This is a genomic window from Shewanella marinintestina, assembly GCF_023283845.1.
Lineage (GTDB): Bacteria > Pseudomonadota > Gammaproteobacteria > Enterobacterales > Shewanellaceae > Shewanella > Shewanella marinintestina.
Genome location: NZ_JAKILC010000006.1, coordinates 57,672 through 288,357, shown reverse-complemented (window position 1 = coordinate 288,357; position 230,686 = coordinate 57,672). Strand labels below are relative to the sequence as shown.

Genomic DNA, 230,686 nt, shown 5'->3' with positions numbered 1-230,686 from the left:
TTGTCTGAAAAAAACACAGTCGACTCGCTTTAGATAAAAAAAGCTTTACCTTTAAGGGGAGTTTCCGCATAATGCGTTTCGTCGACAGGGGTGTAGCTCCAATTGGTAGAGCGCCGGTCTCCAAAACCGGATGTTGTGAGTTCGAATCTCCCCACCCCTGCCAAAATTCAGAAAAAGCCGAGCATTAGCTCGGCTTTTTCGTATCTGCAATTTGCCGTAATTCCTTATATTAATTGGTATAAGAGTGTGCTGTAGACTGAATCTTATCAATAGATGCAGGTTAACTCTGTAGCAACTAGCTGTTATGCTTTCGCTATATCATCGCTGCTTTGATTGAGTTGTCATGGAAAAAAATGCTTACCTCGATGCCATGGGCATTACCCGCTGGAAAAAAGCTGTCCCTCAGGCTGATATTATGACCATACTAGTTAATCCTTTGCGCCTAAAAGAAGTTGATAGTCCATTATTTACGACCGTACTTAGTTTTATCGGTGTTGATATTGAGCATTGTCGTTTCGCTGCCCGTGCAGAGCCAGCTGCCAAGGTTATTTGGGATATGCGTGGTAAGCAGGCGGTAGAAAGCGATGATAGGTTAATTTCGGCGCCAATCAATGAGCTAGAAACTAACGTTGAAGCTAAAAAAGCGCTGTGGGCTAATATGCAGGCTTATATGCTTAAAAAGGGTAGTTAATGTCACTTGTATTGCTCGATGATAACATGTCGTTGCAAATGGCTGCTGTTGCTGCGAGAGCGCACTCTCACCCAATGAGTGAGGCAACTATTAGAAGCTGTTTTGGTCATCTCTACACTAGCTTTGGCGTGATAGAGGATGACACGCTTTGTGGCTTCGCGATTTTGCATCAAATATTTGAAGATGCGACCTTGATGGATATTTGCGTTGATCCTGCTTGTCAGGGAAAAGGATTTGGTAAAGCCTTGTTAAGCAGAGTTATCGCAGCGGCCACAGCTAAAGGTGCTGAGGTATTACTGTTAGAGGTGAGGCAATCTGGTACCACTGCTAGGGCTTTATATGCGGCGTTAGGCTTTGAAACAACAGGTGTACGTAAAGGCTATTATAAGACCGACACTGGTAGCGAAGATGCGATATTGATGCAGTTACCACTCTAAACTGTCAACCGGCGGGTTGATTGAGAAGCGGATATAAAAATAGCGCCAAAGGGCGCTATTTTTATATCTATCAATTTTCTAGCAGAAAAGTGTTATTTAACTTCTTTGCCCTGTGCTTGAAGATCTGCATGATAGCTTGAGCGCACTAATGGACCACAAGCTGCATGGGTAAAGCCGATGCTTTCAGCGAGTTCTTTTAGTTCATCAAACTCTGCAGGCGATACATAGCGCTCAACAGGCAAGTGGAACTTAGATGGCTGTAGGTACTGACCTAAAGTAAGCATTTCAACATTATGAGCGCGTAAGTCACGAAGTACTTGTGCAATCTCTTCATTGCTTTCGCCTAGACCCATCATCAAACCTGATTTGGTTGGAATATTTGGGTGGCGGTCTTTAAATTTCTTCAATAGATCAAGTGACCATTGATAATTAGCACCTGGACGCGCTTTGCGGTAATGCATTGGCGCAGTCTCTAGATTGTGATTAAACACATCAGGTGGCTCAGTCGCTAAGATCTCAAGTGCTGCATCGATACGACCGCGGAAATCTGGAACCAAAGTTTCAATTTTAATCTCTGGGTTAAGCAAACGTATTTCACGGATGCAATCGGCAAAATGCTGTGCACCGCCATCTCGTAAATCGTCACGGTCAACTGAAGTAATAACAACGTACTTTAGCTTCATGTCTTTAATGGTTTGAGCTAATTTCTTTGGCTCTTCTGCATCAGGCTTTAATGGACGGCCATGGGCTACGTCACAGAATGGGCAGCGACGGGTACAAATGGCACCCAAAATCATAAATGTCGCGGTACCGTGGTTAAAACACTCAGACAGGTTAGGGCATGAAGCCTCTTCACATACTGAGTGTAAGCCATTTTTACGCAGTGCTTGCTTGATCTCAGTAATACGCTGATTTGAAGCCGGCAGCTTAACACGAAGCCAGTCAGGTTTTCTTAACATGGTGTCGCGTTCAGATGGCACCACTTTAATAGGGATGCGTGAAACCTTGTCTGCGTCTCTAAGTTTTACGCCAGGTTGTAATCTTTCAGGCCTATTCATATGACTCTGGTAATCCTTGGTGGTGAACTAGCTTTTCTAAACCGAGTTCTTGGCTGAGGGTTTCAATCAGTTGCAGACCTGCTTCTTCGACAGTTTGTGGTCCACCGAGCTGTTTGCATTGGATCATTTCCATACCAGCGTAACCACATGGGTTAATACGCTGGAATGGCGCCATATCCATATCGACATTGAGGGCCAATCCATGGAAAGAGCACCCTTTACGGATCCTAAGACCCAAGGATGCTATTTTTCGCTCATCAACATACACACCAGGGGCATCAGCTTTGGCATAAGCCTCAACCTGATAACGCGCGAGCATATTGACGATACATTGTTCAATGTGGGTGACGAGCTGACGTACACCGACTTTTAGACGCTTAATATCGAGGAGAGGGTAGACAACAAGTTGTCCTGGCCCGTGGTAAGTCACTTGACCGCCTCTATCAACCTGAATGACAGGTATATCACCTGGGTTTAGGATGTGCTCACTCTTGCCTGCTTGGCCTTGTGTAAATACTGGATTATGTTCAACAATCCAGATCTCATCTTGACTGTTTTCATCACGGTTATCAGTATAGTTTTGCATCGCGTGCCATACTGATTCGTAATCTTGCTTGCCTAAATGGCGAATATGCAAAGCGTTGTCGTACAAGGGCAACCTCTCCCCTCAAATATTTGTGCGGCCTATTATACGCGTCAAAATGATAAATGTAATCTAGATCACATTTATCAGTAATGAGTAATATTTACAGTACGCGTTTTACGCCATCAATTGCAGCAAGTTGAGTGTATAGCTTTTCGATATGATCTTTGCTTGTCACTGTAATACGAATGGTCACTGAATAATAAGTGCCTTTACTTGACGCTTTAGTTGATGGAGCGTAGTCACCTGGCGCTAGGCTTTGTGCTACAGCAACCACACGATCTTCTAATGTATCGCTAGCATCGCCAACAACTTTAAAAGGGAATGATGCTGGGAATTCCATTAACTCATCAAATTTTGTATCTAACATTTTTTCACTCTCGAAGATTTCATTAATACATAATATGGTGACGATTATACCTAATACCAAGTGAAATAAATATTTGATCATTGTCAGGGTTATTAAAGGATTTTAACCATCGATGATTTTTAGTTTTTTTATAACAAGTTACTGGTTATAACGCATCACAATTCAAGGAGAATTTTTTCGGTGGTATAGACATTGCTTTCGCAATTAGAAATAATTTGATTGCTATAGAAGCAAAAAGCCACCCGAAGGTGGCTTTTAAAATATTGACGTTAATTAGCTAAACCAGCCTGCAAACATCTGCTTGAAGTAATCCATTAACTGGCTGAACCAGCTGCCTTCGTTGACTTCTTGTAGAGTCACAAGAGGGAACTGAGCAATATCTTTACCATTTAACTGGAAGTATATGCGGCCAACAGTTTCGCCTTTAGCAATTGGTGCTTTCAGCTCTTTGGTTAGTTCAAAGTTTGCTTGAAGATTTTTAGCTTGTCCGCGGCTGATGGTGATTGGTGTATCTGTCACTACACCTAGGTCAATTGTTTCGCGATCGCCATACCAGATTTTTTGGGTAACGAAAGTGTCACCAGCTGAATATGGAGTAACCGTTTCAAAGAAGCGGAAACCATAGTTAAGCAGTTTTTTACTTTCAGCTTTACGAGCAGCTTCGCTCTTGGTACCCATAACTACTGAGATAAGACGCATACCGTCTTTCGTTGCTGAGGTGACTAGGTTAAAACCAGCGCCTGAAGTGTGGCCTGTTTTAATACCGTCTACATTTAAGCTTTTATCCCATAGTAAGCCATTACGGTTGTATTGCTTGATGCCGTTATAAGTGAATGACTTCTCTCTATATACCGCATATTCTTCTGGCACGTCACGAATGATCGCTGCGCCAAGAATGGCCATATCGTAAGCAGTCGTTTTGTGGTTGTCAGAATCTAAACCGTGGCTATTTTCAAAGTAGCTGTCTTGCATATTTAGCTGCTTAGCCCAAGAGTTCATCAAATCAACGAAGCCATCTTCAGTGCCTGCAATATGCTCAGCCATAGCAACACAAGCATCGTTACCTGATTGGATGATAATGCCTTTGTTCAGCTCTTCAACCGATACTGTTTTACCGACTTCAATGAACATTTTTGATGAGTCAGGGAAGTTCTTTGACCATGCATTTTTACTGATAGTCACTTCGTCACTTGGCGAGATATTACCGACTTTGATTTCATGGCCGATAACGTAACTTGTCATCATTTTGGTCAAGCTTGCTGGGTTTAAGCTCTCGTAAGCATTTTCTTCAGCAATGATTTGTCCGGTGTTGTAGTCCATTAGCACGTAAGCTTTGGCTGCTACAGTTGGTGCATTAGGGGTGACGACTGGGGCGGCTTGTGCTGACAATACGGCGACAGAGCTCGCGAGCAAAAGCGTTTTCAATGGTTTGTTCAGTAAATTCATATTAATAATGCACGTCTTAATAGTTTGGGTATGAAGAAAGTGTAATTCCGCGAGTATAACATTAGTCGACAATGGAATTCAGCGTTGGTTCATTAATCTTGGTTCATTCAGTCAGCAGATAACTATTAGGGTAACCTTCCTGTTTCAGGGTTTCCGTCAGTTTAGTTGCTAGCTGTTGCTGGCCTATAGGGCCTAACTGTAATCGATACAAGTTATTGGTACTTTGTACTCGAGTCTTAACTTTATATTTTTGCTCTAAACTTTTGGCCAAGCTTTCAACTCTGGCTTTATTTGAAGAAGCAACAACTTGAATAAAGTGCAGTTCAGTGCCCTTGAGTTCGGCTAATGCCGCGGATTCAGGATTCGCGATATAAATGACTTCTAAACTGACATTGGCAGTGCCGGTTTTTAACATGTCGAGTCGGTGGGCCGCAGCGTATGACAGATCGATCACTCGATCTTCATGAAATGGGCCGCGGTCATTGACTCGAACAATAACGGTTTTATCATTTTTAAGGTTGGTGACTTTGACATAGCTCGGTAATGGCAAGGTCTTATGGGCAGCTGACATAGAGTACATGTCATAGGTTTCACCATTTGATGTCAGGTGGCCATGAAATTTAGCACCATACCAAGAGGCAATTCCTTTTTCTGCGTAGCCTTCACCAGAGGGCATAACCTGATAGCTTTTGCCTAATACAGTGTAAGAGCTTTTGTTGCCGCCACGGCTATAGGGCTCATATTTGGGGTGAGCATCTTCAACCTTAGTAACGTCCGGCGCGGATGTTGGTGCTTTATCGTTGTCAATATCATAACGACCACCACTTGAACAAGCTGCTAATGTGGCGGTGAATATTAAAGCGATAAGGGTATTACTGCGTAGCATAAGCTTTCTTTAATTCCTGGCTAAACTGGTAAACCGCCATGGCATAAAGCGGGCTGCGGTTGTAGCGGGTAATAACGTAAAAGTTTTTAAGACCTAACCAATATTCATCACTATCGGCTTGCTCAAGCTTTACGACTAAGGCTGGTTGTTTCACATCTAGATCCATAGATTCAGCAAGTGCAACATCTGGCGATAAAATATCGGCAACCTTGTAATGTAGTTTTTCACCAGACCAAGTCTTTACCGTATCAGGTAAATCTTTATTCAAGGTTAATTGTAAGGTGACAGGTTGATCTTTTTGCCAGCCATGCTGATGAAAATAGTTGGCAACGCTGCCAATGGCGTCGGCTTTACTATTAAGTAGATCACGGCTTCCATCTTTATCAAAGTCGACAGCGTAATGGCGATAACTTGATGGGATAAATTGACCAAAGCCCATGGCGCCAGCGTAAGAGCCTTTAAGGCTATTAAGTTCTAAGTTCTCTTCTTTTACTAGAGATTGTAAATTGGCAAATTCACTGCGGAAAAACTTTGCTCTAGGAGGGTAATGGAAACCTAAGGTATAGAGGGCGTCTTTTACAGGGTAGTTACCCATGTAACCGCCATAAAAAGTTTCGATACCTATGATAGCGACAATAATTTGCGGGTCGACGTTAAACTCTTTCGAGGCTTTATCAATGATGTTAGCGTGCTCGTTCCAGAAGGCTAACCCTTTCTCTAAGCGCTTTTCTGTCAAAAATATCGGGTAATACTGGTACCAAGGCTTGGCTTCCCACGGCTTGGTCATCGCATCAATAACCGCTTGGTTGTATTCTGCGTTAGCAATAAAACTTGCTGTTGCTTCAGTATTGAAGCCTTTTTCAGCTTGAGTCTTAATGAATTCTGATTTGAGTTTTTCAATGTCGCTATCGGTTGGCGCAGCGGTGGCCAAGCAGGAAAGAAATGTTAGCGCTAAAGGTGCAAAAATACGTTTGAAAAGGGTCATCAATTAGCAATCCTTAGTGGTTGATAGGCATTATGGTTAGAGCACTTCGATGCACCATAATGCTATCAATAATAAAATCTAGGCCAGATAGCAAGCTGCTATCTATCAATAAAACGCCGATGAGTGTGAATACTCATTAAGATGCCAAAACCTACCATCAATGTCAGCATCGATGTGCCACCATAACTGATTAATGGTAAAGGTACACCAACCACAGGTAAAAGGCCTGAAACCATACCAATATTCACAAAAATATAAACGAAGAAAGTTAATGTAATACTTCCTGCAAGCAAGCGTGCAAAACTGGTTTGGGCACGTGAGGCAATAACCAAACCTCGACCTATAATATAAAGGTACAGAGCGAGTAGCAGTAAAGCGCCTATTAAGCCAAACTCTTCACCGATAACGGCAAAGATAAAGTCAGTGTGTCGCTCAGGTAAAAACTCTAGCTGCGACTGCGTACCTTGCAGCCAGCCTTTACCAAATAGTCCGCCAGAGCCAATGGCAATCTTAGATTGAATAATATGGTATCCGGCCCCGAGAGGATCTTTCTCTGGGTCAAGCAATGTGAGTACTCGAGTGCGCTGGTAATCATGCATTAAGAAAAACCACAGCACAGGTAACATTGCCAGCACGCTACCAATAAAGCTACCGACAATACGCCAGCTCATCCCTGATAAAAAGAGGACAAAGATCCCTGAAGCGGCAACGAGGATAGAGGTGCCTAAGTCGGGCTGTTTGGCGATTAAAAGTGTCGGTACTAGTAGGATCACTCCGGCACCCGCTAGATAGCGCTTTTTCGGCGGCAACGGAAACTTACTTATATACCATGCCATAGTGATCGGGAAGGCGAGTTTCATTAGCTCTGATGGTTGAAACTCCATAAAGCCAAGGTTTAACCAACGCTGGGCGCCCTTGTTTATTTCACCAAAGAAGTGCACGCCAATGAGTAAGATAATGCCGGTAATATAAATTGGAAACGCCCAGCGCCTGAGGACCTCAGGGTTAATTTGGGCAACGGCAAACATTACGACAAGCGACAAACCCATACGGAATAATTGCCTGTCCATTAGCGCAAGATCTTCGCCGCCCGCAGAGTAAATAACCACTAGACCGAAGGCCATCAATGCCAATAAGCCAAGCAATAATGGCAAGTCTATGTGTAATCGCTGCCATATGTTTGGTCGAGAGTTGTGTGCACTCATTCTGTTTTATTCCATGAATCTCTTAACAAATACTCGTCGAGTAAAGCGCGAGCAACTGGACCTGCGTTTACGCCACCCCAACCGGCGTTTTCAAGCACGACCGCCAGGACGATTTTAGGGTTTTCGTAAGGGGCATAGGCAATAATCAATGCGTTATCGCGTAGGCGTTCATCAATATTGTCAGCATCATATTCTTCGCCTTGGGCGACACTAAATACCTGTGCAGTACCGGTTTTCATTGCTGCAGTGTAACGTGCGTCGGTAAAGCGAGATTTATGCGCGGTGTCACGCATGGCTTCGTTGATGATGTCCCAGTTTTTTGGATCTTTTAATACAATGGGTGGCAGCTCATCTGGCGGCGTGTCTATTTTGGCGGTTTGATCTTGAATAGACTTAAGCATATGTGGCACAAAGCGGCGGCCATTATTCGCTAAAATAGCGGTTGCATTAGCAAGTTGCAGTGGGGTCGTTGTCCAGTAACCCTGACCGATACCAACTGAAATAGTGTCACCTATATACCAAGGTTGGTTATAGCGTAGGCGCTTCCAGTCTTTCGACGGCATAATACCGGCAGATTCTTCAAAAATATCGACCCCTGTACGCTCACCAAATCCAAATGGCTGCATAAAGTTAGCAATGGCATCGACCCCTGTTTTATAAGCAAGATCGTAAAAATAAGTATCGCAAGAGCTTACTATAGCGCTATTCACATCGACCCAACCATGGCCCCAACGTTTCCAGTCACGGTATTTACGTTCAACGCCTGGGATTTGCCAAAACCCTGGGTCCCAAATGCGGGTTTTTGCGGTAACGGTTTTATTTTCCAAGCCTAATAGTGCTAAATGCGGTTTTACTGTTGATGCTGGTGCATATTGCCCTTGAGTGGCGCGGTTAATCAGTGGGCGTGATTTAGAGTTCAATAACTCGCTATAAGCTTTGCTGCTAATGCCATGCACAAACTGGTTTGGGTCATAAGTTGGGCTTGAAATTAGTGCGAGAATACCGCCATCACGTGGATCAATTGCCACAATTGAACCACGACGGCCATTGAGTAACTCCAGCGCTTTTTGCTGCAGTTTTAAATCTAATGTTAGATAGATATCTTGCCCGGGTGTTGGCGGCTCAGATTTCAAAATACGAATAGTTCGGCCACGATTGTTGACCTCTTCTTCAAGGTGACCAGGCTTACCAAGCAACATGCTTTCGTAAAACTTCTCGATACCTTGTTTACCAATATCTTTAGTGGCAGCGTAGTTTGCCCAAAGGTTATTGCGTACAAGCGAGTCTTGATCTCGACTATTAATTTTGCCCACATAACCAAGCGCATGGGTCATTAGACCATTGTATGGATAGTGACGCTTTAAGCCTGCATCAACAGAAATACCTGGGAACCGATGCTGGTTAACACTGAATTCGGCAACTTGCTCTTCAGTCAGTTTATTTTTAATCGTCAGTGGTTTAAAGCGGCGATGATATTTAAGTGCGTCAAGTACGTTAGCTTTTTCATCTGCAGATAAGTCAATTACCTGACTTAGTTCATCTAAAGTGTCGCTGACATTTTTAACTTTTTCTGGCACCATTTCTAATGAAAAGAATGGCTGGTTTTCTGCTAGTAATTGACCATGACGATCGTAAATAAGTCCGCGACTTGGCGCAACAGGAACAACACGGATACGGTTGTCATTAGAGCGTGTTTCATAGTCTTGAAACGAAGTGATTTGCAGGTTGTAAAGATTAACCAGCAATAAACTCAGCAGGATAAACACACATAAAAACGTAAACAGAGCACGACTTTTAAATAGCGACGCTTCGGCCGCGTGGTCGTTCATGGTTATGCGCTTTCTTGGGGACACTTACATTCTCTCCTGCTTAAAAAAGGGTGCCAAGCACATATCCTAATCCTGTTAAGGTCTGTTTAGTTTAATAGGGTGTCGATATTATTCTCTATGGTAAGGATGATTATTATTAATGCTCCAGCCACGATAAAGGCTTTCGGCTACAATCACTCGTACCAAAGGATGAGGTAGGGTTAAGGCTGATAAACACCAGCTTTGCGCTGCGGCTTGTTTACACTCAGGCGACAAACCTTCAGGACCACCAATTAACAAACTAACATCGCGGCCATCGAGTAGCCACTTATTCATTTGTTGTGCTAATTGCGGTGTGGTGAGGTTTTTACCAGGTAAATCTAAGCTGACGATATGATTCCCTTTAGGAATCGCTGCCAACATTAACTCGCCCTCTTTTTGGAGGATGCGAGCTATATCGGCATTTTTACCGCGTTTGCCAGCGGGGATTTCAATTAACTCAAGCGCCATGTCTCTAGGGAAGCGGCGCTGATATTCTTTGAAACCTGTTTCAACCCAATCTGGCATGCGGGTTCCAACTGCGACTAACTGAATCTTCATTACTCAGGCTTTTCTGACCAAAGTTTTTCAAGTTGGTAGAAGTCACGAGTTTGATCTTGCATTACGTGCATAATAACATCGCCTAGGTCCACAAGAACCCACTCGCTGCTTTCACGACCTTCGACACCTAGAATGTGCAGGCCTGCACGCTTAGCTTCAACCACTAGGTTTTCAGCGATTGCTTTAACGTGTGTTTTTGAGTTACCAGTACATACCACCATAAAATCGGCGATGTTTGATTTCTCAGATACGTCCATTACAACGATATCTTTAGCTTTAAGGTCTTCAACCTTATCGATTACAAATTGCTTTAACTCTGCGCTTTCCACGCTGGTACCCCATTAATTTTAAGACAGCGCGATAGTATAGCAGTATTTCAGATCTAGATTAATAGTTCTTACTTATAAATATCTGCGATTAAGTGGGGTTTATTGTTAATTACTATGACTGTCAGGCAGATAAAGCTGATTATGCTGAATATAGCTTCGAATAGGTTCGGGAAGTGATGCGGGAATGTTACCGAGTGCAAGTTGCTGGCGGATCTCAGTTGATGATATATCTTGCTCTGTTACATCCAGCATAAATATCTTACCCACATTCGAGTGGTCATTTTTAGAAGCTTTAAGTGTGGCTAGGCGAGATGATAATAACGTGTAGCTTTGGTCGCGATTTGTTAGTTCCCATCCTGGGCGTTTACAGACAACGATATGGCATAGTTCAAATAACTGCTGCCATTGGTACCATTGCTCAAGGTTTAGAAATGAGTCCATTCCCATGATGAAGTAAAACTGGTGTTCAGGGTGAAGCTTGGTTAATTGACTGAGTGTTTGCGCGGTGTAAGAAGGCGTATTACGTTTAGCTTCGATATCACATAATTTAAAATTACTTAATTCATCACAAACAAGCTGAGCCATAGCTAACCTATTTTGTGTGGTGACATGAGTGCCTTGTTTATGAGGGGGGATGTGATTTGGCATAAGCCAAACCTCATCAAGTTTGAGTTGCCGCTGGATCTCTTTAGCTGGGCGGATATGGCCATAATGAATGGGGTCGAATGTACCACCTAAAATACCAATTTTCATTAGTCTAATACGATATGCGCAAGCTTAGCGTGGGCACGTGGATCAAACAGTAAACTCAAGTGACTAAAGCCTGTCCAATCTTCAATACCTTGTTGTTTGAGTTTAAGCTCAATAGCCGAAGCACCAGCGAGAAGAGTTTCAATATGGGCTAGCTCAAGGCGATTAAGCGCATTTTGATAAATAGGTTTACGCTTGTCCCAAATACGCAGCTTGCTCCAAAGGCCTTGCAGTGATTCACGATTATTTAACGCTGTTTTTAATTGCAGTAATACCGCTAGCTCTTTAAACAATGACCATAAGATAATTGGCATGGCTACTCCTTCACTCTTAAGTTGTGAAAGAATATGTTGTGCCTTGTCTTGTTGGTTATTGAGCATGGCATCGGTCAGTTGAAACACACTGAAACGAGATTGATCTTCAAAGTACTGTTCTAGTTGCTCACAGCTAATGGGGTCATTTGGACTGAGTAATTGCAATAGTTGCAATGCTTGATCAGCAGCCAGTAAATTCCCCTCGTAAAGAGCAAACAGCATTTCTCGTGGATCGCGGGCCAATGATAAACCATAGTGGTTTATACGGTTGTCAAGCCAACGTTGAAATTGGCTGCCTTCTGGCGTGGTACAAGGAACATAAACTCCCTTCGCATCGAGACTCTTAAACCATTTACTCTTTGTTTGCTCTGCAGCCAGTTTGGGACCGGTTAAGATCAGTAATACGTCTGGATTGTCCATCTGCATTAATGTTTGCAGCATAGCGCTGCCATCAGTCCCTGGCTTGGCTTGGGGAAGCGTTAATTCAATAATGCGGCGACTTGAGAATAAGCTCATCGCCTGCCACTGCTCATAAAGGTCGTTCCAACTAAAGCCTGTTTCTTGGGTTAATTGGATTTTTTCCTCAAAGCCTTGGCGTTTGGCTTCAGCATGAAGTGCGGCACGACTTTGCTCACATAACCACGGATCGTCACCAAATATGAGGCAACACTGAGGCAATGGAGCAAGTTGACGCGATAGCTGATCTGGGTAGACCCGCATTAATTAACCTCGGTGGAAGCCAGAGTTTGAACAATTCTGTCGGCAGCTTGGATACGCATCTCTTTTAGCAATAGTTCCATTTCACGGCTTTTTGCTAAAGCGGTACGCGGATCGTCAAGATAGTCACGATGGATTGCGACATCAAAACGCTGAGATTCAGCCTCTGGTAGCTGTACGGCAAAACTCACCTGATAGATAAGTTCATACTCTGCAACATTACCGGTTGGGTAGATTGACAAGGTTGAACGATCTAGAGAGTCATTGATAATGCGTAGTGCGGGAATATCATCGCTAGGTGCGACAACAGCAATACTGTTTAAGCGAAGTCGTTCACGCACTAAGCGTGTCAGTTCGCTATATTCGTCTTGGCTACTTAGACTCAAGGTTTGCAGCTGCTCTGGAATAGAGTAGCTGCCCTGTAATCTAAAGCCGCAACCGGCGCTAAGCAATACGCTCAGTGCCAAGGTTGCTAAAAGTATGCGTTTAATTAGCATAAGCTTTGATTTGTCTTCCTTGTTTTAGAAGGATTAGTTAGCCACGATGTTGAGCAGTTTGCCCGGTACGTAGATAACTTTGCGAACGGTTTTGCCTTCGGTGTGTTTAATCACACCTTCTTCAGCCATACCGGCAGCCTCAACTTCTTCTTTGCTCGCATCAGCAGCAACAGTGATTTTTGCGCGCAGTTTACCGTTTACTTGAACGATGATTAGCTTGCTGTCTTCTACTAGTGCAGACTCGTCAACTTCAGGCCAAAGTACATCTTCAATTGCGCCTTGGTTGCCCAGTTCATTCCAAAGACTAAAACAAGTGTGTGGAATGATTGGGTAAAGCAAACGTACCACAGCGTTCAAAGCTTCTTGCATAAGTGCTTTATCTTGCTCTGTTTCTGTAGGTGCTTTTTGCAGACGGTTCATTAGCTCCATGACAGATGCAATTGCGGTGTTGAACATCTGACGACGCTCAATATCATCGCCTACTTTAGCAATTGTCTTATGTAGCTCGCGACGTAGTTCTTTTTGAGCGGCGTTTAGTGACTTAACGTCAAGCTCTGCAGTTGGACCTGTAGCAATATGATCGTGTGCAGTTTTCCACAAACGCTTAATAAAACGATGTGCACCTTCAACGCTAGATTCCTGCCATTCAAGTGTCAGCTCTGGTGGTGCAGCAAACATCATAAATAGACGAACGGTATCAGCGCCGTACTTATCAACCATCTCTTGAGGGTCGATACCATTGTTTTTAGACTTAGACATCTTGCTCATGCCGGTGTAAACCAGTTCATGGCCATCGCTGTCTACGGCTTTAACCGTACGGCCTTTGTCGTCAGTTTCTAATACTGTGACATCTGATGGGGCAACCCATACTCGTGCGCCTTTCTCATTGTTGTAGTAGTAAGCATCTGCCAATACCATACCTTGAGTTAGTAGACGCTTAGCTGGCTCATTAGAGTTCACTAGGCCTGTGTCACGCAGTAGCTTATGGAAGAAGCGGAAGTACAATAGGTGCATACAAGCATGCTCGATACCCCCAATATACTGATCTACTGGTAACCAGTAGTTAGCTTTTGCAGGATCCAGCATTTCATCTGCATGTGGGCTACAGTAGCGCGCGTAGTACCAAGATGATTCCATAAAGGTATCAAAGGTATCAGTTTCGCGGAAAGCTTCTTGGCCATTAATCGTGGTCTTAGCCCACTCTTTATCTGCTTTGATTGGGCTTTGGATACCATCCATGACCACATCTTCAGGCAAAATAACGGGGAGTTGGTCTTCAGGGGTTGGCATCACAGTGCCATCAGCTAAAGTCACCATTGGAATTGGTGCACCCCAGTAACGCTGACGTGAAACACCCCAATCGCGTAGACGGAAGTTCACTTGACGCTTACCTTTGCCTTCAGCAGTTAGCTTGGCATCGATTGCATCAAATGCAGCTTGGAAATCTAATCCATCAAACTCAGCAGAGTTAAACAGTACACCTTTGTCTGTGTATGCTTCTTCGCTAATATCAACTTCGCCGTCAGCTGGCTTAACAACGGCTTCGATGTTTAGACCGTACTTTTTAGCAAACTCGTAGTCACGTTGGTCGTGAGCAGGAACCGACATCACTGCGCCAGTACCGTAGTTCATTAGTACGAAGTTACCTACCCAAATTGGCACTTCTTTGCCAGTGATTGGGTGGATAGCATTAAGACCTGTAGCAACACCTTTCTTTTCCATTGCAGCCATAGCAGCTTCAGTGGTATCAGCGTTCTTACACTCTTCAATAAACTCAACCAAAGCTGGGTTATTGGCAGCCGCTTGCTCTGCTAATGGGTGGGCAGCAGCAATAGCAACATAAGTCACGCCCATTACAGTGTCAGGGCGAGTGGTGTAGATATCAAAGCTCTGGTCGCTGTTAGCAACCTGGAACGTCATCTCGATGCCTTCACTACGACCAATCCAGTTACGCTGCATGGTCTTAACTTGCTCTGGCCACTCTTCTAACGTGTCAATATCGTTAAGTAGCTCTTCTGCGTACTCAGTGATTTTAATGAACCACTGTGGGATCTCTTTTTGCTCAACAGTGGTATCACAGCGCCAGCAGCAACCGTCGATAACCTGCTCATTAGCAAGAACCGTTTCGTCGTTTGGACACCAGTTAACTGAAGAGGTCTTCTTGTAAACTAGACCTTTTTCATAAAGCTTAGTGAAGAACCACTGTTCCCAGCGATAGTACTCTGGCGTACAAGTAGCAATTTCACGTGACCAGTCATAACCGAAACCAAGCATTTTTAGCTGGTTCTTCATGTAGTCAATGTTTTCGTATGTCCAAGGTGCAGGCGCGGTGCTATTTTTAATAGCAGCGTTTTCAGCAGGCAGACCGAAAGAGTCCCAACCAATAGGTTGAAGCACATTTTTACCTTGCAGGCGTTGGTAACGAGACACTACATCGCCTATGGTGTAGTTACGTACGTGACCCATGTGTAGCCGGCCTGACGGGTACGGGAACATAGAAAGGCAATAATACTTTTCTTTGCTTTCGTCTTCGGTAACTTCAAATGTTTTCGTGTCTTGCCAGTGCTGCTGCACTTTAGCTTCAATTTCTGAAGGAGTATATTGCTCTTGCATCAATCTATTTCCGGCCATGCCGCCCATTGTTTGATCTAGCGCTATATCAGCGCGAGTTATATCGACATAGAATAAACTAGAAGTGAGTCATTAAAAAGGTTCGTTGAAGGAGTATTTACCATGAGTGACCAAAGTAGCGCATTACTTTCGCTGTATGAAGCACTAATTGAGCACATTAAAACTCAATACAATGACGATAACTCTTTGACTGTAAAGAGTTTGTATAGTCAGGTTCAAGCTAGTAAACAATACTTGGCAATAAAGCAGCAGGCAAAGGAAGAAGAGCTGGCTTTAGTCGAACAATTTTTAAAACGTGACATTGCTAGTTTCTTACAAGAGCAAAATGCCAACGATTTAAGCCACAGCCCAACCGTCATCACGGTAGAAAATACGTTATGGCGCTGGTTAAGCGAAATTACCGACCGTAGTCAGGTTGAGTGGCATGAGGTTGCACAAGACTTTAAACATCATGGCTATTACGAAAGTGGTGAGATTGTTGGCCAAGGTACTATGGTATGTACAGCGTGCGGACATGAGTCGAAAGTGGCGTTCCCTGGAATATTATCGGACTGTACTGAGTGCGATAATAACGAGTTTACCCGAGAAGCTTTAGCGCCATAGTTGCGAACGATACGGTTAATCTTACTTGGTTTTGCAATTAACCGCCGATAGCGACACCTCAGGGTGTCGCTATTTTGTTGCTTTTAGCAACCATCGTTGACAGTTAAATAAACCGGTGAACTATTAGCTGTAGCTTGTTGATATCTAAAGTAACAGAGATCGTCACTGACCTTGTTATCATCATCGTCATCATAACCGATATAGGTGAAGTTCACTCCTTGCTCTTCAATGATGAAAATATCATCAAGCTCGAGGAGCTTATCAATGTGAGTGTTATCTACGTATCCTGAAAGTAAGCGAGTTTCAAAGCTACCATCGCCGTCCAGATCGATGTCTACGATATCGTTACGGTAGGCATGTGGTTTTATTGCTGTTCCCGGTATTTGCGATTTGGCATAGGCAAATTGATTAGCTGTTTGGCTACTGGCTTTAATCTGCTCAATAGCTTCGCTTCTTGCTTCGCTCGATAAATTGATGAATTTAGGTGCTGCAACACTGGCTAAAATGCCGAGGATAATAATCACAACAACCAACTCAATCAGCGTAAATCCTTTAGTCAGTGAGGTTTTTATCATTATTGTTTACTTCTAATAAATGCGGCAAATGCAAGTAAGAAGCTCAATATCAATACTGGCCATTGTCCTAAAGTTGTAAATAACGTGTGTCCTTTCATGAGTTTAATGTCCGCTACTAATACACCAGCCTCAAATTGTGGCAGGCTATCGGTAATGTTGCCTTGCTCATCAACAACCGCGGTTACGCCGTTATTGGTGGCTCGCACTAATGGGCGACCTAACTCTACTGAGCGCATTTGCGCTATTTCCATATGCTGTAATGGACCATTCGAGGTACCGAACCAGGCGTCATTAGACACTGTCATTAACAGGTCTGTATTGTCATTCATATTGGCGCGCAGCTGCTCAGGAAAAGCGATTTCGTAACAAATAGCGGGTGATATTTGGTGACCAACTGCGTTGAGGTTAGGTTGAGTAAAGTCGCCTCTAGCAAATGATGACATCGGAAGATTAAAAAAGGGTGCTAAAGGTCGCAACAGTGACTCTAGCGGCACAAACTCACCAATTGGAAGTAAGTGATGCTTTTTAAATTCATTACTACCATCACCTAAATAATCAGCCTCAGATTGTTGCTTGTAGTTGTAATTACCTAAAACAATTAATGAGTTATAAAAATCATTAGCACGATGGCTAATAATGCCTGTAATAATGGCCGTATTGTTTAAGTTAGCAACTTTATTCGCATTATCGAGAAAGTCTTGCACCATATATTCTGGCGCAGGAATAGCCGCTTCTGGCCAAATCACGAGGTCGCTTTCGAGCAGTTCTGGCCGTGATAGATCCATATATTTGAGCATAGTTGGCCATAGAGCATCTGGCTCCCATTTCATGCTTTGGGGAATGTTTCCTTGAACCAATGCAACTTTGATGGTTTCGCCGTTAGGCTCGACTTGAGAGGTCATTGGTGCGATCAGCGTCAGCGTAGCCAACATTGGCACTGCTACGGCTAAACTTTGCCAGCGTTTAACTGCTAACATGGCTAAAGCGCCTGCTAGTAAAGCAATAATAAAGCTCAAACCTAAGGTGCCAAACATCGAAGCGATAGGCTTTAATGGTCCTTCAGTTTGACTATAACCAGCCCACAACCAAGGAAAACCGGTGAGTACCCAACCACGTAGCCATTCAGTTATTGTCCAAAGTGCAGGGAATACCAGTAAATTACGCAGTAGCGATGTTTTTGGGGCAAGCTTTTGCATCAAATAACCTGCAAGGGCAGGGTAAAGTGCTAGATACAGTGCAAGTAATGCCATTAAGGCTATAGAGGCGACAAGTGGCATACCGCCATAGGTATCCATACTGACATGGACCCAGCTTATGCCAACGGAGAAACAACCAAAGCCAAAGCCTAACCAGTATTTAAATGCTTGTTTAGGTGTTAAGTTACTACTTTGATGTACAACAAAAGCTAATGCTACAAGGTACAAAGGCCAAATAGAATAAGGAGCAAAAGAGAGCGCAGTAGTGGCGCCAGCCGCATAGGCTAGCACCATTTTCGAGCGCGGATGATGGGCTAATGCCCGAAGTTTATTCAGCATACAGCCTCATCATTGGGTCGTGATAACTAATTTAGTTGCTAAGCAACCGACTCATCATTGCCATGAGCGTTATCAGGGAACTTTACTCGTAGTTGGATTAAGCGACGGGTATCAGCGCTAACAACTTTAAATTCAATATCTTGGATCATGACTTTTTCGTCACGTTCAGGTAGATGACCAAATGCATGGGACACCATACCACCAACAGTATCGAACTCTTCGTCGCTAAACTCAGTACCAAAAGCCTCATTGAAGTCGTCAATAGGCGTTAGTGCTTTCACCATATATACTTGTTTAGCAACTTGTTTGATTTCAGTCTCTTCAGAAGAGTCATGATCAAATTCATCTTCAATATCGCCAACAATCTCTTCGAGGATATCTTCAATGGTTACCAAACCAGATACTCCGCCATACTCATCGACGACTATCGCCATGTGGTATCGCTGAGAACGGAATTCTTTTAGTAAGACATCAACACGCTTACTTTCAGGAACAACAACTGCAGGTCGAATCACTTGACGTAACTCAAATGGCTGCTCGTTGTTTTTAAAGCCATACTGAAGCAAATCTTTCGCAAGCAAAATGCCTTCGATATGATCTTTGTCTTCATTGACTACTGGAAAACGGGAGTGTGCTGAACCTATCACGGTAGATAATACTTCTTCTACAGTGTCGTCAATTTGGATAGCCACAATCTGTGCGCGTGGGATCATAATATCCCGTACACGTAGATCGGAAACTTCTAAAACACCTTTAATCATTTCGCGAGTGTCTACGCTAATCACTTCACGCAGTTCTGCATCGTGAATTACGTCTACTAAGTCTTCGCGATTTTTCGGTTCGCCCTGGAACAACTGACTTACTTTGTCTAACCAGCCCTTCTTAGAGGCGTTAGTACTCGGTGGGATATCGTCACTCATAGTGTTTTCCTGGCTCAAATGAGCCAATTATTGCTCCTTGTAAGGATTAATATAACCAAGGCTTTCAATTAGTTGGGTCTCTAATGACTCCATCTCTTCAGCCTCAACATCTTCAATATGATCATACCCTAGCAGATGGAGACAACCATGTACAACCATGTGTGCCCAATGTGCGATTAGGGGTTTATTTTGATCAATAGCTTCTTGCTCTACTACCGCCGCACAAATCACTAAATCACCTAATAATGATAGTTCAATGCCCGGTGGAGCTTCAAAAGGGAAAGATAACACATTAGTTGGTTTATCTTTACCTCGATATGTACTGTTTAGAGATTGGCTTTCTTCGACTTCGACGATACGAATCGTCAACTCGGCCTCACTCATAGTATCTCTGATTGCTGTTTTTACCCAAAGTTCCAATTCTGTAGAAGAAGGAAGTGTAAATCCTTCCACAGCGATTTGAACATCAAGATCGATAATCGGCTGATTATCACTCATGGTTAGCAGTTTCCTGTAATTGGTATTGGCTATCTTTATTGCCTTTACTTGACTGTGATTTTAGCTCGAATGCTTCATAAGCTTCGACAATTCTTGCAACCACTGGGTGGCGCACAACATCTTTAGCTTGGAAGAAGTTAAAGCTGATTTCATCCACTTCGCCAAGGACTTCAATAGAATGGCGTAGGCCAGACTTTTGATGTTTAGGTAAATCTATTTGGGTAATGTCACCGGTGATCACAGCTCGTGAGTTAAAACCAATACGTGTCAGGAACATTTTCATTTGCTCAACTGTGGTATTTTGGCTCTCATCGAGAATAATAAAGGCATCATTTAATGTACGACCGCGCATATAGGCAAGCGGTGCGACTTCAATGACATTACGTTCAATTAAACGTTCAACCTTTTCAAATCCCATCATCTCAAATAAGGCGTCATAGAGTGGACGTAAATAAGGATCCACTTTTTGGCTTAAGTCGCCGGGTAAAAAACCGAGTTTCTCACCGGCTTCTACCGCTGGGCGTGTGAGTAATATACGGCGCACTTCTTGGCGCTCTAGAGCATCAACTGCGGCAGCAACGGCTAGGTAGGTTTTACCTGTGCCAGCAGGGCCGATACCAAAGGTAATATCATGATTAACAATATTACGTACATAGTCACTTTGATTGGGGTTTCGTGGTTTAATCACCCCTCGTTTAGTCTTTATATAGAGTTCGCTTTCATCTCTAGGCGCTTCCATATCCAGTGCAATCGCTTCTTGAATCGCAATATGCACTGCATCAGGCTCTAAATCTGGTGTACTGCCTTTTAGCGGCTGAGTTTCAATATAAAGATCTTTTAACAGATTATTTGCAGTTAAGCAGTTTCGCGGGGCTCCTACAATTTGAAAGTGATTGTCACGGTAGCTTATCTCAACGCCAATACGACGTTCTAGCTGTTTAATGTTGTCATCAAACGGGCCACAAAGCGACGCGAGTCTGCGAGTTTCAGCAGGCTCCAAATATAGGTTGAGCGTGGTTAACTTATTTGACAAAAAATCACTCCATTAATCTAGGTCTGGTTAAACGCGAATAGTGCTAGTTTACGAGCCATACTCAATAATTGCGAATGGTATTTTTAGCGAGCATTACCGAAGAAAAAAGCGGCATCTCAGGATGCCGCCTTTAGCGTATTTCGATATAATGGCTTAAGCCGTTCAAGCTGGCTTATATTGAGTCACACCTAAGTCATCATCTTGCTTATATTTAGCTGTGATATCTGATGGGCGCAGGTTGCGGCGTAGATCCATGTCATTTTCGCCGCGAATAAATACGCCACGTAGTGAGTTGGTGTAAACGTCTACGATTTCAACATCGACAAACTTACCGATATGTTCATGTAAGCCTTCAAAATTAACTACTCGACTGTTTTCAGTACGGCCGCGAAGCTCCATTGGATTTTTAACCGATGGACCTTCAACTAAGATACGTTGCACAGTCCCAAGCATGTGACGGCTGTAGCGCATAGCTTGTTGAGTAATACGATCTTGCAAAATCGCTAGGCGCTCTTTTTTCTCATCTAAACTAACGTCATCTGGTAAGTCTGCAGCAGGCGTACCTGGACGAGCACTATAGATAAAACTAAAGCTGTGATCGAACTGAATGTCTTCAATCAGCTTCATAGTGTCAGCAAAATCTTGCTTAGATTCACCAGGGAAACCAATGATAAAGTCAGAGCTGATTAAAATATCAGGACGTGCTTTACGTAGGCGACGAATAATCGATTTATACTCGATCGCCATATGGCCACGTTTCATTTGCGTCAGGATTAAATCTGAACCAGACTGCACTGGTAAGTGTAAAAAGCTCACCAATTCTGGTGTGTCTTCATACACATCAATAATGTCTTGAGTGAATTCAATTGGGTGGCTGGTAGTAAAGCGCAGTCGGTCAATACCATCAATCGCAGCTACGTAACGTAAAAGTTCTGCAAAAGTACAGATCTCATCGTCATGAGTCGCGCCACGGTATGCGTTAACGTTTTGACCTAGTAGGTTTACTTCACGCACGCCTTGCTCTGCTAACTGGGCTATTTCTAAAATGATATCGTCTAGTGGACGGCTCACTTCTTCTCCGCGAGTGTATGGTACAACACAGAACGAGCAGTATTTACTGCAACCTTCCATAATTGATACGAATGCACTTGGCCCTTCAGCGCGGGGCTCTGGTAGACGGTCAAACTTCTCAATTTCAGGGAAGCTCACATCGATAACCGCTTTTTTACCATCTTTGATCTGGTCGATCATTTCAGGTAGGCGATGCAAAGTTTGTGGACCAAAAATAAGGTCAACACATTGAGCACGCTCTTTAATTGCTTTACCTTCTTGCGAAGCAACACAACCACCAACCCCGATAATCAGTCCTGGCTTTTTATCTTTTAATGTTTTCCAGCGCCCTAGCTGATGAAAAACCTTTTCCTGTGCTTTTTCACGAATAGAACAAGTGTTCAGCAGCAGTACGTCAGCTTCTTCAGCGTCGTCTGTTAAGGTGTAACCTTCGTATTCGTCAAGAAGATCAGCCATCTTAGAAGAGTCATACTCATTCATTTGACAGCCCCAAGTTTTAATATGGAGTTTTTTACTCATCAGTCTGTATCACTCTAGAAGCACCGAAAAAATAGCGCGACATTTTAACGCCTAAGTCAGCCTGTGGCTAGCATTTAGCCGTTAATAAAGTGATTTTATTCTGCAGACTCCAATGTCATTGTTTTTACTAAGGCTTTAGTTGGTATATTTACGGAGTTATTTTCGGCAACGCTGAGACTGTAGCTTTCGGCCATCTGCTGGCTGCTTTGTTTCGCTTGTTGATGTATGTCGACCAAAAGTTGCTGATTAAATGCTTGCAGCGTATCGCTGGTATATTGATAAAGTGAATATTCAAATGGAGTCCGATAAATAACATTGATATGTTCCATTTCAGTCGGATCTAGATTTGCCTGGCTGGTGGCTGGAATGAACGATGCAAAAAGTAATGCTGCCAAGGTAAAGTTCTTCATAATATCCTCACTTAATGTTTTATGGGGGTCCCCCATTTGACAGTTTGAGTCTATGGCATGGTTTACATCTTGCTTTTGTGGTTTGTAAGCAGGTGTGAGGAAAGTTAACTCTAGACACATTTGTACACGTTAGAGTTAAATTTGACACTAATCGACATATTTCGGCGCGCTTTATTTACAAAGCGAGGTAGAGCTAATCTGCTCAGTATCAAATAGTGCAAACTTTCTTTTATAAAGCATTAATATTGGTGTGTTTGGGTGTAAACTGCTTGGGCATAATTGAGGTTAGGAGAGAAAGCGCAGTGGAGCAGGTGAATATGAAATGCAGCGTGTATGATGCCGTAGTTGTAGGTGGTGGTATGGTTGGCGCGGCAACAGCAATTGGACTTGGGCAGCTTGGGTTGAAAGTTGCTGTTATCGAAGCCTTTGCACCAAGAGCTTATGATAGTGAACAGGCCTTAGACCTACGCGTGTCAGCTATTAGTGCTGCATCTGAAGCCTTACTTGAGCGTTTAGGCGCACTAACAGGGTTAGATCATGTGCGTAAAGTTGCCTATAAAGGTCTTGAAACTTGGGAGATGGACGACTGCATAACCCGTTTCCATAGTGATCAAATAGGCTGCTCCCATTTAGGTCATATCGTTGAAAACCGCCTTATCCAATTAGCGTTGTGGCAACGTTTGCAGCAACTCGACAATATAGCCCTATTCTGTCCGACCAAAATAGCCAAATTAACTCGCAAGCAGGCGGACGATAAAATTTGCGTAGAATTAGATAATGGTGAAACCTTTGATACGCGGTTACTAGTTGGCGCCGACGGCGCTAACTCTATGGTACGTCAGTGGGCCAATATTGGTATCAGTGGTTGGGATTATGCTCAGTCTGCTATGCTAATTAATATTGAAACTGCTTGCGACGAACAAGATGTGACTTGGCAGCAATTTACTCCAAATGGCCCCCGTTCTTTATTACCTTTACCAGGCAACAATGCTTCATTAGTCTGGTACGATGAAGCCAATAAAATTGCCCAGTTAACTCAGCTTAATAATAAAGCCTTAGCGGCGCAGATTGATCTGCACTTTCCGGCTCGACTCGATCGCGACTTTACCGTTGTCAGTAAAGCGAGCTTTAAACTGACTCGTCGGCATGCACAAACCTATTACCGCAATAACTTAGTGATCCTTGGTGATGCGGCGCACACGATTAACCCGTTAGCAGGGCAGGGAGTTAATTTAGGTTTTAAAGACGTTGATGCTTTGGTAACAACGATTGCTAAACACCTAGAAGATGACAAAGGCTGGTGGCGTAAACCTGTATTGGCAGAATTTCAAAAGTGCCGTTATCGCGACAATAAGCTCATGATGTCAACGATGGATCTTTTCTATGCCAGCTTTAGTAATGATATTTTACCACTTAAACTTCTGCGTAATGGTGCGTTAAAGCTAGCCAATATTGATTCGCCGATTAAAAAGCAGGTGCTGAAATATGCGATGGGCTTTTAGTTAAGCGTGAACGGATAAAGCTAACTTAGCTTACTATTCAATAAACCGGATCTTGGATCCGGTTTTTTTGTGATTAATTTTTATTAGTTTTATCAGTCATTATGCTGGTGTAAGTGGCGAAAAAGGCGCTGAACAATATATTTAGATTGCGCAATATTTGCGTATAATTTGTTGGCAGGCTATTTGAGTGCTAAAATGTCGCGTTTTTAATTTTGTTGTTACTTTATTTAAGCAACGACAAAACCTAATTTAGGCCAATACAGACAGGGTGCTATGAGCAATATTAAACTGATTGTCGGGCTTGCAAATCCCGGCGCGCAGTACGAACGGACTCGCCATAATGCTGGTGCGTGGTACGTTGAAGAACTCGCTAGGATCTGTGGTGCCACATTAGTATTAGATACTAAATATTTTGGCATGACGGCGCGAGTCACCTTACATGGCAAAGATGTCCGTCTGTTAATCCCGACAACCTTTATGAACTTAAGTGGTAAGTCGGTTGGCGCATTAGCGAACTTTTTTAGAATCGCGCCAGAAGAGATATTAGTTGCACACGATGAGCTCGATATGCCACCGGGTGTAGCCAAATTTAAGTTGGGTGGTGGTCACGGTGGTCATAATGGCCTTAAAGATATCATTGCAAAACTTGCTAATGATAAAGGCTTCTACCGCTTACGTATTGGTGTTGGTCACCCAGGTGATAAAAACCAGGTGAGCAACTATGTGCTAAGCAAAGCATCCCCAACCGATCAAGAGCTGATGGACGCCGCAATAGATGAAGCGGTTCGTTCGACAGAGATCTTGTTCAACCAAGATATGGCAAAGGCGATGCATAGACTGCATTCTTTTAAAGCTTAAACAAGTGCTTGGAGCTTTGCTTCAAGTCATTCATTGATATAAAGGTAACAATATGGGTTTCAAATGCGGCATCGTAGGCCTGCCAAACGTTGGTAAATCAACACTTTTCAACGCACTAACTAAAGCTGGCATCGAAGCGTCAAACTTCCCGTTCTGTACTATTGAACCAAATACAGGTGTGGTTCCAGTTCCGGACTCGCGTCTTGATGCTTTAGCTGAAATCGTCAAGCCTGAGCGTGTATTAGCAACAACAATGGAATTTGTTGACATTGCAGGTCTTGTTGCTGGTGCATCTAAAGGTGAAGGCCTAGGTAACAAATTCCTAGCTAACATCCGTGAAACTGACGCAATTGGTCATGTTGTGCGTTGTTTTGAAGACGACAACATTGTTCACGTTGCAAATAAAGTAGACCCAGCAAGTGATATCGAAGTGATCAACACCGAGCTTGCTCTTGCAGACCTTGATTCATGTGAACGTGCTATCACTCGTCAAGCAAAGCGTGCTAAAGGCGGCGACGCTGAAGCTAAGTTTGAAGTGGCTGTACTTGAAAAAATGCGTCCAGTTCTAGACGAAGGCAAAATGCTACGTTCTATGGATCTAAGTAAAGAAGAGCTAGCTGCAATTGGTTACTTAAACTTCCTAACACTTAAGCCAACAATGTACATTGCAAACGTAGCTGAAGACGGTTTTGAAAATAACCCTCATCTAGATACAGTTAAAGCACTTGCTGCTGAGGAAAATGCAGTTGTTGTTGCTGTGTGTGCGGCTATCGAGTCTGAGCTTGCTGAAATGGACGCTGAAGACCGTGAAGAATTCATGGCTGATCTAGGTCTAGAAGAGCCAGGTCTTGACCGCGTTATTCGCGCCGGTTACGAACTACTAAATCTACAAACTTACTTCACTGCAGGTGTTAAAGAAGTTCGTGCTTGGACTGTTCGTGTTGGCGCAAGTGCACCACAAGCGGCTGGTGTCATTCACACTGACTTTGAACGTGGCTTTATTCGTGCTCAAGTTATGGCTTACGAAGACTTCATCACTTATAAAGGTGAAGCGGGCGCGAAAGAAGCGGGTAAGCTTCGTGTAGAAGGTAAGACATATACTGTTAAAGACGGTGATGTCATGCACTTCCTATTTAACGTTTAAGTTTGACTAAACGTTAAATAGCAAACGGCGACTTATATAGTCGCCGTTTTTGTATCTAAGGTTTGCTTACAATATATAGCTGTTCTTTTATTGTTGTCGAAGTTTGTTAGTAATTGTTTTAGAGCTATCAATCATCACTTTGAAGTGATCATAAGTTGTTTAGCTATCGTAGTTCATTAAACGATGCTGATGACTAGGAGAGGTCGAGTATTTAACAGAGAATTTAGCGGCTGCTATTTTAAACTGCTATATAAAAGCTATCGATATAGGTGTGAAAAGGTCATTTGAGTATACTCGGACAGTGCTATTGGCTAATAAAATTTACCTTAGTAGCTATGCTCAAGTGTGAAAAGCGCTAAAACTTTCTTAGAAAAGGCCCTTTTTTGGGTGTCTGTTGCTCAGTTTGGTGAACTTATCGCCGAACAATGCTGTTTCGGTAAATTTGCAGAAAAAAGCAGTTGACCTGATTAAGCCGAATAAGCATAATACGCCCCGTTCCCCAGACAGGGGGGTGAAAAAGAAAGATGGCAATGTAGCTCAGCTGGTTAGAGCACAGCACTCATAATGCTGGGGTCGCAGGTTCAAGTCCCGCCATTGCTACCATCTTTACTCTGGATGAAAAATAGAGTCATCTTAATCTAGATGTAAAACTTGATGCAGTGCGGGAGTGGTGGAATTGGTAGACACGCCAGATTTAGGTTCTGGTGCCGCAAGGTGTGAGAGTTCAAGTCTCTCTTCCCGTACCATTTAATTTAAGTGATGAGCTAAGGCTTGTTGCTGAAACAAGATTTTTGGGGTATCGCCAAGCGGTAAGGCACCGGGTTTTGATCTCGGCATTCCCAGGTTCAAATCCTGGTACCCCAGCCATCTTTGGCAATGTAGCTCAGCTGGTTAGAGCACAGCACTCATAATGCTGGGGTCGCAGGTTCAAGTCCCGCCATTGCTACCATCTTTTCAAGATGTAAAATATGAACATCGTGTTCTGGATGTGAAACAGAGTCTGTGCGGGAGTGGTGGAATTGGTAGACACGCCAGATTTAGGTTCTGGTGCCGCAAGGTGTGAGAGTTCAAGTCTCTCTTCCCGTACCATTTAATTTAAGTGATGAGCTAAGGCTTGTTGCTGAAACAAGATTTTTGGGGTATCGCCAAGCGGTAAGGCACCGGGTTTTGATCTCGGCATTCCCAGGTTCAAATCCTGGTACCCCAGCCATCTTTGGCAATGTAGCTCAGCTGGTTAGAGCACAGCACTCATAATGCTGGGGTCGCAGGTTCAAGTCCCGCCATTGCTACCATCTTTTCAAGATGTAAAATATGAACATCGTGTTCTGGATGTGAAACAGAGTCTGTGCGGGAGTGGTGGAATTGGTAGACACGCCAGATTTAGGTTCTGGTGCCGCAAGGTGTGAGAGTTCAAGTCTCTCTTCCCGTACCATTTATTTAGCATGATTAGCCATGGCTGGTTGTGAGTGAGAAAGATTGATTGGGGTATCGCCAAGCGGTAAGGCACCGGGTTTTGATCTCGGCATTCCCAGGTTCAAATCCTGGTACCCCAGCCATTTTTAAAAGGTTAAGCAATTGACCTTGTCTTATAAGCTCTAAAGGTTGTAAGATAAAAGCAAGGAAACTTGCAGCAAAGTTCGATGCGGGAGTGGTGGAATTGGTAGACACGCCAGATTTAGGTTCTGGTGCCGCAAGGTGTGAGAGTTCAAGTCTCTCTTCCCGTACCATCGAATTTAACAAGATTTATTGGGGTATCGCCAAGCGGTAAGGCACCGGGTTTTGATCTCGGCATTCCCAGGTTCAAATCCTGGTACCCCAGCCATTTTTTAAAAGGTTAATTCATTGACCTTATCTTATAAACTTTATTGCTTGTAAGATGAAGCAAGGTAACTTGCAGTAAACTTCGATGCGGGAGTGGTGGAATTGGTAGACACGCCAGATTTAGGTTCTGGTGCCGCAAGGTGTGAGAGTTCAAGTCTCTCTTCCCGTACCATCGAGTTTAACCAGTTTTGTTGGGGTATCGCCAAGCGGTAAGGCACCGGGTTTTGATCTCGGCATTCCCAGGTTCAAATCCTGGTACCCCAGCCATATAAAAGAAAGCTCATCTTAGGATGAGCTTTTTTGCATTTGGCGTTTTATACATCTTTCGAATCGCTTTAACATATCTTTCTATACCGCTCAGACCATCATTTTACTGCTTTCAACGACGATTAAATTTGAGTTCGCTGAAATTCGTAATCGAACAGGTACTGTTATTTCATCTATATGATTGAATTACTATATTCAATATTTCTTTGAGTGAATCAATTTCTAATTCTGCTAGGTATAATAAATTGGCAAAAATAATGCCAAATCACTACCGCGTTAAATTATAACTTCGTCGATTTAACGGGTTAAAATGTTTGCTACAGAACTCATGGGATCAATGATGAAACCAGCCTATATATTACATATCATTAGCCAGACTAACTCGATTGAGTTACAGCTGCTATCTCCTTTGCCAGACGGATGTAATACATTGCATTGGCAGCTTGAGCTTGATGGACTGCGTAGTGAACATGATATTAGTTTGGCAGCGTTTTATAACGATGATGAGTTTGTTGTCGCGACGACTACAGGGCTTATATATAGAGGGGATATTCAGGGCAACCTGGCTTTGCAAACCACTTTAGCGGTATTGGGAGTTTATGGTGGCAAAGGCTGGCTTGATAAAGCTCGGCAGGAGTTCTGGTACGCCATTACAGCAGAAATTGATGATGAACAGGGCGACCGCTTGTATGGCTGGTCTTTAAGAGATTGGAGCCTTTTTGCCGAAATGCAATTGCCAGAGTATCTCGATATTCAGCAGCTACATCGCCGGAGTGACGGTAACTTTCTTTTCTATCAAAATCGCAGCAGGAAACTGAACAAAAGAAGCCAAGGCTTTTGGTGTATTGATCCGGTAACCGGCACAACTGATTATCATCTTCTCGACAGCTTACCTGCCACTGGCAGCTTCAAGACTCAAAATATGCTTGGTCTTTGCACTGACAGAGATCTGGCATTGCTTCCTTTCGTCGATGCACTGCCATGCAAAGAAAGTGATGTTGATCTTCAACTGGGTTTTCAGCTGCAGCTAATCGACCTTAACAGCTTCAACACTTTATGGGTGAACACACTTCGTTGGTACGACAATGATACAGATCAGATGCTTGATTCAGAGACTCGTCAGACTCTGCAAGCCTATTTTGCAGATGAGGATATAGATGATGATGTAGTGGAGGACGCTCTTGAAGAGTGGGTTGATACCCTTAAAGGTATTCGCTTTAGCGAACATGAAGATGCTTGTTGGGTCTGTTGGACTGACGGCATTCTGCGTAAGCTCTATTTGAGCGGTAGCGAACAGAGCTACCAGTTGGCAGGTATGTCACCACTATTGAAACCGACACGATTAAATCAGACCAGAGAGCGACTAAATCTACTTAATCAAGTAGCATTTAATCAATATGGCTATCACCTCGAGATGCTAAACAGTGAGCAATTGGCTGTGATCAACTTTGATATAAAAATCGTAGATATTAGTGAGGTTAAGCCCTGTGATAATGAAATCGAGCAACAGATACTCAGCTATCAAGAAGGCAAGCAAGCAGAATTAGAAATGTCTGAGGCGCATAGAATGGCGTTCACACCAGACGGCATCAACGTCATTAGTATCGATTATCTTGCCTTGCCTGAATGTTTACTTGAGGGGCTCCAACAAATGCAGCAGCGAACGGCTTGTTTGGCTGAGCATATAAAGGGGAATCGTCTCGAGTGGCTGATAGAGGATAAAGATGGCTGTAAACGGCCAGAAGCCGAATTTGCCGCAATGGCTATTAAGATACCCGGTGCGGCAGAGCTCATGATGCAGATGGTGGATAACCTCTGTGCTTTTAGTGATGCCGACTTACTAAGAAGTAGCCAAAATAAAGCAGCATTATCTGATGTTGTTTTGAACTTGGCAGGATTTAATATTGATTACTTGCCTTTGGTCAATCGATATTTGAACAGTATAGACATTGCTCGTTTTGGTGGTTTTCATCTTCAGTATACACTACCACTTATTCAGCAGAAGTATGGTCACAAGCTTTTGAATAAGCTTAAGTATCGTCAGTTTATTAAAAATCTACCTACAGAATTAAGGACTTCGTGAATGGGGTAGTTGAATAATTTGATGGCATAAAAAACGCACTCCATGGAGTGCGTTTTTATTACTGCTTTAGTTTCAGTTTAACTCGTAATGAATTAGTGCTTAAACATTGCAGAAATAGACTCTTCATTGCTTACACGGCGGATTGCTTCTGCCATCACTGTAGACATTGTCAGCTGTGAAACTTTGTCTAGAGCTGCAATTTCAGGGCTCAATGGAATCGTGTCCGTTACAATCACTTCATCAATTACTGATTCAGCAATGTTCTTAGCTGCGTTGCCAGAGAATACAGGGTGAGTTGCATAAGCGAATACGCGATTTGCACCGTGCTCTTTTAGTGCTTCGGCTGCTTTACATAGTGTACCGCCAGTATCGATCATGTCATCAACGATGATGCAGTCACGGCCTTGAACGTCACCAATGATATGCATTACTTGAGCAACGTTAGCTTGTGGGCGACGCTTATCGATGATTGCTAGGTCAGAATCATCTAATAGTTTAGCTACAGCACGTGCACGAACAACACCACCGATGTCAGGAGAAACAACTACTGGGTTTTCTAAGTTCTTAGCTAACATATCTTCTAGTAGAACTGGGCTACCGAACACGTTATCAACTGGAACGTCAAAGAAACCTTGAATTTGCTCTGCGTGAAGATCACAAGTCAATACGCGGTCAACACCAACGCTTGAAAGGAAATCCGCAACAACTTTAGCTGTGATAGGTACACGAGCACTACGAACACGGCGGTCCTGACGTGCGTAACCAAAGTAAGGAATAACCGCTGTAATACGACCAGCTGATGCACGACGAAGCGCGTCAACCATAACGATAAGTTCCATTAGGTTATCGTTAGTAGGAGCGCAAGTAGATTGAATGATGAATACATCCGCACCACGTACATTTTCATTAATTTGGACACTGATTTCGCCGTCACTGAAAACGCCTACCTCTGCGTCTCCAAGTTTACAAAATAGACGATCGGCTATCTTCTTAGCGAGACTAGGTGTTGCGTTACCGGCAAAAAGTTTAATGTCAGGCACTGTATGAACCTCAGGCGTATGCTTCATGATAGTGGCTGGGATTAAAAAAGTATCCCAGAATGTTGGTTAGCATTGAGCTAATCTCAATGCTAACGGCGATATATTTGCCCCTTTTGCAACAAAGCCTTGAATCGATGCAGGCAATTTCGCCAATACATCTTTAGCTTCATGCTCCTGTTCGAATTGACCGAAAACACAAGCTCCTGTTCCGGTCATTCTGGACGGCGCATATTCTAGCAGCCAGTCCAAGGTCTTGGCAACTTGAGGGTGACGTTTTGCGACTAATGCTTGGCAGTCATTTTGCCAAGAGCTACTCATTAATGTCTCAAGACTTAGCTTTGGGGTATTACGTGGCAGATCTGGGTCTTGGAATACTTCAGCAGTCGATACATGTACTTGTGGAATCAAAACTAAATACCAAGCTTCAAGTGGTTCTACATTTATCAGCTTTTCGCCTACACCCTCAGCAAATGCTGAGAAACTATTAATAAAAACAGGTACATCAGCGCCAAGCATTAAACCAAGCTTTGCCAATTCCTGCGTTGATAACCCGGTTTCCCATAGCTGATTTAATGCTACTAGTGTCGTTGCCGCGTCTGATGAGCCTCCTCCCAAGCCTCCGCCCATAGGTAAGCGTTTGTCTAACCATATCTCTGCACCGAATTGACAATTGGTATAACTTTGGAGTGATTTTGCGGCTTTGAGAATTAAGTTATCGCTGTCGGCGACAACGCCTGCTAAGTTGGAGTGTAACTTGAGTGTTGGCTTGTTTAATACTTTGAAATCTAAGTAATCACAATGTTCTACAAATTGAAATAGAGTTTGTAGTTCATGATAGCCATCTTCTCGGCGGCCATTGATATGTAAAAACAGGTTCAACTTTGCTGGTGCTGGCCAGCCCAATGAAAGTGACGCAGTCATAAAGAATTCTCAGTGTCAGAGGTGGGTTGAATAAGTGTCTGCCCTTGGGGAGCAAGAGCTTGCCATTGGGTTAATTGCAATTTTAAGCGCAGGTTATCTCGTTGTAACTTGAGAAGGCGAGGTACTTCGGCGCCGCTTTGGGTTTGCCAACTGCTAAATTCGACTTCCCAAGGTGGTAATTGCTCGGCATTGATTATCTTTATTGGACGCTGCTGACTATCACTACTAATCAGCTCATCGCCTTGTGTTAGTTGACCTGTTATCCACAGTGGCAATGAATCAAGCGGAATGGACCAGCCAGATACACGAGTTAGTAGACGCTGAGCGTCAGTATCTTGATAAGTCTGGCCATCCACCTCTAGTGTAACAAGCCCAGCTTGGCTGGATAAAGACAAGACCGTAGTACCTAACATTGTGGTTAACTTTAACTCGTCGCGATCTGGGCTATGAAGCCAATATAGATTAGTGCTAAATCTATCTTGAGGCGTTCTAACTGCAAGTTTTCCCTGCATTTCCCACGCACGAGCCTGCTGCACTTTGTTAACAGAGACGGGAACTAGGTTGTCTGGTATGGTAGTTGAGCAACCACTAATTAAAAAGATGCTCAATATCACCCATAGATAAGTGTTTTTTGTGAAGCTGCTCAAATTATTCATCTATTACTGATATAAAAGAGCCCTTATGATACGAGGGCTTGAGTAATTTACCAATGCCCATATGCAAAAATAACTATTTGTACAATGCTTAATGTCGTTTAAGCGTGACATATCTATATATGAATAGTTAAAAAAGTGATGCTAATTGAAAAAATGGGTAAGAACAGAGATTATTATTCGGTTTTGTTAAGCGTATTCTGTTTTTAACAAAATCAATTCAGTAGAATGGCAGCCATAAATGAGATGCCCAAGAGTCCAGAACGAGTCAAATGAGCCTTGTAGCAATCGGAATTAACCATAAAACGGCCACGGTCGACCTACGCGAGAAAGTCGCATTCGCACCAGACAGAATTCATGATGCTATGAAGAGTCTTGCGTCTCGTACTCAATCGGGCGAAGCCGTCATTATCTCCACCTGTAACCGCACAGAACTTTACTGTAACAACAGTGAAGCCGCTGACGTTGTTGCCTGGCTGGAAGATTATCATCAACTTTCTCATGAAGATGTTGAGCCCTGCTTGTACCAATATAAAGGTCAAGAAGCGGTTAAACACTTAATGCGAGTATCGGCAGGCCTTGATTCACTGATTTTGGGTGAACCGCAGATTTTAGGCCAAGTGAAGCAGTCTTTTGTAAAAGCAAAAGAAGCGGGTACCGTCGCATCAACAATGGATAAGTTATTTCAAAATACCTTTTCCGTCGCTAAAAAGATCCGTACTGAAACTGAAATTGGTGCTGCAGCCGTATCTGTCGCATTTGCCGCAGTAAGTATGGCTAAGCATATCTTCTCTTCCCTGAGTACGACCCAGGTACTATTGGTCGGTGCGGGTGAGACGATTGAGCTAGTTGCACGCCATCTAAAAGACAATGGTGTTAAAGCCATGGTGGTGGCAAACCGTACAATTTCACGTGCCGAAGCCATGTGTGATGAGTTCGGCGCAACAGCTATTACACTAGAACAGATCCCAGATTTTCTCCCTAAGGCCGATATCGTGATATCCTCTACGGCTAGCCCGTTGCCAATTCTTGGTAAAGGCATGGTAGAAAAAGCGCTTAAGCAACGTCGTCATCAACCTATGTTGTTGGTAGATATAGCAGTTCCTCGAGATATCGAAGCTGAAGTCGCGGATTTAGATGATGCATTTCTCTATACCGTCGATGACCTGCAAAGCATTATTGAACAGAATATGGCCTCTCGAAGAGAGGCTGCCGAGCAAGCAGAATTAATTGCAGACGATCAAGCTCATCTATTTATGGAATGGATCCGCTCATTAGAGTCGGTAGACAGTATCCGTGAATATCGCACCCAAAGTATGGCGATCAAAGATGAGTTGGTAGAGCGAGCGGTCAATAAGTTGGCCCAAGGTGGTAACAGTGAGCAAGTCTTACTGGAGCTTGCCAATAAGCTTACTAACAAGCTGATCCATGCACCGACACAAGCGCTTACCGCTGCGAGTCGCCAAGGGGATTTAAATTCTCTTGGACAATTAAGAGCTGTGCTTGGACTAGATAAAGACTAAGGTTAGCGTTTAAATGAAGGACAGTGTGATTCGTAAGCTTGAAGGCTTACTTGAACGTAACGAAGAAGTATTGGCGTTACTGAGCGATGCTGGTGTTATCGCTGATCAGGAGCGTTTTCGCGCCTTGTCTAAGGAATACTCTCAGTTAGAAGACGTTGTTAGCGCTTTTAAAGCATTTCAGCAAGCAGAAGAAGATTTAGAGTCTGCCAAAGAGATGATGGAAGAAGATGACGCAGATCTTAAAGAGATGGCTCAGGAAGAGTACAAAGAAGCAAAAGCAAAAATTGCAGAATTAGAAGATGAACTGCAAATTCTGCTACTGCCAAAAGATCCTAATGATGATAATAACTGCTTTATCGAAATCCGCGCTGGCGCGGGTGGTGATGAGGCTGCTATTTTTGCGGGTGACTTATTCCGCATGTACAGTAAATTTGCTGAAGGCAAACGCTGGCAAATCGAAGTCATGAACACCAACGAAGGTGAGCATGGCGGCTTCAAAGAAGTGATCGCTAAAATTAGCGGTGAAGGCGTTTACGGTAAGCTTAAGTTTGAGTCAGGCGGACACCGCGTACAACGTGTGCCAGAGACTGAATCACAGGGCCGCGTACACACTTCTGCTTGTACTGTTATTGTATTGCCGGAAGTACCAGAAGCTGAAGCGATTGAAATTAATAAAGCCGACTTGAAAGTGGATACTTTCCGCGCATCAGGTGCCGGTGGTCAGCATGTTAACAAAACTGACTCGGCGATTCGTATTACCCACATTCCAACGGGTATTGTAGTTGAGTGTCAGGATCAACGTTCACAGCATAAAAACCGTGCCCAGGCGATGAGTGTACTTTCTGCTCGTATTCAAGCGGTAGAAGACGAGAAGCGCCGTAGTGCTGAAGAAAGCACGCGTCGTAACTTGGTGTCATCTGGTGACCGTTCAGAACGTATCCGTACATATAACTTCCCACAAGGTCGCGTAAGTGAACACAGAATTAACTTAACTCTGTATCGTTTAGGTGAATTTATGGAAGGTGATATCGATTGTGTTATTGAACCTCTCATTTTAGAGAACCAAGCGGATATGCTTGCAGCACTGGGCGAAGGCTAAACCTTACTCCCCTCATGACTGTGCTATAGAAGAATAAGGATATTCCTTGCAATTAACTATTTCAGGGGCGCTTAAGTGGGCCTCTTCGCAGCTTGAAAGCATTTCAGACTCAGCATCGCTTGATGCTGAGGTGATGTTGCTTCATGTTATTAGCAAGCCGCGTAGCTATTTATACACTTGGCCAGAAAAGAGCTTAGAACCTGAAGAGGTTTTTGAGTTCAAGCAGATGCTTGCTAAGCGTCTTCGCGGCAATCCGATTGCCCACATTGTTGGTGAACGCGAATTTTGGTCTCTGCCGTTTCGAGTTAATCCCACCACGTTAATTCCACGTCCAGACACTGAAATTTTAGTTGAGACGGCACTGAATCTGCCTTTGGCTGAAAATGCTAAAGTGCTCGATTTGGGTACAGGAACTGGTGCTATTGCTTTATCGCTAGCGCATGAACGCAATGAGTGGCAGGTATGTGCGATTGATAAAGTGGATGATGCGGTTGAACTTGCGAAAGAAAACCGAACCAACCTAAAGCTCGAACAAGTTGATGTGTTTCAAAGCGACTGGTTTGACGCTGTAGAGTGTTACGACTTTAATCTAATTGTGTCTAATCCACCTTATATCGATGAAGAAGATGAACATCTTTCACAAGGAGATGTGAGGTTTGAGCCGCAAAGTGCATTAACCGCGCCATTAAGAGGCTTTGCGGATCTGTTTCATATTGCCGATTGTGCTCGTGACTATTTAGCACCAGGTGGTTATTTGCTACTTGAACACGGTTACCAGCAAGCAATTGAGCTAAGAGAAAAGTTAATTGAACTTGGCTATGAAAACGTTGCCACTGTACGTGATTTTGGTAGTAATGACCGCTGTACACTAGGCCGTTGGCCACGTTAATAGCCAGGCTGTAGATGTATGTAAAGGCACTATTGATAGTGCCTTTTTTATTGGCGGTTAAATGCTAAACCCGGCTTTGTTGTTTAAAGTTTGCGCTGTTCCTCTGCTTGTTATCGCGGGATATTGGTTATGGATAAAAGTATGGGGTACACTAGCCGCCTTTGTCAGCAAACAGATCTTTATTCATGGAAACTTTTTACAGTTTGTACCCTGCGTTTAAGCACATGCACATGACGCTTATTGCGACTAGCGTATTGTTTTTCCTAGTCCGTTTCGTACTGCACATGCGCAAGTCACCCGTATTAGAAAAGAAAGCAATTAAAATTGCGCCACACGTTATCGATACGTTCCTTCTGTTATCTGGTTTGATCTTATGTTTCTCTATTCAGCAGTATCCTTTTGTTGATCCATGGATGACTGAAAAGCTAGGAGCCGTTGTTGCATATATCGTGCTGGCCACAATAGCACTTAAAGCAAACCGCAATACATTATTTAAAGTCTTTGCTGCCTTTGGCGCAATTGGCTGGGTTGTTTATGCCGCTAAACTTGCGATCCTTAAGCAAGGGGTGTTGCTCGGTTAATGGCTGATTTAACGCAAAACGACTCAATACGGCTTCCTGAAACGGCTTTTGAAATTGCCGAGCACTTGGGGTTTTCTAAGCAAAAAAATGCAAACTGGGCCTGGCTTGAATTAGCGGGCTCTGTGTTGAGTTTTTATGTTGTTGATAGGCACGACCGTTTAAACGGTTTACTTAAATGGTTTTACAACGATTTAGGTTTTTGTGCTCGCGAAGCATATTACAGCGCAGAAGCGGCAGATTTAGGCAAGTGCCTAACATCGAAGCAAGGTAATAGCACGACGTTAGCAACAGTATTAATGCTGTTGGGTAAGCAACTCGACTTAACTCTTGATTTGCTGCTCTTGCCTGGACAAACAGTGCTTTGTAGCCGAATAGACGATGAAGTGCGCTACATTGACCCACTGACTGGCGCGAGCTTGTCAAAGCATCAGTTACATGTGTTTGTAAGAGGGGAACTAGGTAACTCGGCTAAGTTTAAGCCTAGTTATTTAAAGCCTGCGACAATCAAGCGCATTATTTCTCGTATGATCCACGAAATGAAAGCTGGCAGCATTGTCGCGCATAATTTCGAGCCTGCACTAGAATGTTGTAACTTACTGTTGCAGTGGCATAGTGACGATTTAAATTTAAATCGTGAGCGTGCTTTTATTGCACAACAATTGGGTTGTATAAGTGTGGCTACAGCAGACTTAACTCACTTTGTTGAAAATAGCCCGCATGATCCGGTTATAGAGCTGGTGAAAATGCAATTAAAAGAACTTAGAGAGGAAGTAGAAACTTTCCATTAAGTATCACAACAGGGCCTTCAAGGCCCTGTTGTGTTGCTAGAGTGTATTCTAGCCTTGTTTGAAAATCGTTATAAGTAAAAGACGCCGCCACATAGCGATGGCAAAAGCGTCAATTAAAAATAAAAATAGTAACACCAACAAATTGAATTGTAAGAATAATAAATAGGCAAATCATTGCCAATTTCTAGGGGATAGAGTTCATGAGTAGTACGGATACAGTGACCAGTGCGCTGGTGACAAATGACGCAACTGCGTTAGGTATTTTAGCGGTAGTGCTTGGCTTTGTGTTTTACACCAGTAACAGTAGCAACCCTTTTTGGAAGAAGTTTTATACCTTCGTACCGGCATTGTTAATGTGTTACTTCTTGCCTTCGTTATTGAACACATTTGATATTATCGACGGCAAAACATCAGAGCTTTATTTTGTGGCCTCGCGTTACTTACTGCCAGCGTGTTTGGTATTATTGATCTTAAGTGTCGATTTAAAGGCGATTCTTTCCTTGGGGCCTAAGGCGATAATCATGTTCCTAACCGGAACTGTGGGTATTGTTATTGGCGGCCCAATTGCGCTGCTTATCGTATCGGCTATTCATCCTGAAATTTTGGGCGTGACTGGGCCAGATGCCGTATGGCGAGGCATGACTACGCTTGCGGGGAGTTGGATTGGTGGTGGCGCTAACCAAGCAGCGATGAAAGAGATTTATGAAGTTGGCGGTGATATCTTCTCGATTATGGTGACTGTCGATGTCATCGTAGCCAATATTTGGATGGCTGTGTTGCTGTTTATGGCGTCAAAAGCTAAGCAGATCGATGCCAAAACAGGGGCGGATACCACCGCACTTGAAGCCTTGAAAGATAAAGTTGAAAAATACCATGCCGAAAATGCACGTATTCCAAGCCTCAATGATTTAATGATGATTGTGGCGATTGGTTTTGGTGTGACAGGTTTTGCCCATATCGTCGCTGATTTACTCGGTCCATTTTTTGAAGCCAACTACCCATGGACGCGTGATTACAGTTTAACGTCTAAGTTCTTCTGGTTAATCGTCACTGTAACCACGATCGGTTTAGCTTTATCGTTTACCCGAGTAAGACACATTGAAGCGGCTGGAGCATCAAAAGTTGCTACTGCTTTCTTGTATATTCTAGTGGCGACCATAGGTTTGCATATGGACGTTTCTAAGCTATTAGACGCTGAAAACCTTTGGTATTTTGCTATTGGTATGATTTGGATGATAGTACACGCCAGTTTTATGCTGATCGTGGCTAAATTGATTAAAGCACCATTGTTTTATATGGCAGTGGGTAGCCAAGCCAACGTTGGCGGTGCGGCATCGGCGCCAGTTGTTGCTGCGGCGTTCCATCCCGCTCTTGCGCCAGTAGGTGTGCTGCTGGCGGTATTGGGCTATGCTTTAGGCACTTATATGGCATGGATCTGTGGCCAGATTTTACAGGCTGTAGCAGGCTAAGGCTGCAGTTAAAACCTAGTTGATTAACGCCAAGGCATAGCCTTGGCTCACGAAGAGAGAAAAGATTGATGAGCAATAAAATCATTAGTTTAGGTTCGATTGAGATCGCTAACGATAAGCCTTTTGTGCTGTTTGGTGGTATGAACGTACTTGAGTCACGCGATTTAGCAATGCAAATTGCTGAAACCTATGCCGAAGTTACTCAAAAGCTAGGGATCCCTTATGTGTTTAAGGCCTCTTTTGATAAGGCTAACCGCTCATCAGTGAATTCTTACCGTGGTCCTGGCATGGAAGAAGGGTTAAAGATCTTTGAAGAGATTAAATCGACTTTCAATCTACCGTTGATCACAGATGTGCATGAAGTACACCAATGTGCACCTGTTGCCGAAGTTGTTGATGTGATTCAGTTGCCAGCATTCCTTGCACGCCAAACTGACTTAGTCGTTGCTATGGCAAAGACTGGCGCAATCATCAACGTGAAAAAGCCGCAGTTTCTTGCGCCACATGAGATGCGTCATATCATCACTAAGTTTAATGAAGCGGGTAATGATGAAATCATGCTTTGCGAACGTGGTTCAAGTTTTGGTTACAACAACCTTGTTGTTGATATGCTAGGCATGGACGAGATGAAGCAAACAGGTTACCCAGTGATTTTTGATGCGACTCATGCACTGCAGCGTCCAGGTGGACGTAGCGACAGTGCTGGCGGACGTCGCGCTCAAGCCACAGAGCTTGCTCGCAGCGGTATGGCGCTTGGTTTAGCAGGTTTGTTTATCGAAGCGCATCCAGATCCAGATAACGCCAAGTGTGACGGTCCATGTGCATTGCCGTTACATCAGTTAGAAAACTACTTAACCCAAATGAAAGCGATTGATGATTTAGTTAAGTCGTTTGAGCCTATTGACACTAGCAAGTAACTTTAAAGTATTTTATTCTTCTAGTTCGTTGTTAAAAAAGATAAAACCCTGTCTTAGTGCAGGGTTTTATTGTTTTTGACGAGATAATTTAAGTTTAAATACAGATTAGACATTTATTCTAGTAGGTTATAAAAATACTCGACATTAAGTCGCCTTATTGGCTTAGTTGGCAATAAGATCTACTTAGTGTGAGAAGAAAACATAATAAATAGGTTGAATGATGAAAGCAGATAAACAGGCGCTTGAGGATCAAGGGCCGCAAGGGATGTTAGGTAAGGCACTAGACAGCATTGAAAGAGTCGGTAATAAACTCCCCGATCCTGCAATGCTATTTTTGATTTTGATGTTTGCCGTATGGGCATTATCGGCAATGTTATCGGGTGTGAGCTTTGAGGCTATCGACCCGCGGACAAACTCTCCAATTGTTGTTAATAATCTACTGAGTGCAGAAGCGTTAACTAACTTCTTAACTTCAATGGTAACAACCTTTACCGCTTTTGCCCCCTTGGGTGTGGTACTCGTGGCAATGTTAGGTGTGGGTGTTGCCGAGCATTCTGGCTACATTAACACTGCGCTAAAACGCATGTTAAAAATCACCCCAGCTAAATTTTTAACTCCAGCGGTTGTTCTTGTCGGTATTATTTCTCATACCGCAACCGATGCGGGTTATGTAGTGGTCATTCCACTTGCCGGTGTTATCTTCTTTACTGTGGGCCGTCACCCGTTAGCAGGTATTGCCGCAGCATTTGCGGGGGTATCTGGTGGTTTCTGCGCTAACTTTATCCCGTCTGGTATTGACCCGCTACTGCAGAGTTTCACCCAAGCTGCTGCACAAATTGTAGATCCTAATATTGAAGTTAACCCATTAAACAACTGGTTCTTCGCAGCGTCTTCTTGTATTCCAATCACGCTGCTTATTTGGTATCTAACAGACAAAGTGTTAGAGCCTCGCCTTAATCGTACTCATAAGGTTAACCGTGAAGAAGTTGATCTTCCCGCTATGGAAGAGGAGAAGCCATCAGAGGTTAAAGCATTTCGCGTAGCAACCTTAGTAATGATTGTTGCTATTGCAGCCTTCTTCTCATTAACAGTACCTGAAACCTCAACACTGCGTGACGCTGATGGCTCCCTAACGAGCTTTAAAGCACCGTTGATGCAGTCAATTGTACCGCTAATCTTCATCTTCTTTATGTTGCCTGGTCTGGTCTACGGTTATATGACTGGTGCATTTAAAACCTCTGGCGATGTTGTTCAGGCGATGTCTAAATCGATGAGCGGCATGTCGCATTACATCGTTATGGCCTTTTTCTGTGCGCAGTTTGTGGCGGCGTTTTCGGCATCTAACCTTGGTGCGCTGATTGCGGTTGAAGGCGCTGGTGGTCTAAAAGCACTTAATCTACCAGCTGAAATTACCGTTGTGGGTATGATTATTTTAGTGGGCTTTGTGAATCTGTTTGTGGGTTCATCATCAGCCAAGTGGGCATTGATTGGTCCGGTACTTGTGCCAATGTTAATGCAGCTTAATATCAGCCCAGATCTATCACAAGCGGCTTACCGCGTTGGTGATTCAAGCTCAAACATCATCACGCCATTAATGCCTTACTTCCCGTTAGTTGTGGTTTACTGTCAGCGCTATGTGAAGAACATTGGTATTGGCACGCTGATCTCTATGATGCTGCCATTTAGCTTAGCACTGATGTCTATCTGGAGTGTGTGGTTACTGGCTTACTGGGCGTTGGGTTTTCCACTAGGTCTAGGTGCTAGTTACACTTATGGACTGTAATGTAGAATACGCTTAAGTATGCGACACCTATTTAAGGTGGCAGCATAAAAATAAAAAGGCCAAGTCAACTGACTTGGCCTTTTGTTTACAGGGGGATGATGGTGATAGGTGTTACTTAGCGAGTGCGTGTTTAGCGGCGTTTTCACCCGCTTTACGACCAAATACTACGGTATCGGCAATCGCATTACCGCCTAGACGGTTATAGCCATGTACACCGCCAGTTACTTCGCCTGCAGCAAATAGACCAGGCATTTTCCAGCTTTGTAGGTTCAACACGTTAGTTTCGGTATCAACTGCTACACCGCCCATTGTGTGGTGAATACCAGGAGCAACCTTAACGGCGTAGAAAGGTGGTTTGCTAAGATCTAACGGCATATCTTCACGACTAAAGGCTGTATCTTTGCCACTTGCTTGGTACTTGTTGTACTCAGTTGCAGTGACTTCTAGTTGGCTCATACCAGTGATTTTAGCGAGTTCAGCAATGGTGTTTGCTTTGCTTAGCATGCCAAGATGCTCATAGCCGCGAACCATCTTTTTCTTTTCAACTAATTGCTCATCGAACACTAACCAAGCGTATTGATCTTTTTGCTTAAGGATTGCGTCAGATGCACGGTCACGGGTTGTTAGTTCATTAATAAAGCGCTCACCATCGGTATTAACCATGATAGCGCCCACACCACGTACAGTTTCGGAGATTAGAATACGGCTATCTTTACCGATTGTTGGGTGCGCTTGAACCCAGTCGATATCAGTCATCGATGCGCCAATTTCTTTGGCTAGCAAGATACCATCGCCAGTTGCTGTCACGTTGTTAGAACTAGTCATATCTTTCATGGTTGGACGATAGTAAGACACCATCTCTTTGTTCATGCCGTATCCACCGGTAGCCAGTACAACTGAGTCAGCAGCGATCATGTTGTAACCGCTGTGACGGCCATGAACGACAACACCTGCAATAGATTGGTCATCGTTGAGTACAATCTTCTCAACGCGTGAATTGACGCGTACAGGAATATCACGCTTGTCGGCAGCTTTACGTAAAGTATCGATAATGTGTGGACCAACTGAAGCGCCACCAGATGGACGGTGAGTACGTTCTACTCGTGCACCACCAGAACGTTTTAAATCGTTCATATTAGCGCCTAAAGATTCAAGCCATGCTACAGCGCCTGCAGACTCTTCAGCTAAGATCTTAACTAGCTTAGGATCGTTTTGGTAACGGCCGCCTTTCATGGCATCTTCTGCATACCATTCAACTGTATCTTCAATGCCTTTGGCTTTTTGTTGTGGTGTACCTACAGCGTTAATACCACCAGCAGCAAGCATAGAGTTGCCGCCAGTGTAGGCAGCCTTTTCAAATAGCACGACTTTCGCGCCAGCTTCTTTAGCTGAAATTGCTGCGTTAAAGCCCGCTGAACCACCACCTACAATGATGACATCCACAGTTTCAACTGGGCCTTTATCGATAGCCTTTTGAATTTTGGCTTGATCCCATGAACCATCCCATTTCTTTTTCGCTTTTGAATCAGCGAATGGCATATCCATTTCAAAGTTATGGCAGTTATTACATGTTAGCTGTGGTTTAGCGTGCGCAGTGTGGCAAGAGGTACAGTTAATATCACCTAAGTGTGATGTATGCGGATCAAATGCGAGTTTGTCATTGGCAAGGTCTTCATAAGAGCCATGACAAGATTTACATTGGGCGTTTTCATGTGTTTGGCTGTCAGTTAAGCCTTTTTTGATATCTTTTAATTTGGCAGATACGTGGCAAGAGTCACAACCAGCCATATCGGCATGGAAACCTGCAAGATCATTGCTTTTCGCAACTGCAGCGCCCGAAGTTAATAGCAATACTGCCATTATCGAACTGATTTTATTTAGTTTCATCATTTGCTCCATAGTTTTGTTATTCAGGTGTTTTGCTGCCACCCTGATTTGGAGCTAGGTTAATCATTTAAATAATATAAAACTTAGACCTATATCATATTAGGTAGTTGGCTCAGTTTTTATTAAACCTGTTTAAAATTTTCTTAAAATGCTATTTGCAGGGCTTTGGTGTGATCATTGTCAACAATGAAAATAAAACATCCTCATATACTTTTTAACAAATATAAAATAACAGGTGTTGGATGATGAACAGAAAAATAAAACTATCGGCTATTTCATTAGCATTGTTAAGTCAGTTTACTCTTTTAGGCAATGCTTACGCGCTTGATGGTATAACAGATAATGACTCTTTAGAAATAAAAACACGTACAATATTCTTTGACCGTGAATATGATGAAACCCCTGATAAGGACAGTAATACATTAGCGCAGGCGTTAGAACTTAATTATCAGTCAGGTAAGATCTCTGATTGGTTTAAAGTTGGATTATCTGCTTATGGGGTTGCAAATATAAATTCAAGCGGGACAGATAATGCGCCTGGTATTATGCCGGATGATCCAAATGATGAAAATAATGTTGAAAGTGCCTTTGGTAAAATAGGTCAGGCCTATGTTGAAGTGTTACCAACAGAAGGGCTTTCGCTTAAACTGGGTTATCAAAAAACTAAGCAAATGTTTTTCAGCACTTCAACGAGTCGCGCTATTCCAAGTAGTTTTCGTGGTTTAACAGGCTCTTACCAAGCACTTGATTCAGTTAAAGTATATGGTTACGCATTTGACCAATGGAGTGGCCGTAATAGCGATGAGTGGACAGATTTTGCAGCAGATACAGATGGTCCTCAGATTGACCTTATTTGGGGTGTAGGTGCTCAGTTTAAACAAGGTAAATTTAGCGCTGATGTAGAGTATATGGTGTCTGATGATTACCTGGAAAAGTTCGGTTTACGTGGTAGTTATGTGGATACAATAGGTCAAGGAAAGCTAAAACTTTCTGGTGGTTATTTCACTTCGTCTGATAATGGCGCCTTGTTTGCTGAGAGCGGTGATAAGAATATTGACGGTATTGAAAGCAACGATGGTTCTGTGTGGTTTCTCGATGCGGACTATAAAGTTCATGCATTTAGCCTGGGAGTAGCCTTCAGCCAAACTGGAGAGATCTGGATTGAAGATAACTACAAAGGCGACCACGGTTCAAACCCACTACCCACTCGCGCTCCAATCGGCCCGGATTTTACCAATGCTAATGAATCGGTTTGGCTAGCCCGTGTAGGTGTTGATTTCGGCAAACTAAACTCTAGTTTTGACGGGTTAACGACTAAGATTACCTACGCCAAAGGTACTGATATTGAAAACGCTGCTGACGCGAGTAAAGGTGAAGCGGAAGAGAAGTTTTTTGCTATCGATACACGCTATAAATTGCCTATGGTAAAAGGTTTATCCTTACGCTATTTGTATGCTGATTATCAATCTACTGAGATAGGTTCAGTTCAAGGGGTTAAAGGTGATAACGTGGACCACCGCGTTTATATTGATTACAGCTTTAAGTTTTAATCTATTTTAACTTTAATAATCAATTTATATATATTGAGAAATATAAAGCGGTGTCGATTAAAATAGCCGCTTTATTTTATTAATAGATTGGGGGTGAGAGTTTGTTAATTGATTAGTGAGTTCCTATCTATGTTTAGTATGTTTTTTAATTGAGTGGTCTTTATTGTTGTTTTAGTTGGGTGGTCTTTCTATTAGTTTTTTCTATTAAATTTTTAATAGAAAGATTTGTGTATTGTTCTTGGACTTGACTTGATTGCATAGTTTAGCTTTTTTTAGTGGCTGGTTTAGTGTTTGGTTATATGTTTTTTGTGTTGGTAAGTTAAAGTGTACCCTAAAAAAGACGTCTATAGCTTTATTTACCATAGCGATGATTTCGATAATTAGGCTTTGATTTAAAAATAACAGATAGAGCTAATAATTAGTGTAATCCTAGCTACTTACTCAAGTGTATTTAAGAGTTAAGGGCTTAATAACTGCAGGATGACCTTTATAGCTGAACGTTTCTAACTATACATGTGAGTGCTTACTTTAGCGGTCTCAGGTCAAATAAACGGCTAACTTTGTACCTAGTTAACAGTTCCATACTTTTAAATAGGATTAATTTAATCTTAAATTGTGGTTTCGATATACTTTAGTGGAGCCCGAAAAATAAGATAAAAATATGAGAATCACGCTAAAGCAACTCACTATATTTAAAGCCATTCATCACAGTGGACAGATCTCTAAAGCGGCGAAAGATCTGCACATGTCTGTGCCAGCGGTAAGCATGGCATTGAAAGACCTAGAAGGCTCACTAGGGAGTCGCTTATTTGATCGCAACAGTAATGGTTTAGTGATCAATGATAACGGTAAAGTGATTTTGCCGTATGCCAATGAAATGCTCTCAAAAGGTATGCAGCTTGAGCAGATGTTCTCTGAACAATCTAATGGCATACGTGGTAGCTTGAAAGTGGGTAGCAGTAAAACTGCGGGTAACTATGTGTTATCGCGTAAAATCCCTCTATTTAAGAAGGAGTTTCCTTCGGTAGATATTAAGCTAGTTGTTGGTAATAGTATTACTATCGAACAGATGGTGAGTGAAAAAGAGCTGGATTTGGGTTTTATTGATGCCAAACCCGGTAGTCAGAACCTAAACAGCACTAAGTGGCTTAAAGACAAAATTTGTATTGTCACCGCGCGCACCAACCCTATTGCTGCAGAGCCAATATCTGCCGAACGGTTATCGCAAGAGTTGTGGGTGCTTGATGAAACTAACTCTATTTCACGTATTAGAGCGGTTCAATTGCTGAAAAGTGCCAAAGTTAATATTGAGCAAGAACTGACCATGACAACAATGGGCGCAATTAAGCGTGCAATTGGTACCGGAATAGGGGTAAGTGTTTTGCCTTGGTTAGCCGTGGTTGAAGAAGTCGAGCGTGGAGAATTAATCGAACTTGACTTACCTTGTTGGGATCACCAGCGTCAGTACTGGGCGATCACGCGTGAGAATGAAGCGCTTGGAGAGCTGGCCAGTAAGTTTTTAGCGTTTTGTAATACAGATTGTTAGTAAGGCGGCTTTTATCACGATAACAGCCGCACTGCCGGAGAATTTTCGTGATCACCGCTGACCCCGTAATTTTTGGACTCATAGCACTATTACTCGGTGCAATTTTTTATACCAGCAAGCTAAAACAGCCATTTTGGCAAAAGCTATATCGATTTATGCCTGTGATGGTAATGTGCTACTTTCTGCCGTCATTATTCAATGCCACAGGTTTAATCGATCCAACTGATAGCCAACTTGCAGCTATCTCTTCGCGTTACCTTATGCCCGCTTGTCTCTGTTTATTGATTATTAGCGTTGATTTAAAGGCGATTCTTCAGCTTGGCCCTAAACTGATTCTTTTGTTTCTAGTCGGTGGTGTTGGCGTTATTATAGGCGGTCCTATAGTGCTATATGGCTTTGCGACTCTGGTGCCAGACTCAATTACTTGGTCTGGCAGTGATGCTGCGTGGCGCGGTATGGCAACATTGGCCGGCAATTGGGTCGGTGGCACTGCTAATCAGTTAGCCATGAAAGAGGTGTTTGCAGTAGGCGATGGCATCTTTTCGATAATGATCACCGTCAATGTAGTGTTCTCTGCTATTTGGATGTCATTTCTACTCTTTTGCGCGAAACATGCGGCTGTGATTGATAATAAACTCGGCGCAAATACTAGCGGTTTAGCGGTTTTGCAGCAGTCAGCTGCCGCCCTTGAAAAGCAAGTTAAGCGGATGCCACAATTAACAGATTTTATGCTGATTTTTGCTGTGGGCTTTGGCGTTATGGGAGTTGGACATGGAGGCGCTGATTTATTGGTGCCATTTTTTGAGCGTGAATACCCTGAGCTGGCAAAGTTTAGTTTAACTTCTGAATTCTTTTGGATCGTAATAATAGTGACATGCGTTAGTGTGTTGCTGTCATACACTAAGGTGCGCGACTTAGAATATGTGGGAGCTTCAAATGTCGCATCGATGATGTTGTACTTTTTAATCGCTATTATGGGATTACAAATGGATATTACTGCTATCGCTGATTTTCCTATTTACTTCATTATTGGCTTTTTATGGCTGCTGATCCACGCACTTTTAGTTATTGCTATAGGCTTAATCACCCGCTCTCCTGTTGCATATATGGCGATAGCCAGCCAATGTAATTTAGGCGGCGCGGCATCATCGCCAGTGGTTGCTATTGCTTTTCACAAAGGTTTTGCGCCAGTCGCAGTGCTGTTGTCTGTATTAGGTTATGCTCTAGCTACCTATATGGCTTGGGTTTGCGGTGAGTTATTGCGACTTGTGACACCTGGCTGAAGTGTTAAGCCTGCTATTTCAGTGGGCTTCTTTATTTAAGTTAATTTATTACCGCATCACTGCAGTTCCTCGTTTAGCTTATTCTTTTTCGTGATAGCGAGTATCAACTAACTTCCAGATTTTATTATTAATAAAGTGCATACTAATGCCTCTTTAGATTCAAGATTAAGTGTTGGAATGGTTGATGAGTTGGATATTTTTTACTTTTCTTGCAGCCTTTATGCAGGCGTGGCGCAATGCGTTTCAAAGTCTATTAAGTAAAGACGTCAATATCGCAGGTGTGACGCTTGCGCGCTTTATTTGGGCTACGCCGATAGCGATGTTCTACTTGGCGGGGTTATACGCGTGGCAGCCAGTGGGATTGCCTTTTATCACTCTTAAGTTTAGTGCCTATGTGTTGGGCGCATCGGCAATGCAAATACTAGCAACGGCCTTAATGGTGAAACTATTCAAAATGAAAAATTTTGCCGTGGGAGCTGGACTTGCAAAGAGTGAAGCCATAGTTGCAGCGATTTTAGGAGTGGTATTTTTTGGCACCGAGCTATCGCTTTTAGGTTGGATAGGCGTGCTGATAGGTGGTATCGCGGTATTTATGCTGAGTAGTAAAGGCGGCGTTAAACAGCTTTCTTTTGCGACTATATTACTTGGGCTTGCCTGCGGAGCTGCCTTTGCGCTGACCTCACTCTGGGTACGAGAAGCAAGTTTAAATCTCGATTTACCATTTCCGCACCGCGCGGCTTGGGTGCTGCTATTTGTGATTGCGATTCAAACCACAGCTCTGCTTATTTACTCAAGTCTTGTTGATAAAAATACCCTTGAGGGCTTAATGCAAAGGCCCAAACTGACGTTATTAACTAGTGCTACAAGCTGTATTGGTTCAATTGGTTGGTTTAGTGCTATGTCGCTACAAGCTGTGCCTTATGTTAAAACGCTTGGCCAAGTTGAGGTGTTCTTTACCTTACTTATCGCAATGCTATGGCTAAAAGATAAGGTAAAGGTTAAGGATATGCTGGCGCTGATTCTAATTGCGGTCGCTGCAATATTAGTGATGTGGGGTTAGTTGTCACTCACTTTACCTTTTGTGTTTGAGCCGTTTTTTGCTCAGAGCAATAGAGAACTGCGCACATAAAATCCCAAGAGTTGCACCCGCAATCAAGTCACCAAGGAAGTGATAATTCTGGCCTAATTGACCCGCTATAGCGCCTATCATCGCCAGTAACCATAGCCAATATAACTTTGGAAAGCGCCACCAAAATACGCTTACCAATGCGAAAGTGAACAGGGCGTGTCCGGAGGGAAATGAATTATAGGCAGGCCCTATGGCAAAGGGATGAAAGCTTTCTACCCCATTATGGATCCAGGAGGGGTTACTGCCCGCTGTGGTATGGATCCAGGTTTCTGGCCAAGTGCGGCCAAATATAAATTTTGCCGCTAATCTGACCATTGTTGCAGTAATGACGGTGAAAGTTAATGCCAGTGCGAAGTTTGCATATTGCTGACGGAATTTGGGCTTAATACAGCCAAGAATAATCAGCGCTGTTAATGTTTCAAATAGCAGCGGCATTTGGCTCAGTGGTTTGAAAATATCACTAGCATCGACATTTAAATGCATCCAAGTCGAAATAGGTCGATCGAGAAACAGTACGCTGAAAACAATTAAACAGCAGCTGGCAAGGTAGAGCCAGAAACAGTTTCTTAGTGGCAGAGTCATAGGTCGGAGCTTATCTTGGAGTTCTTTATCTTCGGCTTCTGGGCGTATGCTAGGGGTCATCAAACAATATTAATCTGTGGCGAGTAGGCAAACAGTTTAGGGAGCCTTGGCGACTACGACAAGCGATAAAAGCCTAGTAGATGTTATCGTCACTCTTTATTTGAGGCCTTCATCGCGATTGAAATACAAATTGCAGCCCCACCCCAGGTTAGTAGCAAAGCGAATATCATCATGATAATAGCACCAGTGCTCATGGCTTTGGCTCCTTTGAAATATTGTTGCCGGAAATGACACTGATAAAGATAGCGGTAAACAGCATGCTTGCCACCAGCCCCCAGCCGAGAAATAGTTGATCTGCAATAGGGTAGTCGCCATAGCCGTCGGTTAATGTCGTGATCAGGTTTTTAACCAGAATAATTGCAAGCATGATAGGGCCGATAAAGCGCAGACAGATCTCCATCCACTTGCCGATACTGAATTCGCTGCAGCGATTGGCATAATCACGAATATCGGCAATCTTAAATAACCAGGCAAGGATAATAAGCTCTATCAGGCAGCTAGAGAGCAAGGCGATGTTATTGATAAAGTAATCGACAAGATCTAACAGTAGCAAGCCGCCATTACTAGAAAATGCCATAGAGACAACAAAGCCCGTACCACAAACCAATAATGCCGCTTTTTTGCGTGACAACGACAGTTTATCCATGACCGCAGAGACCACTGCCTCAATAATTGAGATATGTGAGCTTATCCCTGCAACCACTAAAGCTAAGAAGAATAGTGGTCCTAAGATGTAGGGGGCTGGCAGTAAATTAATAGCGGCAGGGATGGTAACAAAAGCTAGACCTACACCTGATGAAACCACATCCGTTATCGGCTTGGCTTGCTCCTCAGCCATATAGCCAAGAACCGCAAAAATCATGATGCCGCCTAAAATAGAGAAGCCACAGTTAATTAATACCGTCATAAAGGCATTGTTATTAATATCGGATTTCTCTGGTAGGTAGCTAGAGTAAGCCAACATGATGGCAAAGCCGACACTTAAGGTGAAAAATATCTGCCCGTATGCCGCTGACCAAACTTTAGCATCCCAAATCATGCTGAAATCTGGCCTGAATAGGTAATTAAGCCCTTCTAGGGCGCCAGGAAGAAACACAATTCTGGTGATAAAAAGTAGTACCATGATGAAAAGCAGTGGCATCATGATTTTGCTGGCACGTTCGATACCGCCTTTTACACCACTGTATACCGCAAGGGTCGTAATACTCCAAGCTATCGCCATGGGGATAGCAATATGAAACTGCATGGAGCCTAGCTTTGTGGGGGAGTTATCGCCGAGTTGTAAGTATTCTTTGAAGAAAAAGGCATTCGTGTCGGTTCCCCAGCTTTGGGTAATAGAGAACGAAAAATAGGAGATAGCCCAGCCTATAATAGCTACATAGTAGATAGCGATAACAGTAGCAATAAATACTTGGAACCAACCTAGCCATTCAAGTTTAATCCCGAGAGAATCTCCCAATCTGGCAAAGACTCGAGGCGCTGCGCCGCGATACTTATGCCCTAGGCTAAACTCCATAATCATAAATGGAATCCCGGCGGTTAACATGGCGAAAAGGTAGGGGATGAAAAAGGCTCCGCCGCCGTTTTCATACGCCATATAAGGAAAGCGCCAAATATTTCCTAAGCCAATAGCTGATCCCACTGCAGCAAGAATAAAGCCTGTCCTTGAGTTCCATTGCTCTCTTTGCATTATTTACGCCTGTCCTCGCCTTGTGTAATAGCAATAAGTATAAGAAATCTCATTTTTATTAATTTTAGTCAGGATTGAAGAACTTGCAGGGACTAAAGCTAAAGTAAACCGTAAACATAGAGCATGTAAGGTGGAGTGAGTGGTTGTATTTTAAATTTGTAACTCTAGATGAATACTCAGTTTAGCCCTGCGGTGACTTGGCTGGCTCTCTACATGAGCGAGAGTACACGGGATGACTAAGCTATAGTGATGCAGGCTGATATTTTGCTTCTATCTGCTGAACCTGCTTAAGTAGCTGCTGATTATAAGGGGTATTGATTCGAAGAGCCTTGCCTCGTGCAACAACAAAACCATTAATAGCGTTGATTTCAGTTGCTCGCTGGTGGTACACATCTTGGTGCATTGAGGATAGGTTATTTGCTGTCAGCTTAATAACTTGATAAACCCGTTCAAGTAAATTTTCTAGTGTTAATGATATACCATCTGCTTTAGCCACCATAACCAACTCATTGACAGCATTGTAAATAACGTCTCGATATTTTTTATCGTTAAGCTCGCCATTGGTACAGTTATTAATAGCTGTTAGTGGGTTTATTGCTACGTTTACTGCCAGTTTTTGCCAAAGTAATGGCAAAATATCTTGATGCCACTCACTATTGGTAATGGCTTTCAGTAGTGTGTTTTGGATTTGATGATCTAAGGCTGGTGCTGTAAATGGGCCGATTTGAGTTAAACCCGTGCCAGTTTGCTGGACGTGATACGTACTTAACTTGAGTGCAGCTTGTGAGGTTGTACCTAAACTTAATCCTCGCCCGTTTAGAATCGATTCTATTTCAATGTGCGGTCCCATGCCATTGTGGAGCATCAATATATGGGCATCGTACGGCAAATCGTTGATAACAGCTTCCAATGCTGATTTGACTTGGTAAGCTTTGACACAAACTATCAACAGTGCGGTATTGGCCAACATTTTCGGGCAATCATTAGCGCCGATAAGGAGCGCGTCACGATTATTTATTTGTCCATTCATGCCAGTAAAGGCAAGGGGAAGCGTTGATGAGTTATCTTCTCGACCAATTAGGTTTAGCTTATAAAGGCTTGGCACACTTTGTAGTTGGTGGTAAATAAGCTGGCCAATGGCACCAGCGCCTAAGATAGTTATTTGCTTATTGGTGCTAGCAATTTGAGAAACATTAGATTGAGACGAACTCGATAGCGACATTGGCGTGTAGGCCCTTAAATTGTGGCGCATTAGTGGCTTTAAACTTGTAAAACGTTATCAGTGTAATGACTAATTACTCGGTTCTATTAATTTGGTGACTTTAATATAACGACAATATAACCAGTGAGTAATGTAGAACAGAGATATACCAACCATATCGGCAATAAAATCGCCAATTGAAGCGCTACGGTAGGAAAGCTGAGATTGAACTATTTCAATAAACACCGCGTAGCAGGCCAAGATCACAGCAAGTACATACCACTTTGGCTTAAAGGCTAAATAAGTAAGGTAAGACAAAACAAAAAAACTACCAACATGGCCCATTTTATCAAAATAAGGGATCCCTGTTGGATAATAGTTAGGCTTGGAAAAAACCAGATAACTTACCACTATGAGTGTTACAGCAAGTGCCCATTTAAAAATTGTTTGTCTAGTTATCACGTTATCGTCATTTGAGTTATTTGGGTTAATCATAAGAAAACCCATAGCCAAAGTCACCATTAAGGCGAGATTTCGTCATAATTAGTGGTTTATTTGCTTCAAGTTCAGAGGCTCAATGCGTAAAATACCGCAACAGACATTTTTTAAGGACCAAACTTATGCCTTCAATGGATATTGTTTCAGAAGTAAATGAAGTTGAACTGCGTAACGCGGTTGATAACTCAGTGCGTGAACTGAAAGGCCGCTTTGATTTTCGCGGTAAAGAAGCCAGCATCGAGTACAAAGATCACGTAGTGACTTTAACGGCTGAAGATGACTTCCAGTGCCGTCAGTTAGTTGATATTTTGCGTATGCAAATGAGTAAGCGTGATGTCGATCCTAAGTCGATGGATGTTGACGAAAAAGCGGTACACAGTGGTAAAACATTCTCTTTAAAAGTGAAGTTTAAAGAAGGTATTGAAACCTTAGTCGCCAAAAAGTTAGTGAAACTAATTAAAGACAGCAAGCTAAAAGTCCAATCATCTATTCAAGGTGATTCAGTGCGCGTTACAGGTAAGAAGCGTGATGATCTGCAGCAGGTTATGGCTTTGGCTCGTGAGTCTGAACTAGGTCAACCATTCCAGTTTAATAACTTCAGAGATTAATCAACTGAACGGTATGATTCTCGATTAGGGCTGCCAAATTGGCAGCCCTTGCTTTAAGGCTAACCTTTGAGTTTATTTATTTCTTCGTTAACCTCATAGCCTTTGTCGGTAATAATCTTTTCCAAAACCACTAAACGGTGTTGGATACTTTTTACCTCATCAATAAGCTTCATTTTATCACTGCTATCGATTTTTGCTTCAAGCTGCTTCATACGAAAGCGATATTTAAAAAAGTCAGTTCCAAAGATGGCAAAAACAATAATCGCAACAATAATAATTTGACCAATATCCATATCCATATTTTTTCCCTTTACTATTCCAAGTTAGTTACATTATGAATACATGTAAGCAATTAAAGTGCCAATAAATTAATTTCATTTATCTCAATGCTTTATGATTTTTTTATGGCAAATTTAAATATTTCGAATCACATCAATCAACTATTTTGCTCATTTGTTGGTTATTTATGCCACCGGGTAAAATAACAGCTAACGATAGGGCTTATTTTAGCTTCCTAGCTCTTTTGGCTTATCTTGCTTCACGATATCGTTTGGCTCACTTTGGTTGGGGTTAGGTGCATACTTTTGTACCAGTAGTATGAGTCCAAGCACTGGGAAACCGATTAAGCTGGCTGCAATAAAGAAACTAACGTAGTCATAGGCATCGATATAAGCACCTGAGAATCCTGCTACGAATTTAGGGAAGAGCAACATAATTGATGATAGCAGGGCATATTGAGTAGCACTATACCCGCTGCTGGTTAAGCTCGATAGGTAAGCAATAAAGGCCGCGGTGGCAATACCAGCACTGAAATTATCCACTGAAATAGCAAAGGTTAAAAAGCTAACGTTGTAGCCAATCATGGCTTGATAGGCGAACAATAAGTTAGTCACAGCGACAAGCAAGGCTCCTAAGAAAAGGATCTTCATTGTGCCGTAGCGTGCAATCAATAATCCGCCAGCTCCGGCACCAACTAAGGTCATTATTAGGCCGTAAATTTTACTCAATGTAGCAATTTCTGTTTTTGAAAAGCCCATATCGACATAAAATACATTAGCCATAATCCCCATCACAATGTCGGAGATCCGATAACAAGAAATAAGTAACAAAATTAAAATCGCACTGCGACCGTAGCGTTTAAAGAAGTCGATAAAAGGTAGTACGCTTGCGGTGTAAAGCCAAGATAGGCTAGCTGCAATGACTCTTGGATAGCGTTTGGAGAATCTGTCTTTTAACTCAGCTTCTTGATTATCGACGGTTTTTGTCTCAACGGTGGGCTCGGTGCTAAATAGGGTGGTTAATATACCAATAGACATAAGTCCTGCCATCACTATATATGCGGTTTGCCAAGACGTTAAACTGTATGCTTCGCTATTGGGCTCTATCCAAGCAGCAATAGTTAATGCACCTGCTGTAGCTACAATCATGGCGCTGCGGTACCCGACCTGGTAAGCGGCGGCAAGTGCCGCCTGCATTTTTACAGGAGCAGACTCAATCCGAAATGCGTCAATAACAATATCTTGTGTAGCAGAGGCAAATGCAACCATTAGCGCAAATAGTGCTAGCCTTTCAAGATCTGCTAACGGGTCACTTTGACTCATTCCGACAATCGCTGCTACAAGTAAAAGTTGGGCAAACATCATCCAGCCGCGTCGGCGCCCCAATAGTCGAGTGAATATAGGAAGCGACATTCTGTCGACAAGTGGTGACCAAGCCCACTTAAACCCATAAGCTAGTGCTATCCAGCTAAAGTAACCAATTGCTGTACGGTCAACACCAGCTTCCCGAAGCCAGAACGACAACGTTGAGAATACCAACATTAACGGTAGGCCTGCGGAAAAACCGAGCAATAACAGGATAAGAACCCGTTTATGACAATAAATTGATGCAGCGTCTTTAAAACGCGAAAAGAAAGAATGCACGGGGGCGAACCACCTAAGGTAGGGAAATAACAATGAGTTCAACTAGCTTACGTAGGACGGTGCCAGGGTTCAAGGGTACAATAATGTTTTTTACTTCACGATAGTGATTACTGCCGGAGGGGTTAATACCTGCACTAGATTTACTTCATTTAAAGACAATAAAAAACCCAAACCAATTAATGGTTTGGGTTTTACTTACTTTTTGATGTGATATTACAGCTTTGGATTCAAGGTCTGATCCCGATACAACCTTGAGGAATTTGCCCGCCTAGACTTAAGTAATCACAGCAGTCATCAACTTGCTTGCGCAAAAATTGATTTCCTCTAATTGCCCAGCTGGGCCACCTATCAAAGGCGTGTAACAAGTGCCAGAACACACGTTCCATATCTGTTTGCGCATCACCCTGATGATTGTACGTCTGCCATTCTTCAAGGGTGTCCCATAGATATAACTGGATTTCGTTGAAGTCGAGCTTATCGCTCAAAAATGCTTTTCCGTAGAAAGCCAGTTGGGGCGCCTTACCATCAATGAATTCATCCGCCGTCATTGAGCCGCCTCTTTATCATATACGCCAATAAGTATAGGCATCAACTTTGAACTTTGACTCAAAAAATTTCAAAAAAATTCAAAATTGTTTCAAATTTAAACACGCCTAAAATACGCATGATCTAATTACTGATTAGTTACGTGGTAATAACGTTGCCTTCTTTAATACGATGTCTTGTACCGGAAAATCAGGCCAGTCAACAGTGGTATTAAATTCAGTAGGGACTAAAGACATGGCTTGTAGTACATCCATCCCCTCAGTTACTTCACCAAATACAGCATAACCCCAACGGCGAGAAGAGGGATCTAATTTCTCATTGTCGACCACATTAAAGTAGAATTGACTACTAGCTGTATGAGGCTCTGCTTCACGGGCCATTGCAATAGTGCCGGTTAAATTAGATAGGCCATTACCTGACTCATTAACAATTAAATCGGCGGTTGGCTTTTCTTGTTTGTTTAAATCTAAGCCGCCACCTTGCACAACAAAGTCAGCGATAACACGATGGAATAGGGTATTATCGTAATGGCCTTTAACAACATAGGTGAGAAAGTTATCAACTGTTATTGGTGCGCGAGTTCTATCAAGCTCTACAACGATTTTCCCCATGCTGGTTTCTAGTGCGACTTGCGGATAAAGCGTATTAGGCTGAATGTCTACTGCATAGCAAACCTGACTTGCAAACAATAAACTCACAGACGCAAGTGATTTTAAAATCCAAGCTTTCATAATATGTCCTTTTATAAGCTGAGACTTATTGCTGAATAAACTGATTCAGCTCTGGGTCGTTAATAATATTTTGAGTTAACTCGCCAATGAGCTTATTCATCTCTAGTTCAAGCGTAGCAAAGTCAGCACCGAATGGGCCTTTCAATAGTCCTTTCGCGCGGTAGCGTTTAGTCAGTTCTTGATTAGCGTTTTTAGCAATAACATTAATGATCACTTGGCTATTTGCTTCAAAACCAAAGGTACCCTCGTCAACGTCGGTAAGCAGTTGCTCTAACTGGATCTGCATATGTTTAACAGAGCCAGGGTCAATGCGGTAGCCAGCTTGAGTAAATCCATCCCTGAATACTTGATCCATTTGTACTCGTGGAGCTTCTGACGGGCTCACTAAGCGTGCAGCTTTGTCGCCGTCATTAAAGCGGACGATAAAGTTCGCTGAGCGTGTATCGATAGTCTCAAGTGCGACGGGAAGTGCCGACTCCGTTTGTAGTTCAATCGCAGGGACTTCTGGATTAAGTGCGATATGAGATGGCCCTTGGTTAGCACAACCTACTACAGATATGGCTGCAGTTATAAGTAAAAGTAAACGTTTCATTTTCACTATCATAGACAAATGTTTGATGCTATCAGCATACCAGAATAACGTTGGTATTCCAGCAGCTACGCTGCTCTTTTTATCGTTGCTTACCGGTTGCTAATATTGCTTATGGATTAATCTCGAGAACTTATTGTAGTATGGCGAAATTGATAGATGAGAAGCGTTAATTTATTTATAAACTGAGCGTTTCACTGTTGTTCTAAAAGCGTATTTAAAGGAGTTAATATGCGAATACTTTCTTTGCTGGTTGCTGGGTTACTCTGTGGCGATGCAATGGCTGCTCAAGGCGATCATATTATGGGCGCTAATGTGGGGTATGGTTCTCAAGATTTTGAGGGGATCACAAGCGATAGCTCAACAAGCGGTGATAATGTTATGTATGACATTTATTATCGTTATATGTGGCACGATAACTTTGGTGTTGAAGCGGGCTACCTTTCTGGTAGTGGCGGCATTATGAGCGCGTTTGTAGGGATAATAACCAAAGTAAATAGCATTGAATATAAGGGATTTAGAACAGCTCTATATGGCGAATATATGCTCTCTCAAAGCAACCGCCTTTACGCTAAGCTGGGGGCCAGCGCGAATGAACTTAGCTATGATTTAGAAGGCGGTAATGGTGGAGTAAGGTCTTTAAGTGACAATGGTGTAGATCTGTATACAGCTGTGGGATGGGGGATTAGGTTTAACTCAGATTTAGGCATGAACATTGAATATCAATATATCCCAATTCAAGAACTGACAGTACAAAATTTGAGTATTGGTATCAGTTACCGTTTTTAACCATTACCAACTAAATAGCGCGATTTAAGGCGCTATTTTTATGATTGACTCTTGATTTCATACCGCTAGATAACACATTTTTATGGCAAATAAATCTTGCATATCAACAAGAGGAACATGAAGGCTCTTGGCTATAGTGATACTTTATTGCAGATTTACAACGGCTACACTGTCGCTGAGTTTGTTTGGGAAGTGGCTTACTGTTCGCCAAATTAAGACTGCTTAGGCGTGACTTAAATTGAGCTTAAGGCCAATTGAGTAGCCTAAGACGTATAATGGTGATTATAGAGTGTAGCGATGAAATTGAGATTGACGCTTGCCGTCATAGCGACAGTAGCATGCGTACCAGTTCAAGCTGAGCATGTTATTGGGACTGGAGTAGGTATTGGTCTACAAGATTTTGAATCAGTTGATGGTGAAGAGATCGGCGTTAGTGACGGGATTAATACTGAGTTATTTTACCGCTATATGTTATCGGAACATTTTGGTATTGAAGCAGCGACCTATGCAGGAACCGGCGGAGTATTGAGCACATTAGGTGGCGTGTTATTTGATGTAAGAGATATGCGTTATACCGGAGTTAGGGCCTCGGCTTATAGCCACGTTTACCTGTCACAAGCTAATAAGCTATTTGCTAAAGTCGGAGTGACTCAGTCCCACCTAAAGTACAAGATAACGAATATTTGGAACCAAGAACCTTCACGGGAAGTATCGAGTCATGGCTCTGATATGTTCGTGGCCGTTGGGTGGGGGATGGACTTTAAGTCAGGAGTTGGCGTTACTGCGGAGTACCAATATCTGCCTATTCAAGAGATGAGGGTCAATAATTTTTCGGTAGGAGTTAATTACCGCTTTTAAGCTGTGGTAGCTTAAAAAGCGCTAAAAGAATAAGTCTTTTATTAGTTTACATGTTAGTAACAAAAATGTGGTTAACCGCTTTTAACCTGAGCCAGTTCCAGTTAGAGTAAAAGGTCAAGTAAGCTTAAGGACCTAACACTTATGTCTACGAATACAGCCCAGTGGACGCCCAAATTATTAACCAGTTCTGCAGCGCCGCAGCGTTTAATCGATGATAGAGGCCATGCGATATATGGTCATTTTGATGGTCCCGTAACGGAGCTTGGTGTCAAACACTTTGGCTACTTTAATGAAATGGATAAACCTGCATCGAGTTGGGCGAAGCATTTCGATTACAAGCAATTCCAGTTTATTAGCATAGTGACCCCTCATTACGTTATTGGTGTCGCACTGGCGGATATTCGCTATGTCGGCAGTGCCTTTTGCTATCTCTACGATATTGAACAAAATCAACTTATTGAAGTCAATTGGCTAAAGCCTTTAGGGCTGGGGTATCAAACTTCAGAGTCGCCCATGCAAGGTGTCGGCAAAATAAAAAGTGCAAAGGGCAGTATTGAATTTGTTATTGAACAAGGTGTCTGGCAGCTAAAGCTTAATACTTTGGGCATTGAGGCAAATTTGCATTTACAACCAGAACCTCTCAGTTTGCCTATGGCTATGTGTAACCCAACGGGTTACAGCGGTTGGACATATACTCAAAAACATAATGCATTAAAAGTGTCGGGGAGCTTAGTGATTAACCATGAGCCTCAGCCGTTGCAGCGCGCAGCTGCTGGCTATGACTTCAGTGCTGGCTATATGCGCCGCGAAACCAGTTGGCGCTGGGCAAGCATAAACAGTTTAACCAAGGACGGATCATCTATCGGATTGAACTTGGCAGCAGGAGTTAATGAGACTGGTTGCCATGAAAACGTATTTTGGTGCAACGGTGAACGTCATTTGCTTGGTGCGGTTCATTTTGATTTTATTCGGCAAATTAGTGATATGGAGCCTGCAAAGTCGTGGCGGATTTATTCTGAAAATGGTCAGGTTGATTTGAGGTTTACACCTAAAGATTGCCGTAAAGAAAAGCTAAACTTATGGCTGTTAAAGAGTAATTTTAGACAATATTTAGGCTATTTTGACGGCGTGATTACGGATAATTTTGGCCAAAAACATCAGCTACAAAAGGTATTAGGGCTAACAGAAGACCATTTTGCACGTTGGTAAAACGACCGTTACGTGTAATGGCTTAATGAACTCAATTGCGTTTAATAAACGACAGGCTTAAAAGAGAGTTCAGTATAAGGACAATAAGGACAATAAAAGATGGATTTTAACGCACTTATCGCGCACCCAGAAGTATTGTTGCTAGTACTGGCACCAGTGTTTTTCATCTGTATATTGCTAGAGTGGTATATGGGAGATAGACAAAATAAATTGCCGCTTAATGCCCGCTATCAATTACCCGAGGTACTTTGTAATTTTGCTTTAGCCGCAATGCATCAATTAACGGATATCTTGGCTGGTTTGCTTATCGCAAAGTTATATTTGATGTTTTTTGGTTGGCGTTTATTTGATATTGAAATGAATGTAATGACATTTGTGGTGTTAATGGTAGCGCAGGACTTTTGTTATTACTGGTTCCATCGAGCTAGCCACAGGATCCGCTGGATGTGGGCTGCTCATGTGGCTCACCATAGCTCAGAGAATATGAACTTTAGTACGGCATTTCGCCAAAGTTTAATGTACCCATTCGCTGGCATGTGGGTTTTTTGGTTGCCGCTAGTGGTTGTTGGGTTTGACCCTAACTGGGTTGTCTTTGTTGTGCTATTAAATTTAGGATTGCAGTTTTTTGTGCACACTCAGGCGGTTAGATCATTAGGTATATTGGAATGGGTCATTAACACGCCATCACACCACAGAGTACATCATGGGCGTAACCCTCAATATATTGATAAAAACTATGCAGGTATTTTGATTATCTGGGATCGTTTTTTTGGAACCTACGAGAAAGAGGTAGAGACTGTCGAGTATGGGATCACTAAACCCGTCAATAGTTTCAACCCGTTAGTGGTCACCTTTACTGAGTGGCGAGATATGTTTTCTGAGTTTTTTGCAGCGAATCGTACGTTGTCTCAGCGGTTTAGCGCTTTGTTTGCTCCGCCTGCGACGTCAGAACCAGCGGCTATGACAGTTAACTGTGCTGAAAAATCGGATGAAAGTCGAGATCCTGTGATAGAAACTGAATAGTTGACTATACAAAATGGTGAGCACTTTGCTCACCATTTTGTTGTATAAAGCTAATCAATATTGATTAAGCTTTTGGCTTACCGTAAAGCGCGCTTTGTGGATGTGGCTTATCGTCGTTTATATCGATAGCACAGTCATCAGGATCTTGCGCTTTTTTACTAATCTTCTGCGCTTGCAGAATAACGAACTTACCGTTCGATGCCACTGTAGTGCAGTTTTTGAAAATCCGTTGTAGTTTTACGTGGTAAGCCAGGTGCCGGTTACCAACAACATGCAAAATGCCGCCGTTTTTCAAACGTCTAAAAGCGTCTAAAAACATTTGCCAAGCAATATGGTCGGTGATGGCCTCACCTTGATGAAATGGTGGGTTGCATAACACAAGATCTGGGCGGAAGCCTTCGCTCATATTAGTTAAGCAGTCATCCCAGCCAAAGGTTGCTTGCTCACCGACTAATGCTGGATTATCAAGTTTATTGGCTAGCCAGTTTTCTCTTGCAGATGCTACAGCCATTTCAGAGTCATCGATAAAATGAATGTAAGCTTCAGGGAAAACTTGTTTAGCATGCAGACCTAAAATACCGTTACCACAACCTAAGTCGACAATAGATTTAAAGTCACCCTTTGGCATATTATCAAGCATGATGCGAGCACCAATATCGAGCTTGTTGGCTGCAAATACGTTACTCATGTTACTGATCTGCAGTTTAAACTCAGCTACAGACCAAGTGGTAGATTTTGGTAACGAACGCGCCTTGCCATCACTAATACAGGTAATAACTCGAGTCTTTTTCCAAGTCAGGCTCGCACTTGCAGGACCTAGGTTTTGGCTAATGGTTTCTAATAAAGATTTATTAATTGATTTAGCTTTAGCGCCAATCAGAACTTGAGTACCTGCTGGCAATACCTGAGATAGTCTACTTAGCTGGTGGGCAAAATAGTTTAGATTTTTAGGTAGTTTCATCAATACCAGCTCAAGCTCATGTGGTAACTCATCACGACTGTTGACCCAACTGATTGTGTCAGTAGCTAACTGGTTACGCTCAAGGTTTTGGTTTGTACCTAATAAACTTGTTTTCGCATCAGTTTCTAAGGTTAGCGGCCAGCTTGGATCAATAGATAACAACCCAGCAGTGATCGCACCAAAGTTATCATTGATAATCGCGGTATTTACAACGCTTTGTTCAGTATCGATTAGATGTTTTATAAGGTGCTCATCGGCAGCGTCCCATGCCTGCAGATTCGATTCTTGTCTGCTAGGGTAACGGAAGAGTTCGAGTTCTATACCCGATACAGAAAGTTGTGTAGTCATATGCCAATAAGTACCAAATAAATTAGGGCGCATATTATCGCAGATTTATGATCTCAGGTATATGATGTGGATAAGGGACTTTTTTGACTCTGTGAGTGATTATGATTAATAGAGCAAAAATAGAGGCTAAGATGAAGCAGGTAGACTTGAATTTTGAGCAGCAAAAAGTAGCTGAAACAGGTAAAGAGCCAACTAACCTTTCTAACTGCGATAGCGCTCTATTACTAACAAGTGACAAATCAGGTTTGATGTCTAATAGAGATGTTACCTCTCAAAGCCAAAGCAAGCTTTCGCCTCCTTGTACATTAATTAAAGGCTATCTCAACTTAAAACAACAAAATGCGCTGTTGAAAGAGGCTGATAGTTACCCGTTAACCCGCCCAGAAGTTATGGTTTATGGTAAAAGCCATCCTATTCCTCGCAGTCAAATTTGGTTTGCTGATCTAGGCTGTGACTATTTTTATTCAGGTCTATTTATTGAGGCGCAGCCTTGGCCGCATTATGCACAAAAATTGCGCCATAAACTGGAACGAGAATTTGGCTTATTGAGTAATGGCGTATTAGTTAATCGCTATGCTAATGGTCATGAATCTATGGGCTGGCATAGTGATGATGAAAAAGAGATAGCACCTAGCAGCGATATTGCTTCGGTTACAGTGGGAGCTAGTCGTGACTTTTTTGTTCGCCATAAGCAGACACAGCAAAAACATTGCTTCTATTTGGAAAGTGGTGATCTGCTGATAATGCATTGGCCAATGCAAAAAGATTGGGAGCATTCATTACCTAAACGCTTAAAGGTTAGTGAGTCTAGGATAAACTTTACTTTCAGGCAGTTAATCGTCAATTACCATCAATTAAAATAATTAGTGGTGCACAGCTTTGATAGTTACTTAGCTTGTTTTGGTGGTTCTCTAAAGTGAGCTCTTAGTTATCGTTTATTGTAAGTCGTATGCCGACAGGCCAATGGTGCCATGAGTTGATCTTTAAAGGCGATAGCAGTACTCTGCCGCAATCGCATTTATGCCTTATTCGAGAACATCGTTATGTCAGTAGCACAGATCATTACCGAAAAACTCACCGCGGCCTTATCGCCGTCGCATTTAGAAGTGATTAACGAAAGCCATAATCACCATGTACCACCAAACTCTGAAACACACTTTAAAGTCATTGTGACGAGTAGTGACTTTGAAGGTAAGCGCTTAATTGGCCGTCATCGTGCGGTAAATGAGGCATTAGCTGAGGAGTTTGCTCAAGGCTTACATGCATTATCAATGCACACATACACGCCACAAGAGTGGGCTGCTGAAACAGACGTACCAGCTTCACCTAAATGTAAAGGTTAAATGTGTAAACACATTTAGGACAAGACGGTTAGGTAATCTAAAGCCATGGCAATTTGCTGTGGCTTTTTCGTATGTGGATTTTAGGGGAGGGCTATTTATACCAATCAGTATAAACATTTAGTCGCTCAGCGAGAGTTTAGCGGTTTTGAGGCAAGGTCATTAAGTACTCCTCGGTAACTGCTCCTGCGTTACTCTACTATAGTCGTGCTTTAATGACATTCGCTGCATCCATGCAGCTCGCAACGAGCGAAGGGCATAGTTATTCTACGTTCAAGTTCCCTCTTTGTTTATTAAGAGTCACAGCATCAGAATCGCTAAAACTCGCCAGTTTGGAACGTTTTTGGCTGCCTACTTCTGCGTTGAATAGATTTATAAGGGAATAACCATTATTACAGCTATTCGCCTTGAATTAGTTTGCCAAAAATCGTTCTGAGCTGATCAAATTCTTATACTGATTGGTATTAGGCGCTAATGCCTCTAAGGGAGTGCTACCATCATTGTCATATAACTAAGGTAACATCAGCCTCTAGGCTCTGGGTGGTAGTGAAACTAATCAAGCAATTAAGCACTAGTTTATCCTGCTAAGGTTTGGGGAAGAGAAGTCATAAATGTTAGAAAAGAGATAACGATGAAAAATCTTTGTGATAGTTCTAGTTGACTACAAGCTTATGCTGGGTAAGTATCATTTGCTATAAAAATAGCCTTTGCTGCCAACAGTGGGTAGAGCTAACAAATAAATAGGTTCACGAGCACAGAGGCTTTGTGAGTGTAGATTACTTAGGTGAATTTGGAGAATTGCCATGCCGTTATTAGATAGTTTTACCGTTGACCATACTCGTATGAACGCACCTGCAGTGCGTGTAGCTAAATCAATGGCCACACCTAAGGGCGATACAATCACTGTATTTGATCTACGTTTTTGTGTGCCAAATAAAGATATTTTGAGTGAGCGCGGCATACACACGTTAGAACACCTTTTTGCCGGCTTTATGCGTGATCATTTAAATGGTGGTGACATTGAAATTATCGATATCTCACCAATGGGCTGCCGCACAGGTTTTTATATGAGCTTAATCGGCACTCCTAGCGAGTCTGTTGTCGCTGACTCGTGGTTAGCGGCTATGCAAGATGTACTAAAGGTTGCTGAGCAATCAGAGATCCCGGAGCTAAATGAGTATCAGTGTGGTACTTATGAGATGCATTCACTCGATCAAGCAAAAACGATAGCACGTAATATTATTGCGGCAGGGATTAACGTTAACCGTAATGATGACCTCAGCCTAAGTGAAGAGATTTTAAAAGGCCTCTAATGGAATAAACCGATAGAGAAATGGCTAAAATATACGAAAAAGCAGCTTAGGCTGCTTTTTTTGTGCTGATCGCTTAATTGTCTGATAAAGCTTATTGGCGCACGCATTGAAATCATTCGCTATTGTTAGTTCAATTATCCCTCTGTGCCAGCGAAACAGTGTTCACGTTTAACGCTGGTTTAGGTTTTGCAAAGTGTCAAAATCTTCATTTTGTTAACAATATAGATTTAATTATTCGCTTATTTAGCTTTTAAGCATGCTTTAAGTGCTAAATGCTAGCTATTTGCTTTAGTGATATGTGAGCCAGTTTGCAGGCTTGAAATAGAGTTTGTGCTGTGTTTTGTTTGCTGGTCCCTCTGTGTGATGCACGTCTCGTGAGTTCAATTAATCAGCATTTAAACGAAAGTGTAAATTTTATTATTAACAATAACTATAACAGTGTTATGAAAGCGTAAAAGTTAATTAAGCTCTTTAAATGTATAGAGAATGTGGCCTGTGGCTATATTAATTGATTCTTAATATCTTCGCGAATTTAAGATGTTTGTTACAAAAACGCTCTTAAGCATTTAAAACAGAGACAATTTTCGTGGCGAGCTCGTGATATTTGGGGTAAAATGCGCGCGACCAGCGTGATTTTGATCGCACTTTGGCGATAAATTAGCGCTAGCTCAACACGAATTTGAGGTTTGTTTAAAACTTGTGTGTTTAGCAGGAACGCGGCGCATTGTCTTTCCTTCATAACGTAGTGCTTGTGGATATGATTACAATAAAGAAAGGATTGGACCTGCCTATTGCAGGTGGGCCAGAACAAGTTATCCATGATGGTAAAGCCATCAAACATGTAGCTATTTTGGGTGAAGAGTATATTGGCTTACGTCCTACCATGAAAATTAAGGTGGGAGATAAAGTTAAAAAAGGTCAGATTCTTTTTGAAGATAAGAAGAATCTAGGCGTGATATACACAGCTTCAGCCAGTGGCACAATTTCCGAAGTTAACCGGGGCGCTCAGCGTGTTCTGCAGTCTGTTGTTATAGAAATGGAAGGAGATGAAAGCATCTCTTTTGCTAAATATGACGCCACTGCTATCGACACGATTGAGACACAGCAAGTACGTGACAACCTGATCCAATCAGGTTTGTGGACTGCTTTGCGTACGCGTCCTTTCAGCAAAGTACCTAGCGTAGATTCTACAGCTGCAGGTATTTTCGTCACCGCTATCGACACTCAACCATTAGCAGCAGATCCTGTTGTTGTGATTGCAGAGCATAAAGCTGATTTTGAAAATGGTCTAAAGCTACTTTCAAAGTTAACTGAAGGTAAGGTTTACCTTTGTAAAGCACCTGGCGCAGATATTCCAAGCGCTAATGCTCAGGTTGAAGAGTTTGCCGGTCTGCATCCTGCGGGATTGCCAGGTACGCACATTCATAACCTATTACCGGCTTCTGTAACTAGAACAGTTTGGCACATCAACTACCAAGACGTGATTGCGGTTGGTAAGTTGTTCACAACCGGTGAGCTTTATACTCAACGTGTTGTTGCTATTGGCGGCCCTAAAGCTGTTAAGCCTCGCTTAGTTCGCACTCATGTTGGTGCATCTATGGTGCAGCTACTTGACGGTGAAACCGCTGAGGGTACAGTTCGCTCTATCTCTGGTTCTGTTTTAAACGGCCGTAACGCGATAGGTCCTCATGCTTATCTTGGTCGTTATCACAACCAAGTTAGCTTGCTAGAAGAAGGCACAGAGAAAGAACTATTCGGTTGGGCAATGCCTGGCGCTAATAAATTCTCAATAACACGTGCATTCCTCGGGCACCTTTCATCTTCTCGTCTGTTCAACATGACAACGAGTACAGGTGGTAGTGACCGTGCAATGGTGCCAATTGGTAACTATGAGCGTGTTATGCCGCTAGATATTTTGCCAACAATGCTACTTCGTGACCTTGTTTCAGGTGACTACGATGGCGCTGCTACATTAGGTGCGTTGGAGTTAGACGAAGAAGATTTGGCACTGTGTACTTTCGTATGTCCAGGTAAATATGACTATGCGTCATATCTACGTGACTGCTTAGATACGATTGTGAGGGAAGGCTAATGGGCTTAAAACAGTTTTTCGAAAATATTGAACCGCAGTTTGAAAAAGGCGGTAAATATGAGAAGTTTTATGCACTTTTTGAAGCTGCATACACTGTCTTTTATACGCCAGGTCACGTAAACAAGGGTCGTACCCATGTGCGCGATAACCTGGACCTGAAGCGTATGATGATTACGGTTTGGGCATGTACATTCCCTGCGATGTTTTTGGGTATGTTCAACGTCGGCTTGCAAGCTCAAGATGCATTAGCGGCTGGTTTTGCTGCTCCTGACACTTGGCAGGTCGCAATGTTCGGTATGTTCGGTACTGAATTAACTGCAAACTCAGGCATCGCTGCATTAATGTGGTATGGCGCTTGTTGGTTCTTACCCATATATGCAGTGACGTTTGCTGTCGGTGGTATTTGGGAAGTACTATTTGCATCAGTACGTGGGCATGAAGTTAACGAAGGTTTCTTTGTTACCTCAATCCTTTTCGCATTAACACTACCAGCAACAATTCCACTATGGATGGTTGCACTAGGTATTACCTTTGGTGTTGTGGTTGCGAAAGAGATCTTTGGTGGTACAGGCCGTAACTTCCTAAACCCTGCTCTTGCCGGTCGTGCATTCCTATTCTTCGCTTACCCGCTAAATATGTCAGGTGACACCACTTGGGTTGTTGCAGACGGCTTCTCTGGTGCAACAGCACTGAGCCAAGCAGCGCAAGGCACATTAGAATACGGTCTAACACAAGACTGGTGGAACGCTTTCTTCGGTTTCATTCCTGGTTCTGTTGGTGAAGTTTCTACCTTAGCTATCTTAATTGGTGGCGCGGTTATCATCTATACCCGTATCGCTTCATGGCGCATTGTTAGTGGTGTGATGGTCGGTATGATTGCCGTTTCTTACCTACTTAACTTTATCGGTAGCGATACTAACCCAATGTTTGCAATGCCTTGGTACTGGCACCTTGTTTTAGGTGGCTTTGCGTTCGGTATGATGTTTATGGCGACAGACCCTGTTTCAGCGTCTTTCACTAATAACGCAAAATGGGCTTACGGTATTCTTATCGGTGCTATGGCAGTATTTATTCGCGTTATCAACCCTGCGTTCCCTGAAGGCATGATGTTGGCTATCTTGTTCGCGAATCTATTTGCTCCATTATTTGACCATTTCGTGGTTCAGTCGAATATCAAGCGGAGGATTGCACGTGGCTAGTAATAAAGATTCTTTCGGTAGAACGCTGTTTGTTGTTGTTGGTTTGTGTTTCATCTGCTCAATGTTCGTTTCGACGGCTGCAGTATTGTTGAAACCAACTCAGCAAGAAAACAAGCTTCTTGATAAGCAAAAGTACATTCTAGAAGCGGCAGGTCTTATCAATCCTCGTGAAGGTAAAATTGAAAAGGCGCAAGTACTAGAAACATACAACAAGTATGTTGAAGCTAGACTGGTTGACCTGAAAACAGGTGAGTTTGTTGCTGGCGACGCTGATACTTTTGATACCGAAAAAGCAGCACGTACTCCGGCTACTTCATTTGTGCCTGAAAACGACATTGCATCAGTTAAACGCGTAGCTAATGAAGCTGTTGTTTACCTAGTGCATGATGATAACAAGCAACTACAAACAGTGATTATCCCTGTTAAAGGTTACGGCTTGTGGTCAACAATGTTTGCTTTCTTAGCGGTTGAGCCAGACTTGAACACGATTCGTAGTTTGGTCTACTACAGCTTTACCGGCTCTGGTGAAACACCAGGTCTAGGTGGTGAAGTTCAAAATCCTCAGTGGATTGCTAAGTGGACTGGTAAGAAGCTATATAACGACAAGGGTGAGCTAGCGATTAGCGTCACTAAAAACCCAACTGTAGCTGCTTCGCCATACGGTGTTGATGCATTATCTGGTGCAACGCTTACCGGTAACGGTGTACAAAACTCACTTGAATTTTGGTTAGGTGAAGAAGGTTTTGCACGCTTTATCGAAAAGGCTCGCAATGGAGGGCTTAGCTAATGGCTGATGCTAAAGAACTTAAATCGGTTCTAATAGGACCTATTGTCAGCAACAACCCGATTGCTTTGCAAATCTTGGGTGTATGTAGTGCCTTGGCTGTAACCAGTAAAATGGAAACAGCTTTGGTAATGACAATCGCACTTACTGCCGTATGTGCTTTGTCTAACTTATTCATCTCGCTGATCCGTAACCACATTCCAAGCAGTGTACGTATTATCGTGCAGATGACGATTATTGCGTCGCTAGTAATCGTGGTTGACCAAGTACTGCAAGCTTACGCTTACGATGTTGCTAAGCAGCTGTCTGTATTCGTTGGTTTGATTATTACTAACTGTATCGTAATGGGCCGTGCAGAGGCTTATGCGATGAAGACTCCGCCAATGATGAGCTTCATGGACGGTATCGGTAATGGTCTAGGTTACGGTGCAATCTTGTTATCAGTTGGCTTCGTACGTGAGTTGTTTGGTAATGGTTCACTATTTGGCATTGAAATCTTAAGCAAGATTTCAGACGGTGGCTGGTACCAGCCTAACGGCCTATTGCTGCTTCCTCCAAGTGCGTTCTTCCTGATCGGTGCATTGATCTGGATTATTCGTGTGATGAAGCCTGAGCAAGTAGAAGCGAAAGGATAAGCATAATGGAACATTATATTAGTCTATTAATCCGTTCTGTTTTCATTGAAAACATGGCGCTATCCTTTTTCCTTGGTATGTGTACTTTCCTTGCGGTATCTAAGAAAGTAAAAACTGCCATGGGTCTAGGTGTTGCAGTTATCGTTGTACTGGCAATTTCAGTACCGGTTAACCAAATCATCTATCAAGGTATTCTTGCTCCAGGCGCACTCGCTTGGGCAGGTGTTCCAGATGCTGACTTGAGCTTCTTGAAGTTCATCACCTTTATCGGTGTGATTGCAGCTTTGGTTCAAATCCTTGAAATGACATTGGATAAGTATTTCCCACCGTTATACAACGCATTGGGGATCTTCTTACCACTTATCACAGTAAACTGCGCAATTTTCGGTGCGGTATCTTTCATGGTTGAGCGTGATTACAACCTAGGTGAAAGTTTAGTGTTTGGTATTGGTTCTGGTATCGGTTGGGCATTAGCACTTGTGCTGCTTGCTGGTATCCGTGAGAAGTTAAAATATGCTGATGTTCCTGATGGGCTTCGCGGTCTAGGTATTACCTTTGTTACCGCTGGTTTGATGGCTCTAGGTTTCATGTCGTTCTCTGGTGTGTCTCTGTAAAGGGGCACCATAACGACGTCTTAATTTGAACCTTTAAGGATAAGTTAATGGGTATTCTAGAATCTACACCAATCGATGTATATCTCGGTGTGAGTATGTTTACCGCAATCGTATTGGTCTTGGTATTGGTGATTTTATTCGCCAAATCAAAGCTAGTAGCAAGCGGTGACGTCACTATTGGCATCAATGATGATGCTGATAAAGCAATTAAAACTGCTGCTGGTGGCAAGCTACTTGGCGCGTTAGCAGAAAGCGGTATTTTCGTATCGTCTGCTTGTGGTGGCGGTGGTACTTGTGGTCAGTGTAAAGTCCACGTTAAATCAGGTGGTGGCGATATTCTACCAACTGAAATGGACCACATCAGCAAAGGTGAAGCCCGTGGCGGTTGCCGTTTATCTTGTCAGGTAAACGTAAAAACTGACATGGAGATTGAACTAGAAGAAGAGATCTTTGGTGTTAAGAAGTGGGAATGTGAAGTTATTTCTAACGATAGCAAAGCCACTTTCATTAAAGAGCTTAAGCTGCAAATTCCAGATGGCGACTCTGTTCCATTCCGTGCGGGTGGTTATATTCAGATTGAAGCGCCTGCGCACCATGTTAAATATGCAGATTATGATATTCCTGCTGAATACCGTGGCGACTGGGAACACTTTGGGTTCTTCAACTTAGAATCAAAAGTTGATGACGAAACAATCCGTGCATACTCGATGGCGAACTATCCTCTTGAGGAAGGTATCATCATGTTGAACGTACGTATTGCGTCACCACCTCCACGTGATCTATCTCTGCCTTGCGGTAAGATGTCATCATACATCTTTAGCCTAAAAGCAGGTGACAAGGTGACTATTTCTGGTCCATTTGGTGAGTTCTTCGCTAAAGAAACTGACGCAGAAATGGTATTTATCGGTGGTGGTGCTGGTATGGCGCCAATGCGCTCACATATCTTCGACCAGCTTAAGCGTCTTAACTCTAAGCGTAAGATGAGCTTCTGGTACGGTGCACGTTCTAGCCGTGAAATGTTCTATGTAGAAGATTTCGATGGCCTAGCGGCAGACAATGACAACTTTAAGTGGCATGTTGCCTTGTCTGATCCACAGCCTGAAGATAACTGGGATGGCTACACTGGCTTTATTCATAACGTATTGTTTGAAAACTACTTACGTGACCATGAAGCACCAGAAGATTGTGAGTACTACATGTGTGGCCCACCAATGATGAATGCAGCTGTTATCGGTATGCTTAAAGATCTTGGTGTCGAAGATGAAAACATCCTGTTGGATGACTTCGGTGGCTAACCCTTCTCTTATTGGAGATCTAGGTCAATATGTTTAAGACCTTAGTAAATTGGCTGGCCCTTATTGGGTTAGCCTTTTTTATTTCAGCTTGTACTAAACAAGCTGAAGTGATTTCACTGTCTGGCAACACTATGGGCACGACTTACCACATTAAAGTTGTGCCTAATGATAAGCTGCCAGATCCCCAGTTACTGCAAGCAGAGATTGATTTAGCTTTAGAGCAAGTCAATGATCAAATGTCGACATACCGACCGAACTCTGAGTTGTCTAAATTTAATCAGTTAACTCGCCAAGATAAGGTTGAAGTGTCGGAAGATACTGCCAAAGTAATTGCTGAAGGATTAACATTATATAAGACCACTGATGGCGCCTTAGATATTACGCTTGGACCGTTAGTGAATTTATGGGGCTTTGGCCCTGATAAAAGACCGACTCAAATACCTACTCAGCAAGAGATTGATATTGCAAGAGAACGTACTGGGATTGACGCTATAGTGGTTGAAGGTAACAAGATCAGTAAGCTTAACCCTGATATCTATGTCGACTTATCTTCTATTGCAAAAGGTTTCGGTGTTGATAAAATAGCCGCCTTGTTGGATAAATATCAACCAATGGGGTATTTGGTTGAAATTGGTGGAGAGATCAGTTTGCGTGGTACTAAAGCCGACGGTTCACCATGGCGCATTGCAATAGAGAAGCCTGGTGATAGTGGTAATGGTATTCAACAAGTGATAGCGCCAAAAAATATGGCGATGGCGACATCAGGTGATTATCGTAATTATTACGAAGAAGACGGCCAGCGTTTTTCACACTTGATTGACCCGCGTACAGGTTACCCTATCAATCATAGGTTAGCGTCTGTGACAGTGCTGCATGAAGAGTCTATGATTGCAGATGGTTACGCTACCGCTATGATGGTATTAGGTACTCAAGCGTCACTAGAACTTGCTAAACGTGAGCATCTAGCGATAATGCTTATTGAAAAGCAAGATGATGGCTTTAAAGTTTTCTACAGTGAAGCTTTCAAACCATTCGTTACTCAGTAGTTGGAGTCGAATATGAGCACATTTATTGCGGCCTTTGTCGTTTTATTAGGTTTCTTTTTCTTAATGTCGATAGGCTATTTAGTCAAGCGGCAAGCTGTGGCTGGTAGCTGCGGTGGTTTAGGCGCGCTCGGAATTGAAAAGGCGTGTGACTGTGATGATCCATGCGATAAGCGCAAAGCACGTATGGCAGAACAAGAACGCCGTGAAAAATTAGAACAAAACCGTATCATCTAATTTTGCATAACTTGCAACACTTAAGGCTCCTTAATAAGGAGCCTTTTTTATATCATTTTTAACTAAGCCAGCCGCTTATTACTGCCGAAATATCCACGATAATGGCCTAACGTTACGACGGTCTTTTATCATTATAATCCTCATCTCTTGTAATCCCCTAGTTTTGCTGCAGTAATTGCTGGCTTAATTCATGAATTGCTTATTAATAATTGTAGTAGTAATGAGAATGGTTATCTTTACTAACCTTTTGAAATATAAAGTTTATTTGTATTTGATTGTTTTTTGTTCTAGGTTGTAAACATTGATATAGATCAATTTAACTAAGGATGAACAGATGAAAGGACAACCTAAGGTCATTAGTCAGCTAAACAAGGTGCTGACCAGCGAGCTTACCGCAATTAATCAGTATTTCCTCCATGCGCGCATGTTTAAGAATTGGGGGCTAGGTGAGCTCAATGAAAAGGCTTATAAAAAATCCATTCAAGACATGAAACATGCCGATAAATTAATTGAGCGGGTGTTGTTCCTTGAAGGCCTGCCAAATTTGCAGCAATTAGACAAGTTACGTATTGGTGAGCACAGTCAAGAGATGCTTGAGTGTGACAAAGTCATGCTAGAAGAAGAGCTGGTCGTTTTGCGTGAAGCAATTGCTCTATGTGAGACCGAAGCTGACTATGTTAGTAGAGATATTTTAGAAGACTTACTCGAAGATGAAGAAGAACATCTCGATTGGTTAGAAGCCCAGCTAGAGCTTATATCGCTTACTGGGATGCAGAATTACTTACAATCTAAGATGGATTAACAGGAGGCGTTATGAAAGGTAATAAAGAAGTCATCGATACTCTTAATAAGCTGCTTACTGGTGAACTGTCGGCAATGGATCAGTATTTCGTGCATGGCCTTATGTATGAAGATTGGGGCCTGAATGAGTTGCATGAGCGCATTTCTCACGAAAGTGACGATGAACGTGAACATGCTAAAAAATTGGTACAGCGGATTCTATTTCTTGAGGGCACGCCAGATGTGGCGAGTCGAGAGCCGCTTAACATTGGTAAAGATACCGAGCAGATGCTAAAGAACGACTTAGCTTATGAGTATCAGGTTGCAGACAACTTACGCAGTGCGATTGCGCTTTGTGAAAGCAAACAAGACTATGAAAGTCGTGAGATCCTTGAGGTTCTGCTAGAAGAGACTGAGTCTGATCATATGTATTGGCTCGAAAAGCAGCTGGGTTTAATCGACAAAGTCGGTTTACAAAATTATCTGCAAAGCAAGATGTAGCAATAGGTTGTTGCCTCCTTATTAAAAAAGGCGCTATATAGCGTCTTTTTTATTACTGTCGAGGGGGAACTAATTCTGGTTAGGTGTTTTATCGTAATTGCTGCCGAGTTCAATCAGACTATATCGACTTTCAAGCTAATGCTGCAATTTGCTTAATGCTCTTGTATCGCGCTAAGTTTTCTTTGGGTATATAACTCACAAATACTATTTCATAAGGTTTTAGTAATTACATTTCAGGTATCTGCTCCAATTTACTTTAATGCAGCTCGAAAAATAAGCAGACTTAAAATCCTTGGCTATACTTAAATAGGATTGAAAGGACTATGACTCAATAAGGTTTATACAGCAGATATTCAGCTACTAGCACCTATTCTTAGTGAATACTGCAATATTGCATATAAATTACATCTTATTCGAGTTAGCAAGCATCAGGAGGAAGCTTATGTTTACTGCTACTAAACCAAGTGCTACTACTCTAGATGTAGATAGCCAGTTCCAAGTCGACTTTTTACTTGAGTGTATCGAGCGTCATGAAAAGCAGCTTGAGCAAACCAGTAACCTTAAGTCAGCAAGTAAAATTATCGCTAGTCCAGTCACGACTCGCTCAGTATTATCTAGCGAAGAACTCGCTATGTTAACGACTCTTTTTTGAACTAAATATTTACATATTATTTGCTGTTATTTCTGTTTAGATATTTAAACCACTAAAGCTAGTCAAATTAGCCCAATATTTTAGCTCTATTGGTCCCTCCAATGGTTTTACCTTTATATTAGCCTCAAGTTAATTAATTTTGCTGTTAGCCTTATTCGTACTTTTACTAACGTTAGCTGCTGTTGCTAGATTAACTACTTTAATCTGCAGTTTTTTCTGTTAGATTTATGACTATCTGATAACGAAACCTACTAAAAAATATAACAAAGGGAGCGTCGATGCAGTGGTTTAAACGTTCATTGAGTCTACAATTGGTTGTCACCATAGTTGGTGCACTCGCGGTACTATTTACCATTGTTGCGCTATTACTGGTAAAGAGTGAAAGCAATAGCACGCGTCAGCAGATTGATAATGACTTAACGAGCTTAGTGCAGTTAAAGTCGACCGAGGTACGTAGTTATTTCGAGGCTAAAGGCCAGCTTATTCATGCGGTGTTTGCCGATCCTACGGTAGTGAATTGGTTCAGCCAATATGATGCTCGACTAAGCGACATTTCATCCGATAAAGATTACCTATCAATCATTAAATACTTTAAACATTTTTCAGATAAAGACAGCGATATTAAATCGGTGTTTTTTGGCTCAGCTAATACTTTTGAATACTTTGATTTAAATGGTCGTTATAACGATAGTGAGTATTTCACTAACAAACGTCCTTGGTGGCAAGAAGCAATAAATAAAAACGGCATGTTTGTTGGCGATCCAGCAGTTGACGCTAACGATGGCTCTATCTCTGCAACAGTCAAAACGGCGGTAAAAGACAGCTCTGGTAAATTTATCGGTATCGGTGGCATGGATATTCTTATTGATACCATAGGTAGTGAACTTTTAGCGCCCATTAAATATCAAGATGCAGGGCAGGCCTTTTTAACAACAGATGGTGGTAAGTTAGTTTACTTCCCAGGTTTTTCAGATAAATTCCCGCCAGGTTCTGACGCGGCTACGGTAGATAGTCAATTTAAACAATCAAGTGGTTTTGCCGCGCTTAATATGCAGATGCAGTCTCAGGCTTCGGGTTTTGCAGAGGTTGTATTTAAAGGTGAAGCTCAGCGGGTCATTTTTGTAGAGGTTGGCGGTGAATACCCTGAACAGAAATGGCACCTTGCGTTTATGTTACCAATCGATGTGATTGAAGCCCCTGTTACCGATGCTATCGTTAGCTCGATTTTGTTATCTATTCTAATTATGGCTTTAGTTGGTATTACTGTATGGGCAACACTGCTGCCATTTAGAAAGCAGATTAATAATCTACTCCTCGCGATGGAAGATATTGCACAAGGTGACAGCGACCTTGCAAAGCGTATCGATATCAATCGTGAAGATGAATTAGGTAAGCTAGGTGATGCCTTTAATCAGTTTGCGGCTAAAGTGCAGGGCATGCTGCAAGAAACTCGCGAACTCACTCTGCAAGTTGAGCAAGGTGTTGCAGCTGCCTCAGATGTTAGTGATCGGGCATTGGAGTCTGTGAGTCAGCAAAAGCAAGAGATTGCATCGGTTGCGACCGCAGCAACAGAAATGGCGCACACTAGTCAAGAGATGGCTGCCAGTGCGCAACGTGCCAGTGAATTTGCTGATAAAGCACAAGAGCAGTCGAGTGAGGGTAGCGTAATTGTGGCGCAGGCGACGCAAGGTATGCAGTCATTATCTGTACAAGTGATTGAAGCTGCTAAAGTCGTCAAACAACTACGCACTCGTTCAGAGCAAATTGGTGAAGTGCTCAATGTTATTCGAGGTATTGCTGAGCAAACGAATTTACTGGCACTTAATGCTGCAATTGAAGCGGCGAGGGCGGGTGAACAAGGCCGTGGTTTTGCAGTGGTGGCAGATGAAGTGAGAACTCTTGCATCACGCACTCAAGATTCAACCGCTAATATTCAAGAGATTATTCAAACACTGCAGCAAAATGCCAATGAGGCTGAGCAAGTGATGGAGGCGGGAGTAGAGCAAGCTAATATTGGTCAAGACCTTACCGTTAAAGTAGAAGTTGCTTTAGATAGTATTACTAATGCAATTGAAGCTATTCAGCAGCAGACTATCGAGATCTCCGCTGGCGTGGGTCAGCAAGCCGTTGTTGCTGAAGAGGTTGCCTGTAATATTGAGAATGTACGTACACTATCTGACGAATCACTGGCAGCGAGTGAAGCTTTATCACATAACTTTGATGAGTTTGCTCAGGTCAGCGAGTCATTAGGCCAGAATATTAAACAGTTTAAGATCTAAATGGATTTTAAATAGACTAAAAAGGAAGCCAATGGCTTCCTTTTTTATTGCTTAGATTATTAAAAATATAAGGTTATTAAATCGGCTACAGGCAATATGGAAATGTTCGATTATTAGCTCCGAATTGATCTTCGACAAACGCTGTGGTGCGCTTTTTATTGAATACTGTTTTTATATACAGTAATATTCTTGGCGGAGGATATTGGCTTGCAAAAAATCATTCACGTCGACATGGATTGCTTTTACGCCGCAGTGGAAATGCGCGACTTTCCTGAGTTACGAGGGAAACCAATTGCAGTTGGTGGCCGCAGTGATCGCCGCGGGGTGATCAGCACCTGTAATTATGAAGCACGTCAATTTGGTGTGCGATCGGCTATGGCATCCGGATATGCCTTAAAGTTATGCCCAGACTTAATATTGGTTCCTGGACGAATGCAAGTCTATAAAGAGGTTTCCAGTCAAATTCGTGCTGTATTTGAGCGCTATACAGATTTAATAGAACCCTTGTCTTTAGATGAGGCTTATTTGGATGTTACTGATAGTCCACACTGTAAAGGTTCAGCGACATTAATTGCAGAAGCGATTCGTGCAGACATATTAGCCGAGACGGGTTTAACCGCATCGGCAGGCATAGCGCCAGTTAAGTTTCTTGCCAAGATAGCGTCTGACTTAAATAAACCCAATGGACAATATGTGATCCGGCCAGAGATGATTGATGAGTTTGTGAAAACCTTGCCATTAATAAAAATTCCCGGAGTGGGTAAGGTCACTGCAAAAAAGTTGGCAGATCTTGGATTACACACTTGCTGCGATATTCAAGCCTTTCCTGAAGGCCAGTTAATTGAACGTTTTGGTAAGTTTGGCGCGGTATTGATAGAGAGAGCAAAAGGTATAGATAAGCGTGGCATTTCACCTAATCGTGAACGAAAATCAGTGGGTGTAGAAACCACTTTAGCAAAAGATATTCATACTCTTGAGCAGTGCCGTGCAGTGATGCCGCAACTTATTCAAGAGCTTGGTGCACGTGTTAGTCGCAGTGCAAAAGACAGAGTGATCCATAAACAGGTAGTGAAGCTTAAGTTTGAAGATTTTAAACAAACCACGATTGAGCATCGCAGTGACGAGATCTCGGTGAACATGTTTTATCAGTTACTTGAGCAAGCGATGGAAAGGCAACATGACCGTGGTATTCGTTTACTTGGGGTATCAGTGGGCTTGGCATCTAATACAACAAGCACAGTAGAGAACGAAAGTGGCGACACTAGCCAAATGGATTTAGGTTTTTAACCTTTAATTTCTCTTGATAAATAACAAAGGCTACTTACTGCTAATCAATAGCTAAGTAGCCTTTGTTGTTCGTGCTTTAAAACTAATTGCGGTTAATTAGTCTTTAGCAGGAGTGCGTTCTAGTACTGCTAGCAACAGCTTCCAATACTGACCTACTGTAGTGATGTTCACTTTTTCGTCTGGGCTATGTGGGTAACGAATAGTCGGGCCAATTGAGACCATATCCATCTCTGGGTAAGGTTTCTTAAATAGACCACACTCAAGGCCTGCATGGATCACCATGATAGTCGGCTCTTTGTTGTAAATCGCTTCGTAAGTTTCACGTACGCTTGCCATAACGGGTGAGCTGTTGTCTGGCTTCCACCCAGGGTATGCACCGCTGAATTCAACATTGGCACCAGCAAGGTTAGCAAGTGAGGTTAATACCCCTTCAACTTCGCTGCGGCCAGAATCAATTAATGAGCGGATAAGGCAAAGAATTTGTACGCTGTCGTTCTCAGTGCTGATCACACCAAGGTTAAGCGAGGTTTCGGTCACCCCTGCAACTTCATCACTCATACGGATAACGCCGTTAGGGCAAGTATTTAGCAGGTCAACTAAGATCTGCTGGCAGTCTTCGCTCATCACTTGCTTTTCGGCTGGAATTTCTTCAAGCGTGAGTAGGGTACCTGGATCGGCAATTGCCAGTTCTTCGCGCACTAGTGCTTGGAACTCACTGATACGAGTCTGCAGTAGTGTTAGGTTCTCTGGCGGGATCATAAAGCTGATAGCCGCTTCACGTGGAATCGCATTACGCAGTGAGCCACCAATAAATTGTGTTAGCTCAATGGCAAGCTCATCACCGTGATCAAATAGGAAGCGGGCTAATAGTTTGTTAGCGTTACCACGACCTAAATGAATGTTCACTCCTGAGTGACCACCTTTTAAACCAGACATAGACAGTTTGTAGCTGGCATTTGTAGGCTCTGGCGATTGCCATACCATAGGCACAGTTAGCTGGGCATCAACGCCGCCAGCACAACCCATGTAGATCTCGCCTTCTTGCTCTGAGTCAGTATTAATTAAGATCTCAGCGTCAAGCATGCCGGCCTCTAAACCAAAAGCACCTGTCATGCCTGCTTCTTCATCGATGGTTAGCAGCACTTCTAGTGGGCCATGAGCAATATCGTCAGCACCTAAAACCGCAAGTGCAGACGCCATGCCAATACCATTGTCAGCACCTAAGGTTGTGCCTTTAGCTTTAACCCAGTCACCATCTACATAAGCTTCAATAGGATCTTTTTCAAAATCATGCTCTTTGTCAGCGTTTTTCTGCGGCACCATATCAATATGGGCTTGTAGCACTACTGTTTTACAGTTTTCCATTCCAGCAGTTGCCGGCTTTTTAATGATCAGGTTACCGACCTTATCTTCAACAACATCAAGTTGCTTGTCTTTCGCCCAAGCTTGAATGTGAGCGCTAAGTGCTTGTTCATGCTTAGATGGGTGCGGAATGGCACAGATTTGTTCAAACCATTGCCAAAGTGCTTGTGGTTGTAATTGACTAAGTGTGGTCACGTATATTCCCCTATTCTAATTAAAGCGCCCGATTTCGTTAAAAGAGTAGGACGCATGTGGGCTTGAGGCTGAAAATGATGACAGTCTAGCATAGTCAAAGTGTGGCGTAGAATCGTTTACGCATGCTTTATTTGTGGCTTGTCAGTCTAAGTTTCCACTATCGTTTTCATGGGTAGTAAAGTCATTGGTAATCTTGGCTTAATCGGGGAATAATGCGGTAGCAAATAAGTTATATTGCCACACAAGCAAATAGGCAAATGACAATAATAAAATCTAGGAAGGAAGAGTTATGGGGTCAGTTAAGTTTGTTGATGTAGTAGAACAAGATGCCATTTTTGAAGGCAATGGCTGGGATGCACTAGTGGTTGTCACTACTGATCTCGAATCGCTACAATTTGAAGAGATCGCCATGCTCGCTAATCATGGTCAAAAGATAGATAAGCGAGTGGGTCAGTCTCCGACCTTGTTGTTTGCTCCAGGCATGGCGGGTGGAAGGCTAATTATTGCACCCGTTAAAAAAGCTAATGATGACTACCAAGATGTGCGTGTGTTTGCTGACGCAGCAAGGCAGGGTATTAAACTGGCTAAAGATGCTGGTGCTAAGCGTCCACTATTATTAGTTAATCGTTTAAGCGAACAGCGTTATGAATATGCACCGCAAGTTGCAGCGCTGGCTTGTGGGCAAGAGCTTTGGCAAGCATTAGAGCTTAGAGAAGCAGGCGGCGGTGACGAGCCTCTTGAGGCAATAGGCTTATTAGCTGATGAACACCATGGCGATATGCTAACGGCAATCGAAGCTGGACGAGTGCTAGCGCGTGACTTATGTGGCACTGAACCTGAGCGCATGTCAGCCCCAGCGTTTGCCGATTACTGCTTAGACTCACTACAAGGTTCTGATCTTAAAATCAGCGTGGTTGAAGACCGAGATATTCTTGAGCGAGACTACCCATTGCTCAGCGCTGTTGGCCGTTCTTCATTTGCAGTGTTAAGACATCAGCCACGCGTGGTTAAACTGGAATATGTCGGTGATGGCCCAATTGAACACACATTCTTATTTGCTGGTAAAGGCGTGGTGTATGACACCGGCGGCGCTGATTTAAAAATTGCCGGAAGTATGGCGGGTATGAGCCGCGATAAAGGCGGCGCCGCAGCTGTTGCTGGCTTAATGAAAACAATCAGCATGTTAAAGCCTAAAGGGATGCGTGTTATCGCAGAGCTTGGCTTAGTGAGAAACAGCATTGGTAGTGAAGCCTTCGTTACTGATGAAATCATTACCAGCCATGCAGGTAAGCGAGTGCGTATTGGTAATACCGATGCTGAAGGCCGTTTAGTATTAGCTGATTTACTATCGCACCTGCGCTTAAAGGCGGTTAATGCTGTTAAGCCGCAAATGTTTTCAGTGGCGACATTAACTGGCCATGTGGTGCGTTGCTATGGTGGCTATACGGCAGTCGTTGAAAACAGTGTAGCGAAGCAAGCAAATGTTGCTACTAACATGCAAGAATTGGCGTCTCTTTGGGGGGAGCCAATTGAAGTCAGCCAGTTACGCCGTGATGACTTTAGCAAAATCGTCGATCCTTCGGCAGCGGCAGATATGTTGTCATCGAATAACGCACCGTCATCGGTTACAGCTAGAGGTCACCAATACCCAGCTGCATTTTTGATTGAAGCATCAGGTTTAAGTCTACATGGGCTAAATGCTGATACGCCAATTGCCTATAGTCATATTGATATTGCTGGAAGTGCGACAGAAGGCCACCCACAATATGGTTCGCCAACAGCAACGCCGTTAGTGGGGTTGTTTCACTACATGACAGCAAATAAGTAAATCTATCGTTTATATACTTTAATTTTAAAGTGAATATATCCAATAAAAGCAGCATCTTGTATGCTGTTTTTTAATTTTAGTTATCAAATAGAACAGGTTTTAAAGTACAAAGTATGGAGGTTGTCGCTAATAAATTATGTAATAAAATAACGTAAAGGTACTTATTTTAGCTTTTTTAGTAAAAAAGCTTGTAATAAAACTACATCAATCTATAATTGCTTTCGTCGGGTAAGCAATGGTGTTTACCGGCACTTAGTCTATCCAGGATGGATAATTCTCCAAGGAATCGAGCGACAAGTTGACTCTACAAGCCAGCGATCGGCTTATATGTAAAGTAGAGTATTAGGAATTCAACTTTGTTTGGAGTAATCAATATGTATTTTAGTAACACTATTTATTCGCAGAGCTTTTGGTTAAACACAGAAATTTTGCGTGGCGGTCTATACGCCATGACTTTTAAGGGTTAACCCTCCTTATATAAAGTCGCATCAGTTTCCATCAACCTTTATTGTATCTTTTAGATACTTAAGACCAAGTTGCAGATAGCCCGAGTTAGTATACTTCCGCTGTTTGCCATTGATTAACGCTAGCGCGCTAACCAATTTCCGCTAGGAACACTTGAAATGTCTTGCCCACTCATTGAGTGGGCTTTTTTTTGTCAAAATTTTATTGTTCAGATAAGGTGGCTCACCAATTTGAGCTTGCCTAAAGATTAGAACAATATCGGCTGGTGGGGTTAACAGTGTTTTTCACTAGATTATTGGTCGCTTTTAATTATTTTTGGGTATTTTCTTGTGCAAAGCAGGCTTTTAAATGTAGTTTTTTTGATCGAAATCTGTGTCTGTTTGTGAAATGAACCGAAAACCTACCACTAGTTGTGATATTGATCACTATCGCTTGTTATTAAATTACTCTTTAAGCACTTTTTGAGTATTTTTTAACACTAAAGCTTGTAATAAAATTACGAAAGCATATAATTGATTTCGTTGGTTAGGCAGAGTCCTTCCAATATTTAAGTCTATCTAGGAAGGATAATTCTCCAAGGAATCGAGCGACAAGTTGCCTCGTTAAGTTAGTTTGGTTCAACCCCATTAACTAATTTAATTTGAGATTATTGATACAACTTTGCTTGGGAGCATTGACTATGTCTTATACTGGACAAACTACGATTTACTGGCAAAACACTTGGTTGGATTCAAATGTTTTGCGCGGCGGTTTATACGCCATGACTTTTAAGGGCTAACCCTCCTTTAGAGTAGTTTCATCATCCATCAACCTTATAACACCCTTTGGGTGTGTTTAGACTCAAGTGGTATGTTGACCTTGTCGAGATGCCATTGATTAACGCTAGCGCGCTAACCGATTTCCTTTTTTTGGAACACTTGAAACATGTCTTGCCAGCTCCTTTGAGCTGGTTTTTTTTTACCTAAATTCTGAACGCTCACTTCTAAGCGTTGCCAACGCTGTGTTGGTGTTTAGTTTGGCGCCCCAAAAGTGAGTTAGCCTTTGAATGAAGGCCGATTACATTTATTTTGGAATTGGTGTTACTAAGTAGAGTGTTTGAACTTGTAACTTCATAGCTCTCAATCGCCCGCAGCCGTATCTGCACTCGGTTAGCCAAGCATAATTCAGGTAATTCGGAGTAATGTATATAGGCTAGTTCATTATCTGTATCTGTCGCTAATTCGCTCCGACCCCTTTATGTGAAATGTCTTAACCAGCTCCTTTGAGCTGGTTTTTTTGCCTTGGATTTAAGGTTTGAAATCAGGTTGCACCTGGGCTTTGAGGTTAGACTTCGTCTAACAAGTTACTCAATCAAGCTACGCTTGATAAAGGTCGTGAGCTTCCAGCTCACACTCGGGCAAATGGGGGACAGCAGCCGCCCCGACGAAGTTGTCACCCTCGTACTTATTCGAAATAACCTAACGCTTCCAATGGGGCATCCTGCCCCGCGAAAGTTATGCCCACGTCCGGGGGGGCATTACGGTACTCTTATTTATAAAGAGTCTTCAACGTCCTTCGGCAACTACGATGGAGAATGGGTGTTTCCCGTAAGTGTCGTAACTCACTTTTGCCCCAAAATGAGTTACGCAGTTCAAAAGGCAAATAGGGTAGGTAAAGCTTTGTTCATACAAAAACTAACCTGAAAGAGTGTGGTAATCTAAAACGGTTATGCCTTTCCTATCTTTTGGCTTAAATTAGAAGATAGTTGGTTACTCCTGAGTAATAGTTCCTAAGCTATTACTTTAAATTAAAATGCCAAAAGTCTATTTAGCAATAGCTTGGCTGTTTAGTTTGGCTTACATGGAAGTTTTATGATTAGAATATTTTTACTCGTAATATCGTTGTACTCTTTTTCAGCATTAGCGATAAATACTGTCCTTATTGAAAATGTCACCATTGTCTCATCACACCTTCAGGCAGCAAAACTGCGTATGAATGTATTGTTAGATGATGGTCGGATTGCTCAAATAACGCAGAATAAGATTACAAACTATGCTCTAAAAATAGATGGCTCTGGTAAGTTTTTAACTCCAGGCATTATGGATAGCCATGCACATGTTTCGTCAATTCCTGGGATGGGCTTTGGTGTTGAGCCAATGGCGACTATGCATCCAAAAATCGCTGAAGAATATTATCAACAGCAACCCAAGAGCTTCCTATATTATGGTGTAACCCAAATTGTTGATCCTAATCCCGGTGTAAATTTTAAACATTTCATTTCAGCGGATATTCATCCTGATTACCTGCGCTGCGAAGTCATTACCACAGAAAAAACATTTCCCTATGTAGAAAAAACGGATGATTTATCACGATCAATGTTCACCTATTTAGTTGATGAAAACGCTAAAGAGAGTGCAAGAAATTCAGTAGAGAGTATCGTCACTGACATTGCTAATTCTGGTGCTGCATGTATCAAAATTTACTTTGAAGATGGTTATGGTAATGCGAGTCAATGGCCAACACTTTCTCCTAAAACGCTTCAACGAATTAAGCTCTCAGCCAAAAAAGCTAATTTGCCAATATTAGCTCATGCTAACGCCTTGGACATGCAACAATTAGCGCTTGCAGCAAACGTCGATATTATCGCTCATGGAATGTGGAATTGGGGGAAATATAGACGAGATAAACAGCTACCCAAAGAAATAAAGGAAAAACTGAACAGAGTTATTGCCAATGAATTAGGCTACATGCCAACCCAAAGAGTCATTGCTGGTTTAGGTGAGGTTATGCTGCCTGACATTGTAAGCTCTCCTGAGTTCTTATCGGTTACACCTAAGTCGCTTATCGATTGGTATAAAACATCGGAAGCACAGTGGTTTAAAGAGGAACTTCGCGTTGGGTTTGATGGGATGGGTGATGAATCAATTGCTGCTGCATTCTTATACGGGAGAATTGGTAAGGGTAATAAAGTCATCAGTTACCTCAGTAAAGCTAAACATCCTATTTTGCTTGCTTCTGATTTTCCAGGCAGTCCCAGTTTTGCTAACCAGCCAGGATTAACAACTTTCCAAGAAATGAAAGCTATGGTTGATGCGGGGTTGTCACTTTCGGAAGTGTTAGAGGCTGCAACTATTAATAATGCCAAGAAATTCAAGATTGAAAACAATTATGGCACTGTAGAGGTTGGGAAAATAGCTAATCTATTGCTTCTAAAAAATAACCCCTTAGGTTCTATTGAGTCGTGGAACAGTATTGATACCATTTTTCTGCATGGTAAGCCGATCCACAGAGAAGAGTTGGTGGTGAATAAATAACTAGAGGATATGCGGGGGGCTCGTTAGGGTCTGTGTATGGTTTTTTGTGATTATCATACATTTTATTATCTCATCCCCGATTTTTAGACTCTTTGCACTAACGTATTTCTGTCCAATAATTATTTAGGGCTTTAGCCATAACTTTTAATGTAAAAGGTAGCGCTGTTCTAAATTTGGTGTAGATACGGGCGTGACCGTCCATTACAAGGACGTCATGGCCGAGCTTCCATGGATGGGCTTGCAGCGTGTCACTCCAAGCCTAAAAATAACATTATGCTATTTTTTACAATCTCTCGGGGGCGGGCGCAGTGCCACAATTTTAGTTGTTAGACGGAGTTTAACTTTAATAGCTGACATATTAATTGTTATCAACTACAAAACAATCAGATCGCTAAATCTGACTAAAACTGACTTAAGCTAAACTAAGCATCCTCCAGAGTTGGTAAACTCAAAAACAAACATGTGTTTGAAATTACTGGTCTCGCGCGTGAACCCTCCGTATAATCGCTGCGAAATGTACATGTTGAACGGTTTTTGTACATGTATATATTCTCACTTTGTTAACCTAGGCCCACTGTTAAGCAAATAGTGATTGTTTGCTAAATAGAAAAGTCGTACTTAGGTTGGCAATGAGTACACCCTACAAATCAATATAATAAAATCCAAGGGACTTAGTTCCATGTTAGAAAAATTATTCAAATTAAAACAGAATCAAACAACGCTAAAGCAAGAAGTGGTTGCGGGGTTAACGACTTTCTTGACCATGGCTTATATCATTTTTGTAAACCCTATGATGCTGGCCGATGCGGGCATGGATCATGGTGCCGTTTTTGTGGCGACCTGTTTAGCTGCTGCTATCGGTTGTTTAGTCATGGGCTTAGTCGCTAATTACCCTATTGCGCTAGCACCGGGTATGGGCTTAAACGCCTTCTTTACTTATACCGTTGTCGGTGAGATGGGGTATTCATGGGAAACGGCGCTAGGTGCGGTGTTTCTCTCTGGGATCTGCTTTTTAGTTTTGTCTTTAGTGCGCATACGCGAGTGGATTGTAAATAGCATTCCCATGTCGCTGCGAATTGGTATTGCTGCGGGTATTGGTTTGTTTTTAGCGCTACTTGGCCTTAAAAGCGCGGGTATTGTGGTGGCGAGTCCGGCAACCTTAGTGACCATGGGCGATATTACGGCATTCCCTGCGGTTATGGCGGCGTTAGGCTTTTTCTTGATTATTGCTATGGTGCATCACGGCATGAAATCAGCAGTAGTGATTAGCATCCTCGCCATTACATTACTCGGTGTGCTGTTTGGTGACGTGCAGTATCAAGGAATGGTGTCTGCACCGCCGTCGATTATGCCGACATTTATGAAAATGGACCTCTCTAGTGTGCTTGAAATCAGCATGCTCTCAGTGGTTTTTGCATTTCTATTTGTTGATCTGTTTGATACCTCGGGTACCTTAGTTGCCGTCGCGCAGCGTGGTGGTTTCTTAGATGATAAGGGCCGCTTACCCCGCTTAAATCGTGCATTAACTGCTGATAGCACAGCAACTATAGCAGGGGCTATGCTGGGTACATCAACAACAACCAGTTATGTTGAGAGTACTGCGGGGGTCAGTGCTGGCGGCCGCACCGGTTTAACTGCTGTCGTGGTTGGCTTACTGTTTTTAGGTGCGCTATTTATTTCACCATTAGCGGGAATGGTTCCTGCTTACGCGACTGCTGGCACCTTGTTTTACGTGGCAATCTTGATGATGTCTGGCTTAGTCCATGTTGAGTGGGAAGATATCACCGAAGCAGCACCTGTGGTCGTGGTATGTATATTAATGCCATTAACCTTCTCTATCGCCACAGGCATAGCAATGGGCTTTATCTCTTATGCGCTGATAAAACTGATGAGCGGACGTTATAAAGACTTAAGTATTGGCGTGGTGGTTTTAGCTGCGCTGTTTATTGCTAAGTTTATCTATGGTTAACAGGGGCTTTTTATCGTGATTCACTGTGATAAAACGTACTTAGTTTGGCTCACTTATCGGCCAATTTAACGCCCGATTGATTTGCTGTGTAATGCAAATCAGCGTTGGATAGATTAATGCTAAAAAGCCACACTCAGTGTGGCTTTTCTATTATGAGTGTTAAAAAATATCGCGTTAAACTTCAATGTTCTGCTAACGATTGCCTAAATAATATTGGATCCCTCTAAATCTGCCATTTTTTTCAGTTTCTTTGTTGGTGCTTACTACCATTTCAACTTTAGATTGGGTATAAGGATTTATTCGATATAATTTTGTTAGCAGATAATGAACTTAAGTGAGATTGGCTACCGCCGCGTAGTGGTAAAATTGGGAACGAGTGTACTGACATCTGGCAGCTTAAAGTTAGATAGAGCACACATGGTTGAATTAGCAAGACAGATGGCCTGTTTAATGAAAGCAGGTGTTGAAGTTGTCTTGTGTACCTCTGGCGCTATTGCTGCAGGTAAAGAACACTTAGCTTATCCCAAACTGCCCGACACGATTGCGAGTAAGCAGCTGCTTGCTGCCGTAGGCCAAAGCCAACTTATTCTCGCTTGGTCGCAATTATTTAGTATCTATGATTTGCATGTTGGCCAGTTACTGCTGACTCGCGCTGATCTGCATGACCGTGAGCGCTACTTAAACGCCCGTGACTCATTAAATGCACTGCTTAATAACGGTATTATTCCAATTATTAATGAGAATGATGCGGTTGCGACAGCAGAAATCAAAGTAGGCGATAACGACAACCTGTCAGCTCGTGCTGCGCTATTGTGCGATGCCGATCTATTGATCTTATTGACTGACCAAAAAGGTCTGTTTGACGCCGATCCTCGTAAACATCCTGACGCGAAACTTATTACCGAAGTTCAAAAGATTGATGACAGCCTGCGTATGCTGGCAGGTGGTGCGGTTTCTGGCCTTGGAACGGGTGGCATGGCGACTAAACTTGAAGCGGCAGATATTGCCCGCCGCGCAGGTATTGAAGTGGTTATTGCTTCTGGTCATCACAAAGATGTGATTCAAAATGTAGTTTGTAAGCAACCTGTCGGTACTCATTTTACGGCTTTAGAGCACCCGCTTGAAAGTCGTAAACAGTGGATTTTAGCGGGACCAAAAGCGCGCGGACAAGTGGTGCTCGATGTTGGCGCGATAACAGCGGTAACTGAAAAAGGCCGTAGCTTATTATCGAAAGGCATTATTGAGATAAAAGGCCAATTCTTACGTGGTGATACTATCGAACTTATTGATGCTAAAGGCAAAGTCTACGCTAAAGGCATGAGCCGTTATGGCTCGATTGATGTCGATAAAATCGCAGGAAAGCACTCAGACAATATTGAAGAAGTTTTGGGTTACGACTATGGCGACGCTGTTGTGCATCGTAACGATATGGTCGTGCTTTAACCCAAGCTTTGAGTTATTCAAGCCTAGCAAAGTTTAGCCGTTGTATTTGCAAAACAAACGGCTGAGCAAACACCTAGGTTGATATATGTCTCTGAGCCTAAGTGATGTACTGCAGCAGCTTAGCCTTGCTCAAGACTAAGTTGCTCTATGCTGGTGTTAACTAAAAAAGCACAAAGATTGAATACAGTAAATTGCATGCTTTATTTTGCATAAAATTGACTGAAGCAATCAAAGTGACCTGTTTACGTTTTTAACTTATTTAAATTGGTGTGTTGCCACTATTTACTTATTTTTCATAAATAAGCTTATTTTTTCACTGTAAATGACATTAGTTATCCTTAAATTTGCCCGTGAATTTTTATGCATTTTTTGTAACTTGCTATCAATTTGCGGCTAGATTGGGTATAACGTTAACGAAATGTAATTTTATTAGTGGGGAAAATGAATTTAAGTGAAAGCGGCTACCGCAGAGTAGTGGTTAAATTAGGGACCAGTGTGCTGACATCAGGCAGTTTAAAGCTAGATAAAGCGCACATGGTGGAGTTAACGAGGCAAATGGCTGGCTTAATAGAAGCCGGAATAGAAGTCGTTCTATGTACTTCGGGGGCGATAGCAGCAGGTAAAGAGCATCTCGGCTATCCAGATTTACCCGATACAATTGCCAGTAAGCAGATGCTCGCCGCAGTCGGGCAGAGCCAGCTTATTCTTGCTTGGTCGCAACTTTTTAGTATTTATGGGTTACACGTTGGTCAGCTGTTATTAACCCAAGCTGATTTATACGACCGTGAACGTTATCTAAATGCGCGAGATTATCTCAATGCTTTGCTAAAAAGAGGTATCATTCCCGTCGTTAATGAGAACGATGCGGTAGCAACGGAAGAAATTAAAGTTGGTGACAACGATAATTTATCAGCCCGAGCAGCCTTACTATGTGATGCCGATTTACTGATTTTGCTCACCGATCAAACAGGTTTGTTTGACGCAGATCCGCGAACCGACCCCAATGCCAAGTTAATTACTGAAGTCGAAAATATCGACGACAGCTTGCGTAAACTTGCTGGTGGTGCGGTTTCAGGACTCGGTACCGGTGGCATGGCGACAAAACTTGAAGCGGCAGATATAGCGCGGCGCGCAGGAGTTGAAGTGGTCATTGCTTCTGGCAAACATAAAGATGTGATTCAAAAAGCTGTGTGCTCAAACCCAGTGGGGACCCACTTCACTGCGCTTGAGCATCCACTTGAATGCCGTAAACAGTGGATCCTTGCAGGTCCTAAAGTGCAAGGGCAAGTAATATTAGATACTGGCGCCATAGCGGAAGTGACTAAGAAAGGTCGTAGTTTATTGTCAAAGGGAATTGTCGAAGTTAAAGGACTATTTCAACGCGGTGATACTATTGAGTTTACTGACGGTAAAGGCAAGGTACACGGCAAAGGCATGAGCCGGTATGGCTCAGTAGATGTAGATAAAATGGTAGGCAAGCACTCAAACAATATCGAAGATATGCTTGGCTATGACTACGGTGATGCAATTATTCACCGTAACGACATGGTGGTGTTATGAACAACAACGAATACTTAACGGCTTTAGGCCAAAACGCTAAGCAAGCAAGTTATGCCTTAGCTAATTTATCTGGTCAGCAAAAGTCTGCATTATTACGCTGTATTGCGGCAAAATTAACAGATGCAAAAGCTGAAATCGTTAGCGCAAATCAGCAAGACGTTGCTAATGCAAAAGAAAATGGCCTATCCGATGCCATGATAGACCGTTTGCTGCTTGATGAAAGCAGACTTATGGGCGTGATTGGCGATATCGACAATGTGATTGGGCTTACCGATCCTGTTGGTAGTGAAATTGATAGTCGCTTATTGGATAACGGTTTACGTTTATCACGTCGCCGTGTGCCACTTGGGGTTATTGGGGTTATTTATGAAGCGCGCCCGAATGTGACGGTTGATATTGCCGTACTGGCACTAAAAACCGGTAATGCGGTGATCTTGCGTGGCGGTAAAGAGACGTTAGCGTCTAACAAGGCGTTATGTAAAGTTATCCGCTCAGCGATGGTTGAGCAGGGCTTACCTGAAGATTGCGTACAGTTGATTGATAACCCAGATAGAAGCTTAGTGTCAGGTTTATTAAAGCTAGATAAGTACGTGGATATGATTGTGCCACGCGGTGGACAAAACCTGCAGCGTTTATGTGCTGAGCAAGCCACTATTCCAGTGATCTTGGGCGGAATTGGTATTTGTCATATCTATGTAGATGCTGAGGCGAATCTTGAAAAAGCCATTGCGGTTATAGAGAACGCCAAAGTGCAACGTCCAACAGTGTGTAATGCGTTGGATACCGTGCTAATCCACCAAAGTTTAGCTGCAGAGTTTATTCCGGCACTTGCTAAACACTTAAGTGGTTTAGGCGTGCAGTTTTATGGCTGTGAGCAAACTCAGGCTTTGCTTAATAGTGCAGGCATTGAAGTTAACGCTGCTAATGAAGAAACATTTGCAACTGAGTGGCTGTCACTAACATTGGGCATTAAAGTGGTTGCAGCTCTAGATGGCGCCGTTGAGCATATTCGTACTTTCTCTAGTGGTCATTCTGAATCTATTTTAACCGACAACATTCACACTGCTAGTGACTTCCTTAATGCAATCGATTCCGCTGCTGTTTATGTTAATGCAAGTACTCGCTTTACCGATGGCGGCGAGTTTGGCTTAGGCGCTGAAGTGGCTGTTAGTACTCAGAAGCTGCATGCCCGCGGCCCTATGGGATTAGAAGCGCTAACAACCTATAAATGGTTGGCGTGGGGCGATTACACGGTTCGTTAACCTTGCTTGTTATGAACAATAAAAAAGTCGCATATTGCGACTTTTTTATTGGCTAAAATTTTTAGTCGCAATACACGTGGTTACTCAAAAAGCGTAAATGACTTAAGCATATAGCTGGATCTTAATAATGTAATACGGCAAAACATTAACAAAGTTATTTATCAGGGAAATAATACCTGATGCACGTACAGTACAAAGTAGATAATGGCCATGACGCTGGTATACATCCTAAATGGGTTGATAAAGTCCCGCATATGGAAAAATCGCCGATAAAACACGTCGTCGGTAAAGTAAAGAGAGGGGATTAGGAAAAAGCAGTACAAAAATGCAAAGTACCAAGTATAGGTGCGGCCTTGTCTAAGTTCATTTATTAGCATTGCTACTGCAAATAGCATAGAGCTCAATCTAATAAAGCGAATGAGCTTTTGTCGTTTAAATATTTTTACTGCATCCATATATTTGTAATACATAACGAATATCCATTTTGTTACGCAATTGTTACTTTGTACCTGAGCTAGGACTGTTTTACAAATAGAACCTGATAAAAGGTACCTAAGTTGCAGTTAAATAACATTTTACGCTTAAAATGGCTTATTCAATTAAAAAGTCTCATCCCTGCAGCTCTGTACCTTGGCTTAAACTTACATTTCCTTGTGCTTAGTCGATGTTTTTGAATGGTGCTATTACATTCAAAGTACGTTCTTCGATGTTTACTTTGTCTCTTTTATCAATCTGGTGGAGGCCGTTAAGATTGAACTGTATTGGGTGATAGTAGAGCTTAGTATTTGGAGCTGAGCCTATAGATTCCTTAATTGGAGAAAAGGTAGTTAATGTGCAATACCGGTTTAAGCCTAGTAGAGGTAAGGTGAAAAGGTAAGTGGTGTCAGTTAATCGCTTACACCGCTATAAACAAAAAAGTCGGCCATTGGCCGACTGTTTAGATGACTGGCTTGCTGCTCTTTATTTATAGGCCGTAGCTATTGTTTATAGCGACAAACTATGTAGGCGAGTACTAAACAGAAATCCGTTTTTTAGTTCGCCATTGGCCAATTTTAGGCAATATTTGTTGTAGTACTAAAGCAAAGATGATTAGTCCCAAGCCAATGTAGGTCGACTTTTCAATGCTCTCTTGTAAAATCCAAGCAATAAAACCAATCGACATCACAGGGGTGATAAACACCAGCGTACTGATACTTGCTGTACGCTCTGCTTTCTTTAGTGCAATTAGCCAAAGCACAAAGGTCACACCCATTTCGAACAAGCCAACGTATACGCCTGCAAATAATGCTTTCATATCTAAGCTAGGCATCGACTGAGTCATTAGGAGTGCAACAACGATAAAAGGTAAGCCAACTAAAAAGCTTAGTAATAGGCTGACAACTGGGTCGCCCTTGTCCTTAGTGTTCACTATCCAATAGAGAGACCAAAGCAGGGTACTGGTTAATGCCAGAACCACCCCTGTCATACTTTCAAACTGAAACCCACTTATGTTGCCTTTAGTGGCGATAAAAAATACCCCACAGTAAGCAACAAGCGCTGCAGTGATATCGCTTTTACGTAACTTTTGTCCGAGTATAGGTACAGACAACAGCGGCAATAAAATTGCCCAAGTGTAATTGAGTGATAATGCTTGTTGGGCAGGTAATAAGTCATAGGCTTTAAATAACACCAGATAATACAAAAATGGGTTAAGTAAGCCAGTTTGTAGATAAAACCATGGGCGAGCAATAAATTGCTGCTTGATTAACGGCAACTTCTTTTGTGCAACCAAAATGGTACCGAGCGCGACAATAGAAGTCGCGACAGCAACAAAAACCAGTTGCAGTGGCGTGTAATGAGCAAGGGCTAACTTAAATGCGGTCGCAACAGTTGACCACAAGAATATAGCGCCAATGCCAAATACATAAGCTTGATGGGATGATTTCAATGTTTACTTCTCTTACAGCGAGATAACAACCAAGCGCATTACCATTAAAAGCGGGATTATGCGCTACCTCATAGATTGTATCCATTATACGTTTTTTGATGGTTTTTTTACTACACCCTAGATCAAATTAATGCACTCTTAAGATAAATTTTAAATTTCTCCCTTGTATTCGTTCTAAACGTCCCAATATAGGGGTTAAGAGAAGATTTAGGGTGACAAAAAGACTTGAAAACTATTCGGTCAGTCCCCACTTCATAAACCAGATAACAAATTTAGTTTTTAAAAGTTTTTCGGAGGACTCCATGGGTAGAATTATTGGTATCGATTTAGGCACAACTAACTCTTGTGTTGCAGTATTAGATGGCGACAAAGCGCGCGTATTGGAGAATGCTGAAGGCGATCGTACTACACCCTCAATCATCGCATACACTGCTGATGAAACTCTAGTTGGTCAGTCAGCAAAGCGTCAGGCTGTAACAAACCCAACAAACACCGTTTTTGCTATTAAGCGTCTAATTGGTCGTCGTTTTAAAGATGACGAAGTTCAACGTGACGTTGATATTATGCCATTCAAAATCATCGGCGCTGATAACGGCGACGCATGGGTTGAAGCTCAAGGCAAGAAAATGGCTCCACCACAAATCTCTGCTGAAATCTTGAAGAAGATGAAAAAGACAGCAGAAGATTTCCTAGGTGAAGAAGTAACAGAAGCGGTTATTACTGTTCCTGCATACTTTAACGATTCACAGCGTCAAGCGACTAAAGATGCGGGCCGTATCGCGGGTCTTGAAGTTAAGCGTATTATCAACGAGCCAACTGCTGCTGCACTAGCTTACGGTATCGATAAGAAGCAAGGCGACAACATCGTTGCTGTATACGACTTAGGTGGTGGTACATTCGATATCTCTATTATCGAAATCGACAGCGTTGATGGCGAGCAAACTTTCGAAGTACTTGCTACAAACGGTGACACTCACTTGGGTGGTGAAGATTTTGATAACCGTATGATTAAGTATCTTGCTGACGAGTTCAAAAAAGAGCAAGGTCTTGACCTACGTAACGATCCACTAGCGATGCAGCGTCTAAAAGAAGCAGCTGAAAAAGCTAAGATCGAACTATCAAGCACAAGCCAAACTGAAGTTAACCTGCCTTACATCACTGCTGATGCAACAGGTCCTAAGCACTTAGTGGTAAAAATCACTCGTGCAAAACTTGAGTCACTAGTTGAAGACTTAATCAAGCGTTCTTTAGAGCCGCTAAAAGTTGCTCTAGCTGATGCTGACCTATCTGTTTCAGATATCAACGAAGTTATCCTTGTTGGTGGTCAGACTCGTATGCCTAAAGTACGTGAAGAAGTTTCTGCTTTCTTCGGTAAAGAACTACGTCAAGACGTTAACCCAGACGAAGCGGTTGCTATCGGTGCTGCGGTTCAAGCGGGCGTACTATCTGGCGACGTTAAAGACGTATTGCTACTAGACGTTACTCCACTATCTCTAGGTATTGAGACTATGGGTAGCGTAATGACTAAGCTTATCGAGAAGAACACCACTATCCCGACTAAAGCTTCACAAACTTTCTCGACTGCTGACGACAACCAAAGTGCTGTGACAATTCACGTACTTCAAGGTGAGCGTAAGCAATCAAGCGGTAACAAGTCTCTAGGTCAATTCAACCTAGAAGGTATCGAAGCAGCTCCACGTGGCATGCCACAAATTGAAGTGGCTTTCGACATCGATGCTGACGGTATCTTGCATGTATCTGCTACAGACAAGAAGACTGGTAAAGCACAAAACATCACCATTAAAGCCTCTTCAGGTCTAAGTGATGAAGAAGTTGAAGCTATGGTTCGTGATGCTGAAGCACACGCTGACGAAGATGCTAAGTTCGAAGAGCTAGTTCAAGCGCGTAACCAAGCTGATGGCATGGTTCACGGCACTAAGAAGCAAATCGAAGAAGCGGGCGAAGCACTGCCAGCTGACGAAAAAGAGAAGATTGAAGCGGCAATGGCTAACGTTGAAACTGCTGTTAAAGGTAGTGACAAAGAAGCGATTGAAAAGTCTACTCAAGAGCTAATGGAAGCGTCTGCTAAGTTAATGGAAATCGCTCAAGCTAAAGCGCAAGCACAGCAAGGTCAACCAGAAGGTGAAGCACAAGCTGCTAAGCAAGATGATGACGTAGTTGACGCTGAGTTTGAAGAAGTTAAAGACGACAAAAAATAATGACGGGTAATCCCTAAATTATTGTAGCGGGCGTTATGAGGAAACTCTAACGCCCGTTTGTGCAACTTTAGCAAAGAAAATAAAACACTATGTCAAAGCGCGATTATTACGAAGTATTAGGTGTCGGACGTGACACTAGCGAACGCGAAATTAAGAAAGCTTATAAGCGTTTAGCAATGAAATTTCACCCAGACCGTAACCCGGGTGACAAGGAAGCGGAAGCTAACTTTAAAGAAGTTAAAGAAGCTTATGAAATCCTAACCGATAGCGATAAGAAAGCGGCTTATGATCAGTTTGGTCATGCAGGCGTTGATCCTAATCGTGGTGGCGGTGGTTACGGCGGCAGTGCTGATTTCGGCGATGTATTCGGCGATGTGTTTGGCGATATTTTCGGTGGCGGACGCCGCGGTGGTCAGCGTCAAGCAGCTCGCGGTAGTGACTTACGTTACAACCTAGAGTTATCTTTAGAAGAAGCTGTTCGCGGCTTAACTAAAGAACTACGTATTCCTACTCTTGCAGCTTGTGATACTTGTGACGGTAGCGGCGCTAAGAAAGGCTCTTCGCCAACCACTTGTGGTACCTGTCATGGTCAAGGCCAAGTGCAGATGCGTCAAGGTTTCTTCGCGGTGCAGCAAGCCTGTCCTACCTGTCATGGTCGTGGCAAGATCATTAAAGATCCTTGTAACAAGTGTCATGGTGAAGGTCGCGTAGAAAAGAGCAAGACTCTTTCAGTTAAGATCCCTGCTGGTGTTGATACTGGCGATCGCATTCGTCTATCTGGCGAAGGTGAAGCGGGCGAGTACGGTGCACCTCCTGGCGACCTATACGTACAAGTTAGCGTACGTGAGCATGCTATCTTCCAGCGTGATGGCAACAACCTTTATTGTGAAGTGCCTATCTCGTTCAGCAAGGCAGCCCTAGGCGGCGAGATTGAAGTGCCAACACTCGATGGTAAAGTGAATCTTAAGATCCCTGCTGAAACGCAAACCGGCCGCATGTTCCGTATGCGCGGTAAGGGTGTTAAGTCAGTTCGCAGCCATGCCGTGGGTGACTTGCTATGTAAGGTAGTAATGGAAACTCCAGTCAACCTTAACGAACGCCAAAAAGAGTTACTTCGTGAATTTGAAGACACCTTAACTGGTCAGTCTAAGAAGCATAGCCCAAAGGCTGAAGGTTTCTTTGATGGTGTTAAGAAGTTTTTTCAAGATTTGAATAGCTAAAACTGATTCAGTTCAGTATATAATTTAAGCCTCGCAATCGCGGGGCTTTTTCTTATCTGAAATTCGATAAAAAGATAAAAAATAGAGGTTAGCAATATATGAAAGCAATACTATTACTGCTAAGCAGTCTGTTGGTGTTAACGGGCTGTGCTACCACTCAATCACCTTCGGGTCGTGGACAAACTCTGCTATTTTCATCGCAGCAGATGAGCGAGCTTGGTAATTCTTCTTTTGCACAAATAAAGCAGCAAGAGCCAGCTAGCCAAGATAAAGCAATAAACAGTTATGTTAACTGCGTGGCTAATAGAATCACTAAGGCATTGCCGGATCAAAACTTGCCTTGGGAAGTGGTGGTGTTTGAGTCGGAGCAAGTTAATGCCTTTGCGCTTCCTGGCGGGCATATCGGTGTATATACCGGATTACTCAATGTTGCTATTAACCAAGATCAACTGGCTACCGTTATCGGTCATGAAGTGGCACACGTTTTGGCCAACCACAGTAATGAACAGGTTTCTCGCGCACAAATGACAGGCGCGGGTATGCAGCTTGCCGACATTGCAATAGGCGCTGGTGGTATTGCCGATAAAGAATTGTATATGGCTGCATTAGGTTTAGGTGTGCAGGTGGGTTACATCTTACCTTATGGTCGCGACCAAGAATCGGAAGCCGATATTATTGGGGTTGAGTTGATGGCAAAAGCAGGCTTTGATCCGGCTGCGAGTGTCGAGCTTTGGAAGAATATGTCAAAAGCTGGCGGCGAGCAGGGGCCTGAGCTGCTTTCCACTCACCCTTCACAAGGCCAACGTATAGCACAATTGCAGCAAATGCAGGCGAAAGCACAACCTTTATATCAAGCAAGTAAACTGAGTGTGAAAAATACTTGTCAAAGACCAAAATAGCTACAGTTTTTAGGGCAATATCACAGAAATTATGGTAAAGTTCGGCGCGAAAATTCATTGAATCATTGAGAGTACAATCATTATGTCTGATAAGTTCAGTACAATTGAAGGTCAAGCAAGCTACGGTGTTGGTCGTCAACTAGGTGAGCAACTAGCCGCTAACTCGTTTGAAGGTATCGATATTTCTGCTGTTCAATTGGGTCTATCTGACGCATTCGAAGGTAAAGAAAGCGTTGTATCTATGCAAGATATGCAAATTGCATTCACTGAAATCAGCCAACGTATCCAGAAAGTTCAAGAAGCTGCTGCAGCTGCTGCGTCAGAAGAAGGTGATAAGTACCTTGCTGACAACGGTGCTCGCGAAGGCGTTGTAACGCTAGAGTCTGGTCTACAGTACGAAATCATCACTGAAGGTAATGGCGACAAGCCTGGTTATGATTCAACTGTACGTACTCACTACCACGGTACTTTCATCTCTGGTGACGTATTCGATAGCTCTGTTGCTCGTGGTGAGCCTGCTGAATTCCCAGTTTCAGGCGTTATCGCTGGTTGGACTGAAGCACTACAACTTATGCCTACTGGTTCGAAGTGGAGACTGTTCGTACCACAGCACCTTGCATACGGTGAGCGTGGCGCTGGCGCTGCGATCCCACCTTACTCAACTTTAGTATTTGAAGTTGAATTATTAGATATTCTCTAATAAAGATAATAAGCCTAAGTTAATACTTAGGCTTTTTTTTGACATTTGCAGGGAGACACTGAGATGACTGAACGCGTAAGAGTGGCAATCACCGGCGGCAGCGGCCGTATGGGACGTACTCTTATTGAGGCGGCAAAGCAAAATGAATTTATTTTGTTAGGTGCTGCGATTGAACGAGCGGGATCGACCCTTATGGGTGTTGATGCGGGTGAGCTTGCTGGTGTTGGAGCAATGAATGTAGCCATCACTGATTCACTCGATAAAGCAGTCGATGACTTTGACGTACTGATTGACTTTACCTCGCCAGAAGCTTCAGTAGTCCATACCGATTGGTGTGCGAAACATGGCAAAGCAATCGTAATCGGTACTACCGGGTTCAATCATGCTCAAAAAGAGCAAATCTCAGCTTATGCGGATCAGGTGCCAATTGTAATGGCACCGAATATGGCTGTTGGCGTTAACCTTATGTGGAAACTACTTGAAGTAGCTGCAGAGGTAATGGGCCATTACAGTGATATCGAGATCATCGAAGGCCACCACAGATATAAGAAAGATGCGCCGTCAGGCACCGCGCTTAAAATGGGCGAAGTGATTGCCGAAACATTGGGCCGTGATTTAGAAAAATGTGCCGTTTATGGCCGCGAAGGTATTACCGGTGAGCGCGACAGAGGAACCATAGGGTTTGCTACTGTGCGCGCTGGTGACATCGTTGGTGAGCACACAGCCCTATTTGCCGATATCGGTGAGCGATTAGAGATCACCCATAAAGCGTCTAGCCGTATGACTTTTGCCAATGGCGCCATGCGCGCAGCAACTTGGTTGGTTGAGCAAGATTCTGGGCTCTACGATATGCAGCAAGTTTTAGGCTTGAAAGCATAATTATTTAAAACCGCTATTAGCGGTTTTTTTTTGCTAAAAAATTTTTTTGACAAATTCCTTATCTGTACTATGGACAGGCTTGAGTTTTACATATAAAATCGGCGGAATTTGTCAAAATTTTGCATTTTAGCGAAAGTTGGTATTTTAAAAACATATAAAAAACAATTAATTTCAATGATTTGGCTCTTTCCGGAGGTCGCGTTGACAAAGTCTGCCTTACTCGTACTTGAAGATGGAACAATTTTTTCTGGCACTGCAATTGGTGCTGAAGGGATGTCTGTTGGTGAAGTAGTATTTAACACTTCAATGACTGGTTACCAAGAAATTTTGACTGATCCATCATATTCACGTCAAATGGTCACCCTCACTTATCCACATATTGGTAATACTGGTACCAATGAAGAAGATACAGAATCTGATTCTGTTCATGCTTGTGGCCTTATCATTCGAGACTTGCCATTAGTGGCAAGTAACTTTCGAAATCAGCAATCTTTAAGCGATTATTTGATCGCTAACAACGTTGTTGGTATTGCTGATATCGATACTCGTAAATTAACTCGTATCCTACGTGAAAAAGGCGCCCAAGCCGGTTGTATCATGGTTGGTGATTTAGATGAAGCTAAAGCGCTAGCTGCAGCTAAAGCCTTCCCTGGTCTTAAAGGCATGGATTTAGCTAAAGAAGTCACCACAAACGAAACGTACTCATGGCGCAGCGGTAGCTGGCGTTTAGTTGGCGGTTTGCCATCTGACACTCCTGAAGCTGAGCTTAAGTATAAAGTGGTAGCCTACGACTATGGTGTTAAGCGCAACATCCTACGTATGTTGGTTGACCGCGGTTGTGATGTGACAGTTGTACCTGCACAAACTCCTGCGAGCGAAGTGCTTGCAATGAATCCTGATGGGGTTTTCCTATCGAACGGTCCTGGCGACCCAGAGCCATGTGATTACGCTATTGCTGCAATCCAAGAGATCTTAAAAACAGACATTCCTGTTTTCGGTATCTGTTTGGGTCACCAGTTATTAGCGTTAGCTTCAGGTGCTAAAACACTGAAAATGAAGTTTGGTCACCATGGTGCTAACCACCCAGTGAGTAATATCGAGCAAGGTAATGTAATGATCACCAGCCAAAACCACGGTTTTGCTGCTGATGAAGCAACTTTACCAGCCAACATTAAAGTGACCCACAAGTCACTGTTTGATGGCTCATTGCAAGGTATTCACCTAACTGATAAGCCTGCATTTAGTTTCCAAGGCCACCCAGAGGCGAGCCCTGGACCACACGATGCTGCGCCGTTATTCAATCACTTCATCGATTTGATTGAGTTGTACCGTAAAAACGCCAAGTAGTAACTTCATCCGGGAGAAGATTTAAGCAATGCCAAAACGTACAGATATAAAGAGTATTCTTATCCTAGGTGCTGGACCAATCGTAATTGGTCAAGCCTGTGAGTTCGACTACTCAGGCGCCCAAGCCTGTAAAGCCCTACGCGAAGAAGGCTACCGAGTTATTCTAGTTAACTCTAACCCTGCAACTATTATGACTGACCCAGAGATGGCCGATGCGACATACATCGAACCAATTCACTGGGAAGTAGTACGTAACATTATTGCTAAAGAGCGTCCTGACGCGATTTTGCCAACAATGGGCGGCCAGACTGCACTTAACTGTGCACTTGAGCTTGAAAGCCGCGGCGTACTAAAAGAGTTTAACGTTGATATGATTGGCGCAACTGCTGATGCAATCGACAAAGCTGAAGACCGTAGCCGTTTTGATAAGGCAATGAAGTCAATTGGCCTTGAGTGTCCACGTGCGGGTATTGCTCACACAATGGAAGAAGCTTATGGCGTATTAGACCAAGTGGGCTTCCCATGTATTATCCGTCCGTCTTTCACCATGGGGGGCAGCGGCGGTGGTATCGCTTATAACAAAGAAGAGTTTGAGGATATCTGTTCTCAAGGTCTTGAGTTATCGCCAACTAACGAACTGCTTATCGACGAATCTTTGATTGGTTGGAAAGAGTACGAGATGGAAGTGGTCCGTGACCGCAATGATAACTGTATTATTGTTTGTGCAATCGAAAACTTCGACCCAATGGGCGTGCACACTGGTGACTCAATCACTGTTGCGCCAGCACAAACACTAACGGATAAAGAATACCAGTTGATGCGTAATGCATCGCTAGCGGTTCTACGTGAGATTGGTGTTGAAACTGGTGGTTCAAACGTACAGTTTGGTATCAATCCGAAAGATGGCCGTATGGTTATCATCGAGATGAACCCACGTGTATCGCGCTCATCTGCACTGGCATCTAAAGCAACGGGTTTCCCAATTGCTAAGATTGCAGCCAAGCTAGCAGTAGGCTTTACACTTGACGAGTTAAGCAACGACATTACTGGCGGCGCAACTCCTGCATCATTTGAACCAGCAATCGATTATGTTGTGACTAAAATTCCTCGTTTTAACTTCGAGAAATTTGCGGGTGCAAACGACCGTCTAACCACACAGATGAAGTCTGTGGGTGAAGTGATGGCGATTGGCCGTACTTTCCAAGAGTCACTGCAAAAAGCGCTTCGCGGTCTTGAAGTTGGCAAGAATGGTTTATGTCCACAAATCGACTTGGCAGATCCTGAAGCATTATCTCGCATTCGTCATGAGCTGAAAGAGCCAGGCGCAGAGCGTATTTGGTATATTGCTGACGCATTCCGTGCCGGTCTTTCTGTAGAAGATATTTTTGGTCTAACTAATATCGACCCATGGTTCCTTGTGCAACTTGAAGACTTACTTAAGTCTGAAGCAGACGTTGCTGAAGCCGGTCTTGCTGGTTTGAACGAAGATTTCTTACGTAAGCTTAAGCGCAAAGGTTTTGCTGATTCACGTCTAGCAGCACTTGCTGGTGTAAGCGAAACGGAAGTTCGTAAGCTACGTACTCGTTTTGAAATCCACCCAGTGTATAAGCGCGTTGATACCTGTGCGGCTGAGTTCTCAACCGACACGGCTTACATGTACTCTACTTATGAAGAAGAGTGTGAAGCTAACCCGTCTAATCGTGACAAAATCATGGTACTAGGTGGTGGTCCAAACCGTATTGGTCAAGGTATTGAGTTTGATTACTGTTGTGTGCACGCGGCGTTAGCGCTACGTGAAGACGGCTATGAAACCATCATGGTTAACTGTAACCCTGAAACCGTTTCTACCGACTACGACACATCAGATCGCTTGTACTTCGAGTCAGTGACATTTGAAGATGTGCTTGAAATCGTGCGTATCGAGAAGCCAAAAGGCGTTATCGTACAGTATGGTGGTCAAACACCACTTAAACTTGCACGTGACCTAGAAGCTGCTGGCGTACCGATTATTGGTACTAGCCCAGATGCAATCGACCGCGCTGAAGACCGTGAGCGTTTCCAGCAAGCGATTGAACGTTTAGGCATGAAGCAGCCAGAAAACGATACTGTAACCACAGTTGAAGGCGCTGTTATTTCTGCAGAGCGTATCGGTTATCCGCTAGTTGTTCGTCCATCTTATGTACTTGGTGGCCGCGCAATGGAAATCGTATATGACGAGCAAGACTTACGTCGTTACTTTAACGAAGCGGTAAGTGTTTCTAACGCATCTCCAGTGCTACTTGACCGTTTCCTAGATAACGCAATCGAAATCGACATCGATGCAGTGTGTGATGGCGAAACCGTTGTGATTGGCTCAATCATGGAGCATATCGAACAAGCAGGTGTTCACTCTGGTGACTCAGGTTGTTCACTGCCTCCATACAGCTTAAGCCAAGATATTCAAGACCGCATGCGTGAGCAAGTGGGTAAACTGGCAATGGAACTAGGCGTAATTGGCCTAATGAACGTGCAGTTTGCGGTGAAGGATAACGAGATCTACATGATTGAAGTTAACCCTCGAGCAGCGCGTACCGTGCCATTTGTATCGAAGGCAACGGGTGTACCATTAGCTAAGATTGCTGCACGAGTGATGGCTGGTCAAAGCCTTAAGTCACAGAACTTCACTGAAGAAGTTATTCCGCCATTCTACTCTGTAAAAGAAGTGGTTTTGCCGTTTAACAAGTTCCCAGGTGTTGACCCACTGCTTGGCCCTGAAATGCGCTCAACTGGCGAAGTAATGGGTGTGGGTGACACGTTTGCTGAAGCGTATGCTAAAGCGCAGCTTGGTGCGACTTCTGAAGTGCCTAAGTCTGGCCGTGCATTACTATCTGTACGTAATAGCGATAAGGCTCGCGTAGCTGATTTAGCGGCGCAGTTAATCGCATTAGGTTATGAAATCGATGCAACTCACGGTACAGCGGTTATCTTAGGTGAAGCGGGTATTAACCCACGTCTAGTTAACAAGGTACACGAAGGTCGTCCTCATATTCTTGACCGTATCAAGAACGGTGAGTACACCTATATCGTCAACACGACTGAAGGTCGCAAGGCGATTGAAGATTCACGTCAGTTACGTCGTGGTGCACTGCGGTACAAAGTGAACTACACAACGACTTTGAATGCTGCATTTGCAACTTGTATGGCTCACTCAGCGGATGACCGCTCGAATGTGACTTCAGTACAAGAACTGCATAAGCGTATTACTAAGTAAGTTAAGCGAAGCTTGAAATAAAAGGCCGCTTTAAGCGGCTTTTTTATTGTTTGAGGTTAATCACTGCGATAGAGCAGACATTAAATAAATATTTATGCGGCTTTGCTAGCAACTGCGTTGAAGGTTGAGTAAGCTCTACTGTCTTGTATCGCCATTTGAATCAAATATAGTATTACTAGCTTGAATGACTGCTAGATCGCGAGCAAGTACAGATTAAGGTGCATCGATTGCCCTCTACGTTTACAATAACGTAATTCCACCAGATTTTACCTTGCCAACGTATCATGTTGAGTGAGGCCTGCTTTTGTTTTAAAGGAGACGAAAGAAGCTTATGAGTACGGTTCCAATGACCATTGTCGGTGCTGCACAGCTGCGCAAAGAATTAGATCACCTTAAATTTGAGCGTCGTCCAAAGATTGCCGAAGCAATTGGCGAAGCGCGTGAATTAGGCGACTTAAAAGAAAATGCTGAATATCACGCTGCCCGTGAAGAGCAAGGTTTATGTGAAGCACGTGTAAGAGATATCGAAGGTAAATTGTCTCACGCGCAGATCATCGATGTTACGACTATGGCTAACAATGGCCGCGTAATCTTCGGTTCAACTGTCACCATTTTAAATGTTGATACAGATGAAGAAGTCACTTACCGCATCGTAGGTGAAGATGAAGCTAACATTAGAGAAAATCTTTTGTCAGTGAGTTCACCAATTGCACGTGGTTTAATTGGTAAGAATTTAGACGACGAGATCTCAATCGTAACGCCCGGTGGCACTAACGATTTTGAAATTATCAAAGTTGAATATATCTAATACTGGCTTCTTTAGTATTTAGATAATCATAAAAAACCGCTTCTTAGCGGTTTTTTTGTTGCTGAAGAGCTGCGAATAGACAATTAAGTGTTTGTAACGCCTACAGAGTGGGTTTAGTATAATGCTGACTAAAAGTTTTGTTTAATAGGGATTGAGTGCAGCTATTCTGGCGGTTTGGATTAATAATGTTATTCATAGGAGGATTATTCCTGTCGCCTATGTCTGTTATTGCGTCTGAACAAAGTTTAATTAGCCAGTTCACTTCAGTTCAAGTCGACACTCAAAACGCTATTACTGCTAGCCAGCAACTTGCTGCTTCATCGCTGCCACAGGACGATAAACCGTTAAATACTCACTCGCATTTAACGGATACAGATCTAATTGGCTTAACTCAGCTTGAACTTATTAGCATCAACGGTTCACCTAAAGGGTTACCAATAACGCTAAGAGAGCAGCCAGCCAAGCAGCCCAGTGGTAATGAGTCTGAGTATGCGCCACTAGTTTCTCAACGTTTTGTCAGCTTTGCACAGCATGACCCACTGCAAAGCCGTCCCCAATATTTGCTAGCTTTTGAGTTTTTATCGCCACCGATCCCGTCCCTTGTGATCGGTTATCGCATTGATGTTAAGCCAACAGTTGATTGGTCATTACACATTAATGGCTGCTCACATCGACTTTCCGCATGGAAAGAGTCCAACCTCCTTTATCGTTACTCTCAAACTCGAGCTTAGATCGACTCGATAGGCCTTAGGGTTTATCTCATTTCATTTAAAACAACACCGCTACCGAGAATGGTCTAGTTTGCGACGCTTTTATTTGAGCTTATATTTTGCTTCTTAATAAAACAGTAGGCCTAAGCCATAGATACTCTGATCATTAGTCTAGATAACAACTCTTAATTAATGCATTAGAAAGCAAAGCTATTGTTAGCTAACTATTAGTTACTAGCCATTAAAAAAGGGCTTAACGCTATGGGGTTGCAAACAAAGCATGCGCTCTTGGTAACGACAAATGAACGGCCTTTGAAAAGAGCTGGAACCTTCCACCTTTTGACCGTTCACCATCGCGTATTTAGTGAAGAGCGAAATATGAGAGAGCAAAATAAAGCAACAATTCTGAACCATTACTCAGCCTGGAAATATGTGCTGTTAGTGGTCACTATCACCGTAATGCTATTTAGTGCATTGCCAACATTTTTTGGCGAAGATGCAGCGGTACAAATAGCGCCGGAAGCCCAACTTAATATTAACCCGTTGGAGCTGCATCAGTTATTAGTATCTAAAGGCATCGATTTAAAACGAATCGATCAAGCCCAAGGTAAAACTACGGTCATTCTTGCTGATAATACTCAGCAAGCAGAGCTTAAAACGTTATTAGGTAACCAAGTAGAAGACCCATCAAAATTGACGTTAACCTTGGCACCAGCAGCGCCTAATTGGCTATTGTCTTTGGGGGTTACCCCGATAAAACTAGGGCTAGATCTACGCGGAGGGGTGCAGTTTTTATTAGATGTTGAAATCGAACCTGTTTATAAGTTGCATAACAATGCCTTTGTTGAAGCGGTTAGGCAGTTTGTACGTCAAGACTCCTTGTTTGGTGTGAGTGTTAAGCAACAAGTTGATGGTGGCGTGCATATTTCGGCAACGGATCTTAACCAGCGCGCGGTTATTCGTGAGTTCATTAAAACCCAATATCCTAATTGGCAAATGTCTAATTCTGGCGATAATTCGTTACAACTGGCTTTGTCTGAAACTGAAAAGTTCAATATTCGCGACTTGACGGTAAAACAAAACCTGCAAATTATGCGCAGCCGCATTGAGCAACTAGGGATTACTGAGGCTGTGGTACAGCGCCAAGGAGAGCACCGTATTCGCATTGAACTACCGGGTGTGCAAGATCCTGCGGCAGCTAAATCAGTGATTGGTGCCACGGCAAGTTTGGCTTTTTATCAAGTTAAACAGCCAGGCTCTGTTAATGCTAAAACCCTAAGAGATGAGCAAGGCCAAGCTGTATATGTTGCTAGGCGTCCAGTATTAGGCGGCGAGCACATAGTCGATGCTCGTGCATCGCTTGGCGAAATGGGCTTACCTGAAGTGGTTATTCATCTTGATCGCGATGGCGGTAGCATGATGTCGGACTTTTCTCGTCACAACATAGGCAAACCAATGGCTACATCTTACAGCGAATACAGCCGTGATGATAAAGGTCAAATCAGACAAACTACCGAGGTTATCAGTGTTGCAACCATCCAATCTCAGTTAGGCGATCGCTTTAGTATTACTGGTGCTGGCAATTACGCCGAGGCGCAGCAACTGGCGTTATTGCTTCGAGCCGGTTCAATGACTGCACCTGTCACTATTGTAGAAGAGCGCACAATTGGACCGAGCTTAGGTGAAGAGAATATTACCAATGGTTTTTCAGCCCTTGCGTTAGGTATGGGAGTTACCTTGCTGTTTATGGGGCTTTGGTACCGCCGACTTGGCTGGGTGGCAAACGTGGCGTTAATGGCCAATATGATCTTAATTTTTGGCTTGATGGCGTTAATCCCTGGAGCAGTTTTAACTTTACCTGGTATTGCAGGGTTAGTGCTTACTGTTGGTATGGCCGTTGATACCAACGTACTTATCTTTGAGCGAATTAAAGATAAGCTAAAAGAGGGGCGAAGTTTTGCTCATGCCATCGATCGAGGCTTTGACAGTGCGTTTTCAACCATTGTTGATGCTAACTTCACCACCATGATCACTGCAGTTGTACTTTATGCCATTGGTAATGGGCCGATTCAAGGCTTTGCATTAACCCTCGGGCTTGGTTTGTTGACCAGTATGTTTACTGGAATATTTGCATCGAGAGCGCTGATTAACTGGGCTTATGGTAGCAACTTTAGTCGTAACGTGAAGGTGTAATATAATGAATAATATTAATCTGAAAAATTTAAAAAGTTTAAGCAAGTTAACTAAAGCTCGTTACCTTTCAAGTGTATTTTCGTTACTGCTCATGCTGGGATCCGTGGCGATTATCGTGGCTAACGGTTTTAATTGGGGGCTGGATTTTACTGGCGGCGTAGTGACCGAAGTTAAGTTAGATCCTAATATTAACGCGGCGCAAATAAGCCAAGTGCTTGGCAAAGAGTCAGCGCAAGAAGTCAGTGTTATTTCGGCAGGTGAACCTGGGCGTTGGGTATTGCGTTACGCTATAGTGGATAATGCCGCGACGGGTGACATTAAAACGGTATTGGCACCTTTAACTAATAATGTTGAAGTACTCAATTCTAGTATCGTGGGGCCGCAAATTGGCCAGGAATTGGCAGAACAAGGAGGTTTAGCATTACTTGCCGCTATGCTTTGTATTTTAGGCTATTTAAGCTTTCGTTTTGAATGGCGCCTTGCAAGTGGCGCGCTATTAGCGCTCTTCCATGACGTTATTTTTGTATTAGCCTTTTTTGCCTTAACACAAATGGAGTTCAACCTAACCATTTTAGCCGCGGTGTTGGCTATTTTAGGTTATTCACTTAACGATTCTATTGTTATTGCAGACAGGGTACGCGAGGTTTTAATAGCTAAACCGAAAATGGCAACAGATGAGATTTGCAGTAGCGCAGTAAAAGCGACGTTTTCAAGAACTATGGTGACCAGTGGCACCACTTTGTTTACCGTTGGCGCGCTGTGGATTATGGGCGGGGCACCTTTACAAGGCTTCTCTATTGCCATGTTCCTAGGGATTATGATTGGTACTTTGTCGTCAATTTCGGTAGGAACTTGTTTGCCTGAATTATTGAAAGTTAAAGCTGAACACTATGAGGTAACGCCGATTAGCGACACGCCGTAGAATTTTATTCGTATAAACATAGGATAAAAAAAGAGCCGCTGATTAATCAGCGGCTCTTTTTATTTATCTTGCATTGACAGCGATAAAGATTAAAGCTGTCTTTGCTAATTACTTTGCCTTTGGCACAGCAATTTTCATTTCTTCAGACTGACGGAACAGTACTAGAACGTGACCGATAAGCTGTACTTTTTCAGCTTTAGTTTCACGTACAATGGCATCTACGATAGCGTTTTTAAGTTCTCTGTCACCAGAGGCTACTTTCACTTTAATCAATTCATGATAAGAAAGTGCATTATCAATTTCAGCCAGTACACCTTCAGTCAAGCCGTTGCCACCAAGCATCACTACAGGCTTGAGACTGTGCGCTAAGCCTTTTAAGTGCTGTTTTTGTTTGGTTGTTAAGTTCATTTATACCAACTTTATGCTGAGTTACTGTTGAAAACCCGCTATTCTACCCTTATATATGCTTTGTGTAACTCTCAATTTTGTTGCGGATTTTAAATGTCAGGAAAAAAACGAACGGCTAGCTCCTCTCGCTGGATGCAGGAACATTTCGACGATCACTATGTCAAACTATCACAAAAGCGTGGTTTAAGGTCGCGCGCGGCCTTTAAGCTTGAAGAGATCCAAGAAAAAGATAAACTCATTCGACCGGGAATGACGGTTGTCGATTTAGGTGCTGCACCGGGTGGTTGGTCGCAAATTGCCGTTAAATTGGCTGGAGACAAGGGTAAAGTTATCGCGTGTGATATCTTGCCGATGGATCCAATTGTTGGTGTTGATTTCCTACAAGGCGATTTTCGCGAAGAAAAAGTACTGGATGCATTATTAACTCGTGTTGGTGATGCTAAAGTCGATGTGGTGTTATCTGATATGGCACCGAATATGAGTGGTTCTGGTGGCGTTGATCAACCTCGAGCCATGTATTTAGTGGAGCTTGCGTTAGATATGTGCCATCAAGTTTTGGCGCCAAACGGATGCTTCGCGGTTAAAGTCTTTCAGGGGGAGGGCTTTGATGAATACATGAAAGCGGTTAAAGAGGCGTTTAAAACGGTTAAAACACGCAAGCCCGATTCTTCACGACCACGTTCGCGTGAAGTCTATCTTGTGGCGACGGGCTACAAGTTATAGTAATCTATCGTAAGTACTCTAACATTTGTTTTCGAAAGACTTTAAAAGAGGTCGAGTAATTTGAGTGACATGGCAAAAAATTTAATTCTCTGGGTTGTCATCGCTGTAGTGTTGATGTCAGTTTTTCAGGGCTATTCCCCCTCTTCATCAACTAAGACGAAGATGGATTATTCAACCTTTTTGGATGATGTTCGCTCAGGGCAGGTTAGTACTGTCGAAGTGAAAAGCGACCAACGTACAATTGAAGGTACCACGCGTTCAGGTGAAAAATTTGTCACCATTATGCCGATGCCAGATCTTGATTTAATCAACGATCTTGACCGTAAAGGCATCATGATGAAAGGCCAAGAAGCTGAAGAGTCGGGTTTCTTAACTCAAATCTTTATCTCTTGGTTCCCAATGCTATTGCTTATCGGTGTGTGGATCTTCTTCATGCGTCAGATGCAAGGCGGTGGCGGTAAAGGTGCTATGTCGTTTGGTAAGAGTAAAGCCAAATTGATGAGCGAAGACCAAATTAAGACGACTTTTGGCGATGTTGCAGGTTGTGACGAAGCAAAAGAAGACGTTAAAGAATTGGTTGATTACCTAAAAGAGCCTACAAAGTTCCAAAAGCTCGGTGGCCGTATTCCTACTGGTGTGTTGCTAGTTGGTCCACCAGGTACAGGTAAAACTTTGCTCGCGAAGGCGATTGCTGGTGAAGCAAAAGTACCATTCTTTACTATTTCAGGTTCTGATTTCGTAGAAATGTTTGTTGGTGTTGGTGCATCTCGTGTACGTGACATGTTCGAGCAAGCTAAAAAGTCTGCACCTTGTATTATCTTTATCGATGAAATCGATGCTGTAGGTCGTCAACGTGGCGCAGGTGTTGGTGGTGGTCACGATGAGCGTGAGCAAACACTTAACCAAATGCTAGTAGAGATGGACGGTTTCGAAGGTAACGAAGGTATTATTGTTATTGCTGCGACTAACCGTCCAGACGTATTGGATGCTGCATTACTTCGTCCAGGTCGTTTCGACCGTCAAGTAGTTGTAGGTTTACCTGATGTACGTGGTCGTGAACAGATCCTTAAAGTGCATATGCGTAAAGTACCTTTAGCTGATGGCGTTAAAGCAAGTGTAATCGCTCGTGGTACACCTGGTTTCTCTGGTGCAGACCTTGCAAACCTTGTTAACGAAGCAGCCTTGTTTGCTGCTCGTAACAGCCGCCGTGTTGTAGGTATGGAAGAGTTTGAAAGTGCAAAAGACAAAATCATGATGGGTGCTGAGCGCCGGACCATGGTGATGTCTGAAGACGAAAAAGAGATGACGGCTTATCATGAAGCGGGTCATGCAATCGTAGGTTGTTTAGTCCCTGAGCACGACCCTGTGCACAAGGTGACTATTATTCCTCGTGGTCGTGCGCTTGGTGTGACGTTCTTCTTGCCTGAAGCAGACGCTATCAGCCAAAGTCGTCGCAAACTTGAGAGTCAAATCTCGGTTGCTTATGGCGGGCGTATTGCAGAAGATATTATTTATGGCAGTGAAAAAGTCTCGACGGGTGCTTCACAAGACATTAAGTATGCAACCTCTATTGCGCGTAACATGGTTACTCAGTGGGGCTTCTCTGAAAAGCTAGGTCCAGTACTTTACGCTGAAGATGAAAATGAAGTGTTCTTAGGACGCAGCATGGGTAAATCTCAGCACATGTCTGATGACACTGCGCGTGTTATTGACGCTGAAGTTAAAATGCTAATTGATGCAAATTATGAACGTGCACATACTTTCTTAACCGAAAATATGGATATTCTTCACGCAATGAAAGATGCATTGATGAAGTACGAAACTATTGATGCGAATCAAATTGACGACTTAATGGCACGTCGTGAAGTACGTATGCCTGCTGAATGGGAAAAAGATCAGCAGTCAAACGACAAAGACAACAATGATACTTCTTCTGAAAAGAAAGAAGAGATCAAGGAAACTAAAGAAGACAAGCCTGACGTCAGCGACGCTGATGAATCACCAGCTAAGTAAACTTTAGTGAAATTAAGAAAACCCCTTTTAGGGGTTTTCTTGTTTACGGTACTTTATTTTGTCGAAATTAATCTCTAATGGTAAAACGCTTGAGTTAAGTTCTCCGCTCGTTATGGGGATCCTCAATGTGACCCCCGACTCCTTTTCTGATGGTGGTGAGTTCTCATCATTTACGAGAGCTTGCCAGCAAGCCGATTTGATGGTGGCGCAAGGCGCCAAAATTATTGATATAGGCGGTGAGTCGACTCGCCCTGGTGCACAAGATGTGTCAGCTGAAGATGAGCTAGCGCGAGTGTTACCGTTAATTGAGTATATAAGCGCTAAGCATGATGTTTGGATTTCTATCGATACCAGCAAAGCTACCGTAATGGAAGCCGCGGTGAATGCTGGCGCGCATTTGATTAATGATGTCAGGGCGCTACAAGAGCCTGGGGCACTTGAGGTTGCAGCAAAGCTTAATGTGCCTGTTTGCTTAATGCATATGCAGGGGCAACCACGAACCATGCAAGACGCGCCTCATTATGATGACGTCATAGCTGATATTAATCAGTTTTTTGAGCAACGAGTTTCAGCTTGTGTTGCCGAAGGCATCAAGCGCGAAAATATTGTGCTTGATCCTGGTTTTGGGTTCGGTAAATCATTGGCTCATAATTATGAGCTACTGAATCGCATAAGCGAGTTTTCTATATTTAACTTGCCTATTCTGGCTGGGCTTTCACGTAAGAGTATGTTCGGCCAATTACTTGGACGTGAGGTATCACAAAGACTTAGTGCAACTCTTGCTGGTAATATGTTGGCTATACAGTCAGGTGCCAAGATCGTGCGGGTACATGACGTACAAGAAACCTGTGACATGATAGCAGTGTTAGACGCTGCAAAGAATTTTAAAACTTTAGCATAACACTTGGCTTTTTATGCCGGCGGTTCAGCTAGGGTTAGTATTTTTTACGGTAGAATCGATGGATTTAGATCTACCTGATTATTAAGTTTGGAGTTCAAGTGAAGCAAAGACAATTTTTTGGAACAGACGGTATTCGCGGTAAAGTTGGCGCGGGTAAAATGACCCCAGAATTGGCGCTAAAACTAGGTTGGGCGGCTGGACGTGTTTTATCTCGTGCTGGCACCCATAAAGTTATTATTGGTAAGGATACTCGGATCTCTGGTTACTTATTTGAATCTGCGTTAGAGGCTGGTTTGTCTGCCGCAGGTATTGATGTAATGCTTATCGGTCCTATGCCTACTCCCGCAGTTGCTTATCTTACGCGCACATTCCGCGCTGAAGCGGGTATTGTGATTAGCGCATCTCACAACCCTTATTACGATAACGGTATTAAGTTTTTTGCCAACGATGGTAGCAAGCTTGATGATGACGTTGAGCTGGAAATTGAAGCAGAGCTTGAAAAACCATTAGCATGCGTAGAATCTCACTTGCTAGGTAAAGTTGCGCGTATTGATGATGCAGCTGGTCGCTACATTGAATATTGTAAGAGTCACTTCCCTGCAGAACAGACTTTAAGTGGCCTTAAAATTGTGGTCGATTGTGCTCATGGCGCAACTTACCATATAGCACCTAGTGTGTTTAGAGAGCTAGGAGCAGAAGTTATTGCTATTGGCGATAAACCTAATGGCTTAAACATCAACGATAAAGTTGGTGCAACATCTATGGCGAAGATCTGTGAAACTGTGTTAGCTGAAAATGCTGATTTAGGTATTGCACTAGATGGTGATGGCGACCGAATTATGATGGTTAATCGTCATGGTCGTGTGATTGATGGCGATGAAATTTTGTATATTTTAGCCTGTGATGCTCAGCAACGTGGCATTCTTCGCGGTGGTGTTGTTGGTACTTTAATGTCAAATCTTGGCTTAGATCTCGCATTACAAGCGCTTAATATTCCATTTGTACGCTCTAAAGTGGGCGACCGCTACGTCATGGAACTATTAAAAGAACACGATTGGCGCATCGGTGGTGAAAACTCCGGTCATATTTTGAATCTGGATCATGGTACAACTGGTGACGGCATTGTTGCGGGTATTTTGGTCGTGGCTGCAATGCAGCGTCAAAATGCAAGCTTAGAACAACTGACTGAAAGTATTACTATGTTGCCGCAGGTACTAGTGAATGTTCGCTTCGAAGGGGATAATGACCCTCTTGCTTCTGAGGTTGTACTAGCAGCTAAAGCTGAAGTAGAGCAAAAACTGGGGGCTCGAGGCCGAGTTCTATTGCGTAAATCGGGAACAGAGCCGCTACTGCGTGTGATGGTTGAAGGCGATGAGCAAGAAGCTGTTACTGAATATGCTAACTATATTGCAGATGCCGTTCGTAATTTAGTTTAGTAATTAATGTAATAAACAAGGCAAATTTAGCCGTAGCGATTGAAATTACAGCAAAGGTAATCATTAATTGTACGGTTAGGTTCTTGGTAGCGCAAAAAACGCGCGTTCCCTCCGAGAATATAAAAAATAACGCCTTTAGGTATTGTAACTTAACAAGTGGTTCGCTATTATTCACGCCGCTTTCAAAGGAGACAGTGATGGCACTTAGACGTCCCATGGTTGCTGGTAATTGGAAAATGAATGGCAGTGCGCAACTAGCGCAAGAGCTTTTCAAAAAATTCGCTACTAAGCTCCAAGATGATTCAGCGGAAGTGGTATTATGTCCACCTTCTATTTACTTAGAAAGTGTTCGACAACTACTAGATGAAAACAAAGAAGCCTTAAACGGCTGCTTAGTCAGAATGGGCACACAAAACATAAGTCAACATGACTTTGGTGCATATACTGGCGAAATATCTGGTCAGATGTTAAAAGATTCAGGATGTCGATATGTTATTATCGGCCATTCAGAACGTCGCCGTATGTACGGAGAGACGAGTGATATCGTAGCAGAGAAATTTGCTGCAGCTCAAAAACATGGTTTGACCCCAATCTTATGTGTTGGTGAGTCAGGTCCAGCTCGTGAAGCAAGACGTACTTTTGAAGTGATTGCTGAAGAGTTAGATGTGGTCATTGAAAAAAATGGCACTATGGCTTTTGACAACGCGATTATCGCCTACGAGCCATTATGGGCAGTAGGAACGGGTAAGAGCGCTACGCCAGAGCAGGCTCAAGAAGTTCATGCGTTTATTCGCAAACGCCTCTCTGAAGTATCTCCATTTATCGGAGAAAATATCAGGATTTTGTACGGTGGCAGCGTAACACCGAGTAATGCAGCAGATTTGTTTGCTCAACCTGATGTAGACGGTGGATTGATTGGCGGTGTTAGCCTCAATGCTACCGAATTTCTCAGTTTATGTACGATAGCGATGAGCGCATAATATGTATGAAGTTCTAATGGTTGTTTACTTGTTGGTTGCGATTGGTCTAGTTGGCTTAATCCTTATCCAGCAAGGTAAAGGTGCTGACATGGGTGCTTCTTTTGGCGCCGGTGCTTCAGGTACTCTGTTCGGTTCATCTGGTTCTGGTAACTTTTTGACACGTTCAACTGCAGTTCTAGCTGTAGCGTTTTTTGCACTAAGCCTTACAATTGGTAACTTAAGTGCAAATCACTCTAAAGCTGAAGGTGCATGGGACGAGCTAGGAAGCAATGCAGCACAAGTTGTAGAACAAGTTCAGCAAGAAGCTGAAAAGTCAGAAGATAAGATCCCTGACTAATTCATAAGGAAACTTATGAAAGGTATCAATCATAATCGATTGATACCGACTGTAAGCCTGCTACTCCCTCTCTTGTAGCAGGCAAATAAAACAGTCAGATGTAACGATTTAAGCGGATGTGGTGGAATTGGTAGACACGCCAGCTTGAGGGGCTGGTGAGCGAAAGCTCGTGGGGGTTCAAGTCCCCCCATCCGCACCAAATCTTTGATTTCGACAATGACGAAATTGAAGATAATAAAGTGCTTTAAACAGCCTTTATTATTGCAAGTGAAGAGGTTTCTCAATATACTTGCACAAGTTGTCGCGGGGTGGAGCAGTTTGGTAGCTCGTCGGGCTCATAACCCGAAGGTCGTCGGTTCAAATCCGGCCCCCGCAACCAGCTTCCCAGTAAAGAATTTATTTCTATACTGTTACAGGTTCTGGATATATCAACCTCGTCATTACGGGGTTTTTTGTTATCTGGAACTTATAAAACGGTCACTTTCTGTGACGTGTACTGGGGCTATTAGGCCCTTTTTTGTTTTTCTGGGGGTTATCCTTGGCTACATTAGAACGCAAACTGGTAGAGATGCTCAAAGCGCCAGTTGAAGCATTAGGCCATAAGCTTTGGGGTTTGGAATATATTCAAGCAGGCAAGCATTCTATCTTGCGTCTATATATAGACAACGAAAAGGGCATCTTCATTGAAGATTGCGCCGAAGCTAGCCGCCAAGTCAGTGCTGTTATGGATGTTGAAGATCCAATCTCAACGGAATACACACTAGAAGTTTCTTCTCCTGGTGTAGACAGACCTCTATTTACTGCTGAGCAGTATCAGGCTTACATCGGTGAGACTGTAAAAGTACAACTAACGATGCCTGTTGCAGGCAGTCGTAATTTAAAAGGCACCGTTACTGGCGTGGATGGGCAAATGCTTAATCTGTCAGTCGATGGGAACGAACTTACTGTTGCTTTGGATAATATCCGTAAAGGCAACCTAATCGCTAAGTTTTGATGAACTCAAGGTGAACGAGGCAAGACAATGAATAAAGAGATTCTGCTAGTCGCTGAGGCGGTTTCAAATGAGAAAGGTGTACCGCGCGAAAAGATTTTTGAAGCGCTGGAAATTGCACTAGCCACAGCAACCAAGAAAAAATACGAAGGTGACATTGAAGTTCGTGTTGCTATCGATCGTAAGACTGGTGCTTATGAAACATTCCGTCGTTGGATGGTTGTTGAAGATCAAGGCGTTCCATTGGAAAACCCTTTCCGTGAAATCACCCTTGAAGCAGCAAAATTTGACGATCCAGAAGTTGAGTTAGGCGGTTTCATCGAAGATGAAATTGAATCAGTAGCATTCGACCGCATTACTACTCAAACAGCTAAGCAAGTTATCGTACAAAAAGTACGTGAAGCTGAGCGCGCACAAATCGTTGATCAGTTCCGTGATCGCGAAGGTGAGCTGATTGTTGGTGTTGTAAAGAAGAGTAACCGCGAAAGCGTCGTTGTTGATCTAGGTAACAATGCTGACGGCGTACTATTCAGAGAAGATCTCATCTCTCGTGAATCTTTCCGCCCTGGCGACCGTGTTCGTGCATTGCTTTACTCTGTACGTCCTGAAGCGCGCGGTGCTCAGCTATTCCTAACGCGTACTAAGCCAGATATGCTTATCGAGCTTTTCCGTGTTGAAGTACCGGAAATCCAAGACGAGATGATTGAAATCATGGGCGCTGCTCGTGATCCAGGTTCTCGCGCTAAGATTGCGGTTAAGTCTAATGACCGTCGTATCGATCCTATCGGTGCGTGTGTTGGTATGCGTGGTGCACGTGTACAAGCGGTTTCAAATGAACTTGGTGGTGAGCGTGTTGATATCGTGCTTTGGGACGATAACCCTGCTCAGTACGTAATTAACTGTATGGCTCCAGCTGATGTGGCTTCAATCATTGTTGATGAAGACAACCACTCAATGGATATCGCTGTAGAAGCAGATAGCCTAGCTCAAGCTATTGGCCGTAATGGTCAAAACATTCGTTTAGCAACTCAACTTTCTGGTTGGGAACTAAACGTAATGACAGTTGATGACATGAAAGCTAAGCATCAAGCTGAAAGCGCTAAAGTTGTTAACCTATTCATCCAAGCATTAGATGTTGATGAAGAGTTTGCTCAACTACTTTCTGACGAAGGTTTCACTTCTCTAGAAGAGATTGCTTACGTTCCAGAATCAGAGCTATTAGAAATTGATGGATTCGACGAAGATATCGTTGAGTCATTAAGAGAGCGTGCAAAAGCTGCGATCTCTACTCGTGCTCTTGCGACTGAGGAAGCACTAGATGGTGCTGAACCAAGTGAAGATCTTCTTGCGTTAGAAGGTTTGGATAGACACTTGGCATTCGTAATGGCAAGCAAAGGCGTTATTACGCTTGAAGATTTGGCCGAACAAGGCATTGATGATTTGATCGAAATTGAAGAATTAACAGAAGAAAAAGCAGGCGAGCTAATTATGGCTGCCCGTAATATCTGTTGGTTTGGCGAAGAAGCATAAGTCGATCAGCAGAGGGGAGTTTTATATATGGCGGATACTACAGTAGACAAGCTAGCCAAGGAAGTTGGGAAAAGCGCTGATCGTTTAGTCGAACAGTTTTCTCAGGCTGGTATCAAGAAGTCGGCAAGTGATACGGTTTCTGAATCTGAAAAACAGCAGTTGCTTGATTTCCTTAAGAAGCAACACGGTGGCGATGCAGCCCCACAGAAAATGACATTACAACGCAAATCAGTTTCAACACTCAGTGTTGCTGGTAGTGGCGGACAGTCAAAAGACGTGAAAGTCGAAGTACGTAAAAAGCGTACGTTCGTTAAGCGTGATGAAGCGGCTGAAGCGGAATTAGCAGCGGCTAAAGCAGAAGAAGCTAAAGCGGCAGCAGAAGCTGAAGCTAAAGCAAAAGCTGAAGTAGAAGCAAAGGCAAAAGCCGATGCTGAAGCGAAAGCAAAAGCTAAGGCAGAAGCCGAAGCTAAGGCGAAAGCAAAAGTGCAAACAGAAAAACCAGCAGTAGAAAGTGCTGAAGACAAAGCTGCTAAAGCAGAAGAAGCTAAATTGGTTGCAGCTCAAGAAGCGGCAGCAAAAGCAAAAGCAGACGAAGAAGCGGCTGCAACAGCAGAAGTGGCTCGTCGTCTAGCAGAAGAAAACGAAAAGCGTTGGGCTGAAGAAGAAAAAGCACGTAAAGAAGCTGAGAAATCAGTTGATCACCACGTGACTACCTCTACTGAAGCGCGTGCAGCTGAAGATACTGCAGATGCTAACGCAGAAAAGCGCGGTCGTCGTCCACGTAAGCCTTCAGCTAACGCTGGCAACAATGCTAACGCTAATGCGGGTGCAGGTAAGCCTGGCGGCAAAGGTAAGCGCGCTAAAGACAACCGTCGTGACAACCGTAACTCACGTAACACACGTAACAACCGTAGTGTAGCACCTGAGTCAATGGATCACGCATTCACCAAGCCTGCTGCAGTGGTTAAAGCTGACGTAAGCATCGGTGAAACGGTATCAGTTTCTGAGTTGGCTTCTAAGATGTCAATCAAGGCGACTGAAATCATCAAGCAGATGATGAAGATGGGCTCTATGGTTACTATTAACCAAGTCCTAGACCAAGAAACTGCGCAGCTAGTTGCTGAAGAAATGGGCCACAAAGTAGTGCTTACTCGTGAAAACGAACTAGAGCACCAAGTACTTGCTGACCGTAACGGTGACGTTAAAGTTGAACCTCGTGCGCCAGTTGTTACCATTATGGGTCACGTTGACCATGGTAAAACATCGCTTCTTGATTACATTCGTCGTGCTAAAGTTGCATCAGGTGAGGCGGGTGGTATTACTCAGCACATCGGTGCATACCACGTTGAAACTGATAACGGTATGATCACTTTCTTAGATACTCCTGGTCACGCGGCGTTTACCGCTATGCGTGCTCGTGGTGCTAAGGCAACTGACATCGTAATTCTTGTAGTTGCAGCAGACGATGGTGTAATGCCACAAACAATCGAAGCTATCCAACACGCTAAAGCGGGTGGTGTACCTCTGATTGTTGCTGTCAACAAGATTGATAAGCCTGAAGCTGATCCAGATCGCGTTAAGTCTGAGCTTTCTCAGCACGGCGTAATGTCTGAAGACTGGGGCGGAAACAACATGTTTGTTCACGTTTCAGCTAAAGCAGGTACAGGTATCGACGAACTACTAGAAGGTATTCTTCTAGAAGCTGAAGTACTTGAGCTTAAAGCGGTTCGTGAAGGTATGGCTGCGGGTGTTGTTGTTGAGTCTAAGCTTGATAAAGGCCGTGGTCCAGTTGCAACCGTGCTTGTACAAGAAGGTACACTTAAGCAAGGCGATATCGTTCTATGTGGTCTAGAGTACGGTAAAGTCCGTGCAATGAAAGACGAGAACGGTAAGTCTATCACTGAAGCGGGTCCATCAATTCCAGTAGAGATCTTAGGTCTTTCTGGTGTGCCATCAGCGGGTGATGAAGCGACTGTTGTACGCGATGAGCGTAAAGCACGTGAAGTTGCACTTTACCGTCAAGGTAAGTTCCGTGATGTTAAACTTGCACGTCAGCAGAAGTCTAAGCTTGAAAACATGTTCGCCAATATGGTTGAAGGTGAAGTTCAAGAGCTTAACTTGGTACTTAAAGCAGACGTTCAAGGTTCACTTGAAGCGATTGCTGACTCACTTGAGAAGCTATCAACAGACGAAGTTAAAGTTAACATCATCGCTCGCGGTGTGGGTGGCTTAACTGAAACTGATGCAACTCTAGCTGCAGCGTCTAACGCTATCATGGTTGGCTTTAACGTTCGTGCTGATGCACAGGCGCGTAAAGTTGTTGATAGTGAAAGTGTTGATCTACGTTACTACAGCATCATTTATCAATTGATTGATGAAGTTCGTGACGCAATGAGCGGCATGCTAGCACCTGAGTTCAAGCAAGAGATTATTGGTCTTGCTGAAGTTCGTGACGTATTTAAGTCGCCTAAGATTGGTGCAATCGCTGGTTGTATGGTTACCGAAGGTACCATCAAGCGTAGCGCTCCAATCCGCGTTCTACGTGACAACGTTGTTATCTATGAAGGTGAGCTTGAATCTCTTCGCCGCTTTAAAGATGACGTTAACGATGTTCGTAACGGCATGGAATGTGGTATCGGTGTGAAGAACTATAATGACGTCAGAGTTGGCGATCAGATTGAAGTCTTCGAAACGGTAGAAATTGCACGTACCTTGTAATTTATCGAGTTAGTTATAAGGGCGGCGTTAGCCGCCCTTAATATTTATGGCAAATATATTATGGCAAAAGAATTTAGTCGTACACGCCGTATCGCACAGCAGCTACAGCAAGAGCTAGCCGTTGTTCTTCAGCGTGACATGAAAGACCCACGTATCGGTTTTGTCACTGTTAATGACGTTGATGTGTCTCGCGACCTTAGCTACGCAAAAGTTTATGTCACCTTCTTTGAAGAAGACATCAAACTTGTCGAGCAGAAAGTTGAAGCGTTAGACGCTGCAGCGGGTTACATTCGTTCATTAGTTGCAGGCCGCATGAAGCTGCGTGTGATGCCTGAATTACGTTTTATCTACGATAGTTCACTTGTTGAAGGTATGCGTATGTCTAATCTAGTTAGCCGCGTTATCAGCAACGATGAAGCTAAGCAGAAGCAACACGGTATTGAACCTGATGCTACTCAAGATGATTCTAAGGATGAGGGCGATAAGTAATGGCACGTCGTTCTCGCGGCCGTTTTATCGACGGTATTGTACTGTTAGATAAAGACACCGGCATGAGCTCTAACTTTGCGCTACAAAGAGTTAAACGCTTTTTTAATGCAAATAAAGCAGGTCATACTGGCGCTCTGGATCCGCTAGCAACGGGTATGTTACCTATCTGCTTAGGTGAAGCGACTAAGTTTTCCCAACACTTGCTTGACGCTGATAAGCGTTATTTAGTGACGGCAAAACTGGGTCAACGCACCGACACCAGTGATTCAGATGGTGAAATTGTTCAAACGAGAGAAATTAACTTCACTCAAGAGCAATTAGAAACAGCTTTAGAGCACTTTCGTGGTGAAACCATGCAGGTGCCTTCAATGTTTTCGGCGCTTAAATATCAAGGTCAACCTTTATATAAATATGCGCGTGAAGGCATTGAAGTACCACGTGAGGCGCGTCCTATCAATGTATTTGAACTTAACTTTATCAGCTTAGAAGGCGATGAGTTAACGTTAGATATCCATTGTTCAAAGGGCACTTACATCCGAACTATCACCGATGATTTAGGTGAGATGCTAGGCTGTGGCGCACACGTGATTATGTTGCGCCGTACTCAGGTTGCAGGCTATCCATACGATAAGATGGTGTCACTGAAGCAACTTGAAGAGTTAGTGGCTAAAGCTGAAGAAGAGTCTTTGACTTTGTCTGATGTATTAGACCCACTGCTATTACCTATGGATACTGCAGTTAGTGGCTTTAAAGAGGTGAACGTCTCTGATGAATTAGCCACTTATTTAATGAACGGTAACCCAGTTCAAGTTTCGAATTTGCCTGTCGATGAGCTAGTGCGGATCACTATTGGTGATGAGCGCAAGTTTGTTGGTATTGGCCAAATGAATGACGATGGTCAGCTTGCACCTAAGCGACTCATCGTTTTAAGAGAGCCGCAAGCCTAATCGCAGATTTAATCTGATATTAGTATTGCTACCTATTATGTAAATAGGTAGAATGGCGCGCCCCTTTGGCTGAGTTAGTGATCGGCTAAAGAATTTTAATGTAATATTTTGGAGATAGAAATGTCACTAAGTGTTGAAGCTAAAGCTCAAATCCTAGCTGAATTCGGTCGTTGTGAAAACGACACTGGTTCTACTGAAGTTCAAGTTGCTCTGTTAACTGCACAGATCAACCACCTACAAGGTCACTTCAAAGAGCACATCCACGATCACCATTCACGTCGTGGTCTACTACGTATGGTTAGCTCTCGTCGTAAGCTTCTTGCTTACCTTAAGCGTACTGAAGTTGTACGTTACCAAGAGCTAATCAAGAAGTTAGGTCTACGTCGTTAATTTTAACGTCTGATCTATTAAAAGGAGGCTATGTCTCCTTTTTTTGTATCTGAAATTTAGCTATCAGGGGGCATATTAGCTGCTTGTGGTTGTATAAAAGGATTACCAAAAAAGAGGGGGGAAAAGTTACCGTGTGCTTAGAAGCCAAATATAGATGCTAAAATTGGTAGTCATAAGCTCAACAGGTATGAATACATCTGATGTAAGGGCTGAGGCTTGTGATAGAGGATGCTAACTAATTGTTTTAATGGCGCTAGGTTTAACTACAATATATTTTTGTTCGAAATCACCTGCCGATAAAGGTTCACTAAAATAAAACCCTTGTCCTATCTGGCAACCTCTGTCTTGCAACCAAGCGAGCTGTTGTTCGTTTTCAATTCCCTCGGCCACAATATTAAGCTTAAGCTGCTTTCCTAGCATTAAGATAGTTGATGCAATTGCACTATCATCCGGTAAATCTGACACAAAACAGCGATCAATCTTCATGGTGGTGATGGGCAAACGGCGTAAATAAGATAACGACGAGTAGCCTGTACCAAAATCGTCAACTGCAATTCCAAACCCCGCTACTTTTAGTTGTTGAAGCTTGGTGATAGCCGATTCAATATCGTTCATTAATGAGGTTTCTGTTATCTCTATTTCGAGCAACTCTGGAGCAATCTGATAGCGAAGAGATGCTTGTTTAATATCTGGCACTAAACTGGCGTTTTGGAATTGTTGAGTCGCAACATTCATCGCAATAGGAATCGAAACTTGAAATCGATTTTGCCAATCACGGATGGTTTTACAGGTTTGTTCTATGACCCAGCGACCAATCGGGACAATAATTCCTGTGTCTTCCGCGACAGGTATAAAAGAGATTGGGCTAATCAATCTACCGTCTTTTTGCCAGCGAATAAGCGCTTCACAACCAATTAGTTCGCCGGTTTTTATATCGAGCTTTGGCTGGAAGTACAATAAGAATTCATCATTGTTTAGTGCGTCATGTAAAGATGCTTCAGTTTTTAATCTTACCGCTGCACGTTCGGTCATTTGCGGCTTAAAGTAGGCCCACTGATTTGAACCAGCCGCTTTGGCGCTATACATTGCAATATCAGCATGGCGAATAAGATCGTCTGCTCGTAAACCATCATCAGGATAAATTGCTATTCCCACTGATGCTGCGGGGTGAACGGTATGTTCATTGAGAAGCATTGGATTATTGAGTTGTTTTAGTAACTTGTCGACAAAGTCTGCGGCCTGGGCTGGGGATTCTAAACCATCAGCCAGTATCACAAACTCATCGCCACCGAGTCTGGCAACCGTACCTATATTGGCCGAGATTAACTCTAGGGTGCGGGCGACCCTAATTAAAAACTGATCACCAACTTCATGACCTAATGAGTCATTTACGGTCTTGAAACGGTCTAAATCGATAAATAACAGAACAAATTGACACTGCTGTTGTTTAGCTCGCGAAATGGTTACTGCAATAGTTTCAAGCAGCAAGGTGCGATTGGGTAAGCCTGTTAATGGGTCTCGCGTTGCCATTTTACGGAGTTTGGTTTGGGTCTTATCAAATTGAACTAAAATTTGGTTTAATTTTGAGGCAACAAGGCCAAGTTCATCGTCTTGATGTGAACTTGGTATAGGTAAGAGGTTCGCTGCTGGAGACTCCGGGTCAATATTATCGATTGAATTGCTTATTCGAGCGATGGGTTGAGTTAAAAAGCGATGGAAAACGATGGAAAGCACCAGCGTCAGTAGAAATGCTCTCGCTAAGGTAGCCCACAAGCTTAACCTCAGTGTTAAAAATAAAGAGTTGGTGAGCTCTTGTGTATCATAAGCAACGATTAATGTTCCGATTAGCTCTTCATTGCCATTACTATCAACATAGTATGGTCGATATATATTGCGTGATATTTGCTTTAAATCGCCAAATAACTCTGCGCTTATGTCTTGAAAGATTTGTGGACTTGTAGTCATGGCTCCATTGTTGACAGAAACAAAAGGGCTTTGGTCGTCTAATTCTAAAATTGCGGATCTAACATGTTGGACTTTTATGAGCCCTTGCACGGTTTGTGTGGCCAGGACATCATCGAGAGCCCAAACAGCGTTTGTAGCGGGTTGCTCTACCGAATCTAAAAGTTCATGTTGATTGGTGGTCAGGGTTTTCCTGGCATCATTCACAAGCCATGATATTTCAACAATAAAGATCGCTACGGCAAAAAATAATGCTGCTGACACGACCAAAATAGTCTGCTTCCAAGTGAGAGATTTGAAACGCTCCTTCATCAATCCTTGTCCTTAATATCAATGGCTTATGCATATTGTTTTGATGGCGACAGGCGTGCAGTTATCATGCTCTTAGGCTGATTGAACCACTTTAGAGAAAAGATTGCTCTTTGTCATCAATCATTCTCTTTAACTATTGAATAAACTTGCAGTATACTTACGCGCGTAATTAAGGTAATTAAATATTAAGGAATGGTTCACGTGAATCCAATCGTAAAGAGTTTTGAATATGGTCAGCACACAGTCACATTAGAGACTGGGGTTATTGCACGTCAAGCAGATGCAGCTGTTTTGGCAAGTATGGGTGATACAACAGTTTTAGTGACTGTTGTTGGCAAGAAGTTTGAAGAGCCAGGCCGTGACTTTTTCCCGCTAACCGTTAATTACCAGGAAAAAACATACGCAGCTGGTAAAATCCCTGGTGGATTCTTCAAGCGCGAAGGTCGTCCATCTGAAGGTGAAACCCTTACTGCACGTCTAATCGACCGTCCAATCCGTCCATTATTCCCGAACGGTTTTAAGAACGAAGTTCAAGTCATCATCACTGTTGTTTCTGTTGATCCAGAAATCAGCCCAGAAGTTATCTCTATGATCGGTACTTCTGCTGCACTTTCTATCTCTGGTATTCCATTTAATGGTCCACTAGGTTCAGCGCGTGTTGGTTACGTAAACGGCGAATACATTCTTAACCCAACGGTTTCTCAACTAGTTGATAGCCAATTAGAGCTTTCAGTTGCTGGTACAGAAAGCGCCGTACTAATGGTTGAATCTGAAGCAAGCGCATTGCCTGAAGAAGTTATGCTAGGCGCAGTTGTTTATGGTCATGACCAACAGCAAGTTGTTATTCAAGCGATTAAAGAACTTCAAGCTGAAGTTAACAAGCCTGTGTGGGATTGGTCTGCACCAGTACAAGACGAAACTCTTGTTGCTAAGATTAAAGACTTGGCTGAAGCGGGTCTTACTGAAGCTTACCAAATCGAAGTTAAGCAAGACCGTTACGCTCAAGTTGGCGTTGTAAAGTCTGCTGCTAAAGAAGCACTATTGGCTGAGAACCCAGAAGCTGATTCGCGCGAAATCGACGGTCTTCTTGGTAGCTTAGAGAAGAAAGTTGTTCGTAGCCGTATCATTGCGGGTAATCCACGTATCGATGGTCGTGAACCTGATATGGTTCGTGCGCTTAACGTTATGGCTGGTGTACTTCCACGTACTCACGGTAGCTCTTTGTTCACTCGTGGTGAAACACAGGCGCTAGTAACTTGTACTCTTGGTACTGAGCGTGATGCACAGAAGATTGATAGCATCATGGGCGAGTCTACAAACCGCTTTATGCTTCACTACAACTTCCCTCCATACTCTGTTGGTGAAACAGGCATGGTTGGTTCTCCTAAGCGTCGTGAAATTGGTCACGGTAAGCTAGCATGGCGTGGTATCAACGCTGTTATGCCTACAGCTGAAGAATTCCCATACAGCGTACGTATCGTGTCAGAAATCACTGAATCTAACGGTTCAAGCTCTATGGCTTCTGTATGTGGTACTTCTCTTGCTCTTATGGATGCAGGTGTACCAATCAAGACTTCAGTTGCAGGTATCGCAATGGGCCTAGTTAAAGAAGGCGACGATTTCGTTGTTCTTTCTGACATTCTAGGCGATGAAGATCACTTAGGTGACATGGACTTTAAAGTAGCCGGTACTCGTGACGGTATTACTGCACTGCAGATGGATATCAAGATTGAAGGTATCACTAAAGAGATCATGCAGATTGCTCTACAGCAAGCATACGGTGCACGTGTTCATATCCTAAATGTTATGGACCAAGCAATCTCTGGACACCGTGAAGATATCTCTGATCACGCTCCACGTATCACGACTATCAAGATCAACCCTGAGAAGATCCGTGACGTTATTGGTAAAGGTGGTGCAACTATTCGTGCACTTACTGAAGAAACCGGTACTACGATTGAGCTTGATGACGACGGTACAGTTAAGATTGCTTCTTCAAATGGCGATGCAACTAAAGAAGCTATCCGTCGTATTGAAGAGATCACTGCAGAAGTTGAAGTGGGTACTGTATACAACGGTAAAGTTGTTCGTATCGTTGACTTCGGTGCATTCGTAACAATTCTTCCTGGTAAAGATGGTCTAGTACACATTTCTCAAATCGCTGAAGAGCGCGTTGCGAACGTGTCTGACTACCTAGAAGTGGGTCAAGAAGTTAAAGTTAAAGTGATGGAAGTTGACCGCCAAGGCCGTGTACGTCTTTCTATGAAAGAAGCTGCACCTAAAGCTGAAGCGCCAGCTGCTGAATAAGCACTAGCACTTTGAATCTAAAGGAGGCCATGAGCCTCCTTTTTTTGGCTTTAATATATTGCTCTGATTAATTAATCGGCAATAATAAGATTATTTTCAAATCCTTGATAGCAGTCATGAATAGGGGTTGCTATGATTGAGGCTATTGGCGAACTCAAAAGGTTAAATGGATGAATCAAATGATGCGAACAGCCGTAATCCTCGCAATGGCAAGTATGAGTATGCTGCTGACAGGATGTGTATCCACTCAGTCTGAAAATGATCAGCAAGCGGCAATTAAAGTTGCGCCAGTCTCTCCTGACTATAAGTTAGAAATTACTCTAGCAAAGTTAAATGAAATCCTTGCTTCTGTGGAGTTAACACCAGAACAACGTGCACGTTTTCATTATGACCGTGGCGTGATTTATGACCGTGTTGGCCTGCGCATCTTAAGCCGAATAGATTTCCATCAGGCGTTGAAACTACAGCCTAATCTTGCAGATGCATACAACTTCCTTGGGATTTACTACACTCAGGAAAGTGAGTTTGAAAGTGCTTATGAAGCATTCGATGCTGTGATAGAGCTTTCTCCTGATTACGACTATGCCTTTTTAAATCGCGGTATTTCTCTTTATTATGGCGAACGTATGGAGCTTGCCGTTTCGGATATGAGTGATTTTTATGCTCGTGATCCGTCCGATGGCTACCGCGTGCTATGGCTATATTTAGCTGAGCGAGAAATTGACGAAGTGGCTGCAAAGAGTCAGCTTGCACAGCACAGAGCTCAATTGCAAGATAATGCTTGGGCAACAGCACTAGTCGACTACTACCTTGGAACAAAAACCAAGCAACAGATTTTTAGTTTGGCGCAAGAGGGATTAAAGCATCCTCAAGAGTATGCGGAGCGCCTTTGTGAAGCTTATTTTTATATGGCCAAGATTGCGCAAAAACGTGGTGAACATGCACAAGCTGCAAATTACTTCCGCTTAGCCCTAGCGACCAATATTTATGACTTTGTAGAACATCGCTACGCTAGATTAGAGCTCGCTAGAACCAATGAGCTGCTAAAAACTGCTGTTAATTAATAGCGAACTTAAAAAAAAGCCCCTTCAGAGGAGCTTTTTTATTGCTTGTTATTTACAAATAGCAGAGATGCTAATTTTACCCGCCTAGTTTGGTAGCCAAAATATAGGTGAACGGCTATAATTGCGGCCTTTGTAAACTCCCAGAATTACAGGTAAACATGTCAGGCTATAAAGTTGAGGTCGACAAACGTCGCACTTTCGCCATCATCTCTCACCCAGATGCGGGTAAAACCACCATTACTGAAAAAGTGCTTTTGTTCGGAAACGCGTTACAAAAAGCGGGTACCGTAAAAGGCAAAAAATCAGGTCAGCATGCTAAATCTGACTGGATGGAGATGGAAAAAGATCGCGGGATCTCAATTACGACATCTGTAATGCAGTTTCCATATAACGATGCTTTGGTTAACTTACTCGATACACCTGGTCACGAAGACTTCTCTGAAGATACCTATCGTACACTTACGGCGGTTGACTCTTGTTTGATGGTTATTGACTCTGCTAAAGGTGTAGAGCAACGCACTATTAAGCTAATGGAAGTGACACGTTTACGTGATACGCCAATTGTTACCTTCATGAACAAACTTGACCGTGATATTCGTGATCCAATCGAGTTGATGGATGAAGTTGAAGAAGTACTTAACATTGCGTGTGCTCCTATTACTTGGCCTATTGGTGCAGGTAAAGAGTTTAAAGGGGTTTACCACTTACTGCGTGATGAAGTGATTCTTTATCAAAACGGTATGGGCCACACCATTCAAGACTCCCGTATCATCAAAGGGCTAGATAACCCAGAGCTTGATGAAGCGATTGGTAGCTACGCTGCTGATATTCGAGATGAGATGGAACTGGTTGTTGGTGCATCGCACGAGTTTGACCACGAGCTATTCCTAAAGGGGGAATTAACACCTGTATATTTTGGTACGGCTTTAGGTAACTTTGGTGTTGACCATATTCTTGATGGTATCGTTGAATGGGCTCCGACGCCTCAGCCTCGTGAAACTGAAGCGCGAGATGTTCAGCCTGAAGAAGAGAAGTTCAGTGGTTTCGTATTTAAGATCCAAGCAAACATGGATCCTAAACACCGTGACCGCGTTGCCTTTATGCGTATTTGTTCTGGTCGTTACGAGCAGGGCATGAAAATGCACCATGTGCGTTTAGGTAAAGACGTTAACGTAAGTGATGCACTGACATTTATGGCCGGTGACCGTAACCGTGCTGAAGCGGCCTACCCTGGTGATATTATTGGCCTCCATAACCACGGTACGATTCGTATTGGCGATACGTTCACACAGGGCGAAAAGTTACGCTATACCGGTGTACCAAACTTTGCGCCGGAAATGTTCCGTCGTATTCGTTTAAAAGACCCATTAAAACAAAAGCAACTGCTTAAAGGTCTTGTGCAGTTATCTGAAGAAGGTGCTGTACAGGTATTTAGACCATTAGATAGCAACGATTTGATTGTTGGTGCCGTGGGGGTACTGCAGTTTGAAGTGGTTGTTGGTCGTCTAAAGACAGAATACAAAGTTGAAGCCATTTATGAAGCGATTAGTGTTGCGACTGCACGCTGGGTTTACTGTGATGATCACAAGAAACTTGATGAATTCAAACGTAAGTGCAGCATGAACTTAGCATTAGATGGTGGTGATAACTTAACGTATATTGCGCCAACTATGGTGAACTTGAACTTATCAATGGAACGTTATCCAGATATTCAGTTTGCTAAGACTCGTGAGAACTAAACATTATTAGTTTCAGTGTCAATATTTATAAAACCCCAAGCATTGTCTTGGGGTTTTGTTTTTTACAGTAAAGACTTTTTAAATTTGTTATTGCCCCAACGCTGATGGCTAGAGCGCCGCTAAGTCAGTTTAATAGCAGCAAGTAATCTTAGCACACAGAAAATCATGATATTTAATTAATGCTTGAATAAGGGTAAAGGGGTCAAAGAAAGCTAATGCCTAGCTACTAGTGATTTATATTGGCAATAATAGACAAATAATTAGCCGTATTTAGGGTTCAAAAGAGAGTTGTTTATTGAGCCTAATACGAATTGGTACTACATTGACAATAGGTTTTTAAATGACAATAAAACCAGTAAATGATGCAGTTAGTACCAAATGAACTTGTATTATTTCGGCTTATGTAATGCATCTCTGGCGCTAAGGGACTGGAATGAAACTGATAACTTATTTTTGGACTAAGTATATAAATTGGTGTGATTCAATGGGGTTAACTCCTGATAATCGTCGTTGTTGCATGGCAACTAGAGAAGAGCCTGAGTTGAAAAGGGCAATATTCAGCGGTTCTAAAACCCAAAGTGCAGTCAATCCGTTACAAGAAAAGGTCGAGACAATAACCAATGACAGCCGTGATGAATAAGGGGCTAGCAATAGCAGCTTGTCCAAATCGAAAAAGCCCAATGATAGATAGCCATGCACATCTTGATTTCCCGGACTTTGATGGAGATCGAAAGGAGTTACTGCAGCAAATGCGCAGTGTCGGTATTCAAAGTGCGATTATTCCTGCTGTTGATGAAGCGCAGTGGCCTAAGTTGATTGAGGTTGCAGAGCGCTTTAATTGTTTTTACTCGTTGGGGGTTCATCCTTGGTATGCGGAGGATGCGACGGATGCGACATGGTTGTCTTTACAGGCATTGCTGCGGCAACATAAAGAGCGTTCTGGGCTAGTCGCCATAGGTGAATGTGGGTTAGATAAGTTACACAAAAGTAATTTCATAACACAAATGAGCGTTTTTGAAGCTCAAATAGAGCTCGCCTGCGAATTTGATCTACCTCTCATTATTCATGCTGTCAGGGCGCATGAAGAAATACTAAAGAGCCTTAAAAGCCTGAGTCCATCAAGAAGAGGAGTTATCCATGGCTTTTATGGTAGCCCTCAATTAGCTGCTCAATATGTTAATTTAGGCTACAAGATAGGGGTAGGAGGATTGTTACTCAATGATAATGCACCAAAGTTGCAACTTACGGTCGCTGAATTACCTATAGAATCGTTCGTCTTAGAAACAGATTCGCCTGCTATGGCACCTAAAAATAGTCAAAATATTCGCAATACACCGTTAATTTTACCTGACATCCTTCAAAAAATAGCTAATTTACAAAAAAAGTCTGCCGTTCTGATTTCAGAACAGATGTTTTCTAACGTAACGCAACTCTTTGACCTTTAGTTTTTTTCTACTTAAACAGATGTTTGTCGCATCGTAATTCTCAAAGAAATCATTGAAATAAAACCTCAAAAATATGATCAATACGACGCTTTTACCGACGTGGTCGGGTATAATCGGGATCGTAAAAAAAGGTTGGTTAACAACATAATTAAAAAGTATTAACAATAGGGTGATGGTTAATGGATATTTTAATGAGTTTAGTAGGGGTGGTCACCTTACTTGCGATAGCTTTCGGGTTATCAAACAATAAAAAAGCAATTAACAAGCGTACTGTTTTTGGTGCGTTGGCAATCCAAGCCGCTTTAGGTGGTTTTGTATTGGCAGTTCCAGTTGGTAAAGACATTCTTCAAGGTATGTCAGATGCAGTATCTAGTGTTATTGGATACGCGCAAAACGGTATTGGTTTCTTATTCGGTGATTTAGCTAACTTTAAAGTTGGCTTTATTTTTGCCGTTAACGTACTACCTGTCATCGTTTTCTTCTCTTCTTTAATCGCAGTTCTTTACTACTTAGGCATCATGCAGTGGGTCATCCGTATTATCGGTGGTGGTCTACAAAAAGCATTAGGTACTAGCCGCACAGAATCTATGTCTGCAACTGCTAACATCTTCGTTGGTCAAACTGAAGCACCACTAGTTGTGCGTCCGTTTATCGCGACTATGACTAACTCAGAGCTATTTGCAATCATGGTGGGTGGTCTTGCATCTATCGCCGGTTCTGTATTAGCGGGTTACGCGCAGATGGGTGTACCTATCGAGTACTTAGTTGCCGCTTCATTCATGGCTGCACCAGCTGGTCTATTAATGGCTAAGCTAATGCATCCTGAAACTGAAGAAGCTAAGAACGACATGAGCGACTTACCAGAAGATCCTGATAAGCCAGCTAACGTTCTTGATGCAGCTGCAGCAGGTGCTTCATCTGGTATGCACTTAGCATTAAACGTTGGTGCGATGCTGTTAGCATTCGTAGGTTTAATCGCTATGATCAACGGCATTATCGGTGGTGTTGGTGGATGGTTCGGAATGGAAGGCCTAACTCTAGAATTAATTCTAGGTTACATCTTCATGCCTCTAGCATTCCTTATCGGTGTGCCTTGGAACGAAGCGCTTGTTGCTGGTTCATTCATCGGTCAGAAGATCGTTGTCAACGAATTCGTAGCGTACTTGAACTTTGCTCCTTACCTAAAAGATATTGCAGATGGCGGTATGGTAGTTGCTGAAACTGGTGTGGCAATGACAGACCGTACTAAAGCGATTATCTCTTTCGCTCTATGTGGTTTCGCAAACTTATCTTCTATTGCGATTCTGCTTGGTGGTCTAGGTTCAATGGCGCCAAGTCGTCGTCATGACCTAGCTAAGCTTGGTGTTCGTGCGGTAATCGCCGGCTCTTTAGCTAACCTAATGAGTGCTACACTTGCTGGTTTATTCCTAGCATTGTAATACTCAGAAAGATTGGGTCGATATAGACCCAATCTTTGCTCAATTTGCATTCTTTAAGTTGAGCTGACTAATAAGTCAAACGTATTCCAAACTCGATGTTTTATGAAGTGATCAGTGACTATGGTTAGGGATTGCTTCGGCTTTAAAATGACAAAAAAGATGATTAGATAGTCGATTCTGTCACAAAATCATAAAGTTGTTTCAATGTTAAAACTTAGTGTTCGCATTTTTACATTAATCATGTTGAAGTTTGGCGGAAATTAAGTAAAATGCGCGCCATAAAAAAGAAACGCTGACTCTTCATAAAGAAGGGCGGCAAACCATAAAATAAAATGGGGTTGATGATGAAAAACGTTAAAACTTTAGCACTAGCAGCTACTGCTGTTGCTGCAACAATGTCTGCACCTACATTCGCTGCTGACCGTACTGATCTACGCGCTGGCGATTACAGCTGGATGCAGTTCAACGCAATGTACGCTGTAAACGAACTTCCACGTGACGGTTCTACTGACGGTGGTCACGATTACCTAGAAATGGAATTCGGCGGCCGTGCTGGCATCGTTGACCTATACGGCTATGTTGACGTGTTCAACGTAACTAACCGTGACTACGGTGACAAAGGCGCAGGTTCAGGAAAGAGCAAGTTGTTCATGAAGTTTGCTCCACGTTTCTCTATCGATGCTATGACTGGCATGGACCTTTCTGTTGGACCAATCCAAGAAGTATACTTCTCTACTCTATTCAACTGGGATGACCGTGTTGGCGAAGGCGTTAACTCTACATTCTGGGGTCTAGGTGCTGACGTTATGGTTCCTTGGTTAGGTAAGACTGGTATGAACGTTTACGCATACTACGACCTAAACAACAAAGAGTGGAACGGTTACCAATTCTCTATGAACTGGTTCAAGCCAATTGTTAACTTTGACAATGGTACTTTCATCTCTTTCCAAGGTTATGTTGATTACCAGTTCGGCGCTGATGAAGTTTACTTCGCTCCAGGCGAAAAAGGCTTCTCATCTTCAGGTGGTGCTGCTTACTTCGGTCTACACTGGCACTCAGACAACTACGCGCTTGGTTACGGTCTAAAAGGCTACAATGACGTGTACTTGCTAACTGATGATGGTGCAACTGGCCTAGAAACTACTGGTTTCGCACACTACTTCACAGCTACTTACAAGTTCTAAGCATCGCTTAGCATTTTGTAAATAGACGACAGAGCCGCGATATTCGCGGCTCTATCTTACAGTTCAAATAACCCTTTAAAAGCTCGATTTTTTATTTAAACTTACGCTAATATTGTCATGTAAACTGCTTAATATTTACCTAAGCATCAGCTATATTAACTATGCTCATTTTATGAGTGTTCAGATAGAGTTTGTTTATGTAAGCATTAACGACTCGTCAAAAAATAAGACGAGCAGTGTATTGTTAGTTAGATAAGATTTATTACGCGCTAAAACGGATTTTTCGCGGAAAGGCAGATAATCAGTGATAACACTCTCCCTTCCCGGTCTTCATGGATTCAAGTCGTGACATTAGTGTCAGGATAGATGGGCTTACAGTAAGCTCACAATGTTGGATACCTGAATAGTATTTTTATGTTGAGTGCGTTAAAAATGCACGAACATGTGATTCGGTCATGCCCGAAGACCCGGCCCAAAACTATAATCAAAATAAGCCAGTTCAAGGCATTGCCGTGCGACAATTTTCAGTTTTATTAATTATTTGAATCTTTCTCGGAGAGCTATTATGAGCGACTTAAAAAAAGCAGCACAACAAGCCATTAATCTAATGGATCTTACCACGCTTAATGACGACGATACTGATCAAAAGGTTATCGATCTTTGTCATAAAGCTAAGACGCCAGCTGGCGATACTGCTGCAATCTGTATTTACCCACGCTTCATTCCGATAGCGCGTAAAACACTAAACGAAATTGGTGGCGATGATATCAAAATTGCTACGGTAACTAACTTCCCACACGGCAACGACGACATTGCTATTGCTGTACTAGAAACTCGTGCAGCTGTTGCCTACGGCGCAGACGAAGTTGACGTAGTATTCCCATACCGTGCATTAATGGAAGGCAACGAAACTATTGGTTTCGAGCTAGTAAAAGCTTGTAAAGAAGCTTGTGGTGAAGATGCAATCCTTAAAGTGATCATTGAATCAGGTGTATTAGCCGATCCTGCGCTAATCCGTAAAGCATCTGAGCTTTCTATCGATGCTGGTGCTGACTTCATCAAGACGTCTACAGGTAAAGTTGCCGTTAACGCAACACTAGAAGCCGCTGAAATTATGATGACTGTAATCAGTGAAAAGAATTCTAAAGTTGGTTTCAAGCCAGCCGGTGGCGTTAAAGATGCAGAAGCTGCAGCTGAGTTCTTAGGTGTCGCAGCTCGTCTTCTAGGTGATGATTGGGCTACTCCGGCTACATTCCGTTTTGGTGCTTCAAGCCTATTAACTAACCTACTGCACACGCTTGAGCTAGGTGACGCACCACAAGGTGCACAAGGTTACTAATCTTTACTGATTAAACTTGTCGTTAAGTGTGATCTAAATCTAATTAGGTGTATCAAAAGTTCGTTAGTATGTAACAATATTACGGCTTTTGATTCACTTTAGCAGAATGCTAACTAAAAGCTCTATTGAATAGAAACTAAGTTACACTCTTGGAGGTAGTACATGTTTTTAGCTCAAGAAATTATTCGTAAAAAACGTAATGCTGAAGTACTTTCGACCGCAGAAATCCAATTCTTCGTCAACGGTATCACCAACAATACTGTTTCAGAAGGTCAGATCGCAGCGCTAGGTATGGCGGTCTATTTCAATGACATGAACATGGATGAGCGTATTGCACTTACGACCGCAATGCGTGACTCTGGTACCGTGCTAAATTGGCAGTCACTGGACTTAAACGGTCCAATTATCGATAAACATTCAACTGGTGGTGTAGGGGATGTCATTAGTTTGATGTTAGGCCCTATGGCAGCAGCTTGTGGCGGTTATGTACCGATGATTTCAGGTCGTGGTCTAGGTCACACTGGCGGTACATTAGATAAGTTCGATGCTATTCCTGGCTACAACACCGAGCCTGATAGCGCTCTTTTCCGCAAAGTAGTAAAAGAAGCTGGCGTGGCAATTATTGGTCAAACTGGCGATCTTGTTCCTGCAGATAAACGCTTCTATTCAATTCGTGATAATACCGCAACAGTTGAGTCTATTTCTTTAATTACCGCTTCTATTCTTTCTAAAAAGCTTGCTGCTGGCCTTGATGCCCTTGCGATGGACGTCAAAGTAGGTACTGGCGCGTTTATGCCTACTTACGAAGCATCAGAAGAATTAGCACGCAGTATTACAGCGGTAGCGAATGGCGCCGGCACTAAGACGACGGCATTACTAACTGATATGAACCAAGTTTTGGCTTCATGTGCTGGTAACGCACTAGAAGTGAAAGAAGCGGTCGACTTTATGACTGGTGCTTATCGCAACCCACGTCTTTATGAAGTCACCATGGGCTTGTGTGCTGAAATGCTGGTATTAGGTGGCCTTGCTAGCAACGAGAGCGAAGCACGCACTAAGTTAAATGCTGTACTTGATAACGGTAAAGCGGCAGAGATATTTGGCCGTATGGTTTCAGGTTTAGGTGGTCCAGCTGATTTTGTAGAGAACTACAGCAAGTACCTACCTGATTCGCAAATTATTCGTCCAGTTTACGCTGATAGATCCGGCTTTGCAGCCGCGATGGATACTCGCGAACTTGGACTTGCAGTAGTAACACTTGGCGGCGGTCGTCGTAAGCCTGGCGATGCTCTCGACTACAGTGTCGGACTTTCTAAAGTCTGCGCACTAGGTGATGAGATAAACCCAGAGCAACCTATTGCATTTATTCACGCCCAATCTGAAAGCGCCTTTGCTGAAGCCGAAGCTGCAGTGAAAAAAGCGATCCGTATTGGCGACAGTAAACCAGAAGCAACTCCGGAAATATATCGTTATATCCGTGAGTCAGATCTGTAACGGAGCACCGTTTATGAAACGTACTATAATCATGATGCTGGATTCTTTCGGCGTTGGCGCAGCGCACGATGCCGAAGCTTTCGGTGATGTGGGTTCTAACACTTTTGGTCATATCGCAAAGGCGTGTGCCGAAGGTAAAGCAAATGATGGCCGTGAAGGTCCTTTAAAACTGCCGAATTTGGCGCGTTTAGGCCTGGGTCATGCATCTAAAGAAAGCACGGGTGAATTTCCTGCAGGCTTTGGTGATGATGTTGAAATTATTGGTGCTTATGGTCATGCTGATGAATTAAGCTCTGGTAAAGACACGCCAAGTGGTCACTGGGAAATGGCGGGTGTACCTGTTCTTTACGAATGGGGCTACTTTAGTGAGTTAACTAACTCATTTCCGCAAGAGTTGACCGACAAGATTTTAGCTCGTGCTGGTTTAACTGAGTTTCTAGGTAATTGCCACTCTTCAGGTACAGTGATTTTAGATCAGCTTGGCGAAGAGCATATGCGCACAGGTAAGCCTATTTTCTATACCTCTGCAGACTCGGTATTCCAGATCGCTTGTCATGAAGAAAGTTTTGGTCTTGAAAAATTATACGAGCTTTGCATTATTGCTCGTGAAGAGCTTGCTGATTACAATATTGGTCGTGTGATCGCGCGTCCATTTGTGGGAACTGGTCCTGGCAGCTTTGAGCGTACGGGCAACCGTCGTGATTATGCGGTTGAGCCGCCAGCACCAACGGTACTGGATAAGCTAAAAGCAGCCGGTGGTGAGGTGGTGAGTGTGGGTAAGATTGCCGACATTTACGCCCATTGTGGTATCACTAAGAAGGTGAAAGCGACCGGCCTAGAAGCGCTGTTTGATGCGACTTTAGAGCAAGTTAAGCTTGCTGGTGATAACACGATCGTATTCACTAACTTCGTTGATTTTGATTCACATTATGGCCACCGCCGTGATGTTGCTGGTTACGCTCGCAGTCTCGAGTACTTCGACTCGCGTCTACCTGAGATTTTAGCACTGCTTGATGAAGACGATTTCTTACTGCTGACTGCAGACCACGGTTGTGACCCAACTTGGCCTGGTAGTGACCATACACGTGAGCGTGTACCGGTTCTTGCATATGGTGCGGGTCTAGAAGCGGGCTCATTAGGGCGTCGTAACAGTTTTGCTGATATGGGCCAGTCTATCGCGAGCTATTTCAAGCTTGAGCCGATGGAATATGGCGAATCTTTTATTCGTTAAGCTGTAAATAAATTTGAATTTGGTGGCTCAAATTGAGCCACTAGCAAACAAGACTAAGTTGATACAACGGTCTAAAAATATAAATAGGGGTTATTCTGATGGCTACACCACACATCAATGCCGTAGACGGTGCATTTGGCGATACAGTTCTATTTCCAGGCGATCCACTACGCGCTAAGTACATTGCTGAAACTTTCCTAGAGAACGTTGAGCAAGTCACTGACGTACGTAACATGCTAGGTTTCACTGGTACTTACAAAGGCGTTCGTATCTCTGTTATGGGTTCAGGCATGGGTATCCCATCTTGCTCAATCTACGCGACTGAGTTGATCAAAGATTACGGTGTTAAGAACCTAATCCGCGTGGGTACTTGTGGCGCTATCAGCACTGACGTTAAAGTACGTGACGTGATCATCGGTATGGGTGCTTGTACTGATTCGCAAACTAACCGTTTGCGTTTCCGTGGCCAAGACTTCGCAGCTATCTGTGATTACGGTCTGCTAAGCGCAGTAGTTAAAGCTGCTGAAGCAAAAGGCACTAAGTACCGCGTAGGTAACGTTTTCTCTGCTGACCTATTCTACACGCCAGACCCAGAAATGTTTGATGTGATGGAAAAGATGGACGTACTAGGTGTCGAAATGGAAGCTGCTGGTCTATACGGCGTAGCTAAAGAGTTCGGTGCTAAAGCATTGTGTGTTGTAACTGTATCTGATCATATCCGTACAGGTGAAAAGACGACTTCTGACGAGCGTCAAACAACATTCAATGAAATGATTGAAATGACACTAGAAGCTGCTATTACTCTGTAATAGTTAACTTCGCAGCTTAAGCTGCAGTGTTAAAAAAACGGACGCTTATGCGTCCGTTTTTGTTTCTATAATATGCTTATATTTAAGTGTCATCATTGGAAGCTGTTTTCGATGCTGTTTTGGGTATTGCTTTAGCGCCAGTTTTTGGTCCCGCAGGTACTTTTTGGGGCTGCACTGTCTCAACCTCAGCCTCAGCTTTTGTTTTTGCGGGTGTTCTAGGTTTTACCGTCGTTTTAGTTTTCGTTGGGGCTTTTACCACTATTTCAACTATAGGCTTTTCATCGCTAGCAATCTTTGTTTTTGATTTTGTTTTGGTTTGAGCGACGGGTTTAGTTTCATCATTAGCTTTATCCCTCGCTTTAGGCTTCGCCTTTTGCGCTAATACTGTTTGGGTAACCGGTTTTTCTTTAGGTTTTACTGGAGCTTTCGTTTTTACATTAGCCTTGGGCTTGGATTTTGCCGGAGCTTTTACCACAATTTTAGCTACGGGTTTTTCTTCTATAGGCTTTTTTACTGTAGTTGTAGTTTTGGCCCTTGGTTTAACAAGGGGGGATTCTGTCGCAGATTGTTTTTGGGTAGCGGTCTTTGTATCAACTATAGCGACTGGGTGCGTGCCAGCAATGATTTTATTGGCTTCAATAGCTACTTTAGGTTGTGCTTCATTGGTTGTTTCTTCAACCATCGAGGGCTGCTGAGCTCCGCTGTTAGTAGCGCTCTTTGCCATAGTCTCTAGGTCAGTACTAGTCGGCGTAATCTCTTGTGTTTTTTTGGCCTCTTTTAGCTCATTAGCCGCCTGCTGTTTCGCAGCTTTTGCCGCTGCTTTAGCATTTTTCTTGGTTAACAGTTGTCTTAGTTTTACTCTGGCTTTTCGCCTATCAAAATCTGCACGTTTAAAGGACAGAGCACGTGATAGCAGCATACCAATCAAGCCTGCAATTAACAGCATCATTTGTTGCTGTTCCATATTGATTTGGTGCGCTTCTTTAATCTCATTGAAGAAGTACTTAGGCTCTAGGCGCACTTCGACATAACCAAGGTTTTTTCCATCTTGAGAAACGGCTTCAACATAGGGAGGGTATTGTTCAAGAATATGGGCTAACTCTGCAGAGTCTGCTTCTAACTCTTCATCGATGACACTTTGAGCAAACGATAGTCTAACGCCATCTTCGCTAAATATGCTCGCAGACATTACCTTGGGATCGAGCACAAGGGCTTGGGCAAGCCATTGTAGCTGCTCATCATTTTCTAACTGCAGTGCAGGGGCTGCCCCGTAGGCGGTTTGCTGCACAAGTAATCTTGCCATCTTTTCGGTTTGGGACTTTAGAAGCTGCTGCCCTTGTAGTAGGCTTGTTTCCCATAACTGGTCTAGACCTATGAAAAGTGCGATAGCAATCATGATCTGCAACAATCGGCTTATTCGATGGCTCTTTTTTAAGCCTTTTAAATAGAACACTGAAACCCTTAATATGTTGTGTACTCACTTAATCATAATTGATTATGTCTGTACTCGGTAGCTGGAGAGTCATAACTAATGGAAAGTTCGAGTCAATCTACTGTTTTTACTTGGTTAAACACTGAAAGTAGCACGTCTTTTATTGCAGGGAAACAAAGATTCTCTCGTCATATTGAAGTTGAGTATCCGTTAAACTTTTCGCGCTATCGCATTGTGTTCTCAGCACCACTGCAAATTAGCAATAGTTTACAACAAGCCGAGTTCACCAAGATAGAAAAATGGCTTTCATCGCTTGTTATTGATGTTAGTTTAGCTGTGATTAAGCGTGATTGTGGCTTGTTTTGTGTAGAGGTTTGTACTGATAAGCCACTTACGGTTGAGCAAATATTACAAGTTAACCAGTCTCTAGAATTAGAAGTGTTTGAACTGGCTGCGAGTGCGCCAATCCTTAATCAGCCGGGCCTACTTGTAATGGATATGGATTCAACGGCTATTGAGATTGAGTGTATTGATGAGCTTGCCGAGATGGCAGGTGTTGGTGCGGCCGTAAGTGAAGTTACCGAACTTGCTATGCAAGGTGAGTTAGATTTTGAGCAAAGTCTACGCGCTCGGGTTGCAAAACTTAAGGGGGCAGACGCGAAGATTATCCAAACATTGTGTGACAAGTTGCCGCTGATGCCAGGACTTGAGCCTATGATTGCGGAGCTTAAACTGCACGGTTGGTATACCGTCGTTGCATCTGGCGGGTTTACGCCATTTGTAAACCATTTAAAGCTATTACTTAAGCTGGATGCAGCGTTTGCGAATAAGCTAGATATTGACCATGAGAAGTTACTTGGCACGGTATCGGGGCAAGTTGTTGATGCTCAGTTTAAGGCGGACACAGTGCTCAATTGTTCAGATAAGTGGCAGATTTTAGATGGACAAAGAGTGGCTATCGGTGACGGCGCTAATGACATTCCAATGATAAATACCGCCGACTTTGGTATTGCTTACCACGCTAAGCCAAAGCTGGCAGAGGTAGCGGATGTTAATATTACTACCCTAAACCTAAAGACTCTGCCTTATTTGTTTCAATACAAGTAAGCTTTAATTGAGACAAAAGGTAGTGATGATTGCTGCCGTATTAGTTTAAAGTTAAAAGCTCATCGCGATATTGAATGATACCGTTGTGGGCTTTTTTGTTTTAAAGCTTAGCTATGATATTGATTAATCTCTTCCATGTATCTTAGTCGTGTTTTAATTGCGGTTATAGATAATAATTATTAATTGCCTCTAGAGTTTTTACTCTTGTTTTTACTGTTTTGCTTCAGTAGTTTATGAAAGAAAAACAAGAGAGTATGGCTTGAATATTCAGCAAAAATCTTATTATATCCCTTATAAACATGGTCATTTGCATTTGAGACAGATTGTTCCGGTGCAAGCTGATATGAATAAATCTCCTGTGCTGATGCTGCACGGGGCCATGTCGAATGGTAGAGTGTTTTATAGTGAGTCAGGTAAGGGCTTAGCCTGTTATTTGGCTGATGCGGGCGTAGTCGTTTATGTGCTAGACACCCAAGGGCGTGGGCTCAGTGAACCTAAACTTGCTCGTGGCTTTACAGGCGGGCAAGGGGAAGTGATCCGTGAGCAATTACCATTAATCCAGCAATATATTCTGTCTCTTCACCCAAATACTAAAACCGTCCATTGGTGCGCCCACTCTTGGGGCGGGGTGTTGATGGCGAGTGCTATCGCTCGCTATGACAGCTTACAAGAGTCTGTTGCTTCATTAGTTACCTTTGGTAGTAAGCGTCGTATTGAAGTTAAATCTTTGCAAAAATGGCTTACTGTCAATCTAGTGTGGAATAAGTTGGCACCATTAATAGCCTGGAAAAGCGGGTACTTGCCAGCGGACAAACTAAAAATGGGTATGGATAATGAATCACGATCATCGCTTAGGCAAACCATAGACTGGGTAAAAGGACGTTGGGTAGATAGCGATGATGGTTTTGATTATGCCTGCGCAGCTAAACAGGCGAGTTGGCCAAAATCTTGGTTTATCGCAGGTAAGGGTGACAAGGTGTTAGGTAATCCTGCAGATGTGCAGAGAATGATTAAGGAATGCCGAATTAAACAGGTCGATTACACACTTTTATCAAAGAAGCAGGGCTTTAAGCATGACTATGATCACGGCGGCATGCTGACACATAAAGATGCTGTAGATGATCACTTTCCTCGCATTAAAGACTGGTACCACAGTTTTAACGGCTAACCTTAATTTGCCAAAGGCATTGATGCTTTGGCAGGGCTTCAGTTTGTATTATTTAGTGTTGCTGGGCTAGCAACGGTGCGAGTTTAACTAGCTCAGCTAAATTGCTAACCCCAAGTTTAGTCATGAGCTTAGAGCGGTGAACCTCAATGGTTCTGATTGCAACACAGAGGTCGTTAGCCATTTGCTTGTTGGTGTTACCGGCGATCACTAATTCAAAAATTTGGGTTTCACGTTCAGATAAAGTATTGAACAGTGCTTGATTAGTGAGCTTCCAATGCTGACGCACGCTGTAGGCTAAACCTTTAGCGATGGATTGCGATAATACATTGCCTTGAACCGGTTTTTGAAAAAAGTCGAAAGCGCCATTTTTAAATGCATCAACAGCCATTGGTACATCGCCGTGACCGGTTAAAAATATGACTGATAATGGACTTTTAGCCTCTGTGAGTAGTTGTTGTACTTGTGGTCCTGTAAGCCCAGGCATTCTTGCATCTAAAATAACACAGCCAGCTTGGTTTAAGTCAACCAGGGCAAGAAAATCATCACCGCTGTTAAAGCAATTAAGCTTATAACCATAACCGTCCATTAAAAAGCTAATGGAGTCGACAATTGCTTCATCGTCGTCGACTAAATAAACTGGCCCTTCAATATTCTGCTCCACAAAACACCTTTATTTTAGCAATGCTTAATTGATTGATATCTCAGTTTGCTGCTTTTAGCGAACTATTTTGCAGGAATCATGAATTGGGTCACGCAGCAAAGTCTGAAACCTAGCGTAAGCTATCGCTAATCAATCAAATTCCACTATGGGAAAGCCTGCCGCTACATTGCTAAATTAAACAATGTCTTGAGTTAATCACTTTTCTAGTAATTTAGTTTAAAGTTATGTGGTTGTGGAGTCTAAGGAAATGAAGTTGCCTAAGGTTTTGTTGTGTCTACTGTTACTGTTATTTTCATCTGCCACCTGGTGTAAGCCGCAGCAGTTTTATGTTGGTGTGCTTGCTAATTGGGGGCATCAGCAAGCTGTCGAGCGCTGGACACCCATGATGGAATACCTTAATGAACAGGTGCCGCAGGCTGAGTTTCATGTATATCCCGGCAACTTTGAAGCCTTAAATTTAGCGATGGAGCTAGGGCAGATCCAGTTCATTATCACTAACCCTGGTCAATACTTGTATTTATCCAATCATTATCCATTGTCGTGGTTGGCAACAATGCGCTCAAAGCGTCACAACGGCAGCACTTCTGCAATTGGCTCGGCGATCATTGTTAAGGCGGATAGTGATTATCGGACTTTGTATGACCTAAAGGGAAAAATCGTTGCAGCGAGTGATCCGCATGCCTTAGGCGGCTATCAGGCAACCGTGGGGTTAATGCATAGCTTGGGGATGAACCCTGAGACTTATTTTGGGCAAACAAAGTTTCTCGGTTTCCCACTGGATCCGTTGTTATATCAAGTACGTGACGGTAACGTTGATGCGGCAATTACACCGTTATGTACTTTAGAGGATATGGTGGAACGCGGGTTGATCCGTCGTAGTGATTACCGAGTTTTAAACCCTAGCAGGCCAAAGGGTATTGAGTGTCAATGCAGTACTAACTTGTATCCTAACTGGTCATTTGCCGCGACTGAAAGCGTTAGCACTGAGCTGAGTAAATCAATTACTCAAGCGTTACTCGATCTCACCCCTGACACAGACGCAGCAATGAGTGCTCAGCTTAAAGGCTGGACATCTCCTATCAGCCAGTTGGCAGTGATCAATTTGTTTAAAGAGTTGCATGTTAAGTCTCCTGACAGCAGTCGTTGGGACTCCGTGGAGCAATGGCTTAAAGATAATCGCCATTGGGGCATTTTATCTGTCTTAGTGTTTATTATTGCCACGCTCTACCACCTATGGATTGAATACCGTTTTCACCAAAAGAGTAGCTCACTCATTGAATCAGAGCGCCAGTTAAAGCAACAAGCTGTGGCGTTAGAACGATTACAGAGTGCATCAATTATTGGTGAGATTGGCGCTGGGCTGGCCCATGAAATAAACCAACCTATTGCCGCTATAACCAGTTATAGCGAAGGCGGTATTATGCGCTTGCAGAGCCAAGAAAAAGTCGATGTACAAGCTTGTATTGAGTTACTAGAAAAGATCCACAAGCAGTCAACTCGTGCTGGTGAGGTTGTTCACCGTATTCGTGGTTTGTTAAGGCGGCGAGAAGCAGTGATGGTTGACGTTAATATTCTAACTCTTGTTGAAGAAAGCATATCACTGTTAAGGCTTGAGCTTGCAAGGCGCGAAATACAGGTCAATACCCAGATTAAAGGCGAGCCATTTTTCATTACTGCTGACCGAGTCGGTTTGTTACAGGTACTGATAAACCTTATCAAAAATAGTTTAGATGCGATTGCAGATAGTGAAAGTGCCCGTGTTGGTAAAATTAATATCGAACTGGACTTTAAAGAGTGTCAGGTCAATTTGCGTATTACCGATAATGGCTCAGGTTTAGCGATGGACTCGGACACACTCATGGCGACCTTCTATACCACTAAGATGGATGGTTTAGGCTTAGGCCTCGCCATCTGTAAAGAAGTGATTAGCGATCACGATGGTCACTTCTTGCTGAGTAACCGTGATGATGGCGTTACAGGCTGTATGGCAACACTGAGCTTGAAAAAGCGTGGCAGTGAAGCGCCGATAGAAGTGTAACTTAAGCGCAAGTGGTTATCGATTACCTATGGATATGAGTAAACAGATGTGCGGCTATTAAGCCGCACACTTTGTATCGAAAACATGCTGTAGCCCCCAATTATACCAAGCATTTTTCTTTATGTGGTTTACCACAATTTACAGTTTTTGGTCGCTGTGGTGGTGCAAAATTGAACTGTGAATTGCCTCACAATCCCACCTATCGGCTTATCAGTATGTGGTTTACCACAATATTTAATTTTTCTTGTCTCAATAACAATGATGAAAACCTTAGCAGTAGGTTGATTGCCAATCGCAGTTAACCCGAGCTTAATCCAGCGCTTTGCTAAGGATCATTGTCATTGGGAGATTTATCATGAGACTAGATCGGCGAACCTTCATTAAAGGAGCTGGAGCGGGTACTGCAACTTGCGCATTAGCCACGCTGCCGGGTTCTTTAGCCGCCCTTGGGCATTCTGAGTTACAAGGCAGCGCAGAGTCTGTTGCCAGTATTTGTGAAATGTGTTCAACCCGCTGTCCGATTTCTGCTCGCGTAGTGAATGGCAAAAACGTATCGATTTTGGGTAACAAGAATGCCAAGTCATTTGGTGGCGCAGTATGTGCCCGTGGCGGTGCGGGTCATAGTCAGCTTTATGATAAACAACGTATTGTTAAACCGTTAAAGCGTGTTGGTGAGCGTGGTGAAGGTAACTGGCAAGAAATTGAATGGGATGAAGCATACAGTATCATCGCTCAGAATCTGAATAAGATAAAAGCAGAGCATGGTGCAGAGACTGTCGCTTTCTCTTCTAAATCAGGCTCGTTATCGGGTCACTTATTTCATTTAGCCAAAGCTTTTGGTAGCCCAAATACTTTTACTCACGCATCTACTTGCCCAGGCAGTTATGTCATTGCTGCAAAAGCGATGTTTGGCGGTAAGATTAAACGCGACCTAAGCAACTCTAAGTACATCATTAACTTTGGTCATAACCTCTATGAAGGCATCAACATGTCTGAAACACGAGGTATGATGAATGCACAAATGGAGAAGGGCGCAAAGTTGGTGGTATTTGAACCACGTTTCTCTATTGTGGCCGATAAAGCTGACGAGTGGTACGCGATTAAGCCGGGTACAGATGTTGCGGTAGCCTTAGCGATTTGTCACACCTTAATTAGCGATGATTTATATGACAAAGACTTTGTGGCGCAATATGTGTCAGGTTTTGATGAATTTGCTAAAGAAGTTAAAGCCTATACACCAGAGTGGGCAGAATCTGTTAGTGATGTACCTGCAGAAGATATTCGTCGTATTACTCATGAATATGCAGCTGCGGCGCCGCATGCGCTAGTCGATTTTGGTCACCGCTCATCGTTTACTACCGAAGAGTTTGAAATGCGCCGTGCGTTATACGCCGCTAACGTATTAGTGGGCAATATTGAACGTAAAGGTGGTTTGTACTTCGGTAAAAAAGCGGCTAGTTATAACAAATATGCTGGCGACAGTGTGGCGCCAACCTTGGCAAAGCCAGGTGTTGAAGGTATGCCAAAAACTGACGCCAAGCGTATCGACATGGTTGATGAGCAATATGCGATGACTTGGTCGTCTGGTGGTATTTATCAAACCATTCTAGATGCCACTTTAGAGGCCGTGCCTTATCAGTTACGTGGCTGGGTCATGAGTCGTACCAACCCAATGCAAACCATGACAGATAGAGCCCGTATCGTTGAAACGATGCAAAAGCTTGATTTCATTGTTGCTTGCGATATCTATATCAGTGAATCAGCAGCTTATGCCGATATCTTCCTACCTGAATCAACTTATCTTGAGCGTGATGAAGAGATTGCAGACAAGTCAGGTAAGAACCCTGCTTATTACGTGCGTCAGCGCGTTGTAGAAACCATTGGTGATACCAAGCCAAGCTGGCAGATCTGGAAAGAGTTAGCCACAGAAATGGGTCAAGGTCAGTATTTCCCCTGGGAAAACATGGAAACTTTGCAGCTATTCCAAGTGCAACGTGATGTTAATTTACTCAGAAAAATTAAAGACGAAGGCTTTGTTAGTTTTGGTAAGCCATTAATGCTTCGTGAGCGGGGCATGGTTAAAGACTTTGTTGCAGCTTACCCTAACGCTAAGGCTGTGGATGCTGATGGCACCTACGGCAGCCAATTAAGCTTTAAAACGCCTAGTGGCAAGATTGAGTTGAGTTCGGAAAAAGTTGAGAAAATGGCGCCTGGTCGCGGTGTGATCCGTTACCGTGAAGTTACCATGAAAAAGGCCGATGAGCTGTTCTTTATCCAAGGCAAAGTTGCAGTTCACACCAACGCTGCGACTCAAAATGTGCCCATGCTAGCTAATCTGATGTCTGACAATGCTGTTTGGATCCACCCAATCACTGCTGGACTACTAAATATTTCTAGTGGCGATAAGATCCGTATCTTCAACGATACCGGTAGTGAAGAGGGCCATGCGCTTGTTACTCCGGGTATTCGTCCTGATACGGTATTTGCCTACATGGGCTGCGGCTCAAAGAACAAAGAACTGGCTCGTGCAACCGGTAAAGGTGTGCACTGCGGTAACTTACTTCCTCACGTGACTTCTCCGGTGACAGGTATGAACCTGCATACAACCGGCGTCAAGATTGCCAAGATTTAATCGGAGTTAATTATGACTAAGCGTTATGTTCTCGTACACGATGAAAACAAATGCATTGGCTGTCAGGCTTGTAATGTTGCTTGCCGCAGTGAAAACAATGTACCAGAGTCTGTGACTCGTATTCAGGTGAGAATTGAAGGCCCTTACGGTAACTTCCCACACCTACATTTTAAGTACAACCGCGTTTCATGTGAGCAATGTGAAAATGCACCTTGCGTTAAGGTATGTCCAACTGGCGCAGCTTACGTTAATGATGATGGCATAGTATCGATTAACGAAAAAAAGTGCGTCGGTTGCCTTTATTGTGTCGCAGCTTGTCCTTACAAAGTGCGATTTATTAACCCTGAAACGCGGGTGCCAGATAAGTGTGACTTCTGTAAAGAAAGCCGCTTAGCACGAGGTGAAGAGCCAGCGTGTGTCACTGTATGTCCAACTCAAGCTTTGGTATTCGGTGACGCTAACGATATGAACTCTGAAGTGCGTAAAGTGCTAGACACCAAGAATCATTACCAACAAAAGGTAAACCTTGGCACTGAGCCACGTGTTTATCGCATTCCTAGCCGTAAAGGAGGGATCACAGCATGAACAATATCTGGGGCTCAATGGAACAATACGATCCGGTAGTGTGGAACTGGATCATCGCAGTGTACTTATTTATGGCGGGTCTATCTGCAGGCTCTATGCTGGTGGCTATAGGGCTGAAATGGTACAAGCAAAGCCGAGGTCAACCTACTGAAGGTTTACCAGTGATTAAAGCGGCAGCGGTTATTGGCCCGGTCGCAATTTGTTTGGGTATGGCGTTGCTAGTGCTGGATTTGACTAAGCCATTTGAGTTTTATCATATCCTGCTAAATTACAATCTAACCTCTGTGATGGCCTGGGGAGTAATTGCTCTACTCATTTATATTCCACTGGTGTTTGTGTTTGCCGCGCTAGTGTTTGAAAAGCTAGTTCTGCAATATGCACCTTGGCTTGAGGGGACACTAAAAGTGTGTCGTCAGGTGGAAAATAGTCTTAATAAACTTATTTTCGCTCTGGGTCTTGGTGTCGGTGTATATACAGGCTTCTTATTATCGGCAATGATCAGTTACCCAATCTTGAACACGGCTGTACTGCCTGCATTGTTCTTAGCGTCAGCGCTATCTGTTGGCTCAGCGGGTAATATCTTAGTGGCGACTTTGTTCTTTAGTAAGAAAGAGTCTGACTGTATTGAACAGGTTCATCGTATTGAGTACCCAGTGGCCTTTAACGAAGCACTTTGTTTGGTACTACTGTTTGTAGGTCTTAACTTTTCGGGCCCAGCAGCTCAGGCAGCGACAGCGGCAATTACGACAGGTACTTGGGCCAGTGTGTTCTGGTTAGGCGTGGTCGGTTTAGGGCTTGTAGTGCCAGTGCTTGCCAGTACGGTAGCACCTAAGGCATGGCGCCACACCAAAGGCTTCTTAATCACGGTATCTTGTAGCACTATTCTTGGTGTACTTGCATTGAGACACTTTGTTGTTTACGCAGGTCAAAGCTATATTAGTTAAGTCAAAAACCTTTAAATTACTATTGTAATTAATGTGTAAGAAAGTCCAAACAAATGTTTGGGCTTTTTTTTGGGATTTATTCGCGATAGCAGTTTGAGTACAGGTTATTACGATTACTTTGGATTTATTGTTTATTAAACAGGTGCTTAAGAGTTTATGTGTGCTTGTTAGGATGGCGTTTTAACTGTGCTGGTATAACTGCGCGCTAACGCGAAGTTAGAAGCCTAAACGTTTGTTGTTTTACTCTCTAAAGCCAATCAGGTAGTTGAGAGCTTTTTGGTCGCTACTTATTGGCTAAATCATTCATGAATACAGCAATATGCCTTTAGTGCTGAGACTTGTCTCGCATCTGAAGTAGTGCTGTAGTTAACCAAATTAGTCTAGCTGCTGAAATAAGTACTTAAAGATAATATTTTGCATAAGTACTTATCTCTAATTAGTACTTTATATAAGCACTTAAATATCAGCGTTATACATAGATTTATTTATGTTGGTGGCGTGTATTGATACGAGTTTAGTGAGTAGGGGGGATGGACAGTTTAAGGTTTTATCTTGGAAAGGACATATAAAAAGCCACCGCTTGGGTGGCTTAAATTACTCGGCTATTCTGGGTGATTACTTGATGGTTTTTTTCAATACTGGCTGCGCTTTCGGTAACACCGCCTCTTGAATTATTTCACTGACAATCGGCTTTCTAGCGCGTCTTTTCTTTATGATAAAACGGCTAAGCAAGCTGACTATGGCAATACCAAGTGTGATAAATGGCGCAATGATTAGCACCATAGTTACAACTCGAGCAATACCTTCAGGTAGATAAGACAGTGCATAGCCAAAGCCCAGTAATAATGCACACCAAATAAAGGCACTTAACCATGCAAAATAATGAAAATTAGATACTTTCTTAATGTGTAGCCCCATCATTAACGGTAACAAAGGGCGTACAACCGGTATAAAACGTGCGGTAAATAGAGCTAATAAACCGTGTTTATTTAATAAGTTATCAACCGTCTTCATACGGTTTTCCGGTACGGCATCAATCCAGCGTTGGATCTTAGGTAATTTGTGCAGCCATTGGCCTTGTATAAAGGCGAGCCAACTTCCAGTCGCGCCAGCAATGACGAGTGCTGCAAATACCAAAGGAAAACTGATGATCCCGGCAGCGGCTAAACTACCTGATAAGATGACGACACTATCACAGGGCATAGGGGCTGCTGGAAGAAATGCGCTTTCAAGCCAAATTAAGGTGAATACGCAAACGTATATCATGGTTGCGCTGCCAGGACTTTGCAATAAAGCGAAATCTTGCTGCCAAAGAGCTGTAATGACTGAGACAAATGAATCTAGCATTGCCGGTGTTCCTAAGTGGGCCTGATGCTCAAAGCTATTATTAAATAATACAATAGTTTGAGTGGGTAACTAAAGGGATTTGCTATTGGTGTGTTGAATGTTAGATCGTTGTCAAACCTTCATCATTTTCTATGCGCAAACCGCCTGAGTTCGCACTATACCTCAGGATTAAACGATGCTAATTAACTATTCATCTTCATTAATAAAAATACATCTTCAGTTAATCAGAAATTCATTAATGCTTATTTATCCATCAATGGCAGTTGCAAGCCAAACCTTTCTAATCTGTCAATATGGTCAACGTATGGATAAAAGCTTGGGTTACATTGTTAGCTGTTGTGGCAGCAGTATAGGGAGGCATTTTAAATCCACTCGCATGTATTGCTATGCTAACTATATTGGTTGTTTAAGCAAAATGATTGCCACAGAACGGCTTACACCAAATAGTTGTTTTAACTAGCATAATGGTTTTGTAGGGCAAATAATAATTCTGTAAATTGGAGTTTTTTTAGTTTCTACTATTGAGGTATGCAGTAATAACAACATTAAACTAGGTTAATGTTGCACTAAGCTGGTGATATTGGCATAAAATAGCGGCCTGTAAGGCTCGTAATTATAAGCGAGAGCATTTGCCAGCCAGATGCTTTGGCATTGAGTTGCATTGGTATAGAGAAAAGTAATTATGTTGGTAGTTAATAGAGGCCTAAAAGCAGTTGCTTTACTTGAGGCGACAAAAGGCTTGTTATCGGTAATGGTCATTTTTGGCTTACATAAGCTAGCAGGCGAGAATTTGCAGCAGTGTGTCGAGGCGTTAATTAGTCACTCCCATTTAAACCCAGCTAATCATCTGTTACAGGAAGTGGTTACAGAAGCGGGTAAAATCAGTGCAAGCAATCTTAGTTTAGTCATGGCTGGAGCTGCACTCTATGCCGCAGTGCGTTTTATCGAGGCATATGGCCTTTGGCGCAGCCTACTTTGGACCGAATGGTTTGCATTATTAAGCGGCGCAATTTACTTACCATTTGAGATCTATGGGCTCTTTACTAAGCCCGGTTTATTAACGTTTGCGGTCTTGGTAACTAATATCGTGGTTGTAGGGTATATGTATCGAGTGATTAAGCATAAACCGAGTTAGTTGTTTGCCTACTCGGTTTTATAGAAATTAAGAGTTGTTTTATTTTAGACGTTGTTGAGAGCCAAGTTCAGGATAACGCATGATAACTTCGCTAGTAATATCTAAAAACTCACCAACGCCAATAATATTCCATAGCTGCTCTTCGAGCTTCTTGGCTCGATGTGAAGCATAGACACTTAAGTACTCTCGTTCACGACGTATGTAATTGAGATCGGGTTTACCTGCTGCGCCTCGATAGACTCGTAGCGCGATAAACTCACCGAGTTCTTGGCTGCGTTTGATGAAATTAATTTGCTGTTTTTTATCTGGCAAATCAATATCACTAATACAGTGTACTTTGATTTTCCCTTGTGACAGACGAGACAACTGCACAAAAACTTCAAAATGAGTTAAGCCATATTGTGGCTTTGCGGCTCTAATAGGAGTAATAAAGTCTCGTTTTAATTTGTCGTCATGCAGCAAAGGACTTAAATCATATCTGAGTGTGTTGTCAGTTTTTGATGCAAAAAGGTTTGCGATATCATTATTTTCAGTACCGATACCTAATGTTGAAAGCCGTGCCGACTTTTCTGTTCGTTCAACAAAATATGGTAAAGATGCAAGTTTTCGCATCGCAATATTTTTCATGCCATCAGCGAGCTCTTTACCGTCCTGATTGTTATCTGTTAACTGCTCTAGTTTTTCACGGTTATGCCTAATGAGTCGGTTCAAAAACTCAACCCCTGCATGAGGAGTGTGCTCAACTATTGCAGATAGATGTAAAGTGACCCCATTTTTTCGAGTTCGTAGTAAGCGGTAAGGCAATTGCTGTAATGATACTTTTCCTGCAAGTGTTTGTAGCTTTGGAAAGCTGATGGCAATCGGCTCCGCACTATTAAAGTCGGCCTGACTTGTGAGCGTTAGCTTCATACCACGACTCGAAATATCATCAGTACTGGCAATTGCGCTCAAGCTACCTTGGTTTAGCTGCACTGCGGTTTTAAAAGCAAACCGTGATTCATTGCGTCGCTCACTAAATTGCAATGAGATGAACTTCAATAAATGTTGGCTAACTTTCTGTTGACCAAAGATTTTCAACTCATTCACGCTGGGTGGGTTATCATCAGCTTTTAGAATTTTATCCCACTCTTGATATTGCTCTGCAGCATCTGGATTGGTCACATCAATAATTTGTAGTACATGACTAAAAGCGCCTAATTGAGCTTCAATTTTTGGTGAATAATTACCTTGGTCTCCGGGTAAGATGCAGGCTTTATACGACTGTAGGTGATCGATAGTTTGCTTAGTTACCCTAAACATCTTAAAGCTTGGTTTAGTTGCTGCAAAACTTAAGAACAGAGCCAAAAATCGGCTATTATTTAGCTCTGCTAAGCTCGCAGAATAGTAATATTTAGCCCCTTGAGCACTAAAAATAAAACTGAAAAACTGACAATGCTCACTTGCGTCATCAGATTCAATAATATGTTTAAGTCTTGTTGGCGATAGAAATGCAGTTAGCTGGCTAATGTCATCTTCATCTTTAAAATATTGACTTATGTTTTGGTTTTCTCGGCTTAGTAAAGCATGACTCAGCTGATATGTTGTCGTTTCACTATCAACCTTTTGTTGAATAAACAAAGGAAGATGTGGCAGATTTGGCAGATAGTAGCGTTCAAAACCAAGGCCTTTACTGCTAGTTAGCACATCATTGACGTCGACCTTATAACGATACTTATGGCCAATAATCAACTTTTTGAGCATCTCGCTCAAAGCTTCTGAACCCGATATGCGCTTGAGTCTTAGCCAGCTATATTCTCTGTTCTGTTCGACATCAACGATTTGATAGTCCACACCATGTTGCAGATCGTGATGATAATATTCATCACTGAGTTCCAGCAATTTAACTCTAATAGGTTGATAAGTTTTTAGGCTATGCTTTGCCGGAAGGCGAATGCGTGCGCCGCCAACGGATAGGTCGACGGTAATTCCATTTAACGATTGCTCTGCTTGAGAGACGTTAATACGCATACTGTAATTCATACGCTCTTCACTACGCGCAAAATAACTACCTAAAACAACGCCATCGGCAACAAAAGGCGAGATATTCGCTTCAATATTTAATTGCTTGGCTTTACGTAGCTTCAAAATGCGTTGCTTATGGCTAGCAATAACTTGCTCATAAACACCTAGTGTATATTCGTCCCGGTATAGGGCAATAGCTTCTAAAAAGCTTTCTTTAGCAGGGGCATCTAAATAGTGACGTTGCTGAGCGAAGGCAAATTCCTCGCATTCAAGTTCAGTCTTATTGCGTAAATCAATATTACGGGTACAGATTGAAGCAAGGCGGTTAAGTTCCATTTTTAGCAAAAAGCGAGTAGAGCTAGTCTCTGTAGAAGTAAGCTGCTCAAATAGTTCCTGAAAATCAGGCTCCATTAATAGCGGTTTTAACTGTTCAACTAGGGCTTTATGCAGATCTAAGGTCATTAATCACTTCTTTTGGATGCTAAAAACGCCAATGGCTGATAGGCTCATAGGCAACTTTTAAGGGGACTATCCCAACTTTAATTAGTATCGGCCAATATTGGCATTACTTTACCGATTTTATGTGATTTAGACAGGGCTATGGCAAAGATTAAAACAGCTTATGTATGTAATGAGTGTGGGCAGGACTTTCCACGTTGGCAGGGGCAATGTAGTGCTTGTCAGGAGTGGAACACCATTAGCGAACTTAAAATTTCGGCTGCAAAACCAGCGCGAGCAGCCGTTTCTGGCTACGCTGGTTCTGTTGGTGGCGGCTCAAAAAAGCTTAATGAAATTGAAGAGTTTGAAGCGCAGAAAATGCTTACTGGGATCGGCGAGTTGGACCGGGTGCTTTGTGGAGGCTTAACAACAGGTTCCGTTAATATTATTTCAGGCGATCCTGGAGCAGGTAAAACTACGATTTTATCGGATCTCGTATCGCGTATGTCGCAGTTGATGCCATCGCTTTACTGCACAGCAGAAGAGTCATTATCTCAGTTTAAAAACCGAGTTAACCGGTTAAAGCTCGATTGTAATGAAGACAATTTGTACTTAATGGCCGAAACCAGTGTCGAAGCGATTATTGCAGAGCTTGAAGATAAGAAGATCAAGTTTGCGGTTATTGATTCTATTCAGGCAGTAGTTACCGATTTAGCTAATGGTAGCCCAGGATCTCCGTCGCAGGTTAAGGGCAGTGCCCAAGCATTAACTCAGTATTGTAAACAAAATAATGTGACTATGTTTTTAGTTGCTCACGTGAATAAGAATAACGAAACTGCAGGACCGCAAACCTTAATTCACATAGTAGATTGTTTGACACATATTGAATGTAATGATGGTCAAGTTCGTACCCTCAGAGCGAACAAAAACCGTTTTGGTGATGTCGATACCGTGGGCATTTTTAAAATGACAGAGCGCGGTATGATCAGTGTCGATAATCCGAGTGAGATATTTCTATCGGGCTCAAGCACAGAATCTCCGGGGGCGGCGATCACTTGTATTCGTAAGGGAAACCGAAATCTATTACTCGAAATTCAATGTTTAACCACAGAAACTGAAGCTGAGTTCCCTCAACGTGTATGTGTTGGTTTGAATATGAACCGAATTAAGATGCTAACAGGTATTTTACGCAAGCATACTAAGACTAAGATATTTCACGATACTTACTTTAATTTGGTTGGCGGCCTTAAAATTGATGAGTCTGAGACTTGTATCGATTTAGCATTAGTGACGGCATTACTGAGTAGTTTAAATGATTTTGTCGTGCCAAGAACTACCTGCATTATGGGAGAGCTTAGTCTTAATGGCGACGTACGCCCAATTGACAGTGGCGTACCTAGGGTAAAAGAAGCGGTACAGCATGGCTTTACTGAAATCTTTATTCCTTTTCGCAACTACCATAAATCGATGGAAGGTGCGGGCGCTAAGATTATTCCCATAAAGACAATTCATGAATTACTTGAGTTAATTAACTAACGATATAAAAACACCGCATTTATTGCGGTGTTTTGTATTTATTGTCTTTGTTATGCTATTTAAGATTTACCATCTAAGGCAAAAAGGCGCTCTAATTCGCGGTCTAATAATGAAGCATCACCGAGGTTAAGCTCGAGTAATCGGCGTAAGTGACTAATGCTTTCAACATCGATATGTTGGCAAGCTAAGCCTAGTTGATTGTCTCTTTGGTGAACAACCCGCACCTGCATTTGAATGCAAATTTCAGAGTCATGGATCATAAACTCAAGCGTCAGCGCGTTATCGTTAAGTTCGAGCCCTATAGGTCGCTCAATTAAGGCCCCATTCAAGCTGATATCCAGTAGTTGAGTTTGCCAGCACTTTCGAGTACTAATCAGTTTAGCGTCGGCTGTTAATATTAGCCGCGAAAACTGTCGTCTATCATCCATATCGATCCTTGAGCTTGCAGCATGCTGAGCTACTGCTTTATTTTATTAGTTGTAAATATTTTGCAAAGGTGGCATCACCATATGCTAAGTGATTGTGATTATACATATTTAAAGATGGAAGTGTTGTTTTTTAAAACAGTTATTAACGGTTAGCTGCACTTAAAGTGCAGGCTCTGAATCGTAGCTAACCGTTTTCTGCGGCACTAAGCTATAAGTCAAAATAATAATGGTTACTAGTTGATAAGCGATACCAGACCAAGAGCTAAGATAGGCTGATAGTGTCAAATTAAGCATATTGCTGAACAGCATTGCAAAGCGTAGTTTTGCTCCAGCGCAGTAAAACAGGGCAAAGCTCATAACTATCGCACTCGCAACAGCGCACCATTCACTCCAATGCTCAGCCAATGTGAGGCCTTGAACTAACGCCGCTGTGGCAAATAACACTGGCAAACAATGAATTCGACGTTGAGTTAATGTTGTGAAGTGACGGCTACAGGCAAAACGAAATAGGTTAAGGAGCTGGTTCATCATTCCCAAACTACTACCAAGTAACCCAAGATGAGCGGCGGTAAGCCCTGAGGCGATAACATTACCAGATAGCAACTGCTGATCATTTTTTTGTGCGTTGGCCCACCAACCTATAGCCATTGAAACAAAGCCCAACGCTTGAACCCATAATAACGCTTGATGTGATAACTCGAACACTAAACAGTAAAACCTAATGTACTTTAAAAACAGCTCGCCATTGTCTACTTTTTGCACTTGGTAACTGTGATCATCAACTCGCTATTGTTTATTTGTTGCTCGGTTAATCTGTAAAGTGTGAGTGAGATCGCTAAATGTCGCTGTTAAGCGGTTCTGTTGGAGATATTGAGTCGTCAAAATTGACGTTTGGCAAAACAGATTTAATAAGCTCAAAAAATTTGTGATATCCGATTGTCAGCAGTTTGATGAGTATTGAGCGCAATGAGCATTGCGAGTTACAGTGTTTTTTCTGGTAAACTTCAGCATAATTTACCTGTTTACTTCAAGGATTGTCAGCGTGTCATTTTCATCACTTGCTTTAAGTGACAAACTTTTAAGCGTGCTTGCACAAAAAGGCTATCAGCAGCCAACGGCGATTCAAATTGAGGCTATCCCGGCAATTATAGCTGGCCAAGACATTATGGCGAGTGCGCAAACAGGGACGGGGAAAACCGCTGCATTTACTTTACCTATATTGCAACAATTACTCGATCTAACAAAGTCTGATTCAACGGAAGAAGCTAAGCAGCCAAAAGTGTTGGTGTTAACGCCTACTCGTGAGCTCGCTGTGCAAGTGAGTACTAACGTTAACCAATATGCTGTAAATACAGATATCACCAGTTTAGTCATATACGGTGGGGTGAGTATCGATGCGCAGGCGTCTAAGTTAGCAGCAGGCGTTGATGTGATTGTCGCAACACCAGGGCGTTTATTAGATCACGTTCGTCGCGGTTCATTGCATCTCTCAACGATAAAATATTTAGTGTTTGATGAAGCCGACCGTATGCTTGATATGGGCTTTATGGATGAGATTAGCGCTATTCTCAAACAGCTGCCAGCAAAACGGCAAACCATGTTGTTTTCAGCCACGTTTAGCAGCGCAATTTTTGACTTAAGTAAAAAATTGCTCCATAAACCACTTCGGATTGAAGTTGATAAGGCGAATAGTGCATCAGGAAGTGTTGAGCAAGTTGTTTATGCCGTCGATAGTGACCGTAAGGTTGCGCTACTTTGTCATTTAATTAATAAGAACGATTGGCACCAAGTACTTATATTTAGTCGTAAAAAGCAAACTGCGGATCAGATTGCAGAAAAAATGCTTGCATCGGGCATTGAAACTAAGGCGTTTCATGGTGATTTGGGACAAGGAGCTCGTGAGCAAGTGCTTAACGACTTTAAGCAAGGAAAAATTAAAGCTTTAGTGGCTACAGATGTCGCGGCTCGTGGCTTGGATATTGTTGAACTTAAAGTGGTGGTTAATTATGAGATCCCGTTTGTTGCCGAAGATTTTGTACATCGTATAGGTCGAACTGGCCGTGCAGGTAATACAGGTACAGCAATAACACTCTATAGCGAAGATGACGCCTTGTTACTTGAAGAGGTTGAGTCAGTCTTAGATAAACGTTTGCCACAACAGTGGTTAGCTGGTTTTGAGCCAGACTTAACTAAGATGGAAGAACCTAGCCGTAAAAATAGTAAAGCGGCTCAAAGACAAAGAGCTAAAAAGCGTGCTTTAGGTGGCAAGAAACGTCGTTAAGCAGCGAATTGCACTGATTGTTTTTAAGCAAGATAGCGATAATGCCTATTACAGATACCGTAGTAGGCATTTTTTGTTGATGGTTATCAAAAAAGTTTGCAGTAAACTATTGCCGAGAACTTGATTGCTGTAAACTCCGCGCCAACAAAGGCTGTGTTGGTAAGAGTAAATTTTACCAGGCATTTTTTGCTCGCAGGTCACTGTCGCTTATACAGGCGTCAGTGGATCTCTCACCCGATATTGTTAGTCGGGGCTCTACCTGCCATAGCCTTGTCCCCAACTGAGCTCAGTTGGTTTAGCCCAATTTAAGAGATCAAAAGGTATAACAATGATGAAGTCTGATCAGGCTCAAGCAAGCGCTACAACTCCTAACGATTCATTTCTGGATCGCTACTTCAATATTTCTGCTCGTGGAAGTACATTAAGACGCGAAGTTATCGCAGGATTAACCACGTTTCTAGCCATGGTGTACTCGGTTATTGTTGTACCGAATATGCTAGGTGCAGCCGGTTTTGATACCGGTGCAGTATTTGTTGCCACCTGTTTAATTGCTGCATTTGGTTCATTGCTAATGGGCTTGTGGGCAAATTTGCCGATGGCGATTGGCTGCGCAATTTCATTAACCGCATTTACCGCATTTAGTATGGTACTCGGTCAAGGGATCTCAATTCCTGTGACATTAGGTGCTATTTTCTTAATGGGTATCGTATTTACGTTAGTGAGTGTTACGGGTGTACGTCAGTGGGTACTGACTAATCTTCCTAAAGGTATCGCACACGGTACCGGTATTGGTATTGGTCTGTTTCTATTATTAATTGCTACTAATAGCGTCAAGTTAATTGTGGCAAACGAGACAGGCTTGCCAGTCGCTTTAGGTGATATTCATAGCTTACCTGTTATTGCAACCGTTATTGGTCTCGCGGCGACGATTGGTTTAGAGCGCCGGGGTATGCCAGGCGGTATTTTGTTGGTGATTATCGCTTTATCTATTTTTGGCTTAATCTTTGACCCAAGCGTGACTTACCAAGGTTTGTTTGCATTACCAGACCTTATGTCTGACAAGTCACTTATTGGTCAACTTGATATCATGGGAGCGCTAAACCCAGTGGTATTACCTATCGTATTAGCCCTTGTGATGACAGCCATTTTTGATGCAACAGGCACTATTCGTGCCGTTGCTGGTCAAGCTGAGTTGTTAGATGATAAAGACAATATTATTGGTGGCGGTAAAGCACTTACCTCTGATTCGGTAAGTAGTATATTTGCTGGTGCCGTTGGTGGCGCTCCGGCTGCTGTTTATATTGAATCTGCTGCTGGTACTGCTGCTGGTGGTAAAACAGGTCTAACAGCAACCATAGTTGGTTTGCTATTTTTATTGATGATGTTCCTAGCGCCTCTTAGTTACTTAGTACCTGCTTATGCAACTGCGCCGGCACTCATGTATGTAGGCTTGTTGATGTTGAGCAATGTGACTAAGCTTGATTTTAACGACAAAGTAGATGCAATGGCGGGACTAACTTGCGCTGTATTTATCATCTTAAGCTGTAATATCGTGACCGGTATTATGCTTGGCTTTGTGACGTTAGTCATTGGCCGTATTTGCAGTGGTGAATGGCGTCAAATTAAGTTGGGTGTACTGGCTATTACGATTGGCTTAGTCGCATTTTATATGGGTGGCTGGGCGATTTAATCATCTAGGCTTATGTTTTAAGATACTCGTACAAGCCAGTCAGCAGTGACTGGCTTTTTTATTGCGCGTGGCTATTGATATAGGGTTATCGATGAATAGCTCTTTTGATAAAGAACGCTCGATTAAAGCACCTAGCAGCTAAAATTGATGCTAGCTCAATAGCTCAATCATCGTTTAGTTATAGCACTTACCGGTGGTAATCTAGCTAACGACTGTGCTTTGGGTTTTAGTTTATTTGTGCGGCTTTATTGACGGCAAATATCATGATTATTGTCATAATAATGAACAAGAAATATAGCAATAGATTTTGAGTAGGTTTGAACATTAGCATTTTAATTATGCGACGCGTTTGACCTTTTTTGATGTTTCTTGTGAGGGGAACTGATGGGAGCTAATCAGCACTGCAGTTTGTTGCCATTGAAATAGTTGGATATCACCCTGACGTGACTCTGCGACAAATGTGCAGTTTTCCACCCAATCACCATCATTGATGTAGAGTATTTTGTTATCAAATTTGATTGCAGGCTGGTGGATATGGCCGCAGATCACCCCGTCAACATTCTTTGTCCGAGCATAACGAATGACTGCTGACTGATAGTCGTTAATTGCTTGCTGAGCTTTACCTATTTTGAGTTTTACATAGCTAGCCAGCGACCAATAAGGATAACCCAATAGACTGCGCACTTTGTGCAGGCCGCGATTTAAGAAAAGCAGTAAATCGTATAGGTGATCACCGAGCTTTGCATAAGCGCGACCAATACAGACCTCTGAGTCAAATTGATCACCGTGCAACATCAGTCATTTGTGGCCGTTTACCCCGCAATGTATATATTCATTAAAGATGGATAAATCCCACAAGTGAAAGCCGCTATAGGGCTTTAATACTTCGTCGTGGTTACCAGGAATATAAACCACTTTTACGCCATCACGAGCCATTTTTAGAAACTGTTGCAGCACTTTATTATGAGACTCAGGCCAGTAAACACGACGCTTGAGCGCCCATACATCAAAGATGTCACCAACGAGGTATAAAGATTCGGTTTCAAGTTGTTGTAGAAACTGCAATAGATACTCTGCTTTACAGTCTTTGCTACCTAAATGTACATCGGACAACCAGATAGCGTTAACGCAAATCGATGCTATATCTGAGTTGATAGGGCTAACGGAATTAGTGCATGAAAAGCGCGATTTTTCGTGTGGCTGCTTGCTCATAGACTTGCCATATCAGGGGGGTGATGGCGCTAGCGTAAAAGAGCTTGTTGACGGCAAGATGAACGATTTGTGGCAGCTTTATGACGTGCTGCAACTAAGTTGATTCTAACAGCTATAAACCTCTGCTTGGCTTAGACATAAAAAAAGGAGCGATTATTCGCTCCTTATTTAATCAATTTTGCTTAGAAAATTAAGTGAGCAACACCTGCGATAACAGGCAGTGTTACTAGTGTTCTGAGAATGAATACTACGAATAGCTCTAAGAAATTAACTGGGATTTTACTACCAATTAGAAGTGCACCTACTTCACTCATATAGATAAGCTGAGTAACAGACAAGGTCGCAATGATAAAGCGGGTCATATCTGACTCGATAGAGCTGGCTAAAATTGCAGGAATAAACATGTCAGCAAAGCCAACCATAATGGTTTTTGATGCCGCTGCCGCTTCTGGAACTTGTAATAGCTCTAGTAAAGGAATAAAAGGCATACCCAAGTATTCAAAGATTGGCGTAAATTCAGCAATCATTAGCGCGATAGTACCGATACCCATAACCACAGGGATCACGCCAAAAATCATATCTACGACGTTCTTAACACCATCGATAAGAGTGTGCTTGATGCCGCCTGCTGCAGAAGCTTTATTTAGTGCTTGATGCATACCCCAAGAAAATACGTTGTAACCGGCAGGGATCATTTCATCATCTGCATGGCGTGGCGTTTCATCAACATAGATATCTTTTTTCCACGATAGTGGAGGTAGTTTAGGTACAACAATCGCAGCCACAAAACCGGCAAGACAAACAGTTAGATAAAAAGGTACAAACAAATGCTCTAGCTTAACTTGTGAGATCACAACTAATGAGAAAGTGATTGATACAGCAGAGAAGGTGGTACCAATAACAGCAGCTTCTCTTTGAGTATAAAAGCGAGCTTCATATTGCTTGCTCGTCATTAAAATACCCACGCTACCATCACCTAACCAAGATGCCATACAGTCAATTGCACTGCGACCGGGTAAATTAAAGATAGGGCGCATTACTTTAGTCAGCATAGTTCCAAGTAGTTCTAGCAAACCGAAGTTAAGTAGCAACGGCAGTAACATACCCGCAAATAGGAATACTGAGAACAATACCGGCAATAGATCATTTAGGACTAAAGCGCCTGTGCCGCCAGAGCGAATAGCTTCTGGCCCAACATTGAAAAAGGTCAATGTAATAAAAATGGCGCCAAGTACACGTACGATCAACCAAATTGGGCTGACGTTAAATAGCGAGTTTAAAAATCGTTGCTCAACAATAAACTGAGGCTTAAGTACCTTAGTAAGTAATGAAGCAATAGCGGTGAAAATAACAATCGCAGTTACCACGCCAACTAACACATCACTTAACAGGTTTTGTAAGCCCTTAGAGATGATAGCAATTGGAATTGTAATGGCATCATTATAGTTAATCGGCATCATAAATAGCATTAAGCCAATGAGTGATGGCACGATAAACGTGAGTATTGTTTTCATGTTGTGGGTTTTTTGTTCTGACACTTTTATTTACACCCTAAATAACGAGTTTTGCTTTATGACAATAAACTGGTGCTTATGCATAAACAGATAAATTATTGAATATCCATTCAACTGTTAGTCAGCGATATATTCGCCTTAAAATATCTAAGCAATATTATTACGATTCTTAACTAGTGTAATTCACTACGGTCGAATAGTTATTAGCTCAATATGATTATTTATATTGTATCGGAAGTTTGCAAAAAAGCACAAAACTTTTTTATGGTTAAATCTTTTTAAAACAGATGTTTATTAATGTTGCGCTTCGGTTGCTATCTTGTGGTTTGTTTTGGCCATCAACTTTAGATTGTGACGGCCACTTGAGGATTTAAAGAAGAATTAACTAAATGTTTTTCTCAGAGATTTTGCTTTTTCGGCGTTGAACTTTAACTCCTTCACCGAAGCCTCGACTAAGTTAACCGCGCATAGGTTTTCACTCGACGCTTGACTAATTTGACTGATATTTTGGTTTATTTCACTGACGACTAAGGTTTGTTGTTCAGCCGCTACGGCATTTTGTAACGCTAATTGTTGGATTTCTTTCATTGATTGGTAGATGTTGTCGACCATTCGAGCGGATAGTTCAGCATCTTGGCTGCATAATAATGCTTTAGATTTGCTGTTATCCATCTGTTTTGACCATTCGGTCAACATGGCGAACATTTTATCGACACTTTTCGATATGCTGGTTGTTGATTGTTGAGTTCGGCTAGAGAGCGCTCTCACTTCATCGGCAACGACTGCAAAACCTCGTCCTTGCTCACCTGCGCGAGCAGCTTCTATTGCGGCATTTAGGGCTAGCAAGTTAGTCTGTTCTGCGATGGAGTCTATTTCTGACATGGCACTAGCAACTTCCTCTGCTTCCTTATTTAATAGGTGTGCATTGGCGGCTGCGTCAGCAACAGAGTCTGATAACTGGTTAATGCTGAGGGCATTTTGCTGCATCTTTTCACGGCTGTCGTGGCAAACTTGATAGGTCTGTTGCACGCTGTCTGATGTCGACTGAGTATTTTTAGCGACATCATTAATGGTGGCCCCCATCTCTTCGGTGGCACTGGCAATTTGTTCAATCTGCTGATTTTCAATATCTAAACCTACATGGGTTTGCTCTGCTGCGGCAATAAGTTGGCTGGCAATGTCTTCTATATGCTCGGCGTTGTCTTGTGAGCGCCCAAGTACACCTTGAAGTTTGGCATCTTTCATCATTAACTGAAAATCGAGCAATGAAGAAGTATCACGACCACAGTAAATAAAGCGGCTAATTGAGTCATAGTCTTGCTTCATTTTCATTAGTCGTGCTGGAACTCTAAAGGCCTCATCGTAAAAAATCGCTAAATTGACCAACATTAAGACGACACCAGCGACAATGACTCCCCAGCCCCAAAATGCTCCAGCTGCTAATAAACCTGCGCTAGCGCAAATCGCGGATAAGACTCTTTTATTAGCTAGGCTGATAGGGTCATCAACTCGCTTACCTTGATTTAGGCGTTGATATATCAGTGATGCTTGGTTGATTAAATGGGAGCTTGCTTGCATGCGCACGGATTGGTAACCGACAAGCTGTCCTTTATCAAATAAGGGGGAAACAAACGCATCAACCCAATAATGTTTACCATCTTTACAGCGATTTTTAACAACACCACGCCAAGATTGCCCAAGTTCTAGTTTTGACCACATCTCTTTAAAAGCAGCTTTGGGCATATCAGGGTGGCGTACCATATTATGGTGGCTCCCCATGAGTTCGGCTTCGCTATAACCTGATACTTCAACAAAACGTTGATTGACATAGGTGATCACACCGCGCCTATCGGTCGTCGATATAAGCTGGTCATTTGCTGTTAACTTTACTTCCTGGTTGATTAACCGTGCTGGCTGAATTGTCATTATTAGTCCCTGTGACAGCAAAAGCATTGTTTAATCATTACAATGCATTAACACAAGGCGTTAGAATATATTATTAATACAAACGTTTAAAATTTTTGAAGCGTTTTTTTAATCAAGTTACTGGATAACAAAGTTTACTGACTTTTTTACAGCGTTTTTTGGGATTATTGTCTATTTAGTCTATGATTTTTAGATTGTTTTTGTGTGGATTGTTATAAATTACTTGAATTAGTTATCGGTAAACTATAGAAATAACAGATAGGCAACGTAAAAGTGGCTTAAGTGTTTCTTAAAACTCTGAGCCAGCGCTCGTTACTTTAAGACAATTCACGATACATTAATTAGTGTTAATGAAAGAGTAAATAGGAAACTATGCTGGTTCAGAAATACAATAAAGTTTCAACGTTAGCATTTAGGTTTGGCATGCTTGGCATATTCGGTCAGGTGCTCGGTCTAGCCTTATCAATAGCGCTTTTCGAGCAGTTTGACGGCAGTGGCTTTAACTTCTTGAACCATACGTTAAGTGAGCTAGGTAACTACGGGCACTCGCAATATGCTGTGGTTATGAATGGCGGATTGTTTTTTGGCAGCCTTTGTGTAGTGCTTTTTTGCTTATTGAGCTTACAACTCGGTGAATCTTCATGGCGTTTCCCTTTTTACATTAGCCTTGGCTTAAGTTATTTTTCTTTCGCTGCCATGGGCCTTTTTCCGATAAATGTTTATCACTTGCATGTCATTGCGATTAAGTATTTCTTTGTTTTTGCTTGCTGCAGTTTGTTATTTTATGGCTGCTTTTTAGTAGCAGACAGAGAGGTTCGCTTTAGCCTAGGTAGTAAAATAAGCGGATTATTGGCTTTGATTATAATGAGTGCGTTTTTGTTTTTACCTTGGTTAGAGCTAGGCTTTACTGAGGGGAATGAAGCTTTTTATAACGAGATGTTAGTTAAATCCTCGCGCCCAGAATTATGGTGGCCAGCGGTTATAATGTGGGCCGGCTTAGCCACCTATTTATTGTGGACGGTATTAGTAATTAAAGGGGTGAAAAATAATTATTACTACTAATTGATTTAACCCGTCTAGTCATTTATGGGTTTGACATCTGCTCAAAACCGGCACCTTGATGCCAGTAACCGTTACAAGCTAAGGTTTTATCAGTTGTTGGTTGTGATAAAATTTGCTCGGCGATTTCAATACTCTGTAGGCTATTTGGCGATACCCTGAAATAGTCGACACCCATCAATTTCATCTGCTCAACTTCACTCGATAGGTCGATTAAACTCGCCGATTGAGTCTGAATACCATTTAGTCGTAATAGTGGTTGGTCATCCATTGTTTGCGCCAGCAGCCCTTTGGGGTTGGCAAGGCACACAATTTGGCAGTCATCTTTTTGCAAGCCTTGCTGGCGTGCGGTAAAGCAACGGGCAGAGTGAGCAAGTGGCAGATAACCGTGACCAAAGACTTCGACCTCAAAAGGTGTTGGTTTTTCTGCCTCGATAACATGAGTTAGCCACTCTTTTGATAACTCAATCGGCATGACAAAACGCTGCATGCCCCATTGTTGCAGTTTCTTCAATGTCGCAAAGTTGTAGTTATTAACCGTTGGACCGCAGACAAAAGGTAAGTTGCGCTCTTTAGCCGCTTGTACCGCACCCATGTCGTTGGCTTCAATCATAAATTCGCCGTTATCGACATGTTTTTGCAGCTCAGTGTATTCCGATGGTGCTTCTAGCAGCGCTAAGGTTGATAGCACGACTTGTTTACCTGATTCTCTGAGCATTTGTGCGAGTGCAAAATAGTCGGCAAATTTAAGCTGACGACGACGGCTACACACCGTTTCGCCCAAATAGATCACTGGGATATTGCTTTGGGCAACTTGCTCGTAAAAAGTATTAACTTTTTGTTTTTCCCAGCAATACTGCAATGGGCCAAGTGAGATTTTCATTATATGTCCTTTTTAGCCTAAGACTATTGCCAGTTGCGTTCGTACGCGCCGAGAGTGGTGGTTTGTCCCTCAGAGACTTTTGCCAGTGCTAGATCCCACTCCCGTTGAGTCTGGTATTTTTCAGGGGCAGACATATAGCTATCGATGGCGGCGCGCCATACTTTGGTGACTTGCTCTACATAGGCTGGGCTACGTTGGCGACCTTCAATTTTTAGCGATACCACATTGGCTTTGGCGAGTTCAGGTAACAAGCTTAAAGTGTTAAGACTTGTTGGCGACTCAAGAATATGACTTGGGGTATTATTTTCGGTCGTTGTGTAACGGCCTTTACACACTACGGGATAACCCATCTGCTCATCGAGGCCTGATTTGTCGATTAGCACATCATTTAACAGAGTTAAACGATCGCTTCCGACTTCTTGCCAACGAACATGCTTTGCTGGTGAGCAAGAGCCGCCGGTATTAGGTGATTGACCTGTGACGTAAGAAGATAAGTGGCAGCGACCTTCGGCCATAATGCATAAGCTGCCAAAGGCAAAAACCTCTAAATCGACAGGAGTGACCTTAGCGAGATCGCGCACTTGTTTCATCGACAAAACCCGTGGCAATACAGCACGCTCGATATTAAATTCTTGTTTATAAAGTTTAAGCGCGCCTAAGTTGGTTGCACTTGCTTGAACCGAAAGGTGCAAGGGCAGATGTGGGTATTTGCTATGGGCGTAATCGAGTAAAGACAAATCGGCCATGATCAAGGCGTCAACACCGGTATCTGCCGCAAGATCAATTGCTTGATACCAGCGGCTTTCTTCGCCCGGTTTAGGAAAGGTGTTGATGGTCAAAAATATCTTCTTGCCACACTTCTTTGTATATTCGGCGGCTTGCTGAAGTTTCTTCGGGGTAAAATTTAAACCAGCAAACGACCGTGCATTAGTATCGTCCTTCAGACCGAGGTAGACCGCATCTGCACCTGCATTGAGGGCGGTTTTTAGGGATGCGAGATTTCCCGCGGGGCACAGTAATTCCATATGGATGCTCCAAAAATATTGAAACAGGAGTTTAAAAGGGAATGAAGATCATATTTTTGATGTAAAACAGGTTTGTGATCATAAAATCTAGGTAATATTCGCTTCTTTGCCTCATTTTGGATACATATTTACATGCAAGGTTTTTTTCCTCACAAGTTAGCTCATAAAGTGCTCGAAATTGGGCCAAAAGTCATTGCGCGTCCATTAGCTATCGTGCCATTTACGCTAAAAGCAGATTTACTAAAGCGCATCTTAGGTTTATTGCTAGCAGAGCAAGCTGCCGATGAAGAATTAGACTTTCTAGAGGGTCGCTGGGTGGCAATTAATATCGAAGATTTAGGTCTGACATTTGAAGTGACTTACACCGATACATGGCAAGTTCGTCAACTACAAGATGCAGAAGTCACCTTTACCGCTCAATCAAAAGAGTTGTTACTGATCGCCGCGGCAAAAGAAGATCCTGATACGTTGTTTTTCCAGCGTAAACTTAGCATTGAAGGCGATACAGAGCTTGGGCTTGAGGTGAAAAACTTGCTACTAAGTGTCGAGTTTGATGCCATGCCAACAGCCATTCGAGTGGCAATTGAAAAGTTGGCGCAGGCGCTACAAGCGTTACAGGCTAAAGCAGAACCTGCACTTGCTTAATCGATAGCGTTTTTACCTTGATTAAGTCATGCATCGCTCGTTGGGAGCACATGGCTTGCGAATAAGGGCTAACATTTTTATGTTAGCTCATTATGTTAGCCCTTTATGTCAGCCTATTAAACGGGGCTGTTTAGAGCAAAGCTCTTAGCCAGAACGCTGTAAATCAAACGTTTTGTTCAAAGTCGACATCGACTTCAAAAGTTAACCTTTCTCTGGTAACTGGGTGGTTTAGCACTAAACGCTGAGCATGCAGATGTAAGCGGTTGGCTTTCTTGCCATAAAGATCATCGCCAATTATTGGCAGATGTAAGCCTTCATGATGAGCGCAGTGCACTCTAAGTTGGTGAGTGCGTCCTGTGTGCGGATACAAATACAACATAGTGGCGTCGTTGCTACGAGACTTTACCTGCCAATGAGTTAGCGCATGCTTACCGTGTTCAGTACACACCAACTGTCTAGGTCTGTCATCAATATCGCCTCTAAGTGGCAAATTTATCTCGCCTTGTTCGCCCTTAACAACACCTGATACTTGAGCCACATAGCGTTTCTCTACCGTGCGGGCAATAAACTGCTGCGCCAAAGACTTGTTGGCTTCACGACTTAGCGCAATCACCATTAAACCTGAGGTCGACATATCGAGTCTGTGTACGATAAGCGGACCTGTCGCCTGTGGAAATTGCGCCTTCATGCGGGCAAATACCGAGTCGGTGACATTTTTACCAGGTACCGAGAGAAACTCAGCGGGTTTATTAACTATAGCCATGACTTCATCTTGGTAGACAATTTCTAACGACTTGCCTTCTGCTGGATTGGTCAGTAATGGATTTTCATCCATCTCAATCCCGTCAAGCATATGGCTTAAAATCGGTTGGCACTTACCCTGACATGAACCATAAAAGTTTTTATGCTGCTTGATTTCAGACTTAGGTGATACCCCCCACCAAAACTCCGCCATTGCGATAGGCGTTAGCTTATGGCTAAAGGCGTACTGCAGCAGTTTAGGGGCGGCACATTCGCCGGCTCCGGCTGGTGGCTGCTCGGTTGGACTGTCTTTAAAGATCTGGTTGAGATCTTTTAACTTACCTGCTTGATTTAAAAACTGATACTGGGCAAAGATCTGTTTTTGTAGGCTATTAGAATGTTGAGCTCGACTCGCTTTGAGTAATGTTATTTCAGACTGCAACTCATTAAGTTGGCTGGCGACTTCATCGCATCGAGAATCCCATTGCTGCTTTGTGGCTTTTAGATGGAATTTTTCGGCGACGCTCTCTTTACCTAACTGCACATTAAGCTCGCTTAGCGCTGCTGGATCTTGTTGACTTTCAACGCCTATGCGACGAAGTTTACGTGTTTTACGGTTTTCAATGATTTGCGCACGTATCGCTTCTAGCTCGCTTTCAGCTCGGCTGCGTAATTGTGCTAACTCAGCACTGAGCTTAGCAACGTCTGGATTATTCTGGGCCGTTTTTAGTTGTTCTGTAAGCTGGTTTAGTGTTTGCATACCGGCATGAAAAAAGCTTTCCTCGGCCAACATATCAAAGACCGGTGGCACAAAACCATTTAGTAAGTTTTGCTCGGCTAACTTTCCTGAAAAAGCCGCTAAATATCCAAGCTGCCCGCTTGAGTTACGCACGATAAGCACGCCAAACATCTTGCCGATAGCTTTATCTGACTCAGAGCTTAATTCACCTTCTAAACCAAAGTTATGTTGCCAATCAGTTTGAGTACTCAGGTACTCTTGCAGCTCAGAGACTGCCAATATACACAACGGGTGAGGCTCATAGTAAAACGGGAAGGTAAAACGCTGTGGCAGCTCGTAACTATCGATAGCCGATTTGAACGGGGTAAAACAGTGCTGAGCTAAATACATGGGCAGTTAATATCTTTTGATAGGTAAACGGGCGCTAAACTTGGTGAAAACAAATAAGCCTGAGCGAGCGAGGTATAGCGGCCAATTTTACGCTGTCAGACAAGCGAAGTCATCAGTTGGACTAGGCTTTTTAGAGTGCATTATGGCTGCGTTATAAAACAAAATGGAGCCAAATGGCTCCATGTTTTATGGCTAAGATAAACTTATTCGACTGGCTTACCTGTGATGATGTGGTATTTAATTAACAGCTCATCATCTGACTCTTTATGGTCAGGATCGACCGCGATACAGTCGATTGGACAGACTGAAATACAAGTAGGTTTGTCGTAATGACCGACACATTCAGTGCATAAAACTGGATCAATCTCATAGATCTCTTCGCCCATAGTAATGGCCTGATTAGGACACTCGGGTTCACACATGTCGCAGTTGATACAGCTGTCGTCGATTAATAATGCCATTGAATTAGCGTGCCTATTAAATTTACTAAAACCCCGCCTATGCGGAGCAGTCTAAAAAGTGATACCTAATAATTATACCATACAAAGGGGCGCAGACTAGGCTCGTCACACGGCGAAGGTGGACTTATATCTCGCTTATGACCAGCTTTGGAGCTATGCAGGTATATTCTGAACATTAAGATGAGCCGCGGTGGTTTTATAGACAGGCTCTTGATATTGATTTATAGATAAAAATATCACTTAGGCAAAAGCGATCACTTAGGAAGAAACTATGCCGTTGGATGCTCAAGATGGCTCGATACCGCTTATTCAGCGACAAGACGTGACTTTTTTTGCCAGCTTGTTAAGAGGGCTAGAAGGCAGTATTTACCCGATATTACAGCAAGCAAAGGTGCCGATTGACTTGTATTCGAGTGAGAGTAATTATGATTACTTACCTGAAAATACAGTGAAAAACCTAATCCAAGCTTTGGGAGAAAGATTAGAGCTACAAGAGTTTATTCGGCTAATCAGTAGTGCTTGTAAGAATATTTATATTCCGATGTTTATCAGGCGTCTGTCCCAGAATGATTCATTAAGAGCTGTATTAGATGAATTTGCAGAGCAGTTAAAGTCAAACATCACCCATACCAAAGTGTATACCCAGTTCTCTGGAGGAAGTTGGTGGTTGGTACGAGAAAAAGAGGGCGTTGATGAGTTGTGGTTTACTCACGCCGAATTGTTCTCTGTGATATTTATTTGTGAATTGCTATCGGCTTTGACGGCGAATAAGTGGCGACCGAAGCAAGTGGGAGTTCAATCTTCTAATGCCAGCGTGTTTTGCACGCTGCCGCAACTAGCTCGGAGTCAGTTTTTTACCAATAGGCCGGTGACAGCTGTTTCTATTGATGAAAACCTGATGATGGCGCCAGTGTGCCATCCATATATATCGACTAAGGAACATGTCACCCCAGTATCGTCATCGGCTTGTTTTCTAGGCACCTTCAAGTTAGCCATCCAGCCTTATCTGTCAATGGGCAAACTCCCTATTAAAGCTGCCGCGCAAATTTTAAACTTACATGTGAGAACTTTGCAGCGTCGCTTAGCAAAAGAGCAAGTTCAATATGGCGCTGTGATAGAGGAAATGGTGCTTGAGCAAACATTGGATCTATTAAAATGCCCCTCACTAAAGATCACCTCAATCGCAATTAGAATGGGCTACTCGGATGCGGCTCATTTTACCCGAGCTTTTAAACGGCAAATGAACATGACCCCGACACAGTACCGTCGTCAATTTATTTAGTTTTGTTTACTGGAACTACATCCATTAAATTTATCTTAATCGGCAGTTTTTTAACCTAAAAGTTGCCTTGGTATTAAACAGGGATTATTAGAACTGCAACAATGGAAAGTTAAACGTTGAAAATGATGATCTTGGGTCAGCTAGTTATGTAAAAAAGGCCTCTTAATTGAGGCCTTTTAATCATAATTTAGTGTTTATTGGTACTGCTAATTGCTATTGCAGTACAAAGCACTAGGCTGTTGGCTGGTGCGGATTACGGGTATCTTGGCCTTGTGGCAAGTTACGCAGTAGCACAGCTTTATCAAGCTCAACGCCTGCTGGTACGTCTAGGAATACAAAGTGCCCTGAACCTAGACCAGCCTCAACGTTCTCACCTTTACGGTTAATTAGGCTATTAACCTTCAATGTAAGGTTGCCTTGTGGTGTCATGACTTCAACGCTGTCGCCAACAAGGAATTTGTTCTTCACATCAACTTCAGCAAGACCAGCTTCATTGCGAACGCCTGTAAATTCACCGACAAACTGCTGAGTATCGCTGATTGAATAGCCATAATCGTAGTTTTGGTATTCATCATGTACGTGACGACGTAGGAAGCCTTCGGTGTAACCACGGTGAGCAAGACCCTCTAAGTTATGCATCAAGGTGCGGTCAAAGTCTTTGCCTGCTGCAGCATCTTCAATCGCTTGGCGATAAAGTTGTGCTGTACGTGCAACGTAATAGAATGACTTGGTACGGCCTTCGATTTTAAGTGAGTCAACGCCCATCTTAGTCAAACGCTCAACATGTTGAATTGCACGTAAGTCTTTTGAGTTCATGATGTAAGTGCCGTGCTCATCTTCAAACGCAGGCATATACTCGCCTGGACGACCCGCTTCTTGCAGCAGAACGATTTGATCAGATGGTTGACCTGCACCTAATGTTGGCGTTTCAATTTGTACAGCAGGGTTAACTGGAACTACATCACCGGTTTCAGTTTGTTGTGCTTCATGGACATCGTACTTCCAACGACATGCGTTAGTGCAGGTTCCTTGGTTAGGATCACGCTTGTTGATGTAACCAGACAATAGACAACGACCTGAGTACGCCATACATAACGCACCATGAACAAAAACTTCTAATTCGATATCTGGGCAGCGTTGACGAATTTCTTCAATTTCATCTAGTGATAGTTCACGAGAAAGAATGACACGCTTAATGCCCTGTGACTCCCAGAACTTTACTGATGCCCAGTTAATTGCGTTGGCTTGTACTGATAAGTGAACCACTTGATCTGGAAACGCTTCACGTACCATCATGATAAGACCTGGATCTGACATGATTAACGCATCAGGCTGCATAGCAACCACTGGCTCCATATCTTTAATGTAGGTTTTTAGCTTGGCATTGTGCGGTGCAATATTGCTTACAACGTAAAGTTTTTTATTTAGGCTGTGAGCTTCTTTAATACCCGCGGCCAAGTTTTCCATTTTAAAGTCGTTATTACGCACGCGAAGACTATATCTTGGCTGGCCGGCATAAACTGCATCTGCGCCATAGGCAAAGGCGTAACGCATATTTTTTAATGTACCAGCAGGGGACAATAGCTCAGGTTTAAACATAATAGCTTCTCTGTTAACGGATAAGGATTTGACAATCGGTCGCGCATTTTACTGAATGCACGCTTGCTAATGCAATAAAGTCAGCCGCATATAATAAGTGCCTTTGGGTCGATCAGAGTCGTTTATTATAAAATCTTGTGATCCCTGTATCATTTTTAGGTGTTTTTTCGCTGACAATGGCTACTTGTTTAAGTATTGACCCGTTAATGTGATTTTGCACGCATCATCAAGCACTCAACTGATATACTCGATTTGCTGCAAATTAATACGCATTAAAAGGGAGTAAAGATGTCAACAGAGCATCAAGTATTAGTAGGATTGTTGAAAAAGCTTAAGTCGGATGCACTTATTTTACCGACCTTACCAGAAGTCGCGATGCGAGTGCAGGAGGTTGTTGCTAAGGAAGATGCAAGCCTCAAAGATATCGCTAATATTATTGGCCAAGATGCGGCTATTTCCGCAAGGGTTATTCGAGTCGCCAATAGTGCACTTTATAGCAGGGGCGTGCCGGCTGAGAATGTTAATGGAGCGATTAACCGAATTGGCTTAGTTCAGATAAAATCGATTGTTACCTCAATTGCCATGGAGCAGCTGTTTATCTCAACCAATCAAATGGTTTGGGAAGTAATGGATGAAGTTTGGAGCGCGTCTATTGACGTTACTTCTGCTGCGTGCGCTATGTTGCAGCTCTATAAACAGCAGCATCCTGACAGCTCTCTTGATCTCGATACTATGACTCTCGCAGGGTTAGTACATAATATTGGTGCCTTACCTGTCCTCACTGAAGCTGAGGCTAACCCCGAGCTATTTGCAAATATTGATTTTTTACGTGGCTTAGTGAAAAAACTGCAAGGGCCATTAGGTCGCGCAGTGCTAAAGAATTGGCAGTTTTCACTTGACGTGATGGAAGTCGTCGAGCGCTGGGCAGACTTAACTTACCAATCTAACCATGTGAGTTATTTGGACTTTATTCGTGCTGCGGCTTTCTATACTGGTGAGCTTAGGGCGGGCGAAGAGTTTGAACAGCGTATGCAGGTCTTTATTGATAAAGGGTTACCCGTATCAAGTAGCGTATTAACAAGTGAAGGCTTTATTGAAGCTTATCAGTCGATTAAGGCCAGTTACCAATAAAGCTATTTTAGTAAAAAGATTGAAATTAAAGTGCTCTGGTGATGGTGTAACAGAGCACTATAGTTTAGGTTATAAACTGAACAGGGAATTTACTAAAGGTCAAATACACATTGATGGACAGTTTTTGGATGCTTTTTGGCGTTTGTTTATTATTACTGCTTTTGTTAGTCGTATCTTTAATACGTCAGAAAAGACTGCATTCTAAAATCAATGAGCTGTTTCACTCAATTAATCCTCCTTCTAGTGATGACGTCCCAGTTATCAGCAAACTTAGGCAACTGAAAAAGCAAGTCGACGAACTGGCTATCAAGGGCAGACAGGTTGAACAAGATAAGTTAACTGAATTGGATAATCGTTTAAGCATGAAGCGAAAAATGGCTGAGTTAATGCCGCTCGATAAGGGCAGCTTGGTGTTACTCGATATTTATCGCTTTCGTTATGTTAACGATTTATTTGGTTTTAATTTTGGTGATGAACTTCTCAAGCAGATGGCTGTACGAGTCAAAGAACTATCGCCACCGGGTTCACTTATCGCAAGAATGAACGAAGATGAGTTCTTAATCTATTTTACCAGCGCAATGTCTCCGCCTCAGCTACAACAACTTATTGATAACTTGCAACTTCCCTATGATATTTTTGGAAGTATTATTACCACTCGAGTACAAGTTGGCCATTTAGCTCTGGAACCTTTTCATGGTGATATTAGTACTATGTTAAGGCGATTGGACTTAGCGTTAAAAAAAGCTAAGACCCATGATGTAGCATTATCCGAGTATTTATTAGGTGATGATGCAGTGCAAATAAGAGAGGTATCCATTATTAACAGCCTTGCCAAAGCATTACGTGATGGTGAGCTATATATGGTTTACCAACCTAAACAAAGCTTCCCTAGTGGCGCTTGTCAGCAAGTCGAAGCATTGATGCGTTGGCAACATCCTCAATTAGGCTCTATATCACCAGCGGAATTTATTCCTTTAGCCGAGTACTCGGGCATGATCGATATTGTTAGCCAATGGGTACTTGATGAGGTGTTTGCGCAGCAAGCTCTGTGGCATGAAATGGGGGTTGAACTGCAAGTTGCTGTAAACCTATCCACTCAAGATTTACGTAATGCCTCTTTAATTACCGGTATAAAAGCGAGGTTGACACAGTATCAGCTTGAGGCAAGTGTTATATCGATTGAAATCACCGAGAGTAAACTGATGCAAGATCTTGATGGTGCGGTTGCAACCATTAAAGATTTACGTTTGTTAGGAGTTGATGTGGCGATTGATGATTTTGGTACCGGGCATTCTTCGCTAGCTTATTTGAAATATTTACCCGTAGATGAAGTGAAGATCGATAAAGCGTTCTTAGATGATCTAGAAGTCGATGGCCGCGCGCGACATATTATGGATACCAGTATTCGCTTAGCTAAAGGGCTTGGTTTTAAGGTTACAGTTGAAGGCGTTGAAACAGAAGACGTATTGCAATTATTGCTAGGGATGGGAGTCGATAAAATCCAAGGTGATATTTTTTCTAAGCCTATAAAAGCTAAAGAACTAGAAGCGCGTTGGGCTAAGTTGAGTGAAATGGGGTAGCAGTGTAACCAACTAATATTATTGAACTTTGTGGCTATAAATGGCGCTGCCATTCAAAGGCAGCGACTAACTTTATACCCAAATACGACTCCGTTTCTGGAAAACGCTATTACTGTTTAGTGTTGAGCTTGGTCGTTAAAATGTCACTTGCTCAGCAAAGGCCTCACCTAAGCGCGCAATAAGTTGCTGTGGCATTGGGCTAAGTTGGCGTTTTTTGTTCATACAGACCATCTCTATTTGCGCTGTTACCGCCGGTTTTTTGCCGTTAGGTCGCCAAATCTCTTGTATCCACACTGTGCGATATTTACTCTCAAAGTAAAATTTTGTTCTAACATCGATTATATCTGCGAACTCTACCCCGTCATGGCAAAGCATATCTGTGCGGTAAACCGCAAAACCTAAATCATGCTCGTCCCATAGGCTTGCTAAGCTATTAGCACCAATAACATGCTCTCGAGCGCGCTCAAAATACTTTAGAAAGTTAGGGTGGTAAACCACACCTGAAAAATCAGTATCTTCATAATAGATCTGCACCGGAAAGTGGTAGGTTTTACTTTGTTGAACGGGTTTTGATTCATTAAGTTGAGCTTGGTTTGCTGTAGTTTGTGACATGGTTATTTGACTTGTTTTTGATACTGTAGAGTAATTGCGCAGCAGTTTAACATAGTCCTTGGGAGGCCTATTAATAAACTGCTTAAAATGACCAATATTGGTTTGATTTAAGTTTTAAACTTAGCGCTTAATAGCGTATTCTCAAAGTGTAAAATTAGGCGCTAAGACAGCAAACTAGCTGTGATAATAACAGCAAAAGCTTAAGTTTTATGCAGATAGTTTGATCAATTTAAGTTTCACTGATTGTTTCAAATGGAAATGGAGTAGTTGTATGGCGAACAAGATTGTTGAAGTGAATACCCATATGGGTAATGACTGGCGTGTAACCGCGCAGGTTAGAGAGCATCAATTAGTGATTGATCAGCCATCGGCTAGCAATACGGGAGCGAATCCATTAGAGACATTTGTGTTTTCATTGGCGGGTTGTATTTCGACTATTGCTAAGATGGTTGCTAGAGAGCAAAAAATCAGACTCAATACTATTGATGTATCGATTAAAGCAGATATTAATACGGCTGGATTGCAAGGCTTAGAGACAGATGATCCTGTTGGTTTTAAACGTATTGATATGCTCGTTGATATTGATGCAACGAATGGCGGAACACAGTTAACTGACCAGCAAAAGAGCGTTTTTTTAGATGTGGTTTGTCATCGCTGTCCTATTCACGATAATCTACTTAAACCTAGTTTAGTCACCCATGAAACGATGGTTAATGGTTAATGGTTAAGTTTTAATATTAGGCTTGACCTAATTACTTGATGTTTACCAATAAGCAAGACTCTAAACTGCAAGTGGTACTGATAAATTAAGTGCTTACTAAGAGTGCTTTTTATCAAGTGATGTCAGAGGTTTCATTAATTATGGGCTTAGCCATTGGATTTTTATTGCCTTGCTGTTCATTGCCGATTGTTTTACTCGCTACTATTACTGCTCTATGTGTACTTGTACTTCATCGTTAATATTGACTGCGCCATCAAGCTTATAGCTGCACTTGGTTTAACGTTGTACTTTTAGTTGTCAGCTTTTCTTGAGTTTCTTGCCTTTTAGTTTGCACTTTTCTCCTGGTTAAAAATCCGGTGTTATTAAGATAATAATTTGCTATTTCAGTTAATTTTATCTGGTACTACCTGATTATTTCGTTATTCAAAGTAGAATCAAACTTAGTGAGTGCTAATGTTCATATGTTTAACTTTGAATTTTAGTCATTTAGATTCTATTTTTAAGGTTGAACAGTCGGTTAACCATCTTAGGGGTTTCTTCGTTTATTTCGTTTATTTGGTTTTTTCGGCACAAACAGTCGGTCACAAATCGCGGTTTAAACGACAGTGCTTTATCGGTGTGACACCGAGCTTCCACCATGTTGAATAGATTGATTAAGTTGTAATTTTTTTGCACTTGTTTTCAAGGACGAAGCGTTTTTATGGATCAAAGCTTAATACTTAATTTTATTCAAAATGCCGCACTATTATTGGCAATAGTGTTGGTATATGACGCCTTCCCTCGTAGCCATAAACGTGAGTTGCAACTGCTCCCCAAACTTGGTGTTGGCCTATTGGTTGGTGGCATTACAGTAGGATTGATGCTAATGCCCTGGCAGCATAGCCAAGGGGTTTTCTTTGATTCTCGTACGGTTATATTAAGTATTAGTGGCTTGTTTTTTGGTGGTGTGCCAACTTTAGTGGCTGTACTACTGAGCAGCCTTTATCGTTTAAGTGAAGGTGGACCTACGGTCATATCAGGTATTGGTGCCATTTTTACTTCAGGTCTTTTAGGTTATTTGTGGCGCAGGTTTCGCAAGGGAGAAGTTGGCGATATTCGCTTTAGTGAATTGTTTGCATTTGGTGTCGTCACCAATAGTATTATTTTACTCTGGGGTTTTACCGTACCAGCACAACTCGCACTTAACCTATTTCCTCTGATCATCTTCCCTTTTCTTATTATTTTTCCTGTCACTACTGCATTGTTAGGGACCTTACTATCTCGACGTATTGAAATCACCCGAGATCAAAAAATTCAATTACAAGACCACTTGTTGTTCAAGTCTCATTTTCAAGCGGGCAGCATGGGGATTGCTATCACTGATAAAGAACATTTGTGGTTAAAGGTTAATCCAAATCTATGTGAAATGCTGTTGTACTCAGAAAAAGAGTTAATGCACTTATCTTGGCCAGAGTTAATGCAGGCTCAAGACTATTTTATTTATAAGCATTATTTTAACCAACTGATTGAAGGAGAAATCAATGAGTTTGAGCTAGAAGTTCGTCTTGTAGCAAAAGATGAAAGCATTGTTTATACCCATATGACAGTCGCATGTCAGCGAGAGCAATCTAAAGTCGACTTGGTGATTACAGGTGTACTGAATCGCACCTCTCAAAAAGAGGCTGAAATTGCAGAGTTAGCGAGTCAGGAGCAGCTAGGTTTAGTGTTAGGTAGTTGCGAGCTTGGTTTTTGGGATTGGGATTTAGCCAATGACGTTATGGAGCGAAATGAGCATAGCGCCGCTATTTTAGGTTGTGATATTGATGTTTTAAATCAAGCGCCAAAACTATGGATTAACGCAATTCATTCTGACGACAGAGTTGCAGTTCTTAAATCGATTGATGCACATCTCAATGGCGAAACAGAGCAGTATAAAGTGGAATATCGTATTCGCAATCAAGCAGAAGAAACCTTATGGCTATTAGATACCGGTAAAGTAATGAGCCGAGATGAAAAAGGTAAACCGCTACGGATGTGTGGCATCTATACCGATATTACCGATAGAAAGCGGGTTGAAGAATCTTTACGGCTAGCGGCTTCTGTGTATAACAACAGCAGTGAGGCGATGAGCGTTCAAGATGAACAGGGTTATATTATTAATACCAATGCCGCATTTTCTAAAATAACGGGCTATAGCAAAGATGAAATCAAGCTAAAAAATATCAAGGTATTGCAATGCAACCAAACCAATCGTAATGCTTACAAGCAGATGAACCAAGCGGTTGAAGAAGAAGGTCGTTGGCAAGGTGAGATTTGGCTTAAACGCAAAAACGGCGAGGAGTTTGTGGTTTGGTTGACGCTTAACGCATTGGTTGACGAGCGCGCGGGAACCCAGCGCCGAGTGGCGTTGTTTTCAGATATTACAGATAAAAAACAAGCGGAAAAAATTATTTGGAAGCAGGCCAATTATGATCCGTTAACAGGCTTACCGAACAGGCGTATGTTGTTAGATTATTTAAGTACTGAAATGCTAAGGCTAGATAATGGTGAGCATCGTTTTGCGCTGATGTTTCTAGATCTCGATTACTTTAAAGAGGTAAACGATACTTTAGGCCACGATATGGGTGACAGGCTATTGCTTGAAGCAGCTAAGCGTTTGAAGGCCTGCATTCGCGAAACTGACGTTGTCGCTAGGCTAGGTGGAGACGAATTTACCGTTGTTTTATCAGGAATAACCGATACAAAAGGGGTCGATAAAGTCGCAAAGCATATTTTATCACGCATTGCAGAGCCCTATAAACTAGGGGACGAGACAGCTTATATTAGTGCCAGTATCGGCATTACCTTATACCCAGACGATGCCTTAACGATTGAAGGGTTACTTAAGCATGCGGACCAAGCTATGTATGCAGCTAAAGGAGAGGGGCGAAACCGCTTCCATTACTTTACGCCATCAATGCAGCGCTATGCTAAACATAGAATGCGCCTTATTCAAGATTTACGGCAGGCGATAGTTAATCAAGAGTTTGAGCTATTTTATCAACCTATAGTTTGTTTGCAGAGTGAAAAATGTCTTAAGGCTGAGGCTTTGATCCGTTGGCGCCACCCGAAACGGGGCCTAGTCTCCCCAATAGAGTTTATTGCTGTCGCAGAAGAAACTGGATTGATCATTGAAATTGGGAATTGGGTATTTCAGCAAGCTGCGAAGCAAAGCGCATTATGGCGTGATCGTTTTGGAGTAGAAGTTCAGATCAGCATCAATAAATCGCCCGTTCAATTTAGAGATGAAGGCGATAGTTTTGAATCGTGGGCGGCGTTGCTCAAGGCCTTAAAGTTAACCAATAACAATATTTGTGTCGAAATAACAGAAGGCTTATTACTCGATAACAGTCATACAATATCGTCTACCTTAGCCATGTATCGCAAATCAGGTATTCAGGTGTCTCTTGACGATTTTGGTACGGGCTATTCATCACTTGCTTATCTAAAGAAATTTGAAATTGATTACTTAAAAATAGATCAATCGTTTACCCGAAATCTCGATAGCAATGGTAATGATTTTACGCTGTGTGAGGCTATCATTGTGATGGCTCATAAACTCGGGATGAAGGTGATAGCAGAGGGAGTTGAAACGGATTACCAACGCCAAGTGCTTGCTGACGCGGGTTGCGATTATGGACAAGGTTACCTGTTTTCTAAGCCTGTCCCCGTTGAAGAGTTTGAGCAGGTTTTTATTACTAAGGCAAAAGAAAACAGTGAGGTTTGATCTTGTCTATTATCTGACGCGGTATTTTGCTAGACTCCGCGCTCACTTTTATTGCTTCTACTCCAGCTAGCGAGTACTTAACTCATATTGAGCCGACCATGAACTTTGATGCATTCGATTTACATTCCAAAATTTTAGATGCAGTTTCTGCGCGGGGTTACCAGCAATTGACGCAAGTTCAGTCGCAGGTGCTACCCGTTGCCATGGAAGGTAAAGATATTATGGCTTGTGCCCAAACAGGTACAGGTAAAACTGCCGCGTTTGCACTGCCGTTATTGAATCGCTTAATTAAGGAATATAACTTATTTATAGAAGCTGAAACCGAATTGACTCATGAGTCGAAGGTTAAGGTTTTAGTATTAACGCCGACTCGCGAACTGGCAATTCAAGTTGCCGATAATATCACTGCTTATGCACAGTATTTGCCATTTAAAACCGTTGCCGTATATGGTGGTTCGAACATGAATCCGCAGCGTAAAGCACTCCAGGCTGGCGTTGATATTTTGGTTGCTACACCAGGTCGTCTGTTCGATCACATTGGTCAATTTGGCTTGGACTTATCAAATGTGACTCACTTAGTGGTTGATGAGGCGGATCGCATGCTGGACTTAGGTTTTGTGCGCGATATTGAAAAAGTGAAAAAGCTGGTGGCTGCGACTCACCAAACGCTATTTTTCTCGGCAACTTATAGCGACGCAGTTAAAACGCTAGCGGAAAAAATGTTAATTGCGCCAGAGTGGATTAATGTTGCGACCTCAGCCACAGCAAGCCTTATTACCCAAGAAGTTTACTTAGTTGATACTCGCCGTAAAGCCGAGCTCTTGTCAGAGCTTATTGGTCGTAATAACTGGCAGCAAGTATTGGTGTTTGTGAGTACCCGAGAAAGTGCTGAACATTTGCATGCCGAGCTTAAACTTGATGGGGTTAAAAATGCGGTTTTCCATGGTGAGAAAACTCAAGGTGCGCGAAACCGTGCATTAGAAGAATTTAAATCTGGCAAGTTACGTGTGATGGTTGCAACGGACGTTGCGGCTCGTGGTCTTGATATTGAAGCGCTGCCTTTAGTGATAAACCTTGAATTGCCGTTTGCCGCAGAAGATTACGTTCATCGTGTTGGCCGTACAGGTCGAGCAGGTCTAGCGGGTCGTGCTATTTCATTTGTGTCACCACAAGATCGCGACATGATGCAAGAGATTGAGCTGCTAATTGAGCAAACACTGCCAAGATTGACTATGCCTGGTTATGAAGAGGGCGCACCACTACCTGCGCGCTACCGTGACGTAGTGACCAAACCTGTAAAAGAGAAAGGTCATAATAAGCGTAAGTACGAAGACAAAAATCGTCCCGCTAAAAATGCTGTAGGAAAAAGTAATTTCCGTAGCGCAGCATCGGGTAAAAGTAGCTACGGTCGCTCAAAAGATAAAGCCAAAAAATAAGCTTGAATAAAGCTTTCTTCAGTATGCTAAAGAAGTGAATATACCTAAGGTATGTTCACTTTTTTTATGGGTGATAAATCAACAACAGGAGTCAGAGTTGAGCAAGTTACTAAAGATCTGTGTGCTGACGGTTTTAATTGGTTTACTGACAGGCTGCGGCGAAAAGTCAGTACCTGCGCCAGAGAATAACAACGCCGTTTTGCAACAGAGTAAAACTTCGCCAAACGGCGCTGATGAAGGGCCTAACAATAGCTGTAATCAAGCTTGGTTTGCAAAAGTTGAGCAGCAGTTAACCTCTGGCGATGGTCAAGGACATGGTCCCGATCTTGGCTCGCTTGAATGGCGCTCAGTGATTGAATTTAAACTTGGCATAAGAGGGAAAGCTAATCTCCCTTCTAAAGATTCTGACCTTTGGTGTGATTATATTAATCGTCATTACATCAACTGAGATCCGCTAAAGCAAGGTTGTGGTTTAAGCCGTTATTGCAAAGGCTGATAAGCGATAATGGCTGCAATTTATTTGCGCTTTTGACGTTACGCTGTTTTTCATTAGGTTAATAACAACAGTTTCTTTGCACATCATTAGCGAGAAATTTTAGTGCTTTGTATGATTGTTGGCGGGCAGATACTTTGTTTTTTAAATTCTTGCATTACTCTAAGGGTTATATCAGTCTCAAATAGCTTTTCATATTTTATATCTAGCACATAGGCTTTCAGCGTTAGTTTGATGGCAAAATAGCTGTCGCTAATATCTTGTTTAACTAAGACAACTATTGGCTTAGGTAGGTGGATATAGCGGCTTGATGCAGCCGCTTCACGAATGATATCACTGGCTAAGGTAAGATCTTGGTCAAGGGCGACATAAAACGGGATCACCACCTGCATATCTAAAGCACCGTAATTACCGCTAATCACCACGTCACTTAAGAACTTGCTATTGGGGATCGTGATAATGTCATCGGTTAGAGTCTGCATACGTACTGAACGTAAGCCGATAGTGACGATGTCGCCATAGTGGCCTTCAAATGTCACTCTATCACCGACTTGAAACGGCCTGTCTATCATTACCGTTAAGCCTGCAATAAACGAGGCGGCGAGATCTTTCATCGCAAAACCAATTGATACCGCCAAGGTGCCACCAATAAGAGTGAGTACTCTATCATCGACTCGAAAACTGAGCATGAAGACCGAGATCCCTGCGGTCATATAAACAAAGAACTGAAAGAAGGATTGCAGCTTTTGCGCTAGCATACGCCGTTGTGCAAATTGATTACCGATTGAATCTACCAAGTTCTGGGTAAACTTAAGCATTAGCCAGGCAATAAACACCACGATAAGCGACATGAATACGCCGCTCCAGCGGATCAAGCTGGCGATTTCAGTCAGGCTATCTAGGTTCGCAGGGCTTGATTCGGCGTAGGCTGGCAGGGCTGCACATAATAAAGCGCCGCTGACGAATAACCTAAAGAGGTGGTTTATCTTCATCTATTTCACCAATAAGTGCTGATTATGGAGCGTGTTAGTTATATATCTAAACCAATGGGCGGATATGCGGGCTTTATCATCAACGAGCTCAACAAAACCGCGATTTTGAAAATAACGCAGGGTATTAAGCACTTCAGAAAAGCCTAACTGGGTGCAGTCAGATAGCTCTTCAGCTGAGGCTACCTCCAGCTGCACAATCGCACGCAGGACAGCCAACATAGGTTTAGGCATGGTTTCTAATTCTTTGGCATCAGGGGCACTAAAGATCCTTACAAACACGTTACCGTTAGTTTTATCTTTATGTAGCGACATTCTAAAAAATCGCAGTGCAACGGTAGGATTGCCGTCAGAGTAGTCCCATAGAATACGGTAAAATCCTTGCTCTGCTCGTTGCAGTTCACTGAGATCTTGCTCATCCCATTGCCGAGGCAGTTTTAATCCGGCAAAACTCAAGGCATATTCTCCTTCGGTATCTATTCTGCTACACAGTAAGGCGGCTATTTGCTTTTCGTTCCAGCGCGGCATAGCAATGACTTTGTCGAATAACAAACGCTCTCCACGGGCGCGATCAATAAAGCGCCATGCTGATTGCTCCATGCCGATAACGGCGCCATGTTGGTTTCTACCGCGCCGTAATAATTTACTGAGCTTCATTAAGTCGGTGAGCCCGTTCACTTTCGGACTCACTAGGCGCTGACAATTATCAATGCATAGGATGTATCTATATTCTGATTGGCGCAGATGGCTGATGAGTTCGGCCTCATTGGCTTCCCCTTCTAGACCAAGCGATGCATTAATTTCAGCAATAAGCGGTGTATAGCCACCGTAAGGGCAATTTACATAGATAGCGTGTTCTGATTTCGACCGGTGCAGTAGCTGCTTGAAAAGTGTGGTTAAGCCTAAACCTCGTTCACTGTAAACCAATGCTAGCGCGGGGATAGGGGCAAGAACATATTGTGCCAGTTCATCTAGTTCGTTTTTTGCGTAATCTTCAATTAACTCACTGTCTTCATGGCCAGGTTGTACGTATAAAAAGGTATCGTCACCTTTTATACGTACCATATTGCTGTTTTCTTTATCGGCTAAGCTTTGTTTGGCCACTTCCACTCTGAAAAAGTAGGCTATTGCATGCTTAAAGGCTTGGTAGCGTGAGAGGTTATTAAACAGTTCTTGGAAAGCACGCAGGTAAAATAATCTGAAAATACCCAGTAGCGTTGCAACAGGTGACAATAGCCAATTGTTTTGGACTTTTATTGCCCAAGCAATGTAATCCGGATGATCATCATCTAAGCTTAATTGCTTGAAAACAATACTACGCCAATCGACGAGTGTCTTAATGAGTAAGATGAGCAGCAGTAGCAATATAACTGTTTCAACCCAGGCGTAAATAGTGCCTTGATAAACACTGAGGGCGGTGGATTTTAAGGTGATCCCCGCGGCCATGATTAACCATACCCAGCGTTTGAGGGTGGCAACACGTAAAGTAACAATCTCAGACTTATTATTGTGGTGGCTATGGTGGGCGGTAAATTCGCTGAGTAAGCGAATAATAATGGCGGCAGAAAATGCCCAGTTAACGATAATCTTTAAATAGCTAACACTGTTAAATCCCGGCAAAGCTTCTAATAAACTCATCGCCAATGAGATGGCAATAAACCACGCTAACGTTTTGTGTATTTTATTTAGGTATCGCCAAAAAATACCGCTTAGTGGTTCTCTTTTTACTCGTACCGATTTATTTTTTTCTAGCTGAGCCAAGATAAGCCTAGGCCCAATATTGAGCCACCATCTCAGTATGACAAAAATGATAATTAACTTAACGATGAGCACTAAAAGAGGGAAAGGAGATACTGTTAAGTCTGCTGTAAAGTCAGTGAGGTTTTTTAATTGTGACACGAGCTGAAAATTCAGCACCGCCTCTGCGCTTTGAGCTTCAAGCAGGATTTGCCTAACACCATCAGGGCCAAAGCCTGTGAATTTGTCATAAATTCTCGGGCTTACATATTGCAGTAATTCAGCCTTATTTCTGTTTAAACTGTCGAGTGATAACTTAGTACTATTGACCTGAGCCCAGTTAACCGCACTGGGAGTGGCTTTATAACTCTGTAATTGGTTTTTTAGTAGTTGGCAATGAGCTTGTTGTTGGTTAAATACGCTTAATAGCAGGTTAGCTGCGCTATTTTGACTGCGAATTGTGGCAAGGTGTAACTCTGGAAGAGCGTTCACCTTGGCGTCGATGTTTTGGCTTGCTTCTGTTAATACGGGAGTATTTACATCGCTCCATTGCTCTGCATCACATGGGGGCGCAAGTACTATTGCCATTAGCAAGTTCGCCATTAGCAAGAGTGGCGCATAGAGTAGTTTAACGGACATAGATTGGCGTCGCTCCATCGGTAAATCGCTGATTTCCCCTGTAATCAACATAGCATACGCTGTAGATTTTGACGAAGTTATAGCCAGCTCTAAACATTGATAAAATCAGTACAATCCTTGTTAGTAGGGTGACAACTTCGTGTATTAACGATTAGACTCTGTGCCAATTTGAAAATAGCTGAGTCAAAGCCATGATCCACAAAATTATTCCAACGAATGTGATTACCGGTTTTTTAGGTGTCGGTAAAACGTCTTTAATTAAAAGCCTGTTACGCCATAAGCCTGAAGGTGAGGTATGGGCGGTGTTGGTTAATGAGTTTGGTGAAGTAGGCATTGATGCAGGACTGATAGATAGCACCGAGGCTAAGGTTCAAATTAAAGAAGTGGCTGGTGGGTGTATGTGCTGCGCAGCCGGCGTTCCTATGCAGGTGGCAATAAACCAGCTTATTGCTAAAGCGAAGCCAGATAGATTACTGATTGAACCAACAGGTTTAGGGCATCCTAAAGAGGTACTAAAGGTACTCACTCAGCCACATTATCAGCAAGTGTTGGCGATGAAAGCCTGTATCACTTTAGTGGATGCCAGAAAGTTGTCTGACACTCGTTATACAGAGCATGAGATTTTTAATCAGCAATTACAGGTGGCTGATGCTGTAATTGCCAGCAAATCTGATCGTTATGCAGCATCATCACTCGGTCAACTAACTGACTATTTGGCGCGAGTACGACAGGCAAATAATATCGATGATCAGCTTGCTAATCATCAGTTAGAGAATCATCAGCTAGAAATCGTGCCGTGGAGTTTACAACAGGCAGATGAAAGTATTGCTCAGGTGATGGCGCTATTGTCACAGCCTCATCAAACAACTCATACGACGAAAGCCGTTATTGGCTCGGTTATCCAGCCTGCGAGCACACCAAGGTTAGTGGATATTAATTATAGCCCACTATTTTCAGCGGCTGAACCTGAGCAAATAGTGCAATTTGATCCTCGTGGGATCCTATGTAAGCTTAATCAAGGTGATGGTTTTTATAGCTATGGTTGGGTGTTTGATCCAAGTTATGAATTCGACTTTGACCAGATCCTATCTTTTATTAAAAGCTTACAGGTTGCACGAGTTAAAGCGGTAATGATCACCGAAGAGGGCATTGCCGGTTTTAATGGTGTCGATGGTGAGCTATCGGTTGTTGAACTTGATGATGCAATGGACTCTCGCATTGAGTTGTTGTCTATGTCAGAAGTAAACCCTCAAGACATCGAGGCGGCATTATTACAAGCTGCAACTCGATTAGGTGCATAATTGCATTGTGGTTGTAATACTGACAGCGGCACTTAAAAATAAAAATTTAGCGACCTGATAAATAAAATAATAATTAGAGCATTATCATGACAGAACACACAGTCGCCGTTGGTAATATCGAGCCTGTAAATAAAGAATCACCTATGGTGACAGAGCCTATCGCTAAACTGTTTTGGCGCTATAGCATTCCTACTATTTTATCTATGTTAGTGACCGGAATTTACGTCACCATTGATGGTATGTTTATTGGCCACTATCTAGGCGAGGTGGGGCTGGCTGGTATGATTTTGGCTTACCCAATTGCGGCCATTCTCTATGCTATCGGTGCGACTTTAGGTATGGGCGGAGCGGCGTTAGTCTCCATTCATCAAGGTCAAGGTGAGCCACATATTGCACGGCGGATCTTGGGCAACACCTTTAGTTTATGCCTTATATCTGGGCTTATCACCACTGTATTAGGCTGTTACTTTTCAAGAGACATTTTGGTTTTGCTTGGCGCAGAAGGCGAGGTGCTAAATAGCGCTGATGACTATCTGTTTTGGTATTTCGCTTTAGGTATATTCCCCATCGTGTCGATGGCGTTTAGCGCACTTTTACGTAATGACGGTCGCCCGGGATTCGTCACCTGTGTATTAATTTTAGGTGGCGTACTAAACACCATCCTTGATTGGCTATTCATTGTGGTATTCCCCTATGGACTAATGGGGGCCGCCATTGCCACCATGGTTTCTCAAGCTTTTACCGGCGCCTTGTGTTTGCAGCACTTTTTTTCCAGCAGAACTGAGTTAGGAATTAACCTTGAGCAGATGAAGCTGAAGTGGGATCACTGCATCAATATTATCCGTGTTGGCACCCCAAGCTTTTTAATGAACATGTATCTGACCGTGGTACTGACATTACACAATGTGGCGTTTCTTACGGTGGGCACACCTTTGCACGTGGCAGCTTATGGCGTGGTTAGTTATACCGAAGCTTTCTTCTACCTGCTATTTGAAGGTATCGCCTTTGGCGTACAGCCTATTTTGAGTTTTAATGCTGGGGCAAAACGCTTTGATAGAGTGAAGCAGGCATTAAAAATGGCTTTCACTGTTACGCTAATATGTGCGGCGCTAGGGCTTATCTTTATCTATTCAGTGCCGCAATTGTTTGTGTATATTTTTGCTGGCGATAACACCTTACTCACGCCAATCGCCACCGAGGGCATGCGCTGGTATTTCTGGGGCTTACCGATGGAAGGTTTATTACTTGTGGGGGCATCATTTTTCCAAGCAATTAATTACTCAAAAGAAGCCTCTATTTTAACGGGTGCAAAACTGATTTTATTCGCTGCCATTTTATATGTGTTTGCCTGGGCTTTTGGGGTGCCGGGTGTGTGGATTTCATTAGCGACTTGCAGCACGATTTTGGTGATTTGGATGGCGTGGATAATGAAGCGAACTAATAGCAAGTTTATGGCTTAGTTAGAAAATGATAAATGCCGTTAATTAACAATCGCCGCTTTGTGGCTGTAATAACCGCGGTTGATTTTCATTGTCCCTCATGCGAAAGTTGCATTAGTGAAATTTAAGCAATTGACAGAAGAACAAACATAACCAATAGCAGTAGTGCTTGATGAAATAAGGACTTTTCATGTTTAAGACTTCAATAAAATCTAATCTATTTAAAGCTGCTATATTAACGAGTGCGCTTACAGTAACTGCAGCCGCTTATGCCTCTGAATTTGGCGATGTATATTCAGCGTATCAAACCGCGGTAACAGAAAAAAATAAAGCCGACACAGAGCGTTATGCATTGCAATCTTATGAGCTAGGTAAGGTTAAGTTTGGCGCTGACAGTATAAATACCGGTAATTTAGCGTTAAATGCTGGCAATGCGTTAATTGCTAATATGTCTAAGCAAACCTTTGAAAAAGAGGTAAAACAGAAGGCGAAAGTGCTACAACCACAAGCATTTGAGCTTTATGAAGAGACATTAAAAATTTACCGTGAGCGTTATGGTGACGATGGCATCGAGCTTATCGATCCACTTTTGGGATTAAGTGACGCCAGCAGTAAAAAATATGCTCGTGAATATCTAGATGATGCACTTGATATCGCCGAAGACTCAGATAATGCAATGGTCATAGCAGATACTAAGATGGCTTATTTTGAGCGATTAGTAAATTCACGTTATTACACCCGTAAGGTGCGCAATTATGCGTTTGATGCGCATGAGGCCTACAGTGAATTGCTTCCAGAAGATGCGATGAAGCGAGTACTCAACAGCTTTAGAGTAGCAAATATACGTTTTGCCGAAAAAGATTATGATGAATCCGAAGCGCTATTTTTAGCTGTTATTACGCAATTTCAAAAGCTTGATTATAATCACCCATACGAGTTGGCCGCTCATGCCAAGTTAGTACAGATTTATGAGCTTGATGGCGAAAGTGAAAAGTCGACTCAGCATTGTATTGCGATTGGTAGTATGAAGCCTTGGAAAGAGGATATTGAGCCAACGCCACTGTTTCGCAAAAATCCCGATTATCCGATATCTTACGCTCGCATGGGTAAGAGTGGCTCCGCTCAGCTGAGTTTTACCATAGATGAAATGGGTTTTGTAAAAGATCCAGTTGTTATTGATACGATTGGCGGTGAAAAGTTTGCAACTGAGTCACTACTGGCATTAAAGCAATGGCGTTATGCGCCTAAGTTTGTTGATGGTAAAGCGGTTGAGGCCAAAGAGGTGAGGGTTCAGTTAGAGTATTATATCGAGAAAAGGTAAAGTACTGATCAGTTTGTGTCGTGTTCACAGCTGATGAAAAAGCCCTAATTGAGATTAGGGCTTTTTTGATTTTGCTCAATGGTGGTTAGGCTACACCAAGTAAACGTTAAGACTACAGGCGCCGTGGGCGCCAACAACCAAGGCTTGCTCAATGTCAGCTGTTTTAGATGGTCCTGCGATAAAAGTACCGAACTCACCTGAATCCAACGTTATACGGCTCGCAGCTTGATGCATATTAGCCACAATGGTGTTCGCCTCTAGTACGAGAAACAGGTTTTCACAGATAAACGGCGTAACACGATGGCCTAGGTTTTTATTATTGACCCAGATAGCGCCATTTTCCGCCACACCTAAATCACCAGGGATCACCGCGTAATCAATATCTCTCAGTTGATGGGCTGTATCGGTGACTTCACGATTACCTATAATACCGTCAACCATAGAGATAATTTGCATGCCCTGTGCAATATGTTCATCAACTTGAGTTTGCAGCTTAGCTAAACCACCCTCGCGGTGCAAAGTGCCAGCAACTGTGTTGAGGCTCGTTTCAAATTGCCCCACTAAATCATCGATACGGGGTGCGATGTCGATAACAGGCATAGCTTGAGGGGCAATCGCTGCGCTTTTTAGCGCGTTAAGAATGTCGAGTTTGCTAGACATGTTTTTAGCCTCTGTTTTTCTTAAACCAAGCTTCAAAGCTTGAGTTAGGTGCTACTGGTAACTCGCGGTATTTTCCCCAAGCGCCTGAAAATGGCTTGAGTAAGCTACCCGGTAGAATTTTAAGCGCTGTACGCGCCACACTCATTGAGCAGTTAAGCGCGGTTTCGCTGGCCATTAACTTACCTACTAATGGCATGTAACTGGCTTTGCCATAAGGCAGTTTGCCGGCTTCGGCTTTGAGGCGTCGATGATGATGGATAATCTTATCTAGTGGTACTTTAGTTGGGCACACATAAGAGCAGCTACCACATAAAGTACAAGCCCACGGGATTGAATTGGTATCATCATTTTTAGCGCCTACTGCAATACCGATAGGACCTGGAATGGTGTAGTTGTAGCTGTAACCACCTGAACGGCGATAAACAGGGCAAGTATTTAGGCAACCACCACAGCGAATACATTTTAATGATTCCGCTAAAATTTTGTCTTTGAGCATATCTGTACGGCCGTTATCGACAATAATCACATGCATCTCGCCGCCATCTTGTGGGCCACGATAAAACGAGCTGTAAGTGGTAATAGGCTGGCCGGTTGCGTTTCTGGCAAGCGTACGCAATAGAACCGCCGCGCTATCAATATTCGGCACTATCTTGTCTATGCCCATCGAATGCAATTGCAACTTAGGTAAGTTAGCGCCCATATCGGCATTACCTTCGTTGGTACACACCACAACAGCACCTTTATCGGCAATCGCCATATTCACCCCTGTCATAGCCGCATCGGCCGACAAGAATTGCTCACGCAGATGTGCACGGGCGGCGCGAGTTAGATAAAGTGGGTCAGAAGCGCCAGCATCAGTACCCAGTTTGTCATGGAATAGATCGCCTACTTCCTCTTTTTTTAGATGAATCGCCGGTACCACAATATGTGATGGTGGCTGGCCAGCTAGCTGAATAATACGCTCACCTAAATCGGTATCAATCACCTCAATGCCGCGCTCCTCTAAATAAGGATTCATGTGACATTCTTCGGTAAGCATCGACTTAGATTTTACTAGTTTTTTTACTTCATGCTTGGCCAAAATGTTGTGCACAATACGGTTATGCTCTGCGCCATCTTTGGCCCAGTGCACTTGAATATTATTATTTAGACAGTTTTGCTCAAACTCTTCTAAATATTGTGATAAATGGGTCAATGTATGCAGTTTCATCTCTGAGCCGATTTGGCGTAGTTGTTCCCATTCCGGCAAACTCCCTGCTGCGCGGTCACGTTTTTCACGTAGCATCCAAAGTGCTTTTGAATGCCAATCTACCCGAGATTCATCTTTACAAAAAATCTCCGCTTTATGAGCATGAACTGCTGATGTTGAAGTCGACATAAGTCCTCCTAAAGCGCGGCGTTAATGACTTGAGCAATATGGCGAGTCTCTATCGGCAGCTTTTGCCTTCTCACCATGCCATCGATATGCAGTAAACAAGATGGATCAAAGCCAACAGCATAAGCTGCGCCCGTTTCAGCATGGGCTTGTGCTTTATCTTTGCCCATTTTGGCAGATACAGCACCTTCATCGAGGGCAAAAGTACCACCAAAACCACAGCATTCATCGCGGCGGTCTGGATAGACAATTTCAATTTCAGGAATGGCAGCCAGTACGGCTTCGAATTTGTTCATTCGCGGACCCATTTGCTCGCTAGGGGTCGCTAAGTCCAGCATACGAATGCCATGGCAGCTCATTTGTAGGCTGATCTTGTGTGGGAAGGGTTTGCTAAATGCTGGAATAGGAGAAACATCGTGCAGAAATTCGGTAAGCTCATACAGCTTATCAATCACAGCTTGTGCTTCAGGGCTAGTATCAAACTCGTGAAAGTTTTCTTTTGCCGCCACAAGACATGAAGCGGCAGGACACACGATGGCATCACACTCAACGCCTTTAAAAGCATTAAGCAATTTCAAGGTGGTTTTTTTGGCTTCGTTATAGCAACCAGAGTTAGTCATTGGCTGGCCGCAGCAGGTTTGCCCTTGAGGCAATATGACTTGATGACCGAGTTTTTCTAATAATTCTAAGGTGGCGATCCCCACTTCTGGAACCATCTGATTCACTAGACATGGAATGAAAAGGGCTATCTTCATTGTAGTTTCTCTTCTATTTTTTCAGACATTGTTAGCGACTTTTAACCGTAGGAAATAACCGTAAAAAGTAACCGCAAAAAAGCCTGCTCTAGAAGCCGACTTCATCTCAAACGGATATTCGCCTTTATTTACTCACTTAATAAATATAGGCCGATACCCCTATAAAAAGTAGTGCTAATTTAGTAAATAAACCTAGCGACTTTTGCAAAAATGAAAACAATATATCTAATTGTATTTCAAGGTTAATTTGGCTGTTTGTGGCTTTATTGAGTAAAGAGGTATCTAAAAATGGTTAGTTGGGTCAGCGTGAGGTGAAGGTTTATGCGAGGTAAGGAATGTTAGGGGCAAGAGCTGCCCCTAACTGGGTGTTGATACAGTTATTTTAACGTAATTATCAGCGGGTACATTCTTCTAAAAGGTACGCCAGATGACGATAAGAGATACCACTGTGTTGAGTTAAGCCCACTTCACACATACGGTTAGCGTAGTAGCCTTCACTGACATCAACTGGGATAAGCTTCTTAATATTACGCAGGGCGCTGGCGTTGATTTCAGGTTTATAAAGGCCTTTTTCACCGGCGTAACCACAGCAATCTATACCTGCAGGGCGAACAGTTTGCTGACTACAAGCCGCAATAATGGCTTCCATTTTAGGTTCAAGCTTCATCTTACGTGCGCTACAACCTAAGTGCAGGGCTACTGCAGACTTCTTACGACTAATAGTCAGCCTATCAAGCAGTTTGTCATGGATGAAATCAACCATATCGACAATTTCTACTTTTTCTGTCAGCGATTTGTCACCGGCTAATGTACGGTAGGTACATGATAGGGCGTCGATAATTACTGGTAACTTACCACCTTGAGTCATAGCTGCTACGGCTTCGATTAGCTCTATGCGTTTAGCGTCGGCATTTTTAAAATCACCTTTTGATTCCCACATTTGACCGCAACATAAGTCGCGAGTCTTCTCTGGGGTGATCACGTTATAACCTGAGCGTTCAAGCAGGGTGACAATGACTTCTGGTAAGCTGCGATTATCAGGATCTTTTGGTGTCGGACCAAAAGTACGACCACCACAGGCCGGGAAGTAAACCACGGTTTCTTGACCAGGTATAGGTGCGCTAAGCTTAGGCAGTTTACCGCCCTTTGGAAAATCAGGGTTCCAATAAGGTACTTCTTTACTTACCACGCGACCGGCTTTCATTATTGCGCCAGTTATCGCGCTACCGGTAATTTTGTGCACCGTACCAAGGGCATTGAAGCCAGTGCTAATTACTTGGTTAACCGCGCCAAAGTGTTTGGCTTGAAAGTCGAGTACTTTTTGCTCTGTAGTACTGATATATGGCGTTCTCAGTTTGCGTACAAGGTTACCCATGCTGTTATCGACAGGGCAGGCGATAGTACAGAGCTGACAGGCAGCGCAGGTATCAACAACGTCATATTTTGCCGCCGCGCGCATTTCGCTAGCGGCTTGCTTGTCACCGGATTGTTCTAGACGCTCAATTTCACGCAAGGTTGCAATACGCTGACGCGGCGACATATTCAGTGCAGAGGTAGGGCAGGTTTTCTCACAAAATCCGCATTCAATACACTTGTCGACTAAGTCATCGACCACAGGGCAAGGTTTGATATTCTTAACGTGAATCTGGCTGTCGTCGTTAAGAATAACACCTGGGTTTAATAATCCTTCAGGATCAAAAATCTGCTTAATACGCTTCATCAAGGTATAAGCGTCGCTGCCCCATTCCATTTCAACAAAAGGCGCCACCGCCCGGCCTGTACCGTGCTCGGCTTTCATTGAACCGTCGTATTTATTGATCACCATCTCGGCAACGTCTTGCATAAAGGCATGGAAGCGCTCAATGTCGGCCTGAGAGTTAAACGTTGGGGTAATGATGAAGTGGAAGTTACCCGCAAGAGCATGACCATAAATAACCCCCTCAGGGTAATTATGCTTATGGAATAACTCAGTTAAATCATTTGCTGCTGCGGCTAAGTGTTCTAGTTCAAAAGCAACATCTTCAATAATAACTGAGGTGCCTTTAGGGCGCTCACCACCGATAATGGGGAATAGACCTGAGCGCATTGCCCAGTATTGGCCAAATACAGCAGGGTCATCACTGAAGGTAATAGGGCGCTCAGTTTCGATATGAGCAAGCTTCGCGATAACGTCTTGGGTATAACTGTCTAACGTTGATTTGTCGTTAGCGCGTGACTCAATCAACAAGATTGCAGCGCCTTCAGGCAGTTGGGCCAACCATTCTGGCATGCCCGCTTTACCGGTTACTGCTTTGATTGATGCCCAGTCTAGTAGCTCGGCTGCTGCTACGCTATCGCCCACTATGGGTGGCACGGCGCGCGCGGCATCTTCCATATTAAAAAATACCGCCATGGCTGATGCTTTAAAGCGTGCTTCATCAACAGTGTTGTAAGTGACCTCTTCTACAAAGGCGAGTGTGCCTTCAGCGCCGACAATTAGGTGATTAATTAACTCAAAAGGATCGCTAAAGTCCACTAAGGCGTTAAGGCTATAACCTGTTGTGTTTTTAATGGAGAATTTTTTGCGAATTCGTGCAGCAAGCGTGCTGTTGTTAATCGTTAACTGTGCCAGCTCGGTTAGTTCTTGTAAAAGCTGAGGGTGCGATTGACTAAATGCCGCTTTTGACGCTTCACAACCCGTATCTAGCTCCGTGCCATCGGCAAACAGCAATTTGGCTGAAGCGATAGTTTGGTAACTGTTTTGCGCGGTACCACAGCACATACCAGAGGCGTTATTTGACACAATGCCGCCGATTTTTGCTGAAGCCAGAGTTGCTGGATCTGGACCAATTTTCTTATTTAATGGCTTTAATACGGCGTTGGCATCGGCGCCAATAACGGCAGTACCTAAAGTAATTTGTGATGCATCTTCGCTAACCGTCAATGTTCTAAAGCCATCATGGCCAAGAATTAGCAAAATACCTTCGCCAATTGCTTGGCCTGATAAACTGGTACCGGCAGCACGAAAGGTCACAGGTGCTCCGTAAGTACGGGCAATGGCAAGGGTGCGTTTGGCTTGCTCTAAGGTATCGGCATGCACCACGATTTCAGGCACGATGCGAAAGTAACTGGCATCAGTTGACCAGGCAAAGCGGCGTACAGGGTCGTTAGTTGCGGCTTGTTCACCAACTTGTTTACGTAAATCTCTTAATACAGCTTCATAATTAATCGACATTTTTTTATCTCACACACATCTTTTGAGTGAATAAAGCCGCAGTCTATGCGGCTTTTTCGATATTATTATTTTGTTTTTTTATTGTTCAGCAATGAGGAGGCTAGAAGCCACCCCAAATTGCAGCGATAGTACCGGCGACTAAAGCATAGCCTAGTGCCACTGGCATCGTCTTGCGGATAATTTCTGATTCACGTCCCGCCATGCCTACAACGGTTGCAGCTGCCACAACGTTCATCACGCACATCATGTTACCGGCGTTAGCGCCAATGCCTTGCATCGCCAAAATCAGCGCATGGTTAGCGCCAATATTGTCGGCAACACTGTATTGTAGGCCTGAGAACATCATATTTGAGAAAGTGGCAGAGCCGGATAAGAAGGCACCGAAGATACCGACAATCGGCGAAACCCAAGCCCACACTGCGCCCATACTATTTGCCAAGGTATCGGCAAGCGCCACTGGCATAGAAGCAAGACCCGAGGCATTTTCACCTGAGTTGAGGAAGATTTTGACCATAGGTACTGATGCACCTAGAGAGATAATCGTCGGCACCATAGATTTACACGAGACAGAGATTGATTCTTTTATCGCAGGTGACTTCATTCTAAAGAGGAAGAAACCTAAGATACACACTAGGACAAAGAAAGCCCCTGGCGCGTACAGTGTGGCAAATCCCGCCTTTAACTCAGTACCTAGTAATCCGGTCCAGCTGATATTAAAGCTCGATAACCAAGCTTTAAGCGGCGCTACTGTGCGTGATAACACGAGTAGTGCAGCCATAATTAAATAGGGTGACCACGCAGCAAGCTGAGAAAACTTAACTTCAGTGGCTAGATCTTCACGTTTTTGGCCATCATTTTCTGCAAAATCATTCCATTGCTCTTTTGGTAGTAAGTAACCTTTTTTAGCGACAGGGATCACCACAGCCATACCGACAAGTGCACCAATAACTGATGGGAATTCTGGGCCAGCAAAGTAGTTAATTAGCCAAGCAGGAACAGTAAAGGCAAGACCGGCAAATAGCGCAAACTTCCAAATTGCTAAACCTTCTTTAAATGACTTATTACGCCCAAAGAAGCCCGTCAGAATAGCAACCATAGTTAACGGGATAAGCGTGCCGGTCACTAAATCAATGGTTATCATATGCATGGCAATAAACTGCGCGAAATCCGCAAAACTACCACCATGTTGGGCGATTTGCTCGGCCGCCATATTGGCGCCACCTTGGGTTAAGCCTTGCTCCATACCAAATAGTACTGGTAGGCCAATTGCACCAAACGAAACCGAAGTTGAGTCAGCAATTAAGGCGACAACTGCTGCGCCAATAGGTGGGATCCCAAGCAATACCAGCAGTGGCGCACCAATTGCAGCGGGGGTACCAAAGCCTGCCGAACCTTCGATAAAGGAGCCAAATAGCCAACAGATGATGATTACCTGTACGCGGGCGTCGCCACTAATGTTGGTAAAGCCTGCGCGTATAGTATCCATTGCGCCAGAATATTTAAGGGTATTAAGTAAGAATACCGCGCCAAAAATAATGGTGAGCGGCGTTAATGCTGATAGCAAGCCCTCTACCACCGAAGCGGCTAAAAAAGTGGTATCCATTTTCCAGATAAATACAGCGGCAAGACCGGTAAAAACCATGGAGATTGGCATAGCCCTAGATGCGGGCATCCGCAATAGGACTAAAAACAGCATTACGCTGATAATTGGCGTTAAGCTTGCGAGTAGTTGAATAAAGGTCATGCGTGCCTCGTTTGATTTATATTTCTGTATCTAACTTCAATTTCTACTTCAAATAGCTAAATTTGAGTGGCTCACTTCTTTGGTTTTGTTATCAATCCACCTATTAACTTTTAGTTGTAATGGATTAAGGTGTGTACTAAACGTGATTTAGCATTTTACAAATATGATCTGGATCATACTCCCCCCTAATTGTGGTCGATAATGCCATTAGTGAGAGCGATCACAGTTTTACTTGTTGTGTAGGTGTGATCTTGATCACTCAAAATATTGGTGGTAGTGCTAGGGTTTGATGGTTTTTAGGTTGGAGATAGGAAAAATAGGTGTAGAAGGTATCAAAATGTATCTGATGGCGGTGAGAATAGCCTTTATTTGATCGTAAACTTTCTTAATCGATATTGACTAATGAGCTATTCCAGCTCTGCAAGTGTGATCTATATCTCTATTTTGGCTTTAGCTATTCGGTTTTAATTATCATTATTAACCTAAGTTAATGTTTATGTTGATTTAGTAGTTTAAAGGAAAACGATGCTGTTTTTAACGTCAAGTTTTGAACAAAGTAAAAACTGTAGTTTACTAACAGCTAATGTTAGAAAATGTACGGACTGATTAGATGAGAGCTACGAGAAAGTTTGCCGATAGCACAAAGTAGACTACCGGCGAGATATTATCTTTATACTGATTGCTATTAGAACAATTTACTACCCCAACCAAGCTTAGTTCGCAGTACGTGAAAATAGTTATGACCTTTTGGGTGCACCAGTCTTAAGGTTTCTTCACTACGTTTAATGATGATTTCATCACCGGGTAATACAGAAAGGTGTACATGGCCATCACAGCTCACTTCTAAGTTGTCGCCGTTATGAGGAGAAACCTTTAATTTGATAATACTCGCGGCATCAACAACAATTGGCCTGCATGAAAGTGTATGCGGAAACATAGGCACTAAGATCATTGCTGCAAGGTTAGGGGTTAAAATAGCACCGCCAGCAGAAAGCGAGTAGGCGGTTGACCCTGTCGGTGTTGAGATAATCATGCCGTCTGCGCGTTGGCTATACATGAATTTGTCATCAATATAGACTTCAAACTCAATCATATGCGCGATTTTACCCGGGTGAAGTACGGCCTCGTTTACTGCTGTATTGCTAGATTTCAGTTCGCCATGGCGATGCACTTCAGCTTCAAGTAAAAAGCGCTGCTCAATTTCAAATTCACCTTCGAGTACTTTTGATAATGCTTCTTCAAATGAATCCGGAGGTAAATCAGTTAAAAAGCCTAAGTTACCACGGTTAACCCCGATAACCCCGATATTGAACCTTGCAAGGACTCGCGCAGCACCAAGCATATTACCGTCACCACCAACAACGATGGCTAAGTCACACTGTTTTCCTATTTCTAATAGGTCTACCGACTGAGCAAGAGGTCCAAGCTCACCAGCGACGCGTTCTTCGACTAATACCTTATAGCCTTGCATGCTTAGCCAGTGGTGTAACCTTTTTAAGGTCTGAGTCGTCCCTTTATGGTTGGGCTTACCAATTAGACCAATTGTTTGAAACGTATTGCTCATAATTTATGTTAGATCCAGCTTTAGGCCTTGAAACCTTAAATTTGATCCCCATAATATGCCCAGAGCATGCAGAAACAAAGCATTTTTAGCTGGAGCAAAAATGAGCAACGAAACAAACAAAGCACAAGATAACCAAGTTGAAGAGATCGTCGAAGGCGAATTGCTTAACGAAAATGGCGTTGAAGCGACTGATGAAGGCGCTTTAATGGATGAGCTAACTCAAGCAAACTTCCGTGTTGAAGAGTTGGAAAAAGCTTTGCAAGAAGCTGAAGCTAAAGTGGAATCACAGAAAGATTCTGTGATCCGAGCTGCTGCTGAAGTTGATAATATTCGTCGTCGTTCGGCAATGGATGTAGAAAAAGCGCATAAGTTCGCTTTAGAAAAGTTCATCAACGAATTACTCCCTGTATTAGATAACATGGAGCGTGCATTACAAGGTACCGATGCAGAAGCTGAAGCGACTAAAGCAATCTACGAAGGTGTTGAACTAACCGCTAAAGGTTTCGTCAGCACTGTTGAGAAGTTTGGTTTAGTTCAAGTTGATCCACAGGGCGATGCATTTAATCCTGAACTTCATCAAGCGATTGGCATGCAGCCAAGCGCTGATTTCCCTGCAAACACTGTCATGATGGTAATGCAAAAGGGTTATACATTGAATGAGCGTCTACTGCGCCCTGCAATGGTAATGGTTTCTCAAGGCTAATTTTTAGCTTGAAACATAACTGTATTCATTTAGTGCTGAGTATAGACAATAAAAAAGGACTGCTTTCGCAGTCCTTTTTTTGTGGTATTTGATAGGTTATTTAAGCAATGAAGTCTTCAATCTGCTTTTGAATACCTGCTGCATCTAAACCAAGTTCACTGGTGATTTCATCTGGTGCACCGTGTTTGATGAACTCATCCGGTAAACCAATCTGTAACACAGGTTTAGGCATTTTTAGCTGTTGTAGTAGTTCTAGTACGCCAGAACCAGCTCCGCCCATAATGGCGTTCTCTTCAACAGTGACTAATACATCGTGGTTTGCTGCTAGATCTTTAACCAGTTCGACATCTAATGGTTTAACAAAACGCATATCGGCAACAGTGGCATCTAACGCTTCAGCAGCGGTTAAACTGCTTGCTAACAAGGTACCAAAGTTAAGGATGGCAATTTTGTTGCCTTGACGTTTGATTAAGCCTTTACCAATTGGCATTGCTGTCATGGTTTCAACTTGCTTAGCACCGGTAGCACTACCGCGAGGGTAACGCACAGCTGTAGGGCCGTCGTTATAGCAGTAACCGGTATATAGCATCTGACGACATTCGTTTTCATCAGATGGTGCCATTATCACCATATTTGGCACTGTACGCATAAAGCTTAAATCAAATGCACCTTGGTGAGTCGGGCCATCGGCACCGACAATACCACCACGGTCGATTGCAAACAGTACCGGTAATCTTTGTAGTGCGACGTCATGGATCAACTGATCATAACCGCGCTGCAAGAAAGTTGAATAGATCGCGACGACAGGTTTATAACCTTCACAAGCAAAGCCTGCACCTAAAGTCACCGCATGTTGCTCGGCAATTGCAGCGTCAAAGTATTGCTTAGGAAAACGCTGAGAGAACTCAACCATCCCTGAACCTTCGCGCATAGCAGGCGTAATAGCGAGGACTTTTTCATCTCTTTCGGCAACGTCGCATAACCACTTACCAAACACTTCCGAGAAGGTTGGATCAGATGGTTTAGCTGCAGGCTTTTCAAAGGTTGATGGATCAAACTTTGGTACCGCGTGCCAGCCGATTGGATCTTTCTCTGCAGGCTCATAACCACGACCTTTCTTGGTCATGATGTGCAGTACTTGTGGGCCACTTAAGTTGCGCATATTGCGCATGGTTTCAACAAGCGCATCTACGTCATGGCCGTCAATTGGGCCTATGTAGTTAAAGCCTAGCTCTTCAAATAAAGTGCCTGGAACCACCATACCTTTAAGGTGCTCTTCGGTGCGCTTAGCCATCTCTTTGATAACTGGCATACCTTTAAGCACTTTCTTGCTGCTTTCACGAATAGTGGTGTAGAAGCGGCCAGACATTAATTGTGCAAGGTGGTTATTGAGTGCGCCAACGTTTTCAGAGATAGACATCTCGTTATCGTTTAGCACTACTAGCATGTCATTGTGTAAGTCACCAGCATGGTTCATGGCTTCAAACACCATACCACCGGTCATTGCACCGTCACCAATAACGGCAACGACTTTACGACCTGCTTGTTCTTTTTCAGCCGCAACAGCCATTGCAAGTGCGGCACTGATAGAAGTGCCTGAGTGACCCACACTAAAAGTGTCGTATTCACTTTCTTCGCGCCATGGGAATGGGTGCACCCCGCCTTTTTGGCGAATGGTGTGCATCTTTTCACGGCGACCCGTTAGGATTTTGTGCGGATAAGCTTGGTGACCAACGTCCCAAACTAATCTGTCAAAAGGCGTGTTATACACGTAATGAAGTGCAACAGTCAGTTCCACCGTGCCTAGACCCGATGCGAAGTGACCGCTTGATTTACCCACAGACTTCAATAAGAAACCTCTAAGTTCGTCTGCCAATTGTGGCAACACGGCTTGAGGGAGCTGTCTTAGCTCATCTGGCGTATTAGCCTGTGCAAGCACAGGGAATTGAGAAATATCAAAACTCATACGAGATTCTTTGTCTCTTTATTAAACTCTTCGCTCAATGATGTAACGGGCGAATTCTGCAATTAACTGGCTATTGTATGGTAATTTAGCCAGCGCTGATAGTGCGTCCTCAATCAAACTTGCCGCAGTTTCTTGAGCGCCCTCTAAACCAAGCAACTTTGGATAGGTGCTTTTGTTTGAATCTGTATCTGAGCCTTGGGGCTTTCCTAGCTCTTCTGTGCTAGCGATAATATCGAGCACGTCATCTTGCACTTGGAAAGCTAGGCCAATGGCATCGGCAAAGTCGAGCAACGCTTTACGCTCTTCTTGATTAACCTTGGCGGCGATGATGGCAAACTCCACTGCACAACGAATAAGCGCACCTGTTTTTAGTTTGTGTAGCTGTATTAATGTGGCTAATTCAATTTGCTTATTGGTGGCGTTAAGATCCATCGCCTGACCACCACACATACCACTATACCCAGAGGCATTAGCTAAGGCTTTAACCATAGCCAAATTCTGTGATGGAGTAATGTTTTCTATCGGGTCACTGATAATTTCAAATGCCAATGCTTGTAAAGCATCACCAGCTAGAATTGCTGTTGCTTCATCAAATGCGATATGCACAGTCGGTTGACCACGGCGCAATGCGTCATCATCCATTGCAGGGAGGTCATCATGGATTAACGAGTAGGCATGAACGCACTCAATAGAGGCTGCACATGAGTCAAGGGTTGCCAGTTTGACACCTAACATATCGCCGATAGCATAGACCAAAAATGGTCGAATACGCTTGCCGCCGATTAAGGCACCATGTTTCATGGCTGCTTTTAGGGTTGGCTCGATATCGGCAAGCGCATCAATTCGCAACTCAAGTTGTTGATTGATACGTTGCTGGTAGCGTTTAAGTGACTCTTCTAACAATTACTCACCCTCGGTATCATAAGGTTTGAGAGTGTCTACACCCTCTTCTTGCATTAGTACGGCGACTTTTTGCTGTGCGTTTTCTAATTTATTTTGGCTGTTGCGCACAAGTTTAATGCCGCGCTCAAATTGCTTGAGTGCATCATCAAGTGACACATCACCATGCTCTAAGTCGGTTACGATTTTTTCTAGCTCGGAAAGTGAATCTTCAAATGAGAGGTTTTCTGGTTTTTTTGCCACAATATTCATTCCTAGAAATAAGCGGTACACAAAGTATATCAGCAGGGCACATGGGTCAAATTAAGCCGTTGACTATTTGCGCAAAAGCACGCTTTAAATATCAAACACACATTAATTGAGTTAGTAAAGCATACGTATGTCGGCAAATTATCGATCAGCTTGTTATCGATAGTTGCAAACACCGTCCTGCGAGCGAAATGCCATTTTAACGGAAACTGCACAAGATTTGCTGGAAAAATCACTCAAGAGATCGATTATTTGGTCGTTATATAAGTTGCAATAGTAAAAATATAGCGCTTGATGTGATGTTTGGTAACTTGTCACTTGCCGTATCACTTAAGGCGTAATATTGTCGCTACTAATTTATTCCCTGCATTATATGTAGCCGTTGATATTCGAGACTGGTAACAGTGTATCGGATTGTATTTGAGGAGCAGTTTTGGATTTAGCAACCCTAATCGGACTTATTGGCGCATTTGTCTTTATTATTATGGCAATGGTCAGTAGTGGTGGCATTGCCATCTTTATTAACGTCCCATCGATTCTCATCGTGTTAATCGGTTCTTTGTTTGTGGTAATGATGAAATATAACCTCAAGCAGTTTTTGGGCTCCGCTAAGATTGCTGCTAAAGCATTTATTTTTAAACTGGATCGCCCTGAAGATCTTATAGAGCAATCTATCTCTATGGCTGACGCTGCTCGAAAAGGTGGGTTCTTAGCCTTGGAAGAGGCAGAGATCAGCAATAGCTTTATGCAAAAAGCGGTTGATATGTTGGTGGATGGTCACGATGGTGATGTGGTGCGTGACGCGCTAGAAAAAGATATCGCATTAACTGAGGAGCGACATAAAACCGGTATTGGCATCTTTAAATCTATTGGTGATGTTGCACCTGCTATGGGCATGATCGGTACCCTCATTGGTCTGGTGGGCATGTTATCGAATATGGACGACCCTAAATCGATTGGTCCTGCAATGGCCGTTGCACTGTTAACCACCTTGTACGGTGCTGTTGTCGCTAACATGGTTGCACTGCCTATTGCTGATAAGTTATCGCTGCGAATGAATGAAGAGATGCTTAATCGTAACCTGATTATGGATGCGGTGCTTGCCATTCAAGACGGACAAAACCCAAGAGTTATTGAAGGGTTCCTTAAGAATTATCTATCTGAAAAATCAAGAACAATAGACACTTTGGGCGGGGCGTAAGCGGATGGCTAAGAAAGCCAAATGTGATTGCCCGCCGCCCGGAGCACCTTTGTGGCTGGCAACATTTGCTGATTTAATGTCGTTGCTAATGTGCTTTTTCGTACTTTTACTGGCATTTTCTGAAATGGACGTTATGAAGTTCAAGCAGATTGCGGGTTCAATGAAGTACGCCTTTGGTGTGCAAAATAAAGTGGAAGTGAAAGACATCCCGAAAGGAACCTCGGTTATAGCGTTAGAGTTTCGACCAGGCAAGCCAGAGCCAACCCCGATTGAAATCATTAACCAGCAAACCAATGAAATGACCGAGCCTATGCTTGAGTTTCAAGAAGGCGAGGATTCTAGTGCTGGCGGCATTCAAGAGCAAAGAGGCGAGCAACGTGGAGGGCAAGCATCAGCGACGGCTGTAGAAGCAAGAGAAGCCGAAGCAAAAGCCGAAAGTGAAGCACAAGCTGAAACCGAAGCAACTAAGACTCAAGCCTCTGCTCAAGATAAGATTAACGAGCAAGTGAAGAAGATGGCGCAGGAGCTCAATAAAGAAATTGTTGATGGCGCGATTGAAATTGAATCATTAGGGCAGCAGATCATTATTCGTATCCGCGAAAAAGGGGCTTTCGCATCAGGTTCAGGTTTTTTACAGCCAAGGTTTAAACCTGTGGTACGCCGTGTGGGTGATTTACTTAAAGACGTTCCTGGCATTGTGACTGTTTCTGGTCATACCGATGACTGGAATATTTCTAATGAGCTTTATAGCTCTAATTGGGATTTATCAAGTAAGCGTGCGGTAGCCGTGGCTCATGAACTTGTAAGAGTGAAAGGTTTTAATCAGCAACGCATGAAAGTGGTTGGTATGGCGTCATCAGATCCATTAGTTAAAAATGATTCAGCCGCTAACCGAGCACGTAATCGTCGAGTTGAGATTGCCATTGAACAAGGGAAAGCGAAAGAATCTGATGAGATCCAAGTAAGTCAGTAATCACTTAGCGAGTACAAGCCAATACGCAATTAGGGAAACTTAATTGCGTGTTTTAGTTTTTGAGGTGCTCATTTAGCTTATTAAGCCGGTTTTGGGCAGAATATTTACTATTTTGTCGAGACAAACTGAGAATGGATATACGCAATTGCTACGCTATCTTGTTATAATCGGTTAATTGCTGTTTAAACAACTCCTCGCGGAAGACCAATGAAATTTATCGTAAAACTGTTCCCTGAAATCATGATGAAAAGCAAGCCGGTAAGAATGCGTTTTACCAAAATGCTTGAAACCAACATTCGTAACGTACTTAAAAAGGTCGACGAGACTGCTAAAGTGCAGCGCCAGTGGGACAAAATCATGGTTATGGTGCCAGATGATAGACCTGATCTGGTTGAAGCTTTCGGTGAACGTTTAGCTTGTATTCCAGGTATCGCCCACGTATTGCAAGTAAGTGTAAGTACTTTCACCTCTGTTGATGATATCTATAAGCAAACTCTAGCTGTTTATAAAGAAGAACTCGCAGGTAAAACATTTTGCGTACGTGTAAAGCGTGCTGGTAAGCATGACTTTAATTCAATTGAAGTAGAGCGTTATGTTGGTGGTGGTTTAAACCAGTTTACCGACGCTGCAGGTGTACGCTTAAAAGATCCTGATATGACTGTTAACCTAGAGATTGAAAATGACAATCTTTATCTTGTTGATAAGCGTATCGAAGGTCTTGGTGGTTTCCCTATGGCCACCCAAGAAGATGTATTATCTTTGATCTCTGGTGGTTTTGACTCAGGTGTTTCTAGCTATCAGTTTATCAAGCGTGGCTCTCGTACTCACTACTGTTTCTTTAACTTAGGTGGCGATCAACACGAGATAGGCGTTAAGCAGGTGGCTTACCACTTATGGCAGAAGTACGGTGAATCGCATAAGGTTAAGTTTATTTCTGTACCTTTTGATCCTGTAGTGCAAGAGATCCTTGAACGTGTAGACAATGGCCAAATGGGTGTGGTTCTAAAGCGTATGATGATGCGAGCTGCAGCTCGTGTTGCACAGAAAATGGGTATTCAAGCACTGGTAACAGGTGAGGCAATGGGGCAGGTATCTAGCCAAACATTGACTAACTTAAATGTCATTGATCGTTGTACTGAGCAGTTAATTTTGCGTCCACTTATCGCTATGGACAAGCAAGATATTATCAATTTAAGCCGTCAAATCGGTACTGAAGATTTTGCTAAGTCAATTCCTGAATATTGTGGAGTGATTTCTCAAAAGCCAACGGTTAAAGCAGTTTTATCAAAAGTAGAGGCTGAAGAGGCTAAGTTCTCAGAAGACCTACTTGATCGCGTGATTGCCGATGCTGAAATTATCGATATTAGGGAGATTGCTGCGCAGATGGATACTAAAATCACTGAAACAGAAACAGTAGATGCGATTAACGCGGGTGAAGTTATTATTGACGTCCGAGCACCAGAAGAGGAAGAGAAGTCTCCTTTAGAAGTTGATGGTGTTGAAGTGAAAGCGATTCCTTTCTACAAGTTGGCGACTCAATTTGCTGATCTAGATAAAGACAAGAGTTACTTATTGTATTGCGACCGCGGTGTAATGAGTAAGCTACAAGCACTTTATCTGCAAGAGCAAGGTTACGCGAATGTTAAGGTCTACCGTCCTTAATGCCCGTTGTTAAGGGCTGATTAGTTTAAGTATGACAAAGGCGACTTTATTTGAGTCGCCTTTTTTGTATGTTCACGCTAGTAGTTAGTTTAAAAGTGCCGAGTATTAGATACAAAAAAACCACCTATTAGGTGGTTTTAAGAAAGCCTTAAAAACGCTTTTAGTCAGCAAGCATTACTTTAGCTGTTGCTTCTTCGTTCTTCTTTTGCTCATCAGTAATTAGCATAGTATTAAGTTCAGAAGTTAACTGAGACTGCATTAATTCCATGCTTTCTGCTAGGTTAGCTGTTAGTGTTGCTTCAACATCTTTGGTATCAATGTTGGTTTCGTCAGCGCTTACGGTTGCTGATAGGCTAAGAGTAGCAATAACAAGTACTGATTTAAGGTTTAACATACGCGGTAGCCTCCAGGCTTATATTCGGGTTGTTAGACATTCCCCATTTACGTCGTAGAGGCTGTCCAACTAATATCGTTTTGTTGGCGCAGATTTTGACCAAAATGGCTGGCCTTTACAAACGATAAAATGTAACAATACCCATTAGAAAAACTAATTAAAAATCGGGATCTGGATCACTATGGCAAGACGATTACCTCCCCTAAATGCAGTTAAGGCATTTGAGGCAGCAGCTAGGCATTTGAGCTTTACTCGTGCGGCCGAAGAACTGTTTGTAACCCAGGCTGCAGTTAGTCATCAAATTAAGGCTTTGGAAGAGTATCTCGGATTAAAATTATTCCGTCGAAAGAACCGTTCTTTACTACTAACGGAAGAAGGGCAGAGCTATTTTCTCGATATCAAAGATATCTTTACCCAGCTAGCTGATGCTACCGATAGACTGCTTGCTCGAAGTGCTATTGGTTCGCTTACAGTAGCCACCTCGCCTAGCTTTGCGATCCAGTGGCTAGTGCCAAGACTCGCTAAGTTTAGTGAGAAAAACCCAGAGATTGATGTACGAATTAAAGCGGTTGATGATGAAGATGGCTCATTAACTGATGATGTCGATGTCGCTATTTATTACGGTATGGGTAACTGGCAAGGCATGCGTGCTGACAAGCTTAGAAATGAAGTACTTATTCCGGTTTGTTCACCGCTATTACTTAACGGCCCTAAGCCATTAGAAAAGCCAAGCGATCTTAAAAATCACACTCTTTTACATGATTCAAGCCGTCAAGATTGGCAGGCTTGGTTTAGGCAATGTGGAATTACTGATATTAATGTGAACCAAGGTCCAATATTTAGTCATTCTTCATTAGTATTACAGGCTGCGGCTCACGGCCAAGGTGTGGCGCTAGGATACAGTGTACTTGCAAGGCCGGATATTAAGGCGGGTCGCCTTGTTTGTCCATTCCCTGAAGTTTTAGTCAGTAAAAATGCATATTACTTAGTGTGTCAGCAAAATCACGCTGAAATCGGTAAAGTGGCAGCGTTCAGAGAGTGGATGCTAGATATGTTTGAAGAGGAGACACGTAGTGAGTTGCTTACAGGATAAGCTAAAACAAGCTTATCTTGATGGTGAGCTAAGTTCTGCGGTAGCGTCGTTATCTGACGGTGATTTAGTTTTCGATACTGAGCAATTTCTAATTGATGTTAGCAAAACGAAAGATGATCACTCGGAAGAATTGATAGACACGCTTATTGTGTTGACCCATGGCGCTGGTGCGAATATGCATCATGAATTTATGACAACGATGGCAGAAGGGTTGGCAACGAGTTCTACTCGAGTCGTGCGGTTTAACTTTCCTTATATGCGCGCTAATGCGATTGACGGAAAACGTCGTCCACCGGATAGAGCGCCAAAGCTCATTGCTGATTACGCGCTACAGTTGAGTATTTTAAAGCAGCAGTTTCAGCCAAAACGTGTATTTCTTGTTGGTAAGTCTATGGGTGGGCGCATGTCCGCGATATTGGCTGAAAGTTTGGCTGTCGATGGCGTAGTATGTTTAGGTTACCCCTTTATTCCACTTAGCGGTGGTGAGGCTCGTCTTGAGCCAATAGAGCAGTGCCTAGCCCCTATATTAGTCATTCAAGGTGAGCGGGATAAGTTTGGTTATAAAGGCTTGGTTGAAACTTGGCCTGTTATGAACAAAGTGCAGTTACATTGGTTAATCGATGGCGATCATAGTTTTAAGCCACGAAAGTCGTCAGGCACTAGCTTAGAGGCTAACCTAGATAAGGCTATTTTTGTAGCTCAAGAATTTATAGCACAGGTTTAACCCGTTATTTTTTGCGGGTTTGAATATCTTTTACTGTTGATTTAAAGGGGAGAGGGTTAATGCGTAATGGATTTTTGCTGCTTGCAGCGTTAAGCGGTTTCATTGCTGTAGCATTAGGGGCATTTGGTGCTCATGGTTTAAAGAATGTTGCTCCACCTGAGTTGATTGCGATTTTTAACTTAGGTGTTGAATATCAGTTTTACCATACCTTTGCGTTAATCGCAGTGGCTTTTGCTGGTCACTGGCTAAAATCTCGCTTATTGGATTGGGCGGGTTATATGTTTATTGCGGGTATGATTTTATTTTCTGGATCATTGTATATGTATGCGTTGATTGGCGCCAAGTGGACTGGTCCTGTGACGCCTATAGGCGGTGTGTGTTTCTTGCTTGGTTGGCTATTTATTGCAGTGGCAGTATGGCGTAATCGAGTCAAAGAACTCGATTAAGTGCGATGTGGGCTTATGTTTGTGCTTGAACGCTGATAATTAAATATTAGACAGTACACAGCTAAGCTTGAACAGTGTAAAATAGCGGCCAACAACTTTGTTGGCCGCTTTTTTATATCAACTTTTCAATAATGCAAGCTGTTTACACGCTATGCTTTTGAAAGCCTGATTCGTTAATTTATGACAGGCATTTCGATTGATATTATTTTATCTTCAGGAAATTCAATGATAAACCTATTTTTATTTTGCCGTGCTGGTTACGAAAAAGATTGCGCAGCAGAGATCCAAGTGCGCGCGGCGGAGCTCGATATTGGTGGTTTTGTAAAAACCAATACCAATGATGCTTACGTCATTTTTCAGTGCTTTCAAGCCGGTGATGCTGAAGTTCTGGCGAAAAATATCAGCCTAGACTCACTTATTTTTGCCAGACAGATGTTTGCAGCAAAAGAGTTGCTTAAAGGTTTACCTGAGCAAGATAGAATTGGCCCAATCGTTGAAGCCTTAAACCAAGTAAACAAAGCGGGTGAGTTGCGTGTTGAAACTCCTGACACCAACGAAGCGAAAGAGTTATCTAACTTCTGCCGTAAGTTTACTGTGCCGCTACGCCAAGGATTGAAAAAGTCAGGTACTTTGCTTGAAAAGGAAAACCCGAAGCGTCCAATTATTCACGTATGTTTTGTTGCTTCAGGTCAAGCTTATGTTGGTTACTCATTAAGTAACAATAGCTCTCCTTATTTTATGGGGATCCCAAGACTTAAGATTGCAGCTGACGCGCCAAGTCGCTCAACCTTAAAGCTTGATGAGGCCTTTATTCACTTTATTCCTAAAGAAGAGCAAGAAACGCGTCTAAGCAGCGGTATGAAAGCGGTCGATCTTGGTGCTTGCCCAGGCGGTTGGACATATCAGCTTGTTCGCCGCGGTATGTTTGTTGCTGCAGTTGATAATGGTCCGATGGATCAAGGCCTAATGGATACTGGACAGGTAAAGCATTACCAAGCAGACGGTTTTAGATTTGAGCCACCAAGAAAGAACATTACTTGGCTGGTGTGTGACATGATTGAAAAGCCATCACGTGTTGCTGAGCTAATTGAGGCTTGGGCAATAAATGGTTGGTTTAAAGAGTCTATTTTCAATCTTAAACTGCCGATGAAAGCGCGTTATAAAGAAGTTTCAACGATTCTTGAGACCATGGCCGAGATCTTAAAAGAAAATGGCGTGGACGATTTCTCTATTGCCGCTAAGCATCTTTACCATGACCGTGATGAAGTGACTGTGCACCTTTGCTTACGTCCAAGTCAGCCTTGGTAAATATAGCAAGATAGTCATAATGCTAATCGATTACAGATAAAAAAAGACCCTATGTGAAAACATGGGGTCTTTTTATTTAATGGCCTGAACTAATTCAGGTGATTAGATTATGATAAACGCTCGATCACTGCTTGAGTGAAATCAGTTGTGCCGTGAGTACCGCCAAGATCGCGCGTTGTACGGTCACCTTCTTCAATTACTGCGGTGATAGCACTGCGGATAAGCTCCGCTTTATCTGACATGCCTAAATACTCAAGCATTTGGATTGATGCTAGAACAACTGATGTTGGGTTTGCAAGATTCTTACCTGCGATGTCTGGCGCACTGCCATGTACCGCTTCAAAGATTGCTGCATCGCTACCGATGTTGGCTCCAGGAGCCATACCTAGACCGCCAACAAGACCAGCACATAAGTCTGATAAAATGTCACCAAATAAGTTCGTAGTAACAATCACATCGAAGTTTTCTGGGTTCATTACCAGTTTCATGCAAGTTGCATCAACAATCATTTCTTCAGTAGTGATGTCTGGGTAACGTAAGCTGACTTCGCGTGCAACTTTCAGGAATAAACCTGAAGTTGACTTCATGATGTTAGCTTTGTGGACGATAGTGACTTTTTTACGTCCTTCTTTTCGAGCTAGCTCATAAGCGAAAGTCGTGATCTGCTCAGCGCCTTGACGAGTAATAATACTTGTCGCTTCTGCAGTTGCACCATCATCAGATACTGTTTGGCCTAGGCCTGAATACATACCTTCGGTGTTTTCACGTACCGTGATGATGTCGATGTTGTCGTAACGAGCTTGAGTGCCTTTAAACGACAAAACAGGGCGCACGTTTGCATACAAGCTAAATTGCTTACGTAGGCTTACGTTGATTGAAGTAAAACCTTCACCAACAGGTGTTGTTAGCGGGCCTTTTAAGGTAATACGGTTCTTTTCGATAAGTTCTAATGTGCGCTGAGGTAATAATTCACCGTGCTTTTCTAAAGCTACAAGGCCTGCATCCGCAAATTCATATTCAAAATCACAGCCTGCTTTATCAAGAATCTTAAGGGCTGAATCAATAATGCTTGGGCCAATCCCATCACCAGGGATAACGGTTATAGTTCTTTTTGTCATGTATAGTCCTACCAGGGTTAGGCGTTACTGCAATTGTCTAACCATGCCACGAGGCATGATAAGTAACTCGATATATTTTCTTTTTATGCGACGTATTTTAAACACTTTTAAACAACTTTCACAGTAAATAGTGAGCAATCTCACGTTTTTTTCTGTAGGGTAACTTGCATAAATTACCGCTTATGACGATGATTGTTCGCCAGAAGCTTAAAAAGTCTACTTTAGTCTAATAAAATAATAATGAGGAAGACCTTGAAGTCACTACCAATAAAGTCATTATTGCTGTTTTCGACCAGTTTGCTTTCAGCAAACATCATGGCTGCTACGAATAGCATTACACCCGACGATATCATGCGATTTGAATCGCTTAAAAAGCCTGTTATTTCAGATACTGGTAATATGCTAGCTGTTGAAGTTAAGCCAGACCGTGGAGACAGCCATGGTTTAGTTAAAAGCTTAACGACCAATAAACAGTTTAGTGTAAAAGGAGCCAGCAAGCCAAAAGTGAGCCATGATGGCCGCTTTGTTGCTTTTGTTGATGCAGTGCCTTTACTTGACTCTGAGAAGGCTAATAAGAAAGCTAAGAAAAAATTAAAGTCTGGTGTTGTTTTATTAGATACAACAACGGGCAAAGAAATACGTTTTGATCGTGTTAAATCTTTTGAATTCAATGAGACAGGTAGCCACTTGGCTATTTGGTTTGAAGCTGAAGATAAGAAAAAAGATGAAAAATCGGTAGATAGCGCTAAAAATAGTAAAAGCGACATAAAAGTCGATGATTTTGACAAAGGCACATTAGTTGAACTTGTTTCACTTAATGGGTTGAAATCAACTAAATTTAAAGATGTTACGGCCATGAACTTTGATAAGTCAGGTCAACATTTTGCGCTTGCAATAAATAATATCGAAACTAATAAGCATGAGCTTAGACTTGTTAAGCTTGCCAACGATACAGCCACGATAGTTAAGAGTTTTAAACAGCAGCAAGTCGGTTCCGTGGCATTAAGTGATGATGGTAAATATTTAGGCTTTACCTATGGCAATGCTAAAGTTGAGCCGTATGGCCGCGAATATCAGTTATCGTTACTTAACTTGCAAACTAATCAAGTTATTGCAGCGCCAATAGCAGATGATTGGACATTAAATCGTTATGCTGAGTTACGTTTTTCCGATGATAGCCAACGTTTGTTCTTTGGCCGCGTACCTCAAGTTAGTCAACAACTAGAAATTGCTAAAGTAGAAAACGAAGCTGACCTGTTCGATAAAGAAGTTATTACTTCAGGAAGAGCTTTGAAAATTTGGCATGGGGATGATCCTCGGATTAAGCCACATGAGATCAAGCAATATAAAAAAGAGATGAAGCGCACTTATCTCGCGGTATTGCATGTTAATGGCAATAATTTAGTTCAGCTTGGTGACCTTAATGTTCCCGATGTAGAGGTTCAGCAGCAACAACGCTTTGTGATTGCAAGCTCTGATTTACCTTACCGTAAGATGATCACTTGGGCTGGGTTTTACCGTGACTTTTACTTAGTCGATTTAAATACCGGACGTAAAATTCCACTTTTGAGTCAGCAAAGCAGCTCAGAAGAACCAACGTTATCGCCTGACGAAAAATTTGTTGCTTACTATTTACATGGCAATGTGTTTCTTTATGAAGTAGCCCAAGATAGACGGACTAATATCACTAAGAGCTTAGGCGTGTCATTTGCCAATGAAGATCATGATTATCCTTCAAATGCTCCAAGCTATGGAGTAGGGCCTTGGATTAAAGGTGATGCTGGGTTATTAATTTATGACAAATATGATATTTGGCAAGTAAATACCATATCACATGATGCTTTCACGCTAACCGCTGGTGAAGGTCGTAAGCACGGAGTTCAGTATCGTGTAACTGGACTTGTTGAAGATAAGAATAAGCCTGCTGTGCTGAAAAACGACGAGAAAGTGTTACTTCATGGCTACAGTGATGTCACTAAAGGTGATGGGTTTTATCAAGCTCAAGTTGGCGTTGCAGGGGTTAAGCCATTAATGGATGGCGACTATAAACTTAAGTTACTCGCACGTAGTAAGGATGCACGAACGATAGTTTATTCAAAAGAACAGTATGATCTGTTCCCAGATCTTTACACTGCTAGTTATAGCGCCCCGCAAGATGCGACGCGTCAAACGAATTTAGATAAACAGCGTGACGCCTTTAACTGGAGCCAGTCTGAACTTGTACATTGGACTAATGGCGACGGTAAACCATTAGATGGCGTGTTGATCAAGCCGACGAATTATGTTGAAGGTCAACGCTATCCGGTATTGGTGTATTTCTACCGCTTTATGAGCGACAGATTGCATGCTTTTCCGCAGATGAAGATTAATCACCGCCCTAATTTTGCATGGTTTGCAGATAATGGTTACGCGATTTTCTTACCTGATATTCGTTTTGAAGTGGGCTATCCTGGTGATTCTTCAGTACAGGCATTGACGTCCGGTGTGCAGCATTTAGTTGATATAGGGATTGCAGATCCACAAGCAGTAGGGATTCAAGGTCACTCTTGGGGCGGCTACCAAACGGCATTTGCCGTGACTAAAACCAATATTTTTAAAGCGGCGGTTACTGGTGCTCCTGTATCTAATATGACCAGTGCTTATAGTGGTATTCGCCATGGTAGTGGTTTAGCAAGGCAGTTTCAGTATGAAACAGGGCAAAGTCGTATTGGTGAAAGTTTATTTAAGTCACCACAGAAGTACATAGAGAATTCTCCGGTGTTTTACGTTGAACGTATTAAAACACCTATGATGATTATGTTTGGTGATAAAGATGATGCGGTGCCTTGGGAACAAGGTGTTGAGCTGTATTTGGCAATGCGTCGTGCCGGAAAAGACGTGGTGTTTTTGCAGTATGAAGATGAGCCGCATCACCTTAAGAAGTACCCTAATAAGTTAGATTACAGTATTCGTATGATGCAATATTTTGATCATTACCTAAAAGGTGAACCTGCACCTAAATGGTTAAGCGAAGGCGAAGCTTATACTGAGTTTAAAAAAGCAGGTTAAACTTCATAATTCCATCTAAATGCCGGATATTGTATCCGGCATTTTTTTTACTTTAAGAGTCATAAGCCCATTGCTGCCTATGAGTGACGTAGGGAGCGGTGAAAAGTGAAAGGACAGCTCTTCAAATAATTCAATCCCATCATTCGATAATGTAAATCTGCTACCTAAGATAAAGCATTGTATATGTAAATTGCAGTGTAAAATAATTAATTGATGTGGCTCAAGGGTCGTAATAGGATGAGATATCTGCATAATCTATAACTGAACGACTCAAATCAAAGGAAATAATACATGGATGGGATATGGATGCATGTCGGGGCCGTCTTTATGGGCTTCTTTGCCATAATGAATCCGATTGCGAACGTACCAATTTTTTTAGGGCTGACCTCAGAGTATGATGAAAAGACTACTCGGCTAATCGCTTTTAGAGCATTAATTATCGCTTTTGTGATTATTAGTTTATTTGCTATATCGGGGCAGTTTATCTTCCATTTATTTGGTATTTCACTATCCGCCTTTAGGATCACAGGCGGCTTACTGGTATTTCTAATTGGCTTTCATATGCTACAAGGCAACCAATCTTCTGTGCACCATGACAAAGATAAGCCTGAAGATGAATCTCTTGAAGCAAAACTGAGTGTTGCTGTATCACCTTTAGCTCTGCCTATCTTAGCGGGGCCAGGCACTATCGCAACAGCGATGAATTATACTGCAGCTGGTGGCGCGCCAGAGCTCATTAGTACTATTGGTTCGTTCGGGGTACTGTGTGTTATCACTTATGTGTTCTTTATCTTTGGTGGTCGCTTGGTCAGCTATTTAGGAAGCGCAGCGCTAGGAGCGATCACTCGAATGATGGGACTTATTCTAGCTGTGATCGGTACCCAGATGGCGGTAGAAGGCTTACAGGGGGCATTTAAGGTTCTTGGTTAACTCGTTTAGCGGAGTTATTTAAACGACACAAGCATAAAAAAGCAGTGACCTTGTGCACTGCTTTTTTAATGCGGTCAGACTGATAGCTTAGCTATCAATAGAGCTTGCTAGGTATTGTTTATAGGTATCCTCACCCCACGCAATAAGCTTACCTTGTTTAAATAACATTGGGGTGCATTCTTCTTTTGTAGTTTCACCATCAGACTCTTTATGGTGAGTTCGGTAAAAGAGCACTTGTAGCTGACTTTCTTGGGAGAGTTTAGCCTCAGAAAAGTCTGCCTTACCGAATAATGATTTAATCTCTTCGATACTTTGGCCTAAAGTTACTTCACTCATTTGAGCGAGGTTATAAGCTTGCCTATCTTCCCAATCCATTTCGTCTGGGCTGGGGTCGTAAGTTGCCATGATCACAGCAACAAACGCGACATAAGTGACAAAGATACTAATGATGATTACGGGGAGTTTTGATTTCATCGGAATAGTGCTTCCTTCACGCATTTCCTTTAATAGGGTAAAGATACTACTTGAATGCGTGAGGGTAAATGCTATAAATGCAACTTTATGTTAACAGGTGTAAAGCTAACTTGGCTGTTACGCTTCTAATCTAAACTGCTTTAGATTGACGTTTAAAGGAATATCTAATTGCAGTTGCACAAGTTTATAACTCAGGCGGGCCATTTGTTTGCCAGCTTCCAGCTTTTTGGCTTGTTTTGAACCAACTTTATCAATGGAGTTATAAATGTTCGCCAGCGAGCGGAAAATTTTCAATAGCTCTACTGCTGACTTAGGGCCGATTCCGGGGACGCCAGGGATCTTGTTACCACTGTCTCCAGCAAGTGCTAGATAGTCAATGAGTTGCGCTCTTTCTATCCCAAGCTTTGCTTCCATATCTTCTATGGTTAGGTAAGCTTGACTAAAATGATCCCATTGTTTGATATTTGGATTATTTAGCTGGCTAAAGCCCTTGTCGGTGGATACTATTATGGCTTCACCATTGATGTTCGCAAGCTTTGAGGCTAGGGTGGCAATGACATCGTCAGCCTCAGACTCAGCCTCTATAGAATTAATCTGGTTTTCAGCGAGATAATTTTTTAGATCTGCCAAGGTATTCGCTAATGCTTCAGGCATTGGCTTACGGCCTTTTTTATAATCTTCATATAGGGCTTTACGCCAAGAAACGGCATTTCCATCCCACACTATTGCTGCATGAGTTGGCTGATGGAACTTGATGAGTTTGCGGCATGCACCATTCACTCGCTCTTTCAATCCAGATACATCCGATTCATTAGGCTGTGCGGCGTGAATGCGCCGCACTAAGTTCATGCCATCTATAATGAGAAATTTATTCATCTAATTGTTTATCTTAATACCGTTTAAATTAACCTAGGTTCAGGTTATTTGATCACTTTGTAACAGGGCACATAAGCACTACCTGGTAGCTTCATTCGTTGCTGAGATACAAAAGCGCTTAACAGTTCATCCATCAACCCCATTAGCCTAGGGTCGCCTTTAAGCTCAAAAGGACCATGTGCCTCAATAGCTTTGATTGTGTCCATTTTGACATTACCTGCCACAATACCAGAAAACGCTTTACGTAGGTTGGCTGCAAGTTCAGCTTTGTTAGTTTGAAAATGCAGATCTAAGTTACTCATGACTTCATGGGTCGGTTCAAATGGTAGCTGGAACTCGGGTTCAATTTTTAACGACCATTGATATTGGTATGAGTCACCGTTGTCTTTACGGAACTTTTTAATATCTTCCATCGCTTGTTTTTGAATTCGCGCAACTTTTGCTGGATCATCAATAATAATCTGATATTTACTTTGAGCTTCTTCACCTAAAGTCGCCGCAATAAACTCATCAATACGCAAAAAGTACTCTTCGCTTTCTTTAGGGCCCGTTAGCACTAATGGGAAGGGAATATCTTGATTATCTTTGTTAAGTAAAATACCCAGTAGGTACAATAGTTCTTCTGCGGTACCAGCACCACCAGGGAAGATAATAATACCGTGCCCCAAGCGAACAAAAGCTTCTAGGCGTTTTTCAATGTCCGGTAAAATCACTAGTTCATTTACAATCTGGTTTGGTGGCTCGGCAGCAATAATACTCGGCTCAGTTAAACCGATATAACGAGCATGGTTAACACGTTGCTTAGCATGGCCAATCGCGGCACCTTTCATTGGCCCTTCCATGGCACCAGGGCCACAACCGGTACAAATATCGAGCTTACGCAAACCTAATTCATAGCCCACTTCGCGGGTATATTGGTACTCAATCGGGTTAATACTGTGTCCCCCCCAACAAACTACAATATTGGGATCTAACATCGGCATCGAACGTGCATTACGTAGGATATCAAATACTACGTTAGTAATATGGTTAGCATTAGTTAGATTGATATGCTTGAGGTTGTCGTATTTATCGTTGATGTAGACAATATCTCTAAGTACTGAAAACAGATGCTCCTGGATCCCCGCAATAATCTCACCATCTACAAAGGCTTCTTCTGGAGGATTGGTCAGCTCTATTTTAATGCCGCGCTCTCTGCGCAGCACATTAATATTAAATTCGCTGAATTGGGTAAATAAACCTTCGGCATTATCGCTTTGTAGGCCTGATGCAAGAACGGCTAATGAACAACTGCGGTAGAGCTGGTAAAGCTCACTTTTGGCATTTTGCTTTAATCGATCAACCTCTAATTGAGACAGTTGATCTAGGCTACCTCGGGGACTAATTTTTACTATCATAGCAACTCCTTAAGCAGTGATAGCTAAGTGGTCCCGCAAAGGCATGCGTGATAACGAGTGTTAACACAGGGGAAACTTAGAAGTCGATTATAACTCTATCTCTGCTTTCGTTTTTGGCTTTGTATAGCGCAGCGTCAGCTCTATCAAATGTTTCTGTGATGAGCTCATTTTCAATTATTTGTGCTGCGCCTATAGATACTGTAACTGTAATTCGCTGATTTTTAAACTTAAACGGAATACTTTTTACTTTCTCTCTTACGCGGTTGAGTAATGGAAGGATGTCACTATCGGCGATATCTGGTAGTAATAGAACAAATTCTTCACCACCGTAACGGGCAACGAACTCAGACTCTCTTAGTGAGTTTTTTATTGCCATAGCAATGACTTGCAAAGTTTTATCACCAGTGCTGTGGCCAAAACTGTCGTTAATTGTTTTGAAGTGATCAATATCGGCGACAGCGACCCATAAGGGCTGGTTAGTACGCTGATAATTGCGATACTCGATATCCATCCTTTCTTCTAGCGCACTGCGGTTTGGCAGTTGAGTCAGCGAATCGAGTAGATTGAGTTTTTGTTGCTCAAATAAGCGTTCTTTGTATGATTCGGTTTCTTTACTTAGTTCTTTGAGTTCGCGGCGCAGCGCTTCTACTGACTGTTTTAGTTGGGCTTGCTCTCTATTTTCTAATAACTCTTTGCGGCCAAGGGATTTTCGCAGTGACGCTAAATGGCTAGTAATTTGATTTTTTAATTCATCGATATCATTGACTTCAATGACCGCTTCACCAACGTTATCGACTTGGCCGTTAATATCGCGATTAAGCTGTTTACTCACCTGAAAACTTTTTACAGAGTGGCTGTAAGACTCTGTCACCACATCTTGTACATTGCTTAGCGCGTTATTCAGTACAAATAGAAACTCTTGTGAGGCTGTTTTCTCTCGCGCAATATTATCCAACAATAAGCCAAGTACAACTTGATAAGCATCAAGTAGTGTTGTTAGCTCAAAATCTTCTGTTAATGACTTTTTTATCTGTGCAATTTGTTCACGTTGCTCTTTTCTGAATTCTATTTCAGATAGTAGCTGTGCTAGTTCGTGCGCGGATTGCCTATGACGCGGTAAGATCTCAAATTGCTCGCCGAGGTTTAGTTGTTCTTTTAAGATTTCATCATAAAAGTTAACGACCTTTTCGACTTTAGGGATGTAGTCCCAATAAGTATGCAGTGGCTTAGTCAGTTCTTTCTTAAAATAAGAAATTTCGAGTCTTAATTTGCTAGGAAGAGATTCAATACGTTGAATTTGGCTAACCATTTTAGCCAACGCCTGACGGCTATCTTCGAGCTGAAGCATAATACGAGCGTATTGCTGCTTAAGTATGGTATCGGCTTCGTTAAGATCGACTAGGGAGTCTTCAACTTGGCTAAAGTTAGCCAATTTATGACGTAATTTTGCTAGTTTATTATCGAGCTCTAAGTTCTGCCCTTTACAAGCAAGGCTGAGCTGACCAATAAATTGCATGAGGATGTGCAGCTTTTCATTTTGCTCTTCGTTCATCTCCTCTAATGCCTGCTTGGCGGTATAGAGTTTTTGCTGTAACAAGCTTATTTGAGATGTGCTTATGGCTGCATCCTTCATGCTTAGGTTTTTCCCTATAAATTACGCGACTTAGTCTATCTTTAACGTTTGAGTACTTATCTTAGCAGTAGTACTGAAAAAGAGAAATTAACATCATCACGCCTTTACTTATAATCACTTAAATGTCTACTTTATCGTCATTTATATCGATATTTTGATGGATCTTCCATCTCGGCCAAACAATATTGTCTTTATCACCATTGGTTTCAATTTTGACTATCCCCCTAACAATGCTCTTTTCTATATTAAGGTACAGCGGTTTATTAAAGATCCCCGCTGAGGCAAAGTTAAGGGTTTTCATGGTGACAAAGTAATCTTGGCTTAGGCCCAAGGTTCTCGCCGCTGATAACATCATTTGTAAGCTTAAAAAGTGTTGTTCAGCAGAGAGCTTTATCGCTAAATCAGCTAATAACGGACGGTGCAAAATACCCATGTGAATACTTGTCTGGCCGTGATTGCTATCAATAATATCTCTTAGCTGGGCTAGTAGTTGATTAGCTTCAATGATGCTATCTAAGCTAATTAAGAAAACGCCAGGCCTAATAATATATGCTTTGCAGTCTAATGCGTTTTTAATCGCAAGCAGCTGTTGTCTATTCATGTCGGCATTGCATTCAAAACCTTGAGTTAAATCTGAATCAAGTTGCGCAGAAAGTGAGACGAGCGCCAAGGTTTTTTGTTGCTTTTCATTTTGGTTTTCAAAATTAAGCTTAAAGCTTAAGTAACTTGGTTGTTGCGTAAAAGGTTCGAGTAACTGAGTGGCTTGTAATTCTTGATTAGCTGTAGCTAGTTTGTTTTTTATCCGCCATTGTTTTACCGATAATAATATAAGTAAACACAGTGGAAACACACATAGAATACTGACTAAACGAGTGATATTTAACTGTTCAGATTTATCTTGTAGCTCATTTTGTAGCTTACTGATCTTAAGTTTTAGTTTTTGCTCTTTAACTTGTGAGCGCTGTTTATCAAGCTCTGAAGCTTGCGGTGTCGCTTGGCTATTGAGTGTTTGCAGCTGTTGGATGCTGTTATAGGCTTGCTCATATAGGCCTAATTGTTCTTGCGCGTATGCTTGCCGCTCTAATGCTTCTTTAAGTTCTTCATTTAATTGCTTTGACTCTGCTATTTTGGCTGCTTTTGTTGCATAAAGTTGTGATTCTTGCCACTGGCTTACACTTGCTGTGACTTCGGCGATCAGTAGGTCGTTATAAACTAAATAATGTTCAGCTTTTTTAGAGGTAAAGATGGCATTAGCTTGTTTAAGATTACTTAACGAGTTCTGGGTATCGCCTATTTTAAAATAAGCTTCGCCTATGTTGTGCAAGTTCAAGCCTAGGCCTATGTAGTTGCCGAGCTGTGTTTCAATTTGTTGGGCATTTAAATGGTAATCAATTGCTTGATACCATAGGTCTTGATTTGCATAAATCATCGCTATCACAGTCATCGAGGATGATACGTAATTTAGATTACCCAACTGTGTAAATGCATCTGCAGCTTTGTTGGCTGATTTTAGGGCCTCATCCCAAGAGGCAAGATCACGATAAACCCGTGCCAGCTGAAGTTCGATATGCGCATTTTGTGATGGATTCTTACCACCGCGGGTGTATTTTACCGCTTCAGTGTAGTGCGACAGTGATTTACCAAGCTGATTCTGTTTGTAAAAATACTTACCCAAAACCGACTCAGCATGAGCGGTCAGGTAATTGTTTTCAATTTTCTTAGCCGTTGAGATCAGTTTTTTTAAATGTATTAATGCTGACTCTTTTTGACGCATGATCATATGCATCATGCTTAAATGCTCTTGCAATGTATAAAGCAAAACCTGATCTGCGAGAACTGTTGATTGCTCAATCAGAGGTATGGCTTGTTGATAATATTCTATGGCGCCAGCGTAATCCTGTTGGCTACGGCCAAGGTAACGCCCCTTAAGCATAAGTAAGTAACTCTTATCAAATGGGCTGTGGCTTATATGCGCTAATTGCTCAATTAAGCTCTTGGCTGCTAGGTAGCGATCTTTCTCTTTATTATAAAGTTCCATCTTTAAGCGGGCTGTAAGCTGAATATTGCGAATTAATTCAGCTGCTGGCAGACGGTAGCTTTGAGTGAATTTATCAAATGTTTCTGCGGAATCCAACTGAGGTAGTTGAGGTAGAGTATTGACTATTGATTGTGCCAGTATGTTTGGCTTCTCTCGCAGTTGTACTTCTGTAAGTACTTCATCTCTTGAAGCTGCATAGGCTCCAAAGCTAGAAATAGAGAATAGTAATATTGATAGTAGGGTAGCGAAAATATGCATTAAAATGCCGGTCCTTTTACTTAATCGTTAAATTAAGTGCCTATTTTTGTAATTATATTGGCCTAATTAAGTCTAATGTTATATTTTTCGACTCAACGAAAACAATAATAACAGAAGGACGCGAGAGTGAAACCTGTAGTTCCCTTAATCTTAACTTTTAGTGCGTTAGCCTCCGCAAATGCTTTTGCAGACGTAAATTACCTTATTGATTTAACAGCTCCTGAGCATCATTTAGCAAAGGTTGAAGTCAATTTCCCAGAAACTAAGTCAGATGCGCTGGTGGTTAATTTACCTGTATGGCGTACAGGTAAATATCAAGTATTGCCATTAGCAGACGCGGTGCGCACTTTTTCTGCAATTGATGACAATGGCAAAGTTTTACCTTGGACTCGCACTGCCAGTGGTGAGTGGACAGTGGCACTATCAGAACCCACCAGTGTTAAAGTAACTTACCAACTTTATGCTAATAAGTTGGGTCAAAGGGTGAACCATATTGATGCTTCTCATGCCTTTTTAGATGCCAGTGGTACCTTTGTATATAGTCCTGAATTTAGAAACGAACCGATAGCGGTATCACTAAAAGTGCCGAATGACTGGAGTAGTTATTCAGGAATGGATCGCGGTAAAGGTAATCATGAATTTACTGCTTCTAATTACGACATATTAGTCGACTCTCCGATTGAAACAGGGATCAGTGAACATCGAGAATTTGAAGCCGATGGTCGCCAGTATGAGTTGGTTGTGTGGGGAGAGGGTAATTACGATATCGATAAAATGGTGGCGGATCTGACTAAGCTTAGTGGTCAAGCTGAGGTTATCTGGGACGATTATCCATTTGAGAGATACGTTTATATGGTTCATGCGACAAGTGGTGCTCGTGGCGCAACTGAGCATTTGAACTCGACGATTATTCAGCGGCCTCGATTTAGCTACCGAGATCGTAAAGACTACTTGGGCTTTATTAAAACCGCATCACATGAATTTATTCATACTTGGAATGTGAAGGCTTATCGCCCTGAAGGACTTGTCCCATACAATTATCAAGATGAAGAGATCACCGAGCTACTTTGGATTGCTGAAGGTTCAACCAGTTACTTCCAAAGCCAGTTATTACTGCGTGCTGGGGTGATGACTCCGAAGGAGTTTTTTGAAGACTTAGCTAAGCGTGTCGCGCAAAGTGAGAAAACTCCAGGCCGTGAAGTACAATCAATCGCGAGTGCAAGCGCTAACCAATGGGCGAGTAGCGGTGGTGATTACGCGGTTAATCATAGTACTAATATTTATTCTGAAGGCTTTTTAACCTCGCTAGCTTTAGATTTCTCGCTTCTAGAAGAAACAGAACTTGAACATTCCTATCGTGATGTACATCGTCAGCTTTATAGCGAGCATCGTATTCCTGCTGGCTACAATGTTGCTGATGTGAAACAAATTCTAAAGCAGGTAAGTGGTATTAGTTATGACAATTGGTGGCTGCAATACGTTAACCAGCCTGTCAGTCTAGATTTTGACAAGTTGTTGGAGCAAGCAGGCTTAAAGACCACCTACGGCAAAGACAGTAAAGTAGAGCCTTTTGCCGGTGTAACGTTAAAAAGTGGTTCATTAGTACTATCGCATGTGTTGCGTAATGGTCCCGCTTGGAATGCCGGAATTGTGCTTAACGACGAGGTTGTGGCGATTAATGGTCTTAAAGTGACAGCGGCTGGTTTTGAGTCACGTATTAATGACTTTAAAGCGGGAGACACGATCACTGTGACTCTATTTAGTAATGATAGGCTTAAAGATGTCTCTCTAACTCTGGGTGAACAACAAAGTGGTAAGCTTGCTATTACCAGTGTAGATAAGCCTAGCAGCTCGCAAAAAGCATTTTTTAAAGCTTGGTTAGGTGTTGATTGGCCATTTGATAAAGACGGTCAGTTTAAAGCGGTTAAATAAATCGACTGATAAACAGAAAAGGCGCCATATAGGCGCCTTTTTTTATATGATTACTAGGGATATATTTTAAATGCTATCTTCTAGACCGCCAAGCGCTTCAACAGTTGCATTAATAAGTGCAATTAACTCGCTGCTCATTAGGGCGAAGTCAGCGTCTAATCTTGCCATTGGGTCATCATTACCTAAATCATCGTTACCCGCTCTAAATTCTTCAGAGAATTTAAGACGTTTGATAGCCGCATCTGATTGCAGTAAGAAAGCAATTGATTGACCAAAATGCAACGCAAGCTTATGCACTTGTTTACCGACTTCAATGTGCGCTAGTACTTCATTTTCGCTCAGGTCTTGCTGTTTAAAGCGAACAATACCGCCTTCATCTGAATCGCTCTTAAGTTCAGCCTCATCTTGCATTTCAAAAGCTGCAGGCGTTTTACCTTCTTTTAGCCATTCAGTGAGCTGAGTTTCGATTGGTGTTTTAAAGCTCATTGGAATGATAGGCAATGTGCCAATAGCTTTACGCAGTAGCGCCATTAACTCTTCAGACTTAGCTGCACTTGAGCTGTCAACAAGTACCATTTGAATTTCTGGCAATATAAGTGCGCGAATTTGGCTACGACGTGAGAAAGCACGCGGAAGCAGAGTCGTGGTGATCTCGTCTTTTAGCGCATCTTTTTCTTTCTTGGCTAATTTACGGTTTTCTTCAGCTTCAATTTGGCTTACTTTTTCTTCAAGAGCTTCTTTTACCACTTGCGAAGGTAAAATCTTTTCTTCTTTAGTCGCACAAACTAAATGTCTGTCACCAGCGGTATGAATAAGCGTTTCGCCGTGCTTACCCATAGCTTTAGAAAATCCAAACTTACTAATATCTTGGCTTGAGCAAGGAGAGAAAGTGAAGTCTTCCAGTGATTTTTCTAGTGAATCAGGGTCAACAGAGAAAGGCTTGTTAAAGCGGTATACAGTTAGATTTTTAAACCACATAGATAAATGCTCAGTCAAAATTAAAGGCGCAGTGTAAGCCATTGTTGGGTTCTGGTAAACCGCCTCAATGGCATCTGACTCGTTAGTAATATGACAATTCATTAAAGTGTCACATTTCTAAAACCTTTGCTCAAAGCCTTGGTAGTGCTGGTTCTGCTCAATTGTGTTGCTGGAAATTTAATAATCCGCCCTTGATTAACCTTTTGCTGAAATAAAAATGCAACAAATCATCTTCATTATGGCGCTCGTCCAAACCAATAACCAAGACGAATAACGTCAAAAGGATTAAATGATGAACGTTTTTTGTAAAACTCTACTAGCTTCAGCTCTTGCAACAGCAACACTTTCTTCTGCCTATGCTGCGGATCCGCTAACGGTATACGGTAAGCTAAATGTAACTGCGCAGTCTAACGACGAAAATGATGAGTCAACAACGACTATTCAATCTAATGCTTCTCGTTTTGGTGTTAAAGGCGCTTTTGAGTTAAGTAGCTCTTTAGAAGCGTTTTACACTGTAGAATATGAAGTTGATACTGGCGATAGTGACAAAGATAACTTCAAGGCGCGTAATCAATTTGTTGGGCTTAGAGGCAACTTCGGTGCTTTCTCTGTCGGCCGTAATGACACTATGCTTAAAGCTTCACAGGGTAAGGTTGATCAATTCAATGACCTTTCAGGTGACTTAAAGAACCTGTTCAAAGGTGAAAACCGTATCGAACAAACTGCGACATACATTACGCCATCATTTAGCGGATTTAAAATGGGTGTAACTTACGCTGCAGAAGGTGCAAGCTCTCAGTATGCACAAGACGGTTTCAGTGTTGCAGCTATGTATGGTGATTCAGGACTTAAAAAGTCACCAATCTACGCGTCTATTGCCTACGACTCAGACGTTAAAGGCTATGAAGTTGTTCGTGCAACGGTGCAAGGTAAAATCGCAGGCTTTAAACTAGGCGGTATGTATCAGCAGCAAGAAGCAACTTATGACGGTGAAGGTAATGCGGTAATTGGCGCTGAAAGCAAGACGGGTTACTTATTAAGTGCCGCTTATCAAATTGACGCTGTTGTATTAAAAGCCCAGTTCCAAGACATGGAAGATAAAGGTGATTCATGGTCTATTGGTGGGGACTATAAGCTTGGTAAACCAACTAAGTTATTTGCTTTCTATACAAGCCGTTCTTTTGAAAATATTGAAAATGATGATAGCTACTTTGGTGTAGGTCTTGAGCACAAGTTCTAAGACGACAAAGTGCAAATATAAAAGGGACTTCGGTCCCTTTTTTGATCTATTGATATAAGCTAAAAATAATATTTATGACAAAAATAATGCTTAATGTGGCAAAATATCTGAGTGTTTAATATTAATGTCATAAAAGTGACCAATAATAGTATCGTAGAAATTCACTGATAGAAGATCGATTATGACTGCAAGGATTTTGATAGTTGAAGATGAGTTAGCCATTCGTGAGATGCTAACTTTTGTTTTGGAACAGCATGGTTATACAACTGTAGCCGCTGAGGATTATGACTCGGCGCTTGATATGTTAACTGAGCCATACCCTGATCTTGTGTTACTTGATTGGATGTTCCCAGGTGGCAGTGGTATTCAATTAGCGAAACGTCTACGTCAAGACGAATTCACTCGTCATATTCCTATCATTATGTTGACGGCTCGTGGTGAAGAGGAAGATAAAGTGAGAGGGCTAGAAGTTGGCGCCGATGACTTTATTACTAAGCCATTTTCTCCTAAAGAGTTAGTTGCACGGATTAAGGCTGTAATGCGTCGTAGTGCGCCGACTTGTTTAGAAGATCTCATTGATGTCCAAGGCTTACAGTTAGACCCTGTAAGTCACCGTGTCACAGTTGGTGATGAAGTTTTGGATATGGGGCCTACGGAGTTTCGTTTGTTGCATTTCTTTATGACCCACCAAGAGCGCGTTTATAGCCGTGAGCAGTTATTAGATAATGTTTGGGGTACCAACGTTTATGTTGAAGATCGCACTGTTGATGTACACATTCGCCGTCTTAGAAAAGCGGTGACTCAATCAGGCCATGACCGCTTAATTCAAACCGTTCGCGGCGCAGGCTACCGCTTCTCTACCAGACTTTAGTATAGGCACAAGGTCACTTTTGCGTTACCTTGTGCCAAGTCCTCCTATATGGTCGTAATATTGGTTAAATATGTTTGATTCATATTCTGGGTACCGTCTAATTTCTCGGCTAGTAATTTATCTAAGCTTATGTTTATTAGCTGGGTTATTAGTCGGTGAAGTCGTTTGGGTGCTATTTCTCGGCTCGCTCTCCCTGTTAGTTTGGCATTATCGTCAGCTATCACGATTAAATTTTTGGCTGTGGCACGATCGTCGCCTTACCCCCCCTAATGGCAGTGGCAGTTGGGAAGGGGTGTTTAACGGGATTTATCGCTTGCAGGGCAAAAACCGTAAACGCGTATCGCAACTCGCATTTTTACTTGGGCGCTTTAGACAAGGCGCCGAAGCACTGCCCGATGCCGCGGTAGTGCTAGATTCTGAACACAATATTTTATGGTGTAATAAGTTAGCGCAGCTATTACTTGGTTTTGTTTGGCCGCAAGATAATGGTCAGCGCATTGATAACCTTATTCGTCATCCAGATTTCTCTGCTTACTTGAAACAAAAAGAGTACCAAGAGCCGCTAGAGTTGGCATCGCCACAGTCGGACGGTCATATTCTTGAGATCCGGATCATGGGTTACGGTGCAGGGCAGTTGCTATTGATCGCACGTGATATTACCCGTGTTCGTCAGTTAGAGGGGATGCGAAAAGAGTTTGTGGCTAACGTTTCTCATGAGTTGAAAACTCCACTAACGGTATTGCAAGGCTATTTAGAAATGATGCAGTCAATGGCAGAACCAGATTCGCCCAATATCCGCGCGATGGAGCAGATGCAGCAACAAACAACCCGTATGCGCTCTATGGTTGAGCAATTACTAGCACTGTCGCGGATTGAAGATGCCAGTGATGTCAATTTAGAAGTTAAAGTGAGCATGGCGCAGATGATGGATATCTTACGTGATGAGGCGCTAGCGTTGGCACAAGAGCAGTATGAGGTGAGTTTTTACTGTGAGCCAGGCTTAGATGTTTACGGCAACGAGCTTCAGTTGAGGAGTGTGTGCTCTAACCTGATTTCGAATGCGATTCGTTATACCGAGCCTGGCGGCAAGATAGACATAAGCTGGCGTAAGATAGCCTCTGGTGGCTTATTTAGCGTTAAAGATAATGGTGAAGGCATTGCACCGCAGCATATAGGCCGCTTAACCGAGCGCTTTTATCGAGTTGATAGTGCACGTTCGCGCCAAAGTGGTGGCACCGGCTTGGGGCTCGCAATTACTAAGCATGCTCTGAACCATCATCAAAGTGAGCTTAATATTGCCAGCCAATTGGGTAAGGGGAGTACATTTAGTTTTGTGATCCCGCCTAACTT

191 protein-coding genes and 16 tRNA genes (1 of these 207 running past the window's edge) are annotated in these 230,686 nt (G+C 42.8%); 132 read left to right on the top strand and 75 right to left on the bottom strand.

From position 1 onward, the window contains the following. Window positions 1–86 precede the first annotated feature (86 nt). From L2747_RS09285 to rimI, 3 genes are all read left to right on the top strand, one after another. Window positions 87–163 (top strand) — tRNA-Trp (locus L2747_RS09285). A 180-nt stretch (window positions 164–343) separates the two neighbouring features. Then, window positions 344–691, top strand: a complete 348-nt coding sequence (locus tag L2747_RS09280) for a DNA polymerase III subunit psi (RefSeq protein ID WP_248998753.1) — start codon at window positions 344–346, stop codon at window positions 689–691. Beyond that, complete coding sequence (gene rimI, locus L2747_RS09275; RefSeq protein WP_248998752.1) at window positions 691–1,128, top strand: ribosomal protein S18-alanine N-acetyltransferase; 438 nt, start codon at window positions 691–693, stop codon at window positions 1,126–1,128. Before L2747_RS09280 ends, rimI begins: the two co-directional genes overlap by 1 nt. A 92-nt stretch (window positions 1,129–1,220) precedes the next feature. Here the strand turns inward: rimI and lipA are convergent, their stop codons facing one another. The 14 genes from lipA to leuS form a co-directional block, all read right to left on the bottom strand. Further along, window positions 1,221–2,186 (bottom strand): lipoyl synthase, encoded by a 966-nt coding sequence (gene lipA / locus L2747_RS09270; RefSeq protein ID WP_248998751.1) that lies wholly within the window; start codon window positions 2,184–2,186, stop codon window positions 1,221–1,223. Further along, entirely contained in the window at window positions 2,179–2,838 is a 660-nt protein-coding gene (gene lipB / locus L2747_RS09265) for a lipoyl(octanoyl) transferase LipB (RefSeq protein WP_220780089.1), read from the bottom strand. Before lipB ends, lipA begins: the two co-directional genes overlap by 8 nt. A gap of 94 nt (window positions 2,839–2,932) precedes the next feature. Further along, a complete protein-coding gene (gene ybeD, locus L2747_RS09260) occupies window positions 2,933–3,199 on the bottom strand; it encodes a DUF493 family protein YbeD (RefSeq protein WP_248998750.1) in 267 nt (88 codons plus the stop codon). A 273-nt stretch (window positions 3,200–3,472) separates the two neighbouring features. Continuing rightward, window positions 3,473–4,645 carry a serine hydrolase gene (locus L2747_RS09255; protein ID WP_248998749.1) on the bottom strand — a complete coding sequence of 391 codons (1,173 nt, stop codon included), beginning with the start codon at window positions 4,643–4,645 and terminating at the stop codon, window positions 3,473–3,475. 103 nt (window positions 4,646–4,748) lie between these two features. After that, on the bottom strand, window positions 4,749–5,531 hold the full coding sequence (locus L2747_RS09250) for a septal ring lytic transglycosylase RlpA family protein (RefSeq protein ID WP_248998748.1): 783 nt from the start codon (window positions 5,529–5,531) through the stop codon (window positions 4,749–4,751). After that, window positions 5,518–6,516, bottom strand: coding sequence for a lytic murein transglycosylase B (gene mltB / locus L2747_RS09245; RefSeq protein WP_248998747.1), 999 nt, complete (start codon window positions 6,514–6,516; stop codon window positions 5,518–5,520). Before mltB ends, L2747_RS09250 begins: the two co-directional genes overlap by 14 nt. Window positions 6,517–6,614: 98 nt before the next feature. Continuing rightward, on the bottom strand, window positions 6,615–7,721 hold the full coding sequence (gene rodA, locus L2747_RS09240) for a rod shape-determining protein RodA (protein ID WP_248998746.1): 1,107 nt from the start codon (window positions 7,719–7,721) through the stop codon (window positions 6,615–6,617). Beyond that, a complete protein-coding gene (mrdA, locus tag L2747_RS09235) occupies window positions 7,718–9,574 on the bottom strand; it encodes a penicillin-binding protein 2 (protein ID WP_248998745.1) in 1,857 nt (618 codons plus the stop codon). Before mrdA ends, rodA begins: the two co-directional genes overlap by 4 nt. Before the next feature lie 84 nt (window positions 9,575–9,658). Beyond that, window positions 9,659–10,129 (bottom strand): 23S rRNA (pseudouridine(1915)-N(3))-methyltransferase RlmH, encoded by a 471-nt coding sequence (gene rlmH, locus L2747_RS09230; protein ID WP_248998744.1) that lies wholly within the window; start codon window positions 10,127–10,129, stop codon window positions 9,659–9,661. Beyond that, window positions 10,129–10,458, bottom strand: a complete 330-nt coding sequence (rsfS, locus tag L2747_RS09225; RefSeq protein WP_248998743.1) for a ribosome silencing factor — start codon at window positions 10,456–10,458, stop codon at window positions 10,129–10,131. Before rsfS ends, rlmH begins: the two co-directional genes overlap by 1 nt. A 105-nt stretch (window positions 10,459–10,563) precedes the next feature. Then, window positions 10,564–11,211: a nicotinate-nucleotide adenylyltransferase gene (nadD, locus tag L2747_RS09220; RefSeq protein WP_248998742.1), complete on the bottom strand. Its 648-nt coding sequence runs from the start codon at window positions 11,209–11,211 to the stop codon at window positions 10,564–10,566. After that, window positions 11,211–12,242 (bottom strand): DNA polymerase III subunit delta, encoded by a 1,032-nt coding sequence (gene holA / locus L2747_RS09215; RefSeq protein ID WP_248998741.1) that lies wholly within the window; start codon window positions 12,240–12,242, stop codon window positions 11,211–11,213. The genes nadD and holA overlap by 1 nt, the downstream gene beginning before the upstream one ends. After that, the gene (locus tag L2747_RS09210) at window positions 12,242–12,736 is read right to left on the bottom strand and encodes an LPS-assembly lipoprotein LptE (protein WP_248998740.1); all 495 of its coding nucleotides are present in this window, start codon (window positions 12,734–12,736) and stop codon (window positions 12,242–12,244) included. The genes holA and L2747_RS09210 overlap by 1 nt, the downstream gene beginning before the upstream one ends. 33 nt (window positions 12,737–12,769) lie before the next feature. After that, window positions 12,770–15,349 carry a leucine--tRNA ligase gene (gene leuS / locus L2747_RS09205; RefSeq protein ID WP_248998763.1) on the bottom strand — a complete coding sequence of 860 codons (2,580 nt, stop codon included), beginning with the start codon at window positions 15,347–15,349 and terminating at the stop codon, window positions 12,770–12,772. 120 nt (window positions 15,350–15,469) lie between these two features. Between leuS and L2747_RS09200 the strand changes: the two genes are divergently transcribed. Continuing rightward, window positions 15,470–15,970 carry a zinc ribbon-containing protein gene (locus L2747_RS09200; RefSeq protein ID WP_248998739.1) on the top strand — a complete coding sequence of 167 codons (501 nt, stop codon included), beginning with the start codon at window positions 15,470–15,472 and terminating at the stop codon, window positions 15,968–15,970. An 83-nt stretch (window positions 15,971–16,053) separates the two neighbouring features. On the opposite strand, the gene L2747_RS09195 is transcribed toward L2747_RS09200, so the two are convergent. The 7 genes from L2747_RS09195 to L2747_RS09165 form a co-directional block, all read right to left on the bottom strand. Continuing rightward, window positions 16,054–16,545, bottom strand: coding sequence for a type II secretion system protein (locus L2747_RS09195; protein ID WP_283107233.1), 492 nt, complete (start codon window positions 16,543–16,545; stop codon window positions 16,054–16,056). Further along, on the bottom strand, window positions 16,545–18,080 hold the full coding sequence (gene lnt / locus L2747_RS09190) for an apolipoprotein N-acyltransferase (RefSeq protein WP_248998738.1): 1,536 nt from the start codon (window positions 18,078–18,080) through the stop codon (window positions 16,545–16,547). The genes L2747_RS09195 and lnt overlap by 1 nt, the downstream gene beginning before the upstream one ends. A 38-nt stretch (window positions 18,081–18,118) precedes the next feature. Further along, entirely contained in the window at window positions 18,119–19,000 is an 882-nt protein-coding gene (corC, locus tag L2747_RS09185; RefSeq protein ID WP_248998737.1) for a CNNM family magnesium/cobalt transport protein CorC, read from the bottom strand. Between the two features lie 27 nt (window positions 19,001–19,027). Then, window positions 19,028–19,498, bottom strand: coding sequence for an rRNA maturation RNase YbeY (gene ybeY / locus L2747_RS09180; protein WP_248998736.1), 471 nt, complete (start codon window positions 19,496–19,498; stop codon window positions 19,028–19,030). After that, complete coding sequence (locus L2747_RS09175) at window positions 19,491–20,531, bottom strand: PhoH family protein (RefSeq protein ID WP_248998735.1); 1,041 nt, start codon at window positions 20,529–20,531, stop codon at window positions 19,491–19,493. Before L2747_RS09175 ends, ybeY begins: the two co-directional genes overlap by 8 nt. Before the next feature lie 162 nt (window positions 20,532–20,693). After that, complete coding sequence (gene miaB, locus L2747_RS09170) at window positions 20,694–22,121, bottom strand: tRNA (N6-isopentenyl adenosine(37)-C2)-methylthiotransferase MiaB (RefSeq protein ID WP_248998734.1); 1,428 nt, start codon at window positions 22,119–22,121, stop codon at window positions 20,694–20,696. Window positions 22,122–22,216: 95 nt separating this feature from the next. Beyond that, the gene (locus L2747_RS09165; protein ID WP_248998733.1) at window positions 22,217–22,531 is read right to left on the bottom strand and encodes a hypothetical protein; all 315 of its coding nucleotides are present in this window, start codon (window positions 22,529–22,531) and stop codon (window positions 22,217–22,219) included. Window positions 22,532–22,848: 317 nt separating this feature from the next. Here L2747_RS09165 and L2747_RS09160 point away from each other — a divergent pair, with 317 nt between their 5' ends. The 17 genes from L2747_RS09160 to L2747_RS09080 all read left to right on the top strand — a co-directional run bounded on the left by L2747_RS09160 (window position 22,849) and on the right by L2747_RS09080 (window position 30,206). Continuing rightward, on the top strand, window positions 22,849–24,033 hold the full coding sequence (locus L2747_RS09160; RefSeq protein ID WP_248998732.1) for an FAD-dependent monooxygenase: 1,185 nt from the start codon (window positions 22,849–22,851) through the stop codon (window positions 24,031–24,033). 273 nt (window positions 24,034–24,306) lie between these two features. Then, window positions 24,307–24,891, top strand: a complete 585-nt coding sequence (pth, locus tag L2747_RS09155) for an aminoacyl-tRNA hydrolase (protein ID WP_248998731.1) — start codon at window positions 24,307–24,309, stop codon at window positions 24,889–24,891. 52 nt (window positions 24,892–24,943) lie between these two features. After that, entirely contained in the window at window positions 24,944–26,035 is a 1,092-nt protein-coding gene (gene ychF, locus L2747_RS09150; protein ID WP_248998730.1) for a redox-regulated ATPase YchF, read from the top strand. A 526-nt stretch (window positions 26,036–26,561) separates the two neighbouring features. Further along, window positions 26,562–26,638, top strand: a tRNA-Met gene (locus L2747_RS09145). Window positions 26,639–26,696: 58 nt separating this feature from the next. Next, window positions 26,697–26,781 (top strand) — tRNA-Leu (locus tag L2747_RS09140). 46 nt (window positions 26,782–26,827) lie between these two features. Next, window positions 26,828–26,902, top strand: a tRNA-Gln gene (locus L2747_RS09135). Between the two features lie 5 nt (window positions 26,903–26,907). After that, window positions 26,908–26,984, top strand: a tRNA-Met gene (locus L2747_RS09130). A gap of 55 nt (window positions 26,985–27,039) precedes the next feature. Continuing rightward, a tRNA-Leu gene (locus tag L2747_RS09125) sits at window positions 27,040–27,124 on the top strand. Between the two features lie 46 nt (window positions 27,125–27,170). Continuing rightward, window positions 27,171–27,245: transfer RNA gene (locus L2747_RS09120), tRNA-Gln, on the top strand. 5 nt (window positions 27,246–27,250) lie between these two features. After that, window positions 27,251–27,327: transfer RNA gene (locus L2747_RS09115), tRNA-Met, on the top strand. Between the two features lie 55 nt (window positions 27,328–27,382). After that, window positions 27,383–27,467: transfer RNA gene (locus L2747_RS09110), tRNA-Leu, on the top strand. Window positions 27,468–27,516: 49 nt separating this feature from the next. Continuing rightward, window positions 27,517–27,591, top strand: a tRNA-Gln gene (locus L2747_RS09105). Window positions 27,592–27,677: 86 nt separating this feature from the next. Further along, window positions 27,678–27,762, top strand: a tRNA-Leu gene (locus L2747_RS09100). Window positions 27,763–27,782: 20 nt separating this feature from the next. Further along, a tRNA-Gln gene (locus L2747_RS09095) sits at window positions 27,783–27,857 on the top strand. 86 nt (window positions 27,858–27,943) lie between these two features. Further along, window positions 27,944–28,028, top strand: a tRNA-Leu gene (locus L2747_RS09090). A 20-nt stretch (window positions 28,029–28,048) separates the two neighbouring features. Then, window positions 28,049–28,123: transfer RNA gene (locus L2747_RS09085), tRNA-Gln, on the top strand. 340 nt (window positions 28,124–28,463) lie between these two features. Beyond that, a complete protein-coding gene (locus L2747_RS09080; protein ID WP_248998729.1) occupies window positions 28,464–30,206 on the top strand; it encodes a hypothetical protein in 1,743 nt (580 codons plus the stop codon). Window positions 30,207–30,298: 92 nt separating this feature from the next. On the opposite strand, the gene L2747_RS09075 is transcribed toward L2747_RS09080, so the two are convergent. The 3 genes from L2747_RS09075 to lolB all read right to left on the bottom strand — a co-directional run bounded on the left by L2747_RS09075 (window position 30,299) and on the right by lolB (window position 32,823). After that, the gene (locus L2747_RS09075) at window positions 30,299–31,246 is read right to left on the bottom strand and encodes a ribose-phosphate pyrophosphokinase (protein WP_028769213.1); all 948 of its coding nucleotides are present in this window, start codon (window positions 31,244–31,246) and stop codon (window positions 30,299–30,301) included. A gap of 66 nt (window positions 31,247–31,312) precedes the next feature. Further along, complete coding sequence (ispE, locus tag L2747_RS09070) at window positions 31,313–32,167, bottom strand: 4-(cytidine 5'-diphospho)-2-C-methyl-D-erythritol kinase (protein WP_248998728.1); 855 nt, start codon at window positions 32,165–32,167, stop codon at window positions 31,313–31,315. After that, a complete protein-coding gene (lolB, locus tag L2747_RS09065; RefSeq protein ID WP_248998727.1) occupies window positions 32,164–32,823 on the bottom strand; it encodes a lipoprotein insertase outer membrane protein LolB in 660 nt (219 codons plus the stop codon). Before lolB ends, ispE begins: the two co-directional genes overlap by 4 nt. A gap of 269 nt (window positions 32,824–33,092) precedes the next feature. On the opposite strand from lolB, the gene hemA reads away from it, so the two are divergent. The 8 genes from hemA (at window position 33,093) to L2747_RS09025 (ending at window position 41,869) form a co-directional block, all read left to right on the top strand. Beyond that, window positions 33,093–34,343, top strand: a complete 1,251-nt coding sequence (gene hemA / locus L2747_RS09060) for a glutamyl-tRNA reductase (RefSeq protein ID WP_248998726.1) — start codon at window positions 33,093–33,095, stop codon at window positions 34,341–34,343. Between the two features lie 13 nt (window positions 34,344–34,356). Then, a complete protein-coding gene (prfA, locus tag L2747_RS09055) occupies window positions 34,357–35,442 on the top strand; it encodes a peptide chain release factor 1 (protein ID WP_248998725.1) in 1,086 nt (361 codons plus the stop codon). Between the two features lie 46 nt (window positions 35,443–35,488). Beyond that, complete coding sequence (gene prmC / locus L2747_RS09050) at window positions 35,489–36,331, top strand: peptide chain release factor N(5)-glutamine methyltransferase (protein WP_248998724.1); 843 nt, start codon at window positions 35,489–35,491, stop codon at window positions 36,329–36,331. A gap of 185 nt (window positions 36,332–36,516) precedes the next feature. Further along, the gene (locus L2747_RS09045) at window positions 36,517–36,912 is read left to right on the top strand and encodes a SirB2 family protein (RefSeq protein ID WP_248998723.1); all 396 of its coding nucleotides are present in this window, start codon (window positions 36,517–36,519) and stop codon (window positions 36,910–36,912) included. After that, on the top strand, window positions 36,912–37,700 hold the full coding sequence (locus L2747_RS09040; protein WP_248998722.1) for a transglutaminase family protein: 789 nt from the start codon (window positions 36,912–36,914) through the stop codon (window positions 37,698–37,700). The genes L2747_RS09045 and L2747_RS09040 overlap by 1 nt, the downstream gene beginning before the upstream one ends. A gap of 200 nt (window positions 37,701–37,900) precedes the next feature. After that, window positions 37,901–39,169, top strand: a complete 1,269-nt coding sequence (locus L2747_RS09035) for a DUF819 family protein (RefSeq protein ID WP_248998721.1) — start codon at window positions 37,901–37,903, stop codon at window positions 39,167–39,169. A 68-nt stretch (window positions 39,170–39,237) separates the two neighbouring features. Next, on the top strand, window positions 39,238–40,086 hold the full coding sequence (gene kdsA, locus L2747_RS09030; protein WP_012156339.1) for a 3-deoxy-8-phosphooctulonate synthase: 849 nt from the start codon (window positions 39,238–39,240) through the stop codon (window positions 40,084–40,086). A gap of 220 nt (window positions 40,087–40,306) precedes the next feature. Continuing rightward, window positions 40,307–41,869, top strand: coding sequence for an AbgT family transporter (locus L2747_RS09025; protein WP_248998720.1), 1,563 nt, complete (start codon window positions 40,307–40,309; stop codon window positions 41,867–41,869). A 111-nt stretch (window positions 41,870–41,980) separates the two neighbouring features. Here the strand turns inward: L2747_RS09025 and L2747_RS09020 are convergent, their stop codons facing one another. Next, a complete protein-coding gene (locus L2747_RS09020) occupies window positions 41,981–43,756 on the bottom strand; it encodes a flavocytochrome c (protein WP_248998719.1) in 1,776 nt (591 codons plus the stop codon). Window positions 43,757–43,998: 242 nt separating this feature from the next. Here L2747_RS09020 and L2747_RS09015 point away from each other — a divergent pair, with 242 nt between their 5' ends. The 4 genes from L2747_RS09015 (at window position 43,999) to L2747_RS09000 (ending at window position 49,195) form a co-directional block, all read left to right on the top strand. Then, complete coding sequence (locus L2747_RS09015; protein ID WP_248998718.1) at window positions 43,999–45,306, top strand: OprD family outer membrane porin; 1,308 nt, start codon at window positions 43,999–44,001, stop codon at window positions 45,304–45,306. A 661-nt stretch (window positions 45,307–45,967) separates the two neighbouring features. Further along, window positions 45,968–46,852 (top strand): LysR substrate-binding domain-containing protein, encoded by an 885-nt coding sequence (locus L2747_RS09010; RefSeq protein WP_248998717.1) that lies wholly within the window; start codon window positions 45,968–45,970, stop codon window positions 46,850–46,852. Window positions 46,853–46,899: 47 nt separating this feature from the next. Beyond that, complete coding sequence (locus L2747_RS09005; protein ID WP_248998716.1) at window positions 46,900–48,135, top strand: DUF819 family protein; 1,236 nt, start codon at window positions 46,900–46,902, stop codon at window positions 48,133–48,135. 184 nt (window positions 48,136–48,319) lie between these two features. Further along, window positions 48,320–49,195 carry a DMT family transporter gene (locus L2747_RS09000; RefSeq protein ID WP_248998715.1) on the top strand — a complete coding sequence of 292 codons (876 nt, stop codon included), beginning with the start codon at window positions 48,320–48,322 and terminating at the stop codon, window positions 49,193–49,195. Window positions 49,196–49,207: 12 nt separating this feature from the next. On the opposite strand, the gene L2747_RS08995 is transcribed toward L2747_RS09000, so the two are convergent. From L2747_RS08995 to L2747_RS08975, 5 genes are all read right to left on the bottom strand, one after another. Next, a complete protein-coding gene (locus L2747_RS08995; RefSeq protein WP_248998714.1) occupies window positions 49,208–49,906 on the bottom strand; it encodes a phosphatase PAP2 family protein in 699 nt (232 codons plus the stop codon). A gap of 89 nt (window positions 49,907–49,995) precedes the next feature. Beyond that, the gene (locus tag L2747_RS08990) at window positions 49,996–50,076 is read right to left on the bottom strand and encodes a MetS family NSS transporter small subunit (RefSeq protein WP_248998761.1); all 81 of its coding nucleotides are present in this window, start codon (window positions 50,074–50,076) and stop codon (window positions 49,996–49,998) included. Window positions 50,077–50,096: 20 nt separating this feature from the next. Continuing rightward, the gene (locus L2747_RS08985) at window positions 50,097–51,596 is read right to left on the bottom strand and encodes a sodium-dependent transporter (RefSeq protein WP_248998713.1); all 1,500 of its coding nucleotides are present in this window, start codon (window positions 51,594–51,596) and stop codon (window positions 50,097–50,099) included. A 241-nt stretch (window positions 51,597–51,837) separates the two neighbouring features. Then, window positions 51,838–52,848 carry a ketopantoate reductase family protein gene (locus tag L2747_RS08980; protein ID WP_248998712.1) on the bottom strand — a complete coding sequence of 337 codons (1,011 nt, stop codon included), beginning with the start codon at window positions 52,846–52,848 and terminating at the stop codon, window positions 51,838–51,840. Between the two features lie 39 nt (window positions 52,849–52,887). Further along, entirely contained in the window at window positions 52,888–53,319 is a 432-nt protein-coding gene (locus tag L2747_RS08975) for a VanZ family protein (protein ID WP_283107231.1), read from the bottom strand. Window positions 53,320–53,417: 98 nt separating this feature from the next. Here L2747_RS08975 and L2747_RS08970 point away from each other — a divergent pair, with 98 nt between their 5' ends. Beyond that, window positions 53,418–53,903, top strand: coding sequence for a YajQ family cyclic di-GMP-binding protein (locus tag L2747_RS08970; RefSeq protein ID WP_220764780.1), 486 nt, complete (start codon window positions 53,418–53,420; stop codon window positions 53,901–53,903). 59 nt (window positions 53,904–53,962) lie between these two features. Here the strand turns inward: L2747_RS08970 and L2747_RS08965 are convergent, their stop codons facing one another. The 5 genes from L2747_RS08965 to L2747_RS08945 form a co-directional block, all read right to left on the bottom strand. Next, the gene (locus tag L2747_RS08965; protein ID WP_248998711.1) at window positions 53,963–54,202 is read right to left on the bottom strand and encodes a hypothetical protein; all 240 of its coding nucleotides are present in this window, start codon (window positions 54,200–54,202) and stop codon (window positions 53,963–53,965) included. A 207-nt stretch (window positions 54,203–54,409) separates the two neighbouring features. After that, window positions 54,410–55,825 carry an AmpG family muropeptide MFS transporter gene (locus tag L2747_RS08960; protein ID WP_248998710.1) on the bottom strand — a complete coding sequence of 472 codons (1,416 nt, stop codon included), beginning with the start codon at window positions 55,823–55,825 and terminating at the stop codon, window positions 54,410–54,412. 227 nt (window positions 55,826–56,052) lie between these two features. Next, entirely contained in the window at window positions 56,053–56,373 is a 321-nt protein-coding gene (locus tag L2747_RS08955; protein WP_248998709.1) for a hypothetical protein, read from the bottom strand. Window positions 56,374–56,505: 132 nt separating this feature from the next. Continuing rightward, window positions 56,506–57,102: a peptidylprolyl isomerase gene (locus L2747_RS08950; RefSeq protein ID WP_248998708.1), complete on the bottom strand. Its 597-nt coding sequence runs from the start codon at window positions 57,100–57,102 to the stop codon at window positions 56,506–56,508. A gap of 25 nt (window positions 57,103–57,127) precedes the next feature. After that, on the bottom strand, window positions 57,128–57,694 hold the full coding sequence (locus tag L2747_RS08945; protein WP_248998707.1) for a YajG family lipoprotein: 567 nt from the start codon (window positions 57,692–57,694) through the stop codon (window positions 57,128–57,130). Between the two features lie 228 nt (window positions 57,695–57,922). Here L2747_RS08945 and L2747_RS08940 point away from each other — a divergent pair, with 228 nt between their 5' ends. The 4 genes from L2747_RS08940 (at window position 57,923) to L2747_RS08925 (ending at window position 61,570) form a co-directional block, all read left to right on the top strand. After that, a complete protein-coding gene (locus L2747_RS08940; protein ID WP_248998706.1) occupies window positions 57,923–58,480 on the top strand; it encodes a porin family protein in 558 nt (185 codons plus the stop codon). Window positions 58,481–58,777: 297 nt separating this feature from the next. Beyond that, on the top strand, window positions 58,778–59,338 hold the full coding sequence (locus L2747_RS08935) for a porin family protein (protein WP_248998705.1): 561 nt from the start codon (window positions 58,778–58,780) through the stop codon (window positions 59,336–59,338). Between the two features lie 141 nt (window positions 59,339–59,479). Continuing rightward, window positions 59,480–60,547 carry a DUF2804 domain-containing protein gene (locus L2747_RS08930; protein ID WP_248998704.1) on the top strand — a complete coding sequence of 356 codons (1,068 nt, stop codon included), beginning with the start codon at window positions 59,480–59,482 and terminating at the stop codon, window positions 60,545–60,547. 99 nt (window positions 60,548–60,646) lie between these two features. Further along, window positions 60,647–61,570: a sterol desaturase family protein gene (locus L2747_RS08925; protein ID WP_248998703.1), complete on the top strand. Its 924-nt coding sequence runs from the start codon at window positions 60,647–60,649 to the stop codon at window positions 61,568–61,570. A gap of 64 nt (window positions 61,571–61,634) precedes the next feature. Here L2747_RS08925 and L2747_RS08920 read toward each other — a convergent pair whose 3' ends face one another. Then, window positions 61,635–62,879 (bottom strand): methyltransferase, encoded by a 1,245-nt coding sequence (locus L2747_RS08920; RefSeq protein ID WP_248998702.1) that lies wholly within the window; start codon window positions 62,877–62,879, stop codon window positions 61,635–61,637. 248 nt (window positions 62,880–63,127) lie between these two features. On the opposite strand from L2747_RS08920, the gene L2747_RS08915 reads away from it, so the two are divergent. The 16 genes from L2747_RS08915 (at window position 63,128) to dinB (ending at window position 78,930) form a co-directional block, all read left to right on the top strand. Next, the gene (locus L2747_RS08915; protein ID WP_248998759.1) at window positions 63,128–63,742 is read left to right on the top strand and encodes an alpha-ketoglutarate-dependent dioxygenase AlkB family protein; all 615 of its coding nucleotides are present in this window, start codon (window positions 63,128–63,130) and stop codon (window positions 63,740–63,742) included. Window positions 63,743–63,922: 180 nt separating this feature from the next. Then, window positions 63,923–64,222, top strand: a complete 300-nt coding sequence (locus tag L2747_RS08910; protein ID WP_248998701.1) for a BolA family protein — start codon at window positions 63,923–63,925, stop codon at window positions 64,220–64,222. Window positions 64,223–65,022: 800 nt separating this feature from the next. Further along, window positions 65,023–65,532, top strand: coding sequence for an S-ribosylhomocysteine lyase (gene luxS / locus L2747_RS08905; protein ID WP_248998700.1), 510 nt, complete (start codon window positions 65,023–65,025; stop codon window positions 65,530–65,532). Between the two features lie 757 nt (window positions 65,533–66,289). After that, the gene (locus tag L2747_RS08900; RefSeq protein ID WP_248998699.1) at window positions 66,290–67,624 is read left to right on the top strand and encodes a Na(+)-translocating NADH-quinone reductase subunit A; all 1,335 of its coding nucleotides are present in this window, start codon (window positions 66,290–66,292) and stop codon (window positions 67,622–67,624) included. Further along, a complete protein-coding gene (locus tag L2747_RS08895; RefSeq protein WP_248998698.1) occupies window positions 67,624–68,823 on the top strand; it encodes an NADH:ubiquinone reductase (Na(+)-transporting) subunit B in 1,200 nt (399 codons plus the stop codon). Before L2747_RS08900 ends, L2747_RS08895 begins: the two co-directional genes overlap by 1 nt. Then, the gene (locus tag L2747_RS08890; RefSeq protein WP_220780037.1) at window positions 68,816–69,610 is read left to right on the top strand and encodes a Na(+)-translocating NADH-quinone reductase subunit C; all 795 of its coding nucleotides are present in this window, start codon (window positions 68,816–68,818) and stop codon (window positions 69,608–69,610) included. The genes L2747_RS08895 and L2747_RS08890 overlap by 8 nt, the downstream gene beginning before the upstream one ends. After that, window positions 69,610–70,242: an NADH:ubiquinone reductase (Na(+)-transporting) subunit D gene (locus L2747_RS08885; protein ID WP_028769180.1), complete on the top strand. Its 633-nt coding sequence runs from the start codon at window positions 69,610–69,612 to the stop codon at window positions 70,240–70,242. The genes L2747_RS08890 and L2747_RS08885 overlap by 1 nt, the downstream gene beginning before the upstream one ends. 5 nt (window positions 70,243–70,247) lie before the next feature. Continuing rightward, on the top strand, window positions 70,248–70,856 hold the full coding sequence (gene nqrE / locus L2747_RS08880; RefSeq protein ID WP_220780036.1) for an NADH:ubiquinone reductase (Na(+)-transporting) subunit E: 609 nt from the start codon (window positions 70,248–70,250) through the stop codon (window positions 70,854–70,856). 47 nt (window positions 70,857–70,903) lie between these two features. After that, window positions 70,904–72,151, top strand: a complete 1,248-nt coding sequence (gene nqrF / locus L2747_RS08875; RefSeq protein ID WP_248998697.1) for an NADH:ubiquinone reductase (Na(+)-transporting) subunit F — start codon at window positions 70,904–70,906, stop codon at window positions 72,149–72,151. A gap of 29 nt (window positions 72,152–72,180) precedes the next feature. After that, the gene (locus L2747_RS08870) at window positions 72,181–73,197 is read left to right on the top strand and encodes an FAD:protein FMN transferase (RefSeq protein ID WP_248998696.1); all 1,017 of its coding nucleotides are present in this window, start codon (window positions 72,181–72,183) and stop codon (window positions 73,195–73,197) included. Window positions 73,198–73,209: 12 nt separating this feature from the next. Continuing rightward, entirely contained in the window at window positions 73,210–73,431 is a 222-nt protein-coding gene (nqrM, locus tag L2747_RS08865) for a (Na+)-NQR maturation NqrM (RefSeq protein ID WP_012156314.1), read from the top strand. Between the two features lie 334 nt (window positions 73,432–73,765). Continuing rightward, entirely contained in the window at window positions 73,766–74,233 is a 468-nt protein-coding gene (gene bfr / locus L2747_RS08860; RefSeq protein ID WP_248998695.1) for a bacterioferritin, read from the top strand. 11 nt (window positions 74,234–74,244) lie between these two features. Beyond that, a complete protein-coding gene (gene bfr / locus L2747_RS08855) occupies window positions 74,245–74,712 on the top strand; it encodes a bacterioferritin (RefSeq protein WP_248998694.1) in 468 nt (155 codons plus the stop codon). Window positions 74,713–75,154: 442 nt separating this feature from the next. After that, a complete protein-coding gene (locus tag L2747_RS08850; RefSeq protein ID WP_248998693.1) occupies window positions 75,155–75,364 on the top strand; it encodes a hypothetical protein in 210 nt (69 codons plus the stop codon). 278 nt (window positions 75,365–75,642) lie between these two features. Continuing rightward, window positions 75,643–77,643 carry a methyl-accepting chemotaxis protein gene (locus L2747_RS08845; protein WP_248998692.1) on the top strand — a complete coding sequence of 667 codons (2,001 nt, stop codon included), beginning with the start codon at window positions 75,643–75,645 and terminating at the stop codon, window positions 77,641–77,643. Window positions 77,644–77,850: 207 nt separating this feature from the next. Further along, entirely contained in the window at window positions 77,851–78,930 is a 1,080-nt protein-coding gene (gene dinB, locus L2747_RS08840; protein WP_248998691.1) for a DNA polymerase IV, read from the top strand. Between the two features lie 96 nt (window positions 78,931–79,026). Here dinB and L2747_RS08835 read toward each other — a convergent pair whose 3' ends face one another. Further along, window positions 79,027–80,487 carry an aminoacyl-histidine dipeptidase gene (locus L2747_RS08835; RefSeq protein WP_248998690.1) on the bottom strand — a complete coding sequence of 487 codons (1,461 nt, stop codon included), beginning with the start codon at window positions 80,485–80,487 and terminating at the stop codon, window positions 79,027–79,029. A 289-nt stretch (window positions 80,488–80,776) separates the two neighbouring features. On the opposite strand from L2747_RS08835, the gene L2747_RS08830 reads away from it, so the two are divergent. The 6 genes from L2747_RS08830 to L2747_RS08805 all read left to right on the top strand — a co-directional run bounded on the left by L2747_RS08830 (window position 80,777) and on the right by L2747_RS08805 (window position 92,307). After that, on the top strand, window positions 80,777–82,315 hold the full coding sequence (locus L2747_RS08830) for a M17 family metallopeptidase (protein ID WP_248998689.1): 1,539 nt from the start codon (window positions 80,777–80,779) through the stop codon (window positions 82,313–82,315). 2,315 nt (window positions 82,316–84,630) lie between these two features. Beyond that, window positions 84,631–86,073, top strand: a complete 1,443-nt coding sequence (locus L2747_RS08825) for an amidohydrolase family protein (protein WP_248998688.1) — start codon at window positions 84,631–84,633, stop codon at window positions 86,071–86,073. Between the two features lie 679 nt (window positions 86,074–86,752). After that, the gene (locus tag L2747_RS08820) at window positions 86,753–88,042 is read left to right on the top strand and encodes an NCS2 family permease (RefSeq protein ID WP_248998687.1); all 1,290 of its coding nucleotides are present in this window, start codon (window positions 86,753–86,755) and stop codon (window positions 88,040–88,042) included. Window positions 88,043–88,366: 324 nt separating this feature from the next. Further along, window positions 88,367–89,485 (top strand): glutamate 5-kinase, encoded by a 1,119-nt coding sequence (gene proB / locus L2747_RS08815; RefSeq protein WP_248998686.1) that lies wholly within the window; start codon window positions 88,367–88,369, stop codon window positions 89,483–89,485. Between the two features lie 441 nt (window positions 89,486–89,926). Continuing rightward, window positions 89,927–91,045 carry a glutamate 5-kinase gene (gene proB, locus L2747_RS08810; protein WP_248998685.1) on the top strand — a complete coding sequence of 373 codons (1,119 nt, stop codon included), beginning with the start codon at window positions 89,927–89,929 and terminating at the stop codon, window positions 91,043–91,045. Then, a complete protein-coding gene (locus L2747_RS08805; RefSeq protein ID WP_248998684.1) occupies window positions 91,042–92,307 on the top strand; it encodes a glutamate-5-semialdehyde dehydrogenase in 1,266 nt (421 codons plus the stop codon). The genes proB (L2747_RS08810) and L2747_RS08805 overlap by 4 nt, the downstream gene beginning before the upstream one ends. A 1,012-nt stretch (window positions 92,308–93,319) precedes the next feature. Here the strand turns inward: L2747_RS08805 and L2747_RS08800 are convergent. Next, entirely contained in the window at window positions 93,320–94,234 is a 915-nt protein-coding gene (locus tag L2747_RS08800) for a DMT family transporter (RefSeq protein WP_248998683.1), read from the bottom strand. A 302-nt stretch (window positions 94,235–94,536) separates the two neighbouring features. On the opposite strand from L2747_RS08800, the gene dnaK reads away from it, so the two are divergent. From dnaK to secF, 11 genes are all read left to right on the top strand, one after another. Further along, the gene (gene dnaK, locus L2747_RS08795; RefSeq protein ID WP_248998682.1) at window positions 94,537–96,453 is read left to right on the top strand and encodes a molecular chaperone DnaK; all 1,917 of its coding nucleotides are present in this window, start codon (window positions 94,537–94,539) and stop codon (window positions 96,451–96,453) included. A gap of 89 nt (window positions 96,454–96,542) precedes the next feature. After that, window positions 96,543–97,673 (top strand): molecular chaperone DnaJ, encoded by a 1,131-nt coding sequence (gene dnaJ / locus L2747_RS08790; RefSeq protein ID WP_248998681.1) that lies wholly within the window; start codon window positions 96,543–96,545, stop codon window positions 97,671–97,673. A 98-nt stretch (window positions 97,674–97,771) separates the two neighbouring features. Further along, window positions 97,772–98,572 carry a M48 family metallopeptidase gene (locus L2747_RS08785; RefSeq protein ID WP_248998680.1) on the top strand — a complete coding sequence of 267 codons (801 nt, stop codon included), beginning with the start codon at window positions 97,772–97,774 and terminating at the stop codon, window positions 98,570–98,572. 82 nt (window positions 98,573–98,654) lie between these two features. Continuing rightward, on the top strand, window positions 98,655–99,272 hold the full coding sequence (bamJ, locus tag L2747_RS08780) for a BamJ family beta-barrel-assembly machinery protein (protein WP_220780373.1): 618 nt from the start codon (window positions 98,655–98,657) through the stop codon (window positions 99,270–99,272). 63 nt (window positions 99,273–99,335) lie between these two features. After that, window positions 99,336–100,151, top strand: a complete 816-nt coding sequence (dapB, locus tag L2747_RS08775; RefSeq protein WP_248998679.1) for a 4-hydroxy-tetrahydrodipicolinate reductase — start codon at window positions 99,336–99,338, stop codon at window positions 100,149–100,151. A gap of 174 nt (window positions 100,152–100,325) precedes the next feature. Beyond that, window positions 100,326–101,498 carry a glutamine-hydrolyzing carbamoyl-phosphate synthase small subunit gene (gene carA, locus L2747_RS08770; RefSeq protein WP_220761615.1) on the top strand — a complete coding sequence of 391 codons (1,173 nt, stop codon included), beginning with the start codon at window positions 100,326–100,328 and terminating at the stop codon, window positions 101,496–101,498. A 28-nt stretch (window positions 101,499–101,526) separates the two neighbouring features. After that, a complete protein-coding gene (carB, locus tag L2747_RS08765) occupies window positions 101,527–104,748 on the top strand; it encodes a carbamoyl-phosphate synthase large subunit (protein ID WP_248998678.1) in 3,222 nt (1,073 codons plus the stop codon). Between the two features lie 331 nt (window positions 104,749–105,079). Next, a complete protein-coding gene (gene greA / locus L2747_RS08760; protein ID WP_248998677.1) occupies window positions 105,080–105,556 on the top strand; it encodes a transcription elongation factor GreA in 477 nt (158 codons plus the stop codon). Between the two features lie 185 nt (window positions 105,557–105,741). Further along, entirely contained in the window at window positions 105,742–106,287 is a 546-nt protein-coding gene (locus L2747_RS08755; RefSeq protein WP_248998676.1) for a hypothetical protein, read from the top strand. 357 nt (window positions 106,288–106,644) lie between these two features. Next, entirely contained in the window at window positions 106,645–108,459 is a 1,815-nt protein-coding gene (secD, locus tag L2747_RS08750; RefSeq protein ID WP_248998675.1) for a protein translocase subunit SecD, read from the top strand. Between the two features lie 4 nt (window positions 108,460–108,463). Next, on the top strand, window positions 108,464–109,381 hold the full coding sequence (gene secF / locus L2747_RS08745) for a protein translocase subunit SecF (protein WP_248998674.1): 918 nt from the start codon (window positions 108,464–108,466) through the stop codon (window positions 109,379–109,381). 108 nt (window positions 109,382–109,489) lie between these two features. Here secF and yhbY read toward each other — a convergent pair whose 3' ends face one another. Beyond that, window positions 109,490–109,789: a ribosome assembly RNA-binding protein YhbY gene (gene yhbY, locus L2747_RS08740; RefSeq protein WP_220780365.1), complete on the bottom strand. Its 300-nt coding sequence runs from the start codon at window positions 109,787–109,789 to the stop codon at window positions 109,490–109,492. A gap of 93 nt (window positions 109,790–109,882) precedes the next feature. Between yhbY and rlmE the strand changes: the two genes are divergently transcribed. The 14 genes from rlmE to rpsO all read left to right on the top strand — a co-directional run bounded on the left by rlmE (window position 109,883) and on the right by rpsO (window position 123,244). Further along, complete coding sequence (gene rlmE, locus L2747_RS08735) at window positions 109,883–110,512, top strand: 23S rRNA (uridine(2552)-2'-O)-methyltransferase RlmE (RefSeq protein ID WP_248470992.1); 630 nt, start codon at window positions 109,883–109,885, stop codon at window positions 110,510–110,512. A 69-nt stretch (window positions 110,513–110,581) separates the two neighbouring features. After that, window positions 110,582–112,525 (top strand): ATP-dependent zinc metalloprotease FtsH, encoded by a 1,944-nt coding sequence (gene ftsH / locus L2747_RS08730; protein ID WP_248998673.1) that lies wholly within the window; start codon window positions 110,582–110,584, stop codon window positions 112,523–112,525. A 58-nt stretch (window positions 112,526–112,583) separates the two neighbouring features. Continuing rightward, window positions 112,584–113,426, top strand: a complete 843-nt coding sequence (gene folP / locus L2747_RS08725) for a dihydropteroate synthase (protein WP_248998672.1) — start codon at window positions 112,584–112,586, stop codon at window positions 113,424–113,426. A gap of 98 nt (window positions 113,427–113,524) precedes the next feature. After that, complete coding sequence (glmM, locus tag L2747_RS08720; protein ID WP_248998671.1) at window positions 113,525–114,862, top strand: phosphoglucosamine mutase; 1,338 nt, start codon at window positions 113,525–113,527, stop codon at window positions 114,860–114,862. 197 nt (window positions 114,863–115,059) lie between these two features. Continuing rightward, a complete protein-coding gene (tpiA, locus tag L2747_RS08715) occupies window positions 115,060–115,842 on the top strand; it encodes a triose-phosphate isomerase (protein WP_028769143.1) in 783 nt (260 codons plus the stop codon). A gap of 1 nt (window position 115,843) precedes the next feature. Next, the gene (gene secG / locus L2747_RS08710; RefSeq protein ID WP_248998670.1) at window positions 115,844–116,179 is read left to right on the top strand and encodes a preprotein translocase subunit SecG; all 336 of its coding nucleotides are present in this window, start codon (window positions 115,844–115,846) and stop codon (window positions 116,177–116,179) included. 112 nt (window positions 116,180–116,291) lie between these two features. Continuing rightward, window positions 116,292–116,378 (top strand) — tRNA-Leu (locus tag L2747_RS08705). Between the two features lie 103 nt (window positions 116,379–116,481). Beyond that, window positions 116,482–116,558: transfer RNA gene (locus L2747_RS08700), tRNA-Met, on the top strand. Window positions 116,559–116,717: 159 nt separating this feature from the next. Continuing rightward, window positions 116,718–117,173 (top strand): ribosome maturation factor RimP, encoded by a 456-nt coding sequence (gene rimP, locus L2747_RS08695; protein WP_248998669.1) that lies wholly within the window; start codon window positions 116,718–116,720, stop codon window positions 117,171–117,173. Between the two features lie 27 nt (window positions 117,174–117,200). Further along, complete coding sequence (nusA, locus tag L2747_RS08690; RefSeq protein WP_248998668.1) at window positions 117,201–118,700, top strand: transcription termination factor NusA; 1,500 nt, start codon at window positions 117,201–117,203, stop codon at window positions 118,698–118,700. Between the two features lie 27 nt (window positions 118,701–118,727). Beyond that, on the top strand, window positions 118,728–121,418 hold the full coding sequence (infB, locus tag L2747_RS08685) for a translation initiation factor IF-2 (protein WP_248998667.1): 2,691 nt from the start codon (window positions 118,728–118,730) through the stop codon (window positions 121,416–121,418). Window positions 121,419–121,478: 60 nt separating this feature from the next. Next, window positions 121,479–121,907, top strand: a complete 429-nt coding sequence (rbfA, locus tag L2747_RS08680; RefSeq protein WP_248998666.1) for a 30S ribosome-binding factor RbfA — start codon at window positions 121,479–121,481, stop codon at window positions 121,905–121,907. Then, entirely contained in the window at window positions 121,907–122,854 is a 948-nt protein-coding gene (gene truB, locus L2747_RS08675; RefSeq protein WP_248998665.1) for a tRNA pseudouridine(55) synthase TruB, read from the top strand. The genes rbfA and truB overlap by 1 nt, the downstream gene beginning before the upstream one ends. A gap of 120 nt (window positions 122,855–122,974) precedes the next feature. Continuing rightward, a complete protein-coding gene (rpsO, locus tag L2747_RS08670) occupies window positions 122,975–123,244 on the top strand; it encodes a 30S ribosomal protein S15 (RefSeq protein ID WP_220780355.1) in 270 nt (89 codons plus the stop codon). Between the two features lie 231 nt (window positions 123,245–123,475). Here rpsO and L2747_RS08665 read toward each other — a convergent pair whose 3' ends face one another. Beyond that, window positions 123,476–125,518, bottom strand: coding sequence for a putative bifunctional diguanylate cyclase/phosphodiesterase (locus tag L2747_RS08665; protein WP_248998664.1), 2,043 nt, complete (start codon window positions 125,516–125,518; stop codon window positions 123,476–123,478). A gap of 201 nt (window positions 125,519–125,719) precedes the next feature. Here L2747_RS08665 and pnp point away from each other — a divergent pair, with 201 nt between their 5' ends. The 11 genes from pnp to deoD all read left to right on the top strand — a co-directional run bounded on the left by pnp (window position 125,720) and on the right by deoD (window position 139,569). Next, window positions 125,720–127,825: a polyribonucleotide nucleotidyltransferase gene (gene pnp, locus L2747_RS08660; protein WP_248998663.1), complete on the top strand. Its 2,106-nt coding sequence runs from the start codon at window positions 125,720–125,722 to the stop codon at window positions 127,823–127,825. Between the two features lie 170 nt (window positions 127,826–127,995). Then, window positions 127,996–128,889 (top strand): lipoprotein NlpI, encoded by an 894-nt coding sequence (nlpI, locus tag L2747_RS08655; protein WP_248998662.1) that lies wholly within the window; start codon window positions 127,996–127,998, stop codon window positions 128,887–128,889. 158 nt (window positions 128,890–129,047) lie between these two features. Continuing rightward, window positions 129,048–130,628, top strand: coding sequence for a peptide chain release factor 3 (prfC, locus tag L2747_RS08650; protein WP_248998661.1), 1,581 nt, complete (start codon window positions 129,048–129,050; stop codon window positions 130,626–130,628). A 433-nt stretch (window positions 130,629–131,061) separates the two neighbouring features. After that, window positions 131,062–131,268 (top strand): DUF5363 family protein, encoded by a 207-nt coding sequence (locus L2747_RS08645; RefSeq protein ID WP_248998660.1) that lies wholly within the window; start codon window positions 131,062–131,064, stop codon window positions 131,266–131,268. 40 nt (window positions 131,269–131,308) lie between these two features. Continuing rightward, on the top strand, window positions 131,309–132,073 hold the full coding sequence (locus L2747_RS08640) for a TatD family hydrolase (protein WP_248998758.1): 765 nt from the start codon (window positions 131,309–131,311) through the stop codon (window positions 132,071–132,073). A 179-nt stretch (window positions 132,074–132,252) separates the two neighbouring features. Then, window positions 132,253–133,512: a NupC/NupG family nucleoside CNT transporter gene (locus L2747_RS08635; protein ID WP_220780349.1), complete on the top strand. Its 1,260-nt coding sequence runs from the start codon at window positions 132,253–132,255 to the stop codon at window positions 133,510–133,512. A gap of 344 nt (window positions 133,513–133,856) precedes the next feature. After that, complete coding sequence (locus tag L2747_RS08630) at window positions 133,857–134,696, top strand: nucleoside-specific channel-forming Tsx family protein (protein ID WP_248998659.1); 840 nt, start codon at window positions 133,857–133,859, stop codon at window positions 134,694–134,696. A gap of 565 nt (window positions 134,697–135,261) precedes the next feature. Further along, window positions 135,262–136,035, top strand: coding sequence for a deoxyribose-phosphate aldolase (gene deoC, locus L2747_RS08625; RefSeq protein ID WP_248998658.1), 774 nt, complete (start codon window positions 135,262–135,264; stop codon window positions 136,033–136,035). A gap of 162 nt (window positions 136,036–136,197) precedes the next feature. Continuing rightward, complete coding sequence (gene deoA, locus L2747_RS08620) at window positions 136,198–137,529, top strand: thymidine phosphorylase (RefSeq protein ID WP_220780346.1); 1,332 nt, start codon at window positions 136,198–136,200, stop codon at window positions 137,527–137,529. 13 nt (window positions 137,530–137,542) lie between these two features. Further along, on the top strand, window positions 137,543–138,760 hold the full coding sequence (locus L2747_RS08615; RefSeq protein ID WP_248998657.1) for a phosphopentomutase: 1,218 nt from the start codon (window positions 137,543–137,545) through the stop codon (window positions 138,758–138,760). 98 nt (window positions 138,761–138,858) lie between these two features. Continuing rightward, window positions 138,859–139,569: a purine-nucleoside phosphorylase gene (gene deoD / locus L2747_RS08610; RefSeq protein WP_220761689.1), complete on the top strand. Its 711-nt coding sequence runs from the start codon at window positions 138,859–138,861 to the stop codon at window positions 139,567–139,569. A gap of 82 nt (window positions 139,570–139,651) precedes the next feature. Here the strand turns inward: deoD and L2747_RS08605 are convergent, their stop codons facing one another. After that, a complete protein-coding gene (locus tag L2747_RS08605; RefSeq protein WP_248998656.1) occupies window positions 139,652–141,022 on the bottom strand; it encodes an AhpA/YtjB family protein in 1,371 nt (456 codons plus the stop codon). A 78-nt stretch (window positions 141,023–141,100) separates the two neighbouring features. Between L2747_RS08605 and serB the strand changes: the two genes are divergently transcribed. Both serB and L2747_RS08595 read left to right on the top strand, forming a co-directional pair. Further along, window positions 141,101–142,108: a phosphoserine phosphatase SerB gene (serB, locus tag L2747_RS08600; protein ID WP_248998655.1), complete on the top strand. Its 1,008-nt coding sequence runs from the start codon at window positions 141,101–141,103 to the stop codon at window positions 142,106–142,108. 259 nt (window positions 142,109–142,367) lie between these two features. After that, window positions 142,368–143,276: an alpha/beta fold hydrolase gene (locus L2747_RS08595; protein ID WP_248998654.1), complete on the top strand. Its 909-nt coding sequence runs from the start codon at window positions 142,368–142,370 to the stop codon at window positions 143,274–143,276. Window positions 143,277–143,328: 52 nt separating this feature from the next. Here L2747_RS08595 and L2747_RS08590 read toward each other — a convergent pair whose 3' ends face one another. Beyond that, the gene (locus L2747_RS08590; RefSeq protein WP_248998653.1) at window positions 143,329–143,937 is read right to left on the bottom strand and encodes a response regulator transcription factor; all 609 of its coding nucleotides are present in this window, start codon (window positions 143,935–143,937) and stop codon (window positions 143,329–143,331) included. Between the two features lie 253 nt (window positions 143,938–144,190). Between L2747_RS08590 and L2747_RS08585 the strand changes: the two genes are divergently transcribed. The 4 genes from L2747_RS08585 (at window position 144,191) to nrfD (ending at window position 150,136) form a co-directional block, all read left to right on the top strand. After that, a complete protein-coding gene (locus L2747_RS08585) occupies window positions 144,191–145,975 on the top strand; it encodes a sensor histidine kinase (RefSeq protein ID WP_428848513.1) in 1,785 nt (594 codons plus the stop codon). A 355-nt stretch (window positions 145,976–146,330) separates the two neighbouring features. After that, window positions 146,331–148,607 (top strand): thiosulfate reductase PhsA, encoded by a 2,277-nt coding sequence (gene phsA / locus L2747_RS08580; RefSeq protein WP_248998651.1) that lies wholly within the window; start codon window positions 146,331–146,333, stop codon window positions 148,605–148,607. Window positions 148,608–148,619: 12 nt separating this feature from the next. Further along, window positions 148,620–149,192 (top strand): 4Fe-4S dicluster domain-containing protein, encoded by a 573-nt coding sequence (locus L2747_RS08575; RefSeq protein ID WP_220780340.1) that lies wholly within the window; start codon window positions 148,620–148,622, stop codon window positions 149,190–149,192. After that, complete coding sequence (gene nrfD, locus L2747_RS08570; RefSeq protein WP_248998650.1) at window positions 149,189–150,136, top strand: NrfD/PsrC family molybdoenzyme membrane anchor subunit; 948 nt, start codon at window positions 149,189–149,191, stop codon at window positions 150,134–150,136. Before L2747_RS08575 ends, nrfD begins: the two co-directional genes overlap by 4 nt. Window positions 150,137–150,751: 615 nt before the next feature. Here nrfD and L2747_RS08565 read toward each other — a convergent pair. Then, complete coding sequence (locus tag L2747_RS08565) at window positions 150,752–151,483, bottom strand: DedA family protein (protein WP_248998649.1); 732 nt, start codon at window positions 151,481–151,483, stop codon at window positions 150,752–150,754. A gap of 682 nt (window positions 151,484–152,165) precedes the next feature. Here L2747_RS08565 and L2747_RS08560 point away from each other — a divergent pair. Next, window positions 152,166–152,618 (top strand): DUF2127 domain-containing protein, encoded by a 453-nt coding sequence (locus tag L2747_RS08560; RefSeq protein WP_248998648.1) that lies wholly within the window; start codon window positions 152,166–152,168, stop codon window positions 152,616–152,618. A gap of 39 nt (window positions 152,619–152,657) precedes the next feature. Here L2747_RS08560 and L2747_RS08555 read toward each other — a convergent pair whose 3' ends face one another. Next, window positions 152,658–155,081, bottom strand: a complete 2,424-nt coding sequence (locus L2747_RS08555; protein ID WP_248998647.1) for a PilZ domain-containing protein — start codon at window positions 155,079–155,081, stop codon at window positions 152,658–152,660. 138 nt (window positions 155,082–155,219) lie between these two features. Between L2747_RS08555 and radA the strand changes: the two genes are divergently transcribed. Beyond that, window positions 155,220–156,593 carry a DNA repair protein RadA gene (gene radA / locus L2747_RS08550; protein WP_248998646.1) on the top strand — a complete coding sequence of 458 codons (1,374 nt, stop codon included), beginning with the start codon at window positions 155,220–155,222 and terminating at the stop codon, window positions 156,591–156,593. Between the two features lie 59 nt (window positions 156,594–156,652). On the opposite strand, the gene L2747_RS08545 is transcribed toward radA, so the two are convergent. Both L2747_RS08545 and L2747_RS08540 read right to left on the bottom strand, forming a co-directional pair. Further along, window positions 156,653–157,021 carry a PilZ domain-containing protein gene (locus L2747_RS08545; RefSeq protein WP_248998645.1) on the bottom strand — a complete coding sequence of 123 codons (369 nt, stop codon included), beginning with the start codon at window positions 157,019–157,021 and terminating at the stop codon, window positions 156,653–156,655. Window positions 157,022–157,180: 159 nt separating this feature from the next. Further along, window positions 157,181–157,726, bottom strand: a complete 546-nt coding sequence (locus tag L2747_RS08540) for a YgjV family protein (RefSeq protein ID WP_248998644.1) — start codon at window positions 157,724–157,726, stop codon at window positions 157,181–157,183. A 337-nt stretch (window positions 157,727–158,063) separates the two neighbouring features. Between L2747_RS08540 and L2747_RS08535 the strand changes: the two genes are divergently transcribed. Beyond that, window positions 158,064–159,302, top strand: a complete 1,239-nt coding sequence (locus L2747_RS08535) for a DEAD/DEAH box helicase (RefSeq protein ID WP_248998643.1) — start codon at window positions 158,064–158,066, stop codon at window positions 159,300–159,302. Between the two features lie 331 nt (window positions 159,303–159,633). Then, on the top strand, window positions 159,634–160,992 hold the full coding sequence (locus L2747_RS08530) for an NCS2 family permease (RefSeq protein ID WP_248998757.1): 1,359 nt from the start codon (window positions 159,634–159,636) through the stop codon (window positions 160,990–160,992). Between the two features lie 336 nt (window positions 160,993–161,328). On the opposite strand, the gene L2747_RS21490 is transcribed toward L2747_RS08530, so the two are convergent. The 4 genes from L2747_RS21490 to L2747_RS08515 all read right to left on the bottom strand — a co-directional run bounded on the left by L2747_RS21490 (window position 161,329) and on the right by L2747_RS08515 (window position 165,644). Then, window positions 161,329–161,787, bottom strand: a complete 459-nt coding sequence (locus L2747_RS21490) for a UDP-2,3-diacylglucosamine diphosphatase (RefSeq protein WP_346347779.1) — start codon at window positions 161,785–161,787, stop codon at window positions 161,329–161,331. A gap of 3 nt (window positions 161,788–161,790) precedes the next feature. After that, a complete protein-coding gene (locus tag L2747_RS21485) occupies window positions 161,791–162,204 on the bottom strand; it encodes a UDP-2,3-diacylglucosamine diphosphatase (RefSeq protein WP_346347778.1) in 414 nt (137 codons plus the stop codon). A gap of 182 nt (window positions 162,205–162,386) precedes the next feature. Continuing rightward, entirely contained in the window at window positions 162,387–163,718 is a 1,332-nt protein-coding gene (locus tag L2747_RS08520) for a YjiH family protein (RefSeq protein WP_248998756.1), read from the bottom strand. 381 nt (window positions 163,719–164,099) lie between these two features. Continuing rightward, window positions 164,100–165,644 carry a methyl-accepting chemotaxis protein gene (locus L2747_RS08515; RefSeq protein ID WP_248998642.1) on the bottom strand — a complete coding sequence of 515 codons (1,545 nt, stop codon included), beginning with the start codon at window positions 165,642–165,644 and terminating at the stop codon, window positions 164,100–164,102. Between the two features lie 372 nt (window positions 165,645–166,016). On the opposite strand from L2747_RS08515, the gene L2747_RS08510 reads away from it, so the two are divergent. Beyond that, complete coding sequence (locus L2747_RS08510) at window positions 166,017–166,706, top strand: DUF998 domain-containing protein (RefSeq protein WP_248998641.1); 690 nt, start codon at window positions 166,017–166,019, stop codon at window positions 166,704–166,706. Between the two features lie 22 nt (window positions 166,707–166,728). On the opposite strand, the gene L2747_RS08505 is transcribed toward L2747_RS08510, so the two are convergent. Then, window positions 166,729–167,586, bottom strand: a complete 858-nt coding sequence (locus L2747_RS08505) for a U32 family peptidase (RefSeq protein WP_248998640.1) — start codon at window positions 167,584–167,586, stop codon at window positions 166,729–166,731. A gap of 23 nt (window positions 167,587–167,609) precedes the next feature. Beyond that, window positions 167,610–168,611, bottom strand: a complete 1,002-nt coding sequence (ubiU, locus tag L2747_RS08500; protein WP_248998639.1) for a ubiquinone anaerobic biosynthesis protein UbiU — start codon at window positions 168,609–168,611, stop codon at window positions 167,610–167,612. A 132-nt stretch (window positions 168,612–168,743) separates the two neighbouring features. On the opposite strand from ubiU, the gene ubiT reads away from it, so the two are divergent. Then, entirely contained in the window at window positions 168,744–169,256 is a 513-nt protein-coding gene (ubiT, locus tag L2747_RS08495) for a ubiquinone anaerobic biosynthesis accessory factor UbiT (protein ID WP_248998638.1), read from the top strand. 163 nt (window positions 169,257–169,419) lie between these two features. Here ubiT and L2747_RS08490 read toward each other — a convergent pair whose 3' ends face one another. Further along, entirely contained in the window at window positions 169,420–171,126 is a 1,707-nt protein-coding gene (locus tag L2747_RS08490) for an RluA family pseudouridine synthase (RefSeq protein WP_248998637.1), read from the bottom strand. Between the two features lie 203 nt (window positions 171,127–171,329). After that, window positions 171,330–171,587 (bottom strand): YfhL family 4Fe-4S dicluster ferredoxin, encoded by a 258-nt coding sequence (locus L2747_RS08485; protein WP_012156237.1) that lies wholly within the window; start codon window positions 171,585–171,587, stop codon window positions 171,330–171,332. A gap of 271 nt (window positions 171,588–171,858) precedes the next feature. Here L2747_RS08485 and L2747_RS08480 point away from each other — a divergent pair, with 271 nt between their 5' ends. Then, window positions 171,859–172,869 carry a helix-turn-helix domain-containing protein gene (locus tag L2747_RS08480; RefSeq protein WP_248998636.1) on the top strand — a complete coding sequence of 337 codons (1,011 nt, stop codon included), beginning with the start codon at window positions 171,859–171,861 and terminating at the stop codon, window positions 172,867–172,869. Window positions 172,870–173,100: 231 nt separating this feature from the next. On the opposite strand, the gene trhP is transcribed toward L2747_RS08480, so the two are convergent. Then, complete coding sequence (trhP, locus tag L2747_RS08475; RefSeq protein ID WP_248998635.1) at window positions 173,101–174,468, bottom strand: prephenate-dependent tRNA uridine(34) hydroxylase TrhP; 1,368 nt, start codon at window positions 174,466–174,468, stop codon at window positions 173,101–173,103. Window positions 174,469–174,756: 288 nt separating this feature from the next. Between trhP and L2747_RS08470 the strand changes: the two genes are divergently transcribed. Continuing rightward, the gene (locus L2747_RS08470; RefSeq protein ID WP_248998634.1) at window positions 174,757–175,599 is read left to right on the top strand and encodes an HDOD domain-containing protein; all 843 of its coding nucleotides are present in this window, start codon (window positions 174,757–174,759) and stop codon (window positions 175,597–175,599) included. Between the two features lie 113 nt (window positions 175,600–175,712). Continuing rightward, entirely contained in the window at window positions 175,713–177,179 is a 1,467-nt protein-coding gene (locus L2747_RS08465) for a putative bifunctional diguanylate cyclase/phosphodiesterase (RefSeq protein WP_248998633.1), read from the top strand. Window positions 177,180–177,314: 135 nt separating this feature from the next. On the opposite strand, the gene L2747_RS08460 is transcribed toward L2747_RS08465, so the two are convergent. Next, a complete protein-coding gene (locus L2747_RS08460; protein WP_248998632.1) occupies window positions 177,315–177,791 on the bottom strand; it encodes a thioesterase family protein in 477 nt (158 codons plus the stop codon). 271 nt (window positions 177,792–178,062) lie between these two features. Here L2747_RS08460 and L2747_RS08455 point away from each other — a divergent pair, with 271 nt between their 5' ends. From L2747_RS08455 to L2747_RS08440, 4 genes are all read left to right on the top strand, one after another. Next, window positions 178,063–178,512: an OsmC family protein gene (locus L2747_RS08455; protein WP_248998631.1), complete on the top strand. Its 450-nt coding sequence runs from the start codon at window positions 178,063–178,065 to the stop codon at window positions 178,510–178,512. Between the two features lie 700 nt (window positions 178,513–179,212). Next, window positions 179,213–182,257, top strand: a complete 3,045-nt coding sequence (locus L2747_RS08450) for an EAL domain-containing protein (RefSeq protein ID WP_248998630.1) — start codon at window positions 179,213–179,215, stop codon at window positions 182,255–182,257. Window positions 182,258–182,355: 98 nt separating this feature from the next. After that, entirely contained in the window at window positions 182,356–183,693 is a 1,338-nt protein-coding gene (locus L2747_RS08445; RefSeq protein ID WP_248998629.1) for a DEAD/DEAH box helicase, read from the top strand. Between the two features lie 97 nt (window positions 183,694–183,790). After that, window positions 183,791–184,141: a hypothetical protein gene (locus L2747_RS08440; protein ID WP_248998628.1), complete on the top strand. Its 351-nt coding sequence runs from the start codon at window positions 183,791–183,793 to the stop codon at window positions 184,139–184,141. A 134-nt stretch (window positions 184,142–184,275) separates the two neighbouring features. On the opposite strand, the gene L2747_RS08435 is transcribed toward L2747_RS08440, so the two are convergent. Then, a complete protein-coding gene (locus L2747_RS08435; RefSeq protein WP_248998627.1) occupies window positions 184,276–185,178 on the bottom strand; it encodes a mechanosensitive ion channel family protein in 903 nt (300 codons plus the stop codon). Beyond that, a complete protein-coding gene (locus L2747_RS08430) occupies window positions 185,179–187,602 on the bottom strand; it encodes an AAA family ATPase (protein WP_248998626.1) in 2,424 nt (807 codons plus the stop codon). It lies immediately after the preceding gene. A 140-nt stretch (window positions 187,603–187,742) separates the two neighbouring features. Between L2747_RS08430 and L2747_RS08425 the strand changes: the two genes are divergently transcribed. The 3 genes from L2747_RS08425 to L2747_RS08415 all read left to right on the top strand — a co-directional run bounded on the left by L2747_RS08425 (window position 187,743) and on the right by L2747_RS08415 (window position 191,612). Beyond that, on the top strand, window positions 187,743–188,852 hold the full coding sequence (locus L2747_RS08425; RefSeq protein WP_248998625.1) for a CobW family GTP-binding protein: 1,110 nt from the start codon (window positions 187,743–187,745) through the stop codon (window positions 188,850–188,852). 86 nt (window positions 188,853–188,938) lie between these two features. After that, window positions 188,939–190,312 carry an MATE family efflux transporter gene (locus L2747_RS08420; RefSeq protein ID WP_248998624.1) on the top strand — a complete coding sequence of 458 codons (1,374 nt, stop codon included), beginning with the start codon at window positions 188,939–188,941 and terminating at the stop codon, window positions 190,310–190,312. Window positions 190,313–190,481: 169 nt separating this feature from the next. Further along, window positions 190,482–191,612: a TonB family protein gene (locus L2747_RS08415; RefSeq protein ID WP_248998623.1), complete on the top strand. Its 1,131-nt coding sequence runs from the start codon at window positions 190,482–190,484 to the stop codon at window positions 191,610–191,612. 90 nt (window positions 191,613–191,702) lie between these two features. Here the strand turns inward: L2747_RS08415 and L2747_RS08410 are convergent, their stop codons facing one another. The 6 genes from L2747_RS08410 to nadK all read right to left on the bottom strand — a co-directional run bounded on the left by L2747_RS08410 (window position 191,703) and on the right by nadK (window position 200,924). Beyond that, window positions 191,703–192,272, bottom strand: coding sequence for a LutC/YkgG family protein (locus tag L2747_RS08410; RefSeq protein WP_248998622.1), 570 nt, complete (start codon window positions 192,270–192,272; stop codon window positions 191,703–191,705). 4 nt (window positions 192,273–192,276) lie between these two features. After that, window positions 192,277–193,650, bottom strand: a complete 1,374-nt coding sequence (locus L2747_RS08405; RefSeq protein ID WP_248998621.1) for a lactate utilization protein B — start codon at window positions 193,648–193,650, stop codon at window positions 192,277–192,279. Between the two features lie 8 nt (window positions 193,651–193,658). Next, window positions 193,659–194,402 (bottom strand): (Fe-S)-binding protein, encoded by a 744-nt coding sequence (locus tag L2747_RS08400; protein ID WP_248998620.1) that lies wholly within the window; start codon window positions 194,400–194,402, stop codon window positions 193,659–193,661. 394 nt (window positions 194,403–194,796) lie between these two features. After that, entirely contained in the window at window positions 194,797–197,616 is a 2,820-nt protein-coding gene (locus L2747_RS08395) for an FAD-binding and (Fe-S)-binding domain-containing protein (protein WP_248998619.1), read from the bottom strand. Window positions 197,617–197,716: 100 nt separating this feature from the next. Further along, the gene (locus L2747_RS08390) at window positions 197,717–199,360 is read right to left on the bottom strand and encodes an L-lactate permease (RefSeq protein WP_248998618.1); all 1,644 of its coding nucleotides are present in this window, start codon (window positions 199,358–199,360) and stop codon (window positions 197,717–197,719) included. A 685-nt stretch (window positions 199,361–200,045) separates the two neighbouring features. Then, entirely contained in the window at window positions 200,046–200,924 is an 879-nt protein-coding gene (gene nadK / locus L2747_RS08385) for an NAD(+) kinase (RefSeq protein ID WP_248998617.1), read from the bottom strand. Window positions 200,925–201,024: 100 nt separating this feature from the next. Between nadK and grpE the strand changes: the two genes are divergently transcribed. Beyond that, complete coding sequence (grpE, locus tag L2747_RS08380) at window positions 201,025–201,627, top strand: nucleotide exchange factor GrpE (protein ID WP_248998616.1); 603 nt, start codon at window positions 201,025–201,027, stop codon at window positions 201,625–201,627. A gap of 100 nt (window positions 201,628–201,727) precedes the next feature. On the opposite strand, the gene dxs is transcribed toward grpE, so the two are convergent. From dxs to xseB, 3 genes are read right to left on the bottom strand one after another with little or no spacing between them, the layout of a single operon-like run. Next, window positions 201,728–203,593 (bottom strand): 1-deoxy-D-xylulose-5-phosphate synthase, encoded by a 1,866-nt coding sequence (gene dxs, locus L2747_RS08375; protein WP_248998615.1) that lies wholly within the window; start codon window positions 203,591–203,593, stop codon window positions 201,728–201,730. A 21-nt stretch (window positions 203,594–203,614) separates the two neighbouring features. Then, entirely contained in the window at window positions 203,615–204,496 is an 882-nt protein-coding gene (ispA, locus tag L2747_RS08370; RefSeq protein ID WP_248998614.1) for a (2E,6E)-farnesyl diphosphate synthase, read from the bottom strand. Continuing rightward, window positions 204,497–204,736, bottom strand: a complete 240-nt coding sequence (gene xseB, locus L2747_RS08365) for an exodeoxyribonuclease VII small subunit (protein ID WP_248998613.1) — start codon at window positions 204,734–204,736, stop codon at window positions 204,497–204,499. A gap of 439 nt (window positions 204,737–205,175) precedes the next feature. Between xseB and pomA the strand changes: the two genes are divergently transcribed. The 3 genes from pomA to thiI all read left to right on the top strand — a co-directional run bounded on the left by pomA (window position 205,176) and on the right by thiI (window position 208,578). Beyond that, a complete protein-coding gene (gene pomA, locus L2747_RS08360) occupies window positions 205,176–205,943 on the top strand; it encodes a flagellar motor protein PomA (protein ID WP_248998612.1) in 768 nt (255 codons plus the stop codon). A gap of 4 nt (window positions 205,944–205,947) precedes the next feature. After that, on the top strand, window positions 205,948–206,916 hold the full coding sequence (locus L2747_RS08355; protein ID WP_248998611.1) for a flagellar motor protein MotB: 969 nt from the start codon (window positions 205,948–205,950) through the stop codon (window positions 206,914–206,916). 207 nt (window positions 206,917–207,123) lie between these two features. Then, window positions 207,124–208,578 carry a tRNA uracil 4-sulfurtransferase ThiI gene (gene thiI / locus L2747_RS08350; RefSeq protein WP_248998610.1) on the top strand — a complete coding sequence of 485 codons (1,455 nt, stop codon included), beginning with the start codon at window positions 207,124–207,126 and terminating at the stop codon, window positions 208,576–208,578. A gap of 160 nt (window positions 208,579–208,738) precedes the next feature. Here thiI and L2747_RS08345 read toward each other — a convergent pair whose 3' ends face one another. Continuing rightward, a complete protein-coding gene (locus L2747_RS08345) occupies window positions 208,739–208,972 on the bottom strand; it encodes a hypothetical protein (RefSeq protein ID WP_248998609.1) in 234 nt (77 codons plus the stop codon). A gap of 181 nt (window positions 208,973–209,153) precedes the next feature. On the opposite strand from L2747_RS08345, the gene L2747_RS08340 reads away from it, so the two are divergent. From L2747_RS08340 to rlmM, 4 genes are all read left to right on the top strand, one after another. Continuing rightward, window positions 209,154–210,065: a transcriptional regulator GcvA gene (locus L2747_RS08340; protein WP_248998608.1), complete on the top strand. Its 912-nt coding sequence runs from the start codon at window positions 209,154–209,156 to the stop codon at window positions 210,063–210,065. Between the two features lie 91 nt (window positions 210,066–210,156). Further along, a complete protein-coding gene (locus tag L2747_RS08335; protein WP_248998755.1) occupies window positions 210,157–210,789 on the top strand; it encodes an alpha/beta fold hydrolase in 633 nt (210 codons plus the stop codon). Window positions 210,790–210,848: 59 nt separating this feature from the next. Next, the gene (locus tag L2747_RS08330; protein ID WP_248998607.1) at window positions 210,849–211,235 is read left to right on the top strand and encodes a DUF423 domain-containing protein; all 387 of its coding nucleotides are present in this window, start codon (window positions 210,849–210,851) and stop codon (window positions 211,233–211,235) included. A 225-nt stretch (window positions 211,236–211,460) separates the two neighbouring features. Beyond that, a complete protein-coding gene (gene rlmM, locus L2747_RS08325) occupies window positions 211,461–212,543 on the top strand; it encodes a 23S rRNA (cytidine(2498)-2'-O)-methyltransferase RlmM (protein WP_248998606.1) in 1,083 nt (360 codons plus the stop codon). A gap of 107 nt (window positions 212,544–212,650) precedes the next feature. Here rlmM and L2747_RS08320 read toward each other — a convergent pair whose 3' ends face one another. Further along, window positions 212,651–213,661, bottom strand: coding sequence for an isocitrate dehydrogenase (locus L2747_RS08320; RefSeq protein WP_248998605.1), 1,011 nt, complete (start codon window positions 213,659–213,661; stop codon window positions 212,651–212,653). A 252-nt stretch (window positions 213,662–213,913) separates the two neighbouring features. Here L2747_RS08320 and L2747_RS08315 point away from each other — a divergent pair, with 252 nt between their 5' ends. Together L2747_RS08315 and L2747_RS08310 are read left to right on the top strand one after the other, a co-directional pair. Then, the gene (locus L2747_RS08315) at window positions 213,914–216,709 is read left to right on the top strand and encodes an alpha/beta hydrolase family protein (protein ID WP_248998604.1); all 2,796 of its coding nucleotides are present in this window, start codon (window positions 213,914–213,916) and stop codon (window positions 216,707–216,709) included. 291 nt (window positions 216,710–217,000) lie between these two features. After that, on the top strand, window positions 217,001–217,639 hold the full coding sequence (locus tag L2747_RS08310; RefSeq protein ID WP_248998603.1) for a MarC family protein: 639 nt from the start codon (window positions 217,001–217,003) through the stop codon (window positions 217,637–217,639). Between the two features lie 87 nt (window positions 217,640–217,726). Here the strand turns inward: L2747_RS08310 and L2747_RS08305 are convergent, their stop codons facing one another. The 5 genes from L2747_RS08305 to L2747_RS08285 form a co-directional block, all read right to left on the bottom strand. Further along, window positions 217,727–218,113, bottom strand: coding sequence for a DUF3192 domain-containing protein (locus tag L2747_RS08305; RefSeq protein WP_248998602.1), 387 nt, complete (start codon window positions 218,111–218,113; stop codon window positions 217,727–217,729). 117 nt (window positions 218,114–218,230) lie between these two features. Continuing rightward, a complete protein-coding gene (gene xni, locus L2747_RS08300) occupies window positions 218,231–218,989 on the bottom strand; it encodes a flap endonuclease Xni (RefSeq protein WP_248998601.1) in 759 nt (252 codons plus the stop codon). 44 nt (window positions 218,990–219,033) lie between these two features. Continuing rightward, on the bottom strand, window positions 219,034–220,386 hold the full coding sequence (gene ppnN / locus L2747_RS08295) for a nucleotide 5'-monophosphate nucleosidase PpnN (protein WP_248998600.1): 1,353 nt from the start codon (window positions 220,384–220,386) through the stop codon (window positions 219,034–219,036). A 76-nt stretch (window positions 220,387–220,462) separates the two neighbouring features. Further along, window positions 220,463–222,019: a GGDEF domain-containing protein gene (locus L2747_RS08290; RefSeq protein WP_248998599.1), complete on the bottom strand. Its 1,557-nt coding sequence runs from the start codon at window positions 222,017–222,019 to the stop codon at window positions 220,463–220,465. A 118-nt stretch (window positions 222,020–222,137) separates the two neighbouring features. After that, the gene (locus L2747_RS08285; protein ID WP_248998598.1) at window positions 222,138–224,315 is read right to left on the bottom strand and encodes a tetratricopeptide repeat protein; all 2,178 of its coding nucleotides are present in this window, start codon (window positions 224,313–224,315) and stop codon (window positions 222,138–222,140) included. Window positions 224,316–224,441: 126 nt separating this feature from the next. Between L2747_RS08285 and L2747_RS08280 the strand changes: the two genes are divergently transcribed. Further along, on the top strand, window positions 224,442–226,247 hold the full coding sequence (locus L2747_RS08280; RefSeq protein ID WP_248998597.1) for a M61 family metallopeptidase: 1,806 nt from the start codon (window positions 224,442–224,444) through the stop codon (window positions 226,245–226,247). Between the two features lie 66 nt (window positions 226,248–226,313). Here L2747_RS08280 and rdgC read toward each other — a convergent pair whose 3' ends face one another. After that, window positions 226,314–227,225, bottom strand: a complete 912-nt coding sequence (gene rdgC / locus L2747_RS08275; RefSeq protein ID WP_248998754.1) for a recombination-associated protein RdgC — start codon at window positions 227,223–227,225, stop codon at window positions 226,314–226,316. A gap of 289 nt (window positions 227,226–227,514) precedes the next feature. Here rdgC and L2747_RS08270 point away from each other — a divergent pair, with 289 nt between their 5' ends. The 3 genes from L2747_RS08270 to phoR all read left to right on the top strand — a co-directional run. Further along, window positions 227,515–228,465 (top strand): porin, encoded by a 951-nt coding sequence (locus L2747_RS08270; RefSeq protein WP_248998596.1) that lies wholly within the window; start codon window positions 227,515–227,517, stop codon window positions 228,463–228,465. Between the two features lie 181 nt (window positions 228,466–228,646). Continuing rightward, on the top strand, window positions 228,647–229,336 hold the full coding sequence (gene phoB, locus L2747_RS08265; RefSeq protein WP_220783024.1) for a phosphate regulon transcriptional regulator PhoB: 690 nt from the start codon (window positions 228,647–228,649) through the stop codon (window positions 229,334–229,336). A gap of 70 nt (window positions 229,337–229,406) precedes the next feature. Continuing rightward, on the top strand, window positions 229,407–230,686 hold the 5' portion of the coding sequence (phoR, locus tag L2747_RS08260; protein ID WP_248998595.1) for a phosphate regulon sensor histidine kinase PhoR. 31 nt of this gene lie beyond the right edge of the window; 1,280 of the gene's 1,311 nt are visible here — the first part of the coding sequence; its start codon is at window positions 229,407–229,409; its stop codon lies beyond the right edge, outside the window.

What these genes read in the sequence shown, in the direction of transcription:
- L2747_RS09280 (WP_248998753.1), top strand. Translation starts at nt 344, where the DNA reads ATGGAAAAAAATGCTTACCTCGATGCCATGGGCATTACCCGCTGGAAA.
- L2747_RS08985 (WP_248998713.1), bottom strand. Translation starts at nt 51,596, where the DNA reads ATGCAAAGAGAGCAATGGAACTCAAGGACAGGCTTTATTCTTGCTGCA.
- dapB (WP_248998679.1), top strand. Translation starts at nt 99,336, where the DNA reads ATGACTGAACGCGTAAGAGTGGCAATCACCGGCGGCAGCGGCCGTATG.
- lolB (WP_248998727.1), bottom strand. Translation starts at nt 32,823, where the DNA reads ATGAATAATTTGAGCAGCTTCACAAAAAACACTTATCTATGGGTGATA.
- L2747_RS09010 (WP_248998717.1), top strand. Translation starts at nt 45,968, where the DNA reads ATGAGAATCACGCTAAAGCAACTCACTATATTTAAAGCCATTCATCAC.
- L2747_RS08420 (WP_248998624.1), top strand. Translation starts at nt 188,939, where the DNA reads ATGACAGAACACACAGTCGCCGTTGGTAATATCGAGCCTGTAAATAAA.
- trhP (WP_248998635.1), bottom strand. Translation starts at nt 174,468, where the DNA reads ATGTTTAAACCTGAGCTATTGTCCCCTGCTGGTACATTAAAAAATATG.
- ispE (WP_248998728.1), bottom strand. Translation starts at nt 32,167, where the DNA reads ATGACTGCGTCACTTTCATTGGGCTGGCCAGCACCAGCAAAGTTGAAC.
- L2747_RS08910 (WP_248998701.1), top strand. Translation starts at nt 63,923, where the DNA reads ATGTCAGTAGCACAGATCATTACCGAAAAACTCACCGCGGCCTTATCG.
- L2747_RS08575 (WP_220780340.1), top strand. Translation starts at nt 148,620, where the DNA reads ATGACTAAGCGTTATGTTCTCGTACACGATGAAAACAAATGCATTGGC.
- L2747_RS08955 (WP_248998709.1), bottom strand. Translation starts at nt 56,373, where the DNA reads ATGACGGCGGATGAATTCATTGATGGTAAGGCGCCCCAACTGGCTTTC.
- proB (WP_248998686.1), top strand. Translation starts at nt 88,367, where the DNA reads ATGAACTTAAGTGAGATTGGCTACCGCCGCGTAGTGGTAAAATTGGGA.
- tpiA (WP_028769143.1), top strand. Translation starts at nt 115,060, where the DNA reads ATGGCACTTAGACGTCCCATGGTTGCTGGTAATTGGAAAATGAATGGC.
- L2747_RS08345 (WP_248998609.1), bottom strand. Translation starts at nt 208,972, where the DNA reads ATGTTAAACCTTAAATCAGTACTTGTTATTGCTACTCTTAGCCTATCA.
- L2747_RS08565 (WP_248998649.1), bottom strand. Translation starts at nt 151,483, where the DNA reads ATGCTAGATTCATTTGTCTCAGTCATTACAGCTCTTTGGCAGCAAGAT.
- L2747_RS08320 (WP_248998605.1), bottom strand. Translation starts at nt 213,661, where the DNA reads ATGACAAAAAGAACTATAACCGTTATCCCTGGTGATGGGATTGGCCCA.
- L2747_RS08285 (WP_248998598.1), bottom strand. Translation starts at nt 224,315, where the DNA reads ATGCATATTTTCGCTACCCTACTATCAATATTACTATTCTCTATTTCT.
- deoC (WP_248998658.1), top strand. Translation starts at nt 135,262, where the DNA reads ATGAGCGACTTAAAAAAAGCAGCACAACAAGCCATTAATCTAATGGAT.
- rpsO (WP_220780355.1), top strand. Translation starts at nt 122,975, where the DNA reads ATGTCACTAAGTGTTGAAGCTAAAGCTCAAATCCTAGCTGAATTCGGT.
- nqrF (WP_248998697.1), top strand. Translation starts at nt 70,904, where the DNA reads ATGGGTATTCTAGAATCTACACCAATCGATGTATATCTCGGTGTGAGT.
- ppnN (WP_248998600.1), bottom strand. Translation starts at nt 220,386, where the DNA reads ATGATAGTAAAAATTAGTCCCCGAGGTAGCCTAGATCAACTGTCTCAA.
- L2747_RS09195 (WP_283107233.1), bottom strand. Translation starts at nt 16,545, where the DNA reads ATGATAAAAACCTCACTGACTAAAGGATTTACGCTGATTGAGTTGGTT.
- corC (WP_248998737.1), bottom strand. Translation starts at nt 19,000, where the DNA reads ATGAGTGACGATATCCCACCGAGTACTAACGCCTCTAAGAAGGGCTGG.
- L2747_RS08900 (WP_248998699.1), top strand. Translation starts at nt 66,290, where the DNA reads ATGATTACAATAAAGAAAGGATTGGACCTGCCTATTGCAGGTGGGCCA.
- L2747_RS08510 (WP_248998641.1), top strand. Translation starts at nt 166,017, where the DNA reads ATGCTGGTTCAGAAATACAATAAAGTTTCAACGTTAGCATTTAGGTTT.
- L2747_RS08290 (WP_248998599.1), bottom strand. Translation starts at nt 222,019, where the DNA reads ATGAAGGATGCAGCCATAAGCACATCTCAAATAAGCTTGTTACAGCAA.
- phsA (WP_248998651.1), top strand. Translation starts at nt 146,331, where the DNA reads ATGAGACTAGATCGGCGAACCTTCATTAAAGGAGCTGGAGCGGGTACT.
- L2747_RS08995 (WP_248998714.1), bottom strand. Translation starts at nt 49,906, where the DNA reads ATGACCCCTAGCATACGCCCAGAAGCCGAAGATAAAGAACTCCAAGAT.
- rlmH (WP_248998744.1), bottom strand. Translation starts at nt 10,129, where the DNA reads ATGAAGATTCAGTTAGTCGCAGTTGGAACCCGCATGCCAGATTGGGTT.
- radA (WP_248998646.1), top strand. Translation starts at nt 155,220, where the DNA reads ATGGCAAAGATTAAAACAGCTTATGTATGTAATGAGTGTGGGCAGGAC.
- nlpI (WP_248998662.1), top strand. Translation starts at nt 127,996, where the DNA reads ATGAATCAAATGATGCGAACAGCCGTAATCCTCGCAATGGCAAGTATG.
- rimI (WP_248998752.1), top strand. Translation starts at nt 691, where the DNA reads ATGTCACTTGTATTGCTCGATGATAACATGTCGTTGCAAATGGCTGCT.
- L2747_RS08990 (WP_248998761.1), bottom strand. Translation starts at nt 50,076, where the DNA reads ATGATATTCGCTTTGCTACTAACCTGGGGTGGGGCTGCAATTTGTATT.
- L2747_RS08505 (WP_248998640.1), bottom strand. Translation starts at nt 167,586, where the DNA reads ATGAAAATCTCACTTGGCCCATTGCAGTATTGCTGGGAAAAACAAAAA.
- L2747_RS09020 (WP_248998719.1), bottom strand. Translation starts at nt 43,756, where the DNA reads ATGAAACTAAATAAAATCAGTTCGATAATGGCAGTATTGCTATTAACT.
- L2747_RS08935 (WP_248998705.1), top strand. Translation starts at nt 58,778, where the DNA reads ATGAAATTGAGATTGACGCTTGCCGTCATAGCGACAGTAGCATGCGTA.
- L2747_RS21485 (WP_346347778.1), bottom strand. Translation starts at nt 162,204, where the DNA reads ATGAGCAAGCAGCCACACGAAAAATCGCGCTTTTCATGCACTAATTCC.
- L2747_RS08965 (WP_248998711.1), bottom strand. Translation starts at nt 54,202, where the DNA reads ATGGATATGGATATTGGTCAAATTATTATTGTTGCGATTATTGTTTTT.
- L2747_RS08640 (WP_248998758.1), top strand. Translation starts at nt 131,309, where the DNA reads ATGATAGATAGCCATGCACATCTTGATTTCCCGGACTTTGATGGAGAT.
- rlmE (WP_248470992.1), top strand. Translation starts at nt 109,883, where the DNA reads ATGTCAGGAAAAAAACGAACGGCTAGCTCCTCTCGCTGGATGCAGGAA.
- secF (WP_248998674.1), top strand. Translation starts at nt 108,464, where the DNA reads ATGAATAATATTAATCTGAAAAATTTAAAAAGTTTAAGCAAGTTAACT.
- L2747_RS08945 (WP_248998707.1), bottom strand. Translation starts at nt 57,694, where the DNA reads ATGAAACGTTTACTTTTACTTATAACTGCAGCCATATCTGTAGTAGGT.
- L2747_RS09250 (WP_248998748.1), bottom strand. Translation starts at nt 5,531, where the DNA reads ATGCTACGCAGTAATACCCTTATCGCTTTAATATTCACCGCCACATTA.
- proB (WP_248998685.1), top strand. Translation starts at nt 89,927, where the DNA reads ATGAATTTAAGTGAAAGCGGCTACCGCAGAGTAGTGGTTAAATTAGGG.
- dnaK (WP_248998682.1), top strand. Translation starts at nt 94,537, where the DNA reads ATGGGTAGAATTATTGGTATCGATTTAGGCACAACTAACTCTTGTGTT.
- nqrM (WP_012156314.1), top strand. Translation starts at nt 73,210, where the DNA reads ATGAGCACATTTATTGCGGCCTTTGTCGTTTTATTAGGTTTCTTTTTC.
- rdgC (WP_248998754.1), bottom strand. Translation starts at nt 227,225, where the DNA reads ATGTGGTTTAAAAATCTAACTGTATACCGCTTTAACAAGCCTTTCTCT.
- L2747_RS08930 (WP_248998704.1), top strand. Translation starts at nt 59,480, where the DNA reads ATGTCTACGAATACAGCCCAGTGGACGCCCAAATTATTAACCAGTTCT.
- L2747_RS08390 (WP_248998618.1), bottom strand. Translation starts at nt 199,360, where the DNA reads ATGACCTTTATTCAACTACTCGCAAGCTTAACGCCAATTATCAGCGTA.
- prfC (WP_248998661.1), top strand. Translation starts at nt 129,048, where the DNA reads ATGTCAGGCTATAAAGTTGAGGTCGACAAACGTCGCACTTTCGCCATC.
- L2747_RS08885 (WP_028769180.1), top strand. Translation starts at nt 69,610, where the DNA reads ATGGCTGATGCTAAAGAACTTAAATCGGTTCTAATAGGACCTATTGTC.
- L2747_RS08355 (WP_248998611.1), top strand. Translation starts at nt 205,948, where the DNA reads ATGGCTAAGAAAGCCAAATGTGATTGCCCGCCGCCCGGAGCACCTTTG.
- L2747_RS08410 (WP_248998622.1), bottom strand. Translation starts at nt 192,272, where the DNA reads ATGTCTAGCAAACTCGACATTCTTAACGCGCTAAAAAGCGCAGCGATT.
- L2747_RS08555 (WP_248998647.1), bottom strand. Translation starts at nt 155,081, where the DNA reads ATGACCTTAGATCTGCATAAAGCCCTAGTTGAACAGTTAAAACCGCTA.
- L2747_RS08950 (WP_248998708.1), bottom strand. Translation starts at nt 57,102, where the DNA reads ATGAAAGCTTGGATTTTAAAATCACTTGCGTCTGTGAGTTTATTGTTT.
- L2747_RS08785 (WP_248998680.1), top strand. Translation starts at nt 97,772, where the DNA reads ATGAAAGCAATACTATTACTGCTAAGCAGTCTGTTGGTGTTAACGGGC.
- L2747_RS08895 (WP_248998698.1), top strand. Translation starts at nt 67,624, where the DNA reads ATGGGCTTAAAACAGTTTTTCGAAAATATTGAACCGCAGTTTGAAAAA.
- bamJ (WP_220780373.1), top strand. Translation starts at nt 98,655, where the DNA reads ATGTCTGATAAGTTCAGTACAATTGAAGGTCAAGCAAGCTACGGTGTT.
- phoB (WP_220783024.1), top strand. Translation starts at nt 228,647, where the DNA reads ATGACTGCAAGGATTTTGATAGTTGAAGATGAGTTAGCCATTCGTGAG.
- L2747_RS08915 (WP_248998759.1), top strand. Translation starts at nt 63,128, where the DNA reads ATGTCTAATAGAGATGTTACCTCTCAAAGCCAAAGCAAGCTTTCGCCT.
- infB (WP_248998667.1), top strand. Translation starts at nt 118,728, where the DNA reads ATGGCGGATACTACAGTAGACAAGCTAGCCAAGGAAGTTGGGAAAAGC.
- L2747_RS08515 (WP_248998642.1), bottom strand. Translation starts at nt 165,644, where the DNA reads ATGACAATTCAGCCAGCACGGTTAATCAACCAGGAAGTAAAGTTAACA.
- kdsA (WP_012156339.1), top strand. Translation starts at nt 39,238, where the DNA reads ATGAGCAATAAAATCATTAGTTTAGGTTCGATTGAGATCGCTAACGAT.
- bfr (WP_248998695.1), top strand. Translation starts at nt 73,766, where the DNA reads ATGAAAGGACAACCTAAGGTCATTAGTCAGCTAAACAAGGTGCTGACC.
- secD (WP_248998675.1), top strand. Translation starts at nt 106,645, where the DNA reads ATGAGAGAGCAAAATAAAGCAACAATTCTGAACCATTACTCAGCCTGG.
- L2747_RS09080 (WP_248998729.1), top strand. Translation starts at nt 28,464, where the DNA reads ATGAAACCAGCCTATATATTACATATCATTAGCCAGACTAACTCGATT.
- dxs (WP_248998615.1), bottom strand. Translation starts at nt 203,593, where the DNA reads ATGAGTTTTGATATTTCTCAATTCCCTGTGCTTGCACAGGCTAATACG.
- holA (WP_248998741.1), bottom strand. Translation starts at nt 12,242, where the DNA reads ATGCGGGTCTACCCAGATCAGCTATCGCGTCAACTTGCTCCATTGCCT.
- L2747_RS08805 (WP_248998684.1), top strand. Translation starts at nt 91,042, where the DNA reads ATGAACAACAACGAATACTTAACGGCTTTAGGCCAAAACGCTAAGCAA.
- ybeY (WP_248998736.1), bottom strand. Translation starts at nt 19,498, where the DNA reads ATGAGTGATAATCAGCCGATTATCGATCTTGATGTTCAAATCGCTGTG.
- L2747_RS08455 (WP_248998631.1), top strand. Translation starts at nt 178,063, where the DNA reads ATGGCGAACAAGATTGTTGAAGTGAATACCCATATGGGTAATGACTGG.
- thiI (WP_248998610.1), top strand. Translation starts at nt 207,124, where the DNA reads ATGAAATTTATCGTAAAACTGTTCCCTGAAATCATGATGAAAAGCAAG.
- L2747_RS08465 (WP_248998633.1), top strand. Translation starts at nt 175,713, where the DNA reads ATGGACAGTTTTTGGATGCTTTTTGGCGTTTGTTTATTATTACTGCTT.
- L2747_RS08485 (WP_012156237.1), bottom strand. Translation starts at nt 171,587, where the DNA reads ATGGCATTATTAATCGACGACAGCTGTATCAACTGCGACATGTGTGAA.
- L2747_RS09025 (WP_248998720.1), top strand. Translation starts at nt 40,307, where the DNA reads ATGAAAGCAGATAAACAGGCGCTTGAGGATCAAGGGCCGCAAGGGATG.
- L2747_RS08520 (WP_248998756.1), bottom strand. Translation starts at nt 163,718, where the DNA reads ATGAAAACAATACTCACGTTTATCGTGCCATCACTCATTGGCTTAATG.
- L2747_RS09015 (WP_248998718.1), top strand. Translation starts at nt 43,999, where the DNA reads ATGATGAACAGAAAAATAAAACTATCGGCTATTTCATTAGCATTGTTA.
- L2747_RS09160 (WP_248998732.1), top strand. Translation starts at nt 22,849, where the DNA reads ATGAAATGCAGCGTGTATGATGCCGTAGTTGTAGGTGGTGGTATGGTT.
- L2747_RS09210 (WP_248998740.1), bottom strand. Translation starts at nt 12,736, where the DNA reads ATGCTAATTAAACGCATACTTTTAGCAACCTTGGCACTGAGCGTATTG.
- L2747_RS08415 (WP_248998623.1), top strand. Translation starts at nt 190,482, where the DNA reads ATGTTTAAGACTTCAATAAAATCTAATCTATTTAAAGCTGCTATATTA.
- L2747_RS08425 (WP_248998625.1), top strand. Translation starts at nt 187,743, where the DNA reads ATGATCCACAAAATTATTCCAACGAATGTGATTACCGGTTTTTTAGGT.
- L2747_RS08665 (WP_248998664.1), bottom strand. Translation starts at nt 125,518, where the DNA reads ATGAAGGAGCGTTTCAAATCTCTCACTTGGAAGCAGACTATTTTGGTC.
- L2747_RS08615 (WP_248998657.1), top strand. Translation starts at nt 137,543, where the DNA reads ATGAAACGTACTATAATCATGATGCTGGATTCTTTCGGCGTTGGCGCA.
- miaB (WP_248998734.1), bottom strand. Translation starts at nt 22,121, where the DNA reads ATGAGTAAAAAACTCCATATTAAAACTTGGGGCTGTCAAATGAATGAG.
- carA (WP_220761615.1), top strand. Translation starts at nt 100,326, where the DNA reads ATGATTTGGCTCTTTCCGGAGGTCGCGTTGACAAAGTCTGCCTTACTC.
- L2747_RS08920 (WP_248998702.1), bottom strand. Translation starts at nt 62,879, where the DNA reads ATGACTACACAACTTTCTGTATCGGGTATAGAACTCGAACTCTTCCGT.
- L2747_RS08445 (WP_248998629.1), top strand. Translation starts at nt 182,356, where the DNA reads ATGAACTTTGATGCATTCGATTTACATTCCAAAATTTTAGATGCAGTT.
- L2747_RS08530 (WP_248998757.1), top strand. Translation starts at nt 159,634, where the DNA reads ATGAAGTCTGATCAGGCTCAAGCAAGCGCTACAACTCCTAACGATTCA.
- L2747_RS08560 (WP_248998648.1), top strand. Translation starts at nt 152,166, where the DNA reads ATGTTGGTAGTTAATAGAGGCCTAAAAGCAGTTGCTTTACTTGAGGCG.
- L2747_RS08820 (WP_248998687.1), top strand. Translation starts at nt 86,753, where the DNA reads ATGTTAGAAAAATTATTCAAATTAAAACAGAATCAAACAACGCTAAAG.
- carB (WP_248998678.1), top strand. Translation starts at nt 101,527, where the DNA reads ATGCCAAAACGTACAGATATAAAGAGTATTCTTATCCTAGGTGCTGGA.
- L2747_RS09040 (WP_248998722.1), top strand. Translation starts at nt 36,912, where the DNA reads ATGGCTGATTTAACGCAAAACGACTCAATACGGCTTCCTGAAACGGCT.
- L2747_RS21490 (WP_346347779.1), bottom strand. Translation starts at nt 161,787, where the DNA reads ATGTTGCACGGTGATCAATTTGACTCAGAGGTCTGTATTGGTCGCGCT.
- nadD (WP_248998742.1), bottom strand. Translation starts at nt 11,211, where the DNA reads ATGAAAATTGGTATTTTAGGTGGTACATTCGACCCCATTCATTATGGC.
- lipA (WP_248998751.1), bottom strand. Translation starts at nt 2,186, where the DNA reads ATGAATAGGCCTGAAAGATTACAACCTGGCGTAAAACTTAGAGACGCA.
- L2747_RS08395 (WP_248998619.1), bottom strand. Translation starts at nt 197,616, where the DNA reads ATGTCGATTAATTATGAAGCTGTATTAAGAGATTTACGTAAACAAGTT.
- L2747_RS08980 (WP_248998712.1), bottom strand. Translation starts at nt 52,848, where the DNA reads ATGCGCCACAATTTAAGGGCCTACACGCCAATGTCGCTATCGAGTTCG.
- L2747_RS08545 (WP_248998645.1), bottom strand. Translation starts at nt 157,021, where the DNA reads ATGGATGATAGACGACAGTTTTCGCGGCTAATATTAACAGCCGACGCT.
- ubiU (WP_248998639.1), bottom strand. Translation starts at nt 168,611, where the DNA reads ATGGAATTACTGTGCCCCGCGGGAAATCTCGCATCCCTAAAAACCGCC.
- ftsH (WP_248998673.1), top strand. Translation starts at nt 110,582, where the DNA reads ATGGCAAAAAATTTAATTCTCTGGGTTGTCATCGCTGTAGTGTTGATG.
- nusA (WP_248998668.1), top strand. Translation starts at nt 117,201, where the DNA reads ATGAATAAAGAGATTCTGCTAGTCGCTGAGGCGGTTTCAAATGAGAAA.
- L2747_RS08405 (WP_248998621.1), bottom strand. Translation starts at nt 193,650, where the DNA reads ATGTCGACTTCAACATCAGCAGTTCATGCTCATAAAGCGGAGATTTTT.
- xni (WP_248998601.1), bottom strand. Translation starts at nt 218,989, where the DNA reads ATGAATAAATTTCTCATTATAGATGGCATGAACTTAGTGCGGCGCATT.
- L2747_RS08460 (WP_248998632.1), bottom strand. Translation starts at nt 177,791, where the DNA reads ATGTCACAAACTACAGCAAACCAAGCTCAACTTAATGAATCAAAACCC.
- deoD (WP_220761689.1), top strand. Translation starts at nt 138,859, where the DNA reads ATGGCTACACCACACATCAATGCCGTAGACGGTGCATTTGGCGATACA.
- L2747_RS08340 (WP_248998608.1), top strand. Translation starts at nt 209,154, where the DNA reads ATGGCAAGACGATTACCTCCCCTAAATGCAGTTAAGGCATTTGAGGCA.
- L2747_RS08830 (WP_248998689.1), top strand. Translation starts at nt 80,777, where the DNA reads ATGGGGTCAGTTAAGTTTGTTGATGTAGTAGAACAAGATGCCATTTTT.
- L2747_RS08755 (WP_248998676.1), top strand. Translation starts at nt 105,742, where the DNA reads ATGTTATTCATAGGAGGATTATTCCTGTCGCCTATGTCTGTTATTGCG.
- nqrE (WP_220780036.1), top strand. Translation starts at nt 70,248, where the DNA reads ATGGAACATTATATTAGTCTATTAATCCGTTCTGTTTTCATTGAAAAC.
- L2747_RS08450 (WP_248998630.1), top strand. Translation starts at nt 179,213, where the DNA reads ATGGATCAAAGCTTAATACTTAATTTTATTCAAAATGCCGCACTATTA.
- L2747_RS08925 (WP_248998703.1), top strand. Translation starts at nt 60,647, where the DNA reads ATGGATTTTAACGCACTTATCGCGCACCCAGAAGTATTGTTGCTAGTA.
- L2747_RS08430 (WP_248998626.1), bottom strand. Translation starts at nt 187,602, where the DNA reads ATGTTGATTACAGGGGAAATCAGCGATTTACCGATGGAGCGACGCCAA.
- L2747_RS08490 (WP_248998637.1), bottom strand. Translation starts at nt 171,126, where the DNA reads ATGTATTTAGCTCAGCACTGTTTTACCCCGTTCAAATCGGCTATCGAT.
- L2747_RS09200 (WP_248998739.1), top strand. Translation starts at nt 15,470, where the DNA reads ATGAGTGACCAAAGTAGCGCATTACTTTCGCTGTATGAAGCACTAATT.
- L2747_RS08310 (WP_248998603.1), top strand. Translation starts at nt 217,001, where the DNA reads ATGGATGGGATATGGATGCATGTCGGGGCCGTCTTTATGGGCTTCTTT.
- grpE (WP_248998616.1), top strand. Translation starts at nt 201,025, where the DNA reads ATGAGCAACGAAACAAACAAAGCACAAGATAACCAAGTTGAAGAGATC.
- ychF (WP_248998730.1), top strand. Translation starts at nt 24,944, where the DNA reads ATGGGTTTCAAATGCGGCATCGTAGGCCTGCCAAACGTTGGTAAATCA.
- deoA (WP_220780346.1), top strand. Translation starts at nt 136,198, where the DNA reads ATGTTTTTAGCTCAAGAAATTATTCGTAAAAAACGTAATGCTGAAGTA.
- L2747_RS08270 (WP_248998596.1), top strand. Translation starts at nt 227,515, where the DNA reads ATGATGAACGTTTTTTGTAAAACTCTACTAGCTTCAGCTCTTGCAACA.
- truB (WP_248998665.1), top strand. Translation starts at nt 121,907, where the DNA reads ATGGCACGTCGTTCTCGCGGCCGTTTTATCGACGGTATTGTACTGTTA.
- L2747_RS09255 (WP_248998749.1), bottom strand. Translation starts at nt 4,645, where the DNA reads ATGAATTTACTGAACAAACCATTGAAAACGCTTTTGCTCGCGAGCTCT.
- L2747_RS08330 (WP_248998607.1), top strand. Translation starts at nt 210,849, where the DNA reads ATGCGTAATGGATTTTTGCTGCTTGCAGCGTTAAGCGGTTTCATTGCT.
- L2747_RS08400 (WP_248998620.1), bottom strand. Translation starts at nt 194,402, where the DNA reads ATGAAGATAGCCCTTTTCATTCCATGTCTAGTGAATCAGATGGTTCCA.
- serB (WP_248998655.1), top strand. Translation starts at nt 141,101, where the DNA reads ATGGAAAGTTCGAGTCAATCTACTGTTTTTACTTGGTTAAACACTGAA.
- L2747_RS08470 (WP_248998634.1), top strand. Translation starts at nt 174,757, where the DNA reads ATGTCAACAGAGCATCAAGTATTAGTAGGATTGTTGAAAAAGCTTAAG.
- L2747_RS09045 (WP_248998723.1), top strand. Translation starts at nt 36,517, where the DNA reads ATGGAAACTTTTTACAGTTTGTACCCTGCGTTTAAGCACATGCACATG.
- L2747_RS08850 (WP_248998693.1), top strand. Translation starts at nt 75,155, where the DNA reads ATGTTTACTGCTACTAAACCAAGTGCTACTACTCTAGATGTAGATAGC.
- lnt (WP_248998738.1), bottom strand. Translation starts at nt 18,080, where the DNA reads ATGCTGAATAAACTTCGGGCATTAGCCCATCATCCGCGCTCGAAAATG.
- greA (WP_248998677.1), top strand. Translation starts at nt 105,080, where the DNA reads ATGAGTACGGTTCCAATGACCATTGTCGGTGCTGCACAGCTGCGCAAA.
- L2747_RS08970 (WP_220764780.1), top strand. Translation starts at nt 53,418, where the DNA reads ATGCCTTCAATGGATATTGTTTCAGAAGTAAATGAAGTTGAACTGCGT.
- L2747_RS08630 (WP_248998659.1), top strand. Translation starts at nt 133,857, where the DNA reads ATGAAAAACGTTAAAACTTTAGCACTAGCAGCTACTGCTGTTGCTGCA.
- L2747_RS08975 (WP_283107231.1), bottom strand. Translation starts at nt 53,319, where the DNA reads ATGGTGACTTTGGCTATGGGTTTTCTTATGATTAACCCAAATAACTCA.
- ubiT (WP_248998638.1), top strand. Translation starts at nt 168,744, where the DNA reads ATGCAAGGTTTTTTTCCTCACAAGTTAGCTCATAAAGTGCTCGAAATT.
- L2747_RS08635 (WP_220780349.1), top strand. Translation starts at nt 132,253, where the DNA reads ATGGATATTTTAATGAGTTTAGTAGGGGTGGTCACCTTACTTGCGATA.
- bfr (WP_248998694.1), top strand. Translation starts at nt 74,245, where the DNA reads ATGAAAGGTAATAAAGAAGTCATCGATACTCTTAATAAGCTGCTTACT.
- L2747_RS09035 (WP_248998721.1), top strand. Translation starts at nt 37,901, where the DNA reads ATGAGTAGTACGGATACAGTGACCAGTGCGCTGGTGACAAATGACGCA.
- L2747_RS08845 (WP_248998692.1), top strand. Translation starts at nt 75,643, where the DNA reads ATGCAGTGGTTTAAACGTTCATTGAGTCTACAATTGGTTGTCACCATA.
- prfA (WP_248998725.1), top strand. Translation starts at nt 34,357, where the DNA reads ATGAAGGACAGTGTGATTCGTAAGCTTGAAGGCTTACTTGAACGTAAC.
- nadK (WP_248998617.1), bottom strand. Translation starts at nt 200,924, where the DNA reads ATGAGCAATACGTTTCAAACAATTGGTCTAATTGGTAAGCCCAACCAT.
- L2747_RS08870 (WP_248998696.1), top strand. Translation starts at nt 72,181, where the DNA reads ATGTTTAAGACCTTAGTAAATTGGCTGGCCCTTATTGGGTTAGCCTTT.
- L2747_RS09000 (WP_248998715.1), top strand. Translation starts at nt 48,320, where the DNA reads ATGAGTTGGATATTTTTTACTTTTCTTGCAGCCTTTATGCAGGCGTGG.
- yhbY (WP_220780365.1), bottom strand. Translation starts at nt 109,789, where the DNA reads ATGAACTTAACAACCAAACAAAAACAGCACTTAAAAGGCTTAGCGCAC.
- secG (WP_248998670.1), top strand. Translation starts at nt 115,844, where the DNA reads ATGTATGAAGTTCTAATGGTTGTTTACTTGTTGGTTGCGATTGGTCTA.
- dnaJ (WP_248998681.1), top strand. Translation starts at nt 96,543, where the DNA reads ATGTCAAAGCGCGATTATTACGAAGTATTAGGTGTCGGACGTGACACT.
- L2747_RS08435 (WP_248998627.1), bottom strand. Translation starts at nt 185,178, where the DNA reads ATGAAGATAAACCACCTCTTTAGGTTATTCGTCAGCGGCGCTTTATTA.
- L2747_RS08825 (WP_248998688.1), top strand. Translation starts at nt 84,631, where the DNA reads ATGATTAGAATATTTTTACTCGTAATATCGTTGTACTCTTTTTCAGCA.
- pth (WP_248998731.1), top strand. Translation starts at nt 24,307, where the DNA reads ATGAGCAATATTAAACTGATTGTCGGGCTTGCAAATCCCGGCGCGCAG.
- nrfD (WP_248998650.1), top strand. Translation starts at nt 149,189, where the DNA reads ATGAACAATATCTGGGGCTCAATGGAACAATACGATCCGGTAGTGTGG.
- rlmM (WP_248998606.1), top strand. Translation starts at nt 211,461, where the DNA reads ATGATAAACCTATTTTTATTTTGCCGTGCTGGTTACGAAAAAGATTGC.
- mltB (WP_248998747.1), bottom strand. Translation starts at nt 6,516, where the DNA reads ATGACCCTTTTCAAACGTATTTTTGCACCTTTAGCGCTAACATTTCTT.
- hemA (WP_248998726.1), top strand. Translation starts at nt 33,093, where the DNA reads ATGAGCCTTGTAGCAATCGGAATTAACCATAAAACGGCCACGGTCGAC.
- L2747_RS08305 (WP_248998602.1), bottom strand. Translation starts at nt 218,113, where the DNA reads ATGAAATCAAAACTCCCCGTAATCATCATTAGTATCTTTGTCACTTAT.
- L2747_RS08480 (WP_248998636.1), top strand. Translation starts at nt 171,859, where the DNA reads ATGCCGTTGGATGCTCAAGATGGCTCGATACCGCTTATTCAGCGACAA.
- L2747_RS09165 (WP_248998733.1), bottom strand. Translation starts at nt 22,531, where the DNA reads ATGAAGAACTTTACCTTGGCAGCATTACTTTTTGCATCGTTCATTCCA.
- rodA (WP_248998746.1), bottom strand. Translation starts at nt 7,721, where the DNA reads ATGAGTGCACACAACTCTCGACCAAACATATGGCAGCGATTACACATA.
- ybeD (WP_248998750.1), bottom strand. Translation starts at nt 3,199, where the DNA reads ATGTTAGATACAAAATTTGATGAGTTAATGGAATTCCCAGCATCATTC.
- L2747_RS08940 (WP_248998706.1), top strand. Translation starts at nt 57,923, where the DNA reads ATGCGAATACTTTCTTTGCTGGTTGCTGGGTTACTCTGTGGCGATGCA.
- L2747_RS08645 (WP_248998660.1), top strand. Translation starts at nt 131,062, where the DNA reads ATGAAACTGATAACTTATTTTTGGACTAAGTATATAAATTGGTGTGAT.
- leuS (WP_248998763.1), bottom strand. Translation starts at nt 15,349, where the DNA reads ATGCAAGAGCAATATACTCCTTCAGAAATTGAAGCTAAAGTGCAGCAG.
- rbfA (WP_248998666.1), top strand. Translation starts at nt 121,479, where the DNA reads ATGGCAAAAGAATTTAGTCGTACACGCCGTATCGCACAGCAGCTACAG.
- luxS (WP_248998700.1), top strand. Translation starts at nt 65,023, where the DNA reads ATGCCGTTATTAGATAGTTTTACCGTTGACCATACTCGTATGAACGCA.